Here is a 198,991-nt window from a genome sequence, read left to right as displayed (position 1 = left end):
AAACAGTTGCGCAAAGCCCACACACAAAAAGAGCAAAAACAAAAACACACTATCGAGAACAAAAACAACCACACCACACCAACCCAAAAACCCAGGTCAGGGGCCGTGTCGAACCGGTTGATCACCGGCGCAACGAGAAATACTTTAGGCAGGATTGCCACCCAAATGCAAACCAATTTGCGGTGACGCTGCACACACACACTTTCCTCAGCAATCCGTAAAGGGCTAAATACTGCCAAAAACGGGCCGGAAAGTTTTCCGGGAAAGCGGGCTTTTCACCCTCGTTTCAACAAAAAGCAACCGCCCACACATTCGAAAATGTGGGGCGGCAAACAAAGACTACTAAGAACTATCCTTCATAGAACGGGTAGTCGGTATAGCCCAACTCGCCTTTCGCGTAGAAAGTGGACTGCACGGGCTCGTTTACAGGTAAACCCTCCTGCCACCTACGAGCCAAGTCCGGGTTAGCCAAGGCTGCGCGCCCTACGCTGACCGCATCAGCGCAATCGCCCTCGACAATTTCAAGGGCCTCTTCGCGGGTAGTTACTCGGTCGAAGCCATTGTTCAAAATGAAGGGCCCGCCGAAAGCCTTCCTGATGCCCGCCACCAACTCAGATGTCGGATCCCCGTAGATGACGTCCAAGAAAGCCAAGTCGGCCTCGGCTGCGAAACGGGCATACTCCAGATACGTAGCGCGGGTCTCTTCCAGATCCGGCTCCAGCGCTCCCTGAACATTGTGCTGGGGAGAAAGACGCACTCCAACTTTGTCAGCGCCGATCGCATCGACGACAGCCTTAGTTACCTCAATCGGGAACTGCGCCCGCTTCACCGGCGAACCGCCATAGCGATCCGTACGCTTATTAGAAGATGGAGCGAAGAACTGGTGAAGTAGGTAGCCATTAGCCGCATGCAGCTGCACGCCATCCATACCTACCTCGATCGCATTCTTCGCAGCCTGCGCAAATTCGGAAATGATGGTGGCGATCTCGGCCTCAGTCAAAGCGTAGGGAGGCGGCGGGACAACCTTCCCCTTCTTGGTACGTGCGAAACCGTCCAGCTGCTCACTGGATGCAGACACCGTCCGCCCAGTCTGCGTGATCTCGGGGTGCGACACCCGGCCACCATGCATGAGCTGGAGGACAATTAGGCCGCCCTTGGCATGGACTGCCTCCGTAACCTTCTTCCACCCTTCCAGCTGAGCCTCCGTGCAAATGCCCGACTGACCGTACCAAGTGCGCCCCTCCAAAGTAGGCCAAGTCCCCTCGGCAACAATTAGCCCGAGGGAAGCCCTCTGTTCGTAATACAAGGCGTGCAACTCGTTCGGAACGCCGTCATCCTCGGCCCGAAGGCGAGTAAGCGGAGCCATAACCAGACGGTTCTTTAGGTGAAGACTCCCCATAGTAAGCGGCGTAAAGAGGGCAGCAGCATCTTTCATATAAACCTCCAACAAGTATTAGTAGATAACCTAAACAATTGCTTAACTCATACCTAAGTCAATGATCTTGCAGTAATTTGCTCAAAAATAGCAATACTATTCTGCCGATTGTGCCAAAGGCGGATTAGCGATAGGCAAACAGGTATTTGCATCATGAAGAAAAATGTGCGAAATCTGTATATAAATCCCCATCTACAAGCGCGAACGGAGAAAAACGGTGACCGCATCCCCGCAAAAGCACCTGCCCGCTTGGTCGCTAGCAGTAACCGGCATGGTGTCCGTACAAATTGGCTCAGCACTTTCGGTAGGTCTTATAGACACCTACAGTGCCGGAGGAGTCGCATGGATGCGACTAGTGGCGGGAACGGTAGTTTTCTGGCTAATTAGTAGGCCGCCAATTCGCTCTATTCGTCGCAAAGACATACTGCCTCTGATCGGGCTGGGGTTAGCCACTGGATCCATGTCCACCCTATTCATACTGGCCCTGCCCTACATCAACCTGGGGACGGCGGTCGCGATCGAATACCTTGGCCCGCTCAGTGTGGCGGCGCTTCGGTCACGTTCACTAAAACCCGTGGGCTGGCTGTTTCTAGCCTTCGCGGGAGTGCTAGCAATGACCCAACCATGGTCGTCGGCCTTCAACCTAAAAGGTGTAATGATGGCGGCCTTTGCCGGGGCGTGCTGGGGCACCTACATCCTGCTCACGCAGAAAGTGGGCGACCACTTCACAGGGCTCAGTGCACTGTCCATTACCGTTCCCATTGCCTCACTCGTTGCGGGCGCAGTCGGCGCTCCAACCATCATCAGCCAGTTCGACCTCAAAATGGTGGCAATTGCGTTCGGTATCGCGCTACTACACCCCGTAATCCCATTCGCCCTCGAAATGATGGCGCTGCGCAGGATGAACCCAACCGCGTTTGGCACTCTTACTTCTTTGGAGCCGGCCGTAAGCATCCTCATCGGCATACTGATCCTGGGACAGATTCCGAACTGGCTCCAGGCCCTTGGCGTAGCCGTAGTAGTAATAGCCGGGGCAGGCTCACAGCAAAATGCTGCCCGCGACCCCGAAGCTATCACCGAACAAAATGTTACCGAACTACTAGAAGATGAGGCGGCAATCTTACCGAAAAAGAAAACTCGGCGTCATTTCAATAAAACACCATCATTCAAGTGGCGCAAACAAAAAGATGATTAAGGACACCAGTTCTACGAAACAGGCGGACTAGAGCATAGACTTTAACCGAAGATAAAGTTTTTCGGAATGAGGTATTGATGCCGTCTGTTGCAGAAAACATTGTTGCTAGCCTCAAAGCTAGCGGCGTCTCCAAGGTTTGGGGCGTTGCAGGAGACTCCCTGAACGCACTGACCGATGCGATCCGCCTGACTGACGGAATTGGCTGGGTTCCAGTCCGTCATGAGGAGGCTGGCGCCTTCGCTGCTGGTGCTGAAGCAGCCGTCACCGGCAAATTAGCGGTAACCGTAGGCTCCTGTGGGCCCGGAAACCTGCACCTTATCAACGGTTTGTTCGACGCAAACCGTTCCCACCAACCCGTTCTTGCGATCGCCGCTCACATTCCTCACGACGAGATCGGCGGGAGCTATTTCCAGGAAACTCACCCCGAGAACCTTTTCCAGGAATGCTCCGTATACTGCGAACTTGTTTCGAACCCCGCTCAGATGCCACGCATCCTTCGCGTAGCTATGCGCGCTGCCCTCGACAAGAAGGGCGTTGCCGTTCTAGTAATCCCGGGTAACATTCTGCAGGCCGAAGTCAAGGGCGAACCGGAAGTCGTATTCCATTCCCCCACTCGCTCCATTCCCGCCCAGGAAGCACTGGACAAGGCCGCCGAAATCCTGAATCACTCCAAGAAGGTATCGATTCTGGCAGGCGCTGGTTGCGAGGGCGCACATGACGAACTCGTTTCCTTGGCAGACAAACTACAGGCACCCATCGTGCATACGATGCGCGGTAAAGAATGGGTTGCCTATGACAATCCCTTCGACGTCGGCATGACCGGTCTGTTGGGCTTCACCTCCGGCTACAACGCAATGACCGACTGCGACACTTTGCTGATGCTGGGCGCGGACCTGCCCTACAGGCAGTTCTACCCGAAGAATGCGAAGGTAATTCAGGTGGATCTGGCCGGAGAACACATTGGCCGCCGCACCAAGGTTGACGTTCCACTAGTTGGCACCGTGAAAGACACGGCGCCTGAACTGGAAAAGCTCATCAAGCCCGGACGTTCCTCGAGGCATCTAAAGAAGATGCAGAAGGACTACAAGGAAGCCACCAAGGACCTGATGGCCCTAGCAAAGCCGTCTCGCGGCAAGATTCACCCGCAGTACTTGGCAGAACTGCTAAACCGTTACGCCGACGACGACGCCATCTTCGTTCCCGACGTTGGCTCCCCCGTGATCTGGGCAGCCCGCTACATCGATGTCAACGGCAAGCGCCGCATCATCGGTTCCTTCAACCACGGATCAATGGCAAACGGCCTGCCCATGGGCATGGGCGCACAGGCGGCATACCCGAACCGCCAGGTCATCTCCATGTCTGGTGACGGCGGCCTCTCGATGCTCATGGGTGATCTGCTCACCTTGAAGCAGGACGGGCTCCCGGTGAAAATCGTCGTCTTCAACAACTCTTCGCTGAACTTCGTCGAGTTGGAAATGAAGTCGGCCGGCTTCGTCAACTACGCTACCGACCTGTCTGATCCGAACTTCGCCAACATCGCTGAAGCTTGCGACTTGAAGGGCTACCGCGTTGAAAAGGCGAAGGACCTAGAAAAGACGGTGAAGGAATTCCTAGCCCATAAGGGCCCGGCCATCCTTGACGTGATCACCGACCGCCAGGAGCTAACCATTCCTCCGACTATCGATCTGGATCAGATGAAGGGCTTCAGCCTGTACGCAATGCGCACCGTGCTTTCCGGCCGCGGCGCAGAATTGATCGACATGGCAAAGACCAACATTAGGCAGCTGCCCAGCTTCTTCTAAGCACAGCTACCAAACGAACGAGGGCGCCCCTGCGGGCGCCCTCTTCTTATATAAGCTGCTGCAACTAAGCTACTGCCCGCCCATGCCTGTGGTAGCAAAGCCTTTAACGATTTGGCGTTGAAACAGGACGAAAACAATAACCAGTGGCAGTGCACCAATAACTGCGCTTGCCATACCTTGCGCGTACTGCACGCCATAAGCATTCTTTACAGTTCCTAACCCGACAGGGATGGTCATCAGGTTCGGCGAGTTTGTAATGATAAAAGGCCACAGGAAGTTATTCCAACACCCAATAAATACAAAGATCGCAACAGCTACGATGATCGATCTAGACAACGGCAAGATAATTGCAGTCAGGATCTTCACCCGGGAGGCGCCTTCCAACCTTGCTGATTCTTCCAGTTCAACGGGTAGCTGATCGAAGAAATTCTTTAGCACGATCACCATCAAGGGGGCCACTACCTGCGGCAAAGCTACACCGGCAAGCGTATCCGATAGCTTCATGAACTTCATCTGTTCAAACAGAGGAACTATCAGTATCTGAGGAGGCACCATGATAGCTGCAACAGTAAGGCCGTAGCATAACCGTCGACCAGGAAAATCTGTTCTCGAGAATACATACGCTGCAGGCACGGATATTAGCAGAGTGATCGCAGTTACTACGGCTGCCACTACCAGGGAGTTCCACAGCCACAAAGGTATATCTCCGCCGCGAATTACCGCGGCATAGTTATCGAGGGTCCATCCCCTAGGAGGCCAAAAAGCGAGGGGCGCTGCCGAAGCATCGGCCTCGTGCTTGAACGACATCTGGAGCGCAAAGAAAATCGGGATTGCCCAAGCCAGTGCGGCAATAACCAAAGCCACGAATGCTCCGACCCCTTTGTAAATCGTGTGGAGTTAGCACCTAATCAGATGCCTTTTGCGGATGGAAGCTTCTCTGTTCCCTACGCGGGCCAACCATTCTTCGTCTCTGAGTTTGGAGGCATCTGGTGGAACGAGGAGGAAGCGAGAGCGCAACAGGAAGTAAATGATCAGGCCGCTTCATGGGGATATGGGGACAGAGTCCGTTCACTAGAGGAGTTCTACGAGCGTTTTGCCGGCTTGGTCTCAGTCCTAACTGCAATGCCGCAGACATTTGGCTATTGCTACACCCAGTTGACCGATGTATTCCAAGAGAAAAATGGAATCGTTGCGTTCGACAGGAGCTCCAAGCTCGACATAGAACGGATCAGAAAGATACAAACTAAACCAGCAGCCTATGAAGAATAGGCAACCATAGACAAGATCTTGCTAAGGGCAGCCGACAACATGTTCTTGTGGCTGTGGAGGTGCGTCGAACGTTGAGTCTTTAGAGCCGCTCTTCCAACGCATCTTCCTGAGTGACACGTCTGATAACCCGAGCATGATTTCCGGCAGCTATAACTCCCCGCTGGAACATTCCGAGTCACTACCGAACCGGCACCCACAATCGCGCCGGCACCGATCGTGACACCAGGAAGTACACACACCTTCGCGCCCAACCACACGTTGTCCCCTATCGTGATTGGACTCGCCTTCTCGATCCCCCTATTTCGGCCCTCAGGCAGACGCGCATGGTCGGCAGTATAAAAGCCACAATCGGGGCCATTAAAGCAATGATCCCCAATAGTGATGCCACCACCATCCATAAAGTAGGCATTATGGTTTACAAAGACGTCATCGCCGATCTTCGTCAGCGTCCCATAGTCAGCAAACATGGGAGACAAAATCGTCGCATGTTCTCCAAGGGTTGGAAACAGCCTGGCAAGCACGTCCAGGCGTTCCTGCTGCCTTGACGGTTGCAAACTATTCAGTTGAAAACAGAGCTCGTCTGCTCGCTGCCGTAGCCTCAAGATTTCACTGTCGTAGTTTGCGTCATAATACTGCCCAGCAAGCATCTTTTCGTATTCGCTCAAAACGCCCCAAGATACAAAAAACTCGCGGTCAAAACCGCGAGTAACTGGTGGAGCTAGGGGGATTCGAACCCCCGACCTTCTCATTGCGAACGAGACGCGCTACCAACTGCGCCATAGCCCCTTAGGACTTGTATAGGTTAGCACTAAACGGGCACCAGTTTCCAACTGCCGCAGCTTAGATCACAATAAGGCCGGCCAGGAACACCTGACCGGCCTCAAAAGCTGCGATTCATTAGGACGCGTTCGCTCTACGAGCCTCCAACATATCGTCCCCATCCATACGAACAAGCGCAGTACGTGCCACCTCGGCAGAAGTCATCGCAACCTCGGCCTTCCGAACCGAGCGCGGCCTGTACGGTACAGCAACCCCCGCTGCAGGAGTATCCCCACGCATGTGTTCCACCGCCACAGTGCGTGGCTGGACCAGCGGCTTCAACTTGTGAGTCGGAGCAGGGACCGGCATAGGAGACCAAGTCATCCCCTTGGCATACTTACGAGGCCGCTCGTTTCCCGCAACCGGCTGCGCAGTAGAACCAGTCTTGGCCTCTTCTTGCTTCTGCTGACCTTGCTCCTGATCCTTCGCCTCAACCTGCTCGGTCATCCCGGGATCATACTTTGTGAGTCTAGAAAGCTGCCGCCAAGACCTGTTCGCCTTCGGTGCGGGACGGTCGGCCGCAAGCGCTTCCTGCTTCAGTTTGCGAATACGTGCCATATCAGCAACGTCCTGCTTGCGATCAGCAACAGTTGAGCGCCTGGAATAGTAGAGTGCAGCGCCAACTCCCGCAGTGGGCAGGAGCGCCCACAGCAACGAGATCTTCCCGGCCGCGGCAACAATCAGCACGAGTACGAGGGCGGCCACCATCAACACGGTAAGCGCCACCCTGCGTTGGGCAGCAGCATGCCTGCGGGCAACTAACGCGGCTCGCTGCGCACGCGCATTTACCAATTCAGACCTGCTGTTGTTCATTTTGCCTCCTATTTGGGGGAACAGTATCCCACCGTTTTCCCCGCGGCTTTGGTACTGAACGCTTTCAGTATTCAATATTTGCAGTTTTCCGGAGAACCTATCCGCTTCGTTGCCCTGGCTGGTTGCCAAACGCCACAAGACGACCTTGGGGAAGACAACCCCAAGTACAACAAGCACGACTGCTGCGAAAGCCACTCCTCCAAACTCCACATCGTTAAATCTATGAAAGAAACAGCTGGATCGTGGACGACTCGCCCCGAAAGTTCCAAACCATGAGAACGATTCAATAACCGCCCTTATCAATAGTCACAACTTTCACATCAGTAACAACTGTTGTTCTGCTTGTGAGCCTCCAGCCTGGCCACAAACCCACCGTGGGCGTCCTCGACAGTAGCAGCGAAAGAGACGTGGTCCGCCCAACTGCCGTCGATACAGATGTATTTCCGCCGTACTCCCTCTTTACGCAGGCCAAGCTTGCGCGGAATCGCCAAGGAACGGGCGTTCTCGGGCCGAATATTGATCTCGGCTCGGTGCAGGTTCAAATCGGTAAAGCAGGCGTCCAGAGCCATAGCCACTGCCAGAGTCATCAAACCCATATTCGCCCAAGTCTGCGAAATCCAATACCCAATAGCGCAACTTTGCGTAGCCGCCCTCGAGATGTCGGAAATAGTAAGTTGCCCTATCGCTTGACCGTCACCTTCGATGACCAAAGGCATCATGCGGCCATCCAATATCTGCCTGTTACAGCTGGCCACATACTGTTCAAAGGTGGGTGGGTCTACCGGGTACCCCACCGGCGCGCTAGCTTCCCAAGGCCCCAACCACTCTCGCTCCCCATAGCGAAGTTCATTGACCCGAAGGTGATCAGCGCGCTTCATTTGCCTAAGCCGCAAATAGCCCAGATTCGCCGTGGTAATCGCGGCCAGCTCGGGCTTGTCATAGACCAAGTCAAGCGGTCTGCGCAGCGCCAACCGCGCCTGATCTATTAGCGAGAACACTAGTCGAGCACCATGCACACTAGTTCGTCCCCGGCGCGCACTTCCGTAACATCCTCCGGAACTACAGCGAGGGCGTTCGCCTCCGTGAGCTTGGAAAGTAGCCGATCCTTGGGGTCGCCACAGACGCTGGCCACATAGCCTTCAGCGGGAGCACCAGAGAGCGCCACGCGGACGAATTCTCGTTTCCCAGCCGGCGAGGCCCAGCCCCGGTCTACCCGGGCAGTAAGGGCCGTGCGGTAAAGCTCGGACCAGCCTGCCATGGACCGCAGTGCCGGCCGCACAAATACTTCGTAACAGATCTGAGCGGTTACGGGATCACCGGGCAAACAGAAAATCGGAGTATCTTCTACCGTGCCCACGCCCATATGTTTGCCGGGAGCAATGGCTACGGAATCGAAACGGACAGTCCCTAGGGGCGACAAGACCTCTTTTACCGTGTCCCCTGCCCCGTAGGAAAGACCGCCGGTAGTAATCAATAGGTCGGCGCGTACTAGCTGGTCCTCGATAGTTTGCCGCAGGATGCGGTGCTCATCTGGCACGGCATTGACGCGGAAAGTATCGGCACCGGCATCCGCCACCGCAGCCGCAAGGGCGTGCCCATTAGCATCGAAAACAGCACCGGGGCTAGCGATCCGACCGGGTTCTACCAGCTCGTCACCAATGGACATGACGACGACTCTAGGATGCGGATGCACCAGTACACGCAATCTGCCCACCCCAGCCAGCAACGCAATCTGCCTGGCGCCGATGCGCTGGCCTTCCTGCAACACGTTCTGGTAGGCCTCAACGTCGCTTGCTCGGGGACGAATATTCTGCCCCGGCAACGAAAGCTTCTTAATCTGCACATTCGATTCGTCCCGGTCGGTGTCCTCTAGGTCCACCACGGCATCCGCCCCTGCTGGCACCGGCGCCCCAGAAGCAATACGAACCGCTGTTTCGGCAATCACTGAAGTAGGATCAACATCGCCAGCGCGAACCTCATCAATTACGCGCAAATAGACTGGCTCGTCAGCGCTAGCCCCCGCAATGTCGACGCTGCGCACTGCGTATCCGTCAATCGTGGAAACATCGGTGACGGGCAGATCGAACGGGGAGGCTACGTCCTCGGCAAGAATGCACCCGACCGCATCCGGTAGCAGTACCTCTAGCGGTGGAAGCGGACCCACCTGAGCCAAACAAGCTTCTAAATGCTGGGCGACAGTTCGCATGCGCGCTCCCCTCAAAGTTGCAGTTTCCTTAAGGCTATCTGTTTTCCATGTGGCAACCTTGCTCGCACGCCGAAACCTGCAATGATGGGATCATGAATAAGGAGCAATCATTTGACGCGGTAGTCGAAGAAGACATCGAGGACAAAAAGGCAGCTCTAAGAGCCAAAGTGCGCGCCTGCCGCAAGAAGTTAACTTCTCAGGCCCGGAAAGAGGCGGCGAAAAATATCCTTGACGCAGCTGCTCCCGTGCTGGAACGCGAGGACGAAACTATTGCCTCCTATGTTCCGGTAAATGCTGAGCCCGACGTAATGGGCATCGCAAATGAGGCGTTCAGACAGGGCAAGGAAGTCCTTCTGCCACGCCTTGGACCCAAGCTTTCTCGCACCTGGGCGCTCTACCGCGGCCCGGGCGACCTGCAGGTACACGCACCCGGCCGTCCTCCTGCCCCGTCTGGCGAAATACTTTCCCCGGACGTCATCAGTAGAGCCGGGCTGCTTATACTGCCTGCCCTCAGCATCGACCGTTCCGGAAATAGGTTGGGCCAAGGTGGGGGTTGGTATGACCACATTTTGGAAAATGCTTCTGCCGATGCCTGCATTTGCGCAGTTGTCTACACTTCGGAATTTTTAGATGCCGAGAACGCTCTTCCTATTGCCCCTCATGACAAGAAGGTGAACGCGGTACTTACCCCTGCCGGATTCTTATACCTTAACTAACCCTTCATAACTTATTGGTTGCAAAAGGTAGACTGCATAGCACTCTAACTATTATTTCCTATACTCGTCCCTCTAAACTTGGAGGCAAATAACCCCGTTTACACAGGAGAAGAGAATGCTTCAGGGATTCAAAGAATTCGTAATGCGTGGCAATGCACTAGAACTTGCCGTTGGCGTCGTTATTGCCGGTGCCTTCTCGGCAATCGTCACCGCGATCGTCGACGGCATCATTAACCCGATAATTGCTGGCCTAATCGGCAAACCTAACTTTGACGAGGTCGCAGCGTTCCACCTGGGCAACGCCACTGTCAAACCCGGCTTGCTAATTACCGCCATTATTAACTTTATTTTGATAGCTGCAGCCGTATATTTCCTGATTGTGCTGCCCATGAACAAGCTCAATGAAAAGATCGCTGCTCGCCGTAAGGCTGGCGAAGAAGTCGAGGACGCAGCCGTTTCCGAGGACGTCGCTCTGCTAACCGAAATTCGTGACCTTCTTGCAGCCCAGCACGGTGACACCGCTTCTATTTCCAGCGCAGAAGGCCGCCACCGCGCAGATATCTGATTTGAGCTGAATGTAAAAATGGGGACCAATTTGGCCCCCATTTTTATTTGCCTGATTCAGCTTCCCCAGTGCGGCGGAACATTGTCGCGTAAGCGCGCGTCATTTTCTCCTTTGCCGTGGTCAGTCGAAGTCTTGGCTAGCTTTACGTAATCCGGCTGCACAGTGCCTTCGTCCCAACTTGGGGCCTGCCCCATCTGGAGGCGCTTCTTGTCCGCCTGCGAAACGAATACTGCCCGTCGTCTAGGCTTCTTCATCGGCCGATTCTTCTGCCGGGTCTGCCACGGCTCCATTGCGACGAGCTACGTTCGCCAGCACCGCATTTACCTGCGCCCCGCGGCGTACGATCTGTAGGGCTTCAATCAGTTCCGCAACCATCTGCGACTCGCTCCGTTCCACCCCGTCAGAAGCAATCCACCTCGCCATCTCGTCTAGCTGGTCATCTCCGTAGGCGGTGAGCGGCAACCCCGGCGCGATGGGAGGACGCGGTTCGGAGCGAACCGGAGCCGGTTCACTGACCTCGCCAGATTCGTCCACTTCCAGTTCGTCCGTCTGCTCCACCGAAGGTTGCGGAGCCGACTCCGGCAGCGGTTCACCCTGCGCTTCCTCGACAATATCGAGTACCAGGTTCAAGATAGCCTCGGCCTCTGCCTGGGGATTCATGAAGACCGCGGTGGAATACACCGTGTACACGCCCCACCCGAATTCGGCTAGGCGGGCAGGCAGGATCCGCTCCCGCCGCCGCAAAGAAGGCTCTGAAGCGTAGGCGACATTGTCGGTGAGTACCGCTACCAGCAGTTCATCCGGGAATGCCGGATGGCCAATTGCCAGCGGAATGCGCACCCCTTTATCTGTACCCACGTTGGGCAGCACGGTAAGACCCAGACGATACAAGCGTTCTGCCAGGTCAACTAGCAAACGATCCGGTTCAGATTCCTCTTCTGTAGAAGCCTGTGCCAGTTCGATCGGAGACAACGCCTTGCCGGATTCCTGGGCGCTAGCTAGCAGATCTACCAGCATGCGAGCGCCCTCGGAATTCAACCGAGATTCGTCAATATCTTCCGGGGCAAACGAGGCAACCACGTCCAAATCCCCGCGCACTGCTGAAAGGGCGTCAACCAACAAAGATGGGCCCGTAGAACCGCTGATTGCCCCGAAGTCGTGCAAGACGCGTCCGTGCGGAGTCTTAGCAAATCCGACCGCCAAAATGATGCGGTCTCGGCGTAGTCCCGCCGCGTGCGCAGCATCCAAGGTCACGAACGGTTCCACAGCCGTGGGCTTGAAGAACGAATCTATAGCCGGCGAATCCGCCACCGCGGAAATGATCGCCTCTCGGATACGTTGAGCATGCCGCGCGTTCAGCGTGACCACTGCCAAGGACTCATCGGGCCGCGACAGCGCGTGGTCAATTACCAAGTCGACCACGGCCTCGACCTCGTCAGCAGAAGATTCGATAGCCGAAAGTCCGGGGGCGGGCATTCCGCGCCCGTCTACCAAATGTAGTCCCAGCGCCGAGGACGTCCGAGGGACCGGAACCGAAAACACAGCGCGCCCGTACCCGTGCGACGCCAAGAAATCAGTAACCGCTTCGTTCGACTTCCCTACCGAGGGCGGCACAGTGATATGCGGCAGTATTTCGGCAAATTCGGTCACTGCTCCGCCGAGTTTACGCCGCACGTCCCCGGCCACGACCACCTGGGTGGCCCTGCATAGAGCCGGCAACAGCTCCGCGACTTCGAGGCGCTCCACGCCGTCAAGAACTACCACGTCAATGCGTGCCTTCTCGTCGAACAGGCTAGACATCTGCAGCGGCGGAACAATGCGGATCGGCATCACGTACGCCGACAGCGGGTAATCTGCCAGTATCTGCGGCAGTGGCAGGTCGCTATCGGCAGCCAAGGCCTCGTACAAGAGCCCCGCCTGGTCGCGATCATCTAGCAGCCGCCGGCGCACCTGCTGGGCAATCTTGAATCGTGCCTGTGGCACCAGCGAACGTTCCTGTTCCCGATCTAGGTTGCGTAGCTGCGTGCTGAGGCCGGCCAACGTTTTTCCGGTGTAGTGGGCCAGGCGGTCATCCTGGGACAGCATCACCGAAAGGGCGGAAGCCCACCATGCCAAGTCTAGCTCGGATGGGATCAGATAGTCAGGCACCTGCCGTGCCCGCAGGTCATCCACTAGATCTTCAAGCCCGAGCGCCTTGATCTTCTTTAGCACTTTGACACGTTCAGGGAGCCTGGCAGCGCCGTCTTTGTCCTGGGCAAGCGCGTCCATGAGCCGCACTAGGTCGTCTACCGGCATCTTGGCCAAATCGCCGTGCACGGTAGAGAAGAACGGCGAAATTGCCTTCAGATCAGTGCGCAGGGCCTGGTTGACGTTGATCATCTCGTCAAGGCCGCCCGGCAGTTTTGGCCACCCGGCCGCGTCTCCGTATTCGGCCCAGACACTCCGCAGATTCTGCACCCTAGTAAGGCGTTCGTGCAGGTTGTCTACCTTTACTCCGGGACGAACCATGTCCCGAGCCTGCCTCACCAGACGCCTGCGGGTCGATCCCTTCATGTTGAGGGCGCGTTCCTTACGCCATTCCTTGGGCGCGGTCGCGATCATCATGTCTGCCGCGGAGCGTTCGAACACCATCGGCAAGAACACGTCGAGGCTGTCGCGGACTCCGGCTAGCAGTTCCAGCTGCTGTTCCCAGTCTTCCAAGGTGTGGGCCTGGGTTAGCCCGGTCTCGCGTGCAACGCGCCCAATGTTGGCACGCACTTGCGGCAGCGATTGGATAGAGATGCGCTGGACGCATTCGACAGTTTCGGCAACGGCTTCGGGCGCGGAAATTACTGCCCCGTGCCACGCGTTAGACTTCTTGCCCGCCTTGAAGATGCCCAACTCGGCAGCTTCCTGCAACGCTGCACGCGCGCTGGCTGCGCCGTCCTCGGCAATCTTGTCCAAACGTTCTTCCGAAAAGCGCACCTTGGTGCGTGGCCCGGAAGTACCCGCAGTAAGGTCAGTCAAAACCTGCAAGGCATCGTATGGGGAGATTCCCCAAGTTTCCTTTGGCTTGTGCAGAGCCTGGGTGTAGCCCCCCAGCTTCTCGCGTACCTTCACCAACTCGGTGCGGATGTCCTCTACCATGTCCGCATCTTGGGTATTAGTCGGTTCGATAGTGATCGCGTGCCGCAGCGCGGCGATAGCTCCGCGATCCCAATCGGTGCTATCCGATAGATCTAGCACCAAGTCGTCTAGCCCCAGTTCGCGCAGGTAGGCCATCAAGGCTGTGGCGGCACGGCGTTCGCCCGGCACATACGCCACGCGTTTGCCGCTGACAGCTGCATCGACCATGATAGCCGCAATGGTCTCCGCCCTCTCGGATGCGGGCGGGGTGTCGAGTACCAGGGATCTGCCGGCAGCAACCGCGTCGAGGGCGTCATGCTGCAGCGGGTCGAGCAGGCCCACCCCTTTTTCGGTGTGCGGGTCCCGGTCGGTGCGAATCGGCTCGGCAAGCGGCTTCGCCAGCGCCGCACGCGCGGTATCATCGCCGGCAAGAGCGGCAACCACCGTAGATTCCACGGCTCGCTCGCGCAACCGCTGCAAATCGCCAATCACTATGTCCGCTGGCTTCACAAACACTCCGAGCGTGAGCGACTCGTACATGTCGAAGCCAACCAGGTTCAGCGACCCAGCTTCGCGCAGGAAACGCAACGCATTGAGCGGCGAAAAATCCCCCACCTTGTCGAATTGGGAGATGTCCAGCTTCAGCCCCTTATCGCGAAGGGCCTGCGCCAATTCACTATTCAGGCTGAGCCCGGGGCGAAGCGTCAGAAGGATGTCGTCGTCCTCGGCAAGCTGCATAGTGAGCGGGCGCAGCAAGGCCGTGACAGAGTGAGCAGACGAAGTGCCGTCAGTAGCATCCGTCCAAGAAGCGGTACCGATCCCCAAGTGCATGGGGATTGCCCCCTGGCCCGAGCTCAGTTCACTCTGAGCCGCAAGGAGGTCGTGAGCGCGCATGCGCACGTGCGCCAACGCGTTCGGTTCGCGCACCAAGTTGGTAAGACGTGTAGCCCTGCCGGCATAGAGCTGGGCAAGACCGGTCGGATGCGCCGCAAACAGCTCCAATTTGGGCAGCGACGGAGCGGAAGTAGCGGACTGCTGGAGTTCCTCTACCCACCCGTTCAAAGCCTCATCTACCAGCTGAGACCTGGTAGAGGGCGCGCCTTCGGTGGCCTTTTTTGGGCGCAGCTTAGAAAACTTCTCACTTTTGCTCACCGTTCCACCTTATCCAGACCAGACACCGGAACCGAGCGACGGGCGCGCGCGCCTTAAAATAAGCCACAAAAATTGCCCCACCTGGGGGCAATCCTTGCTTCTTGGGCCTAGCTAACGAACCTTCACGCTAGAGGCAGCAACACCAGCTGCCTCGCGGGCCTCCGCGGTAGAAGTTCCCACTGCGAGGGCGACCCCCATGCGGCGGTCGTTATAGGCTTCAGGCTTTCCAAACAGGCGCACGTCAACGCAGGCATTCGTACCGTTAGTGGTTGCCAAGGCCTCTTCGACGCCCTCGAAACGAGGCTGGTCGGAATCTACCTGCGATTTGATCGGCACAGAAGCGCCGGGGCGGCGGATCGACACGTCCAGCGGCATTCCCAAGATGGCGCGGGCATGCAAGTCGAATTCGCTGTGGTACTGGCTGATCAGGGTTACCATGCCCGTGTCGTGGGGGCGCGGAGAGAGCTCCGAGAACATGACTTCGTCCCCGGCCACGAACAGTTCCACCCCAAAAATGCCGAGGACGGGCCCCTGCCATTCGGGAGTTTCGGCTGCCAACGCATCAGTGACTGCCTTCGAGACCTCCCGCGCCCGCGCCAGCACCTTCGGCGGCATCTGGTGCGGCTGCCAGCTTTCGACGTAGTCTCCGCGGGACTGCGTGTGCCCGATGGGGGCACAGAAGCTAGTTTGTACCTGCCCGTGAGCGTCTAGGTGACGAACCGTGAGCAGGGTAATTTCGTAGTCGAAATTGATCTTGGATTCGCAAATGACCCAGTTGGTGTGTGCGCGAGCCTCGCTCTGCGCCTTCTTCCACGCGGTAGCGATCTGCTCCGGAGCGGTTACTAGGCTTTGGCCGTGGCCCGAAGAGGACATCGTGGGCTTCACAAAGCACGGGAAACCGATCTTGTTTGCCAATTCCTCCAATTGTTCTTCCGAGGACGCAAACCCGTAGTTCGAAGTGGGCACCCCCGCCTTCTCAGCCGCCAGGGTACGGATAAACCGGCGATCAAAAGTTGCCTGGACCGCGGGCGCACTAGGAACTACGCGTACTGGCGAAACCTTGGCCTGACCGCGTTGTTCTTCCATCCACTGTTCCAAGACGCCGGCAGCCAGCTTTTCAACTTCGGGGACGACCAGATCCGGGTTCACCTCGGAAAGTAGCTGCGAAAGCGCCTGGTTATCCGTCATATAAACTATGCGCGAGTCGTCCGCGACCTGCATAGCAGGGGCGTTGGCGTAGGAATCGACGGCTATAACCGTGCAGCCGAGACGTTTGAGCGAGATGGTCAGTTCTTTGCCTAATTCGCCGCTTCCCAGGAGCAGGATCTTGGCGGGCAAAGTAAGAGGAAAATGGTTCGCGTTCATATATAGAATCGTACATGCCTGATAGCGCAGGCCTCGCCCTAATCCACTTTTCTTGTGTTTTCGGCCAGGATTTTTCTGTGCACGGGGATGGTCATCGCGTTAGCGAAGGCGACCAACGCGATGCCGCCTATAACTACCACTGCCCCTGTAAGCACCGCTACTAGCCCGTCATACCTACTTAGCTCGTCATTGTTCAGGGCAAGAAGCATCATGGGAAACGCGTTGAGGACGCCAATGAGGTATCCAATTAGGCACACGCCGGCTACTGGCGCCAGAGCCTCGGTAGCTGACACTTTCAGTGCGAAGGAATCGGGGGCACCCATTCGGGCAAGGGCTCGCGTTTGGCAGGCGTGTTCATATTCTGCCGATAGTCCTGCGAGCAACGTGGAGGCGGCAGCCAGTAGAAAACCGAATAGCACGGTAAGGCCGGCCCCGACCTTTACGTCTGCCAAACCGGTGAGCACTATTTGTTCGTCTTTGTGTGATGCCACCCCCATCCCAAACCGGGGCGTAGTTGCGGCAGCGCCGGCAATTACAGACAGGAAAGCCACCCCTGCGACCCGCCTCCACGTATCACGCGGGGCTGCCATTATGCGTCTTGCCGACACGGATACGACGAGGTTAGAGGAGACGGCAAAGGCTCTTGCGACGAGCCGCAGCAAATAGGGCATTGCCATTACCATGGTCCACCCGGCCACCAACAACACCATAATGACCAGGAGCAGGTTGGCCTGCATCTGATTATTAGCAAAGGTGGACGGGATGATGATTGCTGCCGTTGCCGAAGCCACAAACAGTAGTGCTCGTCCTCCGCGCAGCTTGCGTGAGCGGGATTTTCTAACCACTCCTTGGGGAGAGATAATTACGCGCCGCAGTCCCAACGTCGCCGCTTCCCCACTGAGCAGAACTATAGCCAGTGCGCAAGCTAGGTACCCCAGAGGCGGAAGAAACATTTCCCTCCAGAGCAACGGGCTACCTTGAAATGAGAGTTTGTGTAACGGGGGCAGTGCCAGCATGCAGAGGGCGAAGCCACACACCGTTCCGATGCTCGCCTGCAGCATCGTCTCTAAACCTGCAATTTTCACTATTCCCCACTGGGACACTCCCAGCAGCCGCAAGGTCGCCATTCTGTGTTCGCGCGCGTTAGCGCCCAGTAAAGAGGCAGAACTAGCAAGCGTAGTCAGAGGGCCGATGAGTAGGGCTAACGCCAGCAATGCCAGAAGAAAGTAGAACCCTGCAGTCGACTTGCCCAACGTCCAGTCTGCCAGCGCACTCACCGGGTGAACGAATCTACGCCAGAACATGTAGGTGCCGGTGGCAACCAGGTAGGTAATGGCCGACACCACCGTAAATGCCCCTACAGAAGCTAGCACCAGCGGCCCCTCACCGCTGGCCGCCCCGAATCGGTGCCTAGCTATTTGCGCGGTAGTCGAGAGCAGGTTTTTCGCCTGCAAGGCACGCTCAGGCATCTTTTCCCCCGATCAGCTGTTCAGAATGAACCAGCCCGTCACGAATTTCCACCACCCGATTACACCAGGAAGCAACGTTCAGATCGTGGGTAACTATTACCAGAGCCGTATCGAAAATACGCGCTAGAGCCGTAAGTACTTGCATCACCTCGTGTGATGTCGGCTGATCAAGCGCACCGGTAGGCTCGTCGGCAAACATGATCGCCGGATTCGTCACAATGGCACGGGCAATAGCTACGCGTTGGGCCTGACCACCTGACATGTCTCCAGGCAGCACATTGGCTTTGTCTGCAATCCCAAGCCTGGCCATCGCATCGGTAGCCACCCGCAGCGCCTGGGCCCTCTTCATTCCACGCAACTGCAACGGTAACGCCACGTTGTCACGCGCCGGCAGTTCCGGTAACAGCGCCCCATCTTGGAACACGAACCCGAACGAGCCTAATCGCACCGCCGACCTAGCTGCATCGGACATGGTAGAGAGCTCTTCGCCCTCAAAGACAATGCTTCCTGTATCCGGGGTCAGGACGCCCGAAAGACAATGCAGCAGAGTGGACTTGCCAGAACCGGACGGGCCCATGACCGCGAGCGCCTCGCCCGCGCGAAGCTGCAAGGACACGTCGGCTAAGGCGCGCACTTTGCCAAAAGACTTGCTGATGTTTCGCGCTGCCAGGATTGTTTTCTTCATAGCTCCATTCCACTAATTGCTGCGGCGACTTGGAATATGCGCCGCCTGAATAGTGTGGTAGGGCCTGCCCTACTTTGTTCACCTTACCGGGCGGACTCGCGGGGCCGCCGGATGCCTATCGTTAGGATAGGCACGTGAGGTTATTTTCCAGATGGCAGGAGCGTCGTGAGGCGGCAGAAGAGGTGCGCCGCCTTGCCAAGTCGCGCCGGGCTATTGTCGACGCGTACGAGGTGGAGCGTCGCCGCATTGAACGCGATCTGCACGATGGGGCGCAGCAGTACTTGGTGGCCGCCGCACTCACCTTGGGGGAAGCCGAGTTGGATCCAAGCTTGCAAGAAAATCCGCAGCTGGCCGACTTGCTTGCGAAGACTCACGAGAATTTGGATACCGCACTGGCACAACTGCGAACTACCGTGCGTGGGATCCACCCGCAAGTGCTGGAAGATAAGGGGCTCGTAGCCGCTCTCGAGGACGTAGTGCGCCACAGCGCTATCCCGATCACAATCCGCTGCCCCGCCCCTGTTCCCCCACTTCCCGAGGGCGTATTGGCCTGCGCCTACTTTTTCACCACCGAGGCGATCACCAATGCCACCAAGTATGCGGCAGAAGCTCCGGTGAACGTGTTGATAACGGTAGGAGAGCAGTTACGTATTTCTGTGCAGGATGACGGTCCGGGCGGAGCCACGCTCCTTGAGGGGCACGGCTTGGCCGGCATTCAAGAACGGCTGGCAGCCTTCGGCGGCTCCCTAACCATCTCTTCCCCGTTGGGCGGTCCCACCCAGGTGATCGGCTCGATCCCACTACTGCTCTTTGCTGGCGAAAGCGCTATAAAACTGGAGAAACAATGAAATTGGTATTAGCTGACGACTCCGGCCTGCTGCGGGAATCTTTGGCGGGCATGCTGGAACGGCAAGGCTTCCAGATCGTGGGGCAAACGGATAATGCGCAGACTCTGCCGGTGCTGGTAGATGCCCTGTTTGCCGAGGACAATGCTCCCGACCTGGTGGTCACTGACGTGCGCATGCCCCCGAATATGGCAGAGGACGGCCTGGAAGCCGCGCAAAAGATCCGTGCCGCTCACCCGCGCCTCGCCATTTTGATCTGCAGCCAGTATGTCGCCCCCGCATATGCCAGGGCGGTACTGGACATGACCCAGCCGGGCACGGGTACCGGATACCTACTGAAAGACTCGGTGGGCCACGTTGCTGATTTCATTTCTACCCTGCGCGCTGTGGGCCGCGGTGCGGTAGTGATAGACCCGCAGGTGGCTGGGGCAATGGTGTCTTCGACTGGCATAGACCAGCTGACCGAGCGCGAGTTGGAGGTCCTGGCCCTAATGGCGCAGGGGAAATCCAATTCGCAGATCGCCGAATCACTCTTCGTGTCCGGGGCCGCGGTGGGCAAACATGTGGCGAATATTTTCGCCAAGATGGGGCTCACCCCCGATCAGGAAAATCGCAGGGTGCGCGCCATTTTAACCTATTTGCAGGACAAAGCTCCCCACTAGGTCAGTTGTAGGTAACTTCTGCCTTCTTCTCGGCAAAGTCGGCTACCAGTTCTGCCCAGTCATCCTTGTTTTCCCAAGTTAGTACCAGACGGGAATCCTGCTCATAGGAGCGCACCTGGCACTTCCCCTTGAAGGCGGGGTGGGACTTGCGCAGCTGCAGCAAACCCAGAATTCGGCGCACTACAGGGGAGCGCAATTCCTCGCGAACCTGGGCGGCACTATAGTACGGCCGGTTTATGTCGCGGCCAACGCCCGTTTGCGCCAGCAGTTCCAGATCGCAGGGGGCCGCAAGCAGCCCCGCGTAGTAGACCTGGCAGACGCCGGGAGTGAAGGCCTGCACCGCCCTCGCCAAAAAGTACGCGTCCTCGTCTGCCCCACAAGCATCGAAGAAAGTGCAGTTCACCTGGTAAATATCCAGATTGGAAGCGTTCCAGCCAGTGGCCTTCCTGGACGCCCCCTTGGAAGCCTCGTGGATGCCTTCGACAAGGCCGTCCACTGCCTCAGCCGAAAGCAGCCCGGCTTCCCCGCTCTGCTGATCAGGCCCCACGTCGACAATGCCAATTCCATCGTGAGTATCCAAGACCGTAATCGCGTTCGTGGGACGAACCTTCAGCCACTTAGTCAGCGGCCCCACCTGCCCCGTGTAGAGGGCGTGCAACACCAGCGGCGGCAGCGCAAAGTCATAGACACTATCTACCTTCTGTGCCACCTGAATCTGGTTCTTGTAATGCGAATGGATCTCGACTAAAACACTCATGCCTAGGGCACGTGCCTGCTCGGTGAGTTCGCCGATGAACTCGTAAGTCTGCGGAGTCATAAAACAGCTGCTTCCAGCGGTCTTCACCGAATACCCCACCGCGTCCAGGCGCACCTGGCTGACTCCGCCAGCAGCCATAGCGGAAAGGATCGAGGCAATGTAACGGCGCCCGCCCTCGGAACGCATATCCACGTCGATCTGCTGGGGCGTAAACGTAGTCCACACAAGCCGTGTCTGCTCCCCCCACTTGTAGTGGGTGAAAGGCAGCCCGGGGCGAGGACGATAAATCGCTGCCAAATCCTGTTCGCTAGCCCCTTCCGGGAACACCGAGGACAGAGTCAAGAACATGTCCGCATAAGGCGAACCCTGCCCCTTCTCTACAACGTCCTGGAACTGGGCGGACTTATAAGACATATGGTTGACGATCATGTCTGCCATGACCGAAAAATCCTGCGAAATCTTCTTTACGTCATCCCAGGAACCAAGCCGCGGATCGACACTGGTGTGATCGGAGGGATCAAAGCCCGCATCCGCCCCATCGAAAGGAGTAAAGAAAGGCAGAATATGTACCCCGTCGAATGCGTCGCGAAGCTCAGTCATCAAAGAGGCTAGTTCAGAAAGATCTTTCCCGAACCTATTGGCGTACGTAATTAACTGAGTCGAATCGGAATACTTCGGCTGGGACAGAGTAAAAGAATCATCTGGATGTGGTGGAATCAAAACGCCTCCAAAGCACTAGTGCTTACAGGTTAGGACAAGTTGCGCCCCGGCAAAAGTAAAACAGGGTTTGCCGGGTACTACCGGACATAAACCACTAGTGTTTAAACGCCATTGTCTTTTCGCGAAGGAGCAATAGTGAGCGCCCCGACACCTTCCAAACCGGAAGAGACTAAACCACACCTGTCAACCCTGCAGATCATGCTGATGAACTTCGGCTTCTTCGGCATCCAATATTCCTTCGGTATGCAGCAAACCGCTGTAAACCCGGTGTACCAGTTTCTGGGTGCCGACCCGGCAACCCTGCCGATCCTAAACATGGCCGGCCCGATCACCGGGCTGTTCATTCAGCCAATGATAGGCGCACTGTCAGACCGCACCTGGTCCCCGAAATGGGGTCGTCGGAAGCCATTCTTCCTGGTAGGCGCCATCGGCTGCTCAGTCTGCCTGTTCTTGTTCCCCTTCGTCTCGGCCGTGTGGATGGCAGTGCTCCTGCTCTGGCTACTAGATGCCTCTAACAACACCGCCATGGAGCCCTTCCGTGCTTTCATCGCCGACAAGCTCCCCGAAAACCAATTGGCCAAGGGCTTCCTCACCCAATCCTTCTTCACCGGACTAGGCATCACGCTGGCAAACCTATCCCTATGGGTCTTCCAGCAACTAATCACCTCCTCCACCGCAGCAGGGATCCCCTACTGGGTAGTCGGCTCCTTCATGCTCGGAGCCGTCTGCTCCATCGGATCCGTTCTAGTTACCGTTCTTTCCACCAAAGAAATTCCCCCTACCGAGGGCGAACTGGAACGCCTGCGCGCAGAAAAGAAAGGCTTCGGTGGGGCCTTGAAGGAGATTTGGGGGGCAATCAAAGACATGCCGGTGGGGTTGCGTAAGCTCGCCCTCGTCTACCTGTTCCAATGGTTCGCCATGAATGTCTACTGGCAATTCGTAGCGGCCACCGCTTCGGATGCCGTCTGGGGTACTCATGACCCGGCAAGCCAAGCCTTCGGAGAAGCAACCGCTTGGACCGGCGTCATCAACGGCACCTATAACATCGTCACCTTCTGCACCGCTTTCGGCCTCGTATCCCTAGCGCACAAGATTGGCCCCAAAGCCGTGCACTGTTCCTGCCTGCTAGTGGCCGCCGTGGGGCTGTTCGTATTCCCATCCATGACCACGAAGGGAATGCTGCTGGTACCCATTATTGGTCTAGGCATTGCCTGGGCATCCATCATGGGCGTGCCCTACATTATGGCGGTACGCATGATCCCCAAGGAGCGCTACGGCGTGTACATGGGCATCATCAACATGATGATCGTTATCCCTCAGCTACTACAGACGCTGACCTTCGGTGCGATCTACACCCACTTCCTAAACGCCACTCCCGCCAACGCAATGCGTTTCGCCGCAATATTCCTGGCCATCGCCGCAGTCGCAATGCTGTGGATCAACGAACGCAATGACGGAGCGGGCGATCTGACACACTAGCGGGACAGTCCATCCCGCTAGCCGGCACCCTTTGAGGAGCGGGCAAGGAGGCAGGCATAATTGGGCCTACAGCCAACTCTAAGGAGTCCCAATGTCCGCATTGATCGACACCGAAATCGATCGGATTACCCCACAGCTGATTGCACTTCGCCACGAACTACACCAGATGCCCGAAGTAGGACTGGATCTGCCAAATACGGCACGGCGCATCCGCAGCGAGATTGACTCCTTAGGCCTTGAGGTTGTAGCCGCCAAATCTTCTACCGGCTACATGGCAATCCTCCGAGGCGGCGCAGCCGGCGAAAACCGTCCCCTAGTGCTACTGCGCGCAGACATGGACGGCCTTCCCGTAAAGGAAGCCACAAAACTGCCGTGGGCCTCAAAGAACGGAAACATGCACGCCTGCGGGCACGACCTGCACATGGCCGGACTAGTAGGAGCCATGCGCGCCCTGCATCACGTAAGGGAGCACCTTGCTGGCGACGTCCTCTTCATGTTCCAACCCGGCGAAGAGGCCCACCACGGCGGAGACAAAATGATCGCCGAGGGGCTGCTAGAAGCAGCCGGGCGCACCCCAGATCACGCCTATGCCTGCCACGTGTGGGCGGCCCGCTACCCGGCAAAGACCATCTTCTCTAGGCCGACCGGAGCCATGGCGTCCTCGGATAACCTCTACGTAACCATAAAAGGTCGCGGCGGCCACGGCAGTGCGCCCCACGAAACTCACGACCCAATCATGGCGTGCGCCCAAATCCTCAGCGAAATACAGGTGACCGTAGCCCGCGAATTCGATGCTTTCGACCCGGTCGTTGTGACCTGCGGGCAGATCCATGCCGGATCCACCGAAAACATCATCCCGGGCGAAGCCAAAATGGACTTCACCATGCGCTCCGTGAACCCGCAAACCCGCATCCGCCTGCAGGCGCGGATCCAAGAACTAATCCACTCCCTAGCCCAAGCAAATAACGTGGAAGCGAAGTGCGTACTGGACCAGATCACCCCAGTGACCTTCAACGACGCCGCCGAATACCAGTTCGTAGCCAACACCCTGGCAGTGAAATTCAAAGAACGGTGGATGCCCCAGTCGCACGCAATGGCCGCCTCTGAAGACTTCGCCTACGTCCTCGAAAAGATCCCCGGCTGCTTCATTGGCGTGTCCGCGGTCCCCGAAGGAACAGACGAAAATAAGGCCCAGTTCAACCATTCAGCAAAAGCCAACTTTGCTGATTACGCGGTAGCGGACACCGCCAAGGTACTAGCCGAACTGGCCTGGTCCCGCCTAGGTACAGCCAAAGAGGCGTAGGCAAGAAAAAGTGCCCCCGAGACGATTCGAACGTCCGACACCCGCTTTAGGAGAGCGGTGCTCTATCCCCTGAGCTACGAGGGCAACGCCATAAGGTTACCAGCATGAAGGCCGACTAGCTAAATGCCTAGTCGGCCTTCACAAAAAATGTAAGCGAAAACTCTACCTATCCCACTTCGGTGCCACCGCGTCGCCCTCGTCTCGGCTACGGGTGGGTACCACCATGACCGGGCACTGCGAGTGCCCCAACACCGCCTGGGAGGTAGACCCAAGCAACAACCCCGCAAAGCCGCCCTTGCCGCGACTACCGACCACTACCAGGTCAACCGCAGTAGAGAACTCCGTGAGCAATGCCGCCGCGTTTCCATCTAGCGCATGGCGACGAATAGTTACCCCGTCCCTGTCCTGGACATTCTGCACCAGTTCAGTTAGGCGCTGGCGCGTGTCCTCGATGACTGCATCGCGATCCACAGACGCTGGGAACCAGCCCATGGTCGAGGACGAAGTAGCAAGCGGCACAGCAGAAACTACTGTGAGCTCTGCGCCCCACGCCTTTGCTTCCTTCACGGCGTACCGCAGCGACGGGCTTGCCGCAGAAGAACCATCCACACCGACGACGATGCGCTTAGCGGGAGTGAAAGCGGGGCCGGAATGGTGACGAGGCACTACCACTACCGGACAAGATGCGTGCGCGGGCAGAGCCGAAGAGACGGTCCCCAACAGCCTGTCGGCGAAGCCCCCGCCTCCCCTGGTACCCACAACTACCATCTGGTAGTCCTCGGAAAGGTCGATCAGTACGCCAGCCGGATCACCCGGCTCAAGAACAGTATTAACAGTAAGCCCATCCCGCTTAGCCGCCTGCGCGGCCTCATCAACAACTGCCTGCGCGGAGGCCTTGATCGTCTCGTCATCTAGAGCGGCATAGCCACCGTCCAAAGAAGCGGCGGTAAAGGAAGGGAGCGCATAGGCGCAAACAATCGTGAGCTCACTGCCGGTACGACTGGCTCGGTCAGCCGCCCACTCGACAGCTTGCAGGCTCTCCTTCGAACCATCTACACCAACCAGGATTGCTTTACCAGACATAGGAACCTCCCAAAAGGTATTACCTACTCCCTATTGTGCACTATTAGCACGCCTAGTGGGACAAATTTACGTACGCCACTTCTCACATAAACCCCTCTAGCAGGCAAAATATCGATAAACTACCGCCCTCGCAGACATAAAAAACGCGCCCCCGAGCAAAAAGGGGCGCGTTCTATCTAAAAGTTTTTGTTAACGAGCCATCCGGTAGTAGTGGAAGGAAGTGTATACATCACCGATGACAACGCCAGTTGCGGGTGTAGCGGCGTGGATCATCTTGCCATTGCCTAGATAGATGCCGACGTGGCCGGGGGTCCACATTAGATCGCCGGGCTGAGCCTCGGCTGCGGAGACCTCGTAGGAGCCCATAGCAGCTGCCTGACCTTCAGACTGGTGCGGCAGAGAAATACCGAACTGGCCGTACACAACCATGGTGAAGCCGGAGCAATCGAAAGCATCCGGGCCAGCAGCACCAAAAACGTAGGGCATGCCCAGGTAGCGCATCGCAATGTCAACGATCGCGTTGCCGGTAGCGTCAGAGTGGCCGAGCTGCTGAGTGGAGGACGCCTCAGTGGTATCCCCATCCTGCTGGGTGCTGGAAGCAACCGCTGCACGGTTCTGGCCCTGCGTCTTGGAAGTCTTAGCCTCGGAGTAAGCAGCCTTGGTCTTGGTGCTGGAATCGTCCCAAGACTTGATGGTGGCCTTGACCGAGCCGTTCTTGGCAACGCTGCTCTTTAGAGTCTTCGCTACGCTCGCAACGTTGACCCCTTTAGCTGGCGCCTGGTGGCCGACGGTGCCTGCTAGGGCCGGCACTACCACGACGCCGGAGAGGGCGATAGAAGTACCTACGACGGCGCCTGCGCGACGACGAGTAGCAGGTGCGGCAAGAGAATTGCCGAGTTCGGTCAGAGGTGTCGAGGGGCGGCAAGCTGCGCGATGCCGACCAGCGGACTTCTTAGCCAAGATGACTCCCATTAGCTCCTCACCAACTACTGGCACTCGCACCGTTTGCTCATTGATTTCCGCTTCTGCGAGGCAAGTTTGAGGACTCGCAAAAACGCGATCTGAAGATCTGTCGAGAAAAAGCATAACCGGAAGATAACGGTTTGTCACGTTTTTATTACAGAAACGCGGGACAGATCACGCGAATATTAATTTATGGCTACGAACAGGTGGGCCAGCAAGGAGGCATCGAAACGCACATCCCCCCTGGTGGAGGCAGATTTCAGGCGGGCGACGTCGCCCTCGACCAAAATTGTTACAGTTGTGCCCACCTGTATGGAAAATTGTTGCAATTGCCCTAAAACGCCTGGCTCTGCCTGTAGCGGCTCCCCGAAACGAGTGATCTGCACCTCTTTGTTGCCGTCCAGTTCAAGCTCTGAGGCAGCTACCTCGTGCCGTTCAGCCACAGGCTTGTGACCGGGGATCGGGTTCCCGTACGGATCCACCGCGGGATCCCCCATCACATCCGCCAGCCGCTCCTCTACTTTCTTGGACAGGACATGCTCCCACCTACAGGCCTCTTCATGTGCCTCGGCCCATGGCAGTTTTAGGGGGCCAACAAGCAGGCATTCAACAAGGCGGTGTTTTCTTATTACCTCTATCGCCCGCGAACGCCCCTCCTTTGAAAGCTGAATAATACGATCTTCACCGACAAAAACTAGCTTGTCGCGTTCCATCCGCGCCACAGTTTGCGATACGGTAGGCCCAGATTGGCCCAATCTTTCAACGATTCTGGCACGCAGAGGAGGGATGCCATCTTCTTCCATCTCGAAGATAGTCTTCAGATACATCTCCGTGGTATCGATCAGATTGCCCACGTGCTCCTCCTTATCGCGCAAGTTGCCGTTAATTCTATCCAGACTACCTAGTTCTAGCCGGGCGAGATCGCTAGGGTTAGTTTATGGAGGAACTGCAACTACCAAAATCCCTACTGCCCAGCGACGGCCGGTTCGGCTGTGGCCCAACAAAGATTCCGCCCTCGCATCTACAGCAGGTGGCGGCCTCGCCCCTGATGGGTACCTCCCATAGGCAGCAACCGGTGCGAGCGCTGGTGGGTTCCATCCAAGAGAGGTTCCGCGACTACTTCGGCCTACCCAAGGAATACGCGGTAGTGCTAGGCAACGGAGGCGCCTCCACTTTTTGGGCTGTAGCCACCACTTCCCTGGTGCGGCGCCGCAGTGCTCACGCGGTGTTTGGAGCGTTCGGACAAAAATTTGCTGCGCATACCGCTGCCGCTCCGCATTTGCGCGATCCGGTTATATACAAGGCGGCCCCCGGGTCTTTAGCAATGGTGCGTCCCAACGCCGAGGTCGACGCCTACGCCTGGGTGCATCACGAAACTTCCACGGGGGTTGTCAGTCCGTTGCAGGTCCCCACTGCAGGAGGCTTGCGGCTTGTGGACGCCACCTCCATCGCGGGAGCGCTTCCTCTTAGTACGCTCCCCGACGCGTACTACTTTTCGCCGCAGAAGGTGTTTGCCTCCGACGGGGGCCTCTGGTTTGCCTTCCTCTCTCCGGCGGCAGTCGAAAGAGCCCACGAGTTGGCAAGCGATCAGCGCCGGTGGATGCCCGACGTGTTGAACCTGGCGCTGGCAGTAGAAAAGTCTGCCGCCCAACAGACCGTGAACACCCCCGCACTGGCCACGCTGATCCTGCTCTCGGAAGAACTGGACGCGCTGATAGATGCCGGTGGGCCACAGAAAGTGGCAGCTGCGTGCGCCCGCAAGGCACAACTGATCTACGAATGGGCAGAGTCTTCCGACTTCGCCACTCCCTTCGTCAAGGTACCTGCACTGCGTTCCCCGGTAGTTGCCACAATAGATATAGAAGGACTGGACGCAAAGGCCATTAGTAGCGTCTGTCGCCGCGCGGGCATTGTCGACATCGACTCCTACCGCGCCTTGGGGCGCAACCAGCTGCGCATAGGCACCTACCCCGCAGTCAGCGAAGCGGACGTGTGCGCGCTCCTTGAATGTCTAGATTGGATTGGCGCGCACCTCTAGTCGTCCTCGGCGCGTTCGCGTGGCCCGTAGCTGGTGAGGAACGGGCGATACCGTTGCACCTGCACCTCTACCTGCCACTTGCGCCACGCCCAAACGCCCATGACGAGGGCGATAATCACCGCTGCGATAGAACCTATGCCAATCGACCAGCGCGGCCCCCAGGCTTCAGCAACCCACCCGACGATCGGCGCCCCTATGGGGGTGGCTCCCATGTTGACGGTCTGGTAAATAGAGATGACCCGCCCTCGCATGGAGGGATGGGTATACATCTGAATTGCCGCGTTCGCCGTAGTGAGCATGGTTAGCGTGGCAAGCCCGGTAGGGATCAGCAGCAACGCAAAGGTCCAGTACCCGGGTGCTAGCGCTGCCGCTCCCGAGGCCACCCCAAAGGCGAGGGCGGCGAGGACTACGATCCGCACCCTGGGGTACCTGCGGCGCGCCGCAAGCAAAGCTCCCGCCAAGGTACCCACCGCCATGGCAGAAGTGAGCAGCCCGTACGCCTCCGGACCGCGATGGAACTGGACGCGGGCCATGACCGCGGTAGTCATCTGGAAATTGAGGCCGAAGGCGGACACGACGCCGGCAATGCACATGATCACTATGATGTCGCTACGCCGCTTGATGTAGCGGAAGCCCTGCATAAACATGCCCTTGCGCTCGGGCTTTTTGGCTGGCGCCGATTCGTAAGTCTCTTTGATCAGGAACATGACGAACACCGGGCCGGCAAAAGTAAGTGCGTTCAGCAGAAACACCCAGCCCGGCCCGACCGCGGCCACCGCGACACCGGCAACGGCTGGCCCCACTAGCCTGGCCATATTAAATGAGGTCGAATTGAGCCCCACTGCATTGGGCAACATTTTTGGGGGCACTAGAGAAGAAATATAGACCAGCCGCACGGGCGTATCAGCTGCTGCCACGCAGCCAGTAAGGAACGCAAACACGTACAGGTGCCACAGCGCTGCAGTGTTGGTAAGTAGCAGCACTGCCATCACAATCGCCAGGATCCCCATTGCGGACTGCGTAAAAATTAACAGCTTGCGCTTATCCATTCGATCCGCCAGCACTCCCGCTGCGGCGCCGAACAGCAGCATGGGCAAGAACTGCAGGGCGGTGGTTACCCCCACCGCAAAACCAGAGTTATCTGTCAGCTCAGTAAGAACCACCCAATCTTGGGCCACCCGCTGCATCCAGGTACCAACATTGGCAAACACAGACGCTATGAACCAGAGCCGATAGCTTCTAAACTTCAGTGACGCAAAGGTTCTTCCCATACATTCATCTTCGCTCACTTCATACAAATTTGCAGGCCGCACGGGGAATGAAAATTATTCGAGGGATCCGCGTCCGCCTTCTGCCTCAACCTGGCCCCTACATATCTGCCGCTACCTGTCCCCCCTATATAAGGAGAAAAAGAACTGCCCAAGCCAGCTAGTGGCTTGGGCAGCTCCAAGAGTTATTTACTCAGGCAAACAGCGCCTTGATGGGGCCGAGCACAAAGTAGAACACGAACAAGATTGCGACTAGCGCCATCAGCGGGTGAATTTCGCGCGCCTTGCCGCGGGCCAGCTTGATGATGGTCCAGACGATAACGCCCGCACCGATGCCCACCGTGATCGAGTAGGCGAAGGGCATCATGGCCACAGTCAGGAACGCCGGGATTGCAATCTCGGGATCCTTCCAATCGATGTCCAGCACCTGCTGCATCATCAAGAAACCAACGAAGACCAGCGCGGTCGAAGCAGCTTCAGACGGTACGACCTCGACCAGCGGGGAGAAGAATACCGACAGCAAGAAGAAAGCACCAGTAAACACGGTAGCCAGCCCAGTACGTGCGCCCTCGCCAACGCCTGCGGAAGATTCCACGTACGAAGTGTTCGAGGACGTGCCCGCCAGGCCACCGACGGCGGCAGCAATGGAGTCAACCAGCAAGATTCGGTCCGAGTGCGGCGGGATGCCGTTCTCGTCAAGCAGGTCGCCCTCGGCACCGATCGCAACCATGGTGCCCATGGTGTCAAAGAAGTCGGCGAGCAGTAGCGAGAAGATGATCAGCACTGCGGCTATTGGGCCCAGCTTGGAGAATGCGCCAAAGAAATCGATCTGGCCCAGGGTGGCAAAATCGGGAAGGCGGATGGGCGAACCAGTCAGGTTCGGAGCATTAAGCCCCCACCCGGTTGGGTGAGCTACCTTGCCAGTTTCGTCATGCATGGCCGGAACGTGCGCAATTGCCTGCACAATTACCGACAAAGTGGTGGCACCGACGATACCGATCAGGATCGCACCGCGAACTTTCTTCACGTACAAGATGACGATCAGGAGCAAGCCAACCACGAAGATGAATGCAGGCCAGCCCGCAAGGGAGCCGTCAATACCCAGCTGTACCGGAGTCCCGCCAGGGCGGATGACGCCAGCATTGAGCAGGCCAACGAAAGCAATAAACAGGCCGATGCCCACAGAAATAGCAGTCTTCAATTCGGCGGGAACTGCCCTAAATACGGCCTCGCGCAACCCGGTAAGAACCAGCAGAGTGATCGCTGCGCCCTCCCAGAAAATCAATCCCATTGCTTCGGCGTAGCTGAGTCCCATAGCACCGCACAAGGTGAATGCCACCATCGCGTTTAGGCCCATGCCCGCAGCAAGCGCCAATGGGTAGTTTGCGACAACGCCCATAAGAATGGACATGAGGCCAGCCACCAAAGCTGTGCCTGCCGCAATAGAAGTAGGAGGAATCGACGAATCGACTCCCCCTAAAAGATTGGCGTTGACTACAAGAATGTAGGCCATCGCGAAGAAGGTAACTAGACCTCCGCGGAATTCGCGCCCAACTGTAGAGCCACGCTCACTAATGTGAAAGAACTTATCAAGCCCGCTGCGGTTCGCAGCTGCAGTAGTGTTTGATGCCACGTCTCTTCCAATTCAATGGGGAACAGTCCGCACCAATATTTTCAGAGTTTTTCCCGCAGCGGAAAACTGCTTGCTCACACTTTTCGTAGATAAGGGCCAAAAACGGCATAAATAAGCCATTTTTGCATAAATGTTCTTCGCGCCACGTTACGAGGCAGTTACCTCCAGATCGGCGTCGCTGAGCGCCGCCTGATTCTTTGGCACGGTAGTGGGCGCTACGTCCTCGTCAGTTTCTGAGTGGGCCCCACACACGTGATCCAGGCTTACTACCCTGCCGTCAGAGGGCGACCATTCATTGGCACACACCCCAAACATGGTGCGCATCGACCCGTGCAACTTCATCAGAAAACCGCAGGTGGAACACTGTTCCCCCTTCTTCTTGCGCGCGCGTTCCGGACCGTGCTCGCGGGACCGGTACCAGCGCTTAGCTGCCTGATCACGCCCCTCAGGGGAGAGCACCCGCTTGCGCCCCAGTCCGACCTCGTCAATCTGGAGGGCGTCCCGGTTTTCCTGATCTACCTGCGTGTACCCAGGTTCTAGGCGCTCGTCCTGTTCCTGGTAGGGCAACGTGTCGCCGGGACGCATGTCGCCTGGCTTCAGCCGCTCTTTCCACGGCACCCACTTGGGAGCCAGCAGCGCGTCCGGGCCAGGAATCAGCGCGACCTCGCAAATAGTAGCCTTGCGGCCCCGGGGCACGCGGGCAAGGGTAGTGACCCAGCGCCACCCGCGATAGCCGGCCTTCAGGCAATCAAAGGAATGGGTGCCCAGCCGCACGTCATCTAGAACAAAATCTAGATGTTCACCGACTTCATCTGGCTTTGCAATTGCCAGTAAAGCCTCCCGGGCGAGCTCTACCGCCCCGGCTAGCACCTTGTCAGTTTCAGGCATCAAAATCATCCGCAACTGCGCGCAGTACCGACGCGATCTTTTTCCCATTTGCGGGGTAGCGTCCCTTGCGCAACGACGTAGAAGAATAATCCAACAGTTTGATCAGGTCCTCGACAACGGGCACCATGACCGAGGGCTTACGCCGGGCCTGCTTCGCTAGGGAAGGCATTGGGGCCTCGACTGTTAGCCCAAATGCTTGCGGCCCTTTTCGCCCATCTGCAACAGAGTATTCCACCCTGGTACCCGCCTTCAGATGCGTGGTACCGGCGGGAAGAGCCGAGGCGTGCAAGAACACTTCTGCCCCGTCGTCGCCCGCGATAAAACCGAATCCGCGGTCGGCGTCAAACCACTTCACTTTGCCAGCTGGCACTTTTACTCCTTCAGTACTCTTATGCGTTATCTAATGATAGCCGAGGGCGGGGCTAGGAAGTATATTCGCCTGATCACTTCCATAACCTTTTCGCAAGCTGCGAATAATTGCGCGGCTTGGCCAGCGAAAGAGCAACATACTTGCAACAATATGCTTATGAAGCACTTTTCCCGTCTCCGCAAAGCAGCGGCCGTCTTAGCGGCTGGCGCCGCCTGCATGTTTGCATTCCCGGCTGGGGCTGCCGCGCAGGAGCCCTACCCTATTGAAGACATGATTTCGGATAAGGCGAACGTATTGGACTCGCAGGGGCTAGCTGAGGCCAGGGAAGCTGCTCAGGCTACCCGATCTTCCAAGGCGGGCAACTTCAACGCGGTCTTCGTCGACGACTTCTCGGGCATGTCCACTGATACCTGGTGTGAGCAGACGATGCGCGAGTCTTCACTGCTAGGTCGCAACGTCCTAATGGTGGTCGCGGTCAAGACTCGGGATTACGGCTTTTGCTTCGGCAACGAGGTGGAGCTGTCCAGTTCGCAAAAATCCAGCATCGACCAGGCCGCGGTGTCGGCACTGTCTAACGAAAACTGGGCGGAAGCGGCCATCCGCCCCGCCAAACAGATGCAAGACATGGAACCGGGCGGCAGCTCCCATTTGGGCGGCAGCGGCCTTTTATCGCTACTGGGCAGCGTACCCGTGCTACTTGGCTTCGGCGTGGTGGTTATCGGACTGATAGTTATGGCGCGCAGACGCAAGCAGTCGCCCTCCCAGGTAACGGGGCAGCGCCAGGGCGTACCCACCAATTCGCCAGAGCAGATGCAGCAGGTAGTCCAGCAGGCCGGCTCCGTCGCCCTGGAGGCGGACAACGCGGTGCGCGCAGCTGAAGAGGACGTCCTATTCGCACGCGCCCAGTTCGGCGCCACCCGCACCGACTCCTTCGAGGCGGCATATCAGAGTGCCTCCAAGGAACGCGACCAGGCACTCGGCACGCTCAACCAGATGAATCAGGCGAGCCAGCTGCAAGACAAATTCGCGCTGGCAAACCAGGTACTCCAGCATGCCAACACGGCCCTGCAGATCATCCAGGCCAAGCGCCAAGAATTCGAGGAGCTGTCCAACGACCAGGCGCAGGCCGACAAAGGCTTGCAGGATGCGGAAAAACGCATTGGCGAATCCAGGCAGAACCTGCAGCCGGCCAAGGCAGAACTAGAGAACCTGCACCTGTCTTTCCCCGGAGTCAACCTCTCCTCAATTGACGACAACGTGGACCAGGCCAACGCACTATTGGATTCCGCGGCGCAAACCGTAGCAGAAGGCAAGAAGGCGTTTTCACAAGACAATCGGGCCAGCGCGGTAGAACATCTGCACTTGGCACGGCGGGCCATCACCCAAGCGAACGGCCTCCTTTCGGGCATCACCAATGCCCGCCAGAACCTGGCTCAGTCCAACGAGTCGCTGCTTAGGGCCATCGGCTCCATCAGCTCCGACTTGGACGACGTGGCCCGCGAAAACCAAAAACGCGGCCAGTCCCTGTTCGAACCGCTAGTTGCCGAAGCAAAGGCAGCCATCGAATTTGCGCAGCAGGCACGCGCAGGCAAAGCCGATCCGCTGGCCGCCGCAGAGCGCATTCGCACCGCCGAGGACGCCCTCGACAACGTACTGGATCCAATTAGGCAGCAGAACGAACGCGACCAGCGCAAAGCCGGCATCTACCAGGACCGCAAGCAGAGCGCGCAGTCCCACATTGCCGAGGCCGAATCCCTGATCTCGCCTAACCGCGGCATGGTAGACGTGCAACTGCGCTCGCTAGTGTCGGGAGCCAAGAACAAACTCGAAAACGCCCGCCAACTGGAAAACACAGATATAACCACCGCCCTCACGCTTGTTACTGAAGCCGACAAGGATGCCCTGGAAGTAATCAACCAGATGCGCAACTTCACGCCGCGAGGCGCCATGGGAAACTACCAGGGTGCCGGCGGGATCGACATTGGCTCATTCCTACTGGGCGGCCTACTCTCGGGCGGGCACCACTCCAGCTGGGGCTCTTCAGACTGGGGCTCCTCTGATTGGGGTTCCTCCGACGGCGGCTTTGGCGGCAGCTTCGGCGGCGGCAGCTTCGGCGGCGGAGGCGGCTTCGGTGGCTCCTTCGGCGGCGGCAAGTTCTAACCATATTTCCTCCAACCAATTTTCATTCACGAAAGGCAAGAAATGGCTGAAAAACAATCGATTCTAGGACGCATCACTCAGCTGGCAAAGGCCAACATCAACGCGCTGCTGGATCGGGCAGAAGACCCCGAAAAGATGCTAGATCAGCTAATCCGCGACTACACCAACTCCATCGCTGATGCCGAAAACGCAGTAGCCCAAACCGTAGGAAACCTGCGCCTGGCCGAGCGCGACCGCGAAGAAGACTCTAAGGCCGTTGCCGAATGGGGTCGCAAGGCGGAAGCTGCCTCTTCCAAGGCCGACGAACTGCGTGCTGGCGGCGACACTGCCCAGGCCGACAAATTCGACAACCTGGCCAAGATGGCCCTGACCAAGCAGATGCAGTTCGAGGACGAAATCAAGACCGCCGACCCGATGATCGCCTCCCAGACTCAGGTAGTCGAGAAGCTAAAGTCCGGCCTAAACGACATGAAACTGAAGCTGGACCAGCTAAAGTCCAGGCGTGACCAGCTGGTCGCCCGCCAGAAGACCGCGGAGGCACAGAACAAGGTGCGCGACGCGATGGGCTCCATCAACGTCATGGATCCGACCTCTGAACTCAGCAGGTGGGAAGAGAACATTCGCCGCCAAGAAGCACAGGCTGCTGGCAAGATCGAACTGCAGAAGGATTCCTTCGAATCGCAGTTCGAAGAGCTAGAAAAGATGGGTCAGCAAAGCGAGGTCGACGCTCGCCTCGCCGCTTTGAAAAACAAGAAGTAAAAGCCGCTAGCTAGCAGTGCCCCGGAGGAAACTCCGGGGCACTTTTTGCCCTGGCTCCGAAGGCGCGGGCAAAAAGTGGCCACCCCGAAAGGGGTGGCCACTGCGGAAACTACCGATTACTTAGTGCGTCGTCGCTGCAGGAGTACGCCTCCCACCGCGAGCAATAAGCCTGCCACTGAAAGCAGCGCGGTTGCCGCTACACCGGTATGCGCGAGCGCCCCGGCATGGCCGGCTTTACCAACTACGGTCTGCCCATAATGGCCGTCCTTACCCGGCTGTCTGGTCTGCCCATCATGGCCGTCCTTACCCGGCTGTCCGGCCTGCCCATCATGGCCGTCCTTACCGGGTTTGTCCGCCTGGCCGTCATCTCCGCCTTGCGGCTCGTCGGGATCAACCTGCTCTGCAGCCGTCAGATCCTCAACTAGCACATTGTCGATAGTCATGTCCGACTGTGCACCGCCGCCAGCTTTTTCGATTCCGAACCAGTATGCGCCCTCGCCAACTTCCACTTCATGGCTGAAGTGCTTGGTCCCGTCAGTGGGAGCAAAACTGTGCTCGAAGATCCGCTTGGTCTGCTCGCCGGGCACGTCCGTTCCCAGCACCAGTTTGTAGGTGTCAGGCCTTGCCACCTGGTAGTCGAAACCAATGCGGTATTTGTGTCCCTTCTGGAAGGGAACAGTTGCGGTGGTAGTGCGCAGAATCAATCCCGGGTTTTCCTCGTGCGACAGCAACGACCACTTGCCGTCGAGGACGTTGTCAATCAGCTTTCCGCCCTCGACAACGTTGCCAGCATCGTTCTTACCCCACCAGCCGCGCTGGGAGTACGGGGCATGCCGCTCCGCCAATTGGGTGCGCGCGTCGCCACCGGCATTGGCCTCGCCGGTAACGAACGGCCAATAGCCAACGTCCGGGTGTTCGAAGTCTTCGGCAACAATGGCGTTCTTCGGTGCCTTGGTTGGCGTGAACGAGGTGAGCCGCAGATCGTCGATGCTAACCGTGGCGTCGCCTGCCTTCGCTCCGATAGTGAAGTTCACCTTGCCGCCGGTAGTGGTAAAGGTGACGCGCGCCCGCTGGAAGTAGGTCCCCAGTTTTTCATCCGAGGCCGTAGAGTTCTTCGCCGTTGTGGAACTCAGGGTGGTCGTAGGCACGCCCTTTACTGTTCGCTGAGTGCCCGCTGCCTTCACCCCGGCACCGGTCACCGCAAGATTCACCTGGCGGGCCTTCCGCGGATCAATTTGAATCCATGCCGACGCATTGTAGGTACCGGCCGGTAGTTTGCCCTGTTCGAAGGTAGTAGTGATGGACGAATCGTCCTTGCCTAGTTCCGCCTGGAAGTTGCCTCGATCAGTGCGCACGACCCTAGCTCCGCCGGTAACGGCGTAGTGTTTCAGTCCCGCCGAGAAGAAGCCGGGATCTGCAATACCGGATCCCTCGCCCCAGGCCGGATCTACCTGCCGGTCCTGAGTATCCAGCACATAGGCCGACTTTGCGTCTGCCTTCAAAGTGACCTGCCCATTTACCACGGGCACAGTTCCCACCGCCTCGCGGCCAATGTCGGTCAGTCGGTACATCTTCAGTTTCGACGCCTTTGCCCACTCCCCGGTCAGCTGCCAGGTAGTGGTACCGCCCTTGATGTTGTAGTGGTACAGGCGATCGTTAGTCCACGGCAGCAGGTAGGCGCCGTCCTCGTAAACGGTTTTGCCGTCGTAGGTGATCTTCCGGTTGGTCGGAATCGTCTTCCCGTCGATCTTCTTCACCGGCGAGGTTGCCACCGTGCCATTTTCAAAAGTGATCTTGCCGTCTTCCCAGGTGCGGATAGCAGAGCGCTGCAAGAACTTGGTGGGCAAGTTCCGTTCCCACACGTTGGTAATAAACGGGTTGTAATCGATGTGCCCGGTCCATCCTTCGAACTCGACCACGTTGGTGTTACCCAGAATTGGATCGGGGTTAAAGGTGTCGCGCCGGGAGTTTTCGACGAAACGGAACACCTTCGATTCGATGCCCTTATTATTTTGCCCACCGTAGTTCTCGTCATTAGACCAGTGCGACCACAGAGATATTTCGGGCAGGGAGTAAGACCATTCGGAGCCTACTTTCCAGCCCTGCTTCTGCAGTTCGGCGCCCAACCTGTTGGGTTCCCATCCGAAGTCGCGATAGACGTCGATGTACAGCCAATCCAGATTTTCAGGCGCTTCCTTTCGCAGCTGCGCAAAACGATCCAGTACCTTCGCGGTGCCCAGATCCTTCGCCGAGTCGATCGTATAAGCCTGGTTCATCCACCCCCAGGCTGCCTGTGGTGGCCAATTCAATAGGTCTTCACCGAAGTTATGGGATTCTGAATAAGATTCGGTGACATTGACGTGCACCCCCAGGTTCGCATTGAAGCGTTTGGCGCCCTCGGCTAGGGTCTTCAGATCCTTCAGCCCACCGGCACGCTCGTTGTAGTGGCCGGCGTAGTCGGGGTGGGCGCTGTCGTGCCCTTCAGCCTGGTAGCCCTTCAGCAGCAGCTGCTGGCCCAGCCCATCAGTGGCGAGGGCGATTCGCTTCGTGTCGTCTAGAGTACGCAGGAACGGGTGGGTAGCCTGCGACACGATATTAAACGGGATGCGGGTGATCACCTTGGTTGGTACTTCTTCGGCGCCGTTTGGAGCCTTCCGCAGGCTGCGCAGAGCGGTGGCGCCGTCCTGCCAGTCAACCTTGCCGTCCTCGTTGGCGTCCGCTACTGGCTTTACTGCAATCCAGGGATCCGCGTCATTGCCAATGGCATCGGTTGCTGCCGCCCCGCGCCAGGTGAAGGTGCCTGGGTAGATGGTGGATTCTGTGGCGGTGTGGGTGTCCCATCGCCCGTTGGTCGCCAGATTCTTGTCGGGGTAGTCGGCGGTCGCGTCGTCAACCGCGTTCGATTCCATGCCGAAAGATATGCCCTTGGTGGTGGGCACTACCAGCCAGGATCTATACGATCCCTGTTTTAGTTCGGCCGGACTGGCGATCACGTCTCCGCTGTTCGCCCGATCCACGCTCAGTCGGGTCAGGGCGAGCTGTCCGTCCCGGTCTACTTTCACCAGGCCGAGGGCGGGGATCCGCACCCGGTGTACTTTGTGCTGGGGGTCCTTCAGGTTCGTAAGCGTGAGCTTGAACGTCCCGTCTTTTACGGTGGCTACAGCCTGCATCGTGACGTCCAGTTTGTCTACGCTCACGTCCCAGGTGGCGCTCGAGGACGTGGTCTTGGCAGGAGTGAAGGTAACTTTCTGTTCCTGCTCGTCAACCAGAATCGATTCGATCCTCTGACCGGCACCGGGTGCGCTCTTGTCGTTTACCTGCCAGCTCAAGATGGCCGGGCTCTTGCGTGCCAGTTCCACCGTGAGGGCGCCATCGCTGATAGTCAACGAGTCCGCTGCTTTAGCTTTCCTTGGCTGCGTCGCGCTTTTGTCTGAGGGCTCGGGGGCCGGATCCGCGCTCGGCTCTGCCGCAGACTCCGCAGCCTCTTCTGTTGGCTCGGCCTGATCTTCGGCGGGCTGGTCTGCCTGCGCCTGGCTGGCCGCGTTTTCCTGGCTGCTTTGTTCTGGTTGGGGTTCTTCTTCAGCTAGCGCCGGGCTCACGCCCCATAGCGCTAAAGCTCCGGCTGCAAGCAGGGTTCCGCCCGCGCGCGCGAGACGGCCCGCCTGTTTCGGCTTAGTTGACATCTTTGTCCCTTCGATGGTTTTTCAGGAACTACCCTATTGTGCTTACCTGTATGACGAAAGCGGTTTTGGCAAAGAATTGAAACTGAGCACGGGAAATGATTTCTTTCCTATGAATATGGCCCGAGCTACTAGTAGCCTTAAAGGCATGGGTAAAAATTTAACTTACATAGTTATTGATGGGGAAAATATTGATGCCACGTTAGGCATGTCTGTTCTTGGCCATCGTCCAGAATCAGAAGAACGTCCCCGGTGGGATCGCATTCTGGAATATGCCCGCGAGCGGTGGGGCGGCGAAGTGCGTGCCCTATTTTTCCTGAATGCTTCTTCGGGGCATTTGCCTATGGCGTTCGTGCAGGCACTCGTTGCGATGGGGTACACACCCGTACCGCTGTCTTCCACCAATCCCAACGACAAGGTGGTCGACATTGGTATTCAGCGCACTTTGGATGCCATTCTGGATCAGAGCGAGGGCGACGTCATTCTTGGCACTCATGACATCGATTTCTTGCCTCAAGTCGAGGACTTGTTGGATGCTGGCAGGAGAGTAGGAATCATGTGTTTCCGTGAATTCTTGTCTATTGCTTTCAACGATTTTGTCGATGAGGGCATCGAGATCATTGATATGGAATATGACATGCATGCTTTCCAGGTGCCGTTGCCCAGGTTGCACATTATTCCGCTTGATGAATTTGATCCTACGAAGATTATTTAGTGGGCAGAAAGGAAGTCGGCTAGTTCGGCTTCCTTTTTTGTATCGCTCCACTTGCATGCCCTAGCCACCACTTCGGCGATGGCTGGTGCGGCCTCTTTGCCAGCGTCTTGGTGGCGCCGGCCCAGCATCAGGCGCCGGTCTATGACGTCAGTTAGGGTGAGTGCTCCCTCGCTGCATAGTGCCCACACAATTTCGACTTTTAGACGTTCGGGGGCTCCGGGGATCTTTTCGGCCAGCACCGGTTCTTGTTTGATTAGCGCCAGCATGTCTTCGACCTCGTCACCGTACCTGTTCAGCATGGAGGCGATGTGTACGGAGTCTAGTCCGGCGGTGGCGGCCACGGAGTAGCGGGTGTTCCACATCTTGGTGTAGTCGGCTGCTCCGATCAGCGGCAGCTTGGCGGTGCGCGATGGCCGCCATTTGTCTAGGTGGCGCATGATTTGGTCGATGGTGCGTTCGGCCGTCAGCCGGTAGAGCGTCATTGCTCCCCCAAATATTGCCGTGATGCCCGAGCCTACGTCGGAAATGTACGGCCAACGCATGGTGGCTCCCTGCGGGTGGTCCTTGTCTACGATCAGATAGCGCACGCCCGCCCATGCCGATTCCACGTCGGCCCGGCTGATCGGCACTGACAGGTAGGAGTTGACCTGCTCTAGTAGTGCCTCAATGTCTTCTTCCAACACTTTGGGGTGAGACTTGTCGCCGTCGTAAGGCCGGCAGTAGGAGCCGATGATCCAGTGGGTCCGGCGCGGCACCAGGGTGATTGGGCGCGAGGGCGTAGCTAGGTAGGCGCCGGTAGAGCCACGGATGGCACTGCGCGGCACAGAAATGTTGACTCCTTTTTGCAGCTGTACCTTGTCGGCCAGTTCCGGTGACATCTGCAGGGACGAGGAGGCTACCCAGGGGCCGGTTGCCAGAACGGTGTGGCGGGCACGTACGCGAAAGCGGTGGCCTGGCCGCAGTTGATCAGAAACTTCTGCCCCGTTGACTTTGCCTGAGGCGTCGCGCAGTATCTTGGTTGCCTGCACGTGCGAAGCCACCGTGGCACCGTAGCGTTTCGCCGTGCGCAACACGGTGATGACCAGTCGGGTGTCGGTTACGACGGCGTCAAAGAATCGAAGCGCGCCTGCCCTGGGACTACGCGCTAACGAGGGGAACGCGCGTACTGCCTCTTTCACCCCGCACGTGCGCGGTGGCGGCACGGCTCCCCGCACTCCGGCGCGGACCACCATGTCGTGGATGAAGGCTACGCCGATTTGGCGGATGCGATCCTTAATGCCAAATTCGACCGGCCAGATAAAGGGCATGAGTTTGACCAGGTGTGGCGTCGTGGTTTGCAGCATAATGCCACGTTCGGCCGCCACTTTTGCTATTTCGTGTACTTCGCGGTCCTCTAGCCACGAGATGCCGCCGTGGATCAGCCCTTTTGTTCTAGAAGAGGTGCCCTGGCCCCAGTCTTGGGCTTCGATTAGAGCTACGCTTAGCCCGCGGCTGGCCGCTTCGAGGGCGATGCCCGCCCCATTTATGCCGCCTCCGATTACCAGGATGTCGAAGATCTCTCCAGCTTCCATCTTGGCTATGTCCCGCGCCCTCTGAGACGCGTTGAGCTGCGAATTTGCCACGGATCCTCCTTCGATTTCCTGTAAAAAATCTATCACCACAAATGCGTGTGGCCCCGCCAAGGCGGGGCCACAGCTCAGACTTGTTCTAGCCTTGCCGCTTCACTAGCGGGAAGGTGATAGTTTCGCGAATGCCAAGACCGGTAATAGCCATGAGCAAACGGTCAATACCCATACCCATGCCACCGGCCGGGGGCATACCCAGCTCAATAGCCTGCAAGAACTCTTCGTCCACTTCCATTGCCTCAGGATCACCATTAGCGGCATCCAAAGACTGCTTCTCGAAGCGCTCGCGCTGGACCACCGGGTCGTTCAGCTCGGAGTAGCCGGTAGCCAACTCAAAACCACGCACGTACAGGTCCCACTTCTCTACAACACCCTTGCGCGAACGGTGCTGCTTGACCAGCGGAGAAGTATCCTCGGGGAAGTTCTTCACGAAAGTAGGCTCGTACAGGTCGTCACCGACCTCTTCTTCCCACAGCATTTCAGCCAGCTTGCCCGGCACGTAGTAGTCCTCGACAACAATCCCGCGCTCTTCAGCCAGCTCAACCAGGCGCTCACGCGGAGTCTCCGGAGTAATCTGCTCGCCAATCTTCTCAGAAAGAGTGGAATACAAATCCATCTCCTTCCATTCGCCACCCAAATCGTACTCAGTGCCATCAGCCAAAGTCACCAGCGTAGAACCGGTAGCCGCAATAGCCGCGTTCTGAATCAGTTCCTTGGTCAACTGGGCAATAGTGTCGTAGTTACCGTAAGCCGCGTAGGCCTCAAGCATGGTGAATTCAGGCGAGTGCGAAGAATCAGCGCCCTCGTTACGGAAATTCCTGTTAATTTCGAAGTTGCGCTCAATGCCACCAATCAGGCACCGCTTCAAGAACAGCTCAGGCGCAATACGCAAGTACAGATCCGTGTCATAAGCATTCATGTGAGTGGTAAACGGACGAGCCGCCGCCCCACCGTGCAGGTTCTGCAAAATCGGAGTTTCCATCTCGATAAAGCCCTGCTCATCAAAGTAATCACGCAGCGACTTCACCACGCGAGCACGAAGACGCACCATCTCGCGTGCCCGAGGACGCATAATCATATCCAGCTCACGCCTACGAACACGCTGCTCCTCAGACAGCACCGACGCCCCATCCTTGCCCTCAAACGTCTTCGGCAGAGGCAAAATGGACTTACACGTAAGCATCCATGCCGGAGGAACAACCCCGGTACGCTCATCAGGAGTGCTCCCCGGAGTGGCCATAACCGACAGCTCGCCAGTACGCGAAGAAATAACCCGACCATACACAAACAAGTGATCGCCCAAGTCAACATCGGCCTTGTAATTCTTCAATGAATCAGCACCGATCTCGCGAGCCGACAACATAGCCTGCAACTTGTTGCCTTCGCCGTCCATCAGAGTAACGAAACACAGCTTGCCAGTATTACGCGAAAGCATCACGCGCCCAGCAACACCAACAAAATCTTCAGTCTCTTCACCAGCAGCCAGATCATACTTCTCGCGGACCTCGCTAATCGTGGCCGTAACCGGCACCAACACTGGATACGGGTTACGCCCATCAGCAAGCAAGCGCTCACGCTTTTCCGCACGAACACGCACCTGCTCAGGAAGATCTACTTTTACGTCTGCTGCTTCATTCGTTTCTTTTTGTGCCACGGTTAACAAGTGTACAGGTACTTTCGAGCTTGCAGGTAGTTCCTATTGCCTACGCAGACCTGCCCGGAAACCTGCCGTTCACCGATTCGTCAACTGCGGGTAATAGTAGGCCGCTAGCTTTGGCGGCGTGAAACTATTACACAAAACTCTGGCGGGTATAGCCGCCATTTCTTTGGGCGCAGTAGGCTTCTCGCTTCCAGCCAGCGCCGATACAACCCCGGAACCGCCGGCATCCGCAACGGGCGGAGTTGACCTAGATAAGTCCGAGGGCGCACGCGGCTCAATCGCCGTTGTTCCTGACACCCAGTTCTACTCTCGTTACGGCGAGGGACAGAACGACATGTACACGAAGAACTTCCCCGACCTGCCCAACCCCTACGATTCCCAGATGCAGTGGATCATCGACCACCAGAAAGACTACCAGCTGGCGATCACCCAGCACCTTGGGGACGTGGTCGATCAGGTGACGGTAGACGGGCAGTGGGACCTGGCGTCCAAGTCCCAGAAGAAGCTCGAAGATGCGGGCGTTCCGTACGCAATCATTCCCGGCAATCACGACTGCCACAACTGTGTCCCGCAATGGCAGGGAAAGCCCTCGGACCTGTTCTCTAGCTACCAAAGGAATTTCCCGGTCTCGCGTCAGGCTAAAGCCTCTACCTTCCAGGAGGCTTCGCCCTCGGGACTATCCAATTTCCACGAATTTACCGTGGCCGGGGTCAAGATGGGCTCAGTCAACCTGCCCTGGCATGCGGACGATGCCGAGATCGCGTGGGCAGGAAAGATTCTTGACGCGAACCCGAAGCTTCCCACGGTGCTCACCTCGCACCAGATCATCAACGTCGACAGTGCAGGCAATCCCCTAGCTACCGATTTTGGCGACAAGCTGTGGGACAAGATTATTCGTAACCACCCGCAAATCTTCCTGACTATCAACGGTCACCACCACGGCTCCACCAACCGCGTGCTCAAGAACGATGCTGGGCTGGACGTGTTCGAGCAGCTGATCGACTTCCAGGGCGCCTACCAGGGCGGCAATGGCAAGATGTCCATGTTCGAATTCGACTTCACCCACAATCAGCTCTCGCTCACTTCCTTCAGCCCCTGGGTGGTGCAGAAGCCACAAAAGCAGGTAACCCCATTCGACCACGCGATAGACAAGAGTGTGGGAGCCACCTACACCGTCCCCATCGATTTCAAGAAACGTTTCGAAGCATTCGGAGCCGAGTTCACTCCCGAGGGCAGTGTCGCCTCCTCCACCTCGAAGCTGCGGTCCTGGCTAAATGCCAACTTCACCCCCGCCGAGACCATTGCCAAGCCTGCCCCCACCTCCTCCACCGACTACCCGAAGGTGGATGGGACTCTTGCCCACTGGCGGCCAGCCAAGCAAGACGGAAAGCTGGCGCTAAAGGATCTGAGCGGAAACGGCAACGACATGGCGCTAGCAGGCCCGGCCGACCTCGTCACACTTTCGCAGGATGCCCCCACCGATTCGGCTGAAAATTCTTCGCTCGCGTTCTCTCCGGAGGGCAAAGGCCAATTTGCCCACTTCGCCACCTCTAAGGATGCGCCGCTAAACAAGGCTGCTCTGAAGGATGGCTACACGTTCGAAACATTCATCAAGATCGACAAGAACTATTCCGAAGCCAATCACTGGATGGCGTTTGTTACCCGCGAAGGGAAACGTTCTGACATCAAGAATTTCGGCGAAGATTCCGACATTGAAGAACCTCCTCTAGCCGGCGCCATCTCGTCCCTGAAAGAGGTCCAGTGGGCTTTTGCAGATGCCGAGGACGTCTCCCTTGGGCACTCGAACTGGTCCTGCGAGATTCCCGTGGGGCAATGGCACCACATTGCAGTTGTAGATGATCCTAAGATCGACGCCGTAACCATGTACGTCGACGGCGCTCCGGCACTGCGCGCAACCAACGGCGCGCACGGCCTCAACCCGGTAAACGCCGGGGCATGGCTCATTGGAGGGTCAATTTACGACGGAAAGCTCAATACCGGCTTTTACGGCAACATCGGGGAAACCCGAATCGTAGACCACGCGCTCAGCTCCGAGCAGTGGCTGACTGCCCGCTCCGCAGATAAACCGGCCCCCACCACGGACAAGCCGGCAACTGACAAGCCGGCAACTGACAAGCCGGCAACTGACAAACCCGGCACCGAAACTCCCACCGCGGAAGGTTCTTCGCAAAAGCACCAGTCCGCCTCTGGCGCAAATAGAACTGTGCCCTCCCACCTTTCCCACACCGGCGTAAATCTTGCTGCCACCTTGGCAACTGTCGCCGCTGTAGTTCTGGTAGGAGGGACGCTGATGTTCTTGCGCAGGCGCGAGGACTAACCCTTCACAGAGCCTGCCGCTAGGCCGGACTGCCAGTACTTCTGCAGTCCCAAGAACAAAATAATCAGTGGTACAACCCCGAGGAGGGCGCCCATCATTACGGCTCCCTTTTCGGGGTTGTAGTAGCTCATCATGCCGTAGAGACCCAGGGTGACCGGTTTGATCTCTTGCGAGGAAACCATCATCAAAGGCAGCAGGAAGTTATTCCAGGTGGCCACGAAAATGAACAGGAATATGGTGACCATAGCTGGCGCTAGCAGTCGAAGTACCATGGTGAAGAAAATCCGCGCCTCGGAGGCGCCGTCGATACGGGCGGCCTCGATCAGTTCAGTAGGCACCGAGGACTGGGCGTAAACACGGCCCAAGAACACCCCGAAGGGGCTTACACACGACGGGATAATAATGGCCGCCATAGTGTTGGTGAGTCCCAGGTGCTGGAACACGATGTACATGGGAATGGTCAGCAACGCTACTGGCAGCAGCAACCCGCCCATAATGACGCCCATAGCCACGTTCTTGCCGGGGAAGCGGAATTTGGCCAGGCCGTACCCTGCCATTACCGAGATGAGGGTGCCGATGACGCCGGCTACCGTAGAATACACAAGTGAGTTCAGCACCCACCGCCAAAACATGCCGTGAGTCCAGCTCATCAGCCGCCGGTAGTTGTCGGCGAACCCCTGCACGATTCCGTCAAAACCCGAGGCGAACCAGACGCCCGAAGAACCCACCAGTTCAGGGTTCGACTTCGAGGAAGCAATGATCACCCAGTAGACGGGGAATAGGAAATACACCAGCGCGAGAAGCAACAACCCCGTGGTAATCCACTTTGCCGCCGAACTTGGCGCGACCGAGCGGACGGGCACGCCCTCTAGCGAAGGCCGATATTTGATTCCGCTTTTGGTAGTCAGAGTGCTCATTTTGCGGTCTTCCTATCTACTAGGGCGTACACGATGGCGAGGGCGCCTGCGAACACCGCCATCACAATGGATACTGCCGAGGCCGGCCCATCGCCCGAGGGCGAGAGGTTGCCCATCATGGTGTTGTAAGCCATCATCATCGGCGTGTATGCCTTCCCCATCCAGGTTTGGGAGGTGGCCATGATGGAAGGCTCGTTGAACAGCTGAATCGTACCGATGATAGACAGGAGCACTGCCAGCAGTGCTGCCCCGCGCACCAGTGGAATCTTGATGCGGGTAACGATCTGGAACCCGGTGGCTCCGTCAATGCGGGCGGCCTCTGAAAGGTCCGCGGGGATAGCTTGCAGTGCCGCCAAGAAGATCAGCATGTTGTAGCCCGTATACGTCCACGTGGTCATGTTTGCCATGGAAGCCAAGATGACGTTGCGGGACAAGAAATTTACGTTGATGCCCAGTGAGGAGAGCCCAGAAACGATTGGCGAGAGTTCCGGCGTGTACAGGTACAGCCAGATCATTGCTGCTACGATGCCGGGAATAGCAAACGGCAAGAAATAGCCAAGCCGGTAAATAGTTACGTGTTTTGTTAGGAATGAATCCAGCAATAGCGCGAATATAAGCGCCAAGATGATCATCACGGGCACCTGGAACAAGGTGTACAGGATTACCCTGCCCATCCCCCGCCAGAATTCTGTATTGGCGAGGACGGCCTTGTAGTTGGCGAGGCCAACGAAGGTAGATACGGATTCCCCACCCCCAAATGCGCCTCCTCCCGACGCTTCTTGCGCGAAGAAGGACGAGAAGATGGAGACGCAAATGGGGATTAGGAATACAAGGATGAACAGGAGGCAGAAGGGCGCCATGAACGCCCACCCGGTCCTTGCATCATGTCTTTCTCTGGCGCGCGAACCTCGGTTAGCTAGCCCTTTAGGCATTGCAGAGGAGCCGCGGACTTTTTCTGCACTCACTTGTTCAATTCCTTATCAATGTTGCTAGTTAGCTACCGGCAGTTTCTGATCCTGCAAGGACTTGACGGAGGCATCCTGTGCAGTCTTGAAAACGTCAGCAACCTTCTTCTCGCCAGTAGCGGTGTTAGCTGCGGTCTTGTTCATTTCTTCCATGACTCCGCTGAAGCCAGGCATGTAACCGAAGTCCTGAGCCATTACCTCGTTGGCCTTAGATAGCTCGGCAAAAACGTCCTGGCCACCGTAGAACTTGGAGATCTTCTCGGGAGTCTTGGCATCGCCCTTGGCGGCCACTACTAGACCCTGAGACACGAGCGGTTCAATTTGAGTGTTGAACCAGCCAGCAAAGTCGACTGCCGCCTCGGGTGCCTTGCAGCCCTTCATCACGGCTACGCCAGAACCACCGTCGGGGCCAGACTTGACTCCCTGACCGTAGTCCGGCAACTGGGTAACGGCCCATTCGCCCTCGTTGTCAGTTCCAGCCATGTCGTCGACCAGTAGCGGAGCTTCCCAAGCAGCACCGATGGTGCCAATGAGCTTCTTGTCGCCCAGTGCCTTCTTGAAGGAGTCATCCCAGCGATTTTCGGTCAGCACCGCCTTGCTGTCTAGCAAGTCCTGCCAGAACGCGGCAACCTTCTGCGACCCCTCGCCGTCAGTCTTTACTGCCCACTTGTTGTTTTCCACCTTGTACCAGCTGTCTCCAGCGGCGGCAGCCTGAGCGCTCAGCCAGAAGGCGGATTCGTCCGGCTGGAAGTCGGCAATGTACTTGCCAGCAGCAGCAGCCTTCTTGGCAGCAGCCTTGAAATCATCCAGATTCTTCGGGGCTTCGATGCCAAGCTTTTCGAATTCTGCCTTGTTGTAGTAGTAGACCAGCGGGCCAGTATCCTGGGGCAGTCCGACAGTCTTGCCGTCGACGCTCATTAGCGAGAACGGGCCGGCAGCAAACTTATCCTTGTATGCTTCAGCCTGCTTCGTAACGTCCTCAACTAGTCCCTTGGTGTACATCTCCGGGACCTCGGAGTAGCCCAGCTGAGCCAAGCACGGACCGTTATCAGCCTTGATGTCGGTCTCGAGCTTCTTAGTCAGTTCCTGTGCCTTGCCATCGAACTTGGTGGCCTTGACCTGCTTGTCAGGGTTTTCCTTGTTCCACTTCTTCACAATTTCATCGACCTTGGTCATTCCCTCGCCATCGGGCAGGCGGTGGATGAACTGGATCTGAGTATCGGAAGAACTAGAAGTCTCGGTATCTTTCTTAGTCTTGTCAGCGTCAGAAGAGCACGCTGCCAGAGATAGGGACGCAAGCGCGAGCACAGCGATGCCCGCACCGGCTTTACGGAAATTCCTCATTATGAACCTCTTCATTGAAGTGAATAAAATACGCGGGAATATGCGGAACTAGTTTATCTTTTCCGCCCCTCCCTTCCGGTTTCGCACATGTCTCACAAAAACCTCACTTAACCCATTTGACCTGCATAGATGGAACAGTTATAGCTTCTTTCGACACTGTAGAAAATGTGCCAGATTGATCAGTATTGCTGATGTTTGCGACCAGCACCTTGCCGTTGGGATAATGCGCTACTTCCAAGGCCGGGTTATCGCTTACGCCGCTGCAGGCCCACTGCTCTTCGGCTCCAGCCGCCCAGTACAGTGCGCGGTGTAGAAGGCGCGCATTAGGGATCGAATAGGCCAACCCGGATGCGTAGACTGCGCGTCCCGCAAAGTACTGGTTGACTGCTAGGATCAGCCCACCCTCGGTATGAGCTAACGAGGTACCAGTGGTAGCGAATACCCCATTTATTGCCTCGCCGGGAGCAAAGGGGGCAGACAAATCGGCAGTAATAAAGTGATCCTCTGCCCGCCTGGGGTACTTGTCAGTGGACAAGGACCAATCGCGTTCCCGGTCAACACCCAGCACATCGGAGAGGGCGAAAGTAGCGCCCGTACGCCCGGCAGCTGCCGCGGTCAACGCAGTAGGTTCCCCTACCCCGATGAAGCCGCCCCCGCGCGCCACGAACTCGCGCATAGCCACCACTAACTTCGGATCCTCCCATGCCGGACCACCCGAGAAAGCAGTACCAGCAGAACCGGCATTGATTACCACGTCGACGCCCTCTAGCGCCCCGTCTACAACGTCGGCGAAACTGAGGAACTGCACCTCAAAAGGTAGCCCCGCGAGCGCTTCAATAACCCCCACGTAGGAGTAGGCCTCGCGGTAGTGCAGGGCGTGCGCCACCATGTGGGTCTGCCAGCTGCGCAGAGCGCCCCAAGCGTTGACGATTCCCACCTTGATAGGACTGTTCAGCGGGCGCTGCCCATCGGTGACCGAGTGGAGGGAACGGAATTCTGCAACAATCTGTTCCACCCGGTCGATGAAGTCAGGGTGTTGCATGGCTAGTGAGAGGTAGCCGCCGTAGCCCATGCGATCCAGGGGATTACGAATGATGGCTCGGCGAGCGCTCAGCCACGATTCGTTGGCTTCGCCCACCGGATCGCCCTCGGGGTTGAACACATCTGGGAAGAAATAGGGCAAAAACCGTCCCTCCGTGTAGCGCACGCCTGGAATGTCACTGATCATTCGGCAGGTCGCGGCGTTGCCAACGGACCCGACTACCGCATCCAATTCGATGTCTGGGAAGTACTTCCCGTAAGGCTCGGTGCCAATCCAGTTGTCGCCCAGGAACATCATGGCTTCCCTGCCGGCATCGTGAGTGGTCTTCACCAGGGTCTTTGCCTTGTCTGCCACCTGCTTGCTGACGAAGTCAATCCAGTCCAAGAAATGCGCTTTTGGAGGGCGGAAGGGCGAGTTGTAATAGCCGGCATCCACAAAGTCTTCAGGGCGCAGCGCATAGCCCTTTTCTTTTTCAAACGCCTGCAGGGCGGGCACGGAAACCGCGGCAGAATAGCCGAACCAGTCTACGTACTTCTCGCGGGCATCTTCACCGAAGACCAGGGTGAAGTGGTAGAAGAAGGTGGTGAAGCGAACCACGTCTACTTCGGGGTGTTCATCCAACCATTCCTTCAGGGCCTTCTGCATGAACTGCCAGGTCTGGGCGTAGGCAGGATCGTAAGTCTTGTCCTTCTTGCGGGTGGGATCGCTTGCCCAGTCGTTGGTCAGGTAGTTGTAGATCTGGGTCGAATCCCAAATCTGCCGGGCCAGGAAGTTTACCGTGTATTCGTGGAGCAGTTCGGGGCTGGCAATGGTGACGATTGCCGAGGCCGATTCTGCGTCTTCTGGACCGGAGTTAGCCGCTTCCGCTTCCCGATCAATTGGGCGGGCGGGGGCCGGCGCTACGCTCCACCCGCTGGGAGGCACTTCCCTGCCGGTGGTACGGTCTATGACCTGCCAGTACTTAGCCAGGTCGCACTCTAGTTCGGGCGCAAACTGCTGGGCAAAATACCCCTCCATCACATCGATCTGGAGCGCTTCATTGCTGCCAGCTACTTTGCGGCGGCTCATCAAATACTGGTGCACGCGCTGATCTGGGTGCGCCCGCGACCAGCCGTGGTCGCCCCTAGACGGGAAATAGGTGGCATACACCTTGTCGACTAGCTCCTTCGCTAGTGCGGGCAGGGCGGTGCCGTCAGAATTTCGCACCGCATCCGGTTTTAGGCGGGCTACCAGTTCACGAATCTGGCTGTCCATGCCCTCTTCGATAGGTAGGGTCAAGCGGCCACTATCCATTGGTGCTCCTTCTATATGCTCGTCCGGCAAACGCCGCCACGTGGGTGGCAGCGCGGTCTTTCAAATACGGGAATACCCGCAGGTATTCCTTTAGCCATTTACTGGCGAATTCTTCAGCACTCTCGCGCCTGACAAGGGCCCAGACGCTGCCCCCGAAACCAGCCCCGAATGCACTGGCTGCCTGCGCGCCTAGCTGCCGGGCGCTGCGGGCTAGGAAAACGGTCTGCTGCACCTGGTTCTCTAGGCCTGTCTGCGCCAACTGCTGAGAACGGTCCACCAGTTCACCAAAATCTTTCAAGTGACCGCCTGCTAGCGCGTCGGCCGCCAGCGGCACAATTTCTTCGGATTCCGCGTAGAACTGGTCCAGCCGGCGACGCAAATAGTTGTCTTCGCCTACCAGTTCCCGCATGCGGTCTAAGGCATGCTCAGAGGAGGCGATTGCCTCGGCCAACGAGGTATCGGTACGGCCGGTATCTGAATTCCACAACCCCACAATTTCGCGCACCGCCAGAGACACCCGGTTGTAAGCGTCGCGGGCAGCACCGGTCTTTTCGGCCAGCACCCCGGACACTGCCACCACGAAGGCATACCCTTCGGGCACGGGTACCAATGCCCGGCGCCGCACCGGCGAGAAGGAGTATTCCGCTAGTTTGCCCTGTTCGCAGCACAGCATGGCGGTGTGGTCTTCGCTGCCGCCAAAGGTTCCTACCCCGCGTCTGCCTTTTAGATCCCCGAAAGTCATTCCGTTCTCGATGCAAGCCATGTAGCCCGCCAACGATTCGTAGTCGCGAATGTGCCGGCGGAAGAGCGCCAGCGAAGCAATACCGCCCAGGTCAATGAGGCAGCGGGAGATGCCGATGACCATTGCCGAGGAAGAAGACATGCCCGATGCCAACGGCAGGGTGGAGTCCACATCTATTTGTGCCCCCACCACGTAGCCGGGAAAGTTTGCTTCTAGGCGGGTCACTACCGCTTCGGGGTAGGCGGCCCAATGCCCCGGCGGCAGTGGCGGCCTATCCCCGCTGATCTGAATGTCTACGCTTTCGCCAACTGCCGACGAATACACGCGCACCACCGGCTCGTCGATGCGCCTGGCGGTAAACGTAATCCCGCGGTCTACTGCCGCAAGCAGTGACCGGCCACCCGCATAGTCCGTGTGCTTGCCCAGCACTTCAATACGCCCGGGCACAAACCAGGACACTTCGTTTACAGGCCCCGGCAACGCGTCGGGGGTAGATACCTTTGCGGCAATGTTGATTGCCCCGGTGATGGGGCCTGTGGGATAGAGGACCGGATCCATGATTTACAGACTCACCGACACATCTGCCAAGGCTTCTTTGACCGCCGCAATGTCGCGGCGCGAAGACATGTCCAGCACGCCCTCTTTAGAAGGCACTACCGTCACCTGTTCGCCCTGCTCAATCAAATATCTAACCGCATCCACTACCTCGTATTCCCCGCGGGGCGAGGGCGAAATATTGGCGCAGGCAGTAATGACTTGCGGGGTGAACCGCCAGCAGTTCATTGACACGGGAGCTCCGGGCAATTCTTGCAGCTGCTGCGCAGTCGGCTTTTCCACGATGTCGCGAAGATGGCCGTCCTCGGTTGCCATGATGGCGAAGGCCGCAATGCGGTCGGCAGGAATGTTGGAGTTAGCTACTAGCCCGTCGCGGTCAAAGCCAACAGTGGCAGTACCATCGGTTTGCGCCAGTGCCTTGAGCGCGCCGACCGGATAGTAGTTGTCCGAGTTGAGCACCAATGCGCCCTCGGTAAGAAAATCTTTGGCGGCGGCCACCGCGTCGGCAGTGCCTAGCGGCTTCTCTTGTACGGCGTAAGAGATGGTGACCTTCTTGGTAGCCAGCGAATCGTAGTAGTCGCGGAACGCTTGCTGTTCTGGCCCTATTACCAGGCAAACTTCCTTGATACCGGCCTTCACGAGGGCGGAAATAACGTAGTCCAAAAAGGGACGGCCCACGTCGATCAGCCCCTTGGTGCCGGCGGATGCGGCCCCTACCTGGGAGTCTTCTAGTTTCGTGCCGTCGTCGGCGCGCATGCGAGTGCCGAGTCCGCGAGCCATAATGACTGCCTTGCGCGTGCTCATGCTACGGTGACCTCGATTCCGTGTCGTGTTAGTGCGGCTATCTGATCGGCACTGGTACCACCGTCGGTAATAACTTGGTCGATCTTGTCGAAAGAGCAGATGTTAGCGAAGGCGCTTTGCCCGAATTTGGTGTGGTCTGCCAAAACTACAACTTTCTGAGCCACTTCCACCAAGGCCGTATTCACTACAGCTTCGGCTTCGTTGTTTGTGTAAATGCCACCTGATTGTATATCGAGGGAGGTGACTCCTAAAAACAAGAGTCCCACTTTGATGCGCTCCAATACGGCCTTGGCCAGCGACCCTACAAGTTCGTAGGAGCGGGAGCGCGCCACCCCACCGATCACCACGAGTTGCACGTTGGGGCGCACAGTCAGGTCGTTGGCAATGTTTACGGCGTTAGTGATCACTGTCAGCGGCCGTTCGGTAAAGGCTCTTTCCGAGGACGTGCGCACGCCCAGTTCGTAGGCCGCCACTGTGGTGGTGGTACCGCCGTTGAACGAGACAACAGAGCCGGGTTTTGCGAGCAGGCACGCGCGCCGAGCAATGGCCTGCTTTTCGTCCCATTCCCGCGAAGTGCGGTAGCGCATGGGCAATTCTCCCGAGGACGCGTTTGCCTTCGCACCACCTCGTACCCTGGTGATAAGTTGCTGCTCGCTCAGGGCATCTAGATCGCGGCGAACCGTAGCTGGAGATACTCCGAGGGCGGCGACAATATCGTCTACGTGCACACTTCCACGCTCGATCACTAAGTCGACAATTTTTGACTGTCGGTCTTGTCTGCCCACTGCCACTCCTTTGCTAGCCGGGACAAGCAAAATCTTGTCACATTCGCTCAAGCTGTGCAAGAAATTTTGCTCACTTTTGCTGATCGAAGCTTATATGCCCAGCCCAGAAGCCTATTTCGCGATGATTTTTTCTGCCTAAACCCCTTATTTTTCACCGTCACAAGCCCGACTCATTGACCGATTTTGACCGAAAACCCTAGCCTTGAGTCGAAATTCAATCAGAAAGGTGCAGCAATGTCGCTAACCAGTCAGGAAATCAATTCACAGCCGGAAACCTGGCGGAAAACTACGCAGGTGGATGCCTCCGCCCTCGTCACTGAGAAGGGGCGCGTCGCCGTGGTTGGCTGCGGCACCTCATGGTTCATGGCGCAGGCATACGCCCGGATGCGCGAACTAAAGACGGGAGAGGCAACTTTCGCCTACACCGCAACCGAATTCCCCATGGGCGACTGGCAGAAGGTCATCTGCATCTCTCGTTCCGGTACCACTACCGAAATCGTCGATCTGCTGCGGGCGACGCGCGAACAGAACGTTCCGAACGTCCTGATCACCGCGGTCACCCCCGGCCCGGGCAGCGACTACGCGGACGAAGAAATTACTCTTGCCTTTGCCGACGAAGAATCGGTGGTACAGACCCGCTTTGCTACCACCGCCCTACTATTGCTGCTCTCTACTCTTGGCGAGGACGTACAGGCGGCCGCCGCCGATTGCGAAAAGGCCCTGCAACTAGACATTCCCGAGCGATGGGTAAAGGCAGACCAGATCTCGTTCCTGGGTACCGGCTGGACCATTGGCCTAGCAAACGAAGCAGCCCTGAAGAACAGGGAAGCCTCGCAGTCCTGGGCTGAATCCTACCCGGCCATGGAGTACCGGCACGGCCCCATTTCGATCGCCCAACCCGGCAGGCTGGTGTGGGCCTTCGGGAAGCTCCCCGCCGGACTGGCGGAGCAGGTGGCCCAGACCGGCGCAGAACTGGTTACCAGCGAGCTGCACCCGCTAGCACACCTGGTGCTCGCGCAGCGACTGGCGGTCGCCCGCGCCGAGGATCGCGGCCTAAACCCAGACACCCCTCGGAACCTGACCCGTTCGGTGATTCTTGCTGAAGGGCAACACTGATGCACGCCTTCGGGATAGATGTCGGCGGCACCAACATCAAGGCGGTGCTTGCCAGCAAAACCGGCGAGGTCGCAGCCAGGTGGAATCGCCCCACTCCGCGCACCGGCAAGGTGGAGGACATTATCGACGCGCTCGCGGATCTGTATGCCACTATGCGCGCTGAAAGTAGCGGGCTCGAGGGCGTCACCGAGTTGGTACCCACCGTAACGGTGGCAGTACCGGGCATTGTTGACGAGGAACACGGGGTGGGGGTCTACTCCGTCAATTTGGGGTGGAAAGATTACCCGCTGCGCGACGCCCTCGCCACTGCCCTGCAGGTACCCGTAGTGCTAGCGCATGACGTGCGTTCGGGCGCTCTTGGGGAAAGCAGGTGGGGTGCGGCAGAGGCCGATAGCCTCTACATTGCCCTGGGTACCGGCGTTTCCGCAGCCTTGATCATCGACGGCTACCCCGTGGCCGCCCACCCGTGGTCTGGCGAGATCGGGCAACACCTGGTGCCCGATCCGGATCGGCCCGGCCAGAACACCACGTTGGAAAAGGTGTGTTCGGCCTCCGCTTTCGCACGCCGCATGTGGAGGGCGGATCCGCGCCTCATTGCAGAGGATGCGGGGGCGCGCGAGGTCTTCGATCTGGCTCGCGGCGGCAACGAATTGGCGCGGCACATCATTAGTTCTGGTCTGGGCGAGTTGTCGCGCTCCATTGCCGCTGCCATTCATTTGCTTGGTCCCATTCCCGTAGTCGTGGGTGGGGGTATGGCTGGGGCTGGTCCTCTGCTGCTCAATCCCATTGCACAGCAGCTGCGCTCGTACTCGCCGCTGCTCCCCGAAGCTCCTCTGCGCAGTGCCACCTTGGGTACTTACAGTCAGGCTCTGGGGGCTGCAGTGCGCTCGTTCGATTCCTACGTGCAGTGGCGCGCACTGCCCATTAGTTTCCCAGCGGTGGATTAGATGATTCTGACACTTACCGCTAATCCCGCCCTCGACGTTACCTACCGGGTGGAGCACCTGCAGGTGGGGTCTTCTTACCGCGTTGCGCCCACAGTTGCCGCTGGCGGCAAGGGAATCAACGTGGCACGGGTGGCAGCCCGTCTTGGGCATCGGGTCGCGACTACCGGTCCGCTGGGTGGAGCCAACGGGAACCGCATTCGCCGCCTGCTGCAAGATGATGCGGTAGAGCAACGGTTTGTGCCTTCTGCCGCCCCTACCCGCCAGACCGTAAATATCACTTCTGACGGTGACGCCACGATCTTCAACGAGGCGGGGGCGGACCAGCCCGATTCGCTGTGGCAGACCTTGGCTTGCCAGCTGCGGGACGAGGGCGCCCAAGTTGTAACTATCTGCGGCTCCTTTCCACCCCACACCCCCGCGGGAGTGTTGCGGATGCTAGTTGAGGCTGCCAAGGAGGGCGGAAGCCTGGTGGTTGTAGATACTTCCGGCCCGCTGCTACTGGAGGCCGCGAACGCGGGCGCGGACCTTCTGAAACCTAACGAGGCAGAACTGGCGGCGGCGACCGGCGCGGGCGAAGTGGCCGCGGGGGCGGCCCGGCTTTTGCAACTGGGGGCCCAGATGGTGGTGTGTTCTTTGGGCGCCAAGGGCGTGGCTGCTTTTACCGCGCATATGCAGGTCAGCCAGCCGCCCGCCACGCGGGTGCACGGCAACCCGACCGGTGCTGGCGATTCTTTAGTTGCCTCGCTGGCCTCGCAGATGGAGGAGGCCGGCCAGCTCCCACAATCCAAAGACGAACTTTCTTGCTGGCTAAGGAAGGCCAGCGCATTGGCGGCGGCTACGGTAGCCGCCCCTACGGCCGGTGCTTTCGACCCGGCGCTTTACCAAAAACTTTTGGAGGAATAATGCCCCTATCCGACACCGCTGCCCTGGCTCGCCAGGCAGCAGCAAACAAGCAGGGCTTGGGCGCTTTCAATGTGGTGCTGCTGCACCACGCAGAAATGTTCGTCCGCGCCGCCGAAAACGTAGGGCTGCCGGTGATCTTGCAGCTGTCGCAAAATGCCGTGAAATGGCACGGCAGGTTCGCGCCCCTATCTTCAGCACTGCTCGCCCTCGCGAAAGAGGCAAAAGTGCCGGTGGGGGTGCATCTAGACCATGCGGAAGATCCGCAACTGTGCCGCCGCGCCATTGACCTGGGCTATTCCTCGGTCATGTACGACGGCTCCAAGCTGCCGGATGCGGAAAACCGCGAAGCTACCGCGCAGATCGTCGCTTACGCGCACCAGAACGGCGTGTCCGTCGAGGCCGAGCTAGGTGAGGTCGGGGGCAAGAACGGCGTGCACGATCCGAAGGCCCGCACTGCTCCCGAAGATGCGGCCCAGTTCGTAGCGGATACCGGCGTGGATCTACTGGCGGTGGCGGTGGGTTCTTCGCACGCCATGGCAACTCGCGAAGCGGTGTTAGACAATTCCCTGATCGAACGGATCCGCCAAGCAGTGCCTGTTCCCCTTGTGCTGCACGGGTCTTCGGGGGTTCCTGACGACGGCATGGTAGCGGCAATCAGGGCCGGAATGACCAAGATCAATGTCTCTACCCACCTGAATGTGGTCTGCACCCAGCAGGTGCGGGCGGCTTTGAAGGAGGACGAACAGCTGGTCGACCCTCGCAAGTATTTGGGGCCGGCAGATGAGCAGGTGCGCGCAGAGGTCGAACGCCTCCTGCAGCTATATCGCTCATAAGGATGGAACAGTTGGCCGATAACTGGCAGTAAAACCGCAGGTGGTTCATTAGAATCTTCTAATAATGCCAGTTATTGGCCTTCCCGGCCCATCCAATTGCGCATACTTTAACGGTGCACGCAGAGGTGCATAAAAACAGTTAGGGATACATATGCGCAACGCAACGACGCGATTACTGGCGGCAGGTGTCGCCGGAGTTACCGCCCTCACCCTTGCCGGTTGTGGGCAAAGCAAAGATGATTCCGCTTCCTCAGATTCAGGTACCACCCTAAAGATGCTGGTGCCCGCCTACACCGACAATGTGAAGGAATTGTGGGGCGAGGTTATCGACGGTTTCAAGAAAGAAAACCCAGACATCAACATCGACCTGCAGGTTGAATCGTGGGAGAACATCAATGACGTGGTGCGCCAGAACATTCAAGCGGACAAAGCACCCGACATTTTGAACATCGACTCGTTCACTGATTTTGCCGCCGACGACCTGCTCTACAGTGCCGAGGACGTTGCCTCGAAGAAGACCCTGGATAACATCCAGGACTCCTTCAGGAAGAATGCCTCCATGGAGGGCACCCAGTACGGGCTACCCCTATTCGCTTCGGCCCGCGCCCTCTTCTACAACGAAGACCTATTCAAAGAGGCCGGCATCACCGCCCCACCAAAGACCTGGGCTGAGCTAGAAAAGGACGCCAAAGCAATCAAAGCCCTAGGCAAAGATGGTGTAGACGGTTACGGAATGCCGCTCGGTAACGAGGAGGCCCAGGCTGAGGCTGCAATCTGGTTCTTCGGCGCAGGCGGCGGCTACGGTGACGAAAACAAGATCACGGTAGACCAGAAGGCCAACGTTGAGGCCGCCAATTTCATGCAGAAGCTGATCAAAGAGGGCGCCACTGAAGCTAACCCCGGTTCCGCCCAACGCACCCCGCTCGGAAAAACATTCTTCCAAGGCAAGCTCGGCATGGTAGTCGGACTACCCCAATACAAGAAGCTGATCGAAGAACAGAACCCCAAGCTGAACTACAAGATCGCCCCAATACCCACCAAAGACGGCTCAGAAGTAACCCTGGGCGTTGCCGACCACCTGATGGCCTTCGACAACGGCGCCGACAAGCAGGAAGCGATCAAGAAGTTCTTCGACTACTTCTACTCAGATGCTGCCTACCCCAAGTTCGTAGGAACCCTAGGCTTCATCCCGATCACCAAGAGCGCTGGTGAGGCCATGAAGGACGACCCCACCACCAAGGAATTCATTCCGCTGCTCCCCAAGGCGAAGTTCTACCCCTTCACCAACCCAAAGTGGCAATCCGTGCAGGGCTCGATCCAATCCAACATTGGCAAGATCGCCACAGAAGATCCAGCCACGGTACTAAAACAAATCCAATCCGAATCCGAACAAGACTAAAACGGTGGGGGTGGGAAACCACCCCCACTCCACCCCCATGAAAAATAACAAAAATAAGACCTCCGCGGCGCTCAGAGCACTCCCCTGGCTCGCGCCCGTCCTCGTCCTAATCGCAGCCATCGTTGCCTACCCAATGGGACTGATGATCTTCAATTCCACCCGCAAAATATCGCGCATCGGCCGTGACAAAGGATTTGTGGGACTGGACAACTACACCAAGGTGCTCTCGGACCCGGCTCTTCCCCGCGTCCTGGCCAATACCGCCATCTGGGTAATCGCCGTCGTAGTGATCACCATCGTCCTTTCACTAGCACTGGCCAACTTCCTAAACAAAGCTTTCCCAGGCCGCCGCCTAGTGCGCCTGGCAGTCATCATCCCCTGGGCTGCCTCGGTAGTAATGACCACCACCGTGGTCTACTACTCCCTGCAACCAAAACTAGGGTTGGCACAGCAATTCCTAAAAGACATCGGACTGACTTCCAGAACCGACCTAGGAATCACTTCCCAACCCATTCCCGCTTTCCTAGTGGCAATCGCAGTAGCAGTATTTGTTTCACTTCCGTTCACTACTTACACGCTGCTGGCCGGCCACCAAGCCATCACCAATGACGTGCTAGAAGCCGCCCGCGTAGACGGCGCCTCCAAGGTGCGCACCTACTTTTCGATCATCCTGCCGCAGCTGAAACCAGCACTGGCAACCGCCACCACCATCAACATCATCAACGTGTTCAACAACATCCCAATCCTGCAGGTTATGACCGGCGCCATCCCCGGCAACAGCGCCGACACCACGACCACACTGCTGTTCAAATACATCCGCGCTCGCGGCCACGTCGACTGGGCCAGTGCCCTTTCGGTACTGAATTTGGTCCTGATGATCGTCATCATAGGGATCTATCTGGCTCTTGCGAAACCAATGAGGGGGGTTGAAGACTGATGCTCAAAAACTGGTGGAAACGGCACAGCGAACCGTCGGCCCCGGGAGCACACCCGCACACCGGCCTGCGCGTTGCAGCGGGCATAGTGCTGATCGTCCTCTTCGTGTTGCCATATTTGGTAATGGTGCTCGGCTCGCTCAAGTCGCGGGCAGAAGTGCTGTCAATCCCGCCCACGTACCTACCCCAAAACTGGCATTTCGACAATTACCTGACCATGTGGTCCACGCCTGAAACGCCGGTAGGGCAGAACCTGCTGTCTACTCTGATCATTGCCGCAGTGGCCACCCTGATCGTGGTGATCGTGGCGATGCCGGCAGCCTATTACACTGCCAGATTCCGGTTCCCTGGGCGCGGTGCCTTCCTCTTCCTGGTGTTGCTTACGCAAATGTGTCCCCCGGCGCTGGTAGTTGCTGGGCTCTTCCGGGAATTCCAGATGCTGTCCCTCAACGACACGCTACTGGCAATGATCCTTATCAATTCGGCCTTCAACTTGGCCTTCGCAACGTGGATTATGCATTCCTTCTTTGCCTCCGTACCTGCCGAGGTCGACGAGGCCGCACAAATTGACGGGGCCGGGCTTCTGACCGTCCTATTCCGCATCAATTTGCCGCTCGTTTGGCCAGGAATCGTGACTGCGGTGATCTTCACGTTCGTTGCCGCCTGGAACGAATTCGCCGCCTCCCTGGTAGTGCTGTCCTCGCCGGACAAGCAACCACTGTCGGTCGCGCTCACCAAGTTCGTGGGGCAGTACGAGACCAGTTGGCAGTACGTCTTCGGGGTTTCCGTGGTTGCCATCATTCCGGTGGTGATTCTGTTTGCGGTGGTTGAAAAGCGCCTAATCGGCGGTCTCACGGCTGGCTCGATCAAGTAAGCGTGCAAAGTTCTGGGGCGGTTAGCTACGCGCTAACCGCCCCAAATTTTTATCTTTCCGCTACCGGAAGTTTCAAGTCTTTCAGCACCAGCACTGATTCAGCTTGTGCCACCGAGAATAGCTCGCCGACAGGAGCAGTACCGTCGGCCACTTCGCCGGCACTGCGTTTGATTGCCTCGGCTACCGTGTCATAACCGGGAATAAAGTAGGCATCTTGCACCATTGCGTCTTCAGCTTCTTTAGCGGCCGCTACTACATTCTGCCCGCCGTAGAACTGCGATACTTTCGCATCGCTCTTCGGGGTATCCTTCGCGGCTACCACCAGCCCCTGCGAGGCTAGGTCGTCCACGTTGGTGTTGAACCAGTTTGCAAATTCGACGGCCTTGTCCGGGGCCTTGCACCCCTTCATGACTACTACGGCAGAGCCGCCGTCAGGAGCCGTCTGCTTGCCCGCCCCCAGATCGGGCAGCGGGGCAATCCCCCACTTGTCGGTTGTCTCCTGCATGTCTGCGGCCAGCAGCGGGGCCTCCCAGGCTCCTCCGATGGTACCGATCAGTTTTCCCTGTTGCAGTGCCTTCTTGAAGGTGTCATCCCACCGGGGCAGTTTCAGAGCAGCGCCGTCTGCAAAGAGACCCTGCCAAAGGCTGGCGACCCTCTTCGCTCCTGGCCCATCCACGCCCACTTTCCACTTGCCGGACTCGATCTGGTACCACTTGTCTCCGGCGGCCATGGCCTGAGCGGAGAACCAGTATGGGGATTCGTCAGGCTCAAAGTCGGCTACATATTTTCCACTTTCGGCTGCTATTTTTCCTATCTTCCGAAAGTCTGCAATATTCTGCGGCGGGTCAATTCCTAACCGCGCAAAAGCCGACCTGTTGTAGAAATACACCAGTGGGCCCGTATCAGTGGGGAGCCCAAAGTACTTGCCGTCCACCCCGGTCATTGACACTGCCGAGGGCGAATAGTTCTTCTGATATTGCTTTACCTGGGCGGTAACGTCTTGCACCAGTGATTTCGTATAAACACCGGGGATCTCGTTGTAGCCCATCATTGCCAGGCAGGGGGCGGTGCCTGCCTTTACATCCAGCTCGAGCTTCTTGATCAGTTCGTCTAGGCCCGCATCGAATTTTTCGGCCTTGACCTGCGAAGCTGGGTGCTCCTTGTTCCACTTTTGCACCATCTGGGAAACGCTTACCATGTTCTGTCCGTCTGGCAGCGTATGTAAAAATTCGATGGGTTCGGAGGTGGTATTTGTTGTGCACCCTGCTAGCGCACAAATCGGAATGATTGAACTTGCGGCAAGCAACTTGGAGAAACGAGTCCGCATTTTCGCCCCCTAATAGGCATAGAAAAGTTGACTACTGCCAGGTTAACGCAGTTACCGAATGGGCAGGAAACGTTAACCGCATTTGTTCTGTATTGGCTGTTGCCGCATTTTGAGCTACCACTTTTGCGTCTTTTGAGATTCATTTACCCGTGTTTTCTAAAAGCGCTAGGGTTAGAAAAAACCTTAGGGGAATAATGACTGTTGACCTCATTGAAAAAGCGGAAGGTTGCCTGCTAGGCCTAGCTTTAGGGGATGCGCTCGGGGCCCCCACGCAATCCTTGTCGCCGCAGCAGATTATCTCTACCTACGGGCGCATTACGCACCTTCGGGATGCCAGTGCGGACCAACCAATCGCACCGAATCTTCCTGCCGGACGGGTCACTGACGACACTGATCAGGCGCTCATCGTCGCCCACATGCTAGTGCAGGGACTCTCCGCTCCCGCCTTTGCGCAGGCGTTACTCGATTGGGAAGACCACATGATCGCGATAGGTTCGCTAGATCTGCTCGGCCCTTCCACCAAGGCCGCCCTCTATAAGATTCGCGAGGGCGGGGACCTGACAGAGGCGGGAAAATACGGCTCCACTAACGGTTCTACGATGCGCATTGCGCCGGTGGGCATTGCCTACCCGCCTGGCCAGCACCTTCGGGAGTCCGTCTGCCAGATATCGTCACTCACTCACGGCACTACGATCGGCATCTCGGCCGCCATGACGGTGGCGGTGACCATCAGTAATGTCCTGGAGGGGGCGGCCCTGCCCGAGGCGCTAGCTGCGGGGATCGCCGAGGGCAGCAAAGACTACGGCAACTGGGTCGCGGGCGCGTCAATCCCCGCCCGCTTCAAGGCGCTGTGGCCACTGTGTCAATCCATGGGTGAGGAAGAATTTTCTACCTTCTTACAGCAGGTAGTGGGCACGTCTGTGCAGTCTCCCGAATCGGTTACTGCCGCTCTACTGCTGGCCTGCAAGTATGCGGACAAGCCTTTTACGGCCCTGTGCGCGGCGGCGAATCTGGGCGGGGACACCGACACCATTGGGGCCATAGCCGGGGCCATCTTAGGTGCCCTGCACGGCCCTGCTGGTTTTCCGCCCTCGCAGATTGGCCTGGTTGAAGAGGTCAATGAGCACGATTTTGCCGGCACTGCCGAAAAGCTCTTGGCACTGCGCAAAGGGGAACAATAATGGGCCGCCGTCTTACTTCCTACGAGCAGCGAGGCATCGAACCGGTTCCTGCCAGCGAGCGTGGCGGCAACCCGCTGGAATTGTTCTGGGTGTGGTTCGCGGCGAATATTTCAGTGCTCGGCCTTCCCCTGGGAGTTTCGCTGATCGCCCTCGGACTTAGTATTCCGCAGGCTCTCTTTGCGGCCACCGTCGGGTCAGTGGGTTCTTTTGCCGTCGTGGGCATCATTTCGGTAGCTGGCAGGAATGGTGGGGCGCCGTCGCTCACATTGTCCAGGGCGATGTTCGGCACCCTGGGCAACATTGGGCCCACGTTCATCTCCCTGCTCTCGCGATTGGGCTGGGAAACAGTCAATACTGCGACGGCGGCACTGGCGTTCGTGACTTTCTGCTCCTACTGCTTTGGCACTGCCGGCACGGCGGCAAAGGCACCTGTCATTGCAGTGGTTGGAGCTGTTGGTTTTGTCGCCCTGACGGTCGCGGCGGCTGGACTGGGCCACGCCGCTATCTTGGTGGTGCAAAAATGGGCGACTTGGATATTCGGAGCCTTAAACCTGCTGGTGGCAGCCTTTTTATTGGTCCGAGTGAATTTCTCTGCGCTGGGAACAAAGCCCGGTGCCGGCCTTGCCGAAGTGCTCACGGGAATAGGCATCATTGCCGCTGGGACGGGCATTGGCTGGGCTAACTCCGGCGCCGATATGGCCCGCTACCAGCGTCCCTCGGTGACAGGGGGCGCCCTCGTACTTTCTGCCGCCGCGGGTGCCGGCATCCCGCTGGTCATCATGATCGGCATGGGTGCCCTCATTGGCGGTTCTAACCAGCAGGTGCTTGCATCCCCCAACCCGATGGAGGCTATTCGGCAAACTCTGCCCGAGCCGATGGCAGCTACCTACCTACTGGTTTCGATTGTCGGCCTTTTGCTCTCTAATCACCTGTCGGTTTATTCAGCCGGGCTTACTACCCTCACCCTCGGCATCCGCATTCCCCGCGTGTGGGCAGTGCTAGTTGACGTGGTCGCTACCACTTCAGGATCCATCCTGTTTCTGCTTGTGGCGCAGGGTTTTTACGGGCCATTTGTTGCCTTCATTTCCGTGCTGGCGATTCCCATTGCCGCGTGGATCGGCATCTTCTTGGTGGACATGTGCTTCCGGAACAGCTACAGCGGCCCTGACCTGCTAGACCTTTCGGCAGGAGGCAAGTACTTTTACACCGGCGGGATCAGGTGGGCAGCACTTCTTCCCTGGCTGCTTGCCATCGGAATTGGTTCACTATTCATTCAGGTAACCGACGGGTCGACGCCCATATTTACGGGACCGGCCTATTCCACCTGGATTGGTCAGGCAGGGTTGGCTTGGCTAGTAACCTTGGTACTTGCCGCAGCCTGCTACGCCCCTCTTGCTAGGAGGCGATTCTGATGGCGCGACTGATCCATACCGGCCAGGCGATTGTAGACCTCACAATGTCCCTCGCCAGGGTACCTAAGGCAGGCGAGGACGTCTTCGTAGATTCACACAACTTTGCAGCTGGCGGCGGTTTCAACGTCATGGCAGCGGCAGCTCGCGACGGCGCCGAGGTAGTCTATGCCGGGACCTGTGGCACGGGCTTCTTTGGGGACCTAGTGCGCAGCGCAATGCAGGCCGAGGGCGTCCATCTAGCCCTGCCGCCCATTCCCGATCAAGACACTGGTTTTTGCATTGCCATGACGGATGCACAGGCAGAAAGAACCTTCGTCTCTACGGTGGGCGCCGAAGCGCAGCTAACCGCTCAGCTGCTGGCGCAGGTGCCGCTATCTTCCGAAGACGTAATCTATCTTTCCGGGTATTCCTTCGTTCACCCCCAAAACAGCGCGGCACTATTGCAGTGGTTGCCCACGGTCAAGGCCAAGCAGATCGTATTAGATGTCAGTCCCGTGGTAGGCGACATTGCCGCCCTCGATAAGGTGCTTGGCCTGTGCAGTGTAGTCAGCGTGAACGAACGCGAATTAGCGTTGCTCGAATACTCCACGGCTATGGCTGGAGCCGCCCTCGCTAGACAATTCCACGTAACCGTGCTGGCTCGGGCTGGAGCCGCGGGCACCACTATCTATTGGCCGTCCTCGGATCCACCCAAGCACGTGGCAACGCCCGTGGTAAGTCCCGTCGACTCCAATGGGGCCGGAGACGCCCACGCGGGAGTCTTTTGTTCTTCCCTGTTAGCTGGCCTGGACACGGTTCAGGCAGTAAGGCGCGCGAATGTGGCCGGCGCACTGACCGTCACCAAAGCAGGCCCTGCCACCTCCCCCAGCCGGGCACAAATCGAGGCGTATCTACAGCAGCTTTAGGCGCAGACAATTCGCGACGGTGCTCGCAATGTTTTTGGCGGCACTCTTCTTTGCTTCCTCAAGCGACATTGGGGCAAACAGGGTAGGCACAACCGCTGCAAACGGGTGCGGCACCAGTTCCTCCGCGTCGGACCCAACCCTGCCCGCCACCGCGATGGTTGGCACGTGCTGTTCTGCAGCCATCTGCGCTACCCCATATGGGGTTTTCCCGTAACGAGTTTGCCCGTCAATCTTGCCCTCGCCAGTAAAGACCAGGTCTGCTCCCCGGATTTTTTCCGGCAGGCCCACGGCTTCTCCGACCGCCTGCACTCCGGGTCGTAGCTGGGCACCCAGAGCAAGGAGGGCAACCCCCATGCCCCCTGCTGCCCCTGCCCCGGGAAGATCAATCAGTTCTTTGCCGGTAACCTGTTCCAGCAGCCTTCCCCAATACGCCAGAGTGCGATCCAAGTCTTCGATGTCAGATTGGGTGGCCCCTTTTTGCGGGCCGAAAATCGCGGAAGCGCCCTCGCGGCCGCATAGCGGGTTAGTTACGTCGCTAGCTACGGTAAGTTCCATTGCCGCCACAGTCTGCAGAGCAGGTTCCAGGGCCAGCTGCGTAATTTGCGGAATATTCTTTACTAGCGGCTCTACGGCATGTCCGTTCTGATCAAAGAATTGTGCTCCCAGCCCTGCCAGGAGTCCGATCCCGCCATCGTTTGTAGCAGATCCGCCCAGGCCAATCAGTGCTCGATGTATGCCCATCGATGCCATCGCTCGCAGTGTCTGCCCTGCCCCTCTGGAAGAGGCCGACCAAATGTCCCGCCTAGCAGGGGCTACCAGGCCCAATCCCACAGCAGACGCCACCTCAAAGACTCCCGCCTGCCCGACTTTGCCAAAACGAGCACCTACGGAAGTGCCCATTGGGCCGTGCACCTGCAATTCCTGCCAGTATCCACCCAACGCTGCAACAACTGCCGAGGCCGTGCCTTCGCCTCCGTCTGCCATGGGAACCAAAGTGCAATCTGCCTCGGGTGCCACTTCGCGGACTCCCCACTCCATTGCGGCGGCCACCTTGGCGGCGCTCAGGCATTCCTTAAATGAATCTGGTGCAAGTACAACCCTCATGATTTTTCTCCAACGAAAATGGGGCCGGCGCTCTTTGGCGCCAGCCCCACAAATCCGCGCAGGATTTACTTCATCTTGGTGCCCTTGGAGCCGAGTCGTTCACAGGCCTCGACAACGCGTGCAGCCATGCCAGCTTCAGCAGCCTTGCCCCAAGAACGGGGATCGTACTGCTTCTTGACGCCTACCTCGCCGTCGATCTTCAGGACGCCGGAGTAGTTCTCCATCATCCAGGCAGCAACCGGACGGGTGAAGGCGTACTGGGTGTCGGTGTCGACGTTCATCTTGATGACGCCGTTCTTTACAGCGGTGGCGATTTCTTCGGCAGTGGAGCCGGAGCCGCCGTGCATTACTAGGTCGAATGGACGATCGCCAGCGTTGAACTTGGCGCCGACCTCTTCCTGGATGGTGCCCAGGATTTCCGGACGCAGCTTCACGAAGCCGGGCTTGTATGCGCCGTGAACGTTACCGAAGGTAAGAGCAGTCATGTAACGGCCCTTTTCACCTAGGCCAAGAGCCTCGACGGTCTTGATGCCATCTTCGGTGGTGGTGTACAGCTTCTCGTTAATTTCGCCCTTGATGCCGTCTTCTTCGCCGCCGACAACGCCGATTTCAACTTCCAGGATGGTGTTGGCCTTCTGGGACAGCTCCAGCAGCTCCTGGCCAATCTTCAGGTTCTCGTCGAGCGGAACGGAGGAGCCGTCCCACATGTGCGACTGGAAGAACGGATCGCGGCCAGCCTTGACCTCTTCGGCCTCCAGCTCTAGCAGCGGACGTACCCAAGAGTCGATGTTCTGCTTGGCGCAGTGGTCGGTGTGCAGCGCAACGGTGACGTTGTAGTTCTTGGCGACCTCACGGGCGTAAGCAACCATTGCCAGCGAGCCGGCAACGCGATCCTTCTTGGTAGAACCAGAGAAGTATTCGGCACCACCTACGGAAACCTGGATGATGCCGTCAGATTCGGCTTCCTCGAATCCACGCAGGGCAGCAGTTAGGGTCTGGGAAGAGGTTACGTTGATTGCCGGGTACGCGAACTTCTGTTCCTTTGCCCGGTCCAGCATTTCGGCGTAGACCTCTGGGGTTGCGATTGCCACAGGTATCTCCTTTTAACTAGAGGATCGCTACAGGGATAAATTTACCCTGTTTCACATTTTTTTCCGAGTGCCAAAGTCCCAATTTAGCCCAATATTCGCCTGTAGCTAACCGGTAGGGCGGCTAAGGTGCACTCTGGCCCATGCCCACATTGCGACCGCGGCGGCAGCACCCACGTTTATGGAGCGGGTGGAACCGTACTGGGTGATGTGGTGAATTGCGCTGCAAGAGGCTCGCATCGGCTCGCTTAGTCCTTCTGATTCGGAGCCGAAAACTAGCACGCACTCACGCGGTAGTTCCACCTCTTCGATTGGGGTGGAGCCGGGAACATTGTCAATGCCGATGATTAGTTTGCCGCGTTCTTGCATCCGGCTAACAAATTCTTCTGGCGTGGCCAGGTTGTCTACGTGCAGGTACCGGTCGGTGACCATTGCTCCGCGCCGGTTCCAACGCTTCTTGCCAACGATGTGCACCGCTTGGGCATTGAAGGCGTTGGCGCTGCGCACAATGGAGCCGATGTTGAAATCGTGGTCCAGGTTCTCGATGGCCACTTCAAGCGAGGATCGCGACTGATCCAGATCAGCAACAATGGCATCCAGCTTCCAATACCGGTATTTATCTGAGACGTTTCGCCGGTCACCATATTCGAGCAGGGTCGGATCCAATCGCGGATCGTCCGGCCATGCCTTCTTCCCTCCGGGGTAAGGGCCTACCCCGACCTCGCGGGAATCAATACGTTCTTCTGCCACTATCTGATCCTCCAGCTGGATCGTCCGGTGATGAGCCTGATTAGGGGGCGGGGGCTGATGTGGGTGAGGGCGTCGACCACCTTGTACGTAAAGGAAGGTACGACCTCGACCTTTCCTGCGCTAACCCCACGCATAGCTTCGGCTACGACCTGTTGTGGGCTGATCCGAGCAATCGTTGGCAGAGAGGCGAAGTCGAAACCGATCTTGTCAAAGAATTCGGTGGCGGTGGTGCCCGGCCGCACGGAGGTGACCGTGACCCCGCTCCCCTTCAGTTCACTGGCAAGTGCTTCCGAGAAGACGTTCACCCAGGTCTTGTGGGCAGCGTAGGTGCCCCCTGCCGTCCAGGAAGCCACCGAGGAAATGTTGACTATGGCGCCGTGGTGGCGCGCCTTCATAGCGCGCGCTGCAGCCTGGGATAACACCATGACCGCACGCACCATCACGTTCAACGCGTCTAGTTCGCGCTGCGTGTCGCCCTCGACGAACACTTGCCCCAAGCCGAAGCCGGCGTTGTTTACCAGCAGCGAGATGGGCCGCTCCGACTGAGAGAGCCGGGCTGCGACCCGATCCGTGTCTGCCGCTTTCGACAGGTCCGCGGGCAGCACCTCGACATTTACCCAGTCGAGGGCGGCCGCCACCTGCCGCAATTTAGTTTCGTTGCGCGCCACTAGCACCAGGTCGTGTCCACGTTCAGCTAGTTGGCGGGCAAACTCTTCACCGATGCCCGAAGAGGCACCGGTGATTAGGGCTGTTGCCACTTAGTCCAGCTCCAAATCCGAAAGCGAGAGGGCGTGCAGGTACTTGTACCCGGCCGCTTCGATCTTTTCCTTGGCACCCGTGTCGCGGTCTACTACAACGGCGACGGCCAGGATATTGGCGCCGGCCTCGGAAACAGCTTTTGCGGCTTCCAGCGGGGAGCCGCCGGTGGTAGAGGTATCTTCGAGCACCACCACGTTGCGGCCAGCAATGTCCGGCCCTTCGATGCGGCGCTTCATGCCGTGGTCCTTGGCGGCCTTGCGCACTACGAAGGCGTCCACGTCTAGGCCCCTGGAAGCGGCTGCGTGCATGATCGCGGTGGCAACCGGGTCGGCTCCCATAGTGAGTCCGCCAACGGCGTCAATATCTTCTGGGGAAATGCCGGCTTCTTCCAGCATGTCCAGCATGACGTGCCCGATCAGAGGGGCTGCTTCGTGGTGCAAAGTTGCTCTGCGCATGTCCACGTAAAAATCAGATTTGAGGCCGGAGGCAAGGGTAACTTCCCCGCGAATAACGGCCAGTTCACGTACTAGTTCGGCAAGTTTGTTGTGCTGCGGATCGTTAGACATGCCTCTACTTTACAGGCTTGGCGCGCCCGGCCGTGCGATAGCTTAGAAGTATGCGTATTGCAACCTGGAATGTGAACTCTATTAGAGCCCGACTAGACCGCGTCCTGGCATTTTTGGATCGCTCCGAAGCGGACGTGCTTGCCATCCAAGAAACCAAGTGCAAGGAAGAGGTCTTTCCCGCGGACGCTTTTGCCGAGGTCGGCTACTACTCTTGCGCTGCCGGCATCAGCCAGTGGAACGGGGTGGCGATCCTCTCGCGCAGCGAACCGCAGGACGTCCAGGTGTCTTTTCCGAACTGTCCTACTTTCAAAGACAAGGTAGAACCGCGGGCAATATTCGCCACCTGCGCCGGGGTACGCATCGGCTCCCTGTACGTGCCTCACGGACGAGCCTTGGACGACCCCCACTACCAGTACAAACTGGACTGGCTGGCTAGATTGAAAGACTTTGCCAGCGCGCAGCTGGAGTCGGGGCAGGATAGGCTGGCCCTAATGGGCGATTGGAACGTGGCCCCCGAAGACAAGGACGTGTGGGACATGGAGGTCTTCAAAGACTCCACGCACGTGTCCGCTCCGGAACGCGAAGCATTCGCCGCTTTTTCCGACCTCGGGATGGTAGAGGTGACCCGGGACCGGGCGGAAGGCTACACCTACTGGGACTACCGGCGACTGCGCTTCCCCAAGAACGAGGGCATGCGCATCGACTGGATGTACGCCACCGCCGCCCTCGATAAAGCGGTCACTAACGTGCAGATCGACCGCGAAGAGCGCAAGGGCAAAGGCGCCTCTGACCACGTGCCCGTAATTGTTGACTTCGACCTGTAGGAGGAACAGTGCAGCAGGTGGAACGCTGGCTCTCGTGGGCTATGCGCATTCAGTCTTTAGCCCAAACGGGTTTGGCATACACGGATAACAACTTCGATCGCGCACGCTACCAAGAGCTGCGGGAAATAGCCGCCGAAATGGTGGCTCACCAGGCAGATATTCCCACGCAGAAGGCACGAGAGCTGTTCTGCAACGAATCGGGCTATCAGACTCCGAAGGTGGATACACGCGCGGCAATATTTAGGGATGACAAGATCCTTTTGGTGCGTGAGAATGACGGCCAGTGGTCCCTTCCGGGAGGCTGGGCTGACATCTTGCAGTCCCCGGCCTCGAACACGGCAAAAGAGGCAGCCGAGGAAGCGGGGCTGCGCGTGCGCCCCTACAAGCTGGTGGCGGTGCAAGATCGCAACAAGCACAACCAACCCCTGTTTGCCTATTCGGTGTGGAAGCTATTTTTCCTTTGCCACAACGAGGGCGGCAGCTTCGAGTCAAACATCGAAACTACAAAGTCCGGTTACTTCAGCCTGGATGAGCTGCCACAGGTCTCTGATTCCAAGAACACGCCCGCGCAGATCCGCATGTGCTTCGAGGCCCGCGCTCAAGGACCAGCGTGGCAGACCCTATTCGACTAATCGGCGTAGGCTGCCAGGATCGCCTCATTTAGGCCCGGCCAAGCCTGCACATGTTGCTTCCCAAACGGCTTGGCTCCAATGAAGGCGGCCCCCAGTTGCAGCTGCGGGTCCACCCATAGGAACGACCCGGATTGCCCGAAGTGCCCACACACTTTTTGAGAGGCTGAGGGCGCGGTCCAGTGCGGCGATTTCTGCCCCCGGATTTCAAATCCTAGCCCCCACAGGTTGTTGTCTTGCCTGCCATAGCCGGGCAGCACCCCGCTGAGTCCATCAAAATGAGGGCGCATCGCATTTGCAGCGGTTTCTTTGCTGATCAGGGTGGGCTCCATCAGTTCCCGCAGGAACAGCGTCAGGTCATTAGTGGTTGATATTCCCGAATACGCCGGCGATCCGGGCACGGATGTTTCGGTCATTTGCAGCGGCTCCAGTACCGCCTGCTTGATCCACTGCCCCGCGTTTTCAGCTCCCACGCTCTGGCAGACTGCCTGGCCCAAGATTTCGATGTTCCGGTTCGAGTAGATGCGCCGGGTGCCAACCGGAGAGAGCACCTTATCTGAATCCATGGCCAACCCGGAAGCGTGCGAGAAGACGTGCTCGAGGGTTGCCCCCTTTGGCCCTAGCGGATCTGAAAGCGATATCTTTCCCGCTTCGAGCGCTACCAAGTATGCCCACGACGCGAGCAATTTGGTTACTGAGGCGAGCGGGAAGGACTGGTGGATGCCGGGCGTCCACCCTACCGCCTTGCCTCTTTTTACCACTACCAGCTGCCACGGTTCCTGCAGCAGTCGGTCGGTTTCATCTAACGATTGCTGCAATTGCCGAGGCATGGAGTGCATCTATTTCCCCTGTGGGTCTTCTTCTTGCTGTACAGGTGCAAACAGCTGCCGGATCGCTTCTTCCCGATCCTGTTCTTCGCTGTCATCCCAGCCCTTCGCTAGGACCAGGTCCCGATCGGTGACGATGTCGGAGGCAATAATCTTGTCCACGACTCGCTTGGGAACCTCGTGGGCGTAATAGCTGTCAGCAATGTCTTGAACCGTGAGCACATCCGCGTTAAGAATGCGGTAAACCAGTCCGATCTGCAGGTGGCCAACGCCCATATCAGACAGATTGTCGGGGGAAACATCCAGCAGCCCAATGTCTAGGAAGTCCCGAAGGGTCATGCCCGTAACCCGCTGTATCTGCAACATTGCCTGCGGAGTGTCGAGCTCCAAGTATTTTGCGAGCGAAGCGTGATGCGGGCTCAGTATGTCGAAGGCCTTCACAATTTCGCCGCGAAGCGCACCCTGCACGTCCACGCTGTGATCGTATAGCCACATGATGCGCAGCCCCCGCCACAGTGCCAGGTGCTGCTGGGCCAGATCCGCGGCAGAAGTATTCACCTTGAATAGGCCGTGCTCTTCAAATGCCTTGTATGCCCTGGTCAACGCCTTCGCGATGCGAGTCATGTTGTACTGGTAATGTTCCCGGGCCGGATGACCGGTAGAAGCAGCCTCCACCTCGATTACACAGTCCATCTGAGCCAGAGCCGGGTCGTGTACGTGAATACCGGTAAGAGCTAAGAAAAGGCGAACGACCTCGTGTGCCTCCAAGTGCTCGACACTGTCGAGTGTTACGCCGAACTGGCTTTCGTAGCGTTCGATAACCGCCGCCAGCAGCGCTTCTTTAGTGGGGAAATGGTAGATGACGCCGGGGTGAGAGATGCCGACTCGACGAGCGATATCCCTCATGGAAAGACCGTAATATCCCACCTCGCCAAGGAGCGCAACCGTTGTATCTAGGATTTTCTGCCGCCGAGCTAGGCCGCCAGCATAAGGTCCCCGCTCTTTCTTTCGCGCAGGCATCACAATCTCCCCTCTGACCTCTTCTACCTTAGTTTAGCCCGTTCCGAGCACATTACTGTAAATTTAATTTTTGCTTTACAAATTGTTATGCGACAGCGCGGAGCGATCCCAAAACTGGGATCACTCCGCGCCAAGCGCCGGTCAATTATGCCACGCCAAGATTAAGCTTCGAATCCGTTGCCGTAACGGTGACGGTTTCGCCCTCCTTAACCTTTCCAGCAAGCAGCATTTTCGCTAGTGGATCGCCAATTTCCCGCTGTACCAGTCGCCGCAGAGGGCGGGCACCGTACGCCGGATCATACCCTTCCCTTGCCAGGTACTGTCGGGCCGATTCATCCACCTCAAGCTTGATCCTGCGGTCCTTCAGACGGGCCGCCATGGAGGCCACCTGCAAAGTGACAATCTGGCCCAATTCGTCCTCATCAAGGGCGTCGAAGATTACTACTTCGTCCAACCTGTTCAGGAATTCCGGCTTGAACGCACTCCGGACCGTAGACATTACCGAGTTGTGCTGCTCCTCGGTGTCCATGGTTGGATCCACCAAGAACTGCGAACCCAAGTTCGAAGTCAGCACCAAAATGGTGTTGCGGAAATCAACCGTGCGCCCCTGCCCATCAGTAAGCCGGCCATCGTCTAGGACCTGCAACAAAATGTTGAAGATCTCGGGGTGAGCCTTCTCGACCTCGTCCAGCAATACCACTGAGTAGGGGCGACGCCGAATCGCCTCGGTGAGCTGGCCGCCCTCGTCGTAACCGACGTATCCCGGAGGAGCACCGACCAGACGCGAAACCGAGTGCTTCTCGGAATACTCGGACATGTCGATACGCACCAGCGCATGCTCGTCGTCAAACAGGAAGTCCGCCAAGGACTTTGCCAATTCGGTCTTACCCACACCAGTCGGCCCCAGGAACATGAAGGAACCAGTCGGCCGGTCAGGGTCAGACACCCCTGCCCGCGAGCGCCGCACCGCATCGGCCACCACCTGAACAGCCTTCTTCTGGCCTATTAGGCGTTCGCCAATGACGTCTTCCATGTGCAACAGCTTGTCCTGTTCGCCCTCTAGCAGTTTGCCAGTGGGAATGCCGGTCCACGCTTCGACTACCTCGGCAACCTCGCTGGGCCCCACCTTTTCGGCAATCATGGGTTCGAGCGGGGTCTCTTCATCCTCCTCGGCGGCGGCGATCTGCCGTTCCACCTGGGGGATGTCGCCATTTTGCAGGCGGCCGGCTTCTTCCCAACGCCCATCGCGCATGGCCACGTTCAACTGGGTGCGCAACTCGTCGAGTTTTACCCTCAGATCGCCGACCTTGTTGTGCTCGGCCTTTTCGGCCTCCCATCTGGCAGTGAGTCCGCGCAATTCCTCGGTCTTGTTGGCCAGCTCTTCGCGCAGCTTAGCCAGCCGTTCCGCGCTAGCAGCGTCGTCTGCCTCGTCCGAATCAGTCAGGTAGGACTCCTCCATGCGCAACCGGTCCACCTCGCGGGTGAGCTGGTCGATCTCTTCTGGCGAAGAGTCCAGCTCCATGCGCAGTCTAGAAGCCGCCTCGTCGATCAGGTCGATCGCCTTATCCGGCAACTGCCTGCCGGTAATGTAGCGGTCGGACAGGCGGGCAGCAGCAACCAGGGCGCCATCCGAAATGGTGATCTTGTGGTGAGCTTCGTACTTAGGAGCGATGCCGCGCAGTATTGCCACGGTGTCCTCAACCGAGGGCTCCCCCACGAAAACCTGCTGGAACCGGCGTTCCAAAGCCGGATCCTTTTCAATGTTTTCGCGGTATTCGTCGAGCGTAGTAGCGCCCACCAGGCGAAGTTCCCCGCGGGCCAGCATCGGCTTGAGCATGTTGCCCGCGTCCATCGCACCTTCCGAACCGGCCCCGGCGCCTACCACCGTGTGCAACTCGTCGATGAAGGTAATGATCTGCCCGTCAGCAGACTTCACTTCAGCCAACACTGCCTTGAAGCGTTCCTCAAATTCGCCGCGGTACTTTGCCCCCGCCAGCATTGCCGAAATGTCCAGGCTAATCAGGCGCTTGTCGCGAAGAGATTCCGGCACGTCGCCCGCGACGATTCGCTGGGCTAGCCCCTCCACTACCGCAGTCTTGCCAACGCCGGGTTCACCGATCAACACCGGGTTGTTCTTGGTGCGCCTAGAAAGAACCTGTACCACGCGTCGGATTTCACTGTCTCTGCCAATGACCGGGTCGAGTTTGCCATCCTTAGCAACCTGGGTCAGGTCGCGCCCGTACTTTTTCAGAGCCTCGAAGGTGCCCTCCGGATTCGGCGAGGTAACGGGGCCGTTCTGCCGAATCTTGGGCATAGCCGCTTCGAGAGCTTCGGACGTAGCCCCGCCAGCTTTTAGCGCCTCGGCTGCCGCCGAGGGAACTTTCGCCAGAGCCTGCAGCAAATGCTCAGTAGAGACGTACTCATCCCCCATGGCCCCAGCGCTCTCGCTGGCCTGGGTAATCACATTCAGCAGCGCCCTGGAAGTGGATGGTTCACTAACCGAAGAACCTGACGAGGACGGCAATGCCACCAGGGCTTTCCGCACGTGCGCGCCGATCTGCTTGCGATCCGCGCCCGCTGCCTCCAACAGGGCCAGGGCAATCCCGCCCTCATCTTCCAATAAAACATTGAGCAGGTGCAGCGGTTCCACCTGCGGATTACCTGCTGCCGAGGCAGCCTGCAACGCAGCGGTTACCGCTTCCTGCGATTTAGTAGTGAGCTTGGTGTTCACTTGGACCTCCTCAAGAATTTCCTATCTGATTAGTCCAACAATCCTAAAGTTGAGTCTATTCCACTCAATCCCGCTTTACAGTGTAGCTTAGCTCACTTCTAATGTATTTCTCAGACTCCTACCCCAACCTGGGCTCACTCCCCTTTTCACGGCGGGCCATAGCAGAAAAATAATGCGCCAATGAATCTTTTCAAGCAAAATAGTTGTGTCCGACATATTTTCTACCCAAGGAGCAAACATGGGACTAGATGATCTGAAGAACAAGGCAACCGAAAAGCTATCCGAGGTCACCGGCAACGAGGAAACCACTGACGCTGGCCTCGACAAGGCCTCCGACGCCGCCAAGAAGGTTACCGGTGGCAAGTTCGACGATAAGATTGATCAGGCCCGCGACGCTGCAGACAAGCGCCTAGGCGAATAATCCAATCGTCAGGGGTGGGGCATTTGCCCCACCCTTATTTAGTTAAAGGGGACGGTTATGGACCTGAACAACATCAAGAATCAAGCAATGAACAAGGTGCGCGAAGCATCGCACAACGAGAAGCTGACCGATTCTGTTCTGGACAAGGCTTCCCAGGCGGCTAAGAAAGTCACCGGCGGTAAGTATGACGACAAGATCGATCAGGCTCGCGGTGCTGCAGACAACTACCTTGGCTCAAACGAGGACAAGCAGACTGAACAGAAGAAGGAAAAGCCCAAGGACGCCCCTAAGGAAAACAAGGACGCCCAGTAAGCGCGATCGCATAAAAATACTGGCCCAGCTTAGCTGGGCCAGTATTTTTATGCCTTCCTTACGCGCAGCCGGCGCACTAGGAGCACCATGCCGATCCCGGCGGCAACCATAGAAGCGAAGACCGCAACCTGGATGGCTATGGCATATCCCGGGGCTAGCCCGCCCTGAAACTCAGGGTCCAAATATTGTGCCGAATCCGTAGCCGTCCCCTGTGCCTTACACCGAAACACGTATTCGCCCGAGGACAGAATGGGAGCTATGTAGACCTTCTTGGAAAAGGGAGCGGGCACTAGCTTCGTGCGTCCCTGTCCCTGGCCGATTGTGCAATCGTCACCGGCGCCCTCTTCGGAAAAACCTACGTACGTGATGCCAAGCTGAGACATCTGGACCTTTGCGCCGTCGTGCACCTGCAGTGCATCAGGAGACTGCAACGCTTTTTGTAACCCTGCCGGCTCCCTCATGAACATCGCTACACCGCCGATCATTGGAGCAATGATGAAAGCGCAAAGCAGCCCACCGATCAGCAAAGCAATTGGCAACCCCAGGCCCCGTTTCTTCTTCTTTGCCACCTTTGTGGACCACTGGCCCGGCCGCGGAGGCCAGGACGGTGTTTCTTCAGTCGGCGCTTTGGGCACCTCCGGCGCGGCCTGATAGACAGATCCGTCAGGCAGGATCGGCCTGCCCTGCTCGTCGCGGGGCAACCGAACCCCATAGCGCGGTTTTTCAGGAGTGGCCATCTACGTCTACTTCTGTTCCGCGTTGACGAGCTTAGAAGTGTTACGCGCAGTTCGCACGTTTGCCACTAGCAGTTCCAGAACTACTCGCCCAAACACCAGATGGAAGAAAGAGGGCACAATCCCAACAAACAGGCACGCAAGGAAGGTCCCAATGAACGTTCCCGTGCCAGATGCCGCGCTGGAGAACTCGTAGCTAGCAGATGCGGCCGAGCCCGAGGCAATCAGCAGGGATCCCCCCACCCACAGCAGGACCACCCAAGCCATTAGCAGGACGTAAAGAACCTGTGCAAAAGATATGGTGACAAACTTTTCGAACTTCAGGTCAAAGAGAGCCCCAAAGAACGTATCCCCGGACCGCTGCGGCTGGGCATAGTAGCCGGGGCCCTGCTGGAACTGTGGGTATTGCCCGGTAGGTGGGTACTGGCCGGTAGGTGGATACTGTCCGCCCTGCTGGTTCTGTCCTCCCTGCTGGTAGGGATACGGGTGGGAGGTATTGCCGCTAGAAGGCTGCTGCGTAGGGGCGCCCTGCGATTGCCCTTCAGAATGCGATTGCACAGAAGAAGCGTAAGAATCGCCCTCAGTAGTTGCCACCGGAGGCGGTGGTGGCGGTGTCTGCGACCTGTGCTGCTGCGGAGTATTTTCAGACATATTACTCACCTTCCATAGTTCGTGTGTACCAAGCATACGAAATCTACTAGGAAGCGTGCAGACGCACCCAGATATACAAATGCGCTCCTCAGGTTTCCCTAAGGAGCGCATCAGTATTCTTGCTAGACGTCCAATACTACGACAGCCCTGGAAGCAGGCCGTTGCTCGCGCGAAAAGCCAAGTCGCGAGCCGTACGGCACCAAGGCACCGCCTCTGGCCGGCGCCCGGAACCGTTCTCCGAGCGCGGATTCCCACACCTCCCCAGACGAGGAAGCAGCGAACACTCGCGAAGAACGAGCCACTAGTTCCTGCAGCCGCTCATTTTCAGCTTCGAGCCGCCCCAGCTTCTCTTCGAGCTCAATAATGCGGGAAATCCCCGCCAAATTGATGCCCTCTTCCTGGCTCAGCTGCTGGATACGACGCAGGCGCGCTATATCCGAGGGCGAATACCGGCGCCCTCTCCCCTTAGTGCGCTGCGGGGTAACCAGCCCCAGCCGGTCGTATTGGCGCAGAGTCTGGGGGTGCATGCCAGCGAGCTCAGCAGCCACTGAGATCACGTACATCGCTGCGTCAAACACGCCATCACCTCCAAACTAGTCTTGCGCTGCCTGCGCCTGCCACCCGGAGCGCGGATCGAAATCTGCCGTCTGAGCAGCAAATTCTTCCAAGGCTGACTTGGCCTTGCGCGACAGCTTCTTGGGTACTTCTACTTTAAGCTTAAGCAGCAGGTCTGAAGCCTTCTTGCCCTTGGGCACACCGCGGCCACGCAACCGCAGCACAGCCCCTGAAGAAGACCCGGCAGGCACCTTCACGGTAACCAACTTTCCATCCAGCAACGGCACCTGCACCTTCGCGCCCAAAGCTGCCTCTTCGACAGTCACGGGAAGATCGGCAACTAGGTTGCCGCCCTCGATCGCGAATACCGGGTGCGGCTTGACATGAATGGTAACGACCAGGTTGCCCGGAGCTCCCCCATTCGCAGATGGGCGGCCCTTCCCGCGCAACCGCAGCTTCTGGCCATCGTGCACGCCCGCAGGGATGCGCACGGTCATAATCCGCCCGTCGACCTTCATCTTCAGAGTGGTACCGTGTACCGCCTGTCGCAGGTCAAGCGAGGTTTCCGTAGCCAAGTCCTGCCCCTTCTGCGGGGCTTGCGAGAAGCCCCCGAACGAGCCGGAATTACCGAAGCCGCCGCCCGCGGCTCCGCCGCCGAAGAGCCCGGACAAGATGTCTTCGAATCCCGCGCCCCCGCCGCCGGAGTTTGAAAAGCGAACTCTTGAATTCGCTCCGCCCCCGCCGAACATTGACGCGAACATGTCTTCGAACCCCCCGGCGGAGGCCCCCTGAGGGCCCGCGGAGAACCTGGCACCTCCCCCGGCCATCCGTCTGAGGGCGTCGTATTGGCTGCGCTGCTTCTTATCAGAGAGCACCGCGTAAGCTTCCCCGACCTCCTTGAACCTTTCCTCGGCGGTCTTGTCGCCAGGGTTCTGGTCCGGGTGATACTTGCGGGCGAGCTTGCGGTATGCCTTCTTGATGGCTGCTTGGTCGGCATCCTTGGAGATGCCTAAGACTTTGTAGAAGTCTTTAGAAAGCCAATCTTGGTTGGTCATCCCAGCTCACCTCCTCTTTATGCGGGATTGGAAACCATAACTTTTGTTGCCCGCAGGACTCGATCGCCGACCTTGTAGCCGGGCTGGAGTACCTGGGTAACCGTTGGTTCGCTTACGTCGGCAGACTCGTTGGCCATGAGCGCTTCGTGCAGCTTCGGGTCGAAGTGGTCGCCCTCGGCTCCGTAGCGTTCCAGACCGAAGCGGTTCTGCAGCGTTTCTTCCAACTTTTGCGCGATTGCCGCAAAGGGGCCGTCTTTCAGATCCCCTGCGGTGCGGGCACCGTAGATATCGTCGAGGACGGACAGCAGCGACTCCAATACGTCCAGCTGTCCAGCAGTCTTGTGCGCGGGAATATCAGCCTTCGACCGGCGGACGTAAGACTGGTATTCGTTGTTCAGGTTGTACAGGTCGGCCTTTGCCCTGGCCAAATCATCGCCTAATTTGCCAATGATCTGGTCGGTGCTAGGCACCTCTTCTTCCTGCTTATCCTTGGGCGCTTCTTCTGTTTCGCCCTCGCTCGCCTGTGTGGCGGGAGCGTCCTCAGTTTCTGCGGTGGTATCTTCCGATGGCGCTTCGCGCTGTGCGGCAGACTCTTCTGCCTTCGCGTTCTCGGCGTCCGAAACGCCGGGAGCGGGCTTGTCAGCCCGCTCCTGGGGCTCGTTTAGTTCACTCACTTGGAGGAATCCTCATCATCTACTACCTCGGCATCGATGACGTCGTCATCGGCGGAGGAGGCGTTCTGGTCGCCAGCCGGGGCCTCGTTCTGCGGGGACTGCTGGGCCTGTGCGTACAGGGCCTGGCCGATCGACTGTGCCTTCTGGTTCAGTTCATCCATGGCGGACTTTACTGCCTCGGTGTCGTCGCCCTCTAGAGCCTTCTTGACCTTGTCCACAGATTCGCGGACCGGAGCCACGGTGTCCTCGGGTAGCTTGTCAGCGTTGTCCTTCAGCAGCTTCTCGATGGAGTAGACAGTCTGCTCTGCGTTGTTGCGAGCCTCCTGGGCGTCGCGGCGCTTCTTGTCTTCTTCAGCGTTTTCTTCTGCTTCCTTCACCATGCGGTCGATGTCCTCGTCAGACAGCGAAGACGTGCCGGTGATGGTCATGGACTGCTCGCCGCCAGTGCCGCGGTCCTTAGCGGACACGTGCACAATGCCGTTGGCGTCGATGTCGAAGGTGACCTCGATCTGCGGGATGCCGCGCGGGGCCGGAGCAATACCGGTCAGTTCGAAGTTGCCGAGCGGCTTGTTGTCGCGAGCAAACTTGCGTTCACCCTGGTAGACCTGGATCAGCACGGAGGGCTGATTGTCCTCGGCAGTCGAGAACACCTCGGAGTGCTTGGTCGGGATCGCGGTGTTGCGATCGATCAGGTTGGTCATCACGCCACCCTTGGTCTCGATGCCCAGCGACAGCGGGGTCACGTCGATCAGCAGCACGTCGGAACGCTCGCCCTGAATGACGCCAGCCTGCAGTGCTGCACCAACAGCAACAACCTCGTCGGGGTTTACGCCCTTGTTCGGTTCCTTGCCACCGGTCAGTTCCTTGACGACGTCAGTCACGGCCGGCATACGGGTGGACCCACCAACCAGCACTACGTGGTCGATGTCGGACACCGAAATGCCCGCGTCCTTGATTACCTGCTGGAACGGCGCCTTGGTGCGCTCGATCAGATCCGAAGTCATGTCCTGGAACTTTGCCCTAGACAGGGACTCGTCCAAGTGGATCGGGCCTTCGGGAGTCATGGACAGGTACTGCAGCGAAATCGAGGTCTGAGTGGCAGAAGACAGTTCCTTCTTGGCCTGCTCAGCTGCTTCGCGCAGACGCTGCAGAGCAACGCGATCGGTAGTCAGATCAGTACCGGTCTTGGACTTCACCTGCTGCACCAACCAGTCGACGATGCGCTGATCCCAGTCGTCGCCACCAAGCTTGTTGTCGCCGTGAGTGGCGCGCACCTGAATAGTGGAGAAGTCGTCCTCGTCCTTGCCAACTTCCAGCAACGACACGTCGAAGGTGCCGCCACCCAAGTCGAACACTAGGATCAGTTCGTCTTCCTTGCCCTTTTCGAGGCCGTAGGCCAGCGCTGCGGCGGTAGGCTCGTTGACGATGCGCTTTACGTTTAGGCCAGCGATCTTACCGGCATCCTTAGTTGCCTGACGCTGGGAATCGTTGAAGTATGCGGGAACGGTAATAACCGCATCGGTAACGGTGTCGCCCAAGTATTCTTCCGCGTCGTGCTTGAGCTTGCCAAGGATACGAGCGCTGATTTCCTGAGCGGTGTACTTCTTGCCGTCGATGTCGACGGTCCAGTCGGTACCCATGTGGCGCTTCACAGAAGAGATGGTGCGATCGACGTTGGTTACCGCCTGACGCTTAGCGATTTCACCGACCAGCACCTCGCCAGACTTGGAGAAAGCGACTACCGACGGAGTAGTGCGGGCGCCTTCCGCGTTGGCGATAACGGTGGGCTCGCCACCTTCTAGTACTGCAATTGCCGAGTTCGTGGTGCCAAGGTCAATACCTACTGCACGTGCCATATTTATCTTCCTTCCATCTGGCCGCCGCGAACATAGCGACCATCATTGAGTCTGTTGCACTCAAGTTTTCCTTAGGAGCTTTCGACTGTCAAGTCGCCACTCCAAAAGTTGAGTCTACTTAACTCAACTATGAGGGCAACGCTTTTATTCCAGCAATTAAGTAAGCTCCCTCACACCCCGCTTGGGTCGAGGTACGCAAGCTCCCACAGAACGTGCGAAACTAGGCAAGTAACAGCAAATCGGAGGAAAAATGGCAACCGAACTACTAACCGAGACTACTGACGAAGTAGTAGCACTAATGCAGGAACTAATTCCGCAGCTATCGCGCTCTTCGAAACCACTTACCGCAGAGCAGACCGCGGAATTTATTGCCCAGGACGGGGTCTATCTGTTCGGATTCCGCTCCGAAACCGAAGAAAACAAGGGCAAACTACTTGGCATGCTTTCGCTCGCCACCTTCAAGATTCCCACCGGCCTGCGCGCCTGGATCGAGGACGTAGTAGTAGACGAAGCAGCGCGCGGCCAGGGCGCCGGCCAGGCACTGGTAGAGGCCGCGGTCGCCCACGCCAAAGAACTGGGATGCCGCACCGTAGACCTAACCTCCCGCCCCTCCCGAGAGGCGGCAAACAGGTTGTACAAGCGCTGCGGCTTCAAACTACGCGAAACGAACGTCTACCGTTTCGCCGATTAGCGCACCTCGGCTCGCTGGCAGGCTTTCGAGTCTGCCAGCAGCACAGACACCTGCTCCATTACGCGCATAATTGCGCGTTCATCCATCTTCGACAGCCCGTCAAAGAAATACTTTTGCAGCACGGGCTCAACTATTTCCATCGCCCCCGCAAGAGCATCGTCGCCCTCGGAGGTCATTACCGCATACATCGCGCGCTGATCTTTAGGGCAAACCTGCCTACAAACTAGCGACCGCTTCACCAACCTAGACACAGCGCGAGTAACCCCAGAGCGGGTCAGCGCTACGGAATCAGCCAGGTCACTCATGCGCAGCCGCCACTCAGGAGCCTGTTTCAGCGAATACAACAACTGTACATCTTGCAAGGACAGCCCCAGAGCAGACAACTCCAGGTCAAGCACGTCATCCACCTTGCGAAATACATAGCCAAGCTGATGCCACAGCGAGAAGTTGTCGGCCACGAGCCCCTCCTTAACTTTCATCCCCGATCTTTAGGTCCCCATTGTAGGCAAAAAACTTTACCCGCACCGAGCAACTGTTTCCTCCGGTGCGACTTACACCAAAAAATTCAATTACCAGCCGAATCATATTAACCCCTGCGAAACAATATTTTCAATATTCATTGCGCGCGCAACCATTTTGATGTTACCGTGAGGCCAAGAGACGAAAGGATAGAAATGACCAAGGTAGCAATCATCTACTATTCCTCGACCGGACACGGCACTGACATGGCAGAGCGCCTTGCCAAGGCCGCGGAAGAAGCAGGAGCCGAGGTGCGCCTGCGCCACATCGCTGAAACTGTAAGCCCCGAAACCTTCGCCTCTAACCCGGCCTGGAGCGCCAACTACGAGGCCACAAAGGATCTGCCAGCCGCCACCGGCGACGATCTGGTGTGGGCAGATGCGATCATCTTCGGCACCCCCACTCGCTTCAGCTCGCCCGCCAGCCAGTTCCAAGCCTTCATCGACGCTCTGGGCGGACTGTGGGCCGAAGGCAAGCTCGCCAACAAGGTCTACGCGGCATTCACCTCTTCGCAGACCGCCCACGGTGGCCAGGAAACCACGCTGCACAAGATCTACCAGATGGTGATGCACTTTGGCGGCATCATCGTCACCCCGGGCTTCACCGCTCCCCTCAAGTTCGTGGACGGCAACCCGTACGGCGTGTCCAAGGTGACTGGCCCCGAAAATAAGAACGAAATCGATCAGGCCACCGTAGACGCCCTCGACCACATGGCCAAGCGGGTAGTGGAAGTAACTTCCAAGCTCGCCTAATTAGCGCAAACAAAAATGGGGGAAGCAGCTGCTTCCCCCATTTTGCTATCTAATTCGACTAGTCGTCGATCCCATCGTCAATGTGGTCAACGGCCTGGATCGTGACATCGACGTTGCCCCTGGTCGCCTTCGAGTAGGGGCACAATTCGTGAGTGCGCTCAGCTAGCTTCTGCACCTGCTCTACTGGCACCTCGGGTACGGTCACCTCTAGTTTTACCTTGATCGCGAAGGAGTCGCCCTCGGGACCAATTCCAACAGTGGCGCGAACCTTCGATCCCTTGTGCGGAATGTCCAGTTCCTTTGAGGCAATCCCCATGGCGCCTTGGAAACAGGCGCCGTAGCCGATTGCGAACAGCTGCTCGGGGTTAGTGCCCTTGCCAGTGCCACCCATTTCGGAGGGAGTGGCCAGCTGCAAGGTGATGTCGGGGTTGCGCGAATAGGCCTTGCCATCGCGTCCACCGCCGGTGATTGCTACTGCTTCGTATGCGATTTCTTCAGGTGTGTTCATATGTGTAGCACAACACTTTTTCTGATTCTTTGCAATAGGGAGACCAGGCAGGTCGACGTATCATCTTTACATGAGTCAAGAAGAGCAGCGTCAATTTCTGACGGATTTTATCGCCCACTCGCCCACTTCTTTCCACGCCGCCGCGCGCGCCTGTGAACTGCTAAAACAGGCGGGGTACAACGTCGAGGACGAAGCCCAGCCCTTCGATGCTTCCCCGGGTGGGCACGTGGTTGTTCGCGATGGCGCATTCATCGCCTGGTATATTCCGACCTCGGCTAAGCCCGGAGCCCGCATCGTGGGGGCGCACACCGATTCTCCCGCGTTCAAGCTGAAGCCGCAGCCACAGTTCACCACTGCGGACGGCTACAACCAGCTTGCCGTCGAGGTGTATGGCGGCATGATGCCGAACTCGTGGCTCAATCGCGAACTGGGCGTGGCCGGGCGCATCACCGACCGGACGGGCAAGTCACACCTGGTGCGTACCGACACGGTGGCCTTCCTGCCGCAGCTAGCAATTCATCTGGATCGGAGCGCCGGCAACAAGCTGGAGTTGGACAGGCAGAAGCACCTGCAGCCGATCCTGCAGGAAGAGGACATTTTGGCCGTAGTCGCCAAAGAGGCGGGGATCGCGAAGCAGGATATTGTCGGCCACGACTTACTGACCTACCCCACCGAGGGCCCGCGAGTATTCGGAGGTGACTACCTGGCTTCGGCGCGGCAGGACAATCTGCTTTCCACAGCGGCGGGCTTGCACGCCCTGCTTGACTTGGAAGACAGCAACCACGTTGCGATCTTGGCGTGTTTCGACCACGAAGAGGTCGGCTCACAAAGCCGTTCGGGCGCGTGCGGCCCCTTCCTTGAATCCGTATTGAACCGCATCATTGGCAGCGAGACGGTAGAAGTGCGCGAACAGTTCATGGCCCAAACTACCTGCCTGAGCGCTGACGTGGCCCACGCCGTACACCCCAACTATTCTGAGAAGCACGATCCGCAGCACCACCCAGTGTTTGGCGGCGGTCCGGTACTAAAGCTAAATGCCGCCCAGCACTATTCCACCGATTCGGTGGGGCAGGCTATCTTTGCAGCCGCTGCAGCCGAGGCAGGGCAGCCGACGCAGGTGTTTGTTTCTAATAATTCCAGTCCGTGCGGTTCTACGATCGCGCCTTTGACCGCCACTCGCTTGGGTATCACAACCGTTGACATAGGCCAGCCGATTCTGTCCATGCATTCGGCCCGCGAAGTCTCGTTCCTTCCGGACTTCGAGGCAACCAGCGCCGTGATGGCAGCTTACCTGGCTTCTTAGAAGGCGAAAATCGCCGGCACCAGGATGATCTTGATGATCATCGAAAAGGCGAAGAGGGCGGCGTAGGCATTTTCGATGCGTTCGTCAGCCACGCGGTCTTGGGCAGCGCTCAGGACCGCTGGCTGGCCTAGGCCGCCGGCTACTGCGCCAGCCGTTCTGGGCGCTGACAGGCCGGCAAAATAGGCAAGAATTACGGTGCCCAGGCAGGATGCGAGCACGATCGCAGCCGAGACGAAGATGCCTCTAAATCCTTCTGGGCTGGTTGCCATCTTGGCAAAGGATGGCCCCGCTACTAGGCCCAGTCCGGCTAGGAAAAATAGCAGTCCCAGCTGGCGCATGGTCAGGTTGGCTGCCTGCGGCAATGCCCACACTAGCGGTCCGGTACGACGCAGCCCGCCTAGCACCATGCCTACTACTAGTGGCCCAGCTGCCGGCCCCAATGAGAAGCTCATGTCTCCGGGCATGGGGATCTGTGCAGAGCCGACGATCATGCCGATTACTAGCCCAATGCCAACTGCTACCGCGTCAATTTCGCTGACGCGCCGTTCAGAATCGCCGAAGAATTCCGAGATCTTTTCCATTTCGTCGCGGGGAGCTACCACGGCAACGTGATCGCCTGGTTCGATAATGGTCTCGTCAGTTGCTAGCAAATCCAGATCACCGCGGCGGATGCGAGTGACTTGGGAGCCGAAGCGGGCAGGCAGGTTGAGCTCTGCGATGGTGCGTCCCGACACTTCCGGATTCGAGCAGATAAACCATTCGAAATCGACCTCGGACCTATCGTCAGCAAGGTGCTCTTCCACTAGCTGCCCCAGGTACTCGACGGTCTCCAACGGGGCTTCCCCAACTCCTACTACTACGACTTCGTCGCCTGGAACCAGATCTTCCCCCGGTGCAACTACGCGCGTGTGCTTGTCGCGCCGCAGGTAGGACATGCGCACTTCGCCGGTGCGCATCCCCGGCACGTCCCGCACCGGAATGTACCTGTGCACTTCGACGGTGTAGGAAACTAGGCCCTGGCCGGCCAGCGAAGGAACGTCGTTGTGTCCTTTCCATTTCAGCCCCACGGTAATCGCGGCGATTACGATGCCCACAATAACGGCCAGCGGGTATGCCAGCGCGTAGCCGACAGTGGCTTCATGCGAGCCGGTCAACTTTGCTGCCGTGTCGAGGGCGGGGGCCGCCGTTAGCGCGCCGGTAAAAAGTCCCGTAGTAAGCGCTTTGGGAAGACCTGCAAGGTGGCCGCCAACAATTGCTACAACGGCGGCTATCAACACCGAAGCCGTGGCTATCCCCATGAGAGGCAATTGCCGGCGAAATTGCGACAGAAAGGTAGTGCCTGCCCCCACTCCTACCGAGTAGACGAAGAGAGCTAACCCCAGCCCCTGCAGCAGTTCCATCCCTTCGCCCAACTGCGGCCGAGCAGCAGCTAGTGCCAGTCCCACGAAGAGGGCGCCCGCAGCTCCGAAGCGGATGGGGCCAAAAGGGATAGCGCCCAAAATGGCGCCCAGAGCAACTACTAAGAAAACGGTTAAAAGTGGGTGGGAACAAAGAAGGTCAAGCACACCAAAATCGTACCGCTGCCCACTGTTGGCTTACCGTCTACTAGGCATTTTGTTCCTGGGGAACCTCCCAGTTGTGGTCAGCGCAGATGCGTTGCAAGAACATGCCCGCCCAGTCTGCGTAGGCAGCCGAGTTCGGGTGGAACAAATCGGCAGCATGACGCCGGAAAAGGTAGAACCAGGTAGGCAGAGAGCGGGAGTAAGTGCGCAGGTCAATAACGGTGTGTCCGTGTTGTTCGACGGCCTCGTCAACCTTTTGCGAGAACAGTTTTGCCCGCTTTTCCCAGTTGCCAAAACCATAGCTAGGGATGTTGGCCACATAGGCCTTGGTGGGCAGCTGAGCAAGGATATTTTCGATAGCTTGCCCGAACGTTTTTGCTTCGAGGTGCTTCATCATCACATCGTTGCCACCAATGTCCAGGGTGATCACGTCGGGGGTAAGCAACGAACCGTCCAAGCCCATGCCGCGGAGCTGCTGCAATTCATTGCCTAGCACCGTTACCGCAGTGCCGCCAGAAACCGACAGATTCACGCACAGTACTTTGCGCCCGGAAGCAGCCTCAAGCCCCTGCGCAATGCGAGCCACGTACCCGTCCTCTATGGTGCGAGCGCCGATCCCCTGGGCTGCCGAATCGCCCAACGCCACATAGATAAGAGGGCGTTCTGCCGGAGCCTGCTTAGCAATACGATCCAGGTCCACGCTGATTCCGAGCTGTGCGTCTTCCCAAGCGCGGCGGTAGGGGCGGCGCTGGCGGGCCAACTTGTGAACGGCCACCCTCCAGCAAGCCAGTCCGGTAGCCGTTAGCGAAACGGTGGTGGCACCAATTGTTTTCCAAGCAAAGTTGAAGAATCTGCGCTTATTCATGCCTCAATCATCCCACACCGATCGCCCGCTGAGGTGCTAGGTGAAAAAGTCTTCCTACCCACAATAATTCGCCCCCGGGGGACACACTTCGGCAGCAGCGATATCTTGGGCGCTATTGAAAAGCGGAATATAGGCTTGTATCAGCCCTGAATAAGTTATAGATCCGAGGCGAAATGCTCCTTAAACTTTCTTGGCAATATTTGCACCGCCACAAATTTGCCATTGCCGTGGTCGTGCTCGCACAGTTGGCGCAAACTCTGCTGAATTTATTCCTCCCGGCACTCAATGCCCGCATCATCGACAAGGGCGTGGTTGCCGGAAACCTAGAGGTAGTAAAGCAGTCCGGGCTCACCATGATCCTGTTTTCTTTCCTGTCTGCGGGCCTCTCCTTCCTAGCTGTTTATCAGGGCGCTCGCCTGTCTATGGCACTGGGCAAATACCTGCGCAAAGTACAGTTCATCAAGGTGGGCGAATTTGGCCTTCCCGAAATCAACCGTTTTGGCGCCGGCACGCTTGTCACGCGTGCTACTAACGACGCCCAGCAAGTACAGATGGTCACGTTCATTACTTTGACCGTGATGGTAGTAGCCCCGGTAATGATGGTCGGCGGCATCTTCATGGCCCTGCGCCAGACAGTGGGCCTGTCATGGATTTTGGCGGTCTCGATCGCGGTCTTGGGCGCTGCCGCCGGCGGGGCCATGTATCTGCTGGCCCCCATCTTCAAGCGCATTCAAAGCAGGATCGACGACGTGAACGCGGTACTGCGCGAGCAGCTCACCGGCGTACAGGTGATCCGCGCTTTTGGCCGCCAGGATAGCGAGGCCGATCGCTTTGCCCATGCCAATGCCCGGCTACGCAAGATGCAACTGCGCGCCGGCAATATCTTCGCCATCTTTATTCCCTCAATTTCCCTGATCATTGGGATATCTAACGCGGCGGTAGTCTGGTTTGCCTCCGGCCAAGTAGAGGCGGCACAGATGGAAATCGGTGACCTGATGGCATACATCAACTACTTAGCGATGATTCTGGGCGCGGTCATGATGGCAGCAATGCTGTTCATGATGATCCCGCGCGGACGCGTCAGCGCCGGGCGCATTGGCGAAGTATTGCAGACCACCCCACAGGTGCAGGACGCAAGCTCGCCCGTGCCCATGCCGCAGGGACCAGTGGACTTTGTGTTCACGAACGCCCAGATCACGCACCCCGGTGCCGAGTCTCCTGTCCTGGCCAACATCAACGTGACCATCCCGGCAGGTAAGACCACCGCCATCATCGGTTCTACCGGTACCGGCAAATCGACGTTCGTAAACCTGCTCCCCCGTCTCATGGACACGTCCGAGGGCGAACTGGTTGTGCGCGAGCGCGACGGCAACACCACCAATATTCGCAACATAGAATTGGCACAACTACGCAGCCACGTCGCCCTCGTGCCGCAAAAGGCCTACCTGTTCTCGGGCACTATCGCCACCACTGTTTCCGGGCTTACTAAGGAGCAGATTACCGACGAGGTTCGCGCCAGGGTACGGCGGGCCCTAACCGGCGCCGCAGCCGACGAATTTGTTGACAAGCTCGAAGACGGCGTAGACGCGAAGGTAGAATCCGGCGGCAGCAACTTCTCCGGCGGACAAAAGCAGCGACTGACCATCGCCCGGGCCCTCTACGCCCAAGCGGGGCTGGTGATTTTCGACGACTCCTTCTCCGCCCTCGATTACGCAACGGACGCGCGCGTGCGCACCAACCTTCGGAAATACGTGGGCGACGCTGCCGTAGTAGTGGTGGCGCAACGAGTCTCTACGGTCCGCCACGCAGACAACATCCTGGTGTTCGACGCCGGTCAGATCACTGCCCAGGGCACCCACGAGGAACTAATGGAATCGTCCCAGACGTATCGCGAGATCGTAGCCTCGCAGCTTAGCGCCGAGGAGGCAGCATGAGCCCCAGACCAAACAATAGGAAACCAGGCCAAAAGGCGAAGAACCCTATCCGCACCATCGCCCGACTTTTCGCTACCCTTCGGGCCGAAAAGCTACGCGTCATAGCGGCGATACTCCTGACGTTCATCTGCATTGTTGCGTCAGTAGTGGCACCCCGACTGCTAGGTAGGGCTACAGATACGATATTCGCCGGAATGATCGGGAAGAACATGCAGCCCGGCCAGTCAAAGGCTGACGTGATTCGCCAGCTAGCCGAATCTGGCAAAGGTCAGATGGCCAAGATGCTGCAAAGCGTCGACGTGGTTCCAGGGGTGGGGATCAACTACTCGCTACTTGGGAAACTCCTCCTGACCGTAGTGCTCCTGTACCTGGTGTCAGCCGTGCTCAACTGGCTCTCCGGCCTCTGCACTAGAACCGCGGTGCAAAACGTGTCTTATGACTTGCGGCAGCGGGTACAGGCGAAAATCAACCGCCTCCCGCTCAGCGCTCTCAACGGCGCCGCCCGCGGCGACATCCTCTCTAGGGTGACAAACGATGTGGACAACGTGTCCCAATCCCTTCAGCAGGTAGTGAACCAACTGTTCCACTCCATCTTCTTACTACTTGGCACCCTGACCATGATGTTTATGCTGTCATGGCAGCTCACAATCGTGGCGCTGCTGATCGTTCCGGCAGGCCTAGTCATCATTTTCATCATTATGAAGAGGGCGCAGCCCTACTTCCAGCGGCAGTGGAAGGCGACCGGGAACGTGCAGTCCACCGTGGAAGAAGCCTTCTCGGGTCACGAGATCGTGCTGACCTTCAACCTACGCGACCAATTTCGGCGCAAATTTGCTGACCACAACAAGGAACTATTCGACTCCGCCTTCGGCGCCAACTGGCGTTCCGGACTAAGCCAACCAGTGACCACCATGATCAACAATCTGGCTTTTGTTGCCGTATGCGTCGTCGGCGCACTGATGGTGCTCGAAGGACGCATGTCGGTGGGCGGGGTACAAGCTTTCATCCAATATTCGCGTCAGTTACAAACGCCGCTGGGCCAGCTCTCACAAATGCTCTCTACTGTGCAAAGCGCCGGCGCCAGCGCCGAACGCATCTTCGAGTTCCTGGATTCTCCAGAACAGAGCCACGAAAAGGCCGCCTCCCGCCCTCAGATTGGCATGTGCGGAGCCCATATCGAGTTCAGGAACGTCTCGTTCAGCTATGAAGAGGGCGTGCCCGTCATCAAGAACCTGTCCCTGGACGTGGCCCCCGGACAGACCGTGGCAATCGTCGGCCAAACCGGCGCCGGCAAGACCACGCTGGTAAACCTACTGATGAGGTTCTACGAGATAGACAGCGGGCAGATCTTGATCGACGGTGTAGATATTCGCCAGATGACCAGGGCGCAGGTGCGCGAACGCTGCGCCATGGTCTTACAGGACACCTGGCTATTCAAGGGCTCGATCCGGGACAACATTGCCTTCGGCAACGCGGCAGCCACCGACGAACAAATTGTTGAAGCCGCCCGTGCCACCCAGGTAGACCGCATCATCCGGCAGCTCCCCGAAGGCTACGACACAGAAGTATCCGACGAGGGCGGCTCCCTCTCGCAAGGCGAGAAGCAGCTAGTGACCATCGCCCGCGCCTTCTTGCGCCACTCCGACGTGCTGATCCTGGATGAGGCAACGTCCAGCGTGGACACCCGCACCGAAGTGCTAGTGCAACAGGCGATGGATAGGTTGCAGGAAGGCAACACGTCCTTCGTGATCGCTCACCGCCTCTCGACGATCCGGGACGCATCGACCATCATCGTGATGGAGGACGGTGACGTGGTAGAACAGGGCACCCACACCGAACTGCTCGCAGCCGCTGGCGCCTACGCCCGCCTGTACCAATCCCAGTTCGAGGGCGCCTCCGCCTAACGTGACCGGCACTTTACCAGTAGCCAACACCTGAACATAAGGCGGTGGGCCGAGGAAAAACTCCTCGGCCCACCGCCTTATTTAGAATTATTTGCTAACCCCGTTGTGCCTTCAGTTCTTTGTGAGTATCACGCCCGTCGCGCGCATCGATAACCCAGGTACCGATCAGGCGGTCAACCCAGTGCCGTTCGGCGCTGTCGCGGGTTGCAAACCAGACAAACAGAAGGAAGATTGATCCAATGCCGGTTCCCTTAATGATGGGGTAAGCAATGCACTTGCCAACCGCGCGCAGGCCGCCACCCTTGCCGGTGGTGTAATCAATTGTGCGCACACCAGTAACTAGGCCCCCCAGCGTGTATCCGGTGAAGAACACGAGCAGGAGCACCACCACTCCTAGTACGATAACCCCTAAAGCCAAGCTGCCCAAAGAACCAAGAATCGCGGGTGCAAGAGCATCAGCCATCTCGTCGTCAGACATCGTTTCTACTTCAGATAGAGGAGCAGTTGCAGCGAAAATGCTGCCTCCGGAGATCACGAATACGAGCACAAGGATGACTCCTTGAAATATCTGGTCGAGGATGCGGGTAAGAATGCGCTTTCCAACACTCACACCTTTGACCCCTGCCAGGCGCGATGGGATCTGCGTCCCCGGATGCGGCGTGAAGTCCTGGTCAACGGGAGGTTCGCCCTCGACTACGACGTACTGTCCGTTCTGACCGTACCCAGCGCCACCAGCACCTGCGCCGTAGTAGGACTGGCCGTACCCCTGCGGGTTCTGGTCGTAACCGGCCTCCCCCATCTTGCCGTAGCGGGGATCGGTGTTGACAGAGTACTGACCGTACTGACCCGGCTGTGCGGGCTGGCCGTACCGACTATCCTGCGAGGTGTTTCCAACAGGCGTTGAGCCATTCTGATTCAACTGATTCGGATCCCACGGATTGCTGCCCGTGGACTCATTTTGGTTCTGATCAGACATTACTGTCTCCTAATACAAGGCGGTCTTCTTGCTTACCAGTGTATGGTGCCGGCTTTGCATTCGCAGCACCTGCTATGGATAGGGTGGAAGCAGAGGAGGCCAGATATGAATTCTGCTTTGAAAATTCCCACCAAGCGCACCATGGGAGGGTACTCAATCCCCTACCTTGGGTTTGGCACGTACAAGATTGCGCCCGAGGACACGCAACGCCTCGTGGAAACCGCACTGGAGGCCGGGATCCGACATATTGATACCGCCCAGATGTACGGCAATGAGAAGCAGGTAGGGGCGGCCATTGCGGCTTCTGGCATTCCCCGATACCAGATCTTTTTGACTACCAAGCTGAATAACGGCAATCACCTCTCCGATGATGCCCGCCGTTCTTTTGAACAGTCTTTGGCAGATTTACAGACTGATTATGTTGACTTGTTCTTGATGCACTGGCCTATGGTGCATCGCTACGGCGGACGCTTCCCCGAATGCTTCCAGATGATGCAAGATTTTTCTGCCGACGGGAGCGCGCGCACAGTCGGCGTTTCTAATTTCGAGGTCGAGCATTTGGAACGGCTTCGAACAGAAACCGGTCTAGTGCCCCACGTAAATCAGATCGAGATGCACCCACTTTTTGCCAACAATAAGGTTTTGGACTACTGCGCAAAGCATCGCATTGTGGTGCAGGCGTGGAGCCCACTGGCTAGGGGCAAGATCCTAGAGATTCCCGAGGTGCAGACGATTGCTACGCGCCTGGAGCGGACACCCGCGCAGGTGGCCCTGAGATGGGCGTTACAGCGCGGAGTTATTGTTTTTCCAAAATCTTCCTCGCGGGAGCGAATTGAAGAGAACGCAAATATTTTCGATTTCAGCTTAGATGAAGAATCGATGAGAATTCTTAATAATTTAGATAAGGGAGAGGCGGGGCGCACCGGATCCAGCCCGCAGACAATGGATCGGATTTAAAAACATTTTGGGGGGCCAGTGGCCCCCCAAAATGTTTATTGCCTATTCGTGATCGATGGTCTTGGCGGTAGAAGCCGACTTGACCGCAATCTTGCGCGGCTTGGCCTCTTCAGCCACCGGAATCGTAAGGGTCAAAAGACCGTCGTTATATTCGGCCTCGATCTTGTCTAGCGCTACGCCGTAGCCGACCGACAGCTGCCTTGCGAAGGTTCCGGTTGGGCGTTCGTGTGTAAGCCACTCAATGTCCTCGCCCTCAACAGAGTGCCGTTCTGCGCGCACAGTCAACGTGCGATCTTCGACATCGATGTCGATCGTATCGGGGTCCACTCCAGGCATCTCTAGGATGGCCACGAATTTGTCACCATCGCGGTAGAGGTCCATGGGAAGAACCGGGCTAGAAGCCTGGCGCATAGTCGAGTTGAATAGACGTTCCATCTCGCGGAAGGGATCGTACCTGCTAACCATTTTGAGCTCCTTTTCTTTTTTCAAGTTCACCTTGAGTCTAAGACGCTCAACTTTGCGATGGCCACTTAATTCACCTTGGGCGTAAAAGTTGAGCCGACAAGACTCAACCCTATTTTTGCGTGACGCGCGACGCACCCGAAAAGATCGCTTAGGTTCTACGCCTGAAGTGCCAGTATTGATACATGAACACCACTTATAGACCCTTCTTCGTGTACGGAACCCTGCGTCCAGGACAAACAAACTGCGAGGCCATTCTTGGCCCCCACCTGAAAGAGGCAATTCCCGCCCGCCTTTCCGGATACAAAATGCTGCTGACCCCCTCCTACCCGATGGCAATACCTTCAAAAGAAGACCAGATCACCGGCGACGTCATTTACGTTTCAGAAGCTAATTTCGATTCCCTTCTAGCCGACATGGATGAACTAGAGGGATATTTGGGCGACGAAGATCCGAACAACCTGTACACCAGAGTCATCACCCACCCCACCATTAGCGAGGGCGAAAACGCAGGCCAGAAGGTGGAATGCTATTTGTATGTGGCCACCGAAAACGCACTGGATCAAAACTCTGCCTACACCGAAGAATCTGCCAGCGGCGACTGGTTAAAGCGGCCCGACCAGATATAAAAAATGTTTAAACAATAAAAATACAGGCAAATTATCCGACTGTATTTATACCAATGGCAGAAAAATGCAGCTTCCACTGGTAAACACTTCTGTTTGCCGGTAGCCTCGAACATGAGAGTATGACGCGATGCATTTATGCGTTGCGGCCAAGCTCTAAACATCTTGTTCGAAAAATAAGGAGCTCAAAGTGGCATCATCCCATCAGAAGCCGTCGGCAAAGCCGACCGACGTCGCAGCAAAGAACGATGCGCGCAAAGACATCACTAAGACTGGCGCCACTGCCCAGGGCAAGGGCACTGACGTGCAGCAGTCCAATATCGGCAAGGACCACGGCAACGGCACCACCACCATTGCTGACCAGGTGGTAGCAAAGATCGCCGGCCTCTCGATCCGCGAGATCCCCGGCGTGTATGACATTGGCGGTTCCTTCAGCCGCGCCCTCGGCTCGGTTCGCGACAAGATGGGCGCTTCCGAGAACGTCAAGCAGGGCATCAACGTCGAGGTCGGCCAGACTCAGGCCGCTGTTGACCTGACCCTCGTCGCCGAGTACCCGTACCCGCTCAACGAGGTCGCCGACCAGGTTCGTTCCAAGATCATCGAAGGCATCCAGGGCTTGGTCGGCCTCGAGGTCACCGAAGTGAACATCGACATTGCCGACGTTCACATTCCTTCCATCGACGAAGATGACGACGATGAGGAAGAGGTCAAGGAAATCGAAAAGAAGAGGGAGCGCGTCAAGTGACTAACACGCAAATGGGCATCTTCGTAGGTGCCATTCTTGCAGTCGTTGCAGTTAAGCTCGGTTTTTGGGCTTTCATTCTGACTGCTCTGTTCATGGTTATTGGCGCCGTTTTGGGTCGCGCCACCACCGGCAAGCTCGACCTGCGCGCTGTCGGGAGCGCCTTGATCGGCAAGCACACCACCACGTCTGACTAACTGTGTCTGAAGCATCTGCAAACGCGCATAACTACCGCGGTCACACCACTATTCGCGCCAAAGCCATTAAGAGGGCGGCGGCTGCGGTAGTTGGTGATGCCCTGTCGGTTCCAGCTGACAAGATTTCGGTAGATTTGCACGATTCGGAAAGCGCTTTGGGCTTAGACATTTCCACTCCCGTTCCCGAAACAACAGTGGAAAGGGTTACCCGCACCAAGGATATGAACATCTTTGGCGCAGCGGATGCGGCTCGCGAAAGCATTGTTCGCAATGCTGAGCGCATTACCGGTCACAAGATCGGTGACGTCCGCATGGTTTTGACGGGTATTCACTACAAGCCCGAGCCAAAGAGGAGGGTTGAATGAGCACCGACAAGCCCATTACCTCCGACGCTCCAGTACAGCCGGCTTCGCAGGGGCCGCATGTGTCGTACATGGTGCGCCGCGAGACGCACTCATCTCGTGCTATCACGGCCTCTATTGTTGGCCTGATCGTTGCTGTGGTGTTGGTGTGGCTGATTGCTGAACGCATTCTAACTGCCATGGGCAAGCCGAACTTGCTTGCCTCTTGGGACCAGATCGCCAATTCAGTAGTAAAGCTGCCTGCCGGTGTCCCCCAGTGGGCCCTGATCGTTGGCGGCATCGTCGCCACTTTGCTCGGCCTGTGGATGCTGGGGAAGGCCTTGGGCGGCGGAGCTTTGGATCGCCACTCGCTGGCCTCTGATCGAGTTGCCTACATTGTTGACGACAAGGTTACTGCCTCGGCCCTTTCCAGGGCGGTGCGCGAACACGCTGGACTCCCCGAGGGCCAGGTTGCGACTTCGCTTTCAAAGCGTAACGCCAACGTGCAGGTCACTCCCACGTCTGGCCGTGAGGTCGATACCAGCTCCATTCAGTCTGTACTGAATACCGAGGTCGAAGGCTACCAGCTAAATCCGGCCACAACCGGTTCGGTGAAGCTTAACTCCAATGGGGAGGTGGCAAAGTGAGGCACTTACCAAGAGCTTTGAATAGGTTCCTACTGTTCCTGCTGGCAGCACTGTTGCTAGTTGGCGGCATTGGCGCCCTACTCATCTCCCTGTGGCCTACCGCTACCGACGCTTACAAGAAGAACGCACCTACCGTGCTGCAGAGCTACTCCGATCTAGCTGAGCGCACTACGGTCGGCAACACTGACATGTCCTGGTTGGCAATCGCCCTCATTGCGCTTGCTGTAATCGGCGTGATCATTGCCCTTTGCGTCATCTTCTCGCAGGGCGGCGGGCGTACTCACACCGCTTCGTTGGTTCCTTCGCAAACCTCCTCAGGCACCACTACTGCCAGCATCGACCTGGTGCAACAGGTAATTGAACACGAGGTCGGCGACGACCGGTGGATCACTAACGTGTCTGCGTATGGCTACGAGGTAAAGAACGAACCGGGAATCCTAATTAAGGTTGGCGCGTACAAGGGGGCTTCCCCCGCTCACATCCGGCAGATCATGGATCGGGCAATCGCACGCGTAGATTCGCTTCTGGGCACTACACCACCCATTTGCGTACACATCCAAAACGATTGGCGTTCATTGATCGGCTCGTCCGATCGCGTCCGTTAGTCCGGCGGATTACCCGACATAAGCACATTGAAGCTAATACCGCTTCGAAAAAGATAAAAGGAGAAAATATGTCTTTCGAAGACAAGCTGAAGAACACTGGCGAGGACCTAGGCGGCAAGGCCAAGGAAGCAGCCGGCAAGGTAACTGGCGACAAGGACACCGAAGCCGAAGGCAAGATGGACCAGGTTGGCGCCGAGGTCAAGGACAAGGCTTCCGAATTTTCCGAGAAGGCTAAGGATGCTGCAGGCGACCTAGGTGCAAACATCAAGGCCGCTGCCGAGAAGCTGAAGGAAGGCTTCACCGACAAGTAGTCAATTAGCGTGGAAGTGGCGGGCAGGTTCTGTCCGCCACTTTTTCATGCCCAAAATGCCCTATTATTGCTAGCTTTTCGCCCTTTGGAATCACTATGGCGCCTAAGCAATTTTCCCGTTATCTTTGGTTCAGTGAGTCCGATTAATTTAGACCAGATGCTTGCCCGCCTTGACGCGAAGATCCAGGGAGAATACATCTACCTTGTCTCTTCTAGGATCCCCAAGGACGTTCATGTCTTTGCCACGGTTGCCGAGGACGAAGGCACTACCTGTGTCATTGCCCGCGAGGATGCAGAAGCAGCCGGGTACCAGATCACTGATATCTATACGCGTATTACTTTGCGGGTTGAATCGTCACCGCAGGCGGTAGGGCTTACTTCGGCTGTAGCACAGGCGCTGTCTGCCCGTTCTATCCCGTGCAACGTGATTGCCGGCTTCTACCACGACCACATTTTCGTTCCCAAGCGGATGACCGACGACGCGATTGAACTGCTGCGGGACCTGTCTAAGCAAGCTCAGGGTTGGCTGTAAGCCGGATTAGCGCTTCCCCCTTCCTACATACGTATTCATGACTATTTGCCTATAGGGTTAAAGCATGAGTTCATCGAAGAACGAGTTTTCGTCCGCGCTCACTGCCATGCAGGACGGGACGGTTAAACAGAAGAACATGCTGACGGGCACTGAAGTATGGACGGTCCCTGGCAGGGGGCATCGCCCTCTGGCTGTGCCGCAGCAGGACCCTAAGCCGTTGGATCCAGCCAAGGAAGGCGCCCACTGCGCATTTTGCTCCCGCAGATACTTTGAGACCCCACCCGAAAAGGACAGGATCGTTCTGCGGGACGGAAAGTGGGTCAAGCAGGTTGGGGTTTCGGCCGAGGAACTCGAAGATGAAGTTGCCCAGTTTCGCCGAATTCCCAATCTTTTTGAGATCGTCTCTGCAAACTACTGGGCGCTAAACCACGGCCACCAGCCCAGTACCCAGGAGCGCGAACGGATGGCTCGTTACCTTTCCTCGTCGGTGGGCTACGACCACGTTATGCGGATTCTAAAGGCCCGGCTGCGCGCCTACGGCGTTCCCGAGAAGAAGATCGAGTCGCAACGCGATGAGGAACTGATGCCACAGGCAATGGGCTTCTTCACGGGCGGGCACGACGTGATTGTGGCGCGCCGCCACTTCGTGGATGGGGCTACTAACGATTCCCAACTGGCGTCCTCGGGCACGCTCACCCCGGACGAGCATGCTGCCTACACCCAGTTCACCTGCGATTCCATGGGTGACTTGTATGGTTTGGATCCGGCAGTGCGCTATGTGGCGGCCTTCCAGAATTGGCGCAAGCCCGCTGGGGCCTCGTTTGATCACCTGCACAAGCAGCTGGTCGCTATCGATGAACGCCCGGTACAGATCGAGGCCGAAATGGACAGGCTCCGCCGCACTCCGCACATTTATGACGATATCTTGTCCGTGGGGGCTTCCCGCGACCTGATATTGGCGCAGAATGATTACGCGGTGGCGCTCTCTGGCATTGGCCACCGCTTCCCCACGGTGGCGGTGTGGGCGCTCGGGGATCCGGTGAACCCCTGGGAGGCCGCACCTGAACAGGTACGGGGAGTCTCTGACATACTGCACGCCGTGCACGCCGCTACCGGCCCGGATGTGCCGTGCAACGAGGAGTGGTACCACCGTCCGGCCTCGGTAGCTTCGCCGTTGCGCTGGCGGATTCTGGTCAAGTGGCGCATCTCTACCCTTGCCGGGTTCGAGGGCGGCACCCGCATCTATTTGAACACTATTGATCCATGGGGAGTTCGCGACCGGGTCCTGGGCAAGCTGTACGACCTGCGCGAGAAGGGCCTGATCGCCCCTATGAGGCTAGGAAAGGAATGCAAGGTCGATCCGTCCTTGCTTAGAGGATAATGTCGCATGCTTCGCCTCCACCGGCGGGAAGGAGGGCCTCGCGGATAGCGCTCACGATTATTGTGGGGGCAGTAGTAATAGCCTTACTTGCGCTCGCTATTAGCGCCTACCAGCGCGCCCATCCTGCCAAGGCGAAGGTGCACGTCGCCTCCTCTATATCCGCAAAGAATGTGGGGGTATCCGCTTTCCTTCCGTTGTTCGGGAAGGGTTCGCCAGCTGGCCCCGCCCGAATCGGAGAAGCCACCATCGGTCTTGCTAGGAATCATGGCCAGACCATATTGATGCGGTTAGACCGGGACGTTTCGTGGCAACTCCAGACGAAGACGGCACTATCTGCATGTACCACCTCACCGATTACCGGCCAAACTTTCGCCTGCCTGTCTTCTTCTACCGAGGGGTCGCGTCTTCTGCTTGTCGATGCGAATACGGGTAAGGCCCGGTGGCTTTTTTCCATGCCCACCAAAGCGGAAGCCGTAGCCGCATTGGAAGGAAATATCCTGCTGGCCCTGCCGAAGGGCAAATATGCGCAGGTCGACTTGAACGGGGAACTTGTGTCGCTGCCCTGGCCAAAAGACGAACCCAAAGCGAATCGGTGCCCTACGGCCTCGGCCACGCCGATCACCCCGAACATGGCTAAAACGCTTGGACCTAACCGGGCAGTAGTATCGGTAAACGGGACGGTCGACGTGGTAGAACCTAAACGTGTGCTGCTGCGCAGTTCCGGCTACCCGCTACTGTCCGGATCCGACGTTTACATTTCGCCATTTCCCAATTGCAATAGAGGAGCGGCGCTGATCGGCGACAAGGTGGCCGACCTTCCGGAACACCTGGTGCTCCCCCGCACAACAGACTCGCACGTTCCCCCGGTAGCGCTACTGGACAAGGTGCCGCACCACTTCAAGAATGGCAAGCTAGGCAATCCGCTATTTCGCGCGGACAGGGCCGTTTTTTCTGGTGCCCCCACGTTTATTGCCCACAATTCTGCCGGGCTGGCGATGGGCGTCGATGCCGGCCTGGTCCAAGTCGGCAACGACGGGCATCTGGACTGGAGGTTCGAGCAGCCACTGGCGCAGGGAACCGCCAGTAAGCTCGGCACCCTAGCCGTCTCCAAACAGGGCGAGGTGTCCGTAGTGAAGGACGGTAAGGCAACATGGACCTCGCCGGAGCGGGTAGGAGATGCGCCCCGCCTGGACACTACCCAGGGAAGAATCACGGTCTCGGGTACTAACGGGCAGATTGTGCTCGCGCCCGGCTACGGTAAGACAGCTAAGCTCACCGCCCCAAAAGTAACTAAGAAAATAGAAGGTCACGCCCCATTGCCGGCTGGCAGCTGCGTGCTAGTGCAACGCATCTCCACCGAATCTGCGGACGTGACCATGATGAAAGCTAACTGCCAGGTTGAGGGCACCCAAGAAATACTGAGCGTCGTCACCACCGATCAGGTGCCCCGAGATGCCGACGTGGACACCCTCACTGACTCCTGCAGGGTCAACCGGGCAGCACGCACCATGATTTCAGTGCAATCTTCCATCTATGACCCGAAAGTGGTGGCAGTATGCCTGGCAGGTTCGCTGTAGTTACTTTTGGGAGTTTGCTAAAGCGTTCTTGTTCTTGCCGCCATACCATTTGGAGGTACCACGCACGGCCAGACGCTGGATGAGTGCCACGGTAAGTCCCGACAGGGCCCCGAAGAGGGCTACTTCGAGCATGTTAGCTACGGCTTCGTCCTCGCTACCGCGCGGGGGCTTATGACCGGTGAATCCCTTCCAGATCAAGTCGATCAGACGATCGGCCACAAACCCGGCCCCTGCAACCGATGCTGCACTTGCTACTTTCCAACCAATATCCATGTTTCCTCCTAGGCCTATAGTTTTTCACGCTTTGGGGCCGAGTGCCCATCATTTCCCATGTTTTCTGCGGCCTGCCGATCTACCTTCGTGCGCATCTCTTTGACCCTGGCGTGACCCAGCACCTGAGCTGCCACCGGGGTCGCGATTGCCTGCAGACCGATTGCCAGGATGACCAGCACCACCCACTGCAAAGTGTGCATGTAAAGGGCGAGCCCGATCATCATTACCGCAAAAGCAAAGAGTTGGGGTTTAGTGGCAGCGTGCATGCGCGAGAGCGTGTCTTTCCACCGGGCGATCCCCAGGGCAGAAATGCAGATCCAAATAGCACCGGCCAGCATGATTATAGCCCCTGACCATTCGAGGACGATCATTTGCCTTCCCCCTTCGCCTTTGCTTCCTGTTCGTCTTGCGCCTTCGCTATCTGTTCAGGGGTCAGGTGGGAGGTTTCTTCGCCCTCGGCACGCTGTGCCTTCATTTCTTCTGCCTGCAAGCGACGCTCACGTGCCTTTTCTTCGGCAGCAGAGATGACTCTGCGGTTTTCTTCCCCGCCGTGGCGGGCAATGCGCCCGATCGTAGCCGAGGAGATAAAACCAACCAGCGCCACAATTACCAGCAGTGGCTGCAGATCATCGCGTTCGAAGAGGGCGGCGCACACTGCAATCACACCCACCAGCACCGCAGTCATTAGATCGGTGGCGATCGCTCTGTCAGCCAGCGAAGGGCCTTTTTCTAACCGGTATAGGGTCAGCAGCACGGCCAGGGCCAAGAATCCGCCGGCTGCAACGAGCACGAATTGCATTAGTCCTCCTGTGGCCTGGGTAGGGCACGTCCAATACGCGCGGTCTGTTTGGTAATCATTTCGCGCACTCCACGCTCGCCGCCGGAGGCTTCCATGTCAATCACGTGCAAGTACATGGAACCGTCGGCGTCGCTTTCGTGCCTATTCACGTCAATTACGAGCGTGCCCGGAACCAAAGAAGTCATGGCCGCGCTGATCATCAACTCCATGTCGCTTACGGCACCAAGGTTGATGGAAACGAAGCCGCTGCGATACCGCTTGCCGGTGACGATCAGCTTTGACACGTGGAGGGCGGACATGAACATGTCCCAGGCGAAACGCGCGATTAGAGCCAGCAGGGGCACAAACCTAATCCTGCCCAGGGCTCCCACTCGCATCATCGGCCCCACCCACTGCACTAGCAGCGCAACCAGGATACCCCCAATGATTACTACGGGTTCGATAGACCGGAACAGAACGAGCCACACCAGCAGCAGCCACAGGGTCATCTTCCAGGAAGTATTCCGAATCATCCTCATTGGTCCTCCCCTACGCGTACCCGCTCGCGAGTGTCGGTATCAAAATCCAGGCGGAGCGGCGCGGGCAGAACTTGCGGCCGCTGCGTGTGCGGGGGCAGAACGTCGAAATCACTGCGACGCACCACGTCAGATGAGTGCCCGCTGCCTCGCCCATCCTGGCCGAGGACGGCATTGAGGTAGGGCGTGCGCGCTTTCAGATCGACAGCGGCTCTTTCGGCATATCCGTAAATAATGTTCATTCCCCCGGCCATCGCCACCTGCACTAGCAGTAGGCCTGCAGTGGCTACTACCATTGCCTTCGGCAAGGAGCGCTTTTCAGCCTTGAGTTGTTTCTCGCCCTCGCTAGGCTGCCAAAACGCCATGGACCAGGCCTTGACCACCACGTACAGGGTGAGCATCGACGCGACTAGGCCAGCCGCGAGCAGCGCCCAACCGCGCCCAGTGCCGGCAAGTACCGAAGCGCGGGCGAGGCCCACCTTCCCCAAGAAACCGGTCAGCGGAGGGATGCCGACCAAGTTGAATGCCACGATCAAGAACATGCCCGCCAAGAACGGAGACTTTCCGGCCAGGCCACCCAGTTTGGCAAGCGAAGTAGTTCCGCCCAGGTACTGCATGAGGCCTACGATCAGGAATAGCGTAGTCTGCACCAAAATGTGGTGGGCGGCGTACACGATAGCGGCGCCAAGGCCGGCCTCCGAAGACAACGAAATGCCCCAGATCATGAAACCGATGTGCGAAACAAGGGTAAAGGACACCATACGTTTTATGTCGTCCTGGGCGATCGCACCCAAAATTCCCACGATCATGGTGAACATGCCGAGGACGGCCAAGATGGTATCCAGCGCTCCGCCTGGGAACAGCAGGAACTGAGTGCGAATAATGGCGTAGACACCCACCTTGGTAAGCAGGCCGGCGAACACGGCCGTGACCGGGGCGGGAGCTGTCGGGTAAGAGTCAGGTAGCCATGCCGACAGTGGGAAGATTGCCGCCTTGATCCCAAAGGCAACCAGGAAAGTGGCCTGCAACAGGATGCGGGTGGGTTCTGGAAGTTCCGACAGGCGGATTGCCAGCTGCGCCATGTTGACCGTTCCCACAGCGGCGTATGTGAAGGCTATGCCGATCAAGAAAACGGCAGAGGAAAATAGGGAAACCACGACGTACACGGTGCCGGAACGCACCCTGGACCGGGTGCCTCCCAAGGTGATCAGTACGAAGGAGGCCGCCAACAAAATCTCGAAGCCGATGTACAGGTTGAACAGGTCCCCAGCCAGGAACGCATCCGACACGCCCGCAGAAAGCACCAGGTAGGAGGGGTAATAGACGGGCATTGGGGAGGCCGACTCGTCGCGGGATACCGACTGCGAGGACGAGTAGATCAGCACGCCCACAGTCACTATCAGCGACACGATCAGCATCATTAGGGTAAGCCGGTCCGCAACCAGCGAGACCCCAACCGGGGCAGCCCATGAGCCGACGTCGAGCACCATGGGGGCGGTGTCGGCTTCGAACGCCATGGCGATTGCCGCCGCCAACGACCCGGCCAACGCAATGACGGTAACGGACAATTGGGTGCGGCGGAAGCGACCAAGTACGAGCGATAGTCCTGCAGCTAGTAGCGGCGCAATGACGGGAATGGGCAGTAACCAGGTCACTTGGCATCCTCCCCTTCTGCTTCATCTTTGTCGTCGCGGTCTGCTTGGTCTTCGTCCTGGCCGGAATCTTCGTCCTCGGTCTCGGGAGCGTCTTCGATGCGTTCGCTGCCACGGCCGGTAGCTGCACGCCTTGCTAGACGGCGGTCTTCAACGTCGTCCACAACCTCGTCACCGCCGGTAAGAATCCATTCGCGGAATGCCAACGCCAGCATGAACGCGGTGGTGGCCATGGTGATAACGATCGAAGTCAAGATCATGGCTTGTGGCAGCGGATCGGCAATGGACGAGAGGGCGTCGGTGCCTAGAATTGGGGGCGCTCCGGCGGCTCCACCTGCTGCTAACAAGGCAATGTTCGATCCGTTGCCGATCAGGGCCAGCCCGATGACGATGCGGGTGAAAGTGCGATCGGTTACCAGGTAGACACCGGCACCAACCAGTACGCCGGCTAGCAAAACCAGACCCAAAGTGGGAATCACTTTGTCTTCCCCTTTCTGGAGCTAACTAGTTGCACGCCCTGTTCTTCGTCGTGGTCGAGGGCGGCGCCCAGTGCCCCAAGAATGTCTACAGCCAGCCCCAGAACCACCAGGTACACGCCAATATCTAGCCCCATAGCAGTGGTGAAGTGGACGGTGCCGAGCGGGCCGAAGAGAATGTCGACGGGCAGGGTTTGGAAGGGCGCTCCCCCTGCGAGCACCGGGGCAAGCCCGGCAGCTGCGGCAATGGTTAGTCCCAGTCCAAGGATTGCGCCGGGGCTAAATGGCGCCGCCAGTGTCAGTTCGTAATGCCCACCTGCCAGGTAGCGGATCGACAGTGCCGAGGCGGCTAGCATTCCGCCGGCAAAACCGCCGCCGGGCGAGTTGTGTCCTACTAGTAGTAGCCAGACGGAGGCCACCAGCAACGTGGGGTACAGGATTCGGGCTGCTACCTCTAGCATCAGCGACCGTCGGTCTTCTTCGAGGGCGGAGGCCCCTGCCAGCCAACGAGAGTTGGTGCTGGTACGGCTTGCCGCCTTTGCCACGCTGGAACGCAGCGAGGGCGCAGATACTGTCAGCCGGCTAATTAGGCCGGAGCGGAAGATCAAGGCGGTAACCCCGGTAACTGCGATTAGTAGTACGGATAGTTCGCCGACGGTGTCCCATGCGCGCACGTCTACCAGGATGACGTTTACGATGTTGTGGCCGTAGCCGAATTGCAAGACTTCGTCGGGAAGCAGTTCAGAGACCGGGTTTTCTTTGCGGGAGGCCGCCGCAAGCAGCACCCCACCGGAGGTAACCACGCCGGCCACCACGGAGATAATTAGTCGCAGCCAGCGCGAAGAGCGGAGCGGCCGGTCGGTGAAGTGGGTGGGCAAAAAGCGTAGTACCAGCACAAAGACCACGATGGTGAAGGCTTCTACTACCAGTTGAGTCAGGGCCAGGTCGGGTGCGCCGTGCACGGCCCACAGGGTTGCCATGCCCACCCCCATTGCGCCCAGGCCCAGTACGGCCTTCATTCTTCTGCGGGCGCGCACCACAACTATGGTGGCCCCGGCAAGAATCGCGATGGCTATCGCTTGCAGGAAGGAATCGAATAGGCGTACCGGCCCCCACTTGATGGTTGGGAGGGCGTAGCACAGTGCCCCGCCCACAGCAATGGCGAATACGGTCGAGATGATAGAGATGTCTAGTGGCAGCGAGCCGGACTGGGTGAATGAGGTGACTCGACCAGCTACCGCCTCTAGGTTGCGCATGATTACCCGATACAGGTTAGCTGCACGGAAGGTCTCGGGTAGTGCCGTCTTCTTGGCAAAGCGGATTACCTTGCCACGCCAGTGGAAGCAGGCATATCCGCCTGTCAGTATGAGGGCGGTGATGAGGGCTGGCATCAGCCCGCTCCACAGGGCCAGGTGGCCGGCCTCGTTGGAAGTTGCCAAGTACCCTTCCAGCTGGGTGTCGGCATGGGGGCCGGTCAGAGCGTTGACCGAGCCGGGGAAGAACCCGCCCGACACTGTGATCGCCGCTAGGAAACCTGGGACGGCAATTAGTGCTGCTGCCGGGTAGGAACCGACCGGGGCCTCTTTTTCAGAGAGCAAAGAGGCCAGCCTGTGTCCTGGCAGTTCCTTGCCGCCGAAGGCGCCGAACCACCAGCGCAACGAGTAGGCGGCGGTTAGGACGGAACCAGCAGCTATGCCCGCTAGCAGGATGACTCCGGCCGCTCCCTGGTGCAGCAGGTTGTGGATGCCAGCTTCCTTGCCAAGGTAACCGAGCGTCAGCGGGAAGCCTGCCATGGAGGCCGCGGCAAGGCCGCCAATCGTGGCCAGCACCGGGTGGGTGCGGCCGACCCCGGACAGTTCGCGAATGTCGCGGGATCCGGTGATCTTCTCTACTGTGCCGGTAGTAAGGAAGAGGCACGATTTAAAGGTGCCGTGTGCTAGCACCAAAGTGAGGGCGGCCAGCAGCGTGGCTCGATTGCCGTAGCCTGCCAGCGCGGTTATGAGGCCCAGCTGCGAGACCGTGCCGTATGCGAGCACTCGTTTGAGGTCTGTCTGTCTAATGGCCAGCCAGCCACCAACTAGCAGCGTGGCGGCACCGAAGATGGTTAGCAGCGAGGACCAGACGGGCACATCCGCAAAACCGGGGGTGAAACGCAGGGCCAGGTAGACGCCCGCCTTGACCAGGGTGGCTGCGTGCAGAAATGCAGATACCGGGGTCGGGGCGGCCATGGCGGCCGGCAGCCAGAAGTGGAATGGCAGCATTGCCGACTTGGTTAGGATGCCGATGATTACCAGCACGAGGGCGACGTTCAAGGTGCCCGGATGGCCTTGCAGTAGCGTTCCTTCCGCCCCGCGCGCAACTAGTTGATCGACTTGGAAGGATCCGCCCGGGCCGGCCCCTAGAATCATGAACCCGCCGAACATCGCCAGCGAGCCGAAGGTGGTTACCACGAATGCTTGGCGGGCGGCGGCACGGGCGGCTCGCGAGCGGTAGTGGTGGCCGATAAGCAGGAAGGAGAACACCGAGGTCAGTTCCCAGAAGGTGTAAATCATCAGGGCGTGGTTAGACCACACCAGGCCCAGCATGGATCCGCCGAAGAAGGTAAAGGTGGCGGCAAAACGGGCTCTGCCTGCTGCGTTAGGCGGAAAGTAGAAGGCGCAGTAGATGACTATGGCGGCACCGACTCCTGAAACTACCAGGGTCATGATCCACGCCAAGGGATCGAAACGGAATGCTAGGTCTAGCCCTAGCACGCTCACCCACGTGTGGTGCTGGACCACCGTGGCAGTGAATGCTCGACCGGTGTTGAGTAGGGCCCAGATAGCCGTGGCGGCAAAGGGAACAAAAGCCACTGCATAGCCGCGTCCAGAGAAACGTCCTACTGCGGCCCCTGCCATCGCCCCGAACAGTACGAAGAGCGACAGCAATACAAGCACGCGCACTCCTTTAGATTGATGAAAGTACCGTTAATGATGTTAACAAATTTGTAACATTCGCGTGCGGCTGTGTCGCCTTCCAGCGGTTATTCCTCTTTCTGAGAACGACTCTCCATTCCGTCCTCCCGAAATACCTCCGCCACCTGTTCCGACACGGGGGCGTCGATGGTGTCGCGCAGGGAGGATGATTTCATGAAGGCCACAAGGATTAGGCAGATCAGCGTGCTGACGGTGCCGGCAATGAAGATTGTTCCCATTGCGTCGGCAAAAGAATCGGCAACTAGGTGAGCAATCTGCGGGGAGCTCGCGGCTGCACTGGCCGAATGTCCCTGTGCCACTTTGGGCGGCATTTTGACTCCGGCCTCAGCAAAGTTCCTGCGCAGTTGTACGGCAAGGGACATATTGAAGATTAGAGAAGCAAATTGCACGCCCATTGCACCGCCCAGGTTCCTGAAGAAGGTAACCATCGCTGTGGAAGCCCCCATGTCGCGCAGCGGTACCGTATTTTGCACTGCCAACACCAGGTTCTGCATCGAGGATCCCTGCCCGGCGCCGAGCAGGAACATCCCGACCCACAGCACCACCAGCGGCGTGGATTTGCCGGTGAAGGACAAGATTGCCAGCCCAGCGACCATCATAACGAAGCCGGAGACGACGAATCGTTTCCACCTGCCGACCGATGACACCATCCTGCCCGTGAAGGTCGAGAAAACGAAGGAGGCGATCATCATGGGCAGCATGCACATGCCGGATGCGGTAGGGCTCATTTGCCGCCCGATCTGGAAATACTGGCCGAAGTAGACCATGGGCGCGTTCAGCACCAGGCCCAAGCCGATGGATGCCAACACGGCAAGTGTCACGGTTTGGTTGGCCAGCAGCCGCACCGGAACGATGGGCTGGTCAGCGCGCAGTTCCACGAACACGAACGCGATCACTGCAATAACGCCAAGTATCGCCATCACCATCATGGGCATGGAGGTCCACGCCATGATCCCGTCCCCGCCCATCGACATGTAGATGAGCAGCAGGGATACGCCCGCGGTGCCCATGGTAGATCCCAGATAGTCAATCTTCGGGTTTTCTATTACAGAGGACGGCACACGCAGTTTCTTTGCAAGGACCACCATCGCGGCGATGGCGAAGGGCACTGAAATCCACAGGCACCAGCGCCATCCCAGCAGGTCTACTACGAAGCCGCCGACGATTGGGCCGGACACGTTGGCAACGGTGACGACCGCGCCAAAGTAGCCGTTGTATTTACCCCTCTCGCGCGGCGAGGTGATCACTGCCATGACGGTTTGCACCATGGCCATTAGTGCCCCGAGGCCGGCACCTTGGACGATTCGCATCAGGATTAGCATGTCCGCCGTCACCGAGGCTCCAGCTAGCAACGATCCGAGGGCGAAAATGGCAATAAAGAAAATCAGCAGTTTCTTTTTGTCGTATAAATCGCCGAGTCTGCCGGCGATGGGTGTGGCTGCCGTTGAAGAAAGCAGCATGGAGGTTACTACCCACGCGTACTGGGTTTCGGAACCGTGTAGCGAGGAGAGCATTACGGGCAGAGCCGTTCCCACGATCGTTAGTGACATTACTGCCACGAACATGACTAATAGGAGGCCTGCGATGACCTCCATAGTTTCGTTTTTGGGCGCACCCCACCTGCTAAAAATTTTTCCCATTGATTTCCTCCTCGCATAGGCTACTCCCACAAGCGTGGAGTTAGCGCGGTAGTTTTTGGAGTGTTTGATCACCACTGCATTTTCTTCGCCGTAGAATCTTGGGCGGGCTTTAGTAGGGTGGGATTCGTGAAATTGTCGGTATTGCAAACAGTATGCTTGACCTTGGTCGTTATTGCGACGGTGGTTGGGATAGGCAGCTTTATCCGCGGTCTTTCGCAGATGGTTTCGATCATTGCCGAGGGCGCCCCTGCCCCGGGCAGGGGGAAGCCTCTTGCGCGCCGCCTTTGGCTTGCTATCTCGAAGCCCCTGTCGCACTCAGCTTTTAAGGGTCGACCTTTCATCAAGGCGGCGCACTGGCTAGTGATGGTGTCGTTCCCGCTGCTGTTTTTGACTTTGGTTGCCGGCTACGGCCAGGTGGTGAACCCGCACTACACGCTCCCAATTCTGGGTTCGTTTGCGCCCTGGGAGTGGACTGTTGAGGCCATTGCGTGGGCCTCGATGGCCGGTATCATCTGGCTGATTGTGGTGCGCACTCGCGCGGGCAAGGGAAGGCCCGGAGAGGCAGAATCTACTGGTCGGGACGGTCAGAAGAGGCCGTCTCGCTTTTTGGGGTCTGCCTGGAGCCATGCCCGCTTCGTCGAGGGCGTCATCCTTGGGGTCGTCATTTGCGTGCTGTTGCTTCGCATATTGGAATACGCCCTGCTGTCTAAGGATCCGGCTACTGCCGTATCCGCATGGCATTTCCCTTTCACTTTCCTTCTGGGCAAGCTGGCAGCGCACGCATCGGTTGGGGCTTTGCAGAACGCGATTGTGGTTACCGCGACCGTAAAGATCGTCATCTCCATGGCCTGGATGGTAGTGGTCGGCTTGGCCATTTCGATGGGCGTAGCTTGGCACCGGTTCTTGGCGTTCGTAAACATTTACGCGCGCCGCAAGGTGGATGGTTCGAAAGCGCTGGGGGCTGCCGCTCCCATGTACGCTGGCGGCAAGCCGGTCACCGCCAAGTCAATGGAGAACTTGGAGGCGCTCGAGGGCGAATCGCTAGGAGTCGGCTCTCTGGCAGACATGACCTGGAAGGATCGCCTCGATATCTTCTCGTGTACCGAGTGCGGCCGCTGCCAGGAGGTGTGCCCGGCGTGGGCCACCGGCAAGCCCCTGTCCCCCAAACTTTTCATTACTGCCCTCCGCGACCACGCGGTGGCGTCCTCGTCATTCGCGCAGGCCGCAGCCAAAATGGGCGCTAGCGATACCGACGAATTAGTACAGGGCACCAAGAGCCTGTACCGCGGCTCGCTCATGCCTCACAACGCAGATGTGCTCGGGGCGCTCCGGGACGCGAAGATCACCGGCGCGGACGGGGTGGCCATCGAACCGGCGCCACTAGTCTGCAACGTAATTTCTCCCGAAACCCTGTGGGCCTGCACCACTTGCGGCGCCTGCGTCGACCAGTGCCCCACCGATCTAGAGATCCTCGATCACATCATTGACATCCGCCGCCACCAGGTCACCATGCAAAGTGCCTTCCCGCAGGATCTGGCCCGCCCACTGCGGTCTTTGCAGCGCCAACAAAACCCGTACGGCATCTCCGGGAAGAAGCGACTGGACTGGGCTAAAGACTTAGATTTCGACGTGCCCGTCGTAGGCCAGGACATTCCGAATGCCTCCTCAGTCGACTACCTATTCTGGGTCGGGTGTGCGGGTGCCTACGACGATCGAGCCAAGAAGACTACGCAGGCGGTGGCGCAGATGCTCCACCACGCCGGCGTCACCTTTGCAGTGCTCGGCAGCGGCGAGAGCTGCACCGGCGATCCGGCCCGCCGCGCCGGCAACGAACTGCTGTACCAGACACTGGCCGCCGCAGCGGTAGAAAAACTGAACGAAGCCGCCCCCAAACGCATCGTGGTCACCTGTGCCCACTGCTTCAACACCATTCGCAACGAATACCCCGAGCTTGGGGGGAATTACCAGGTAATCCACCACACTGAATTACTGTCCACACTGGTAGCCGAAGGCAAGCTGAAGCCCCTCATCGAAAACGGCAAGCACAAAGTGACCCTGCACGACGCCTGCTACCTGGGCCGACACAACGGCATCTACAACGCCCCGCGCGAATTGCTCGGCGCCCTCCCCGGCTTCGAAGTAACCGAAATGCCGCGCACTAAAGACCGGGCAATGTGTTGCGGTGCTGGCGGTGCCCATGCCTTCATGCAGGACACAATCGGCGTTCGCATTGCCGATGCGCGGGTCAGCGAAGCCGCAGCCACCGGGGCAGACACCGTGGCAACCGCCTGCCCATTCTGTTCGACAATGCTGGCCTCCGGCAGGCCGCAAGAGGGCGAAGCCCCACAGGTTGCCGACGTGGCCATCCTGCTGCGCGACGCAGTACTGGAAAAGACTGTTGAAGAAAAACCGGTTCAGCAGGAAGAAGAGGAAGACGACTGGGACGATTTCTTCGACTGAGCCTAGAAGACTAGGAAACCGTCCTCGTCTACAGCGCGCCCGCCAGTCAAGGTGCACAATGTGCGCGCCACCTGCTCAATCGTAGAAGCGACCCGCAACCGTTCTACTCGCATGGAACGCTGCACCTTGGCAGCCCCCGCCTTGGCCGGATTGTCCGGTACCCACTGGATCAAATAGCTGGTCGGTTCGTCCTCGGCCCAGGTCTCATACTGCACGCACACAGGCAGGTAGTGAGCCGGCTCAACCACAATTTCGAGGCTGGAGGAATGCCCGGCTCGCCCCATCAGGTGGTAGCCGGGAGTCAGCTCCGCATAGGCAGCTTCCTGATCGTACTCGTCGGCGCGACGATGCAATTCTTGCCGTTCCGCTTCGCTCATCTGCGCAACCGCAGCTTCCCGAATCCCGTGCTTGTCCATAGCCAGCTTGCTCGGCGCCAGGGGCGGTTCCGCCAGGGCGGGTGCATCTAGCGTGGGCACAATGGTCTCTAGGGACTCGACCAACTGGGCAGGATCCAAGTAGTGCGGGCCGTAAACTACCATGCCCACCGACGAATCCGGATCCGGGGTAATGACCTTAGCCGTGTCGGGCACGCGCAACTGACCTGCCAACCGGCGCGCAAACTTGCGGCACGCATTGACCGCGCGCAGATATTCACCCGCGGGAGCCTCAGTGAAAGCATCCATCAGAGGGTCCAGGCCGCGCAGATGCGGCGGCATCTTCCCAGCCACCTGCTGCTCGCACTGCAAAATAAACGCCTGCGTGACAGTAGCGTGAAACCCCATCTCGGAAGCCACCAGCTTCTCGACCTGGAAAGGCCCAGCAAGCGTTGCCGCCTCAGAAATCTGTAACCTGCCGGGACCAACCCAGCCTGCGCGGGGCCACAGCGACACCGCGAGCGCTTCTAGTTCGCTGACTTCGACCTCGTCGGCAACGCCCAAGACTACGGCCTGGGCGGCCTCTTCGAGCGGCAGCTCCCCCTGCACCTTGTACCACTCTGCGCCGGGATCGATCGAGACGCCCTCGGCAGTGGTGATACCCGTGGCCCCCACCCGGTAGGCGGGAATGCCTAACGCGGTAGAAGTGACGGTGTTGGGGATGGCTGCGATGTCCTCCGAAAAGTTCTGCTCGGCCGCCCACGCCATCTTCTGTTCGGTCGAAACTCGGCGAACTGGTTTATTCATTCCGGATTGCCTCGCGTGAAACGCAAGTAAGAGCGGGAGGCGGTCGGGCCGCGCTGGCCCTGATAGTGCGATCCCAGTTCACCCGAACCGTACGGATTCTGTGCCGGCGAAGTCAGCTCAAAGAAGCACAGCTGGCCGACCTTCATTCCGGGGTACAGCAAAATCGGCATGGTGGCGGTGTTCGACAGTTCCAAGGTGACGTGCCCGGAAAAGCCCGGATCAATGAAACCTGCGGTCGAGTGCGTCAGCAACCCCAGCCGCCCCAGCGAGGACTTGCCCTCCAGGCGGGCAGCAATGTCCGGCCCCAACGTAACCTTTTCCCAAGTGGCGCCCAGCACGAACTCGCCCGGGTGCAAGACGAAGGGCTCGTCGCCCTCGACCTTGACAAGGTGAGTGAGATCTTCCTGCTCGCTAGCAGGGTCGATCACCGAATACTTGTGGTTATCGAAAAGCCGAAACCACCTGTCTAGGCGCACGTCGATAGAGGAAGGCTGGATTAGCTCGGGGGCGAGCGGGTCCAGGTTCACCCTTCCCGAATCCAAGGCGCGCCGAATATCACGATCACTTAGCAACACGTATCCATTATGCCTAACTCTGAGGCCGCCGGAAAACGCGCTGGTTTAGACTTCGAAGTTAAGATTTTTTATGAGCAAGCGCCTTCTTGGTTTTCATCGTTGCCTGCGCCGTAGTGGGATCCTCCGGCCAGGGGTGTTTCGGGTAGCGGCCCCGCATTTCGGCACGCACCCCCGGATAGGCATTCTTCCAGAATGATTCCAAATCCTGGGTTAGTGCCAGCGGCCGCCCAGCTGGAGACAGTAAGGACAGCTGTACGGGCACACGCCCATCTACAACGGTGGGATTTTGCTCCCACCCAAAACATGCTTGCAGCTTCACTGAAAGTCGGGGTGGGGCGCCGTCCTCTAAATATTCGAGGGCGACGGTGCTTCCCGAAGGCACTTGCAGGCGTTCGGGGACGAGCTCGTCTAGTTTGGCTGCTTCCGGCCACGGCAAAATACCCTGCAAGGCCGAGGTTGGCGACAGTTGCGGTACGCTCGCCCCTTTTTCTAGCTGGGCAAGCAAAGGGGCGGCGAATAGTTCGTTCTTCCCTAACCCCTCCATTGAGGTGTCGGGCCAGGGAGCACCCAAAGTGCGGTGCAGCAATAGCAGGCGGCGGCGCAGGTTCTCGCCTTTCTTCGACCAGGTGAAAAGGCGGGCTCCCTGGCGGGCGAATTCTGCGCGAACGGCCTCGGCTACGGCCTCGCCCCGAGCAGGCACCGGCCTTGCCGAGAGTTCGATGTGCCCCAACGTCACCGTCTCTTCGGCACGTACCTTGCCGTCCTCAAAGTGCACGGTCACGGAGGTATTTTTCAGCGGCTCTCCCAGACGCAACGCGTCCGCCTCAGTTAATTCGGCCGCCAGGCGGATGATGTTTGTAGGGCTAGCCTTGGTCAGGTCGGCTACCGCCAGCCAGGTTTGTCCTTGCAGCGGCGAGCCTTTCGGGAGGGCGGCGCCGTTGCCTTGGGCCAGCAAATATTCGTCGGAATTACCGCGACGGCGAGCGATCCTGCCAGGGTAGGCCAACGCTACCATTTCGGCTTCTAAGCTTGCGCTAGTGGGACTTTGCTCGGTGGGGGCCATCTGCGCGAAACGCTTCGCATCCGCCTTCCACCGCGGTGGGCACTGCCGCTTGAGCCGCCTGTGCAGCGCGGGCAAATCAGCTCCCGTATCGCGTTCGTCAGAGCTGAGAGTGGCCAACAGCGCCCCGGCGCGGGCAGGACCAAACCTTTTGCCCCCTTCCAAAAGGGCACGCCCAAGGCGCGGATCAGCGGGGATGCGAGCCAGCTGGCGACCGAAGGCAGTGATCGTCCCGCGCTCGTCTACCGCTCCCAGAGTTCGCAGTGTATTCTCTGCTCGGTCACTAGCAGCTTCGGGCAGTGGCGAGGGAAGCGCCATCCCGCGAGCGCGCGGAGCCCCCCACGCCGCCAGCAGCAGGAGCAATTGGGCTAGGTCAGAGGTTTCGACCTCTGGCAAGGAATGGGAGCGCATGCGAGCCCATTCGACTTTGGAGAACAGTCTGATGACGCGGCCGGGACCGAGGCGGCCGGCGCGACCTGCCCGCTGGGTCGAGGAGGCTTTTGAAGAATAGTTAGTGACCAGGCCGGTCATTTGGCGGGAGACGTCAAAGGTGGCCACTCGTTCCAGGCCCGCGTCTACTACTAGGCGCACCCCTGGCACTGTGATGGATGATTCTGCCACATTGGTGGTACAGACTAGGCGTTTGCCCTTCTGAGGCAGGGCGAGGATGCTGTCTTGCTCGGCTCCGCTCAGGCGTCCGTGTAGCAATCTGACGTCCATGTCCGGGCAGGCGGCGCGCGCGGCTTGGGCAGCAATTTCCAGGTCGCGTAGTCCGGGGAGGAATAGCAACGCTACTTGCCCCTCATCCTTTTCGAGGGCGGAGGCGGCTGCCCTGCCCGCGTAGGCAAGAAAATCCGGGTTTGTGCCCCGGTCAGTTAGCCGTTGCATCTTGCCTGGCTGGTAGTCGATCTGGAGCGGGTAGGATTCGGCGTCGATGGCAACTTCTTCTACCCCACCCAGAGTGGCGGAGAATCTGTCCGCATCTAGGGTTGCGGACATGGCAACCACCTGGAAGTCCTCGCGCAGTTGAGCAATGTCGTGGCAGATCCCCACTGCCAGGTCAGTGTCGGTGTGGCGTTCGTGTACCTCATCTAGTACTACGGCGCCAACTCCCGCTAGTTCGGGATCGGCAATGGCCCTGCGGATGAATACCCCGGTGGTTACAAATTCGACTTTGGTGTGCGCACTTAGTTTGGATTCGCCCCGCACAGTGAGTCCTACTTGGTGGCCAACTTTTTCGCCCAGCAGACTGGCCAGGCGGTGGGCGCCGGCGCGGGCAGCCAGCCGCCTAGGTTGGGTGACTATGACGCGTCCTGGCACCGTTGCCGCAAGGGCGGGCGGAATCAGAGTGGTCTTTCCGGTTCCGGGCGGTGCTGAAACTACAGCCGCCCCATCTTTAGCGAGCGCGACAGCCAGCGGGGCTAGCACAGCGTAGGCGGGCAGCCCGCCCGCAGCCTGATTTATTTCCTCTATGGAACGCACCATTCAAGCATATGGGAACTTGGAGTGGGACAAAGCCCATGGGAAGATGAGGGGTATGACTGCAAAAAACGAGCGCGGCTCCCGCTCACGGCAAGGATGGGTTCCCAACCAGCATGGCGCATGGGCGATGGTCGTCGTTCCTTACTGGATTGGAGCATTGCAAGGCGAAGACTACGTGTTCCTTACCTTGCTAGTGTTTGCAGTTTGGTTCGTTGGTTACTTTGCTTTCTTCAGCGCCAGCCAATACTTCCTTTCTAAAGGCAGAAGGGGACTAAAACCGACTCTGGTATACACGACCATCACTGCCCTACTGGGATTGACTGCCGCATTTATCCGCCCATGGCTGCTGGCTTGGGCAGTGCCTTTTGTTCCACTGGCAGCGCTTGCATTAGAACGAACCGTGCACCACGCTGGCCGCTCTCTAGTTGCCCGGTCAGCGACAATTCTTGCCGCTGGCATGATGACTCTGGTCGGGTATGCGTGCGCAACGGGCGTGCAGACCATTTCCAATCTTTTTAGCAATGGTCATATTGATACCGGCGTTGCCACTAACGAAAATGCCTCTCTTACCGGTTGGCCCTGGGTGTTTTTGCTGAGCATAATCCTGACCACCTATTTTTGGCTGTCAGTACCCTACGTAAAATCCTTAGTGCGCAATCGCGGCTCTATCCCGATGGTCGCCCTGTCAATTGGCACCCACGTGCTAGCTAGCATCGGGGTTAGCGTAGCCGTCTTCCACACCTGGCTTCATCCAATAAACGCCTTCATCTGGTGGATATTCCTGGCCGGCAAATCCGCCTTCGCTCCCTGGTATTCCGCCCACACCGGGAAGCGAATCCGCCCCAAGGTCATTGGTTATTCCGAGGTAGGAATATTCATCCTGGTAATAATTGCCCTGCTCGTCAGCTAACACATCGGCCCGCCAGGTTCCCGGCACATTGTCATCTACGATGCCGCATGCCTGCATAAACGCGTATGCGGTGCGGGCTCCCACCCGCTTACAGCCAAACTCGGTGAGCCGCTTCGCCAGCTCAGCCGAGCGCGCCGAATAAGACGGCACCTCTTCGCCTCGCATAGGCCGAGGACGATCTGGGTCATAAGCTTGCCACGCAACCTTGGGTAGTCCCCCGACTGCGCGCATTTTCTGTACCGCGTTCGCTAGCGCGATCACGGCCCGGACCTTCTGTTCGTTGCGGATGCCTGCCGACTCGTCCAAGATCTGCCGCACATCGGTGTCCGTAAAAGCAGCTACCCGATCAACGTCGAAGGAGCAGAACAGGCGGCGCAACTGCGGGCGGCGAGCCAAAATCAGCCGCCATCGCATTCCCGCCTGAAACAACAGTAAGGCAAGCAGCTCAAACATGCCCTGTTCTCCCCACATCGGCACAGACCATTCTGAATCGTAATAATCGCGCAGTGCCTGATCTGCGTATGCCCATGCCGGGCGCCCTAGTCCGTCCTGACCAACGACCGCTTCATAACCATCTTTCATACCCGCACGCTAACCAAATGCAGGCATCGGCCTCTCCGAAAAAAGGGGCGATTGTGGATAAGTACGCTAATGGGCTCCTGTGGATAACCATCAGGAGCCCGTCAATGCTAGTTACAGGTTAGTAGTCCCAGTCGTCTAAATCGTCCGAGTCAGTTTGCTCGTCCTCTTCATCATCGAAACGATCATCATGCCAATCGGCAAAACCGGCCTCGTCTTGGCCGTCTGCCTCCGGATCCATATCCAGGTCCCAGCCCGACTTTGCCCACTGGGCCAACTCGTCCTCTTCATCACCCTGGTCGGCCTCAGACTGATCGGTTACCACACCGGCACTATCCAGCTGCTCCTCGGCAACCTCCTGCGCATCGGCATGCGGATTCAAGATCGCAACCGCAGCAGCCAGATCGGCATCGGACAGGTCAAGCCCCGACACATCCGTGTCATCCTGGCCGGCAGAAACCTGCTCCGGCAAAGATTCACCCACCAGCTGGCGTGACGCCGACTGCAGCGCATCAAGCATCGCCTGCGGCTCAACAAAAACCTCTTGTAGCGTCGAATGTGCCATAAACGCTAGCGATTCCCCAAAAGAATCGACCTCGGCATCAGGCACCGTAGAGTACTGGATTGCTTCGGCCTTTTGCCCCTCGTAAGCGGAAGCAAGCGCATGCAGAGCCGGCAGCTCCCCTTCCATCTCCATGGCCTCAGCCAAAGCCGACACCTGCTCAAATGCCGCGGCCACCTGGGAGTGGGCTATGCCAGCAAAGGCGGCACGCAAAACCTGCGCATAATCCAACGTCTCCTGCGTCGGATCGTCCGCCACCTGAAGGTTAAACGACGCGGGAAGCATCCCCGCCTCTACACAAATGTTCTGTAAAAGCCTGCTCGCGCTATCCATAGCTCAATTATGCGGGATAGACCCGGGTTCTTGCACCCGCTCTACCACTCTTCTTCTTCGTCCTCTTCGTCCTCGATCTGGATGTCGGCTATCTCTTCTTCTTCGTCGTCGTCTTCGTCTTCAACCTGGGTATCCAGGTCGGCAAAGTCCACGTCGTAGCGCTGGCCAACCTGAACCAACGCCTCGTGCAGTCCAGCCGGTTCCAACTGCATCTGCAACAGGCGGCCAGAGAGCTCTCCGATAACCTCAGCAACTTCGTCCACGTCCTCAATATCTACGTCTTCAAGCGTGCGCTGCAATCCAGACATATCCGACGCCAACGCGTTTTCCAGCAAAGTCACCGCCTGAAATTCCAGTTCGTCGTCCTCGGGAATAGATTCGGTAAGTTCCTGCGACCCGTGCGAGAGATCCCTGCGCGCCAGCTTCGCCTCGTCAGCCACCTCTTCGAGCAGCCACGCATATCCCTGAGTGGTCTTAGAAAGCTGGCGCTTATTAGCTACCTCAACCCACAGTTCTTCGTCGCGCCTATTGAAAGCAAAAACATGTAGATCATGAACTAGATCTGCTAGATCAATACCAAGCTGATCAGCGGGGATACGCGTCACTTTCTTTCCTTTCCTAGTTACTACCTGTAACGGTAGAACGAGAAAGAAAAAAACTCCATTTAGGAAAAGGTGTTTTATTTCGCTTAGTTATCTAGCGCCTATCCCAGTTCGGATCGTGCCCGCGCAATTTGTCTAATTGCCGCCTCTCCCGCTTGGTTGGGCGCCCACTTCCCGGCTCGCGTTTAGCCACCGGAATGTAGAACCGAGGACGGGCTGGCGAGAGATCTTCGTAACAGGTGCGGGCAACTGGTGCCCCGACCCGTTTCTTCAGCAGCTTTTGCGCCACAAAAATTTTGTCGAAGCCCTGAACGCGCACCCGCACCTCGTCGCCCACGTGCACCTTAGTAGCCGGCTTGACCGGCTCCTTATTGATACGCACATGACCAGATTTAGCCATCTGGGTGGCGAGCGTGCGCGTTTTTACCACGCGCACCGCCCACAACCACTGGTCCACCCGGACCGCGCCAGAATCTGCCCCGGTCATTCGGCCCGCTTCTGATCCATGGTGGTAAGCGGGGCGGGATCGGGCAGCTTCCGCGACCGCGCCAGCAGGTAGTAGGAAGCCACCAAGATAATCAGGTATGGAATGCCCGCGTACCACACCACGGGAAGTTCCCAGTACAGCAGGATAAAAATGGCCACCGAAATAGCAATGATCAGGTAATTCACCACCGGGTAGCCAACCAGACATGCCGGCGGCTTTTCTTTATGCGTAGTGTCCCTGCGGAAACGCAGGTGAGTCAGCATGACCATGACCCAAGTGACCAGGATCGACACGGTGGCGCACCCATACAGGTACAGGAAGGCACTGTTTGGTGCCACGATCGCCAGAACGGAGGCAATCACCATTCCCACCGTTGCTATTAGGACCGCGCCCCGAGGAGCCCCGTGCCTAGAAGTAAAGCGAGCAAAGTTGGGAGCCATCTTGTCCAGGGCGAGCGAGTGGATCATGCGGGAGCACGAATACAGGCAGCCGTTCGCGGCCGACAGCGCTGCCACGATCAAGATGGCGTTCATAATGTGCCCTGCAGCTGGCACTCCGGAAGCGTCCAAGACCTTCACGAAGGGCGATTCTGAGACTGAACCTGTATGGGCAGCCGTGTCCTGCCAATTCTGAAGCGCGACCACCACGGTAACTGCCAGCACGTAGAAGATCAGCAGTCGCCAGATCATAGCGCCGGCAGCGCGCGGAATATCCCGCTCGGGGTGTTCAGATTCAGCTGCCCCCACAGATACGTTTTCAATACCGCCGAAGCTGAAAACCGCCATACAAGCAGCGATCAGGATCCCGCCCAAACCTTTGGGCGCAAAACCGCCGTGGGCTGTCAGGTGTGCGAAACCGAGCGGCTCCGGGTAGGCCGGCCACCCAAAGAGCAGCAGCGACAATCCCAAAAGGATGAATACGCAGATGGCGGTTACTTTAATCATCGAGAACCAGTATTCAGAGGTGCCATACAGCCGCACCGTGGCCATATTGAGGCCCACGATGAATACGGAGCACAGTACCGTACCCAGCCCTAACGACAGGCCGGGAAACCAGTGCTGCAAGTAGGTGGCGGTAGCCGTAACTTCGGCCCCCACCGCCGTCAACATACACACCGAGAAGTTCCACCGGGTGACGTAGCCACCCATCTTCCCCAGGTAGTGCGCGGCAATTGCGCCGTGTCCGCCCGGAACCGGGTAAACGGACACCATCTCGGCTAACGCCCAAACGATGGAGAGGGCGCACAGTCCCGCAAGCGCGTACGAAATAACGGTGGCAGGCCCGGCTAGCGCGATAGTAGAGCCTGCCCCCAGAAAGAGGCCAGTGCCCAGGGCACCAGACAGTCCGATCATTGATACCTGACCGGATGTCAACCTCCGATCTAAGTGGGTTCTACTTGCGCTTCCAGACATAAAAATCCTCACCGTTAAGGGGTTACTAACTGGGCAAATTGTACGCCTTCCATAATGTGGCGAATATTCCATCCCGGTTTGTGGGACTTTAATGCATTTTTTCCGTAGGCTGGAGGGGCTGGAAAGTGCGACCACCACGTGCAAGCGTGGTTGCGCCCTCAAGGACGAGGACGAATTTTTACCACAGGTCGCAAAAAGATGAAAAAAACATTATGGTTTTGTAATGTAACGACTGATTCAGTTAGGGGGAGTCATGTCAGCGCTGCTACTCCATCATTTCCGCCCCCTTTTCCGGATGGTAGGTTTTGCGGCATTAGTGCCCTTCCTACTAGTCCCCTCGGTGGCTCTGGCCGATGAATCGCCAACAGCCGAGCCCACTTCTTCGCCCTCCACTTCCACCGCGGAATACCAGAAGGGCACGCAGGAAGCGGGGAAAGATTCCCCCGCCGCAGCCGACGGGCAAGGCTCCAAGCCGAGTGGCGAAATAGCTCCGAAGACTGACGACAAGAAGGCGCCCGGCACGAAGGTCGCCTCCCCCAAAAGTCACCCCCACGCCCCCAAGGCAAACGTGAAGGGCCAGCGTGCCCCTAAAGAGATAACGCCCTCGGTTGACTCGGATTCACTACCCGAATCCCCAGCGACTGAAGCTGCCGGTTCGACACTTGCGGCCGCGCCCTCGCCAAACGCTGCCCCCGAGCAGGCAGACGGGGCTAGCTTGGCCACTGAAGCGCCTGGCAAGGCGGGCAACGCGGGCGTCTCTCCGAAGGTGCTGCCCGAAGCTTCCAGTTCGCCCGGGCCAACCCCAATCAGCCCGAAGCGTTCACATTCTAAGACAGATTCTGAGGAAGGTAGCGACTCAGAAAACACCGTTGACCATCCCCACGTCATCTTGCCAACCACTTCCGTCGAGCAGGCCACACCCCACTATTTCGACGTAGATCTGCTGATTGTGGGCTTTATTGTGCTTTCCTCGGCGGGACTCATCGGACTGGCCATGGGAATGAAACTGCCCAACTGGCGCAAGGGGAATAGGCGCTGACGCCAAGCCACCTAGTGGACAAACCTTCGCACGTGCACAACCCTGCCATTAGGGTTTGCGTATGAACGCAGTTGTTATAGCAGTTTGCCTCATGCTCCTCCTGGCAGTAGCACGAGTGCACGTGGTCCTCGCCCTGTTCATAGGCGCATTGGTCGGGGGGCTGCTTAGCGGCTTAGGCCTGGATGGCACCATGGTTGCCTTCCAAGAAGGCCTAGGCGACGGCGCCAAGATTGCCCTGTCCTACGCCCTCCTCGGAGCTTTCGCTATGGCAGTTGCGCATTCGGGCTTGCCCGACATGTTGGCAAGCAAGCTAATTACCAAGCTGAACGAGGCAGAAGAGCAGGGCTCCTCCAAAGCCCGCCTGCTAACGAAGTGGGGCATGATCGCCGCAATCGCAGCCATGGCGGTCATGAGCCAGAACGTAATCCCCGTCCACATCGCCTTCATTCCGCTACTAATACCCCCGCTACTGGGGGTTATGAATAAGCTGCACCTAGACCGGCGCGCTATTACCTGCGTACTAACCTTCGGCCTAGTCACTACCTACATGTTTTTACCCATCGGCTTCGGCAAGATCTTCCTAAATGACATCCTGCTGGGCAATATCAAAAAGGCGGGGCTGGACACCTCCCACATATCAATCATGCGCACGATGGGCATTCCCGCCCTCGGCATGTTCTTAGGTCTACTATTCGCCCTCTTCGTCACCTACAGGCGGCCACGCACCTACCGCGCAACAAAAATCGAGGCGGAAGAAAAAGAAATTTCAAAGTACCGCATCACCGTATCGGTCATCGCCATCCTTGCCTGTTTCTCAATGCAACTGGTGCTGAACACCATCAACTCTGATGCGGACGCATTGCTGGTTGGCGCGCTAGTTGGTCTGGGCGTATTTATCTTTACCGGCGCAATTAAGGTGCGGGAGGCCGACGAGGTATTCACTTCGGGCATGCGCATGATGGCGCTCATCGGCTTCATTATGATCAGTGCACAGGGATTCGCAAACGTGATGAGCAAATCCGGTCAGATCGAGCCGCTCGTAAAATCCACAGCCGCCCTATTCGGCGACAATAAGGCCATGGCCGCTCTTGCCATGCTCTTGGTGGGCTTACTTGTAACGATGGGGATTGGCTCGTCGTTTTCTACCTTGCCGATCATTGCCGCCATTTATGTGCCGCTATGCGGCGCACTTGGTTTTAGTCCCATGGCCACCGTCGCGCTTGTCGGTACCGCCGGGGCCCTAGGGGACGCGGGCTCCCCCGCCTCCGATTCGACATTGGGGCCAACCGCCGGCCTCAACGTGGATGGGCAACACGACCACATTCGCGACTCGGTTATCCCCACGTTCTTGCACTTCAACATTCCGCTAATGGTAGCTGGATGGATTGCGGCAATGGTGCTTTAGCAGCGCTCGTTTAGGCACAAAGGTGCGCGTTCCCTGGCAAACTAGGGTCTATGAAAGCTGACTTCCACGAAGATTTAGCCAAGGATCCGCGCGGATCCGTACTTATTTTGCACGGTTACGCCGAACACCAAGGCCGCTACAGGGCCCTCAAGGACGCGCTGGTGCAGGGCGGATACGACGTTTACAGCTACGACCAGTACGGGCATGGCTTGGCGCCGGGGCCCCGCGCGCAAGTGGATGTGGGGGCATTGATCAAGGATCACGTGCAAGCCCGCATGGACCTTGCCGCACGCATTCGCACCGACAAGTTTTTCCTGTTCGGGCATTCCATGGGGGGCCTAGTAACTGCGGCCTCAGCACTTTTGCAGCCCGAGGGCGTATCCGGGGTTGTACTGTCCGGGCCAGCCTTGATGAATGCTTCGTTGACTCCCAAGGTTGCTCGGGCGCTCATGCCGCTAGCACAGATGTTTCCAGCCCTGGGCACGGTGCGCCTCTCGGCCGATCAGGTCTCGCGCGACCCGCAGGTAGTGGAAAGCTACACGACCGATCCTCTAAATTTCACGGGCAAGGTTCCCGCGCTCACCGCCCTCACTATGGTTGCCCAGGGTGGCGAGGTGTTGTCCAACGCCAGCGATTGGCGCCTGCCGCTTCTGATCTTCCACGGCGAAGAGGACAAATTGGCTGCGCCAGCTGGGTCCCACTATTTTGCCGAGGACGCTCGCGCTGGCGGCGCCCAGGACGTAACGGTGGTGGACGTACCCGCCGCTCGTCATGAAGTGTTCAACGAACCAGAAGCGCCAGTGCTCCGCCGAAAGATGTTGATCTGGTTGTCGCTCCACTAGAATCTGACGCTTTGGGCAGTTGGCTCCTGTGCGCTAGAGCCCAGCGCACAGGAAGATTAGTCGCGCCCATACCTTCCAGGGGCAGACCACAGCCTGCCCCTGGAAGGTTGCTATTCGCTAAACTTTTTCCGCAAAATTGTTCTGTCTCTAACAGATAGCTGCCCAGGCCTGCCACCGGCGCTACGCACAGTAGACCGTTGCCACGCCTCCTAGTTTTACTTCGGAGGGCGCGCAAGGCGTTGGGCCAGCCATCTGGGCTTTGGCAAGACCTGCAGACCGCGCTTCTATAGCACTTTTTAAACGACAAGCTCCCTTGAACTGGGCCTCAGTTCAAAGGAGCGTCTGCGCGCCCGAAGGGACTCGAACCCCCAACCTTCTGATCCGTAGTCAGATGCTCTATCCATTGAGCTACGGGCGCATAAGCGTTGTTCGCTTTGACGTAATTACTCTACAACCGGAACGCGAAACCTCCAAACCGGCGGGACGCGATCCTGATCACAGAGGCTCTTACCTGCGCCTATGTAGGAACCCGCGAACTAACAGCCCTTTTTCAGCGCAACTTTTGCTGTCCAGTTCACACCTCTGGCTCTTAGCGAGACAATGGATGCATGGTTGAACAGCTAGATCCTATGGTTGCCCCTGCCCACGACGACTTCGCAAAGACGGAGCCGTCTCGCCCATATGCGACTGTACTCGAGGCGTTGGGCCTACAGTGGTTAGCCGAACCGATGGCGCAAGGGGGCGCCTTCGTTGTCCCCCACACCGGGGCGGTGCCCGGGCGTCTCTCTACCAGGCGCATCCACGAGACCCGCGTAGATGAGGTAGCCGCTTTTGAATTTGGGCGTGCCCTAGCACGCACCCACGCGGCCGGGGCGGCCGGATGGGGAGCCCCTCCCGCCGGATGGCAGGGGGACGGCTACATGGGCCGGAAAGAACTACGCCTACCGGCAGCCAACTCCAAGGAATCACTACCTACCTGGGGCGAATTCTTTGCTGAGCAACGAATCTTGCCGTGTATGAAATACGCCCGCGAAAACGGATCCATGTCAGCCTCGGACGTAAAAATCGTGGAAAAGGTTGCTGCCCGCATCAGCCGCGGCGACTTCTCCTCGGCCCAACCGGCTCTACTGGCCGCAGACGCCCCAGCGCGCATCCACGGTGACCTATGGACGGGCAATGTGCTGTGGGCTCGTAAGGAAGACCTGCAGTGGGCGCCCCAGGCAGCTGGGACCGGAAGTCCCGAAGGAAACCGCGACGCGCTGCACAATACAGTAGGAGTCATCATCGACCCGGCCGCCCAGGGTGGACACGCAGAAACCGACTTGGCCTACCTAGAAGTATTCGGCCAACCCTACCTAGATCGCATCTACGCCGGTTACAATTCCGTCTCGAAACTGCAAGAAGGTTGGAAGAAACGCATGGGCATCCACCAACTACACATTCTGGCGGTGCACGCCGCAATATTCGGCGGCAGCTACGGCCGAATCACCGTAGCCACCGCCATGCGTTACGTCTAGGCATACACCGCCTACTTGTCCTGCAAGGCCAGATTAAATCCCTGATCTGCTATAGCCGCCACGATGCGGCGCCGCTTAGGCGCGTCGCGGGTAATGATGCGCGTCAGCTGCTCGGTGAACGAATCGACACGCCTGTTGGCATCTCGCAGATCGTAGTAGGTGGTCATCTCGGCGTCGTAATCCTTGAATGTTTCCAGGTAAGAGCCGTCCTCGCCCTCGTCGTAAACGTTTTCGTAGGCGCGCAGAGCAATGGGCATCCGCGGCTTCAGTTGTGGTTCCTGGGCAGGCTTGCCGAACATCAGCCCCAGGGCGGGAAATACCAACTTGGGCAGCTGCAGCAGCTCAACCAGCGCCCACGGATCATTCAACAGCGACCCTAAGAAACAAGTACCGAGCCCCATTGACTCGGCAGCTGTAGCAACATTCTGGGCCATCAGCACGGCATCGGTAAATCCCTGGAAGAAGCCGTCCATGGTGGTGGCGTTCGCCCCATCCTGCCCCTTCTCGGTCACAATATGCTGGGCGCTGTTCAGATCGGCCACGAACACCCAGATTTCCGGGGCTTCCGCAATGTAGGCCTGGTTGCAAATTTTTGCCACTTCTTCTTTGATTTTCGGGTCAGTGAGGCGAATCAGGGAGCTCATCTGAAGCCCACAGGAAGTAGCCGTCCGGCGTGCCACCTCTAGCAGATCTGCTCTGACCTGATCGGAAATGGGCTCATCCAAGAAGCGGCGAATGCTCTTACGAGAAAGCTGTTTTTCTAGAGTCTGGTTCATGCTTACAACCTAGTCACCCAGTCCAGGTTTGGCATTATTTTTCATGCCGCGCGAAACTCCTATTTCTTAGCCACCAGCCCCTGGCTCTGCAACCATTTTGCTGCCACATTGGCCGGATCTTCGCCCTCGACATCTACCGCGGCATTCATCCGTTGCAACGCCTTAGTGGTCAACTTCGGGGTGATACGGGAAAATACTTCCGCAATTGCGGGAGACTCGCGCAGCTTCGCTGTAGCAATGACGGGAGCTACCGCGTAGTTCGGGAAATACCCTTTGTCGTCCTCGAGCGTGGCAAGGTGCAACGACATAATCCGCCCATCCGTGCTCATGACTTCGCCAACTTTGCACTGCCCGTCCGCGAGCGCCTGGAACATGGCTCCCTGATCCATCAGTTTTATGTTTCTTCTCGGCAGATTTTCCCCCAGCCTCAGACCGTAGTGGGCCAAGGCCGGCTGCAAGCCGTCGTCGCGCGAAAAGAATTCCGGATCCGCGCAAATGGTTAGCGTTTCCGGGGCGAGGGCGGCCACGTCAGATAGCGTTCGCAGGTGTGCCTTGTCTTCTTGTCGCACCGCGAAGCCGTACGTGTTGTTCATGGGGGCAGGGGGTAACCAGGTGAGCCCATTTTTCTTATCTGCTTCGCGCACTAGCTCGTACTGTTTTTGGCGGTTCGCGACGCCTTTGCCGCCTAGGTAGATGGTCCAGGCGGTGCCGGTGTATTCGAATTCGAAGTCTACTGCCCCGGTGGTGTGGGCTTGCCGCGCGGATTGGGATCCGGGCATCCCGGTCATGTCGGTAACCTGGTAGCCTGCCGCGCGCAGGGCGATCACGGCGAGTTTGCCAAGGACTAAACCTTCGGTGAAATTTTTGGATCCGACGGTGACGTGCACGCCCTCGGCGCCCTTTTCATGCGCAATTTCGGCGGGGGCCATGTCCGGGGCAAATCCGGACGAGGGCGAAAGCGCGCACCCGCCAAGGCTAATGACGCTCAGGAGGGCCAGGGAAGTTGCTATGCGTCTCATCAGATTCCTTTCGGCCGGGCCCACAGTTCGATCATGCGCCCAACCCAGTCGACGGCTAGGGCAAGCAGGGCTACCAGTAGCGCCCCCGCCACCAGCAGTTTGTACAGGAAGAGGGTCATGCCCGTTTGGATTAGGACTCCTAGGCCGCCGCCGTTCACGAAGACGGCTAACGTCGCCGTGCCGACTAGCAGGACTAGGGCGGTGCGTAGCCCGGCAAGGACAACCGGGCTTGCTAGCGGCAGTTCTACTTTCACGAGGACAGCCAGGGCGCTCATGCCCATGCCGCGGGCTGCTTCAACAGTGTTCCGGTCTACCCCTTCCAACCCCACCATGGTGGACGAGAGTACGGGTAGTACGGCGTAGGCAACGATCGCTATGAGCGCTGTTTTCATGCCGAAGCCTATCCCCATCGCAATAAGCACTATCAGCCCTATCGAGGGCGCAGCCTGGCCAACGTTGGCAAGGGCTAGTACGGCGGGGGCAAGGCGACGCAACGGCCCCCTGGTGAGGATGATGCCTGCTGGCACCGCGATCAGGACTACCAGGACGGCGCCGAGCACTGTAAGTAGTAGGTGTTCACCCATGATGGTGATGAGGTTTGCGGTGTTTAGCTGCCGAGACTCTTTTGGGGAAAGGCTTGCGGTGCGCAGCCACATAAAGAAGAGACTGAACCCGATCAGGAGCGCTAGCGGTGGCATCCAGACGTTTCGTTTTGCAAGAAGGCGGCTCATTAGGCCTCCTGGCTGATTTGGTCTAACAGGTCGGAAGCACGCAGGGCGAAGCGGTAGCGGCCCTGACGATCTACTACTAAGACGCCGTTGTGGGTAGAGGTGAGCATCAGCTCCATGACATCTGCCGCGGAGTCGGTTCCGCGCACCAGGGGCAGGGAGTTGTCCTGGGGGTGCCGGCCGGTGCTAGCCCGATATTGTTTGGTGCTCAACCAGGCGAGCGGGCTGCCGTCCTCGTTCAAGATGACGATGCCGTGCCCGCCTGCTGCGGCTGCCTGGGCGAGCACTTTTTCCCGGTCATCCCCCAGGTGTGCGGTCACGGTGCGCGAAGGTGTCAGATCTTCGACAGGGGTAATTTTCAGGAGGCGCGTGGCGGCGTCTGCTCCCACAAAGTCTGACACGAATTCGTCTGCCGGATCCATAAGGATGTGTTCTGGCGTTCCTACTTGCCGCAACCTGCCACCTTCGGAAAGGATGGCGATGCGGGTACCGAGCTTTAGGGCCTCATCCAGATCATGCGTGACGATCACTACGGTCGTTCCCAGGCGGGCTTGGGTGGCTAGCAAGGTTTCCTGCAATGCCCGTCGGGTGATCGGATCTACCGCGCCAAATGGTTCGTCCATTAGGAGGACGGGCGGATTCGCAGCTAGGGCGCGGGCAACTCCTACGCGTTGTTGTTGACCACCGGACAGATCGCGGGGGTAACGGTCGGCATATGTTTCCGGTTCGAGGGCAACGGCGCGCAGCAGTTCGTCAACGCGGGCAGCAATGCGCTTCTTCGTCCAGCCGAGCATCTTGGGCACCATTGCAACGTTCTGCGCCACGGACAGGTGAGGCATCAGGCCGCCGGCCTGAATTACGTAGCCGATCTTGCGGCGCAACTTGTCTGGGTTCATATCTGTAACGTCGCGGCCATTGATGATGATTTTTCCCGTGGACGGTTCGATCAATCTGTTGATCATCTTTAGGGTGGTGGTCTTGCCACAGCCGGAGGGGCCAACAAGGGCCAGGATTTCCCCTGCGGAAATATCAAGGTTGAAGTCGTTTACCGCTGGCGAGTCTGCACCCGGGTATGTTTTGCTCATGTGTGAAAGCCTGATTGAGGCTCCTCCCGCAGCAGCGTGGCGGGTAGGTTCAGAAGTTTTCTGGCTAGTCACGAATCCCCCTGGAGATAGTAAGACGACCAAGTATGGCCAGGCCAAAGTCGGCAATTAGCGCCACAATTACGACTAGTAGAGTGCCCACCGCAGCTGATTCGACGGCACCAGCCCCACCTAGCCGGGCAAGTCCGGTGAAGATAAGGCTTCCTAAACCGGGACCCAAGACGTAAGCACCAATGGCAGCAATGCCCATAACCATCTGAGTTGATACCCGTATGCCTGAAAGGATCAGTGGCCAGGATAGCGGGAGGCGCACCCGGAAGAATATTGCGGTAGCGGACATCCCCTGCCCGCGCGCAGATTCGATGACTGTATTGTCTACCCCCGCTAGCCCCACCACAGCATTACGCATGATAGGTAGAGCCCCATAGAACACTAAGGCGATTACTGTCGGAGCGACTCCGAACCCCAGCGGTGCCACTAGTAGGGCCAAGAGCGCAAATGAGGGGATAGTAAGCCCTATGGTGGAAACGTTATTTAGGAGGGCACGAAGACGAGTCGACTTATAGGCTAGGGCTGCCAGGGCCACTGCCACTAGCGTGGCTAGCAAAACGCACTGGGCTGCCAGCCAGGCGTGTTGGATGGACATGAATAGTAGTTGGCGCCAACGCTGCAAAATGAAGTCAGCCATCGAATCAGCCCCGCCCTTGTCAGAGTGGTCCCAAGTTTAGGCGCAATCGCCATGGTCCGCACAAGATAGCAGGAGGCAGGTTATGGGCCGAAAGTAGGTGCCAGAAGAGGACGGCAGAGCAGCTTTTGTGTGAACTTAGCCTTTCTTCCGCGAATCAGTTTGTGAACAGGACGTAAATTTGGGTAGGCTTGCCGGTGGAGACGTCGCATAGTGGCCTAGTGCGCCTCCCTGCTAAGGAGGTTGGGGCGTTCGCCCCTCGTGGGTTCAAATCCCATCGTCTCCGCTCTGACCCCGCTGTTCCGTTGGAATGGCGGGGTTTTTCGTTGTTATGGTGCTGGAAATTCCAAAGAGTGAATGTGCGGCAGTGTGTGCCTATAGCCGCTAAAGTGCAACAAGATAGACCTAAAATAGCCACAGCTTTGTTTGGGGCATGGGCAGGGTGTGTGGGCAGCGTGGAAGCGTACATGCTCAAAGGGCGCAAGTATTACCGCTCCGCCGGCGACCCTGGTGGGCGGGTTAATAACCTGGTATCCCAGGCGCATAACCACGCGCATAGCCTTAGTGTCCTGCTGCATGAGGTTTAGGATGACCTTGCCATTCTCGTCAGAGATGACGCCTTCTTCGAAGATCTTGTAAGTAATATCCTGGCGGGTACCGATAACGACCTTGGACCAATCCACGGCTAGCAGTTCTGCCGCAGCAGCATCCCAAGCCCCATTAATTACCGGGTTTAGCGGGAAACCGAACAGGGTGGCTGGCTGGGCCTCAGAGAGTTTACCGCCGTAGATGGGCTGGCCGTTAGCATCCTTTAGGCCGCGTAGCTTCCAGTCCAGGCCGGGCCGGGAAATAAACCCGTTAATACCAAACCCCTGGGCTGCCATCTTCTCGCCCAGCTCAATAACCGCGTCCCCAACATTCTTCTTTGCTGTCAACTTTACACTGTTACCAGCAGCCTCGGCCCCGGCTGTAAGAGCGTCCGGCCAGCTAGTAGGCTTGTCCGTACCAAAGATGACGGCCTGGTCTATCTTCTTGCCTAGTGCTTCAGCTAGCAGGGGTTTTACTGCCTCCCACAGGTTAATAGAAGTATCATCAGCAACCGCGTCCGGGATCGGGACGATAACCGCTAGTTCTTCAGCGGTCATGGTCTGGCCCTTCCAGGTTGCCTCACTAGTCTGTTTCAGCCCGGTATCACCGTTAACCCAGTAGGCGTCCGGCAAAGTCGCCAGGACCGGCTGGGTCTGCTTTGTGGTAGACATGCGAGCCTTTACTGCCTTATCCAGGACAACAGAAGACTTCGGAGTATCTTGCAGGATTGCTTTTACCTGTTCCGGTGGGATCAGCTGCTCACCAGTTTGGGAGCGACCCACAATCTTGTTATAAGTACCCATAATGTTCTTTTCTCCTTTTACGTTCATGGGAAAACTCGTGTTTTAAACACGAAAGGCCGCCCGGTTAGGCGGCCAAAACAAATGACTAAAAAAATTTGTGATTGCGAAAGGGAAACAGCGCTTTAGCGTGAGCGCAGCACCTCGCCAAGGAAATCATCAGAAACAGTACTGCCGGCTTCTACCCCCTGGGTGGCAGAACGCGCCCGCACCGGGCTTCCGGCTTTTAGGCGTTCAGCCAGGGTTTTAGCCCTTTCCTCGAAATCCTCGCCCGCACCCAGCAAGGCCAGGTCTTCTTCGGAAAGCCCGTACTTGATCCCTGCAGCCATACGAGCCAGGCTCGCGTTAGCCTCATCGCGTTCCTTCTCGGCCCTCTGGAGGGCCTCAACGCGTTTTTGCTCCTCAGTTTTCTGAGACTCCAAATACTTATCGTACTCGGATGCTTTAGACGCTAGCGCCTTCTCGTTAGCCTCGTGCTTACGTGAGAGAACCTTCCACTTTTTCGCCTCAGCCTGCCAATCCACCTCCTTGTCAGGAGCGGACTCGCCCTCAGCTACAGCCTTTGCGGATTCTTCTTCAACCTCAGAGCTGATCTTCGCCTCAGCCATAATAACTAACCTTTCCTCTCAAAAACGGTTTCCCATGTCGGGAGATAAAACCCCATGCCGGGACCAATATTTCGGGTAAAACAAAACCCACCCAGGAAAAACCCCAGGCGGGCAAGAATAACAAGCAGCCAGCGATCAGCTAACTAACACTAGCGGGCACATCATCAAAAGCACGAATCTTGTCAAGAAAACGAGTCGCGATCCAGCGGTCAATGCTATCTGGTGCGTAGCTTAAATCGTCGCACTCTTCTTCAACCGCTTTTAGTAGTTCTTCTGGGACCCGGTACCCTGCAACGCTCGCCCCTTCAAGGGCAGAGCCCATGGCATCCCAAAACTCCCCCACGCTTGCATCAAAATTGACTATTTTCTGATATTCACCAGTCAGATAGGGCCAAATATTTTCAACCACCCTACCTTCTAGATGAGGGAAGAACTGGCGGCTAATGATGTCCATAACTTCCCCTTCCTAGAATAGACACATCAATCGGCCGTGCCATTACAACACCGTCTTCTCCACGAAAGTATACTCCGTTGCCATTAATCGGAACAGAGTGCCTATAGACGGGCTCCTCCAATGGACTAACTTGATAGAAAGAGACCTCCACTACTACACCATGCACTTCCCTGAAATGACTAGTTCGCTGCGACCCTCTAGGTACAATTCTCTGCGGTTCTCTCAGGGTTAGTTCTGTAGCGTAGATGATGTCGTCGGCTGTCCATGATGCTGGGAACTCGGTTTTGCCTGGAATACCGGTACCGTAGAGGTGGCCCCCATAGTACTTTATTTTCCCGCTCTTCCGTTTCTGTGATTTACCGAAGCAGTTTACGTCGAAGTCTTCTAGGGTTGGTCTTGGTAGCGGCCCTAAAGGGTCCAGGGTAGGGATTTCCGGGTGGAGCATTGGCCCGAGCCTTACCGTGCGGGTTGGGTCGTCTCTAATCCCGTTGTCTAGCAGGTATTCAATGATGGCGGGGTCTTTACGGGCAGCGGCCCAGTCTGTAACGGTGCGTAGGTTGAATTTCTCGGTCAGATCCCACGCTCTGCGGGCAGCTGGTGGTACGTCGGCCTCGTGCAGGATTTCCACAGCCGTGCATTTACAGTGCGCATGGTAGCGGCTCCCGCCCTGAGAGCGGGTAGCAGTAGTTTTATCCTCGTAGACAGCCCCGCGTGAGGCCAGCATCAGACAGAACGGGCAAGCCCCCGCCTCAGGCACACGGCACCATTTATTACCAGCAGCCTTAGCTGATAGTTTTACCGTGTTACGCACCCTGTTTAGCACCAGGTCCCCGTAGATACCGGTGAAGCGTTTTTCTGCCTCATACTGGCCCTTCGAGGCAAGTACGTCCATTACCGTGCGGGCGTGAGCACCTAGGAGCTGTTTGCCTTCCCTTTGCGGGGTTATAAGCGGCAGGGAAGTGCCAGCGCCTTGCTCTGCGCGGTGAACACTCACATAGCGGGCTCCCACATCATCCGCGCTCTGACACAATGGCCCCTGCGAGAGTTCAACAAGCTGATTGAACAGATACTCGTCTAGTTCTTCCTTGTCTTCTGGGCGGGCAGCCCAGACCTTTTTCGCCCCCTGGGTTGCCCGCGCGAAGAGGACTTCCATTAGGGCTTCCATCTCCAGGCGGGCACTACCAAAATAGCGGCCCTCAAGAGCCTTATACAGGTCCTCTAGTTCTACCGAAGGATCGGCCATACCTCCTCCTTACTCATTCGCCCCCAGGGCCCCTATCTACCCCCGCACCCGGCCCATTCAGCTGCCCGCCAGCAAGGGTTGCTAGCATTACCTGCTGGCGAGATATTTGCGCCTGGGCCTGTAAGAGCTGGTTAGTGGCGGCCTCGTCAAAACCAAGCTCGTGGAAAGTAACCGGACTATTAGTCGGCAAAATCCCGGCCTGGACCTGTTTAACTACCGCGTCAGTAGTAGCCGCCTTAGTCGGGGTAGAAGCATCTTTCCACCGCACCGCCAACCTGTTATCAGGGAACGTGCCCCCACCTAATGCGACAGCAGTAGTAAGAGCTGCCTGCCAGGCCCGCCCAAAAGTACGCTGACGGCGTTCAGCACGCTTTACATGCCTTGCCTCAGTAGCCCTAATCTGATCCGCTGAAGCCGGGTTGTCTGTCACAAACCCTAAATAGGTGGGCGGCAAGGCGGCCTCGCCCGCAACCGTTTGCGCATACATTTTCACCATCTCAATAAATGGTGCCGGACTAGAAGCCGCGAACTGGCCCAACTGGGGTACCGGATCATCCGGATCTCCCGCACTAAACATCATCATGTGGCCCGCATACATTTTCAGGGCCTGCTCAGCCATCGACCTATCCGGGCCGAACATGTCCTCACTCATGTTCAACACGTACCGTTGCGGGGCAGAAAAGAACTCTGAACCAATCTCCGCCCGCAAAAGAGTGCGGATAGCAGCTTGCGTATAAGAAATAATCGGCTCAGTAATCTCTGAGCGCCCCCACGGCTTAGAAGTACGAGGACGATTGACTAAACACTCCACCGTGGGACGGCCCAAATTATGGGCGATACTGTCACGAGCCTGCAACGCGCCGGTACCGTCCCCATCTAGCTGGATAGTCTCATTAGGTAGGTACAAGGTAGCAGCCAACACGCGGGCAGGGTTTTCCGGGTCAGTAATGAAAGTGGCGGCAGCCGAGAGGCGGCGGCGTACCGGGTCCCAAATCCCGCTCGTGGTCAGTGGGGACTCCACAGTAATAACCACCTGCGGGTCTCCCGGCCCGCCCTTATCAGTAACGATAAAGGCGACCCCGTGCACCAGAGCTTCAATGTGGGCTTCTGAGTACTGTGAATCCAAGTAGTTTTCTGCCCAAATCTGACCTGCTGCCTCACGCGTGGGCCCGTCAAACCCATCAATATCGAGGCGTTCTTCCAAAGCGTCTACAACCATGCCAGGCCAGCCCGCCACTGTCCTCACCCGCGAGCCGGTCCGCTCCGGTAGAGCAAGACCCAGGTTCGGGACTTTCACTTTCGCGTCATACCAGGCCTGTAGTTGCAGATTATCGGCCTGATGCGCACTCACCCGGGCCCCGATCTTTCGCAGCAAGGCCAGCTCGCCAGCATCGAGACCGCCAACTTTGTCAAGATTCATCAAAAGAGGGGCTCCTTCCATAGGTTTGATTTAGACAACCAGGAGTCTTCTGCGTCCCTGCTTGCGTTTTCTTAGTAGGCGGTGGGCTCCTAACACCGCCAGGGAGGTAGCTACTAGTGGGGAAATATCCGCTAGAGAGTGCTTACGCTTCCACTTCCACAGTGATTCACCCATGGGTTGGATTCGGGCCGCACTGACCGCGTCAGTCAACTGTTCTTTGCCGATGTGGCGTAGCTTGTGCTCGCCAGAAAGATCAAAAAACAGGCCGCAAGCCTGCCCGTAATCACGCCCGCCCACACGGTTAGCCCGCACCCTGAACCTGGCTAGATCTGCCTCCAGGGCCCCAACCGCCCCGCCAGCATCAATAACCAGCTTGGAGGTCGGATAAGCCGCCTGTAACTCCTGCAGTCGGGCCGGTAGCCAAGAAGTGCCGTAGTCTTGTTCAACAATCTCAACGTGCGTCATCCCATCTTCGCGTAAGGATGCTGCGGCTATTACCGCGCTCTCACGCGAGGGCGGAATATCCACCCCAAAACACACGCTCTGCCCAATCTGTGAAGCATTATCGAAACAGGCCTGCCAATCAGAAGGGGCAATCACTGGGGGGTCTTCTGCTTCCTCAGCCCAAATGCCTAGGCGTTCGCGTTTGAATTTCTCCTCATCGAGGGCATTCTTTTCACTGGCCACAAACCCCTCAGAAATGAAATACCCCAACGACGGGTTAGCCAGAGCCCAAGTGTCCTTATCTTCTGGGTCTGCCTCATCGGCTGCTGACCACTCAAAATAGGCCAGCCCGTCCTCACCGTCCTTGCTCATGCCACGCTCACGCAACCGTGCGAGCACGGTAGAAGCCGGCATACCAGCACTAGAGGTGTACCAGATCTGCGGACTGCCCTGCAGGGACCTAGCCGCCAGGGTCGAGAAGATAGCCGCCTGCTGTTCCTCAGTTAGCGCGTAAGCCTCATCTAAGGCCAAAAAATCGGCAGTGAAACCACGCCCTGCCCCAGCTGTCCTTGTAGCGTATTTCAGGCGACGGCCCGTCTTTAACTCGATTGCCTCAAACCCGTGCGCGGTGCGAATACCCCGAATGTTAGCGTCCGGGTCCCCCTCCCAACCGAGCACGTACTCGGCCAAGTCCGGGCATGACAAAATCCTGTTCTTCATAGACAAGAATGCCTCACCCGCCGTTTTGAACTCGTGCGCGGTATGAATCAGCAGGTTCTCACCCAACAAGAACAGGCCAGCCAGTTCCCGAGCCTCAAGGATCACGTTCTTACCATTTTGGCGGGGCACGATAAGACCGACCTCGCTAGCAGCCCAATGCCCTCCCTTTTGCTCGCCCAAAGACTTTTCCAGCACGTACTTTTGCCAGTCCAACAGGTCCAGACCGGCCAGGGCGGCAAGATCGGCAACGTCCTGGCCGGCAGTAGTGAAATAGGCCGGGTAGTGTTCAAGCCGTGGCCTCTGTCGGCCTTTGCGCGCGGCGTCTTGCGAGCTCATCTAACGCGTTCCCGCCTTTCTTCTTCCCCCGCTTAAGCAGGGCGAAAATAGCCTCTTCGATTTCTTGGCGGCGCTTAGAAAGCCTGGCCACGTCCCCCGGGGATGCCTCGAAGAGAGCATGATCAACAATGTTTAGGTTCTCGTGTAACCGGTCATACTCCAGCCGGTCAAATGTCTCTGGTTTAGGCGGGGCAGCCGGGAAAGTCGTGGCGGGGATACATTCCTCGGAAGCTTTTACCGCATACGGTTTTTTCTCCCGCCTTACAGGCCTTGCTGGTGGGGTCGGTCTGCCTTCGGCAACAGCTTTTGCCTGGGCACGCTTTTTTGCGCGCCGCTCAGCCGTTTGTAACCGTTTAGCTTCCTTACATGCGGGGCATGGTTCTTCCCCGTGGCGGCGGTGGCGCGTGTAGGCTGCCATAGTGCCACATGGCCTCATAATCAGCCTCCTATTCGTATATCCGGGTGCCCTCGCCGCAGCAGGGTGTACACCGCCCCAGTGTGGGGAGGGAAAGTGCGAGTTTGCCCGTGTGCCTCAACCTAGAGGGGGGCCGGGGGCATCCCCCCACCCCCGTAAGCGTCTCCTACCTGCGCTTTTACGTTTCACCGTGTGGGTTACGCTGAGCGTTTACCGTGTCGTAGCCTTACAGTTTATGCATGCCTTTGAAAGCCTCTTGCCTCGCTTATTCTTAGGCCTTATTGGTCTTACCATTTGCGTGAGGTCTTCACGGGTTTGAGAACGGTCTGCGTGCTGCGCTTCTTGTTGGATCTCCTACTGTTGCAGCCTCGGTGTGCTGGCATGAGCGCTCCGAGTAGTGAGCCGCCTTTGTGTAGTTCGCGTACGTGGTCGGCGGTGAAGGCGTCCTTGTGCGTGAACGGTAGTGTGGTGTCGATGGGTTGCCCGCAGATCCAGCAGGGTAGGCGTTCGAGTCTTACGCGGCGTTTGAGGGCGTGGGCGCGGCGAACGTACTCGCGGTTGTTGCGGCCCATCTTCTCAGGCATTATCTTTTTCCTTCGGTGTGGGGTGTTGGTTGGAGTAGGACGCGTTGGAATTTGGCGTGCCCGCCTATGGTGGGTTTGATGATGTCTAGGATGCGCCAGCCGGTTAGGTCGCATTGGGCGAGGGTCGTTATGGGGGCTCCTACTGTTTGCCCGTTGGGGGTTTATTGCGGTTTGCGTGTGGGTTGCACCCGGAAACTACCCCAAAATACGGGCCCACCCCTCCCCTCTTCCATCCTTGCGTGTTCACGGGTGGTCTAGTTAGCGCCCTTACCCCTGAATCCTTTTTGGCGTACCCGGGACCGACCGTGGATGGTTGAGGGTGTGATTAAGGGCGGTGCCTGGCGAACACTACGTGGTGTTTTTATGGCACCTCCCTATGGCGTTCGCCTATCATTTTTTCGTGTGACAGTGTCAAGTCATCCCTGGTTTAGAATATTTGTTCGATTCGCGGCAGGCGAGTATGTCTACCATCCAGTATTTGGTTCCCCGTTTTCGGTTATGTGTTTTATTTTTCCTCGGTGTTCCCATTGGCGTATTGTTGCCGGTTTTATGGTTATGTCGATCTGGTTTAGTAGGCGGGCCGCCCCAGGGCCGGTGACTCCCATCCTGACGACGGTTCCTGCCATGCGGGTTGCACAGCCTAGGTGTGGGCAGCAGCCAACATCGCCTCTAGGTTCAAATGGCGACTAGCAGAATAAATTCTATTAATAGCCCGCCGCTCTAAGAGACATTTTTTGAATAAACCCAGAAGTGCGAGTCATCATTTCGCACAGGCGACCTATACTCTGGCGCCATGAGAAAAAACGATACAACTTGGTTCATCATAGTAGCGGCTACATTGATCTGTTTAGCCTCGGCCTCGCACCGTTCCTCCTGGTTCGCTATTGGGGCGTGCGTCTTCACCCTATGTGCCGCTGTAATTAGCCTTATAGCCCAAAAATATCGCCTCACTAAAGGCCAAATGGTAGGCGATTCCTCCGCAGATCATCCTTCCCAGGACGGGGCGACAACTCCAACCAGGTTAGCTGTCGCTAGAATTACTGGCCTAATCGCCCTAGCAATCGGCCTTATTACCGTTTTTCCGTTTACCCTTCCGCCCGCATTTAACTTAGGACTCGGAATTACTGGATTCGCTTGCGGTGCATTCTCGCTCTTCGCTGTACTAACTACTAGAAAATAGGCGAACTCGGGTCTATTTTAGGTCTATTTTGTTGCAAATTAGCGGCTATAGACGCATACCGCCGCACATTCACCCTTCGGCCTTTTCCGCACTATTACAACGAAAAACCCGCCATTCCAACGGAATGGCGGGGTAGAGCGGAGAGTAAGGGATTCGAACCCTTGGTGCCATTGCTGACACAACGGTTTTCAAGACCGTCTCCTTCGGCCGCTCGGACAACTCTCCAAACGCGAAGCGCGCCTCCCAGTCTAACCAATTAACAACCAACCACGAAAATCAAGCTAGCTACTTCCTCCTCCCGAACGCATAGACTGGGAGTGCCGCATTGCCATATTTTAGGAGGGGTAATGTCACCGCAGACAGATATTTCAGCAGAGCAAGTGCGCACCCAAGTTGCCGACCTAGTAAAAGAGCTTCTGGAAAAAGCTAAACTTTCCGACGGCGACGCAATAGTAGTGGGGTGTTCTTCGTCAGAGATCTTGGGAGACCGCATTGGCAAGGCTTCTTCACCACAGATCGGCGAGGCCGTCTGGCAAGGCGTGTGCGCAGCAACCGATGGCACGGGCGTAACTCCAATCGCACAGTGCTGTGAACACCTGAACCGTGCCCTCGTGGTACCCGCTGAGCTGGCACGAAAACGCGGTTTTGAACGGGTGAACGCAGTTCCACAATTACACGCGGGCGGATCCTTCTCGTGTGCCGCCTACGCACATATCCAGGAGCCGTGGCTAGTAGAGAAGGTCGCTGTGGAGGGCGGTTTAGACATCGGCGACACGTTCATCGGGATGCATCTGAAGCACGTTGCTTCCCCGGTCAGGCTCGCTGCTACCGAAGTCGGAGCAGCACACGTGACCGCAGCGCGCACCCGCCCCAAGTACATTGGCGGCGAGCGCGCCCACTACGACCAGAATCTGAAGTAGTCAGCACCGCCCACGCGGCAGGCTCACCTGCGGGTGGGCCTGCCCTTTTCCTGCCCCAAGCTCTGCGGCGTGTCCAATAGCCCTTGATCAAGAGCTTGCGCGAACGCAGGAGATACAGGAACCCGCTGGGCCAGCATAGCTTGCACTGCGTGGTAGATATCTGGCCTGCCCGGCCAAATGGTCGTAGCCAACTGGTTATCCGGGCCCAGCTGGTGGTTCCACTTCCCATCCCCGGCTATCAGGTACTCGTCCGCGTAATCAATAAACGTACGGTAGCAGTGCTCATAGTCCTCGATCAGCCCCCGATCGGGCTCACCCGGACCGTCCAATTCTGCCCGCCGCAGCGCTACGGCCGCCCCGATTGCCTCGCATACTACCCAGTGCATGCGATCGGCAATCACCACTCCTCCACGCGCATCCGTCGTATACACGAAACCGGGCTTGCCGTTGCGTGCCCACCCGTCTTGGCGCGCCCTCATAAACAATTCACTGGCCGTTTCAAGCATCCACTCGGGAACCTCACGGCCCGCCCTAATTAGTGCTCCACGTGCCGCCACCAAGAGCTTTGCAAATTCCATGCCATGTCCCGGCGTACATCCAAAGGGGCGGAACTGGTCTGCAGGGTTGTCCTGGTTGTAATCCAGTTGCGGCTCCCACTGCGGCGAATAATGTTCCGGAATGCGCCAGTTATTGTGCTGGGCGTTTCTGCGCATCCGCCCCAATATCGCCATCGCGCGGTCTAGCCACTTCGGCTGGGTGGTAGCGTCCGCGCACGCCAGGTAGGCCTCGCAGGTGTGCATATTTGCATTCATCCCCCGGTAGTCCGAGGTCGAAGTGAAATCTAGGCTGCGATCGTCCACAACCATCTGGTATTCCGGATCCCACCAGTGTTTGTCCTGGTCCCGCATGGCAAGCGCCAAGAGCTCCTGCGCGCCGGGTCTATTCGCCACTGCCGCCGAGGACGCAGCAAGCAACACAAAGGCAGACGAATAAGCCATCTTTACCTTAGAGGCAGCAATGCCATGCCCGTTCTGGTCCAATTTCGGCTCTATCTGGTCATACCAGCCGCCATGGTCATGGTCGTAGAAGGCTTCCGTAAGCGCTCTGACTCCGTGGTCTACCATCCGCCTGCAACCGGGGATACCCATGAGCGTCCCCAGCGAGTAAACGTGCACCATGCGGCAGGTGACGAACAGGGGCAGTTGCGCTTCAGAGTCTACTTTTCCTTCCAAATCCATCGACCCGAACCCGCCCTCTACCAGCGAGTTCTTGCCGAAATCTAGAAGGTCGCGCATTTGCTGCGACAACCACCTGTTGTGTTCTATCGAATTGAACCAACCCACGCCTACTCCCATCCGCTACGTTGAGGATTACCCCTTAAGAGTACAGGCCGAGTACGCCAGGTTTTACCTATCCGAGCAGAAGCTTTCCTACCAGCGCTGCCCCATTTTCTGTGACCGGGGGAAGTACCGCAGCGGCCACGGATTTGGCATCCTGGGAACCGTTCTTCATGGCAAGCCCCCAACTGGCCCAGTCGATCATTGCCACGTCGTTAGAGCCGTCCCCAACGGCAACCGTATGCGCATGGTCAACGCCCAAAGTATCTGCTAGCTCCGCTAAGGCCCTAGCCTTGGTGGAATCTTCAGACACAACGTCTAGCCAAGCAGTCCACCCAATGTCCCATTGCACCGTGTCAATCCCAAGGCCAGCCACGATGTCTTTCAAATCTTGTGCGCTTAACGAAGGCGCCCGCAGGATAACCCGGGTCACTTCCTTCTGCCGCAGTCCTTGCCAACCTACCACTTGTTGTTCGCCGATCAGTTCGCCAGCCGGGAAGTGCTCCGACACCAAAAATCCGGATCCTACCGCTTCTACCCCTACGTAAGCATCCGGGATCTTTTCTACTAGCCGATCGATGATTGGCGCCGGCGGAAAGGTTACGGTTTTTACCACCTTGTAGTCGATCGCCCCGGCCGTCTTTCCCGGCGCGGTGCGCAACACCACCGCCCCGTTAGAACAAACTACGAAGCCATGCCGCAACTGCAACAGAGTGAGCACCCCAGCCACTGCCGGAATGGAACGGCCAGTAGCAATAACAACATTGGCCCCAGCAGCGTCTAAGGCGCGCAACGATTGCAACACCGCGCTGGACATAGAACCATCGCGCCCCAAAATGGTGCCGTCAATGTCAAAAGCAACCAGCAGCTTCGCCGGATCTACTCCCCTAAGCTGTTCTGGGACCACTAGCTGATCGCCACTAGCATCTACCACCTGTGCGGGTGCTTCGCCAGCGACGACCTGCGGCAGTGGCGCCGTTTTAGAACCACCACTAACGCGCAGGTCCCCACCGAATTCAGGCGGAATAAACGTTCCTGTTACGGGCATGTTTTCTGACGCCGAAAAGGTGAGTCCCTGCGCGTTCAATGTTTGGTATAGCTTATGCATTCACCGGTTCGATCAGTTCGCGACCACCCAGGTACGGGCGCATTGCCTTAGGAATATACAGGGATCCGTCAGCCTGCTGATGGTTTTCGAAGAGGGCGACTAGCCACCTGGTAGTGGCCAGGGTGCCATTTAGAGTGGCTACCGGGCGGGTAACCTGGCGCCCATCCTGTTCAATGCGTTCCCTAATTCCTAGCCGGCGGGCCTGGAACTGAGTGCAGTTCGAAGTGGAGGTTACCTCCATCCATCGCTCTTGCGAAGGGAGCCATGCTTCACAGTCAAACTTGCGAGCCGCAGAAGAACCAAGGTCGCCTGCTGCAGTATCGATGATCCGGTAGGGAAGCTCCATCTTGCCCAGCATCTCGCGTTCCCACCCAAGCAAGCGCTTGTGCTCTTCAGCTGCGTCCTCAATGCGACAGTAGCTGAACATTTCCACCTTATTGAACTGGTGGACGCGGATGATGCCGCGAGTGTCGCGGCCCGCAGCGCCGGCCTCGCGCCGGTAGCACGTAGACCAACCGGTGTAGCGCTTCGGCCCGTTAGACAGATCCAAGATCTCGTCAGTGTGGTAGCCAGCCAACGCCACTTCGGAGGTACCCGTCAAGTACAGGTCGTCTGCCTCTAGATGGTAGATCTCGTCAGCGTGGGCACCCAAAAAGCCGGTGCCTCCCATTGTTTGGGGGCTGACCATGGTGGGCGTAATCATGGGGACGAAACCAGCAGCCTCGGCCTGGTCCCATGCCATGGTAAGGAATGCCAGTTCCATGCGGGCGCCGATGCCCTTTAGGTAGTAGAAGCGCGAGCCGGATACTTTAGCGCCCCGCTTCATATCAATGGCATCGAGCCCTTCGGCTACTGCCAGGTGATCCTTGGGTTCAAACCCTTCTGCGGCGAAGTCGCGCCGCTCCCCCACGTGCTCTAGGTCGGTGAAGTTCTCTTCCCCACCGGTGGGGGCTTCCGGGCTGACAATGTTGTCGATGCGCATGGCAATTGCGCGAGCCTCTTCAGCCGCCTTATTAGCCTCGGCTTCCAGTTCCTTTACGTGTGCTGCCAGTTCCTTCGCCTTTGCGAGGACGGCTGGACGTTCTTCGGGACTGGCCTTACCCACCGACTTAGACACAGATTTCTGTTCCGCACGGGCGGATTCGAATTCGCTAAGCGCCTCGCGACGCTTGCGGTCTGCTGCAATGGCCTGGTCGATAAGGGCCGGGTCCTCCCCGCGAGCCTTCTGCGAGGCGTAGCCGGGGGTGGGATCGGCTTCAAGTGCACGAAGATCAATCATGTCTAAAGGATAACGCGATCATCACCGTAACTGTGAATCGATCCACACCCCACTGCTATTTTTAGATGAATCCCTGATCGATCATGGCGTCAGCTACGCGCTTGAATCCCGCAATGTTCGCGCCCAGCACGTAGTTGCCCTCGGCCCCGTAGCGGGCAGCAGTTTCCGCACAGGTGTCGTGAATGTCGGCCATGATGTGTTCCAGCTTTGTGGCTACCTGCTCGAAGGTCCACTTCGTGCGGGAAGCATTCTGTTCCATCTCGAGGGCGGAGGTTGCTACTCCCCCAGCGTTTGCGGCCTTGCCCGGAGCATAGAGCACGCCTGCCTGCTGGAAAGCGTCGATAGCGCCCGGGGTGCACGGCATGTTAGCCCCCTCGGCAACTACCTTCACTCCGTTGCTCACCAGAGTCTTAGCGTCCTCCTGCGAGAGTTCATTCTGGGTCGCACACGGCAGCGCCACGTCCACGGCTACCTGCCAGGGACGGCCTTCGGCGTGGAATACGGCACCGCTCTTGCGTTGCGCGTAATCGCTTACCCGCCCTCGTTCTACCCCTTTGACTTGCTGTAGTAGCTCTACGTCAATGCCGTCCTTGTCGTAGACCCACCCGTTCGAATCAGACACGGTCAGCACCTTTGCGCCCTTCATTTGGGCATATTGCGCCGCATAAATTGCTACGTTGCCGGAACCGGAAACCGCTACGCTTTTACCCTCAAGCCCTTCCGATATGGTGCCCAGCATGGACTGGGCGAACATGACAGTGCCGTAACCGGTTGCTTCCGTGCGCCCAAGCGAGCCGCCCCAGCCGAGCTTCTTCCCCGTCAAGACGCCTGCTTCGAAGCGGTTGGTCAGTTTCTTATATTGACCAAACAGGTAACCGATTTCGCGCCCACCCACGCCAATGTCGCCGGCAGGTACGTCTGTGAACTGGCCGATGTGACGGTACAGTTCACTCATAAAGGCCTGACAAAAACGCATCACTTCGTTGTCGGAGCGCCCGTGCGGGTCAAAGTCAGACCCACCTTTGCCACCGCCGATGCCAAGCCCGGTTAGAGAGTTTTTGAAAATCTGTTCAAAGCCAAGGAACTTGATGATGTTGCGGTTTACGGATTGGTGGAAGCGGAGGCCACCCTTGTACGGGCCGAGGGCGGAGTTGAATTCAACACGATAGCCGCGGTTTACCTGGCACTTGCCAGAGTCGTCGATCCAGGGGACGCGAAAAATAATCTGACGTTCCGGCTCTACCAATCTTTCTAACAGGGCATGGTCGGCGTATTCGGGATGCTCATCCAAAACCGGCCCGATAGAGTTCAGAAATTCTGCTACTGCCTGGTGAAATTCTGGTTCTGCTGGGTTGCGGCGCAACACGTCTTGGTACACCGCTTCTGCTGCTTTATGCATTATATTCCTTCCCTAGACACCCGGGCTTTACCCGCGCTTTACTATTCCGTTAGGTGCGCACCAATAGTTATACACTTGTCTTTGACTAAACTAAAAGTTCGCAAGGAAACTTTGGGCAGCTAGTTCAATCTCGCCCACCGCAAAGCCGCAGCTGCCGCTAGGGCCCACATACCTGCCACAATGATTACCGAGCCAATGCCGGCAATCACGCCAGTAGCAACAGAAACATAAGGGGCCAACGCCACCAGCACCACAATGTTTATCAAAGCTAGGGCAATCGCCAATAAGAAGAATGGGCAGGCATGCATGTGCGCCCGATGCCAAACCGTCTCGCTCCTACGCAACACCTTAAAGGGCAAACCTAGCGGATGCCCCACCCGAAACCCCTCGCGCCCGGGGGCAATAACCAGGAACAGGCAATACAGTGCCTGCAAAGTCAAAAGAACAGAAAAAATACCAGCAATCAGGATAGGCATGGCTTCACGCTACCATCGTTGGTCCCGAGCCTAGCCCGGGACCAACTACCGGCTACGCAAACAGTTCCGGCAACACCTTGCGGGAAGCCTCGGCCAAATCGGCCAGGTCCAAAGCGATCACAGACCGGTCAGCCGCACCCGCAACAGACTCTTCAAAGTCAGCCGGCTCGCTCTCGTTAGAACGAGTGAAGGTGACCATCGAACCACCGGTAGTACCAATGCGCGAGCAAGCTACGCCCTCTGCTTCCGCTGCGGCAGCAACCATGGACACGGCCACTTCAGGTACCACAACCAAAGCGCGCGCCTGCGATTCCGAGAACAGCCGGACTGTGTCGTCCTGTCCCTCGAAACCGACGCGAGCCAGATCGATGTTGGCGCCAATACCGAAACGTGAAGCCGACTCCAGCACTGCTGCAGCCAAGCCGCCATTGGAAATATCGTGTGCCGCTTTGACAACGCGAATACCGTCCACCTCGGCCTGAGCTACCGCAATAAGTACTCGACCCAGCGCCATTTCCGCTTCAAAATCCACCTTCGGGGGCAGCCCACCCAGGTGCGAATGGACTTCGCGAGCCCAGGCAGAACCATCCAGTTCGTCGTTAGTCTCGCCTAGCAGCAAGACGGCAAGTCCCTGTTCATTCCAGCCGGAAGGCACAGCTTTCGTAACATCGTCGATCAAGCCCAACATGCCCACTACAGGAGTCGGGTTGATCGAAGAATCCGGCTGCCCCTTCTCAGTTCCAGAGGAGTTGTACAGAGACACGTTGCCGCCGGTAACCGGCGTGCCCAGCACCTTACAGCCGTCAGCCATACCAGTCATAGCGGTAACTAGTTGCCACATTGCGTCCGGATCTTCCGGGTTACCAAAATTCAGGCAGTCGGTCACTGCCATCGGGCGAGCCCCAACGGTGCACACGTTGCGATAGGCCTCCGCGAGCGCCTGCTGGGCGCCAGCATACGGGTCGAGCTTGGTGTACCAACCGTTCGCGTCAGTAGCGATGGCTACGCCGCGGTTAGATTCTTCTACTACGCGGATGACACCCGCATCGTCGGGCTGAGCCAATGCAGTGTTGCCGCGCACGTAGCGGTCGTACTGGTCGGTTACCCACGCTTTGGAGGCACCGTTTGGGCTGAGTACTATCTTGCGTAGCTCTTCTTCTAAAGCAGCAGAAGACTCAGAGCGAGCCAGCTTGTCGGAGGTATCCGCCTGCAGGTCATCCTGCCAGGCCGGGCGGGAGTACGGGCGATCGTAGACTGGACCGTCGTGGGCCACTGTCTTCGGGTCTACGTCCACGATGCGTTCGCCGTAGTGGTCGATGGTGAGCCTGCCGTCGCCGGTCACCTCGCCAATCACGGCTGCTTCCACGTCCCACTTGTTGATGACGTCCATGAAGGCATCAATCTTGTCGGCAGCCACAACTGCCATCATGCGTTCTTGCGATTCCGACATCAGGATCTCGCCTGCAGTCAGGGTGGGGTCGCGCAGAAGCACATTTTCGAGGTCGACGTGCATACCAGAGTTGCCGTTTGAGGCCAGTTCGGAGGTGGCGCAGGAGATGCCTGCCGCGCCCAGGTCCTGGATGCCCTCTACGAGGTCAGCCGCAAATAGTTCCAGGCAGCATTCGATGAGCACCTTTTCCATGAAGGGGTCACCCACCTGGACGGATGGCCGTTTGGCCGGCATGCCGTCCTCGAAGGTTTCGGAAGCCAGGATAGAGGCGCCCCCAATACCGTCGCCGCCGGTACGAGCACCGAATAGGACGATTTTATTTCCGACGCCCTCGGCGTTTGCCAGGTGAATGTCCTCGTGCTTTAGCACTCCCACGCACAGCGCGTTAACTAGCGGATTGCCCTGGTAAGAGGGATCGAATTCGGTTTCGCCGCCAATGTTAGGCAGGCCTAAACAGTTGCCGTAGCCGCCGACGCCAGCCACTACCCCGTGTACCACGCGGGCTGTGTCAGCGTTCTTCGGATCCCCGAAACGGAGCTGATCCATGACTGCCACTGGGCGGGCGCCCATTGCAATAATGTCGCGGACAATACCGCCAACGCCGGTCGCTGCGCCCTGGTACGGCTCCACGAACGAGGGGTGATTGTGCGATTCCACCTTAAAGGTGACCGCCATCCCGTCGCCCACGTCCACGACGCCGGCGTTCTGACCCATCCCTACCAGCAGCCGCTCTTTCATTTGCTGGGTGGTCTTGCCGCCGAATTGTTCGCCCAAATGTTTTTTCGAGGACTTGTAGGAGCAGTGCTCAGACCACATGACCGAATACATTGCCAGCTCTGCGTTAGTTGGACGCCTTCCCAGCAGCTTCTTAATATCCGCGTATTCGTCGTCTTTGAGCCCTAATTCGGCGTACGGCATAGCGGTGTCGGGCGTTGCCGCCGCATCCGCAACCGTGTCGGGGTGCTCTACGTTTGCCGGTTTGTTGCTCATCGATTCTCCGTCTCGTTACGAGCTTGGGTGAGTTTTTTCATAGGTGCGCTCTGTCAGGAAAAATTTTGTTGGCGCCTGTAAGTTTTATCCACATTCGTGACCGGGTAATCCACAGTTATCCCCAGATTTGCAAGGGTTGTGCACGCAAATCGAGATACTCTCAAGTCTCACTTTAAAGTTGACTTTCTAGCGGAATTATGCGGTTACCACATTAATGTCTAATTTATTGCCATTCAGCCTCCCAAAGTTATCCACAGGTTTTATCCACAGGGTTGTGCACAGGTTGCATATTCGCAGCCGAGTCTGTGGGAAACTTGGGGATAAGCTACGACAGCAGCGATTGCAGGACAGATTTGAACAGTCCCAGCCCATCGGTGCCACCGTGAGGACCATCTGCAGACTCGGGACCAAAGCCCTGTTCTACAGCATGTTCTGGGTGCGGCATCAGACCTACTACGTTGCCCGCCTCGTTGGCGACGCCGGCAATGTCATTCATAGACCCGTTGGGATTCACATCTACGTAGCGGAACACAACCTGCCCCTGCCCCTCAAGACGCTTCAGCCCTTCGGGATCTAGCTGGAAGTTGCCCTCGCCATTTTTTAGCGGAATGGTGATCTGCGCTCCCTGTTCAAATTCGCGAGTCCAGACCGTAGTGGTATTTTCCACCACCAGCTTTTGGTCGCGGCAAATGAAACGCTGGTGATCATTTCGGATCAACGCCCCAGGTAGCAAGTGCGCTTCACACAGCACCTGGAAACCATTGCAAATACCGAGGACAGGCATGCCCTTTTTGGCAGCATCCACCACCCCGTTCATCACGGGAGCGAAGGAAGAGATTGCCCCGCAGCGCAAGTAGTCACCGTAAGAAAAACCACCGGGCAAGATTACCGCATCCACCCCGTGCAAATCAGCATCCTTGTGCCACAGCCGCACCGGCTCGGCCCCTGCCAGGCGCACCGCCCTCCGGGCGTCCCCGTCGTCAAGCGTGCCAGGGAAAGTTACCACACCTATGCGCGCCACTATTCCTCCACCGCTTCTACTCGAACAACGTTCTCGATAATGGGGTTAGAAAGCAGCTCAGTGGCGGCTTCCTTGGCAGCATCCAGATCCTTCTGAGTAACTTCGCCCTCGGTGGCCAGTTCAAAACGTTTGCCCTGACGGACGGAAGTAAAAGAATCGATGCCGATTCGGGGCAACGCTCCTAAAATTGCTTTACCTTGCGGATCAAGGATTTCAGGTTTGGGCATAATGTCGACGACGATGCGTCCCATAGGTCCTCCAAATAGGGGGTTGGTTTGGACTTTATAAGTTTACTAAGAAACCGGGTAGCAACGGCTACCCGGTTTCTTAGGCGGTAAAGGTTTTCCCAGTAGTGGTTTCGTAGGCTTCCACGTAGCGAGCGCGGGTTGCCTCAACAACCTGTTCGGGAAGAGTTGGGGGTTCCTGGCCAGAGGCACGATCCCACCCAGATTCGGCACTGGTCAGCCAATCGCGCACATACTGCTTGTCGAAAGAGGGCGTAACCTGGCCTTCCTGCCACTTGTCTACCGGCCAGAAGCGCGATGAATCGGGGGTCAATACTTCGTCTGCCAGCACTAGGTTGCCCTGTTCGTCTGCACCAAATTCAAACTTGGTGTCGGCAATAATAATGCCCTTATTCAATGCGATAGCGGCAGCCTTCTCGTAGATTTGAATGGTCTTTTCTTTCAAAGCGGTAGCGGCTTCTTCGCCTACCATCTGGGCAGTGCGCTCGAAAGAAACGTTCTCGTCATGCTCGCCCAATTCCGCTTTGGCGGCGGGAGTGTAAATTGCGGTGGGTAGCTTGGAGGCCTCGACGAGTCCGCCAGGCAGGCCCACCCCGCACACAGATTTAGACTGCTTATATTCAACGAGCCCTGACCCTGTCAGGTATCCGCGTGCCACACATTCGATCGGGTACATGTTGAGGCGCTTTACCACCATGGCCCGCCCGGCAACCTGTTCAGGCACCTCGGCGTCTACCACCAGGTGATTGTCAATCAGATCCGACAGCTGCTCAAACCACCACAGGGAAAGCTGGGTCAGCACCTTTCCCTTGTCGGGAATAACCGAGGGAAGAATGTAGTCGTATGCGCTAATGCGATCAGAAGCAACAACCAGGAGTCGATCCTGATCGCCAGATTCGGGGATGTATAGGTCACGAACTTTTCCGCTGGAGAGGTGCTTCCAGCCAGGAATTTTTGGTTGGCTCATGGCTTAATAATGTCACCACTGTATGACGACACAAAGTTACGCCGAATATCTGGACACCTCTAGGGGCTTGCGCAGGCAGAAATAGATAGGAATACCAACTACGGCTGCAGCCCCGATAGCAAAGATGGCGAAGGGTTTGGACGAGATCGTGCCCATTGAGTACAAGACGCTAATAACCCAGCCCGCACTGATAACCGATGCAGCGGCCCCAAGGAAGGGCGGCACGATGCGGCGCATACGCTCACCACCCCTGAAGGCAATGGTGAGGGCGATGCCAACAGCCGCCAGCACTAGGCACACAGCGCCCTCGATCCAGTAACTTTGCGACCCAGATACGCGGATGGGATGAGAGAGCGCGCCCCAACTAAACGGGACAACCGGCGGCAGCTCTTTGCCTACCACCATGCGGAAACCGTAGGTGCAAAAAGCTGGGAACAACAGCAATAGACAGGCAGCTAACAATTCTGAACGGTTCCACCACCGCTGCTGGATGCGCCACTTTGCGCCCCGAGCATCGCTGCCGCTGGCCTGAATGTTCGACATGTTCGGATCCTCCCGCCTTTGGGTTACCAACCCATTGTGCCATAGATGACACTTTCGCGCGCAGAATCTAGGAACAAAGTCCCTACCGGGCTGTCTGCTGCCCGCCCTCTACCTCGTCATCCAATAGCTCCGCCCTCTGAATCTTTACGTCGCGCGGCGCTTCTATGCCAATACGCACCGCATCACGATGCGCCTCTACCACAGTCAGAGTAACGGAATCGCCAATGACGATCTTTTCGCCCGGGCGCCTGGTTAATACGAGCATTTAGCCCCCTGCGAGTAAAAAACAAACACTTCTGACTCACAGTACCGCCGAAATGGATTATGAGCACTCTTTCAGATTCGATCGGCAATCAGAGCCGCCCACACGCCGGCCTTCGCTGGCGCCCCCTCCAACACCGAAACCGGGGCCGACAAATAGGCGTTGCGCAGCGGCGCCGGCGCATCCCACACCCCGTCCAGCACGAGGGCGTCGGCGTCAATACCTGCCGGCAGTTCGGCCAACCACGCTTCTAGCTGAGCATCATCTGCCTGCCCAATCGCCCAGGTAAACGCCGGTTCAGCGGCCTCCAAAAGACGCTGCGCCGTGCGCTGGTGGGAAGGCACTGCAGAGTCTACTACCGCTAACACTGTTGTGACGCCCTCATGAATTGCCTTCTGCAAATCGGCGGCGGTGCGCACCCGGTCCCCCGTGCCGGGCAACAGCGTCTTTGCTCCGGAAAGAAGTACCTGCGCATCTGAGTCAATGCGGCCGGCAAGGCGTAAGGCCCACTCGCGCACCATTTCGGCACTGCCCGTTTGGCCAATTACCACCTGCACGCTACCGGGCGTGGGCTGCGGTAGGGCAGGCGGGCGCATGGCAGAAGCCAATTCCTTGATGGTTTTGCCACTGAAATCCGGTTTTGCACCGAGGGCTACCACATCCTGCGCCGAAAGCACCCGATCGTAATCAGGGAAGGGCCCGGCCTGCTCCAGACGGGCCGGACGCGAAATAGCAGGGCGGGCAACCTTCACCTGCGGCTCCGGGGGCAGCAGCCCCTTCGCAGAGCGCGCCCGCAACTGCGCCACCAACTGGTCGATCCCCTGGTGCACCTGCGCGTCAGCCAGCTCCTTCTGCTGGTCGAACTGCTTGCGAGTCTGAGCTACAAACTCCGTAAGTTCGGCCTCGTCCTTTTCTAAACTCACGCTTTCGCCTCAGCAATGTCGAGCCGGTAGTGCCCGTCCGGAAGAGAAATCCGCTGCATCCCCTGGTATGCCTTCGTTCGAGCAGCCTCAATATCCTGGCCTAAGGCGACAACAGCAAGCACACGCCCCCCAGCAGACACAAGCCCCTGCCCCTTCCGGGCAGTACCGGCGTGAACAACGTGTACGCCCTCGAGTGCTTCGGCCTCTTCCAAGCCCGTCAGCGCTCCCCCCGTCTTCGCCTTCTGCGGGTATCCGGGCGAAGCGAGAACGACGCACACGCCCGCCTGCTCGGACCATTCGAGTTCCCCAAAATCAGCCAGTTTCCCGGTAGCTGCTGCCAACAGCAGTTGCCCCAGCGGAGAGCGCAATCTGGCCAGCACTACCTGAGTTTCAGGGTCGCCAAAGCGGACGTTGAATTCGACAACGCGCACGCCCTTCGAAGTCAGTGCCAGCCCGCAGTAAAGCAGTCCGGAAAAGGGGGTGCCGCGTTCAGCCATGCGCTGCACGGTAGGTACAGCAACCTTCTGCAACACCTGTTCCGTAAGGTCGGCCGGTGCCCACTCCAACGGCGAGTAGGCCCCCATACCGCCCGTGTTGGGGCCTTCATCCCCATCAAGCGCACGTTTGAAATCCTGCGCTGGCGCTAGCGGAAGAACAGTCTTGCCGTCACAAACACAGAACAGGGACACCTCCGGCCCGTCCAAGTATTCCTCGACAATCAGAGAACCGCCGCGCGCAAAAATATCCGCGCCATGGTCAAAAGCCTGCTGCAAATCCGAGGTGACTACCACGCCCTTGCCAGCTGCCAGTCCGTCCTCTTTTACTACGTACGGGGCGCCGAACTCGGCTAGTGCCCCCTGCAGCTCATCCTGATTATGGCAGGTCAATGCGCGAGCGGTAGGTACCCCCGCTTCCTCCATGACCTGTTTGGCAAAGGCCTTCGACCCTTCCAACCGGGCCGCTTCAGCACCGGGGCCGAAACAGGCAATTCCGGCCTGCCGCACCGCGTCAGCTACCCCAGCCACCAGCGGGGCTTCCGGTCCCACCACGACCAAGTCTACACCCAGGTGCTGCGCGGCCTGCGCCACCTGCGCCCCATCGTTAGCGTCGCCCTCGATAAGGGTCGCTACCTGCGAAATGCCTGGATTGCCCGGCATGCAGTAAATGTCGGTTACTTGCGGATCTGCCTTCAGTGCCAGCGCAAGGGCATGTTCGCGCCCGCCTGAGCCAATTACTAGGATCTTCACGGGCTCCACATTACCGCAGATGGTTTACAGATCCTTAGCTACCAGTTCCGCAATCTGGATCGCGTTCAGTGCCGCACCCTTGCGCAGGTTGTCAGAGGTGATCACCATGACCAGGCCGTGGCCCTGCGGGGCAGAATAATCCTGCCTGATGCGGCCCACAAGCGAGGGATCCTGCCCGGCCGCCTGCAAAGGCGACGGCACATCCACCAGGCGCACTCCCGGGGCCTTGGCTAACAGGTTCTTGGCTTGCTCCACACTGAGGGCGTCACGGAATTGCGCGTGCACCACCAGCGTGTGCGAAGTAAACACGGGCACGCGAATACAGGTACCGGACACAGGCAAGTCCGCGATTTCAAGAATCTTGCGGGATTCATTGCGCAGCTTCTGTTCTTCGTCGGTTTCCTCAGTGCCATCTTCCACCAGGTTGCCTGCCAACGCCACCACGTTAAACGCGATGGGGTGCACGTACGGGCCAGTTCCTTCTCCGAGATCCACTGCCCCACCGTCAGTGACCAGCCCCGTCAGGTCCTGCTCCACGCCCTTCTTGGTCTGGCTAATCAGAGTCTTCACGCCCGCGAGCCCAGACCCGGAGACTGCCTGATAGGTGGCTACCTGCAACCGGGTCAGCCCAGCCGCATCATGCAACGGCTTCAGCACAGGCATGGCTGCCATGGTCGTACAATTCGGATTCGCAATGATGCCCTTCGGCCGATTCGAAATCTGGTGCGGATTCACCTCCGACACCACCAGGGGAACCTGCGGGTCCTTCCGCCAAGCCGAAGAATTGTCCACCACCACGGCACCGGCGGTGGCAAACTTGGGTGCGAACTCGCGCGAAGCCGCCCCACCCGCACTGAAAATCGCCAAATCTATGCCCGTCAGATCGGCTGTGGCCACGTCCTCGACAGTTACCGCGGTGCCCCGGTAATCCAGCACTTTGCCCGCACTCCGCGAAGAGGCAAAGAAACGCACCTTGTCAGCTGGGAAATCCCGTTCTGCCAGAATCGTTCGCATCACGCGCCCTACCTGGCCAGTTGCTCCTACGACACCCAGGGTCAAACTCATCGTCCCGTACCTCCATAAACTACCGCCTCGGTTTCGGAGGCGTCTAAGCCGAACGCCGAATGTACGGCCCGCACCGCATCATCCAGCTCGTCCAAATCTGTTACCACCGAAATGCGGATCTCGGAAGTAGAAATCATCTCGATATTGATCCCCGCCTGCGAAAGAGCCCCAAACAGTTTCGCTGACACCCCCGGGTTGGTGCGCATACCGGCCCCCACCAAAGACAGGATGCCGATCTCGCGGTTATCCAAAAGCTCGCGGTAGCCCAGTTCCTCCTTCGCATCCGAGATGGCCTGCAGCGTGCGGCGCGAATCGGCCTCGGGAAGAGTAAAAGAGACGTTCGCCCTGCCCTGTTCAGAAACGCCCACGTTCTGCACAATCATGTCAATGTTGGCACCCACAGATGCCACAATTTCAAACAGCTTAGCTGCTGCGCCAGGCTTATCTGGAAGCCCTACCACCGTGATCTTCTCTTGGGAACGATCATGGGCAATGCCGCTAATAATAGGTGCTTCCACGGAATACTCCTCACTGGTTGGAAGGGCTGCCTTAGGAACGACTCCCCGCAGTGCCGCCGAAGCTGGCCCATCGGAAATCCACGTTCCTTCCTTGCTGGAAAAAGACGACCGCACGTGTAGAGGCACACGGTAGCGGCGAGCAAATTCGACCGCCCTCAGGTGCAGGATCTTCGCTCCGTGCGCCGCCAGTTCCAACGTCTCTTCAAAGTCGGCCCGTTGCAGCCTGTGCGCCATGGGCACCACTCGCGGGTCTGCACTAAATAGGCCATCTACATCCGTATATATTTCGCACACGTCCGCGTGCAACGCCTGGGCGAGGGCGACCGCCGTAGTGTCCGAGCCGCCACGGCCAAGGGTGGTCACGTCGTCAAAATCGTTTACCCCTTGGAAACCGGCCACTACCGCAACATTACCGGCCTGAACTGAGCGGGCAATGCGTTCAGGAATGAGGGCGGTGATCGAGGCACGCCCGTACTTCGCATCCGTGTGAATGCCTGCCTGCGGGCCAGTGAACGCGCTAGCTTCCTTACCTTCCGCCGTTATTGCCATGGCCAACAGTGACATGGAGATGCGTTCGCCAGCAGTAAGAAGGATGTCCATCTCGCGTTGCGCCGGTTCAGAAGATACCTGACCTGCCATATCCAGCAGGTCGTCCGTAGTATCCCCCATGGCCGAAACAACCACAACTACCTGGTGGCCCGCGTTAGTAGTGGCCACAACCCGCCTGGCCACTCGTTTGATCGAGTCGACGTCAGCAACGGATGAGCCACCATACTTCTGGACGATAAGTGCCACTTCACTACTCCTTGGGCGCGGTCCCACCACCAGCTAATACAAGTTGCCAGAGGGGTGCCCTAACCTTACGGCTACATACAGAATTGGCAAAATTACTACAATATTTTGAGATTGGATGGTTAAAGCATTTCAACCATGTCGGCGATCGATTCAAAAACCTTAGTGGGCCGGTAAGGGTACTTGAAGATCTCCTCGCGGTCAGTGGAACCAGTCAGCACCAGGTAGGTGCGCAACCCTGCCTCAATACCCGCTTGCACGTCCGTATCCATGCGGTCGCCCACAAAAGCCGTCGTTTCAGAGTGTGCGCCCAACTTGTTCAACCCTGCCCTGATCATCACCGGGTTCGGCTTACCCACAAAGTACGGCTTGTGACCGGTGACCGCTTCAATCATTGCGGCAACAGCGCCGTTAGCGGGCAGGATCCCGTTCTCGGAAGGACCAGACACGTCCGGGTTAGTGGCAATAAATTTGGCACCCTTTTGGATTAGGCGGCAGGCTTGGGTGATCACTTCGAAGGAGTAAGTACGGGTCTCGCCTAACACCACGTATTCGGGGTTGCGATCGGTCATAATGTAGCCGGCCTCGTGGAGGGCAGTGGTAAGTCCTGCCTCGCCAATAACAAAAGCGGTGGACCTGGGTGATTGTTGGGTTAGGAAAGAGGCCGTAGCCAGGGCCGACGTCCAGATGTTCTGTTCGGGCACATCCAACCCCGAATGCGCCAACCTGGCAGACAGATCCCGCGGGGTGAAGATCGAGTTATTGGTGAGCACCAAGAAAGGCTTCTTGTCTTCCTTCAACTTCTCGATAAATTCAGCTGCACCGTTCAAAGCGGTGTTTTCGTGGACAAGAACGCCGTCCATATCCGAAAGCCATGCTTCCGGTTCGGGCAGCTCAGAGACCGGTACGATGGAGTCGAAATCAACCACGATGTGTTCCTTCCTAACAGTGGCTTCCAGTCTACCGGATCTAAACCTGACGACGACCTTCTAAAGCCCTACCCAAAGTTATTTCATCAGCGTATTCAAGGTCCCCACCGACCGGCAGACCAGAGGCCAGGCGGGTAACCTTTAGGCCTAGTGTTCCCAAAGTTCGCGCCAGGAACGTGGCGGTGGCTTCGCCCTCGATATTAGGGTCGGTTGCCAATATGACTTCTTGGACCGTATCCCCACCAAGCCGGGTAAGCAGTTCGCGGATGCGCAGTTGATCAGGCCCCACCCCATTCAGCGGATCGATAGCCCCTCCGAGGACGTGGTACAGGCCCCGGTAGGAGCGGGTGCGTTCGATGACGCCGATGTCTTTCGCTTCTTCTACCACGCAGATTAGCGAGGCATCGCGGCGCGGGTCTGTACATATCTGGCATTCTTCACCTTCGGAAATGTTGCCACAGGTGGTGCAGAAACGTACCGAGGATTTGACCTTGGAAATGGTAGAGGTGAGCAGATCTACGTCCTCGGTATCCATCTCCAGGATGTGAAAGGCGAGCCGTTCAGCCGACTTGGGGCCTATGCCTGGTAGGCGGCCAAGCTCGTCGATTAGGTCTTGCAGGGTACCTTCGTACAAATCTATTCCTTAGTGTCCGAGATGATGCGGGCGCCCAGTATGTCCTCCACCGCGGCCAATCCCACCACCCCCGTGTCTTCAGCTTCAGGATCGTCCGGGCTCACATTGTCGTCAACGTTCTGAACCGGGGCTTCGGGTTGGGCACCCCTCGCCAGGGTCTCCTCGATAATTTCGCGGGCTCCCTGGTGGGTGGGGATAGGGTCCGGGTCAAACTGTGCTACTGGCGGAGTGGGCTGGCCAAATTCTTCGCTTCGCCCAGCCGGATGCTGCGCGTTTATTTTGTGCAGCGGCGTGACGTTCGAGGGCGTCTCCTGCGGCGGGGAAGGTGGGGTAGCAATCGGGCCCCACCCATCATCCGCGTCAGCGGCAGGGGATGAATCAGCATCTGCCCACCCAGGCTCTTGTGGCGCCACTGGCGGTTCAGCTACCTGGGGCCATCCTGGCTGGTCTTCCTGCGGGTCAGGGACCGAGTTGGCGGGTTGCGCAATGGGCCCCCACGAATCGTCCTCCGAATCATCTGCGGGCTCTTCCGGAACTTGCGCAGCGGCCTGCGGTTGAGAACCTCCATTCTGCCTGTGAACTGCATTTACATGCTGATTTTGGTTTTTCTCAGCAGACCCTTGCTTCGAACCTTGAGCGGGTTGGCGCCGCTGCGCCGGGGTGGGATTAGGGTCATCCGCACTGAGGGCAACAACCTGCAGTTTCACCCCTAATACCTGATACAGCGCATTCGAGAGCACCTGAGTGTGGGTACCCGAGTTGAATGCCTGAGCCATCCCCGGGCTCTGGTAGCGGATAGTCAACTGCCCATCCGTCACGGTCCCCAACTGGGCCTGAGTAAGGCGCCCCCAAGTGGAACGGGCATGGTTTTGCGCCAGAAATTCGGTTACCTCCTGCCACCTGTTACGGATCGTTTCCGACGTGGTCCCGTCAGAGGAGGCAGACGGCTGGTTGGCAGGCGCCGGAGAGTCTGGCACTTTCTGCGCCGGCGGCGCTTCGACGGACCGAGGGCGTTCCGATTTCACAGATTCTGGCCGAGCATGCACCTGCATGGTTGCCTCTTGCGAGGGCTGCGGCTTTTCTGGTTCACTCTGAGAATCTTGTCTTCCGGCAGGTTCGGGGCTGGCCGTCTGCGCCTGCTGCGGTTCACCCGCTTCCTCGGCTGGAGCTTGCAAGTTTGGCTGAGCAACCTGCTGTAGCGGCTTTTCTGACTGGGCGGGCGCTGCTGCCTCCCCGCGAGTAGCTGCCGACGATTCCGGCTGCGAGGCCCGGCTAGTCGCGGCCGACTGATTAGCCCCGCCACGCCTCTTAGACAGCATCTGTCTAATAGCTGCCGGCGAATCGGGTAGGTCAGGGTTGGCTACCGCGGTAGCCGCGCTAGGCGCTACCGCCACCGTCTGGGCAGGTAGCAGCAGCTTGGCGATCAACAGTTCCAGCTGCAAACGGGGGCTGATAGCACCCGACATAGCGGTGAGGGCCTCATTTGTCAGATCTGCCGCCCTAGACAAGTCAGCAGCTCCCATCACCTTCGCCTGGGTGAGCATCTGGTCGAGTTCGTCCTGAGGGATGCCCTGCAAGGCTTCGATGGCTCCCCCATTTGATACGGATATAACCAACAGGTCACGAAGGCGCTGCAACAGATCCTCTACGAAACGCCTGGGATCATGGCCGGATTCAATAATGCGTTCCACAATACGGAAAGCACCAGCCCCATCGCGGCCGGCAATCGCGTCAACCGTCTGCGCCAGCAGCGTAGAGTCAGTGTAGCCCAACAGGTGGACAGCCATTTCATAGCTGAGCACTTCGGTGTCACAGCCAGCCATCAGCTGATCAAGTACCCCCAACGTGTCGCGCACAGATCCACCGCCAGCGCGCATGACCAGGTTGAGCACCCCGCCCTCGGGAGAAATTCCTTCTTTAGCGCACATGTCCGCAAGAAAACCGCGCATGATTTCGGGAGGCACAAGGCGGAACGGGTAATGGTGGGTGCGCGATCGGATGGTAGAGATAACCTTCTCGGGTTCCGTGGTAGCAAAAATGAACTTGACGTGTTCGGGCGGCTCTTCCACCAGCTTCAGCAGCGCATTAAACCCAGCCGAGGTGACCATGTGCGCCTCGTCGAGGATGAAGATCTTGAACCTGTCGCGAACGGGAGCGAAAGCGGCACGCTCCCGCAGCTCACGCGCATCATCAACACCGTTGTGCGAGGCAGCATCGATCTCTACAACATCAAGCGAGCCCGGACCACCCGTAGCCAATTCGCGGCACGAATCACACTGGCCACACGGGGTGTCCGTAGGATACTGCGCGCAGTTCAAGCATCGTGCCAAAATGCGGGCGGAGGTAGTCTTACCGCAGCCGCGAGGGCCAGAGAAAAGGTATGCGTGGGTGACCTTTTGCGCCCGAAGGGCAGCCATAAGCGGCTTAGTCACGTGTTCTTGCCCGATCACCTGGTCAAAAGTGTCGGGACGGTAACGGCGATATAGGGCTGTGCTCACGCCTCTACTTTAGAGGGCGTCACCCACATTTGATACTTGGGGCGCCCAGAGCGAAAAATAAGGATCCCTCACGCACCCGGCAGAGCTACCCTATCCTTGCTGCCTTCCGGCCCTGGGGAGGTTCAGGTGATACCGTCACATGAGGGATCGGCTCCAGTGTACACGGCAGTAAGGCTGCTGTGGAACCAGAAGCAGCAACTACTGTCGTGACATGATGCATAGGTGGCGAAAAAGTGCTGCTAAGAACAAGATGTGGCACACCTCCCAGCTTTCTAGTTTTACTAGTCAGGCAGTTTTAAGTAAACTTATTGAAGCGCGTTTGCGTATCTGGAGGATTCGCATAGTGGCCTAGTGCGCACGCTTGGAAAGCGTGTTGGGTGCAAGCCCTCGGGGGTTCGAATCCCCCATCCTCCGCGTTCGCCCCGCTGTTCCGTTGGAATGGCGGGGTTTTTCGTTGCTAGGACGCGGGAAAAGCTCGGTTGGCAATGTTAGTAAGTGTTGCTAAGTGTAGGGATGTGTGAGTATGTTAAGGGCACGTTAGGGCACGCAGGAGGCACGAAAAATGAGCCGCGCATCATGGGGAAAAGTCCGCAAGCTACCATCAGGAAATTTTCAAGCATCGTATATTGCAGAGGGTGGAAGGCGAGTAAACGCGCCAGCAACTTTCACAACCAAAAGGGCAGCGCGCGCCTGGCTCGCCACCCAGCAAGCGCGCATAAGCGCGGAAGAAAACGGGATGGCACCAAAACAGGCTGAAAAGCCGCCCCTACCCGATAAGACTTTGCAGCAAGCCTACAATTTATATTTTGATGCCTGCGAGCGGCGTGGGCTGTCCCCAGGGACCCTGCGCTCCTATCGGAGCCACTGGAACGCGCATATAGCCCCTGCGCTAGGGAAAATGCAGCTACAGGCGATAACCGAAGATGTGATCAAAGGCTGGCTGCAGGGGAAACGTTCCACCTCGGAGAAGAAAAAGGCAGAATCGCTATCCACCCTCCAACGCATCTTACAAGCGGCTGTAGAGCAAAAATGGCTATACGAAAACCCCGCTAAGGACGTGCACCCGACAGCCGGGGCGCGTAAAAAAGCCGCGCGCCGTTCCTACCCGATTTTGACGCACGCGCAGTTAGAGGCTATCCGCGCCGCTATGCCCCCTGCCTGTGCTATCGCTGTAGATTTGGGGGCTTGGTGCGCCTTGCGCTCTGGTGAGGTATGCGCCTTGCGGCGCAAGGATATTGACCTTGTGGAAGGCGTTATAAAGGTGCGCAGGGCAGTAAAACAGGGGGTCCGGGGGGAATGGTTCGAGGGGCCCCCGAAAAGTGCTGCAGGCGTGCGTGACGTTGCCTTGCCGCCCTCGATCCTAGCGCGCCTGAAAGATCACATGAGCAAGTATGTGCAAAGCTCCAGAGAGGCGCTAATCATTCACTATCCCGGCAAGCCGGATGAATTTCTGCGAGGTAAGCATCTAAAAAACCGCTTCGATAAGGCGGTAAAGGCCGCAGGGTTGCCGCGTATGCGCTTCCACGATTTGAGACATACAGGCCTTACGGCTTTTGCGCGTGCTGGTGCTACTGCTGCTGAGCTTATGCACCGAGCGGGGCATAGTGATATCCAGACTGCGATGATTTATCAGCACGCAGAATTAGCGCGGGATAGGCAGCTTGCCGCCGCTATGGACACGGTTATCTAAGGGGTGCTAGAGTGTAGGCATTCCCCGCGAAAGCGGGGGTAACCCGTAACAGGGGCAACGCTTAGGTGTTGTTATTTCATATTCCCCGCGAAAGCGGGGGTAACCCGTAAGGTCTGGTCTTTTTGGCCGGGCCTTATTTTTTGTTGCGTAGGTCACGTGCTCACACCTTGCAATGTCGCACCGTGCGACATATACTTGTTCTTGTAAGGCAGTTCAAAGCCTTACAGCACAACATGAAAGGAAATAAAAATGGCTATCGACTACAACACCAAAATCAAAAAGCTACTCGCCGGCGAACGCGTCGAACTATCCCTAGAAGGCAATGGCGCAGCCTACACTAGGTTCGAGTACTGGACCCTAGAAGACATCAAAGAGATTGGCTGGTCTGGCACCTGCTTTGGAGTTCTAACTCGCGAGCCAAACCCCGATGAAAACAGCGAAGAACCCTACGTTGGCATGTTCTACTACTTCAACGAAGTTGACGAAATTGGCAGTCAGTTCGGGCCTTTCGACTTCGATGAAAACTGGGAGCAGCTAGATCTGTTTGAATCTGCTGAATGCGGCGAACCCGTTTACGTGTAACCGACGCGGGCTTGCTGGTCTAAACAAGGCTGGCAAGCCCACCCACCCAGGGCAGTAAAAAATACATCCCAAATAGACTTGCAATGTCGCACGGTGCGACATATAATAATGGTGTAAGGCAAAAGCCACACAACAACATGAAAGGCCCCGAAAATGGAAAACCGCACTATCGCCCTAACTCACATCTCCTTCCTCCTGCAAGATGCCATAACCGAAGCCTTTACCGAATGGCTCAAAGATACCGACCTAGCCGCTGAACAGGCCCGCAAGGCTGGGATAAGCGACCTCATGCGAGAAGACGTTACAGCCAGCACCCTAGAGGCACTAGAGGCATCTTTTGCCGTGTTTGAAACCGAACAAGCAACCTGGGAAATGCTAGGCAAGCCAAATGGCGGCGATAGCGTAACCGCTAGTATTCTGCAGGCGTGGCTAGAATCCCCCGCCGGTAAAACCGCTTTCACGCAAGGCTTCCTCAAGGCCACCGAGGCCCTAGAAAAGCCAGCGGGCAACTAAACAGGCAGGTAGGCTCGCTAGCAGTATCCACGCTGTTAGCGAGCCGCCTAAAAGGCAGCGAGAGGCAGAATAAGATTGAACTCAGCAACCTTCAAAACTTACCGTGAAACCCTAGGATTAGAGGTTAAAGACCTCGCAGCCTGGATGGGCGTCGACCGAAAAACCGTGCAAAGGTGGGAAAACCCGCAAGCGGGCGATGTCCCGGCGTGGGCAGCACGAAAAATGCTAGAGCGCTGGGACCGGCTAATTTTCTCCATTAGCTCAGCTTTAGAGTATTTAGACCAACAAGAGCAGGAGCAGGGCAGCGCCCCCGAGGCCGTGGAAATGCAGCGGTTTAAAACCGATGCGTCTTGCCAGCGCGTAAACGGGCTCGGAACTGATGCTAAACGACACGCTATTAGCGTAGGGATAATTGCCGCCGCCTTGCAGGCTGGAGGCTATGAAACCCGGCTAGATTGGGTGCCAGTAGAGCCATAAAAGGGGCATAGAAAAGCGAGGGCCGAAAACCCAGCCCCCGCTAATCTTGCCCGCCTCAGTGGCGTTTACAACGATCCGTTTTTAGCTCAAGATTCCTCATGCGCGCGTGCACGTCCTCATCTTGTATGGCCTGCTCACGCCGGTAAGACTCCATATCCTTTTTCACCTCTCCAACCTGGTGCCCAAGCCCTTTGATCTGCACTAGCGCCTTGTCGAGGCGTTCCTCGTTTTGCACTAGAAGCTTTTCAATGCGGTTAACCGCGTCTCGCAGGCTCGATCCGTGGTTGGTTTTTAGTTCCTTGGTGTTATGCTCAACGCGCTTTATTTTGCTCACTCCAGCAATTGCAGTAATAAAGGCTGCACAGCCCCCGAACCCTCCGAGGGCTACAACCGCGTCTATAAAACCGCTCACTCCTGCTTTTCATCCCTTTCGCGGCTTGCCACATGCCTACCTGAGGGCAGGGTAGTCTTATCGCGGATAAGGTCCCAGAATGCAGCCGGTAGCGCGTGATAGGCCAGCTGTCCGGCCCCGGCCACGAGCCCGAAATTCATTAGCACGAATTGCCAGGCATCCGGGTATTTCACGAAAATGAAAACCGCTATAGCAACGGCTACGTACACCGTGTAAACGATTGCGAGCTTCACGTTTTTGCGCATCCGGTAGGTTGTGCACAAGCTGATAATAAAATTCGCGATAGGGCCACAGATAGCAGCAAGCGCTATCGGGTCAATATGTTGCAAAACCGTTGTGCTACCCATTTATGCCGACCTCTTAAAAAGTTGCTTGTTGATTGCGCGCTGCATTGCTTTTACCGTGGCAGGACCAACGTAGGAGTCTTGGGTTTGCCCGTAGAATTTTTGGATTGCGCGTGCCAGGGCGGGGCCGGCTATGCCGTCTTTTTCGCCCCAGTAGCATTTTTCGCGGCGTAACCATTCCTGCATTTTTGCGATGAGCTGGGAACCTTGCGCAGTTTCGCCTTCCCACTGCCACCCAGAGCCGGGGAAATCCGCAGCCGGGTAGTATTCACGATTCGGTGCGTATTGGCTAGATACCATGCCGTCGCGGGGTGATCCCATGATTTTTTGCCATGCTGCCGTGGTACTCTTGCCCCAATCCCCATCAACAGCGAGTACCCCAACCGGGTATGCTGCCGGGGCGGGCGCGCCCGTGTAGGGTGGGTGAATTAGCGCGCAAACATCCTCGCGATCTCGCACTCTCCGGTAAACCCCGCCCCCGTTTGACTGTGAGCCGTAAGCGCCGGAGCTGGTGTTGCCCTCGATGGTTTGGAGCTTGCCCCAATATTTGATTTCTAGAATGCCGATGTGGTCGGCTATGCCGTCCCCATCCCAGTCGAAGCAAACTAGGTCGCCGGGCCGGGCATTCCCCCAGCTGACAAGCCACCCGTTAGCGCGCGCGGTTGCGATCCGCCCTGGCACGTAGGCAGAATCAAAATTAGTAACCCCCACCTGACGCAGGCACCAAGTCACGAACATGTCACAGTATGGCACCCCGGATGCGCCGAAATATGCGCCATGCCGGGCCCCATAATCGCGCCCATACTTCGTGCCCTCAGCCGGATCATTCCACCTGTTATAGCCAAGCTGAGAGGCAGCAACTCTAAGTAAATCTACAGCAGTACCCATAATTATTTATAATCAATCTCTAGAATTTCAGCAGTATCATTAGGGGACTTATCGCCCGTGTCACCATGCGCTAAAAGCGCCTTATATTCATCAGTGGTAGACATTCAATTATCCTTACGACTAACATAAATATCCCTTATAGGATATCTGAAATTAGTTGCACTCCCAAGAGAGCGTAGGAATAGCCAGGCCACTATACCCGTCAGTATTAATAGTCGCATTAGTACCGGGACGCAGCTGTATCACCCCGTCAGACTGCACAGTAATAATATTAGCCACGTTATTTATAACCGCGTCCCCGGTGAACGGCGAAAAAGTAGATTTAAACTGATGCTTAGGCCTAAACCCTGCAGGAATAATAGTGCCCATCGAATACCACCCACTATTAGCGCGTAATGACTTTTGCGAGCGAGCGTTGAAATGAGCAGAGGGCATTATGACAAGGTTGCCAATTTTGAATAGAGTGGCGCGGCTCCACCACCCATTCCCCTCTTGAAGGCGGGCAGTAGTAATCATTTCCTGAATACTTGGGACCTCGTTAATCTGCCTCATAGGGGTTTCAGCATTAGCAAAATACAGGCCATTATCGCTCTTTTGATAGATGAAACAGCCGCCCCGCTTAGAACCATCGCCCTTATTTTGAATAAACGCGGTAGACACATCCAGAGTTTCATTAGCGTCATGCGTGTAAATAATGCTGCCACTAACGCCGGTTGCAGGCGCAAAATGGAAGTACGAGCGAGGAATATCTATAGCCCGTTGCGTATTCTTAGGCACCCGGATAGTCACAAGTCGCAGCGCGTTCGGGGTATCCAAACGAGCAGGAGAAGGACTAATAGAGGGCGTACCGACCTTGTAGATAACCTCTACCTCTGAGTCATCATGGTTATCTACCTGGTAATCATGCTGCACAACATAAATAGAATCTATACGATCATAAACGCTATGCCCCGGCTCTAACCTTTGCGTAAAACGCCCAATAGTCGGGATATACCAACCTTCTTGCCCATCCTTTATCGCTAAGGTTTCCGCACTGAAAATAACATCCATTGAATTATCCGAGCAAGTAAAATTACGGCTATTTTGAGCCCCTATAATGCCCTCGTGCGAGGCAACCATGCTTAGGGAGCTCCTTAGCTCTGCAGGAGATACCACGCCTTTAGGAATGTTCCGGCTCTTGTCAAATCCTGAAACTATGCCGCGCTTATTAGCCAACTTTCACACCCAACCTAAAAGATTTTATTTGCTTACAGCCGCGAAAACGTCTAACGCAGCCCAGTTATCACCAGTATAACTACCCGGATTATTACCCGCGCGCGCCTGCAAAACAATAGAGATTTCATCGCGCGGCTGCACCTGCAGCACGGTTGAAAACTGTCCTAAAAGGTGAAAAGTGCCCATATTATCTGGCACTCTTGGCAGCGGCCTAGACTGATTGCCGCGAATTATTATTCTAAAACTTGCCTGATCCGAATGTGGCGCGCCTGCGGAATTGTAAAACCCGGTTAGAGCGGCAAATACTTGGAGCTTGCTTTTACCTTCAGGGATAATAATACGGTTTGAAATGATGTTGCCTTTGGCGGTCCATTTCGCCGCCTCCCAGTGGTAGCTAATGACTTCTGCCCGCGCCTCAAGACCTTTCAGTGTACCGTTGAGCTGCCCAGAGGTTACCGCCTGCAAATCAGCGATAGCATTAGCGTGCGAGCGCAGCCTGTCTGGGACCGCTGAAGCATCCGAGCTTATAGGCCTGTATTCCATTATGCTTTTACCTCCCTGCAAGCGAATGTGATCCACTCCGAGGCATCCCCGCTAAGCTCAAGCACCTTCAGACGGTAGCGTTTACTGCCTAGGTATTCATCTTCAAGCTGTAGTGCGAGGTGATCTCCCACCCTTACTAGATCGGCAAAGGCACGCCCGGTTTCATCCCACCGCGCGGCTTTAAAACTAATCGCCTCAAGGCTTTGCGAGGCAGATTGGGTGCCCGCCTGCGCATACCCTTTTAGCGTGCCTAATTCCTTTACGGTGGAATGTGTAGAATCCGCTAATTGCAGGAGAGGCCACCCGGCCCGCTCTAGCGTCGTATCATGGGAGCGCGCCATTAGAATTTTGTCGGCTTGCCCACCGGCTTTCGCCCAAATATCGGTGCCTATTTCTGCCGCGTCCTCAGACACTTTAATATCTGTGACGGGGGTGAGAGCGCGGCGTTGATCCCAAGAGTGCCTACCCGTCACTAGCTCAGGATCACCCATTTCTAGCAGAAAATTAATCCGCTGGCCCCCGTCTATAAGCCGAGGGGTAAAACGATATTCCGGCCCGCCAAGCACGTTAGCGAGGTCATCTATGCGAGTAGCAACTGTTGCAAGGTCTGCACCTAAATAGCTTCGTTGGTTCCACCCTGAGCTATCAGGAGGTGGCACGCTACAGGGCAGGTTACCCCACTTTTTCGCCTCTAAAACGAGCGCCCGCATAATATTCCTCAGCGAGCCGGCTAGGTTTAGCGTCCAATCTTTCGGTAACCCATTTTCGCCGCCCTCCAAGGTAGCAGAGGTAAAACCCCGTAAGGCTGCAGGCAGTACTAGACGACGCTTCAAAAGGTCCTGAAAGCCCCCACAGTCCAGCGTTAGAACCTGCTTTGCGGCGTCCCAGTCACGCTTAAACACCGGGCCCGCATGGATGATACGTCCTGCAGAAACTAGCGCTAGGATGGTCCGCCAGGGTGCGGTGTCGACCCTAAGATGCATCCCCCTAGTGTCCTCTGTAAAAGGCACTGTTACTGAGAGAGAACCGGGAGCATTTACTTGCTCCTTCCAGCTCCAAGAGCTTGCAGGCAAGCGCATAAGATACGCGCCGGTTAGAGTGTCAAATACTTCGATTACGTCCATGAGGCAAGCCACCTTACACGCCAATTTGTAGAATCCGAGGCGGAAAAAGTCACCGTGTTATCGCCCGGTTCGAGTTGGAAAAATTCATCTTTCGTAAGGTGCGCTGTAGAGACTTCACCCTCACCTACATACACGCGCCCGGTGCGAGAATCTACACGCACCGATTGCCCACTACTTATGTGGCCTTCGTAGCGGATAGCGCGCCCATTGTGCGCCCATTCCGCCCAATACAGGGGGCCGTCAGCCTCCAATATAGGCCATACAGCAAGGTTGCCCCTGTTATGCGGCGCAAGCGCGTTCGTGTAGCCCGCGTCCGTGAAACGAGCCGTGGGCCCGCGCGTGGAAGCTACGAGATCGTGGTATGCCTGATCGAACAGCGGAAAAAGCAAACCGCCCTCGATGGCAGCACCCCACCGACCCCCGAGATGCTCAAACTCGCTAAAATCAAGTAGGTCATCGAAGCCGACCCCGGCATATTTCAGCGGGTCCGCACAGGTAATAATTAGAGTGTATGCCCAGGTTAGAGGGCCAAGCCGCTTGATAACCGGCTGCTGGGAGATATACCCGCGCACATGGTAGTACTGGCCGTCATCATCTAGTACAACAAGGCGTATTTTTTGGTTAGCGACGCTCATAACCCTCTGGTGGGATGCCACCCCATCATTTAGCGAGGTAGCAACATAATAAAAATGTAGGGTTATAACCCTTGCGCCAAGTAGCAGATTATGGGGCATAAAAGCCCCGTTAGCCTGCGGTCGCAGCACCTCTTCCACGCGCGGGGCCGGGGCCTCATACCACCCAGCCAGCGCCCCGTCCGAGTGCGTAGCGAGCCCGTAAAAGCCCGCCGCCGCCTCAGGTGCGCCCTGCGCAGTAAAAAGACTTTTACCGCCAACAAAAACCGTTACATTCATGCGATAACCCCTAGCTCCTGCCTTGTGCGAGTATTGAAATACCTTGCCGCCGCCTCTGGATCATCCGCGCGCACATTGAACGTCTGAGTGACAACATTGCGGGCCATGCCAGCCCCGCCGGCTGCAGCATTTCCAGCTACCGAGACCGCCGCGCGCACGCCCTGCAAGCCCTGTAATTCCTCTTGCGCGCCGTCCACAAGTTCGCTCATGGCCCCGCGCGCGCTACTTATACGAGTGGTAATACCAACGGCGATGCCCTCTGAGATCATCGCGCCTACCTGATCCCTGAAAACGCGTGACGGGGAATGTATGCCAAGCTTGCTTTTTGCCCAAGAAACGATGCTACCGAGGGCGTTAGATACGAGGGATCGTAGCCACCCGATAGCCCCGGAAATGCCCCGCCAAAGCCCGGTAATAATATTCCTGCCTGTTTGCACTAGCCAGCTGCCAGCACCAGCTACCGCACCCCACACAGCCGATCTAATGCGCCCTAAAACGCCTGCAAGGCGGCTAATAGCACCAGAGGCAAACCCCACAAGGTTATTCCACACGCCACTAAAGAATGAGGAAACCCATCCCCATACGCTTGCCCAAATACCGCGAATAGCGCCCGTAACAGCGGCGATAATGGAGCGTATGCGGTTAATGATTGGGGTAAAGAACGCGACAATACCATTCCAAATGGCGGTGAAAAACGAGGAAACCCAACCCCATACGCTCGCCCAAATACCACGCACAAACTCAATGCCAGTACTTATAACTGTGGTTATAGTCGTAATGATTGGGGTCAAAAACGCGACTATACCATTCCACACCCACATTACCGCCGCGCTAATACCCTGCCAGATAGTTAATAGCACCGCCGCGAACACAATTATGAGGTTCTTAATGAACTCTATGGCGGGGGCAAAAATGGCCTTGATAGCCTCCCATGCGGTAAACACGACCGTTTTGATGTTTTCCCACAGCCCGCTAAAGAACGCCGCCAAACCCTGCCATATAGCAACAGCGGTGGCTTTGATAGCCTGCCAGGCAGTAGTTAGGTAGACAGTGAAAACTCTCCATGCCTTCCTGCCTGCCTCGGTTTGCGTGAAAAACCAAACCAACGCAGCAACCAAGGCCGCGATACCTGCCACAACCAAAACTATCGGGTTAATTGCCATTACCGCGTTAAACGCTGCCTGAGCTACCGCCGCTATTCTTAGCTTGCTTGACAGCCCTCCGAGAGCAACCTTGGTTAGGGCAGTTGCAGCCGTGATAGCTCTTTGCGCAACAGCCGCGCCCTTTAGCGCAAACGAGAGGGTACCGAATGCTGCTTTAGTTATAGCGGTAGCGGCGGTGGCAGCGGTAGTAACGGTCTTGTACAGCCCCCACGCGCCCACCAGGCCAGTTAACACTACCTGCAGGGCAGTCATAGCGACCTTGTTGCCGCTGATCTTTGCTGCCAGATCTGCGAGGGCACCTAGTACGCTAAGCGCCGCATTCAACAGCACCCCACCAAGAGAGGCAGCAAGCGACCCCACCAACCCCACAATCGGGGCGATAGTATCGCCAAGCCTACCGAGTAGGTCAGAGATGCCACCGAGGGCATTTTGCGCGCCCGCACCGCTACCACTAAACGCGGTAGCAAGCTTATTAGCTACCTGACTTAGCGCATCCTGCAGCTTTTTCGAGTTCGCGACCATGGACCCGAAAATAGCGATAACCCACAGGCCCGGCCCGCCAACGCCCTTGAACGCGCCCCCAATTAGAGGCAGTTTAGTAAGCAAGGGTGTGATAGCGGCCCCTACCATTGGCATAAGGCTAGCTATGTGCCCGATAGTTGCAGAAAATGCTTTCGAGCCCGGTCCGGATGCTGCCCTATCGAAGGCATCGCCTATTTTGCCTATTGCTGCCCCAACCCGGTCAAGCGCGCCCGATATTTTCTCAGGTCCAACAGCCTGGATTATAGAGGCCATAGCCCCGGTAATGCGCGTCTTAAGGTTAGTCCAGGCGGTTTGAATGCCCTTTGACGCGTCTTTAGCTTGCTTGGCAAACGAGGCGAACTTGCTCCCACCCTCGTCATTTAGTTTCACCATGGCTTTATTTACATCTTCCATGGTGAGCTTGCCATCTCGCAGCGCGTCGTACAGGTCAAAACCGCTCTTGCCAGCCCCTAAAAGCGATTCGGCAAGCTGATTCATTTGCGCTGGCATAACCTCCATAAGGGTCTTCCAGCTCAGCATGTCAACTTTGCCCGTTGCGAGCATTTGCGTGTACTGCTGCATCGCGCGGGACTGATCCGCCGTAGACTTACCAGATGCAACGAGCATGTTATTAAAGGCAAGTCCGACGTTAGTCGCCTCGTCTAGCGAGCCTGTCAGCGGCGCTATCTGCTGCACCAGCGGCATAATATCCTGCAAGCTGGTAGGCAAGCCGCGTAGCTTTTCAGAGAGCTTTTTAGCAGACTTTGCCGCGTCCGAGGCCGAATACCCCAGGTTGGCCATAATACGAGGGAAATTATTAAGCGTATCCACCCTAGAGACTGCAGAGCCGATAGAGCCGGTTAGGGTAGTGCCTATTGCTGCCGCCGCCCCGATAGCGACTTTCCCCGCTGCCCGTAGCGTACTATTTACGCCTCGGTCTACAGCTTTGCCTACTCGCATAACCGGCGCGGTAGCATTATTGAACCTTGTGCTAATCGCACTTGCCGCATTGGTGACAGCCCCGCTAACGCGCCCGAAAGCCTCAGCTACCGCTTTAGGCATGTGCAAGCTAGGTAGCTGCATGGACTGCCTGAGTGCCCTTGCTTCTGCTGCTGCCTTTCTTGCTTCTGCTGCTACTTTTTCTTGCGCGCTAGCGTACCTGGTGGCTGCTGCCTTAGCTTCCTCCTGAGCCTTAGCAACCTTTGCGGTAGCTTCAGCCTGCGACTTTTCCGCCTGACTAACCTTATGCTGTGCCCGCTCTAAAGCCTCTTCCTTAGCGCGCACATTATCGGATGCGGTAGCTGCCTTACGCTTTGCCGCCTCTAGTCTCTCAGCGGCGGCGACAGCCTGCGAACTTTCATCCCCATACTTTTTGACTGCCTCAGCTAGCTTGGTTTCTGCAACCCTAATAGCACCATTCGCATTAGCGGACTGCCGGCGCGCGTTCGCTAAAGCGCGCTCAGCGTTCGCAGCCGCCGCCCTCGCAGCAGACACGCGCCCCCCGGCTTTACCTGCCAGAGCTTGCAGGGTAGAGAGCTCCTTAGCTGCCTTATTAGAGCTCTTTTGCAGCTCTTCAAGGGCAGGGGAACCTATCCCTTTAGAGGCCGCGCCAACACTCTTTTTAAGCTGGCTCCCGAACATTTCGCCGGTTTTTTTCGCAGCCTTATTAGTGGCAGAGCGTACCCCTTTGAAAGTAGGGAATACGCTTACAGCAGCACTACCAACTAAAATATTTCTGCCTGCCACCTAATTAACCCCTAAACAATTATTCTGGAAACGCGCTATTAGCTTGCAATTGTAATTTTAGCTTAGCTTTTTCACTCTTGGACACGGTGGGCCTATTAGGCTTTTTAGCCTGCCTTATTTCAGGTATTGGCGGCTTCAAAGGCTTGCCGCCTTTATCCATGAAACTATTAATAACCGCCGCTGCCTGTACGCGCTCCAATAGCTCGGTTATAGATAGCGGGTAACTTAGTCCCACGATAGCCGCGCCTGTAAGCGTGCCAGTATCATTTACTAAATGGATGATAACCGCGTAAGCGTCCGCAGTATCCCATTCTAAAAACTCGCTGAAACGCACCCTGTAGAAGCGCGCAAGGTCAGCCGTGAGCGCCGATGAAAGCTTTAGAGTGTCTCTTATTATTCCCCAGATTTTCCCAGGCTATCGTCTGCCCCGGTACGCTCATTAATACGCTTTTCAAAGGCTTTGTCCCACTCTTGTAGGATTTCTGTAGCCTCCAAAATGTCCAGCTCATCTAGGGTGTGCTGTGCTTTTTCAGGGAAAATACTAATCATAAAATCTAGCCTGTCTTCGTCAGGCAGATTGTTAAGCTTGCGGGATTGCTTGAGCTTCATCTTTAAGGGCAGCTTAATAGTGCCCTCGGTGCTCTCATAGATTAGGGTGTCTTCAATGACTTTGCTGGTTCCGGGTAGTTTTTTATTCATAATATTTTATTCCTCAAAAAGATAAAGATTTTAGAGTAGATAGGTTATGGGGCGTTTAGCAGCGCGGGACAATATGGCAGGCAAAACCCATGAAAACCCTGCCACGCATACCCCAAACTTGCCCCGCGCTGCAGCTTATTCTGCTAGTGGCTCTCGCTAGTTTCTCCAGGAGTGCGAACCGGAGTAGAACCCCCGCCAGTCTGATCTTCCTTGGGAATTAGCCACTCGTGGAAATGCCCACCATTTACAGCACCGAGGGTGATCGTCACCTCGTAACCCTGCACCTTGCCGCGCTCGGACTTAACCGGCTTCATCTCGGTTACAGAGGCGCGCTCACCAAGGCGACGGCGAATAGTACCATTAGCGGCAATTTCTTCAGTGTAAAACGCGAACGGTTCACCGAAAGATCCCGCATTAACAAGCATGTGATGGTTAGTATCATACGCCCTACCCCTAATGAACTCCTGGGATTCGGCATTAGACTCTGCGAGCGTGATCTTGCAGGTAACATCAGCTTTCCCGGTGGGTAGAGAATACCCATCCTGCCAAAACTGGATCGGATCCCCATCCTGCTTTTCCTCCCATTCGGGACCGCCATCGTCGGTTAGCAGACCTAGCGGTTTCATCTTGCCTTTAGCGAATTTAAATTCTGCTTTCCCAACCTCTGCAATATCCGGTAGGGTGAAATCCTTCAGCCTGCAATACCCGATCTGTCCGGTAACCGGGACTAGTACAGCGCTAAGATCATTGCCATATTCATCTTTAGCCATAATCTTTTATTTCTCCTAAAAACTAGTTTTTAGCGGCCTGGCCTGCACCGTAACACTGCCTGTTAGATAAAACAATGTGCCGTCATCATAATTTTTATCTTTTATGGGTGCGGGCCCTGAAATTAGTTTAGCATCCGCAATAGGTGAATGTTCGGCGTAAAAGCACGCCTCAAAAAGGGCAGCTACTTTATTAGCGAGTGTGTCGGCTGTTTCAACCGTGGAATCGTGAACGCTTATCCCGTACGAAAAATACCGCGTAAACGTGTCTATGGGCAGGCCCCCATCGCAGCGGATAACAATAAAGGGATTAGTCAGGCTAGCAAATTGGGAAATTTCTTTTGCGAGCCTGTCACTGGCAGGGTCCCGCCATTCAAACCCTACAGGGATTTTTTCACCTAATTGTTTGTAAAGGTAATCGGCAAGCCAGTTAGTAGGGTTATCAAATATTGGTATTTCGCGGGTTGTCATAGCTTTTTGCCCCTTCGTAGAGCCTTAGCTAAAACACCGTGTTTAGCCTCTAATATGCCACTCTTCCAATCATCAGCCACAACCTTTGCAACATAGCGGTGCGGGGTTGACTCCATTTCTACATGGATAGAGCGCTCATAAGCGCCAGTATCATAAGGGGCAATAAGACGTGCCTCTGCAGCAACACCATTGGCTATTCCCTCTATTATTTGCCTCATATGCGCGCTCTTGCCGACCTCGTTAATGAAATTATCCATGCCGGATAATTCCACATCAACGCTAATTCGTGTACCCACTTTTACCCCTCCACAGCTTGCACGGTGACTACATACCCTGCTGCCCACTGCCCAGGGATTTCATAAAGTTGTGGGAACGATGTAATCTCCCACAGCGCGCTAGATTCACGCTCCCATATAGGCAAGGACATAGAGGCGTCGTCAGTGAGTCTGCAACGGTTACCCGGTACTAGCGCGGCGCGTTCTTTCGCGGTTAGCGCTGCAGAAAAGTAAAGTTTCCCAGTCATCAGGCTTTGGACGCGCCCCAGGCTGTCATCTAAGCCAGGGGTGTCAGGCGCAAAGAAAAACCCGGTTATTAGCACCTCGTCAGGCCGGTTAGTCGGATCACCCCAACGCTTGCGCTGGCTTACGCCTCGCACAGTCTCCGTATTCGGGATTAGCACCAGTAGCTTTCGCTCAGGTAGCGCGCCGGGAGTGCTAAAAAAGTCATCCCAGATGCTCATATTAAATGCACTTTCACCTGGTACGGCTCTAGAATTGCTTTTTCCTGCTCTAGCAGTCCGAGCCCGCCAACTACGCCGTTTTGAGAGCCAAAGGTTACTGAGAACGGCCCCGCTTGCTTGCGCACAATATTTGACGCGCCAGCGCTTGCCCGCTTGCCAAGCTCTGCAGCAACAGCCACCACATCGGCGGCTTCCTCCAGGGTGTAGCCGTGCCCAAAGGTTACCCGCACCGAACGGAAACGCCCCGGAAACGGCGCGCCGTTACGTGAAAGCATCCCAGCGTCAGACCAGCTAACAGAATCGGTAATATCATTCCATGCCCCGGCCCCGTCGGATACTTCCACGCTGATAAGCTCAACAAGCTTTTTAGTGGGCAACGCCAGCCCGTACCGGTACCTACCATCTAATATGATGGTTTCCTTTTTTACCGGCGCGATATGCCAGCCACAATATCGCCTAATAGCGGCTGTTGCTGCCGCCGTAGAGCCGGGGAAAACATCCGCCCTCGCTAGGGCGCTAGCCTCGCTCATTTGACCGCTCCAGAGGCTTTTTTATTCCTCGGTTTGCGTGGTTTTTCTGCTGGCACGCTCTTATTAGGCACGGTTGCTTTTTCTTCCACGAGTAGGCCCCGCGCGCGGTATTCTTCGACTCGCTCACTGCTTAGCTGCATACGCATTTTTACGCCATGCACTAAAACTTGCACGTCTTGCATAATTCCCCCTAATTGTGTGGTTAGGCCCCGCCTGCCAAGTGACAAACAGGCGGGGCCATGATGCCTAAACCTCTTTTAGGCGGCTTCAGTTACCGGCTTTTTCAGCTCTAGAAGGGCGAAAGCCGAGGGCTGACGTACCGCAAAAGCGAGGCGTTCCTCAGCCAGAATTAGGAAAAGGTTGTGTACGAAGTCATCCTCGTTGGAATTGGTAGAGGTAAGCGTTACCCCGCCCTTGCGGTAGACGGTGGCAGCAGCCGAAGAACCTACCAACACCTTGCCTTCAGCAATTGCAGGCGTAACGATAGTGCGCCTGCCCAGAATTGGCGGGTCTACAGGCACCGTCCCGTTACCGTACTGCCCAACGAACGGGCCACCCGCGAAATACTGCCCATTCTTATCTTTAGAGGCCAGCAGGGCCGCATAATCGGCGGGGTTAATGACAATGCCGTCAGCACGCAGGCCGGAGGTAACCTCGACCTGGCTGAAAGCCTTAATCAGCGAGGGCACAAACTCGTCCGCCTGCACCTTTAGCAGGCCTTCACGGTTTAGCAGACCCTTAAGGTTAGACCCCTCTCCATCGCCTGAAAGTAGCTGAGTTTCTTCAAAAATACGCAGCTGTTCGAGCAGGCGCGTGTTGATATCGGAGGCAATATATGCGGTATCTTCCAGCATTTCGGTAGACACCTTGATGTACCCTGCGATTTTTGCGAGGGTGTCAGTCTGTTGCTTGTACCCGAAATTAAGCTGGGGTTTCTTGCCGCCCTCTGCAACCGTAGCAAAATCGCCGGTACGCGCGCCCTCCACCACGTAGCGCAGGATAGAGCCTGCCATTGTGCCAGAGGTTAGCCAATCCGAAATGTAATCCCTATGCGGGGTAGCGTGCGCAACCGTCGTATCCTGCTGTACTAGACCAGCATCCCCAACGAGGTGACTATCAGTAGCCGCGGCCTTAAACTCAGGAGTGACTACAGAAAAGTTCTTAGCAGAGGCTACGACCTGCTTTGTTTCTTCGAGCCCGTATTTTAGGAACTGATCGCCAAGGCTCTTAGCCTGGCCGTCGGTTGCCGAATACTTTTTGGTTCCAAGGGATTCAATAAAGCTAGTGGCGTTATCAGCGGCTTTAGCCTTGGCTTCAAGGCCGCTGATCTCATCCTTAAGGTTTGAAAGCTCTGCGAGCTCTTCAGCGGTAAAATCGCGGCCTTCTGCCTTTGCCTTTTCAGCTATAGCAATGCCAGCGGCTGATTTTTCAGCTAGCAGCTTCTTAATGTTCTTTGGCATTTAGAATTATCCTTAAATCGATTCAAAAATATGTGCGTAGAAATCGGCTAACGCGGCGTCTGGCTTTAGTTTAGCACCCTTAGCGGCCTCACCTTTAGGCTTTTCCTCGTCGCCTTCTGGTTTACCTTCTGGTTGCTCATTATCGCCCTCGTCAGCATTACCGTTATTGTCGTCATTATCAGGCTTGTCTGGCTTATCCGGCTTGCCCGGATTTATTTCTGTTTCCTGGTTAGCACCAACCGGAACTACAGAAACTTCATGTAATTTGACCTCGGTTAAGATCACAGCCTCATTCGTCTGCTTGTATTCCACAACGTCAAAAGCAAACGACATTTGCTTTACGCGGCCCTCATTTATCAGCCGGTTAACATATGCGGCGCGCTCGTTATTCTTAACGTCTAGCTCTACTTCCACTAGAAGGCCGTGGTCGTCCTCGCTAATAGCCGTGGTCTTACCAATGTTGAATAGGGGGTCATCCATCCTATGCCCCCAATAGCAAGGGAACACAGGGCCGTCCTCTTTAATGGTTTCAGCAAAGGCCCCAGGGGCCACTATTTCACCATACGAGTCAATATTATTAAAGACTGAGCAATACCCGGAAAACTTGCCGTTTTCACTACCACCAGTAGTAGTATCGCCCGCTGCCTTTAGCTTTACATTAATAGTCTTAGTGCGCACGCCTCTAACCTTTTCATCCGAAATATCAGGCCTATTCTTATACCATGATTCTATAGCCTGTTCTACCTCTTTGCCTCGTTTTTCTTCCTTTGCGCGTTGCAAACAAACATCAATACCGGGATCGACAATATGGAACTCGCAGCCTTGCTTTTTCCAGCGTCCTATCTGCTCGCTAGTTGCGTTGTGTTGGATAATCCAAGCGTCAGAGTCTACGCCCTCAAAAATGCGGGCTATCGCCGCAGCTCTTGCTGCCCAGGAGACCTGTTTTATCGGTTCACTTTTCGCGTGATCTAATGTGCTGCCTAGAGTCTTACAAATCGCGTCATAATCAACGCGCGGTTCACCAGGGCGCGCATTCTGATTTAGAAAAGTCGTTTTACCCGCACATGGCGGCCCCATAATAATATGAATAGTCATTTACTCTAACGCCCCCAATATTTGCGAGGTTTGAACCTGCTTGCCTTCCACATATGCGCTATAGGCAATTTCATTTATGATTGCTGCCCTCTCTGCAGCATCAGTAACCCCGGCGTTAGCAAGGTCCGCTGTTAATTCTTTTTGCCAACGCCCCGCCTGCCACCACTCGGTTAAGCCAGCTTGCTTTTTCGCCTGTACTGATCTTTCCTGCCTGCTAAGAAAACCCCGCACAACCGCGAGCGCGTCTTTTTCGCCCTCGGAGGGCCTGCCCTCGCCCCCATCTAACGGGCTTGCCTGCCCGCCAATAGCCACATTTAGCGGGGTAATGAGCTCGTCTCCACCCTCTACAGGGGGCAGGCCGCGCATACGCCGCCCCTCGTTCCTTGTCATGAACGGCGCGCCAATAGCTGCAGACATTACCCGCGCTTGCTCTTCGAATGAGCCCCTCAGCTTGCCCTCTACATTGAATTGCACCCAGGCCCCATCAGGAGCGCCCAACAGAGGTAGCACGAAGCGGGATAGGCGGGCTTCGATTTCACGCAGCAGAGGGCCCAATGTGTCAGTGTAGAGGGCACGCCGGAACTCACGCACATTCGAGTAGTTTGCGTTGTCTAATACGCCTACCATTGTGGGGTTTACGTGGAAAACTTGGCAGATAGTCAGCAAGGATAGAGTGACTGATTCTGCCCATTGTGTTTCTTGCGCTGAGGGCGCAGCCTGCTGATAAGTCATCCCATCTTCGAGAAGCATGTCATCGCCGGCGCGTTCACCTCCAATAGCGAACGCTTGCCGCATTTCATCCCAACGCCGCCGGTCGTCGTCAGTCCACATTGGCGCGTCCTTAGGGCGCGAAAAGAACCCTTGGAAACGCCCGCCCCGCTTACTCATAGCGGCCCTGCGCCACCAGGAATAGTACTGCTCGCTAAGGATCTGTCTAAGCGTTTCTACAGGCGATGATGTTGCCCCCGGCTCCGAGGGAGTCCACCCCTTGAACTCGATAACCTCATTGGTTGGGATAGTGTGACTGCTTTTTACTCCTGCAGTATCCGCTATAGCGTATTCGTACCTGGTGGGCACCCCGAACGCGTCACGGGTTACAGTGACTGCCTCCGAGGGCAAAACGCGGGTCTGTAAGGCCCCATCAGGGCCGGTTAGCACCCAGATAAACGCCTGATCGTATAGCAGACGCTCGATAGTGAACGCGCGCAGGAAATCGGGCATAGTCTGGTAGTCGTTAGGCTGCTGCACCCAGGCAGCAACCGGACTAGTTTTGTCTCGCTCCTGTTCTCCTGCAGCATTTTCGGTAAAGGCGTGCAATGACAGTTGTGCTACGTTGCCCGCAAGAAAATCAACTACGGTCCTTAGGTGCGGTTGGGTGCGCCACAGTTGCGCGACACTCATTTTTTCCGGGTTCAGCCACCCGCCGCCCGAAGGCAAAGCAATAAGGTTCACAGGCATACCACCAGGGGCTAAAGCAACCTCCTGGCCTGGTGTGCCCGCCCCGGTACGCCCAAGGAAACGGGCTATAGCATCCATAAAACTCAATTTGTTTTCCTTTCTATGCCCACCACGGGCGCGACTGGCTTTCACTCTTATTCGGGGGTTCAGACACTGTTGGGACCGGGGGGCTGTTCCACCAGTCCGAGGCCATAGAGGAATAGGCGCTAAGACGGGTATCTTCTGCCTGCTCATGCGCCAGCCCGTACACTGCCCACATTGCGGCAATCAGCGGGGCCGCATCTGCAGGAGAGTCTTTACGAGTAATAACTTTGCTTTCGCCAAGGCCTTTAGCGATACTGCCTGCTACTGCCACATCTAACGCGGGTTGCCCCAAGTGCGCTAGCGTGCCATCTCTTACGCGATCTAAAAACTGCCCTGTTGCCGCCCCTAACATGGACCCACCAACGGGCCTAACCTGCAGGCCGGTTTTTTCTATCGGATCTATAAGCTCAGACGCGCCACACCCGCGCGCCTGCACCAGCGCGCTTGCCGGATCCCACTTGCGCGCAAACACAGTAAGCCAATCGGCAACCCACAACATGCCCGCCCTACAGGCGACAACCTCCACATGCGGCAAACCATCGTCACGCCACCCGGCAACGCAAACCGAGGTGTACAGGCGATCCGAGGAAACATCCACGCCCACGCTAAGCGGCGATGCGGGATCAATAACAGAATTCTTATCAGCGAGGGCCTGCCAGTCCTCAGGTTTAATCGCGGTTTCCTGCACAGACTCGACCCACATGCACAGGTTTTCTGTTTTAAACTCGGTTTCTGGCTGTGTTGCCAGCGCGTCAGCTAGCGCTTCCTCCGAAACGGTGTAACCGAGCCCCGGATTAGCCTTTGCCCAGGTTTTAGGGTCCGAAATGTCATCATCTTTGGCAGCTGCCCACCCGAAATACCCTAACGCGGTGCCTTTTTCTGCCTGCTCAATACCCTTTTTGCGTAATTCTTTTAGAACTACCGAGGTCTTATCGCCCGCGTTAGAAATACCAAGAACTATCGCGTTTTTCTTAGCAATAGTGGTATTAGCGATAGCACTCCACGCCTCCCAGGAGGAATGTTCGCGCAGCTCGTCAAAAAGAACCGTATCAGCAGACTTTGAACGGCCCCCGCGTCGGTTTGTGGGTGCTACCTTCCACTTAGCGCCAGAAACGAGCTTCAATTCCTTTTTCCCGTTTTGGGACTTTACCCCCTTTGGGGCAATGAGCGGCGCTAATTCCGGGTTCGACTCAACGATTTCAACCGCTTCACCCCAAGTATCCTCGGAGGTTTCCAGGCTTTGCGCTGTACCGAGTACGAGCGCGGAACCATCTAGGAACATGCGCCAAAGGCAAAGAACGATAGCGAGGGTGGTTTTCCCATTCTGCCTAGCAACCTCAATGATTACGGTTCTAAAGCGTAGCTCACCATTAGGGCGCGTTTCCAGGAGGTGTACTAGTGCCCATTCCTGCCAGGGCAAAAGCTCGATTTGCAGAATATCGCGCGCGAACTTAATGCACTCAAAACCGCGCGAGGTAGCCGGCGTGAGCTTACGCAGCGGTTTAGTCCACACCTGCGGTATCTTGCAGCCTTTGACACCCACTAGACAGCCCTGAGCCTATCGCGCGCCTGCTGCATTTGCGCTAGCTTCGACTTTTCTGGTGCCTTGCCAGCCTCCCTAGCCGCCCTCGCTGCAGGAGTCGCCCCCATTTCACGCAGCATATTCGTAAGATGCGGAATAAGGTAGCGCGCCTTAGTTTGCTCTGCAGCCGTGCCGAACCTGTCGATGTTATCGACGTGTTCAGCAATCTTTAGACAGGCTCTAACGAGGGCAGCGTCAGCCCCGCCCGCCTCTAATCCCTCGCAGGCCTTAGCGGTAGCCTGCACGGCCTCCACTAGCGGTCCTGTTTTAGAGGCTGCAGCCGCCGCCAGTTCCTCACGCCGCCGCTGAATATCCAAAAGCTGCTTAGCGGCAAGCGCATCGCCGTCAAGCGCGGAAATCATTACCCGCGCTGCCACCAGGTCTAGCCTTTCGCGCTCTATAGCCCTTTGCTGCTGCACAGTAGTAGCAGGAGCTTTAGCTAATTCCTTTACGCAGGCTTTCAGGGCCGCGCCCTCGCTTGTGTAACCGAGTTTTTTAGCGATTGTGGCCGCTGTACTACCCTTACGCCACAGTTCTAGCGCCTTAGCCTGCTTAGATACGCCCTTAGCCATTTTCGGCCCCCAAAACGCCGTCAGCGGCCCCATTTAGTAGGAGGGTGTCCCCTTGGGGAGAGCGGCCCATTGGCAGGCGGGGGGTAGGCCGGGTGCCTGTTATTTTTGTGATTGTAACGCCCCCTATGGGCGCATAATTATTCACTTTGCTTGTGATGTGTGGTTTCATTTTGTTTACCATTCGCGGGATGTTATTCCTATTCCGGGGTGTGGTTGGCCGTTGCCTCGTAGCCTGTTGCAGTCGGCGTGTGCTGGTCTAAAGTTTGCGGGGTCTTCTGCCAGGTCAGGGCGCTTTGAGACCGGGTAGAAGTGGTCTAGTTGAAAGCGATCGCCGTTGGCTTGGTTGGTTGATTCGGCGGTGTAATCAATTGGTTGGCCGCATAGCCAGCATGGGGCGTTGGTTTGGGTGCAGGCCTGTTTGAATTGGCGGTATAGTTTTTTGAATCTTCTGCTGCTTGATCTTTTTGCTTCTGCCATTTCAAATACGCCTCCTGCTTTTACGGTTTGCCCCGCGCCTTGTGTTTAGCCAGGAGTACATGAGCGATACCTAAACATTTAGCGCGGGGCTGTAGCTGTCCCCATATTTTGCTACGGTTTTAGTTTATCATTGGGTGTTTTATTTTCAGCTAGTAACTGTTTTATAGCGCTCGCGGTGAGCGCAAGGGCGTGGTCTTTTTTGATTACTGCTTTTTTCAGTTCAGCGCTGCAGCAGGTTGCACCCCATGAGTAGATTAGTAGCAGTATTAGGCTAATGGTTGGTCCTACCTGGTCTGGGGTGTATGCGTAGGTTAGAAATACCATTAGCGTTACCCAATGTGCTGCGCCTAGAAATGCTAGCGCCCAGTTAGTACGTCTTATCTTCTTTGCTGTTTGCATATCCGGTATTTAGTTTCCCTCCCTTCGATCTTTTAGTAGGGTTGCGAAATTTTTTAGTGTCATCGTTATTAGTTGCTCACCTGGCTTGTTATTGCCGCGCCTCTTGTGCGCTATGACGCCTATGGCAGCGTTGTCGTTTTGCCGCTCGGTTTCGGCTTCTTTGAGCCAGGCAGCGAGGGCGGGGCGGGTTGTGTTTTTGCATTCGATTACTACTCGTTGCCCGTTTTTGGTTCGTACTGCTGCGATGTCGCCTCGGTCTAACGCTCCTGCTTGTCGGCGGCGTTCTATCCTGTCGTCGACGGTTTCAGCGAGATAGTTTGCTACGAGCTTTTCGAAGTTTCTGCCTGCTGCTTTTGCAGAGGCGTTAGACCTTTTACGCGGCGTCATTGGGTTTCCCCGCTGCTAGAGCCCTGCATTCCCGTTCGACGCTCCCTAGTGCATCAATGCTTTTGCTCCAGTACGTCGCATCGTCAAAGTCATCTGTAAGATTGTCAATGGGGTTCGGTAAGGGATACTGGAAGGGTGTATCCAGACCGGGGGCTTTTTCGATGTTATGTTTAGCGGTTTGGACTATTTCTAAGGCGCGGCCGATATTTTCTGCCAGGTAGTCGCAGCTGTGGATTAAGCTTTCGCGGATTGTTTCACTCATTTTGGGTATCCTTTTCTTTGTTTGCTTGTTTGGTTTTGTTGTAGCAGTCTGCGCAATAGAATCTATACATTTTGCCGTCTGGCCTGTAGAGGCTGGATGTGTCGGTTAGTTCCATTGTTTTATGGCAGGTTGCGCATTCGACCTTGATTTTACTCATTGGCTTATTCTTCTGTGTGTGTTAGTTGGCATAGGTCATAGATTTGTTCTTCGAGGGCGTTTATTGCATCCAGGGTTTGTAATATTCGTTGGTCGACCATTTCTTTTGTGCGACGGGTAGGCTTAATAGCCGCCATGTTGCCGGTTATGCATGTCAGAATGTCTAGGTTGGCTTTGCAGGTTTCTAACCTGTGCCATGCTTTTCTGAATTCTTGGTCTATTTCTGCGAGCCTGCGGTTTGCGCGCAATCTCTGGTTGTCTAACATTCTTTGGTTTTCTCCTCAGTGCTTAGAAGGGTGGTTGTGCTACTTGCGGCCAGGCGGCTTGTAGCGCGGGCTGTTGTAGTTGTTGCGGCGGCTGTTGCGCTGGTGGTTGCGCCTGTTGTTGGGGTTGCTGGCTGTACCCTTGCGCCGGGGCTGGCTGTTGCGGCGGCTGTCCTGGTGTCCCGCCTTGTTGTTGCTGTTTGGGGGGCATTACACCGAGTAGGCGGGTGTTGAATAAGGTGGTTTTCTGTTTGGTTTGCCCGTCTCTTGCCTGGTAGGTTTCATGCGCTAGCACGCCGGTTACGGTCACCTTCCAGCCTTTGCCTACGCCAGCGTCTAATAGGGCTTCGGCCTCATAACCCCAGATTGGGGCTTCCACCCAGATAGGCAAGCCGAAATCCGCGTATTGTCCGGTTTGGGGGTCTTTGCGTTGTGGGGTTGCGCAAATGCTGAGGTTTACAACAGCTTTGCCTGAGCCGGTAAAGCGTTGCTCTAGGTTTTGTCCGAGGTGGCCGGTTACGGTTGCGTTTATCATTTAGTATTCTCCTTTGCGTATTGCTTTTTTGGTTGCACTCATGCCTTCTGCCATTTGGTTTAGGACGTATAGGCGAACGTCTTTGCTTAGCTGCTCATTAGCGTTTGTGCGCTGTATCATGTCTGCTTTGGGGTTGTCTGGGTGGTTTTCGTATGCTTTTTTGACCTGGCTGGGAGCGACCGTTAGCAGGCAGTAGCCGACTACCATTTCTTCGTTTTCGTCTATGTCGCTAAGGTCTTTTGCGAGATCTATGTACGAGGGGGTGGGCTTTGGCGGTTGGGGGTCTTTGATTTTTTCTATGCGTGCGAATAGCCCCTCACATTTGCTTGCTATTAGGTTCAGGTTGTCTAGTGCGGTTTCAGCGTCTAAGGTTTGGCAGGCGATTTTATTTCTTTCTTCCTTAGTGCCAGGCGTTTCATTTTCTACTGCGAGGTAGTTATTTATTTCGCCTATTTGGGTAGCGAGGTTTGCTACGGCGGTTTGCAAATTAGTTGCGAGTTGTTTTTCTTTCATAGCGTTTTCCCAAATGTGTTGATTTTGTGGTTTAGGTATTGCTGCCTGCTTGGTGGCAGCGTGTTAGCGGGCTGCACAATGCCCGCTTCGTAGTTGGCAGCGTTTACGGCCTCTATGGGGTCTATTCCGGCCTTAATTGTGCTTTGGTATGTCCTTACCCATTGGCGGGTCTGTTCGGCGCTCAGATTGGCGGGTAGACCCCTTATTGGGGCATCCACGGTTTTATTGTTCCGGCGTTTACGGTTTTCTATCCCTACCCGCTCGATTAGGTCGGGTAGTTTGATAAACGGCGGATTCGCTTTTATCAGGGCGCTTGTACCGGCGGTTACGTCGCTATCGGAGGCGGTTGGCACGGCGGTTAGTATTTCCCTACTCGCTAGCCTCACGTCTACGCCTTGGAGCATTGCCCCGCAAGCGGCGAGTCTTGCTAGTGCGGTTGCTACCGCACGGCCTGTTAACTGGCTTGCTGCTGTCTGGCTCATGGCGGTTACCATCCGATCGCTTTAGGGTCGGCGTGGGTTTCAGCGTCTAGTTGCTGCCCTTGCTGCCAGAATGCTTGCATTTGCTCTACCCTGCTGCCAGTGGTTGCGCGGTCTCGCATTTGCATTTTGAGGCGGTCATATTGCTTACGCAGTGTTGGCAAGCTGAGAATGTTTGAGCGCCAAAATGTTGATGCCTGGCACCAGGCGATGACTTCGAGTATTTCCGGGACTGGATGACCGTCCAGGTCGATTAGCCTCCTGGCTTCGTCTTTCCACCGCTTAGAGATGGTTGGACGCTTAGCACCATTAGCTTCGATACGAGTAGCTAGAGCGTTGCAGACTTTATCAACGTCAGCGCGTTCATTCTTCGAAGGGTCTGCATCTCCGCCAGGAGTGCAGACGTTAATATTATTAATTTTATTAATATGATTTTCTTTATGTGCAGCTCCTGCACATCTAATCTGCTCGATTTGCACATCTAAATGGTTTTGATGTGCAGCTCCTGCACCTCTGATGTGCAGCTCCTGCACATCTAATCCTGGGCCTAAAGTCCCATTGATGCAGTCTTTCAGATCAACCCGAATCGTGTAAGCTGACGACTTTTTACGACCCGCCTCGCTCTGCTGCCGCCAAGTAATAAAACCCTTAGCAGCGAGCCCACGCAGGGCCTTATCAGCCGTCCTAACTGAGACTCTAGCGTTAGCGGCTATAGTCTCCCTAGAAGGACTGCAAAACGGCTTATTCCCGGCGTAAGAGCGCAGCACCAGGAAAACAACAAGCTCATGCTCAGTAAGGCCCTCACATTGCCGTATGATCCAGTTTTCTACGCTTGCGTAACCCCGCGTAGTCTTATCGCCCATTTTCTGCTAACACCACCTTGAACGGGACCAGCCCAGAGCGGTTCAACTCGGAAACGGCCCGCGCGATATCCTCAGCTGGCAAGTGAGTCAAAAACACCAGATCTTCAAGCGAGCATTCCCCGTTATAAACATCCGGCGTGGAAGTAGATAAATAAGCAACGAGTAAAACCAATAGCGCATCAGGAGAAAGCGTTTGATCCACCAGGTAATAAAGCGGCAGCATCGCAGAACCGCTAACACACCCAACTTCAGGATCGTTAAATTTGTCTTGCATGGCCTCAACCCAGGCCATATACTCTTTGCCTTCAATATTTCCGACTCGCACTATTTCGCCCCTTTCAAATGATTTTGCAGGGTTGTAGCTAACATTTGTGCTTGCCCGGCGTTTAATTGCTCAGGTTTTGTTATTTGCTTTCCTCCTGCCCATTGACAGAATTGGGCGCGCTTTTCCTCACTAAAACCGCATTGAGTGAAAAGCGTTTCAATATCCGCTGCTGTGACCGTGCCAGGGGTCGGCTGCTGGCCTTGCGCCGGGGATGGTTGCGCCTGGTTTTGGTAGGTGAAACTATCCGGGTCTGCCTCACCAGTAGGAGCCGTAAAAGTCTGCAAAATGGCCGTACGTAAGGCTACAGACATAAACTTAGAGGTACCCTTATCGCCCCAGTCTTGCGCCTCTGCAGCAACCGTAGTAGCGAGGCTGTCGCCGTCTCCAAAGTGAAAAGTATAGGTGACAATACCCCGCGTAACGGTAGACACTTTCCCATTAGCGACCTTTTCCGCATATTCGATTTTATCAATATTCGAGGTTACGATAATTCCGTATTTACGAAATACTGGACCAATAACATCTAACACACCGTCAATGCCGCGAAACTGATAACGTGAGTGCTGGTTGAACCCGTCCTTTTTGATAATGCTAAAGCTTTTTAGAGCGTCTGTTATTGGCTTTAGAGTTGCCATGTTTCACCCAATTCATTAGAAATATTAGCGGGTATTTCATACGGTTTAATGTCTAATTGTTTTATCCCGCTGCTAAGACCAGGCCATTCGTCAAATAGTCTGCATCGTTGCCAAATGCTTATAGCTTTTTCATTTAGCGCTGCCCCTACTCGTAAGGCTTCCTCGGAGGGCGTGTACACCCCAACGAGATAAGGCGGGGTCTTTTCCACTGCGATAAACACCATGCGAGCATTAGTACTGATGTTTGCTCCTGCCAGGCCGGTTGCGTACCATGCCGCGCTCTGGTGGTATCCAAGCTGGAAGCAAGAGCGCCGGAACCCTGCGGGGGTTGCGTCCGAGGTGGTTTTCAGGTCCACTATTGGCAAAAATCCAAGCTCGGAGTCTTCCTCGTCTGGGAGCCAGTCAGGGCGGCAACGCAGCAACGCCCCATGCGGGTGTTGCCAGTAGATAGACTGCTCTGCTTTCCCTTTAGCTTGCAGGAGCCTAGCCGCCAAAGGGTTTGCTAGCACTGCCTCTCGCATAGCTTGCAGACGCTCCCACCCCTCGGAGGTAACCAGTGGGGTGTCGCCAAGCTCTTTGATTTTTTCTTGCGCTGCCTTGGAAGTTAGTGTTTTGGTTTTGGTGAATACTTCAGGCTTTACGCCCTCCAGGATGTAAGCGTGCGCAGCGGTACCAAACAGGAGCGCCTCCGAGGGCGCGGGCGGGTTCTCTAACCTGGCTTTGAACCGGGCCGGCCCGCCTTGCGCTACTAACAGTTTCGCCCCTGAAGACGACAAGCTTTTAGTATCCGCGTGATACTCGCTGTTAGGGATATTCGGGTAAATACCCGGCTTTGGCGGCAACTGCAATTCCTCGCTCATGCTGCCACCCCCTGCTTTGGCAAGTGCGTAAGCTGCAAGCGAGCAACAGTTGGAGCCGCCGCAATATTAGCGAGCTCCTGCGAGGTGTACACGGTCTTTTCCAGGTACCCGGCATGGCTGAAACATTTCCAACTACCCGTCGGCATTTTCACGAAAGCGTAAGGGCGCGAACCCAACCCGCCTAAGCGAGTAGCAACATAACCGCCTTCAACACTGGAACGGCGAAATAATTTGACTTGCGCGCCTGCTGGCAATTCCTGCAGGTCACGGCAACCGGCGAGGGCTTCACCCTCTTTAAAAATAGGTTTCATCAGTAAGTTCTTTTCATCTGGTGGGCAGTAAAGTAATGGAGAGAAAAACGCGGCGAGTAGCAGCCCCGCCGAAACAGCGGGGGCGGCATACCAAAGCGCATAACCCAAATAAGCTGTGATAACGCCAAAAGCTACCGGCATAAGCGCATGAAATACTCGCCTAGCGCTCATGCTGCACCGCCTCGGTAGCTGGCACTAGCAGACGCTTAACATCATCGGTTTTTATGCGAAACTGGCCCCGCTTAGAGGTACCCAGCCTCTCAGCTTTTAGAACCCCGCAGGTAATGTATGCGCGTACCGTATGGGGAGAAACACCTAGATATTCTGCTACCTGCCGGGTTGTAAGGTATTTTGGCAAGCTCATTTGACCGCTCCATTGCTGACTTTAACCACAGCGTCTAGTAGCGCTTTGGTTGCGCGGTCTGGTACTTTGCCTTCCACCTCGGAAATAGCTTTGAACATGACTGCCAGGTGCGCGCATGTGATCGGCTCTACAGGAGCAGGAGCGGGCGGCGTTGGAGCCTTGGCAGGTTCAGCGGCTTGCGTTTCCGGCTTTGCTGCTTGCTTAGGCTCCTGCTGGTAGCCCCTGGCACCATCCGAGGGCATTTCTTTTTCTTTTACACTCGGAGTAGCCAAATCAACGATCGCATTACGTACAGCTTTTTCAAGCTGGCGCGCTGCCTCAAAATTGGCCCCATAAGTTGTCGCAAGCTGCAAAAACTTGTGCAGCCCATCGGCATACACTAACCAATGCCCAACCCTGCCTGGCGAAGTCTTAGCTATCATTTTCGGGTCTAACTGCCTACAGATTTTCCCCGATACTTGCGTATCAAGTCCGAGGGCAACAACAAGGTCGACTGCCTTAGCCACCCAACGGCCCCGCCAATTCGTTAGCTTGATTAATTTGTTGTGGCAGATAAGCGAGGTCCACGGGATAACCTGCTTTTTGGATGCCCGATACTGCAGGAGCCCGGTTTTTTCATCTAGCGCGGTTTGCGTGATAGCCTGTCTGACAGGGGAGTAAGGTTTAGTCATTTTACTTTCCTTTCATGTTGTTGCTCCCTGGTGGCGTCGCTGCCAGGGGGCTTTTAACATGCTCAAATTGGTTGTTTTGGTTTGTTAGTTCTTGCCAGTCAGCTGTGGAAGCCGCGAACCCGCGGGGATGGTTAGCCCGAAAATCCTTGCGAGCCTGTACAGGCCCTTAGCAGTAATCCGAGGGGTCGTAGTAACGAACCGTTCCCCGGTGGCCGGATCCTCCCAGGTGGAAGCGATAACCGCCATATGCCCCGCGTCGATTACCTTTTGGTAGACGCTCCAGCTTTTACGACCGGCTGGCTTGTACACCCATCCGAGGGCATCCAGGGTTTTAAACAGCCGGTTTTGCCCTGTCTCAAGGCCTGCCCTGCAGAGCATTTGCGCGGCCTGTTTAACGCTTAGGTCTTTGCCGGTTGCGAGGAAATGGTCAAAGCTTTTGGCTTTGGGTTCTAGCCGCGCGTTTTCTGCTTCTAATGCTTTGAGGGTTTTATCTGCCTCTATGAGGGCTTTGGCCATGAGTTCCGGTCCGCTTAGCTGATTAGCAGGAATGCCGTACGAGCCGGTCTTACGGATCGTGGGTAGTACTTCGTCGAATACTTTTGCTTCGAAGGCTTGCGCGCTTGGTAGCTTCGATGACGCGGTTAGCCGGTACAAATCGCCCTCGGTAATAAAGCGGACTTGCTGCACACCGCCCGCCGTCTGAAGGGGGTACCGTTTCGTTACCCCCTTGCAGTGATCCGCGAGCGCCTTATTTGTGTTGGTGTATCCAAGGGCTGTTGCTACGTCCTTACCACAGAAAAAGACTTTGCCGCCTTCCTCTAATATGCGGACTTTGGTACCCTCAAAGCTGAAGGGGATAATTTTATTCATTACATTTCCTTCTTCCTGATCGCCTAGCTGCCTCATCAGTTAGGCGATCTTTTTTCCTGTTGAGGTTTCATCTGGAATGATCGCTAGGCATTCGCCGGGGGTGTATCCCCACGTATCGAAAATGTTTGCGATGGTTACTCCGTTAGGCGCGCTTTCTTGCTCTCTAAGCGCTATGTAGGTTGGGCGCGAAACTCCGAGTACCCGCGCCATTGCATCATCTGATTTGATGCCCTGGATCTTTTTCGCCCTCTCTAAAAAGCCCGAGCGGAAAACTAGTCTGCTCATTTCTCACCTCTGTTGTATTTCGCAGGTTTTGAACTGGTAATTACAACGTACACATCTTTTGCGCCCGTGTCAAACGGTTTGCAGTTTACGTGTTGCATAGCGCAACATTTGGCTATATAGTGGGGTTATGGATATAAAACAGTGGTTAACCGAGATAGCCGGAGGCGTCGGCTACTCGGTAATGGCGCGCGAATCTGGCCTAAACAGTGGCACCCTAAAAAGGCAGTGGGACGCGGGGAAAATTCCCCCCGCGTCAATAGTCGCTATAGCTAGACGGTATGGAGCAGCCCCGATACGAGGGCTTGTCATAGCCGGGTTAATTAGCGAGGCGGAAGCGGGGCGGGCGGGGTATGAAACGACCCGTGAGGCCCTAGCGCGCGCTACAGACGAAGAACTATTAACCGAGCTTTTGGACCGCGTGCGAAAGGATGGAGGCCTAGCCCATAGCAGCCTAACGGCCCCGCTGGATAGCTCGCACCCAGCTAGTAATGTGATTGGCCTTTCAGACCTAGAGGCTGAAAAATATTTGGACGTCGACAATGCCGCCGCCCTCGACGAAATCCCCGAAACCCTACAGGGCGAACAATATAACTTAGACGAACAATAGAGGGTGTAAAGATAACTTTTATCTTCACCTACCCAGCGGGCCGCCGCGCCGGTAAGCGCATCATCTGTCAGACCCCCGCTTTACCCTTGAAAGCTGAGAGCAGGATAAGGCGGGGCAAATTGTATGAACAGCTAATTGCATACTGTGAAAGCCAGGGTGTAGTAGTGCGTGAAACGCCCCGCTTGCGCTACGTGGGAATATGGGATGCAGAACACCGCATCATCTGGCTTAATTCTCACCTGACGGGCCGCGAGCGCGTCCCAGTGCTCTTGCACGAGGTGCTGCACATGCAGGCCGGGCATATAGGCCCCCAGCCTGCAGCAGTGGAACGCAGGATACGGCGCGACGTAGCGCGCATACTAATTAGCCGTAATGCGTATGCGAGGGCAGAAAAACTAGCAGACGGCGATCTATTCGGTATCGCCGAAGAACTAGACGCGCCCGCATGGCTAATACGCGATTATCAGCAAATCCTAGAATGCACCCCGCAGGGGGTGTCTGATCTGTCATAGCCCGGTGATACGATCGGCTTCAGCTGCTCAAATGAGAGCGTGCTAACATACCCCCGTAAATCTAGTATGGAGAAAATCCAATGAGCTCAACCCCTACCCAAATGGGAAATGCCAAGCCGAAAAAGCCGTTCTACAAGCGCGCTTGGTTTATCGTTCTAGCGGTAATTGTTCTTGTGATCGTAGTGGCCACAGCTACTAAGGGCGGCGGCGATAAGAAAACTGAGAACGCCGCCAAGCCCGAGCCCGCCGCAGCAGCAAGCGAAACAGCTAGCGCCGCCAAGGACGAAGGCAAGGATAAGACAGGCAAGATTGGCCAGCCGCTCACAGTCGGTAAGACTGAATTCACGGTGAATGCTGTCAATGTTAGCAAGGATGCAGGCGAAAACGAGTACATGAAAGAAACTGCGAATGGGCAGTTCATTATCTTGGACGTTACTGTTAAAAATAATGAAAATGAGTCACTCTCGGTTGCCGATGACTTTTTTAAGCTCAAGCTCGGTGATAAGGAATATTCGGCAAGTACTAACGCCTCCGTTGCGCTAGCTGCTGATAAAAGCGAGTTCTTGTACAAGCAAATCAACCCCGGCAATTCTGCTACCGGCAAGATAGCTTTTGACGTGCCCGATGACGTGGCAGCGGATCTTGGCAAGCTTTCCGTGCAGGTACAAACGGGGCTGTTTGGCACTGAAAAGGGATTGATCTCGCTAGCCCAGTAGGTGCGTTTTCGAGCAGGGGTCTAGTCGGCAATATGCCGGTTAGGCCCCTTCCTCTTTTTCGCTAGGGGCATGGTTAGGGCACGCCGCTAGTTTTGCCTATAATGGTGCGGATTATTTTTATTCCCCCATCCTCCGCCAGCACCCCGCTGTCCCGTTGGAACGGCGGGGTTTTTCGTTGTAATTGGGCGGGAAAGTCCAAAGAGTGAATGCGCTTCGGTATGTGCCCGTAGCCGCTAATGTGCAACAAAATAGACCTAAAATAGGCCCGCCAAACCGGCGCGCTCTAGTGGGAAAACTAAAGTTACCCGGCGGAGGCTCGAACCCTTTCTTGAATTCTTTCGCCAGCTAGACCGGCGGCTGCCTACCGAGAGCACGGCCAGTTTGACTTGCTGGTCCACCAGCTAAACCTGGGCTTGTAAGTGCTGTGCGGCAGGGCGACCTCACCCCCGATAAGGCGGCAATTGCAGCCTGCGCGTAAAAAGTAATCAATTCGGCTATCTTAAGACTTTTCCCCTCCACAGGAATTGACGGCGAGCCTCGGTGTTTTTTCGACCTTTGGCGTTTTCAGCGAAACATGGTGTAGATCGCCAAGGCTGGACGAAAACACCATGGATCGACAGGCTCCCGCCCCTAGGCCCAACACCGCGAAGCCACCCTCGCCAATCGTCTAGGCGGAAGCAGAGTAAAGTCCTGCCTATACCAATGTCCGGTAAGGAGGACCAATGCACATCCCGCAGTGGACGGTGACCGCTTTCTTGAAACTCACGAGGGCGAACCGCGCCTACCTAGACCCGGCGGCGGCTCGGAAGCGAATCGCGAAAAGAGCGCTATTGCCCCAGCCGATTGTGCCACGCTTCTTTCCGGGAAAGACACAGGTGCGCATCAAGGTCACCTACTCGGCAGGCCAGTACATATACGTGCTAGTGCCAAATGATCAGCAGCCACGGGGCGCATTCGTGTACGTGCACGGGGGTGGCTGGGTCAACCAGATCGCACCCCAGCACTGGCAGTTAGCAGCCGAGATGGCCACCACCACCGGGCGGGCAGTTCTACTTCCTATCTACCCGCTCATACCTTTTGGCACGGCAGCGCAGGTGATCCCTTCCATAGGCCGGATCACCCTGGCGGCTAAAGAAAAGTTTGGAGAAGTCGCCTTAGGCGGGGACTCGGCTGGGGGCCAGATTGCACTGTCCGCGGCCCTCGAAATAAGAAAAACTGCCACCATGCCAATCGTTCTGATATCGCCCGCCCTCGACGCCACCTTCTCGAACCCACATATCCCCGCAGCGCAGCAGGCAGACCCGTGGCTGGGCGTACCCGGATGCAAAGTGTTCCTAGAAGAGTGGGCCGCAAGCACCCCGCTAACCGATCCGAAAGTCAGCCCTCTACTAGCACCCGCAACGGAGCTAGCCTCGCTAGGACCGGTCACGATCTTTACCGGTACCGCAGACATCTTCAACCCGGACGCCCACCTGCTCGCGCACAAGATCGCTGCCGAGGGCGGCCACTATGATCTGGTAGAAGAACCCTCAGGACTGCACGTTTACCCGCTTTTGCCAACGCGCGCCGGAGCTGCTGCACGGGCCCAAATCTGCGCCCTCATGCGCACCCATTAAGGCCTCCACCACCTACCCGCCTCCAGCGTTAGTTGCCCCGCCCTCGTTCTTTGGTCGGACCCCGAACGCGTGCTAAACCTGTATGCATGAGCGCAACAGCATGGATCATCCTATTCATTGCCGGCATTGGGGCGGGCCTTTCCAAAGGACTCATCCCAGGAGCGTGCATGATCGCGGTAGCACTCGCCGCGATCGTCTTGCCAGCGAAAGAATCAGTAGGGGTGCTACTGATCATTTTGCTGTTCGGCGATCTGCTAGCGCTGTGGTTTTACCGAAAGGACGCTAACTGGCCGATCCTGAAGAAGCTAATGCCCGTTGTTGTCCTAGGTGTCCTCTTGGGCACCGTGTTCTTACGCTTAGCCTCCGACGCGGTGGTTCGGTACGGCATCGGCATTGCCCTGATCGTCCTTACGCTTATGCAGCTTGCGATCACCTATATGCCGCACAAACATAGGGCGCCAAAGTCGCCTACTCTGCGCAATGTTTCCAGCGCCTTCTACGGCACCCTTGCCGGATTTGGCACGATGGTAGCCAATGCTGGTTCGCCCGCGCTGACCCTGTATCTGCTGTCAAGGCGAATGGATGTGAGGGCGTTCCTTGGCACCTCCACCTGGTTCTTCTTTCTAGTAAACGTAATCAAGACACCATTTTCGGTTTTCGCGGGCGTGCTCAGCTGGCACGCGTTCACCATTGCCCTACCGCTAATACCGGCCGTGGCCATCGGCGCCGTCATTGGCTACCTGCTGGCAAAACGGATTGACCAAAAGCTCTTCGACTTCCTTGCCTACGTGGTAACTATTGGCGGCGGCATCGTGCTGCTGGTGGCTTGAACTGGCCTCCGTCTGCCTCTCCCTTGTCCGGATCGGGGGCAGCATTAGACGCAGCTCCTAACATCCATACAATAGTTGACATGGATGCGATAATAACCGTGGCGGGAGTCGATCACACTGGAATTGTGTCGGCTGTTGCAAACGCCCTGGCTGAAGAAAAAGTAAACATTGTAAATATTTCGCAGACGCTGATGGACCAGTACTTCACGATGATCTTGCACTGCGAATTTGACGCCGACCGCCTGCCCATTTCTGCTTTGCAGGAACGCATGGGCAAGGTTGCCGCGGCCGAGAATCTGATCATCAAGGTTCAGTCCGAGGCCATTTTCGACGCCATGCACGAGGTATAACTTGGCTACTTACAACAAGATTCTAGATACGCTGCAGATGATCGAAGAGGATCGCCTGGACATCCGCACCGTAACCATGGGGATTTCGCTGCTGCAGTGTGCCGATCCCAACCTGGACCGCCTGTGCAAGAACATTTTCGACCGGGTAACCACGCAGGCGCAAAACCTAGTGCAGGTAGCCCGCGATATCGAGGGCGAACTGGGCATTCCCATTGTGAACAAGCGCGTGTCCGTGACTCCTATTGCGCTGGTGGCAGCCAGTGCGGCAAAGTCTGCCGAGGACATGGTGAAAGTGGCGCGCACTCTGGACGCTGCAGCCCGCGAGGTAGGAGTCGATTTTATTGGCGGCTACAGCGCCATTGTTGACAAGGACGCGACAACAGCTGACAAGCTGCTGATCGATTCGATCCCCCAGGCGCTGGCACAGACTGAATACGTCTGTTCGTCGGTGTCGATTGGTTCCTCGCGCTCCGGGATAAACATGTCTGCCGTAGCAAAGATGGGGCAGGTAGTGAAGCAGGCGGCCGAGGAGACTGCCGACCGCAGTGCCATCGGGGCTGCCAAGCTGGTCGTGTTCTGCAATTCCGTGGGCGACAACCCGTTCATGGCAGGCGCCTTCCACGGCGTTGCCGAACCGGATGTGGTGCTGTCCGTGGGCGTATCCGGGCCGGGGGTGGTGCGCCGCGCCCTCGAGAAGGCTTCCGGTCTGTCTTTTGGCAAGTGTGCCCAAACTATAAAGAGGGCGGCGTTCCAGATCACTCGCGTTGGCCAACTAGTTGGCAACATGGCGGCCGATCGGCTTGGGGTTCCCTTCGGCATCGTAGATCTGTCGCTCGCCCCCACCGCCGAGGTCGGCGATTCGGTTGCGCGCATCCTCGAAGAGATGGGCGTAGAGCGCGTGGGCGCACCCGGAACCACCGCCGCCCTCGCCCTGCTTAATGATGCGGTAAAGAAGGGTGGGCTGATGGCGTGTGGCCACGTGGGCGGCCTTTCTGGTTCCTTCATTCCCGTTTCGGAAGACATTGGCATGATCGAGGCAGCAGAAATGGGCGCGATCACCATCGACAAGCTGGAAGCAATGACGGCGATCTGTTCGGTGGGGTTGGACATGGTTGCGATCCCAGGAGACACCTCGGCCGACACTATTGCCGGCATGATCGCTGACGAGGCAGCCATCGGCATGATCAATCACAAGACCACCGCGGTGCGCGTAATTCCCGTACCCGGCATGAACGTGGGCCAGACCGTAGAGTTCGGCGGATTGCTGGGGCGCGCGCCAATTATGGAAGTGTCTAAATATTCCTCTAGTGCACTGGTAGCCCGCGGCGGTCGCATCCCCTCGCCAGTGCACGGCTTTAAGAACTAAACGCTAGCTGCGGCCGGTTATAGAAACTAAACACAGTTAGGAGTCCGGATGGATTTCAGCCAGTTCACTGCCCTGACCGTTGCCTGGGTGGCAATCATTATTACGCCCGGGCCGGATTTCTTTCTGACGTTGCGTTCTGGCACGATTTCCCGCCTCCACGGGCTAAAGACTGCGGCGGGAATTGTGCTGGGTGTACTGCTGTGGCTGGCTGCAGCGATTGCTGGCTTGGGCGCTATTGCGAAGGCTTTCCCCTGGGCGATCACCATCATTTCGGTGCTTGGCGGCTTCTACCTGATCTGGTTGGGGTGGCAGGCTATCCGTTCTGCTCTTGCTGCGCGCCGTCCTGCCGAGGACGGCAAAGAGGAGGTCAAGGACTACCTGAATTCGCACCCATTCCGGTCCGGGTTGCTGACTAATCTGACTAACCCGAAGGCGGTCATCTTCTTCGGCGCCATCTTGTCTAATTTCCTGCCCACGAACCTATCTGTCCTGTCCATGAGCGCCATGGTGGTCTACCTGATCAGCATGGAAGTGATCTGGTTTGGGGCGGTAGCGCTGCTAATTTCTACCCCGAAGGTACAGCGGTGGGTAAACCGCTACCGTTCTGTGATGGATGGGGGCACCGGCATCATCATGCTGGTGCTGGCTACCGTGCTGTTGGGTAAGGGCGTAGCCGAAGTGTTCTAGCGGGCCTCTGAGGGCGACTAAGCCGCCCTAGGGTCGGGCCCGCCAGCTCGCTTAGTTCAGAGTTCCTGGCGGATTGGCCAGTTCTTCGGAGGGACGCCAGTCGCGCCGCACGTGTTCTTCTTCGTGTTCGATGGCGGCCTGCGGGTTGATCCACCCGCGTCCGCTCTTGCCCCAGTAGAACAGGCCGGACAGCACTGCGGCTATGAAGATGATGCTCATGACGATCAGCACCGGCCACGGCCCCACCGAGAAGATTAGTGGAGCAACCATGGCGGTAATGATGCCGCCGCCGAAGAAGGGTTCGAATACCAGCTGTTTGAAGCCGAACGCTTCGAAGCAGGGCGACTTGCCTTCCGGGTCGACGATGCGCATCAGGATCAGGCCGGTGGCGGTAACGCCCATGCCCTGCCCGAAGTCGCCAATGCCGCGTTCAAACCAGTATTCGGGGATGGTGCGTGGGGTCAGCCACAGCAGCACAAACAGGTTTAGCACCACGCCGCCAAGGCACAGCACGAGGAACGGCACCAGGTTGTCTGAAATGGCCTTGATAGAGATAGTTGCCATGGCAGCCAGAATCAAGATGTCCAGTGCAAGGCCTTGAATACGAAGCATCATTTGCGAATCGATGATGTGCGAGTAGCCAACGGCTTTCAGCAGCACCTGCACAATAATGCCGCCGATCATTGCCAGCGGGAACAGGGGCACGAAGGCCATCAACTTGATGTGGTCAATCCACAGCATCTGTTCCATCCACTGCAGCCCGGAAAGCATTGCCTGGCCGATCAGGATTGCCAGTGCAAGGAACGCTACGTGCAATGACAGGGGTTCGATCGAGGACGGACGCACGGTCATGTGTGCTGCCACGTAGTTTTCGTCAGAACGGAACAGACCCTGCTGCTCTTCGACAGAGCGGTTAGCCGTCTCTTTGACAATCTGGGTGCGGCCGGTGCGCACGGCCCAGTTGATCAGCGCAACGCCTAGGACTACGCCCCCTACGAGGCCGACAGTAGCAACACCGATGGAAAGGTCGCCGCCCTCGGACCACCCTAATTCTTTGAACACGGGGATCATGCCGGCGGCGGTACCGTGTCCGCCCTCGTAACCAATTTCGATCAGTGCGCCCGCCATTGGGGAAATACCGAACAGTGGCACCAATATGGCAACGGTCAGTAGCAGGCCGGCAACGTATTGGCCAGTTGCCATTGCCACGCCAACCGATAGCTGGGGGCCCGCAATATTGACGATGCGTTTAGGACCCGGCAGATCCTGGCCCATGAACAGCGTGGCAAACACTACTGAGATTAGCAGCCCCGGAAGGGTTGACCAGATGCTGAGGACGTTTTCCCCTAGCAGCCCGCCGTCGGCAAACTGGTGGTAGCCGAGCTTGTCAGCGATCGCCCCAAAAACGCCGGGCCCAAGAAAGAGCGCCACGAATCCGCCTACGATTGACGAGGGGAGGAAGATCTTTTGAATCCACCTTACTTTTACGCGCAGCACCTTGCCGATAAGCAAAAATATGCCCAGCAACAGCAATGCGAAGCCAACTTGTTTTGCGTCCATTACCTGCTCCTCTGCTAGTTAACGGGACCCCTGTAGCCCTGGGATCAGCTAGCGCGAGGCGCAGCAGATTAAGGTGCGTGGGTCAAGACACTGCTTCAGTTGTATAAAATCTTTCTAAAGAATGTCAATTTTTAGCCATGCCTGCATGACTCCATGTCACTAAAGCAAAATGGTTCCCAAATTTGCCGCCAAGGCAAATTTACTTAGTCGCCTTAGATTCAGTAGCAGCGTACAAATCTTTCAACTGGGTATTGA

The 198,991-nt window shown here is 57.1% G+C and carries 197 protein-coding genes, 6 tRNA genes, 1 other RNA gene and 4 pseudogenes (1 of these 208 running past the window's edge); 66 read left to right on the top strand and 142 right to left on the bottom strand.

The window, feature by feature from the left end; all coding sequences use genetic code 11:
* The coding region (locus AC1EKG_RS06070; RefSeq protein ID WP_481067781.1) for a hypothetical protein at window positions 1–186 on the top strand (186 nt) is incomplete at its 5' end.
* A 163-nt stretch (window positions 187–349) separates the two neighbouring features.
* On the opposite strand, the gene AC1EKG_RS06065 is transcribed toward AC1EKG_RS06070, so the two are convergent.
* On the bottom strand, window positions 350–1,435 hold the full coding sequence (locus AC1EKG_RS06065) for an alkene reductase (protein ID WP_004806362.1): 1,086 nt from the start codon (window positions 1,433–1,435) through the stop codon (window positions 350–352).
* A gap of 217 nt (window positions 1,436–1,652) precedes the next feature.
* Between AC1EKG_RS06065 and AC1EKG_RS06060 the strand changes: the two genes are divergently transcribed.
* Complete coding sequence (locus tag AC1EKG_RS06060; RefSeq protein ID WP_004806364.1) at window positions 1,653–2,630, top strand: EamA family transporter; 978 nt, start codon at window positions 1,653–1,655, stop codon at window positions 2,628–2,630.
* Window positions 2,631–2,707: 77 nt separating this feature from the next.
* A complete protein-coding gene (gene poxB, locus AC1EKG_RS06055; protein ID WP_004806366.1) occupies window positions 2,708–4,432 on the top strand; it encodes a ubiquinone-dependent pyruvate dehydrogenase in 1,725 nt (574 codons plus the stop codon).
* A gap of 69 nt (window positions 4,433–4,501) precedes the next feature.
* Here the strand turns inward: poxB and AC1EKG_RS06050 are convergent, their stop codons facing one another.
* Window positions 4,502–5,296 carry a carbohydrate ABC transporter permease gene (locus tag AC1EKG_RS06050; RefSeq protein WP_004806369.1) on the bottom strand — a complete coding sequence of 265 codons (795 nt, stop codon included), beginning with the start codon at window positions 5,294–5,296 and terminating at the stop codon, window positions 4,502–4,504.
* A 27-nt stretch (window positions 5,297–5,323) separates the two neighbouring features.
* Here AC1EKG_RS06050 and AC1EKG_RS06045 point away from each other — a divergent pair, with 27 nt between their 5' ends.
* Window positions 5,324–5,701, top strand: coding sequence for a hypothetical protein (locus AC1EKG_RS06045; protein WP_196793457.1), 378 nt, complete (start codon window positions 5,324–5,326; stop codon window positions 5,699–5,701).
* 164 nt (window positions 5,702–5,865) lie between these two features.
* On the opposite strand, the pseudogene AC1EKG_RS06040 reads toward AC1EKG_RS06045, so the two are convergent.
* The 6 genes and pseudogenes from AC1EKG_RS06040 to AC1EKG_RS06015 all read right to left on the bottom strand — a co-directional run.
* Window positions 5,866–5,970 (bottom strand): annotated as a pseudogene (locus AC1EKG_RS06040) (DapH/DapD/GlmU-related protein); the annotation flags it as partial.
* Window positions 5,971–6,204: 234 nt separating this feature from the next.
* A pseudogene (locus AC1EKG_RS06035) lies at window positions 6,205–6,348 on the bottom strand (maltose acetyltransferase domain-containing protein); the annotation flags it as partial.
* Window positions 6,349–6,411: 63 nt separating this feature from the next.
* Window positions 6,412–6,487 (bottom strand) — tRNA-Ala (locus tag AC1EKG_RS06030).
* A 111-nt stretch (window positions 6,488–6,598) separates the two neighbouring features.
* Window positions 6,599–7,333, bottom strand: a complete 735-nt coding sequence (locus AC1EKG_RS06025; protein ID WP_141740515.1) for a hypothetical protein — start codon at window positions 7,331–7,333, stop codon at window positions 6,599–6,601.
* 320 nt (window positions 7,334–7,653) lie between these two features.
* On the bottom strand, window positions 7,654–8,331 hold the full coding sequence (locus AC1EKG_RS06020) for a GNAT family N-acetyltransferase (protein WP_004806374.1): 678 nt from the start codon (window positions 8,329–8,331) through the stop codon (window positions 7,654–7,656).
* Window positions 8,331–9,539 (bottom strand): molybdopterin molybdotransferase MoeA, encoded by a 1,209-nt coding sequence (locus tag AC1EKG_RS06015; RefSeq protein ID WP_004806377.1) that lies wholly within the window; start codon window positions 9,537–9,539, stop codon window positions 8,331–8,333. Before AC1EKG_RS06015 ends, AC1EKG_RS06020 begins: the two co-directional genes overlap by 1 nt.
* A gap of 92 nt (window positions 9,540–9,631) precedes the next feature.
* Here AC1EKG_RS06015 and AC1EKG_RS06010 point away from each other — a divergent pair, with 92 nt between their 5' ends.
* Both AC1EKG_RS06010 and mscL read left to right on the top strand, forming a co-directional pair.
* Window positions 9,632–10,255, top strand: coding sequence for a 5-formyltetrahydrofolate cyclo-ligase (locus AC1EKG_RS06010; RefSeq protein ID WP_004806379.1), 624 nt, complete (start codon window positions 9,632–9,634; stop codon window positions 10,253–10,255).
* 115 nt (window positions 10,256–10,370) lie between these two features.
* Entirely contained in the window at window positions 10,371–10,820 is a 450-nt protein-coding gene (gene mscL / locus AC1EKG_RS06005) for a large conductance mechanosensitive channel protein MscL (RefSeq protein ID WP_004806382.1), read from the top strand.
* 56 nt (window positions 10,821–10,876) lie between these two features.
* On the opposite strand, the gene AC1EKG_RS06000 is transcribed toward mscL, so the two are convergent.
* The 5 genes from AC1EKG_RS06000 to AC1EKG_RS05980 all read right to left on the bottom strand — a co-directional run bounded on the left by AC1EKG_RS06000 (window position 10,877) and on the right by AC1EKG_RS05980 (window position 18,596).
* On the bottom strand, window positions 10,877–11,074 hold the full coding sequence (locus AC1EKG_RS06000; protein ID WP_040315078.1) for a hypothetical protein: 198 nt from the start codon (window positions 11,072–11,074) through the stop codon (window positions 10,877–10,879).
* A complete protein-coding gene (locus AC1EKG_RS05995) occupies window positions 11,061–15,077 on the bottom strand; it encodes a hypothetical protein (RefSeq protein WP_004806386.1) in 4,017 nt (1,338 codons plus the stop codon). The genes AC1EKG_RS06000 and AC1EKG_RS05995 overlap by 14 nt, the downstream gene beginning before the upstream one ends.
* Before the next feature lie 111 nt (window positions 15,078–15,188).
* Entirely contained in the window at window positions 15,189–16,442 is a 1,254-nt protein-coding gene (gene purT, locus AC1EKG_RS05990) for a formate-dependent phosphoribosylglycinamide formyltransferase (RefSeq protein ID WP_004806388.1), read from the bottom strand.
* A gap of 38 nt (window positions 16,443–16,480) precedes the next feature.
* Window positions 16,481–17,911, bottom strand: a complete 1,431-nt coding sequence (locus tag AC1EKG_RS05985; RefSeq protein WP_004806391.1) for an FtsX-like permease family protein — start codon at window positions 17,909–17,911, stop codon at window positions 16,481–16,483.
* The gene (locus tag AC1EKG_RS05980) at window positions 17,904–18,596 is read right to left on the bottom strand and encodes an ABC transporter ATP-binding protein (protein ID WP_004806393.1); all 693 of its coding nucleotides are present in this window, start codon (window positions 18,594–18,596) and stop codon (window positions 17,904–17,906) included. The genes AC1EKG_RS05985 and AC1EKG_RS05980 overlap by 8 nt, the downstream gene beginning before the upstream one ends.
* Before the next feature lie 134 nt (window positions 18,597–18,730).
* Between AC1EKG_RS05980 and AC1EKG_RS05975 the strand changes: the two genes are divergently transcribed.
* The gene (locus AC1EKG_RS05975; RefSeq protein WP_004806394.1) at window positions 18,731–19,444 is read left to right on the top strand and encodes a sensor histidine kinase; all 714 of its coding nucleotides are present in this window, start codon (window positions 18,731–18,733) and stop codon (window positions 19,442–19,444) included.
* The gene (locus AC1EKG_RS05970) at window positions 19,441–20,103 is read left to right on the top strand and encodes a response regulator transcription factor (RefSeq protein ID WP_004806396.1); all 663 of its coding nucleotides are present in this window, start codon (window positions 19,441–19,443) and stop codon (window positions 20,101–20,103) included. Before AC1EKG_RS05975 ends, AC1EKG_RS05970 begins: the two co-directional genes overlap by 4 nt.
* A gap of 1 nt (window position 20,104) precedes the next feature.
* Here AC1EKG_RS05970 and gtfA read toward each other — a convergent pair whose 3' ends face one another.
* Window positions 20,105–21,580, bottom strand: coding sequence for a sucrose phosphorylase (gtfA, locus tag AC1EKG_RS05965; RefSeq protein WP_004806398.1), 1,476 nt, complete (start codon window positions 21,578–21,580; stop codon window positions 20,105–20,107).
* A gap of 135 nt (window positions 21,581–21,715) precedes the next feature.
* Between gtfA and AC1EKG_RS05960 the strand changes: the two genes are divergently transcribed.
* Window positions 21,716–23,059 carry an MFS transporter gene (locus tag AC1EKG_RS05960; protein ID WP_004806401.1) on the top strand — a complete coding sequence of 448 codons (1,344 nt, stop codon included), beginning with the start codon at window positions 21,716–21,718 and terminating at the stop codon, window positions 23,057–23,059.
* A gap of 91 nt (window positions 23,060–23,150) precedes the next feature.
* Window positions 23,151–24,362: a M20 metallopeptidase family protein gene (locus AC1EKG_RS05955; RefSeq protein WP_004806404.1), complete on the top strand. Its 1,212-nt coding sequence runs from the start codon at window positions 23,151–23,153 to the stop codon at window positions 24,360–24,362.
* Window positions 24,363–24,373: 11 nt separating this feature from the next.
* Here AC1EKG_RS05955 and AC1EKG_RS05950 read toward each other — a convergent pair.
* From AC1EKG_RS05950 to AC1EKG_RS05935, 4 genes are all read right to left on the bottom strand, one after another.
* Window positions 24,374–24,446, bottom strand: a tRNA-Arg gene (locus AC1EKG_RS05950).
* Between the two features lie 78 nt (window positions 24,447–24,524).
* Window positions 24,525–25,445, bottom strand: a complete 921-nt coding sequence (locus AC1EKG_RS05945) for a universal stress protein (protein WP_004806406.1) — start codon at window positions 25,443–25,445, stop codon at window positions 24,525–24,527.
* A gap of 189 nt (window positions 25,446–25,634) precedes the next feature.
* Window positions 25,635–26,417, bottom strand: a complete 783-nt coding sequence (locus AC1EKG_RS05940; RefSeq protein WP_004806408.1) for a C40 family peptidase — start codon at window positions 26,415–26,417, stop codon at window positions 25,635–25,637.
* 176 nt (window positions 26,418–26,593) lie between these two features.
* On the bottom strand, window positions 26,594–27,262 hold the full coding sequence (locus AC1EKG_RS05935) for a metal-dependent transcriptional regulator (protein WP_004806410.1): 669 nt from the start codon (window positions 27,260–27,262) through the stop codon (window positions 26,594–26,596).
* A gap of 83 nt (window positions 27,263–27,345) precedes the next feature.
* On the opposite strand from AC1EKG_RS05935, the gene AC1EKG_RS05930 reads away from it, so the two are divergent.
* Complete coding sequence (locus tag AC1EKG_RS05930; protein WP_004806413.1) at window positions 27,346–28,446, top strand: aminotransferase class V-fold PLP-dependent enzyme; 1,101 nt, start codon at window positions 27,346–27,348, stop codon at window positions 28,444–28,446.
* Here AC1EKG_RS05930 and AC1EKG_RS05925 read toward each other — a convergent pair.
* The 4 genes from AC1EKG_RS05925 to AC1EKG_RS05910 form a co-directional block, all read right to left on the bottom strand.
* Window positions 28,443–29,735 carry an MFS transporter gene (locus AC1EKG_RS05925; RefSeq protein WP_231288186.1) on the bottom strand — a complete coding sequence of 431 codons (1,293 nt, stop codon included), beginning with the start codon at window positions 29,733–29,735 and terminating at the stop codon, window positions 28,443–28,445. The genes AC1EKG_RS05930 and AC1EKG_RS05925 overlap by 4 nt on opposite strands.
* 172 nt (window positions 29,736–29,907) lie before the next feature.
* Entirely contained in the window at window positions 29,908–31,347 is a 1,440-nt protein-coding gene (locus tag AC1EKG_RS05920; protein ID WP_004806417.1) for an NCS2 family permease, read from the bottom strand.
* A 147-nt stretch (window positions 31,348–31,494) separates the two neighbouring features.
* The gene (locus tag AC1EKG_RS05915) at window positions 31,495–32,235 is read right to left on the bottom strand and encodes a DUF3027 domain-containing protein (RefSeq protein WP_004806418.1); all 741 of its coding nucleotides are present in this window, start codon (window positions 32,233–32,235) and stop codon (window positions 31,495–31,497) included.
* Window positions 32,228–32,605: a cold-shock protein gene (locus AC1EKG_RS05910; RefSeq protein WP_004806420.1), complete on the bottom strand. Its 378-nt coding sequence runs from the start codon at window positions 32,603–32,605 to the stop codon at window positions 32,228–32,230. The genes AC1EKG_RS05915 and AC1EKG_RS05910 overlap by 8 nt, the downstream gene beginning before the upstream one ends.
* 156 nt (window positions 32,606–32,761) lie before the next feature.
* Between AC1EKG_RS05910 and AC1EKG_RS05905 the strand changes: the two genes are divergently transcribed.
* Together AC1EKG_RS05905 and AC1EKG_RS05900 are read left to right on the top strand one after the other, a co-directional pair.
* On the top strand, window positions 32,762–34,765 hold the full coding sequence (locus tag AC1EKG_RS05905) for a TPM domain-containing protein (protein ID WP_040315083.1): 2,004 nt from the start codon (window positions 32,762–32,764) through the stop codon (window positions 34,763–34,765).
* A 42-nt stretch (window positions 34,766–34,807) separates the two neighbouring features.
* Window positions 34,808–35,524: a PspA/IM30 family protein gene (locus AC1EKG_RS05900; protein ID WP_004806426.1), complete on the top strand. Its 717-nt coding sequence runs from the start codon at window positions 34,808–34,810 to the stop codon at window positions 35,522–35,524.
* Between the two features lie 116 nt (window positions 35,525–35,640).
* Here the strand turns inward: AC1EKG_RS05900 and AC1EKG_RS05895 are convergent, their stop codons facing one another.
* Complete coding sequence (locus AC1EKG_RS05895; protein ID WP_481067780.1) at window positions 35,641–39,207, bottom strand: endo-alpha-N-acetylgalactosaminidase family protein; 3,567 nt, start codon at window positions 39,205–39,207, stop codon at window positions 35,641–35,643.
* 145 nt (window positions 39,208–39,352) lie between these two features.
* On the opposite strand from AC1EKG_RS05895, the gene AC1EKG_RS05890 reads away from it, so the two are divergent.
* Complete coding sequence (locus AC1EKG_RS05890; RefSeq protein ID WP_101485917.1) at window positions 39,353–39,919, top strand: NYN domain-containing protein; 567 nt, start codon at window positions 39,353–39,355, stop codon at window positions 39,917–39,919.
* Here AC1EKG_RS05890 and AC1EKG_RS05885 read toward each other — a convergent pair.
* Entirely contained in the window at window positions 39,916–41,541 is a 1,626-nt protein-coding gene (locus AC1EKG_RS05885; protein ID WP_101485898.1) for a glycerol-3-phosphate dehydrogenase/oxidase, read from the bottom strand. The two genes, AC1EKG_RS05890 and AC1EKG_RS05885, sit on opposite strands and share 4 nt — an antisense overlap.
* Window positions 41,542–41,626: 85 nt before the next feature.
* Window positions 41,627–43,198, bottom strand: coding sequence for a lysine--tRNA ligase (lysS, locus tag AC1EKG_RS05880; RefSeq protein ID WP_101485916.1), 1,572 nt, complete (start codon window positions 43,196–43,198; stop codon window positions 41,627–41,629).
* Window positions 43,199–43,325: 127 nt separating this feature from the next.
* Here lysS and AC1EKG_RS05875 point away from each other — a divergent pair, with 127 nt between their 5' ends.
* Window positions 43,326–45,542 (top strand): LamG-like jellyroll fold domain-containing protein, encoded by a 2,217-nt coding sequence (locus AC1EKG_RS05875; RefSeq protein ID WP_481067779.1) that lies wholly within the window; start codon window positions 43,326–43,328, stop codon window positions 45,540–45,542.
* Here AC1EKG_RS05875 and AC1EKG_RS05870 read toward each other — a convergent pair.
* The 7 genes from AC1EKG_RS05870 to AC1EKG_RS05840 form a co-directional block, all read right to left on the bottom strand.
* Window positions 45,539–46,459 (bottom strand): carbohydrate ABC transporter permease, encoded by a 921-nt coding sequence (locus AC1EKG_RS05870; RefSeq protein ID WP_004806437.1) that lies wholly within the window; start codon window positions 46,457–46,459, stop codon window positions 45,539–45,541. The two genes, AC1EKG_RS05875 and AC1EKG_RS05870, sit on opposite strands and share 4 nt — an antisense overlap.
* Window positions 46,456–47,391: a carbohydrate ABC transporter permease gene (locus AC1EKG_RS05865; protein ID WP_040315171.1), complete on the bottom strand. Its 936-nt coding sequence runs from the start codon at window positions 47,389–47,391 to the stop codon at window positions 46,456–46,458. Before AC1EKG_RS05865 ends, AC1EKG_RS05870 begins: the two co-directional genes overlap by 4 nt.
* A 57-nt stretch (window positions 47,392–47,448) precedes the next feature.
* Window positions 47,449–48,768: an ABC transporter substrate-binding protein gene (locus AC1EKG_RS05860; protein ID WP_004806442.1), complete on the bottom strand. Its 1,320-nt coding sequence runs from the start codon at window positions 48,766–48,768 to the stop codon at window positions 47,449–47,451.
* 103 nt (window positions 48,769–48,871) lie between these two features.
* Window positions 48,872–51,103, bottom strand: coding sequence for a 1,3-beta-galactosyl-N-acetylhexosamine phosphorylase (gnpA, locus tag AC1EKG_RS05855; protein ID WP_481067778.1), 2,232 nt, complete (start codon window positions 51,101–51,103; stop codon window positions 48,872–48,874).
* Window positions 51,096–52,403, bottom strand: coding sequence for a galactokinase family protein (locus AC1EKG_RS05850; protein WP_004806447.1), 1,308 nt, complete (start codon window positions 52,401–52,403; stop codon window positions 51,096–51,098). The genes gnpA and AC1EKG_RS05850 overlap by 8 nt, the downstream gene beginning before the upstream one ends.
* Window positions 52,404–52,406: 3 nt before the next feature.
* The gene (locus tag AC1EKG_RS05845; RefSeq protein WP_004806449.1) at window positions 52,407–53,204 is read right to left on the bottom strand and encodes a sugar phosphate nucleotidyltransferase; all 798 of its coding nucleotides are present in this window, start codon (window positions 53,202–53,204) and stop codon (window positions 52,407–52,409) included.
* A complete protein-coding gene (locus AC1EKG_RS05840) occupies window positions 53,201–53,989 on the bottom strand; it encodes a DeoR/GlpR family DNA-binding transcription regulator (protein WP_004806451.1) in 789 nt (262 codons plus the stop codon). Before AC1EKG_RS05840 ends, AC1EKG_RS05845 begins: the two co-directional genes overlap by 4 nt.
* 234 nt (window positions 53,990–54,223) lie before the next feature.
* Between AC1EKG_RS05840 and AC1EKG_RS05835 the strand changes: the two genes are divergently transcribed.
* From AC1EKG_RS05835 to AC1EKG_RS05805, 7 genes are all read left to right on the top strand, one after another.
* The gene (locus AC1EKG_RS05835; RefSeq protein ID WP_004806453.1) at window positions 54,224–55,105 is read left to right on the top strand and encodes an SIS domain-containing protein; all 882 of its coding nucleotides are present in this window, start codon (window positions 54,224–54,226) and stop codon (window positions 55,103–55,105) included.
* Entirely contained in the window at window positions 55,105–56,052 is a 948-nt protein-coding gene (locus tag AC1EKG_RS05830) for an ROK family protein (protein WP_004806455.1), read from the top strand. The genes AC1EKG_RS05835 and AC1EKG_RS05830 overlap by 1 nt, the downstream gene beginning before the upstream one ends.
* Window positions 56,053–56,955, top strand: a complete 903-nt coding sequence (locus AC1EKG_RS05825; protein ID WP_004806457.1) for a 1-phosphofructokinase family hexose kinase — start codon at window positions 56,053–56,055, stop codon at window positions 56,953–56,955. It begins immediately after the preceding gene.
* Window positions 56,955–57,788, top strand: coding sequence for a class II fructose-bisphosphate aldolase (locus tag AC1EKG_RS05820; protein ID WP_004806460.1), 834 nt, complete (start codon window positions 56,955–56,957; stop codon window positions 57,786–57,788). The genes AC1EKG_RS05825 and AC1EKG_RS05820 overlap by 1 nt, the downstream gene beginning before the upstream one ends.
* Window positions 57,789–57,939: 151 nt before the next feature.
* A complete protein-coding gene (locus tag AC1EKG_RS05815) occupies window positions 57,940–59,187 on the top strand; it encodes an extracellular solute-binding protein (protein ID WP_004806462.1) in 1,248 nt (415 codons plus the stop codon).
* Window positions 59,188–59,224: 37 nt separating this feature from the next.
* On the top strand, window positions 59,225–60,124 hold the full coding sequence (locus AC1EKG_RS05810; protein WP_040315086.1) for a carbohydrate ABC transporter permease: 900 nt from the start codon (window positions 59,225–59,227) through the stop codon (window positions 60,122–60,124).
* Window positions 60,124–60,996, top strand: a complete 873-nt coding sequence (locus tag AC1EKG_RS05805) for a carbohydrate ABC transporter permease (RefSeq protein WP_004806465.1) — start codon at window positions 60,124–60,126, stop codon at window positions 60,994–60,996. The genes AC1EKG_RS05810 and AC1EKG_RS05805 overlap by 1 nt, the downstream gene beginning before the upstream one ends.
* Before the next feature lie 49 nt (window positions 60,997–61,045).
* Here the strand turns inward: AC1EKG_RS05805 and AC1EKG_RS05800 are convergent, their stop codons facing one another.
* On the bottom strand, window positions 61,046–62,323 hold the full coding sequence (locus tag AC1EKG_RS05800; protein ID WP_004806467.1) for an ABC transporter substrate-binding protein: 1,278 nt from the start codon (window positions 62,321–62,323) through the stop codon (window positions 61,046–61,048).
* Window positions 62,324–62,517: 194 nt separating this feature from the next.
* On the opposite strand from AC1EKG_RS05800, the gene AC1EKG_RS05795 reads away from it, so the two are divergent.
* The 3 genes from AC1EKG_RS05795 to AC1EKG_RS05785 are packed head-to-tail and all read left to right on the top strand — an operon-like array spanning window position 62,518 to window position 65,821.
* Complete coding sequence (locus tag AC1EKG_RS05795; RefSeq protein ID WP_004806469.1) at window positions 62,518–63,504, top strand: ADP-ribosylglycohydrolase family protein; 987 nt, start codon at window positions 62,518–62,520, stop codon at window positions 63,502–63,504.
* Window positions 63,504–64,916, top strand: coding sequence for a purine-cytosine permease family protein (locus AC1EKG_RS05790; protein WP_048707687.1), 1,413 nt, complete (start codon window positions 63,504–63,506; stop codon window positions 64,914–64,916). The genes AC1EKG_RS05795 and AC1EKG_RS05790 overlap by 1 nt, the downstream gene beginning before the upstream one ends.
* On the top strand, window positions 64,916–65,821 hold the full coding sequence (locus AC1EKG_RS05785) for a PfkB family carbohydrate kinase (RefSeq protein ID WP_004806474.1): 906 nt from the start codon (window positions 64,916–64,918) through the stop codon (window positions 65,819–65,821). Before AC1EKG_RS05790 ends, AC1EKG_RS05785 begins: the two co-directional genes overlap by 1 nt.
* On the opposite strand, the gene AC1EKG_RS05780 is transcribed toward AC1EKG_RS05785, so the two are convergent.
* The 5 genes from AC1EKG_RS05780 to pyrE form a co-directional block, all read right to left on the bottom strand.
* The gene (locus AC1EKG_RS05780; protein ID WP_004806477.1) at window positions 65,807–66,925 is read right to left on the bottom strand and encodes a glycerate kinase; all 1,119 of its coding nucleotides are present in this window, start codon (window positions 66,923–66,925) and stop codon (window positions 65,807–65,809) included. The two genes, AC1EKG_RS05785 and AC1EKG_RS05780, sit on opposite strands and share 15 nt — an antisense overlap.
* 65 nt (window positions 66,926–66,990) lie before the next feature.
* On the bottom strand, window positions 66,991–68,016 hold the full coding sequence (gene fbaA, locus AC1EKG_RS05775) for a class II fructose-bisphosphate aldolase (RefSeq protein ID WP_004806479.1): 1,026 nt from the start codon (window positions 68,014–68,016) through the stop codon (window positions 66,991–66,993).
* Between the two features lie 105 nt (window positions 68,017–68,121).
* Complete coding sequence (locus AC1EKG_RS05770) at window positions 68,122–68,763, bottom strand: TrmH family RNA methyltransferase (protein WP_004806480.1); 642 nt, start codon at window positions 68,761–68,763, stop codon at window positions 68,122–68,124.
* Window positions 68,763–69,521 (bottom strand): SDR family NAD(P)-dependent oxidoreductase, encoded by a 759-nt coding sequence (locus AC1EKG_RS05765; protein WP_004806482.1) that lies wholly within the window; start codon window positions 69,519–69,521, stop codon window positions 68,763–68,765. The genes AC1EKG_RS05770 and AC1EKG_RS05765 overlap by 1 nt, the downstream gene beginning before the upstream one ends.
* Window positions 69,522–70,088 carry an orotate phosphoribosyltransferase gene (gene pyrE / locus AC1EKG_RS05760; protein WP_004806484.1) on the bottom strand — a complete coding sequence of 189 codons (567 nt, stop codon included), beginning with the start codon at window positions 70,086–70,088 and terminating at the stop codon, window positions 69,522–69,524. It lies immediately after the preceding gene.
* Window positions 70,089–70,138: 50 nt separating this feature from the next.
* On the opposite strand from pyrE, the gene AC1EKG_RS05755 reads away from it, so the two are divergent.
* Together AC1EKG_RS05755 and AC1EKG_RS05750 are read left to right on the top strand one after the other, a co-directional pair.
* The gene (locus AC1EKG_RS05755; RefSeq protein ID WP_004806486.1) at window positions 70,139–70,912 is read left to right on the top strand and encodes an exodeoxyribonuclease III; all 774 of its coding nucleotides are present in this window, start codon (window positions 70,139–70,141) and stop codon (window positions 70,910–70,912) included.
* A gap of 8 nt (window positions 70,913–70,920) precedes the next feature.
* Window positions 70,921–71,544 (top strand): NUDIX hydrolase N-terminal domain-containing protein, encoded by a 624-nt coding sequence (locus AC1EKG_RS05750; RefSeq protein WP_004806489.1) that lies wholly within the window; start codon window positions 70,921–70,923, stop codon window positions 71,542–71,544.
* On the opposite strand, the gene AC1EKG_RS05745 is transcribed toward AC1EKG_RS05750, so the two are convergent.
* The 3 genes from AC1EKG_RS05745 to clpB form a co-directional block, all read right to left on the bottom strand.
* Window positions 71,541–72,371 (bottom strand): serine hydrolase domain-containing protein, encoded by an 831-nt coding sequence (locus AC1EKG_RS05745; protein ID WP_160309235.1) that lies wholly within the window; start codon window positions 72,369–72,371, stop codon window positions 71,541–71,543. The two genes, AC1EKG_RS05750 and AC1EKG_RS05745, sit on opposite strands and share 4 nt — an antisense overlap.
* A 9-nt stretch (window positions 72,372–72,380) precedes the next feature.
* Window positions 72,381–73,388: a TetR/AcrR family transcriptional regulator gene (locus AC1EKG_RS05740; RefSeq protein WP_004806493.1), complete on the bottom strand. Its 1,008-nt coding sequence runs from the start codon at window positions 73,386–73,388 to the stop codon at window positions 72,381–72,383.
* A gap of 145 nt (window positions 73,389–73,533) precedes the next feature.
* Entirely contained in the window at window positions 73,534–76,119 is a 2,586-nt protein-coding gene (gene clpB / locus AC1EKG_RS05735) for an ATP-dependent chaperone ClpB (protein WP_004806495.1), read from the bottom strand.
* A gap of 238 nt (window positions 76,120–76,357) precedes the next feature.
* Here clpB and AC1EKG_RS05730 point away from each other — a divergent pair, with 238 nt between their 5' ends.
* Window positions 76,358–76,540: an antitoxin gene (locus tag AC1EKG_RS05730; protein WP_004806497.1), complete on the top strand. Its 183-nt coding sequence runs from the start codon at window positions 76,358–76,360 to the stop codon at window positions 76,538–76,540.
* Window positions 76,541–76,597: 57 nt separating this feature from the next.
* Window positions 76,598–76,852, top strand: coding sequence for an antitoxin (locus AC1EKG_RS05725; RefSeq protein ID WP_004806500.1), 255 nt, complete (start codon window positions 76,598–76,600; stop codon window positions 76,850–76,852).
* Window positions 76,853–76,899: 47 nt separating this feature from the next.
* Here AC1EKG_RS05725 and AC1EKG_RS05720 read toward each other — a convergent pair whose 3' ends face one another.
* From AC1EKG_RS05720 to dnaK, 6 genes are all read right to left on the bottom strand, one after another.
* Window positions 76,900–77,589 carry a hypothetical protein gene (locus tag AC1EKG_RS05720; RefSeq protein WP_048707695.1) on the bottom strand — a complete coding sequence of 230 codons (690 nt, stop codon included), beginning with the start codon at window positions 77,587–77,589 and terminating at the stop codon, window positions 76,900–76,902.
* A 6-nt stretch (window positions 77,590–77,595) separates the two neighbouring features.
* Complete coding sequence (locus AC1EKG_RS05715) at window positions 77,596–78,237, bottom strand: DUF4282 domain-containing protein (RefSeq protein ID WP_004806505.1); 642 nt, start codon at window positions 78,235–78,237, stop codon at window positions 77,596–77,598.
* Window positions 78,238–78,359: 122 nt separating this feature from the next.
* The gene (locus tag AC1EKG_RS05710; protein ID WP_004806507.1) at window positions 78,360–78,815 is read right to left on the bottom strand and encodes a heat shock protein transcriptional repressor HspR; all 456 of its coding nucleotides are present in this window, start codon (window positions 78,813–78,815) and stop codon (window positions 78,360–78,362) included.
* Window positions 78,816–78,830: 15 nt separating this feature from the next.
* Window positions 78,831–79,847, bottom strand: a complete 1,017-nt coding sequence (locus tag AC1EKG_RS05705; RefSeq protein WP_004806510.1) for a DnaJ C-terminal domain-containing protein — start codon at window positions 79,845–79,847, stop codon at window positions 78,831–78,833.
* A gap of 17 nt (window positions 79,848–79,864) precedes the next feature.
* On the bottom strand, window positions 79,865–80,521 hold the full coding sequence (locus AC1EKG_RS05700) for a nucleotide exchange factor GrpE (RefSeq protein WP_004806512.1): 657 nt from the start codon (window positions 80,519–80,521) through the stop codon (window positions 79,865–79,867).
* On the bottom strand, window positions 80,518–82,377 hold the full coding sequence (gene dnaK, locus AC1EKG_RS05695) for a molecular chaperone DnaK (protein WP_004806514.1): 1,860 nt from the start codon (window positions 82,375–82,377) through the stop codon (window positions 80,518–80,520). Before dnaK ends, AC1EKG_RS05700 begins: the two co-directional genes overlap by 4 nt.
* Before the next feature lie 250 nt (window positions 82,378–82,627).
* Between dnaK and AC1EKG_RS05690 the strand changes: the two genes are divergently transcribed.
* Window positions 82,628–83,068 carry a GNAT family N-acetyltransferase gene (locus tag AC1EKG_RS05690; protein ID WP_004806515.1) on the top strand — a complete coding sequence of 147 codons (441 nt, stop codon included), beginning with the start codon at window positions 82,628–82,630 and terminating at the stop codon, window positions 83,066–83,068.
* On the opposite strand, the gene AC1EKG_RS05685 is transcribed toward AC1EKG_RS05690, so the two are convergent.
* Window positions 83,065–83,547, bottom strand: a complete 483-nt coding sequence (locus tag AC1EKG_RS05685; protein WP_070425007.1) for a MarR family winged helix-turn-helix transcriptional regulator — start codon at window positions 83,545–83,547, stop codon at window positions 83,065–83,067. The two genes, AC1EKG_RS05690 and AC1EKG_RS05685, sit on opposite strands and share 4 nt — an antisense overlap.
* Before the next feature lie 195 nt (window positions 83,548–83,742).
* On the opposite strand from AC1EKG_RS05685, the gene wrbA reads away from it, so the two are divergent.
* The gene (gene wrbA / locus AC1EKG_RS05680; protein WP_070425008.1) at window positions 83,743–84,339 is read left to right on the top strand and encodes an NAD(P)H:quinone oxidoreductase; all 597 of its coding nucleotides are present in this window, start codon (window positions 83,743–83,745) and stop codon (window positions 84,337–84,339) included.
* 58 nt (window positions 84,340–84,397) lie between these two features.
* On the opposite strand, the gene AC1EKG_RS05675 is transcribed toward wrbA, so the two are convergent.
* A complete protein-coding gene (locus AC1EKG_RS05675) occupies window positions 84,398–84,847 on the bottom strand; it encodes an organic hydroperoxide resistance protein (protein WP_004806521.1) in 450 nt (149 codons plus the stop codon).
* 70 nt (window positions 84,848–84,917) lie between these two features.
* Between AC1EKG_RS05675 and AC1EKG_RS05670 the strand changes: the two genes are divergently transcribed.
* Window positions 84,918–86,150: a M18 family aminopeptidase gene (locus tag AC1EKG_RS05670; RefSeq protein WP_004806523.1), complete on the top strand. Its 1,233-nt coding sequence runs from the start codon at window positions 84,918–84,920 to the stop codon at window positions 86,148–86,150.
* Here the strand turns inward: AC1EKG_RS05670 and AC1EKG_RS05665 are convergent.
* Both AC1EKG_RS05665 and AC1EKG_RS05660 read right to left on the bottom strand, forming a co-directional pair.
* Window positions 86,147–87,715 (bottom strand): aspartate:alanine exchanger family transporter, encoded by a 1,569-nt coding sequence (locus AC1EKG_RS05665; protein ID WP_004806524.1) that lies wholly within the window; start codon window positions 87,713–87,715, stop codon window positions 86,147–86,149. The two genes, AC1EKG_RS05670 and AC1EKG_RS05665, sit on opposite strands and share 4 nt — an antisense overlap.
* Window positions 87,716–87,755: 40 nt before the next feature.
* The gene (locus tag AC1EKG_RS05660) at window positions 87,756–88,577 is read right to left on the bottom strand and encodes an SGNH/GDSL hydrolase family protein (RefSeq protein ID WP_004806526.1); all 822 of its coding nucleotides are present in this window, start codon (window positions 88,575–88,577) and stop codon (window positions 87,756–87,758) included.
* A gap of 173 nt (window positions 88,578–88,750) precedes the next feature.
* Between AC1EKG_RS05660 and AC1EKG_RS05655 the strand changes: the two genes are divergently transcribed.
* Together AC1EKG_RS05655 and AC1EKG_RS05650 are read left to right on the top strand one after the other, a co-directional pair.
* Window positions 88,751–90,511, top strand: coding sequence for an ABC transporter ATP-binding protein (locus tag AC1EKG_RS05655; protein ID WP_481067777.1), 1,761 nt, complete (start codon window positions 88,751–88,753; stop codon window positions 90,509–90,511).
* Window positions 90,508–92,415: an ABC transporter ATP-binding protein gene (locus AC1EKG_RS05650; protein ID WP_004806530.1), complete on the top strand. Its 1,908-nt coding sequence runs from the start codon at window positions 90,508–90,510 to the stop codon at window positions 92,413–92,415. The genes AC1EKG_RS05655 and AC1EKG_RS05650 overlap by 4 nt, the downstream gene beginning before the upstream one ends.
* Before the next feature lie 94 nt (window positions 92,416–92,509).
* Here AC1EKG_RS05650 and AC1EKG_RS05645 read toward each other — a convergent pair whose 3' ends face one another.
* Window positions 92,510–93,391, bottom strand: coding sequence for an RDD family protein (locus AC1EKG_RS05645; RefSeq protein WP_004806532.1), 882 nt, complete (start codon window positions 93,389–93,391; stop codon window positions 92,510–92,512).
* 105 nt (window positions 93,392–93,496) lie between these two features.
* On the opposite strand from AC1EKG_RS05645, the gene AC1EKG_RS05640 reads away from it, so the two are divergent.
* Window positions 93,497–94,348 carry an aldo/keto reductase gene (locus AC1EKG_RS05640; protein ID WP_004806533.1) on the top strand — a complete coding sequence of 284 codons (852 nt, stop codon included), beginning with the start codon at window positions 93,497–93,499 and terminating at the stop codon, window positions 94,346–94,348.
* Window positions 94,349–94,390: 42 nt separating this feature from the next.
* Here the strand turns inward: AC1EKG_RS05640 and AC1EKG_RS05635 are convergent, their stop codons facing one another.
* A complete protein-coding gene (locus AC1EKG_RS05635) occupies window positions 94,391–94,813 on the bottom strand; it encodes an Hsp20/alpha crystallin family protein (protein WP_004806535.1) in 423 nt (140 codons plus the stop codon).
* Window positions 94,814–94,995: 182 nt separating this feature from the next.
* Between AC1EKG_RS05635 and AC1EKG_RS05630 the strand changes: the two genes are divergently transcribed.
* The 10 genes from AC1EKG_RS05630 to AC1EKG_RS05585 all read left to right on the top strand — a co-directional run bounded on the left by AC1EKG_RS05630 (window position 94,996) and on the right by AC1EKG_RS05585 (window position 101,768).
* The gene (locus AC1EKG_RS05630) at window positions 94,996–95,439 is read left to right on the top strand and encodes a gamma-glutamylcyclotransferase family protein (RefSeq protein WP_004806536.1); all 444 of its coding nucleotides are present in this window, start codon (window positions 94,996–94,998) and stop codon (window positions 95,437–95,439) included.
* 187 nt (window positions 95,440–95,626) lie between these two features.
* Window positions 95,627–96,181, top strand: a complete 555-nt coding sequence (locus AC1EKG_RS05625) for an Asp23/Gls24 family envelope stress response protein (protein WP_065420895.1) — start codon at window positions 95,627–95,629, stop codon at window positions 96,179–96,181.
* Window positions 96,178–96,375, top strand: coding sequence for a DUF2273 domain-containing protein (locus tag AC1EKG_RS05620; protein ID WP_004806540.1), 198 nt, complete (start codon window positions 96,178–96,180; stop codon window positions 96,373–96,375). Before AC1EKG_RS05625 ends, AC1EKG_RS05620 begins: the two co-directional genes overlap by 4 nt.
* Window positions 96,376–96,377: 2 nt before the next feature.
* Window positions 96,378–96,740 (top strand): hypothetical protein, encoded by a 363-nt coding sequence (locus AC1EKG_RS05615; RefSeq protein WP_004806542.1) that lies wholly within the window; start codon window positions 96,378–96,380, stop codon window positions 96,738–96,740.
* Window positions 96,737–97,363, top strand: a complete 627-nt coding sequence (locus tag AC1EKG_RS05610; protein WP_004806544.1) for a DUF6286 domain-containing protein — start codon at window positions 96,737–96,739, stop codon at window positions 97,361–97,363. The genes AC1EKG_RS05615 and AC1EKG_RS05610 overlap by 4 nt, the downstream gene beginning before the upstream one ends.
* Window positions 97,360–97,968, top strand: coding sequence for a hypothetical protein (locus tag AC1EKG_RS05605; protein WP_048707733.1), 609 nt, complete (start codon window positions 97,360–97,362; stop codon window positions 97,966–97,968). Before AC1EKG_RS05610 ends, AC1EKG_RS05605 begins: the two co-directional genes overlap by 4 nt.
* 68 nt (window positions 97,969–98,036) lie before the next feature.
* Window positions 98,037–98,279: a CsbD family protein gene (locus AC1EKG_RS05600; protein WP_004806549.1), complete on the top strand. Its 243-nt coding sequence runs from the start codon at window positions 98,037–98,039 to the stop codon at window positions 98,277–98,279.
* A 132-nt stretch (window positions 98,280–98,411) separates the two neighbouring features.
* On the top strand, window positions 98,412–98,810 hold the full coding sequence (locus AC1EKG_RS05595) for an ACT domain-containing protein (protein ID WP_004806551.1): 399 nt from the start codon (window positions 98,412–98,414) through the stop codon (window positions 98,808–98,810).
* A 64-nt stretch (window positions 98,811–98,874) separates the two neighbouring features.
* Window positions 98,875–100,191 carry a DUF4921 family protein gene (locus AC1EKG_RS05590; protein WP_004806554.1) on the top strand — a complete coding sequence of 439 codons (1,317 nt, stop codon included), beginning with the start codon at window positions 98,875–98,877 and terminating at the stop codon, window positions 100,189–100,191.
* Window positions 100,191–101,768 carry a hypothetical protein gene (locus AC1EKG_RS05585; RefSeq protein ID WP_004806555.1) on the top strand — a complete coding sequence of 526 codons (1,578 nt, stop codon included), beginning with the start codon at window positions 100,191–100,193 and terminating at the stop codon, window positions 101,766–101,768. Before AC1EKG_RS05590 ends, AC1EKG_RS05585 begins: the two co-directional genes overlap by 1 nt.
* Here the strand turns inward: AC1EKG_RS05585 and AC1EKG_RS05580 are convergent, their stop codons facing one another.
* The 8 genes from AC1EKG_RS05580 to AC1EKG_RS05545 all read right to left on the bottom strand — a co-directional run bounded on the left by AC1EKG_RS05580 (window position 101,769) and on the right by AC1EKG_RS05545 (window position 110,098).
* Complete coding sequence (locus AC1EKG_RS05580) at window positions 101,769–102,041, bottom strand: DUF4235 domain-containing protein (protein ID WP_004806557.1); 273 nt, start codon at window positions 102,039–102,041, stop codon at window positions 101,769–101,771.
* 14 nt (window positions 102,042–102,055) lie between these two features.
* Window positions 102,056–102,412 carry a cation:proton antiporter gene (locus tag AC1EKG_RS05575; protein WP_004806559.1) on the bottom strand — a complete coding sequence of 119 codons (357 nt, stop codon included), beginning with the start codon at window positions 102,410–102,412 and terminating at the stop codon, window positions 102,056–102,058.
* Window positions 102,409–102,840: an MrpF/PhaF family protein gene (locus AC1EKG_RS05570; RefSeq protein WP_004806560.1), complete on the bottom strand. Its 432-nt coding sequence runs from the start codon at window positions 102,838–102,840 to the stop codon at window positions 102,409–102,411. Before AC1EKG_RS05570 ends, AC1EKG_RS05575 begins: the two co-directional genes overlap by 4 nt.
* Window positions 102,840–103,358, bottom strand: coding sequence for a Na+/H+ antiporter subunit E (locus AC1EKG_RS05565; RefSeq protein ID WP_004806561.1), 519 nt, complete (start codon window positions 103,356–103,358; stop codon window positions 102,840–102,842). The genes AC1EKG_RS05570 and AC1EKG_RS05565 overlap by 1 nt, the downstream gene beginning before the upstream one ends.
* Window positions 103,355–105,010 carry a Na+/H+ antiporter subunit D gene (locus AC1EKG_RS05560; protein WP_004806563.1) on the bottom strand — a complete coding sequence of 552 codons (1,656 nt, stop codon included), beginning with the start codon at window positions 105,008–105,010 and terminating at the stop codon, window positions 103,355–103,357. The genes AC1EKG_RS05565 and AC1EKG_RS05560 overlap by 4 nt, the downstream gene beginning before the upstream one ends.
* Window positions 105,007–105,486 carry a Na(+)/H(+) antiporter subunit C gene (locus tag AC1EKG_RS05555; RefSeq protein ID WP_004806565.1) on the bottom strand — a complete coding sequence of 160 codons (480 nt, stop codon included), beginning with the start codon at window positions 105,484–105,486 and terminating at the stop codon, window positions 105,007–105,009. The genes AC1EKG_RS05560 and AC1EKG_RS05555 overlap by 4 nt, the downstream gene beginning before the upstream one ends.
* Window positions 105,483–108,419 carry a Na+/H+ antiporter subunit A gene (locus AC1EKG_RS05550; protein WP_004806567.1) on the bottom strand — a complete coding sequence of 979 codons (2,937 nt, stop codon included), beginning with the start codon at window positions 108,417–108,419 and terminating at the stop codon, window positions 105,483–105,485. Before AC1EKG_RS05550 ends, AC1EKG_RS05555 begins: the two co-directional genes overlap by 4 nt.
* An 86-nt stretch (window positions 108,420–108,505) precedes the next feature.
* A complete protein-coding gene (locus AC1EKG_RS05545) occupies window positions 108,506–110,098 on the bottom strand; it encodes an MFS transporter (RefSeq protein WP_004806569.1) in 1,593 nt (530 codons plus the stop codon).
* 126 nt (window positions 110,099–110,224) lie between these two features.
* Here AC1EKG_RS05545 and AC1EKG_RS05540 point away from each other — a divergent pair, with 126 nt between their 5' ends.
* Entirely contained in the window at window positions 110,225–112,558 is a 2,334-nt protein-coding gene (locus AC1EKG_RS05540) for a (Fe-S)-binding protein (protein WP_004806572.1), read from the top strand.
* A 2-nt stretch (window positions 112,559–112,560) separates the two neighbouring features.
* Here AC1EKG_RS05540 and AC1EKG_RS05535 read toward each other — a convergent pair whose 3' ends face one another.
* From AC1EKG_RS05535 to hrpB, 3 genes are read right to left on the bottom strand one after another with little or no spacing between them, the layout of a single operon-like run.
* Window positions 112,561–113,739, bottom strand: a complete 1,179-nt coding sequence (locus AC1EKG_RS05535; RefSeq protein ID WP_004806574.1) for a hypothetical protein — start codon at window positions 113,737–113,739, stop codon at window positions 112,561–112,563.
* Entirely contained in the window at window positions 113,736–114,314 is a 579-nt protein-coding gene (gene dcd, locus AC1EKG_RS05530; RefSeq protein ID WP_040315098.1) for a dCTP deaminase, read from the bottom strand. Before dcd ends, AC1EKG_RS05535 begins: the two co-directional genes overlap by 4 nt.
* A 58-nt stretch (window positions 114,315–114,372) precedes the next feature.
* Window positions 114,373–116,859, bottom strand: coding sequence for an ATP-dependent helicase HrpB (gene hrpB, locus AC1EKG_RS05525; RefSeq protein WP_481067776.1), 2,487 nt, complete (start codon window positions 116,857–116,859; stop codon window positions 114,373–114,375).
* Here hrpB and AC1EKG_RS05520 point away from each other — a divergent pair.
* Window positions 116,846–117,316: pseudogene (locus AC1EKG_RS05520) on the top strand (YwiC-like family protein); the annotation flags it as partial. The gene hrpB and the pseudogene AC1EKG_RS05520 sit on opposite strands and share 14 nt — an antisense overlap.
* 243 nt (window positions 117,317–117,559) lie before the next feature.
* Here the strand turns inward: AC1EKG_RS05520 and AC1EKG_RS05515 are convergent.
* From AC1EKG_RS05515 to AC1EKG_RS05495, 5 genes are all read right to left on the bottom strand, one after another.
* Window positions 117,560–118,348, bottom strand: coding sequence for a DNA-3-methyladenine glycosylase I (locus AC1EKG_RS05515; RefSeq protein ID WP_004806579.1), 789 nt, complete (start codon window positions 118,346–118,348; stop codon window positions 117,560–117,562).
* 118 nt (window positions 118,349–118,466) lie between these two features.
* Window positions 118,467–119,240, bottom strand: a complete 774-nt coding sequence (locus AC1EKG_RS05510; protein WP_141740516.1) for a hypothetical protein — start codon at window positions 119,238–119,240, stop codon at window positions 118,467–118,469.
* 41 nt (window positions 119,241–119,281) lie between these two features.
* Window positions 119,282–119,845, bottom strand: coding sequence for a hypothetical protein (locus AC1EKG_RS05505; protein WP_004806583.1), 564 nt, complete (start codon window positions 119,843–119,845; stop codon window positions 119,282–119,284).
* A gap of 91 nt (window positions 119,846–119,936) precedes the next feature.
* Window positions 119,937–120,329 (bottom strand): RNA-binding S4 domain-containing protein, encoded by a 393-nt coding sequence (locus AC1EKG_RS05500; protein ID WP_004806585.1) that lies wholly within the window; start codon window positions 120,327–120,329, stop codon window positions 119,937–119,939.
* Complete coding sequence (locus AC1EKG_RS05495) at window positions 120,326–121,741, bottom strand: amino acid permease (RefSeq protein ID WP_040315100.1); 1,416 nt, start codon at window positions 121,739–121,741, stop codon at window positions 120,326–120,328. Before AC1EKG_RS05495 ends, AC1EKG_RS05500 begins: the two co-directional genes overlap by 4 nt.
* A gap of 253 nt (window positions 121,742–121,994) precedes the next feature.
* Between AC1EKG_RS05495 and AC1EKG_RS05490 the strand changes: the two genes are divergently transcribed.
* From AC1EKG_RS05490 to AC1EKG_RS05480, 3 genes are all read left to right on the top strand, one after another.
* Window positions 121,995–122,780: a hypothetical protein gene (locus AC1EKG_RS05490; protein ID WP_004806591.1), complete on the top strand. Its 786-nt coding sequence runs from the start codon at window positions 121,995–121,997 to the stop codon at window positions 122,778–122,780.
* Between the two features lie 61 nt (window positions 122,781–122,841).
* A complete protein-coding gene (locus tag AC1EKG_RS05485) occupies window positions 122,842–124,185 on the top strand; it encodes a Na+/H+ antiporter family protein (protein WP_004806593.1) in 1,344 nt (447 codons plus the stop codon).
* A 50-nt stretch (window positions 124,186–124,235) separates the two neighbouring features.
* Entirely contained in the window at window positions 124,236–125,027 is a 792-nt protein-coding gene (locus AC1EKG_RS05480) for an alpha/beta hydrolase (protein ID WP_481067775.1), read from the top strand.
* A 345-nt stretch (window positions 125,028–125,372) separates the two neighbouring features.
* On the opposite strand, the gene AC1EKG_RS05475 is transcribed toward AC1EKG_RS05480, so the two are convergent.
* Window positions 125,373–125,445: transfer RNA gene (locus tag AC1EKG_RS05475), tRNA-Arg, on the bottom strand.
* 190 nt (window positions 125,446–125,635) lie between these two features.
* Here AC1EKG_RS05475 and AC1EKG_RS05470 point away from each other — a divergent pair.
* Window positions 125,636–126,544 (top strand): fructosamine kinase family protein, encoded by a 909-nt coding sequence (locus AC1EKG_RS05470; protein ID WP_004806643.1) that lies wholly within the window; start codon window positions 125,636–125,638, stop codon window positions 126,542–126,544.
* Window positions 126,545–126,555: 11 nt separating this feature from the next.
* On the opposite strand, the gene AC1EKG_RS05465 is transcribed toward AC1EKG_RS05470, so the two are convergent.
* From AC1EKG_RS05465 to AC1EKG_RS05445, 5 genes are all read right to left on the bottom strand, one after another.
* Window positions 126,556–127,320, bottom strand: a complete 765-nt coding sequence (locus tag AC1EKG_RS05465; protein ID WP_004806646.1) for an NADPH-dependent oxidoreductase — start codon at window positions 127,318–127,320, stop codon at window positions 126,556–126,558.
* 59 nt (window positions 127,321–127,379) lie between these two features.
* Window positions 127,380–128,339, bottom strand: a complete 960-nt coding sequence (locus tag AC1EKG_RS05460; RefSeq protein ID WP_004806647.1) for a glycine betaine ABC transporter substrate-binding protein — start codon at window positions 128,337–128,339, stop codon at window positions 127,380–127,382.
* The gene (locus AC1EKG_RS05455) at window positions 128,339–129,070 is read right to left on the bottom strand and encodes an ABC transporter permease (RefSeq protein WP_004806649.1); all 732 of its coding nucleotides are present in this window, start codon (window positions 129,068–129,070) and stop codon (window positions 128,339–128,341) included. Before AC1EKG_RS05455 ends, AC1EKG_RS05460 begins: the two co-directional genes overlap by 1 nt.
* Window positions 129,070–130,152 carry an ABC transporter ATP-binding protein gene (locus AC1EKG_RS05450; RefSeq protein ID WP_051004230.1) on the bottom strand — a complete coding sequence of 361 codons (1,083 nt, stop codon included), beginning with the start codon at window positions 130,150–130,152 and terminating at the stop codon, window positions 129,070–129,072. Before AC1EKG_RS05450 ends, AC1EKG_RS05455 begins: the two co-directional genes overlap by 1 nt.
* A gap of 64 nt (window positions 130,153–130,216) precedes the next feature.
* Window positions 130,217–130,858 carry an ABC transporter permease gene (locus tag AC1EKG_RS05445; protein WP_004806652.1) on the bottom strand — a complete coding sequence of 214 codons (642 nt, stop codon included), beginning with the start codon at window positions 130,856–130,858 and terminating at the stop codon, window positions 130,217–130,219.
* Between the two features lie 196 nt (window positions 130,859–131,054).
* On the opposite strand from AC1EKG_RS05445, the gene AC1EKG_RS05440 reads away from it, so the two are divergent.
* Window positions 131,055–131,141 (top strand) — tRNA-Ser (locus tag AC1EKG_RS05440).
* Between the two features lie 43 nt (window positions 131,142–131,184).
* On the opposite strand, the gene AC1EKG_RS05435 is transcribed toward AC1EKG_RS05440, so the two are convergent.
* The 9 genes from AC1EKG_RS05435 to AC1EKG_RS05395 all read right to left on the bottom strand — a co-directional run bounded on the left by AC1EKG_RS05435 (window position 131,185) and on the right by AC1EKG_RS05395 (window position 139,872).
* The gene (locus tag AC1EKG_RS05435; RefSeq protein ID WP_004806654.1) at window positions 131,185–132,273 is read right to left on the bottom strand and encodes a phage major capsid protein; all 1,089 of its coding nucleotides are present in this window, start codon (window positions 132,271–132,273) and stop codon (window positions 131,185–131,187) included.
* Window positions 132,274–132,368: 95 nt separating this feature from the next.
* Window positions 132,369–132,851 carry a hypothetical protein gene (locus AC1EKG_RS05430; protein WP_004806656.1) on the bottom strand — a complete coding sequence of 161 codons (483 nt, stop codon included), beginning with the start codon at window positions 132,849–132,851 and terminating at the stop codon, window positions 132,369–132,371.
* 139 nt (window positions 132,852–132,990) lie between these two features.
* The gene (locus AC1EKG_RS05425; protein ID WP_004806657.1) at window positions 132,991–133,305 is read right to left on the bottom strand and encodes a hypothetical protein; all 315 of its coding nucleotides are present in this window, start codon (window positions 133,303–133,305) and stop codon (window positions 132,991–132,993) included.
* Window positions 133,292–134,548 carry a VG15 protein gene (locus AC1EKG_RS05420; RefSeq protein ID WP_004806659.1) on the bottom strand — a complete coding sequence of 419 codons (1,257 nt, stop codon included), beginning with the start codon at window positions 134,546–134,548 and terminating at the stop codon, window positions 133,292–133,294. The genes AC1EKG_RS05425 and AC1EKG_RS05420 overlap by 14 nt, the downstream gene beginning before the upstream one ends.
* A gap of 13 nt (window positions 134,549–134,561) precedes the next feature.
* On the bottom strand, window positions 134,562–135,968 hold the full coding sequence (locus tag AC1EKG_RS05415) for a phage portal protein (RefSeq protein ID WP_278613863.1): 1,407 nt from the start codon (window positions 135,966–135,968) through the stop codon (window positions 134,562–134,564).
* A gap of 30 nt (window positions 135,969–135,998) precedes the next feature.
* On the bottom strand, window positions 135,999–137,468 hold the full coding sequence (locus AC1EKG_RS05410) for a terminase large subunit (RefSeq protein ID WP_004806662.1): 1,470 nt from the start codon (window positions 137,466–137,468) through the stop codon (window positions 135,999–136,001).
* On the bottom strand, window positions 137,419–137,886 hold the full coding sequence (locus AC1EKG_RS05405) for a hypothetical protein (protein ID WP_070425011.1): 468 nt from the start codon (window positions 137,884–137,886) through the stop codon (window positions 137,419–137,421). The genes AC1EKG_RS05410 and AC1EKG_RS05405 overlap by 50 nt, the downstream gene beginning before the upstream one ends.
* A 284-nt stretch (window positions 137,887–138,170) precedes the next feature.
* Window positions 138,171–138,467, bottom strand: a complete 297-nt coding sequence (locus AC1EKG_RS05400; protein ID WP_004806666.1) for an HNH endonuclease — start codon at window positions 138,465–138,467, stop codon at window positions 138,171–138,173.
* Window positions 138,468–139,785: 1,318 nt separating this feature from the next.
* A tRNA-Ser gene (locus AC1EKG_RS05395) sits at window positions 139,786–139,872 on the bottom strand.
* A 122-nt stretch (window positions 139,873–139,994) separates the two neighbouring features.
* On the opposite strand from AC1EKG_RS05395, the gene AC1EKG_RS05390 reads away from it, so the two are divergent.
* On the top strand, window positions 139,995–140,567 hold the full coding sequence (locus AC1EKG_RS05390) for a TIGR01440 family protein (protein ID WP_004806670.1): 573 nt from the start codon (window positions 139,995–139,997) through the stop codon (window positions 140,565–140,567).
* Window positions 140,568–140,590: 23 nt separating this feature from the next.
* Here AC1EKG_RS05390 and AC1EKG_RS05385 read toward each other — a convergent pair whose 3' ends face one another.
* The 19 genes from AC1EKG_RS05385 to ffs all read right to left on the bottom strand — a co-directional run bounded on the left by AC1EKG_RS05385 (window position 140,591) and on the right by ffs (window position 160,402).
* Complete coding sequence (locus AC1EKG_RS05385; RefSeq protein ID WP_316645790.1) at window positions 140,591–141,910, bottom strand: AGE family epimerase/isomerase; 1,320 nt, start codon at window positions 141,908–141,910, stop codon at window positions 140,591–140,593.
* 67 nt (window positions 141,911–141,977) lie between these two features.
* Window positions 141,978–143,012, bottom strand: coding sequence for an HAD family hydrolase (locus AC1EKG_RS05380; RefSeq protein WP_004806674.1), 1,035 nt, complete (start codon window positions 143,010–143,012; stop codon window positions 141,978–141,980).
* Complete coding sequence (serS, locus tag AC1EKG_RS05375) at window positions 143,005–144,291, bottom strand: serine--tRNA ligase (protein ID WP_004806676.1); 1,287 nt, start codon at window positions 144,289–144,291, stop codon at window positions 143,005–143,007. Before serS ends, AC1EKG_RS05380 begins: the two co-directional genes overlap by 8 nt.
* Window positions 144,292–144,352: 61 nt before the next feature.
* Window positions 144,353–145,690 (bottom strand): NADP-specific glutamate dehydrogenase, encoded by a 1,338-nt coding sequence (gdhA, locus tag AC1EKG_RS05370; RefSeq protein WP_004806678.1) that lies wholly within the window; start codon window positions 145,688–145,690, stop codon window positions 144,353–144,355.
* Between the two features lie 119 nt (window positions 145,691–145,809).
* On the bottom strand, window positions 145,810–146,166 hold the full coding sequence (locus AC1EKG_RS05365) for a hypothetical protein (protein WP_004806680.1): 357 nt from the start codon (window positions 146,164–146,166) through the stop codon (window positions 145,810–145,812).
* Between the two features lie 52 nt (window positions 146,167–146,218).
* Window positions 146,219–148,606 (bottom strand): phosphoribosylformylglycinamidine synthase subunit PurL, encoded by a 2,388-nt coding sequence (gene purL, locus AC1EKG_RS05360; protein WP_004806682.1) that lies wholly within the window; start codon window positions 148,604–148,606, stop codon window positions 146,219–146,221.
* A 325-nt stretch (window positions 148,607–148,931) separates the two neighbouring features.
* Complete coding sequence (gene purQ / locus AC1EKG_RS05355) at window positions 148,932–149,627, bottom strand: phosphoribosylformylglycinamidine synthase subunit PurQ (RefSeq protein WP_004806684.1); 696 nt, start codon at window positions 149,625–149,627, stop codon at window positions 148,932–148,934.
* Window positions 149,627–149,878 carry a phosphoribosylformylglycinamidine synthase subunit PurS gene (locus tag AC1EKG_RS05350; protein WP_004806687.1) on the bottom strand — a complete coding sequence of 84 codons (252 nt, stop codon included), beginning with the start codon at window positions 149,876–149,878 and terminating at the stop codon, window positions 149,627–149,629. Before AC1EKG_RS05350 ends, purQ begins: the two co-directional genes overlap by 1 nt.
* 76 nt (window positions 149,879–149,954) lie before the next feature.
* On the bottom strand, window positions 149,955–150,839 hold the full coding sequence (locus AC1EKG_RS05345; RefSeq protein ID WP_004806688.1) for a phosphoribosylaminoimidazolesuccinocarboxamide synthase: 885 nt from the start codon (window positions 150,837–150,839) through the stop codon (window positions 149,955–149,957).
* A gap of 36 nt (window positions 150,840–150,875) precedes the next feature.
* Entirely contained in the window at window positions 150,876–151,382 is a 507-nt protein-coding gene (locus tag AC1EKG_RS05340; protein WP_004806690.1) for a hypothetical protein, read from the bottom strand.
* An 82-nt stretch (window positions 151,383–151,464) separates the two neighbouring features.
* Window positions 151,465–151,647 (bottom strand): carbon storage regulator, encoded by a 183-nt coding sequence (locus tag AC1EKG_RS05335; RefSeq protein WP_004806691.1) that lies wholly within the window; start codon window positions 151,645–151,647, stop codon window positions 151,465–151,467.
* A gap of 71 nt (window positions 151,648–151,718) precedes the next feature.
* Complete coding sequence (locus AC1EKG_RS05330; RefSeq protein WP_004806693.1) at window positions 151,719–152,567, bottom strand: hypothetical protein; 849 nt, start codon at window positions 152,565–152,567, stop codon at window positions 151,719–151,721.
* The gene (gene purD, locus AC1EKG_RS05325) at window positions 152,564–153,814 is read right to left on the bottom strand and encodes a phosphoribosylamine--glycine ligase (protein WP_004806695.1); all 1,251 of its coding nucleotides are present in this window, start codon (window positions 153,812–153,814) and stop codon (window positions 152,564–152,566) included. The genes AC1EKG_RS05330 and purD overlap by 4 nt, the downstream gene beginning before the upstream one ends.
* Window positions 153,815–153,838: 24 nt before the next feature.
* Window positions 153,839–154,879 carry an aspartate-semialdehyde dehydrogenase gene (locus AC1EKG_RS05320; protein WP_004806697.1) on the bottom strand — a complete coding sequence of 347 codons (1,041 nt, stop codon included), beginning with the start codon at window positions 154,877–154,879 and terminating at the stop codon, window positions 153,839–153,841.
* Window positions 154,876–156,192, bottom strand: coding sequence for an aspartate kinase (locus tag AC1EKG_RS05315; protein ID WP_004806699.1), 1,317 nt, complete (start codon window positions 156,190–156,192; stop codon window positions 154,876–154,878). The genes AC1EKG_RS05320 and AC1EKG_RS05315 overlap by 4 nt, the downstream gene beginning before the upstream one ends.
* 119 nt (window positions 156,193–156,311) lie before the next feature.
* Complete coding sequence (locus tag AC1EKG_RS05310; RefSeq protein ID WP_081499188.1) at window positions 156,312–157,052, bottom strand: HAD-IIA family hydrolase; 741 nt, start codon at window positions 157,050–157,052, stop codon at window positions 156,312–156,314.
* A gap of 106 nt (window positions 157,053–157,158) precedes the next feature.
* Window positions 157,159–157,752, bottom strand: coding sequence for a recombination mediator RecR (gene recR / locus AC1EKG_RS05305; RefSeq protein WP_004806702.1), 594 nt, complete (start codon window positions 157,750–157,752; stop codon window positions 157,159–157,161).
* Window positions 157,753–157,754: 2 nt separating this feature from the next.
* On the bottom strand, window positions 157,755–160,250 hold the full coding sequence (locus tag AC1EKG_RS05300) for a DNA polymerase III subunit gamma and tau (RefSeq protein ID WP_004806704.1): 2,496 nt from the start codon (window positions 160,248–160,250) through the stop codon (window positions 157,755–157,757).
* A gap of 56 nt (window positions 160,251–160,306) precedes the next feature.
* An RNA gene (ffs, locus tag AC1EKG_RS05295) (signal recognition particle sRNA small type) lies at window positions 160,307–160,402 on the bottom strand.
* 177 nt (window positions 160,403–160,579) lie between these two features.
* On the opposite strand from ffs, the gene AC1EKG_RS05290 reads away from it, so the two are divergent.
* The 5 genes from AC1EKG_RS05290 (at window position 160,580) to AC1EKG_RS05270 (ending at window position 163,512) form a co-directional block, all read left to right on the top strand.
* Window positions 160,580–160,664: transfer RNA gene (locus AC1EKG_RS05290), tRNA-Ser, on the top strand.
* 148 nt (window positions 160,665–160,812) lie between these two features.
* On the top strand, window positions 160,813–161,940 hold the full coding sequence (locus AC1EKG_RS05285; protein WP_481067774.1) for a tyrosine-type recombinase/integrase: 1,128 nt from the start codon (window positions 160,813–160,815) through the stop codon (window positions 161,938–161,940).
* A 249-nt stretch (window positions 161,941–162,189) separates the two neighbouring features.
* On the top strand, window positions 162,190–162,522 hold the full coding sequence (locus AC1EKG_RS05280; RefSeq protein WP_070454312.1) for a hypothetical protein: 333 nt from the start codon (window positions 162,190–162,192) through the stop codon (window positions 162,520–162,522).
* A 153-nt stretch (window positions 162,523–162,675) separates the two neighbouring features.
* Entirely contained in the window at window positions 162,676–163,035 is a 360-nt protein-coding gene (locus AC1EKG_RS05275) for a hypothetical protein (protein ID WP_481067773.1), read from the top strand.
* Between the two features lie 75 nt (window positions 163,036–163,110).
* On the top strand, window positions 163,111–163,512 hold the full coding sequence (locus tag AC1EKG_RS05270; RefSeq protein WP_024332449.1) for a helix-turn-helix domain-containing protein: 402 nt from the start codon (window positions 163,111–163,113) through the stop codon (window positions 163,510–163,512).
* Window positions 163,513–163,567: 55 nt separating this feature from the next.
* Here AC1EKG_RS05270 and AC1EKG_RS05265 read toward each other — a convergent pair whose 3' ends face one another.
* The 37 genes and pseudogenes from AC1EKG_RS05265 to AC1EKG_RS05085 all read right to left on the bottom strand — a co-directional run bounded on the left by AC1EKG_RS05265 (window position 163,568) and on the right by AC1EKG_RS05085 (window position 190,492).
* Complete coding sequence (locus AC1EKG_RS05265; RefSeq protein WP_024332448.1) at window positions 163,568–163,924, bottom strand: hypothetical protein; 357 nt, start codon at window positions 163,922–163,924, stop codon at window positions 163,568–163,570.
* Window positions 163,921–164,271 (bottom strand): hypothetical protein, encoded by a 351-nt coding sequence (locus tag AC1EKG_RS05260; protein ID WP_481067772.1) that lies wholly within the window; start codon window positions 164,269–164,271, stop codon window positions 163,921–163,923. Before AC1EKG_RS05260 ends, AC1EKG_RS05265 begins: the two co-directional genes overlap by 4 nt.
* A complete protein-coding gene (locus tag AC1EKG_RS05255) occupies window positions 164,272–165,156 on the bottom strand; it encodes a CHAP domain-containing protein (RefSeq protein ID WP_481067771.1) in 885 nt (294 codons plus the stop codon).
* Between the two features lie 153 nt (window positions 165,157–165,309).
* A complete protein-coding gene (locus tag AC1EKG_RS05250) occupies window positions 165,310–166,068 on the bottom strand; it encodes a hypothetical protein (protein WP_481067770.1) in 759 nt (252 codons plus the stop codon).
* 327 nt (window positions 166,069–166,395) lie between these two features.
* Window positions 166,396–166,914, bottom strand: coding sequence for a hypothetical protein (locus AC1EKG_RS05245; RefSeq protein WP_481067769.1), 519 nt, complete (start codon window positions 166,912–166,914; stop codon window positions 166,396–166,398).
* Window positions 166,914–168,038: a hypothetical protein gene (locus AC1EKG_RS05240; RefSeq protein WP_481067768.1), complete on the bottom strand. Its 1,125-nt coding sequence runs from the start codon at window positions 168,036–168,038 to the stop codon at window positions 166,914–166,916. Before AC1EKG_RS05240 ends, AC1EKG_RS05245 begins: the two co-directional genes overlap by 1 nt.
* Window positions 168,029–168,949, bottom strand: a complete 921-nt coding sequence (locus tag AC1EKG_RS05235; protein WP_481067767.1) for a phage distal tail protein — start codon at window positions 168,947–168,949, stop codon at window positions 168,029–168,031. The genes AC1EKG_RS05240 and AC1EKG_RS05235 overlap by 10 nt, the downstream gene beginning before the upstream one ends.
* Window positions 168,946–172,380, bottom strand: coding sequence for a tape measure protein (locus AC1EKG_RS05230; protein ID WP_481067766.1), 3,435 nt, complete (start codon window positions 172,378–172,380; stop codon window positions 168,946–168,948). The genes AC1EKG_RS05235 and AC1EKG_RS05230 overlap by 4 nt, the downstream gene beginning before the upstream one ends.
* 19 nt (window positions 172,381–172,399) lie before the next feature.
* Window positions 172,400–172,714 (bottom strand): hypothetical protein, encoded by a 315-nt coding sequence (locus AC1EKG_RS05225; protein ID WP_070454309.1) that lies wholly within the window; start codon window positions 172,712–172,714, stop codon window positions 172,400–172,402.
* Between the two features lie 59 nt (window positions 172,715–172,773).
* The gene (locus tag AC1EKG_RS05220; RefSeq protein WP_481067765.1) at window positions 172,774–173,079 is read right to left on the bottom strand and encodes a hypothetical protein; all 306 of its coding nucleotides are present in this window, start codon (window positions 173,077–173,079) and stop codon (window positions 172,774–172,776) included.
* 143 nt (window positions 173,080–173,222) lie between these two features.
* The gene (locus AC1EKG_RS05215; protein WP_070454305.1) at window positions 173,223–173,849 is read right to left on the bottom strand and encodes a hypothetical protein; all 627 of its coding nucleotides are present in this window, start codon (window positions 173,847–173,849) and stop codon (window positions 173,223–173,225) included.
* A 15-nt stretch (window positions 173,850–173,864) separates the two neighbouring features.
* A complete protein-coding gene (locus AC1EKG_RS05210) occupies window positions 173,865–174,317 on the bottom strand; it encodes a hypothetical protein (RefSeq protein ID WP_070622159.1) in 453 nt (150 codons plus the stop codon).
* Window positions 174,314–174,613, bottom strand: coding sequence for an HK97 gp10 family phage protein (locus tag AC1EKG_RS05205; RefSeq protein WP_070622161.1), 300 nt, complete (start codon window positions 174,611–174,613; stop codon window positions 174,314–174,316). The genes AC1EKG_RS05210 and AC1EKG_RS05205 overlap by 4 nt, the downstream gene beginning before the upstream one ends.
* Before the next feature lie 2 nt (window positions 174,614–174,615).
* Entirely contained in the window at window positions 174,616–175,056 is a 441-nt protein-coding gene (locus tag AC1EKG_RS05200) for a hypothetical protein (RefSeq protein ID WP_481067764.1), read from the bottom strand.
* Window positions 175,053–175,586: a hypothetical protein gene (locus tag AC1EKG_RS05195; RefSeq protein WP_024332470.1), complete on the bottom strand. Its 534-nt coding sequence runs from the start codon at window positions 175,584–175,586 to the stop codon at window positions 175,053–175,055. Before AC1EKG_RS05195 ends, AC1EKG_RS05200 begins: the two co-directional genes overlap by 4 nt.
* 257 nt (window positions 175,587–175,843) lie before the next feature.
* On the bottom strand, window positions 175,844–177,046 hold the full coding sequence (locus AC1EKG_RS05190) for a phage major capsid protein (RefSeq protein WP_070454299.1): 1,203 nt from the start codon (window positions 177,044–177,046) through the stop codon (window positions 175,844–175,846).
* A 12-nt stretch (window positions 177,047–177,058) separates the two neighbouring features.
* On the bottom strand, window positions 177,059–178,141 hold the full coding sequence (locus AC1EKG_RS05185) for an HK97 family phage prohead protease (RefSeq protein ID WP_051141949.1): 1,083 nt from the start codon (window positions 178,139–178,141) through the stop codon (window positions 177,059–177,061).
* Entirely contained in the window at window positions 178,142–179,677 is a 1,536-nt protein-coding gene (locus AC1EKG_RS05180; RefSeq protein WP_070454297.1) for a phage portal protein, read from the bottom strand.
* Between the two features lie 22 nt (window positions 179,678–179,699).
* A complete protein-coding gene (locus tag AC1EKG_RS05175; RefSeq protein WP_481067763.1) occupies window positions 179,700–181,226 on the bottom strand; it encodes a terminase large subunit domain-containing protein in 1,527 nt (508 codons plus the stop codon).
* Complete coding sequence (locus AC1EKG_RS05170; protein WP_481067762.1) at window positions 181,226–181,837, bottom strand: terminase small subunit; 612 nt, start codon at window positions 181,835–181,837, stop codon at window positions 181,226–181,228. The genes AC1EKG_RS05175 and AC1EKG_RS05170 overlap by 1 nt, the downstream gene beginning before the upstream one ends.
* Before the next feature lie 174 nt (window positions 181,838–182,011).
* The gene (locus AC1EKG_RS05165) at window positions 182,012–182,206 is read right to left on the bottom strand and encodes an HNH endonuclease (RefSeq protein WP_369280987.1); all 195 of its coding nucleotides are present in this window, start codon (window positions 182,204–182,206) and stop codon (window positions 182,012–182,014) included.
* Complete coding sequence (locus AC1EKG_RS05160) at window positions 182,152–182,319, bottom strand: hypothetical protein (RefSeq protein ID WP_285444956.1); 168 nt, start codon at window positions 182,317–182,319, stop codon at window positions 182,152–182,154. The genes AC1EKG_RS05165 and AC1EKG_RS05160 overlap by 55 nt, the downstream gene beginning before the upstream one ends.
* Before the next feature lie 403 nt (window positions 182,320–182,722).
* Window positions 182,723–183,100: a DUF2130 domain-containing protein gene (locus AC1EKG_RS05155; RefSeq protein ID WP_070454290.1), complete on the bottom strand. Its 378-nt coding sequence runs from the start codon at window positions 183,098–183,100 to the stop codon at window positions 182,723–182,725.
* Window positions 183,087–183,362, bottom strand: coding sequence for a hypothetical protein (locus AC1EKG_RS05150; protein ID WP_070454288.1), 276 nt, complete (start codon window positions 183,360–183,362; stop codon window positions 183,087–183,089). The genes AC1EKG_RS05155 and AC1EKG_RS05150 overlap by 14 nt, the downstream gene beginning before the upstream one ends.
* 444 nt (window positions 183,363–183,806) lie before the next feature.
* A complete protein-coding gene (locus AC1EKG_RS05145) occupies window positions 183,807–184,316 on the bottom strand; it encodes a single-stranded DNA-binding protein (RefSeq protein WP_285444955.1) in 510 nt (169 codons plus the stop codon).
* Window positions 184,317–184,829 carry a hypothetical protein gene (locus tag AC1EKG_RS05140; RefSeq protein WP_481067761.1) on the bottom strand — a complete coding sequence of 171 codons (513 nt, stop codon included), beginning with the start codon at window positions 184,827–184,829 and terminating at the stop codon, window positions 184,317–184,319. It abuts the gene before it with no gap.
* Window positions 184,826–185,311: a hypothetical protein gene (locus AC1EKG_RS05135; RefSeq protein ID WP_141739471.1), complete on the bottom strand. Its 486-nt coding sequence runs from the start codon at window positions 185,309–185,311 to the stop codon at window positions 184,826–184,828. Before AC1EKG_RS05135 ends, AC1EKG_RS05140 begins: the two co-directional genes overlap by 4 nt.
* Before the next feature lie 5 nt (window positions 185,312–185,316).
* On the bottom strand, window positions 185,317–185,787 hold the full coding sequence (locus tag AC1EKG_RS05130; protein ID WP_481067782.1) for a hypothetical protein: 471 nt from the start codon (window positions 185,785–185,787) through the stop codon (window positions 185,317–185,319).
* 171 nt (window positions 185,788–185,958) lie between these two features.
* A pseudogene (locus AC1EKG_RS05125) lies at window positions 185,959–186,171 on the bottom strand (helix-turn-helix domain-containing protein); the annotation flags it as partial.
* Window positions 186,161–186,496 carry a hypothetical protein gene (locus tag AC1EKG_RS05120; RefSeq protein ID WP_070454276.1) on the bottom strand — a complete coding sequence of 112 codons (336 nt, stop codon included), beginning with the start codon at window positions 186,494–186,496 and terminating at the stop codon, window positions 186,161–186,163. The gene AC1EKG_RS05120 and the pseudogene AC1EKG_RS05125, both read right to left, overlap by 11 nt.
* The gene (locus AC1EKG_RS05115; RefSeq protein WP_024332457.1) at window positions 186,496–187,131 is read right to left on the bottom strand and encodes an ERF family protein; all 636 of its coding nucleotides are present in this window, start codon (window positions 187,129–187,131) and stop codon (window positions 186,496–186,498) included. Before AC1EKG_RS05115 ends, AC1EKG_RS05120 begins: the two co-directional genes overlap by 1 nt.
* On the bottom strand, window positions 187,119–187,991 hold the full coding sequence (locus AC1EKG_RS05110; RefSeq protein WP_285444951.1) for a PD-(D/E)XK nuclease-like domain-containing protein: 873 nt from the start codon (window positions 187,989–187,991) through the stop codon (window positions 187,119–187,121). Before AC1EKG_RS05110 ends, AC1EKG_RS05115 begins: the two co-directional genes overlap by 13 nt.
* Window positions 187,988–188,473, bottom strand: coding sequence for a hypothetical protein (locus tag AC1EKG_RS05105; RefSeq protein WP_285444950.1), 486 nt, complete (start codon window positions 188,471–188,473; stop codon window positions 187,988–187,990). The genes AC1EKG_RS05110 and AC1EKG_RS05105 overlap by 4 nt, the downstream gene beginning before the upstream one ends.
* Window positions 188,463–188,666 (bottom strand): excisionase family DNA-binding protein, encoded by a 204-nt coding sequence (locus AC1EKG_RS05100; RefSeq protein WP_034490530.1) that lies wholly within the window; start codon window positions 188,664–188,666, stop codon window positions 188,463–188,465. Before AC1EKG_RS05100 ends, AC1EKG_RS05105 begins: the two co-directional genes overlap by 11 nt.
* On the bottom strand, window positions 188,663–189,337 hold the full coding sequence (locus AC1EKG_RS05095; RefSeq protein WP_024332453.1) for a hypothetical protein: 675 nt from the start codon (window positions 189,335–189,337) through the stop codon (window positions 188,663–188,665). The genes AC1EKG_RS05100 and AC1EKG_RS05095 overlap by 4 nt, the downstream gene beginning before the upstream one ends.
* An 84-nt stretch (window positions 189,338–189,421) precedes the next feature.
* On the bottom strand, window positions 189,422–190,207 hold the full coding sequence (locus AC1EKG_RS05090; protein WP_024332452.1) for a phage antirepressor KilAC domain-containing protein: 786 nt from the start codon (window positions 190,205–190,207) through the stop codon (window positions 189,422–189,424).
* 39 nt (window positions 190,208–190,246) lie between these two features.
* Complete coding sequence (locus AC1EKG_RS05085; RefSeq protein ID WP_024332451.1) at window positions 190,247–190,492, bottom strand: hypothetical protein; 246 nt, start codon at window positions 190,490–190,492, stop codon at window positions 190,247–190,249.
* 127 nt (window positions 190,493–190,619) lie between these two features.
* Between AC1EKG_RS05085 and AC1EKG_RS05080 the strand changes: the two genes are divergently transcribed.
* From AC1EKG_RS05080 to AC1EKG_RS05045, 8 genes are all read left to right on the top strand, one after another.
* On the top strand, window positions 190,620–191,099 hold the full coding sequence (locus tag AC1EKG_RS05080) for a hypothetical protein (RefSeq protein WP_070454274.1): 480 nt from the start codon (window positions 190,620–190,622) through the stop codon (window positions 191,097–191,099).
* A 164-nt stretch (window positions 191,100–191,263) separates the two neighbouring features.
* Window positions 191,264–191,611 carry a hypothetical protein gene (locus tag AC1EKG_RS05075; protein ID WP_141739470.1) on the top strand — a complete coding sequence of 116 codons (348 nt, stop codon included), beginning with the start codon at window positions 191,264–191,266 and terminating at the stop codon, window positions 191,609–191,611.
* An 80-nt stretch (window positions 191,612–191,691) separates the two neighbouring features.
* Complete coding sequence (locus tag AC1EKG_RS05070; protein WP_481067760.1) at window positions 191,692–192,327, top strand: DUF4352 domain-containing protein; 636 nt, start codon at window positions 191,692–191,694, stop codon at window positions 192,325–192,327.
* A 722-nt stretch (window positions 192,328–193,049) separates the two neighbouring features.
* Window positions 193,050–193,943, top strand: a complete 894-nt coding sequence (locus AC1EKG_RS05065; protein ID WP_004806706.1) for an alpha/beta hydrolase fold domain-containing protein — start codon at window positions 193,050–193,052, stop codon at window positions 193,941–193,943.
* 86 nt (window positions 193,944–194,029) lie between these two features.
* Window positions 194,030–194,773, top strand: coding sequence for a sulfite exporter TauE/SafE family protein (locus tag AC1EKG_RS05060; RefSeq protein ID WP_040315108.1), 744 nt, complete (start codon window positions 194,030–194,032; stop codon window positions 194,771–194,773).
* An 80-nt stretch (window positions 194,774–194,853) separates the two neighbouring features.
* The gene (locus AC1EKG_RS05055) at window positions 194,854–195,123 is read left to right on the top strand and encodes an ACT domain-containing protein (RefSeq protein WP_004806710.1); all 270 of its coding nucleotides are present in this window, start codon (window positions 194,854–194,856) and stop codon (window positions 195,121–195,123) included.
* Between the two features lies 1 nt (window position 195,124).
* Window positions 195,125–196,489 carry a PFL family protein gene (locus AC1EKG_RS05050; protein WP_004806712.1) on the top strand — a complete coding sequence of 455 codons (1,365 nt, stop codon included), beginning with the start codon at window positions 195,125–195,127 and terminating at the stop codon, window positions 196,487–196,489.
* Between the two features lie 48 nt (window positions 196,490–196,537).
* Window positions 196,538–197,176, top strand: coding sequence for a LysE family translocator (locus AC1EKG_RS05045; RefSeq protein WP_004806714.1), 639 nt, complete (start codon window positions 196,538–196,540; stop codon window positions 197,174–197,176).
* A 51-nt stretch (window positions 197,177–197,227) separates the two neighbouring features.
* On the opposite strand, the gene AC1EKG_RS05040 is transcribed toward AC1EKG_RS05045, so the two are convergent.
* Together AC1EKG_RS05040 and AC1EKG_RS05035 are read right to left on the bottom strand one after the other, a co-directional pair.
* Window positions 197,228–198,736, bottom strand: a complete 1,509-nt coding sequence (locus AC1EKG_RS05040; RefSeq protein WP_004806715.1) for a sodium/glutamate symporter — start codon at window positions 198,734–198,736, stop codon at window positions 197,228–197,230.
* Window positions 198,737–198,935: 199 nt separating this feature from the next.
* A protein-coding gene (locus AC1EKG_RS05035; protein ID WP_004806716.1) for a trypsin-like serine peptidase crosses the window boundary here: on the bottom strand, window positions 198,936–198,991 show its 3' end. 985 nt of this gene lie beyond the right edge of the window; the window shows 56 of its 1,041 coding nt (coding positions 986–1,041); its start codon lies off the right edge, out of view — the gene reads right to left on this strand; it ends in the stop codon at window positions 198,936–198,938.

This window comes from Winkia sp. C0117E2 (assembly GCF_056590455.1).
This window is presented reverse-complemented; position numbering and strand designations above follow the sequence as displayed.

Coding starts and splice junctions, on each gene's coding strand:
- AC1EKG_RS06065 (WP_004806362.1), bottom strand. CDS start 1,435: ATGAAAGATGCTGCTGCCCTCTTTACGCCGCTTACTATGGGGAGTCTT.
- poxB (WP_004806366.1), top strand. CDS start 2,708: ATGCCGTCTGTTGCAGAAAACATTGTTGCTAGCCTCAAAGCTAGCGGC.
- AC1EKG_RS06025 (WP_141740515.1), bottom strand. CDS start 7,333: ATGAACAACAGCAGGTCTGAATTGGTAAATGCGCGTGCGCAGCGAGCC.
- AC1EKG_RS06015 (WP_004806377.1), bottom strand. CDS start 9,539: ATGCGAACTGTCGCCCAGCATTTAGAAGCTTGTTTGGCTCAGGTGGGT.
- AC1EKG_RS06010 (WP_004806379.1), top strand. CDS start 9,632: ATGAATAAGGAGCAATCATTTGACGCGGTAGTCGAAGAAGACATCGAG.
- mscL (WP_004806382.1), top strand. CDS start 10,371: ATGCTTCAGGGATTCAAAGAATTCGTAATGCGTGGCAATGCACTAGAA.
- AC1EKG_RS06000 (WP_040315078.1), bottom strand. CDS start 11,074: ATGAAGAAGCCTAGACGACGGGCAGTATTCGTTTCGCAGGCGGACAAG.
- purT (WP_004806388.1), bottom strand. CDS start 16,442: ATGAACGCGAACCATTTTCCTCTTACTTTGCCCGCCAAGATCCTGCTC.
- AC1EKG_RS05985 (WP_004806391.1), bottom strand. CDS start 17,911: ATGCCTGAGCGTGCCTTGCAGGCGAAAAACCTGCTCTCGACTACCGCG.
- AC1EKG_RS05980 (WP_004806393.1), bottom strand. CDS start 18,596: ATGAAGAAAACAATCCTGGCAGCGCGAAACATCAGCAAGTCTTTTGGC.
- AC1EKG_RS05970 (WP_004806396.1), top strand. CDS start 19,441: ATGAAATTGGTATTAGCTGACGACTCCGGCCTGCTGCGGGAATCTTTG.
- AC1EKG_RS05955 (WP_004806404.1), top strand. CDS start 23,151: ATGTCCGCATTGATCGACACCGAAATCGATCGGATTACCCCACAGCTG.
- AC1EKG_RS05945 (WP_004806406.1), bottom strand. CDS start 25,445: ATGTCTGGTAAAGCAATCCTGGTTGGTGTAGATGGTTCGAAGGAGAGC.
- AC1EKG_RS05940 (WP_004806408.1), bottom strand. CDS start 26,417: ATGGGAGTCATCTTGGCTAAGAAGTCCGCTGGTCGGCATCGCGCAGCT.
- AC1EKG_RS05930 (WP_004806413.1), top strand. CDS start 27,346: ATGGAGGAACTGCAACTACCAAAATCCCTACTGCCCAGCGACGGCCGG.
- AC1EKG_RS05915 (WP_004806418.1), bottom strand. CDS start 32,235: ATGCCTGAAACTGACAAGGTGCTAGCCGGGGCGGTAGAGCTCGCCCGG.
- AC1EKG_RS05905 (WP_040315083.1), top strand. CDS start 32,762: ATGAAGCACTTTTCCCGTCTCCGCAAAGCAGCGGCCGTCTTAGCGGCT.
- AC1EKG_RS05900 (WP_004806426.1), top strand. CDS start 34,808: ATGGCTGAAAAACAATCGATTCTAGGACGCATCACTCAGCTGGCAAAG.
- AC1EKG_RS05895 (WP_481067780.1), bottom strand. CDS start 39,207: ATGTCAACTAAGCCGAAACAGGCGGGCCGTCTCGCGCGCGCGGGCGGA.
- AC1EKG_RS05890 (WP_101485917.1), top strand. CDS start 39,353: ATGGGTAAAAATTTAACTTACATAGTTATTGATGGGGAAAATATTGAT.
- AC1EKG_RS05870 (WP_004806437.1), bottom strand. CDS start 46,459: ATGAGCACTCTGACTACCAAAAGCGGAATCAAATATCGGCCTTCGCTA.
- AC1EKG_RS05865 (WP_040315171.1), bottom strand. CDS start 47,391: ATGCCTAAAGGGCTAGCTAACCGAGGTTCGCGCGCCAGAGAAAGACAT.
- AC1EKG_RS05860 (WP_004806442.1), bottom strand. CDS start 48,768: ATGAGGAATTTCCGTAAAGCCGGTGCGGGCATCGCTGTGCTCGCGCTT.
- gnpA (WP_481067778.1), bottom strand. CDS start 51,103: ATGGATAGTGGCCGCTTGACCCTACCTATCGAAGAGGGCATGGACAGC.
- AC1EKG_RS05850 (WP_004806447.1), bottom strand. CDS start 52,403: ATGGATCCGGTCCTCTATCCCACAGGCCCCATCACCGGGGCAATCAAC.
- AC1EKG_RS05845 (WP_004806449.1), bottom strand. CDS start 53,204: ATGAGCACGCGCAAGGCAGTCATTATGGCTCGCGGACTCGGCACTCGC.
- AC1EKG_RS05835 (WP_004806453.1), top strand. CDS start 54,224: ATGTCGCTAACCAGTCAGGAAATCAATTCACAGCCGGAAACCTGGCGG.
- AC1EKG_RS05830 (WP_004806455.1), top strand. CDS start 55,105: ATGCACGCCTTCGGGATAGATGTCGGCGGCACCAACATCAAGGCGGTG.
- AC1EKG_RS05825 (WP_004806457.1), top strand. CDS start 56,053: ATGATTCTGACACTTACCGCTAATCCCGCCCTCGACGTTACCTACCGG.
- AC1EKG_RS05820 (WP_004806460.1), top strand. CDS start 56,955: ATGCCCCTATCCGACACCGCTGCCCTGGCTCGCCAGGCAGCAGCAAAC.
- AC1EKG_RS05815 (WP_004806462.1), top strand. CDS start 57,940: ATGCGCAACGCAACGACGCGATTACTGGCGGCAGGTGTCGCCGGAGTT.
- AC1EKG_RS05810 (WP_040315086.1), top strand. CDS start 59,225: ATGAAAAATAACAAAAATAAGACCTCCGCGGCGCTCAGAGCACTCCCC.
- AC1EKG_RS05805 (WP_004806465.1), top strand. CDS start 60,124: ATGCTCAAAAACTGGTGGAAACGGCACAGCGAACCGTCGGCCCCGGGA.
- AC1EKG_RS05800 (WP_004806467.1), bottom strand. CDS start 62,323: ATGCGGACTCGTTTCTCCAAGTTGCTTGCCGCAAGTTCAATCATTCCG.
- AC1EKG_RS05795 (WP_004806469.1), top strand. CDS start 62,518: ATGACTGTTGACCTCATTGAAAAAGCGGAAGGTTGCCTGCTAGGCCTA.
- AC1EKG_RS05790 (WP_048707687.1), top strand. CDS start 63,504: ATGGGCCGCCGTCTTACTTCCTACGAGCAGCGAGGCATCGAACCGGTT.
- AC1EKG_RS05785 (WP_004806474.1), top strand. CDS start 64,916: ATGGCGCGACTGATCCATACCGGCCAGGCGATTGTAGACCTCACAATG.
- AC1EKG_RS05780 (WP_004806477.1), bottom strand. CDS start 66,925: ATGAGGGTTGTACTTGCACCAGATTCATTTAAGGAATGCCTGAGCGCC.
- pyrE (WP_004806484.1), bottom strand. CDS start 70,088: ATGTCTAACGATCCGCAGCACAACAAACTTGCCGAACTAGTACGTGAA.
- AC1EKG_RS05755 (WP_004806486.1), top strand. CDS start 70,139: ATGCGTATTGCAACCTGGAATGTGAACTCTATTAGAGCCCGACTAGAC.
- AC1EKG_RS05745 (WP_160309235.1), bottom strand. CDS start 72,371: ATGCCTCGGCAATTGCAGCAATCGTTAGATGAAACCGACCGACTGCTG.
- AC1EKG_RS05740 (WP_004806493.1), bottom strand. CDS start 73,388: ATGCCTGCGCGAAAGAAAGAGCGGGGACCTTATGCTGGCGGCCTAGCT.
- AC1EKG_RS05730 (WP_004806497.1), top strand. CDS start 76,358: ATGGGACTAGATGATCTGAAGAACAAGGCAACCGAAAAGCTATCCGAG.
- AC1EKG_RS05725 (WP_004806500.1), top strand. CDS start 76,598: ATGGACCTGAACAACATCAAGAATCAAGCAATGAACAAGGTGCGCGAA.
- AC1EKG_RS05720 (WP_048707695.1), bottom strand. CDS start 77,589: ATGGCCACTCCTGAAAAACCGCGCTATGGGGTTCGGTTGCCCCGCGAC.
- AC1EKG_RS05715 (WP_004806505.1), bottom strand. CDS start 78,237: ATGTCTGAAAATACTCCGCAGCAGCACAGGTCGCAGACACCGCCACCA.
- AC1EKG_RS05705 (WP_004806510.1), bottom strand. CDS start 79,847: ATGACCAACCAAGATTGGCTTTCTAAAGACTTCTACAAAGTCTTAGGC.
- dnaK (WP_004806514.1), bottom strand. CDS start 82,377: ATGGCACGTGCAGTAGGTATTGACCTTGGCACCACGAACTCGGCAATT.
- AC1EKG_RS05690 (WP_004806515.1), top strand. CDS start 82,628: ATGGCAACCGAACTACTAACCGAGACTACTGACGAAGTAGTAGCACTA.
- AC1EKG_RS05685 (WP_070425007.1), bottom strand. CDS start 83,547: ATGAAAGTTAAGGAGGGGCTCGTGGCCGACAACTTCTCGCTGTGGCAT.
- wrbA (WP_070425008.1), top strand. CDS start 83,743: ATGACCAAGGTAGCAATCATCTACTATTCCTCGACCGGACACGGCACT.
- AC1EKG_RS05675 (WP_004806521.1), bottom strand. CDS start 84,847: ATGAACACACCTGAAGAAATCGCATACGAAGCAGTAGCAATCACCGGC.
- AC1EKG_RS05670 (WP_004806523.1), top strand. CDS start 84,918: ATGAGTCAAGAAGAGCAGCGTCAATTTCTGACGGATTTTATCGCCCAC.
- AC1EKG_RS05660 (WP_004806526.1), bottom strand. CDS start 88,577: ATGAATAAGCGCAGATTCTTCAACTTTGCTTGGAAAACAATTGGTGCC.
- AC1EKG_RS05655 (WP_481067777.1), top strand. CDS start 88,751: ATGCTCCTTAAACTTTCTTGGCAATATTTGCACCGCCACAAATTTGCC.
- AC1EKG_RS05650 (WP_004806530.1), top strand. CDS start 90,508: ATGAGCCCCAGACCAAACAATAGGAAACCAGGCCAAAAGGCGAAGAAC.
- AC1EKG_RS05645 (WP_004806532.1), bottom strand. CDS start 93,391: ATGTCTGATCAGAACCAAAATGAGTCCACGGGCAGCAATCCGTGGGAT.
- AC1EKG_RS05640 (WP_004806533.1), top strand. CDS start 93,497: ATGAATTCTGCTTTGAAAATTCCCACCAAGCGCACCATGGGAGGGTAC.
- AC1EKG_RS05635 (WP_004806535.1), bottom strand. CDS start 94,813: ATGGTTAGCAGGTACGATCCCTTCCGCGAGATGGAACGTCTATTCAAC.
- AC1EKG_RS05630 (WP_004806536.1), top strand. CDS start 94,996: ATGAACACCACTTATAGACCCTTCTTCGTGTACGGAACCCTGCGTCCA.
- AC1EKG_RS05610 (WP_004806544.1), top strand. CDS start 96,737: ATGAGCACCGACAAGCCCATTACCTCCGACGCTCCAGTACAGCCGGCT.
- AC1EKG_RS05600 (WP_004806549.1), top strand. CDS start 98,037: ATGTCTTTCGAAGACAAGCTGAAGAACACTGGCGAGGACCTAGGCGGC.
- AC1EKG_RS05590 (WP_004806554.1), top strand. CDS start 98,875: ATGAGTTCATCGAAGAACGAGTTTTCGTCCGCGCTCACTGCCATGCAG.
- AC1EKG_RS05585 (WP_004806555.1), top strand. CDS start 100,191: ATGTCGCATGCTTCGCCTCCACCGGCGGGAAGGAGGGCCTCGCGGATA.
- AC1EKG_RS05580 (WP_004806557.1), bottom strand. CDS start 102,041: ATGGATATTGGTTGGAAAGTAGCAAGTGCAGCATCGGTTGCAGGGGCC.
- AC1EKG_RS05575 (WP_004806559.1), bottom strand. CDS start 102,412: ATGATCGTCCTCGAATGGTCAGGGGCTATAATCATGCTGGCCGGTGCT.
- AC1EKG_RS05570 (WP_004806560.1), bottom strand. CDS start 102,840: ATGCAATTCGTGCTCGTTGCAGCCGGCGGATTCTTGGCCCTGGCCGTG.
- AC1EKG_RS05565 (WP_004806561.1), bottom strand. CDS start 103,358: ATGAGGATGATTCGGAATACTTCCTGGAAGATGACCCTGTGGCTGCTG.
- AC1EKG_RS05545 (WP_004806569.1), bottom strand. CDS start 110,098: ATGGGAAAAATTTTTAGCAGGTGGGGTGCGCCCAAAAACGAAACTATG.
- AC1EKG_RS05535 (WP_004806574.1), bottom strand. CDS start 113,739: ATGAATAAACCAGTTCGCCGAGTTTCGACCGAACAGAAGATGGCGTGG.
- hrpB (WP_481067776.1), bottom strand. CDS start 116,859: ATGGTGCGTTCCATAGAGGAAATAAATCAGGCTGCGGGCGGGCTGCCC.
- AC1EKG_RS05515 (WP_004806579.1), bottom strand. CDS start 118,348: ATGAAAGATGGTTATGAAGCGGTCGTTGGTCAGGACGGACTAGGGCGC.
- AC1EKG_RS05510 (WP_141740516.1), bottom strand. CDS start 119,240: ATGGATAGCGCGAGCAGGCTTTTACAGAACATTTGTGTAGAGGCGGGG.
- AC1EKG_RS05500 (WP_004806585.1), bottom strand. CDS start 120,329: ATGACCGGGGCAGATTCTGGCGCGGTCCGGGTGGACCAGTGGTTGTGG.
- AC1EKG_RS05495 (WP_040315100.1), bottom strand. CDS start 121,741: ATGTCTGGAAGCGCAAGTAGAACCCACTTAGATCGGAGGTTGACATCC.
- AC1EKG_RS05490 (WP_004806591.1), top strand. CDS start 121,995: ATGTCAGCGCTGCTACTCCATCATTTCCGCCCCCTTTTCCGGATGGTA.
- AC1EKG_RS05485 (WP_004806593.1), top strand. CDS start 122,842: ATGAACGCAGTTGTTATAGCAGTTTGCCTCATGCTCCTCCTGGCAGTA.
- AC1EKG_RS05480 (WP_481067775.1), top strand. CDS start 124,236: ATGAAAGCTGACTTCCACGAAGATTTAGCCAAGGATCCGCGCGGATCC.
- AC1EKG_RS05470 (WP_004806643.1), top strand. CDS start 125,636: ATGGTTGAACAGCTAGATCCTATGGTTGCCCCTGCCCACGACGACTTC.
- AC1EKG_RS05465 (WP_004806646.1), bottom strand. CDS start 127,320: ATGAACCAGACTCTAGAAAAACAGCTTTCTCGTAAGAGCATTCGCCGC.
- AC1EKG_RS05460 (WP_004806647.1), bottom strand. CDS start 128,339: ATGAGACGCATAGCAACTTCCCTGGCCCTCCTGAGCGTCATTAGCCTT.
- AC1EKG_RS05455 (WP_004806649.1), bottom strand. CDS start 129,070: ATGAGCCGCCTTCTTGCAAAACGAAACGTCTGGATGCCACCGCTAGCG.
- AC1EKG_RS05450 (WP_051004230.1), bottom strand. CDS start 130,152: ATGAGCAAAACATACCCGGGTGCAGACTCGCCAGCGGTAAACGACTTC.
- AC1EKG_RS05445 (WP_004806652.1), bottom strand. CDS start 130,858: ATGGCTGACTTCATTTTGCAGCGTTGGCGCCAACTACTATTCATGTCC.
- AC1EKG_RS05435 (WP_004806654.1), bottom strand. CDS start 132,273: ATGAACGTAAAAGGAGAAAAGAACATTATGGGTACTTATAACAAGATT.
- AC1EKG_RS05430 (WP_004806656.1), bottom strand. CDS start 132,851: ATGGCTGAGGCGAAGATCAGCTCTGAGGTTGAAGAAGAATCCGCAAAG.
- AC1EKG_RS05425 (WP_004806657.1), bottom strand. CDS start 133,305: ATGGACATCATTAGCCGCCAGTTCTTCCCTCATCTAGAAGGTAGGGTG.
- AC1EKG_RS05420 (WP_004806659.1), bottom strand. CDS start 134,548: ATGGCCGATCCTTCGGTAGAACTAGAGGACCTGTATAAGGCTCTTGAG.
- AC1EKG_RS05415 (WP_278613863.1), bottom strand. CDS start 135,968: ATGAATCTTGACAAAGTTGGCGGTCTCGATGCTGGCGAGCTGGCCTTG.
- AC1EKG_RS05410 (WP_004806662.1), bottom strand. CDS start 137,468: ATGAGCTCGCAAGACGCCGCGCGCAAAGGCCGACAGAGGCCACGGCTT.
- AC1EKG_RS05405 (WP_070425011.1), bottom strand. CDS start 137,886: ATGGCAGCCTACACGCGCCACCGCCGCCACGGGGAAGAACCATGCCCC.
- AC1EKG_RS05400 (WP_004806666.1), bottom strand. CDS start 138,467: ATGCCTGAGAAGATGGGCCGCAACAACCGCGAGTACGTTCGCCGCGCC.
- AC1EKG_RS05390 (WP_004806670.1), top strand. CDS start 139,995: ATGTCACCGCAGACAGATATTTCAGCAGAGCAAGTGCGCACCCAAGTT.
- AC1EKG_RS05380 (WP_004806674.1), bottom strand. CDS start 143,012: ATGCATAAGCTATACCAAACATTGAACGCGCAGGGACTCACCTTTTCG.
- serS (WP_004806676.1), bottom strand. CDS start 144,291: ATGATTGATCTTCGTGCACTTGAAGCCGATCCCACCCCCGGCTACGCC.
- gdhA (WP_004806678.1), bottom strand. CDS start 145,690: ATGCATAAAGCAGCAGAAGCGGTGTACCAAGACGTGTTGCGCCGCAAC.
- AC1EKG_RS05365 (WP_004806680.1), bottom strand. CDS start 146,166: ATGCCTATCCTGATTGCTGGTATTTTTTCTGTTCTTTTGACTTTGCAG.
- purL (WP_004806682.1), bottom strand. CDS start 148,606: ATGAGCAACAAACCGGCAAACGTAGAGCACCCCGACACGGTTGCGGAT.
- AC1EKG_RS05350 (WP_004806687.1), bottom strand. CDS start 149,878: ATGGGACGCATCGTCGTCGACATTATGCCCAAACCTGAAATCCTTGAT.
- AC1EKG_RS05345 (WP_004806688.1), bottom strand. CDS start 150,839: ATGAGCCAACCAAAAATTCCTGGCTGGAAGCACCTCTCCAGCGGAAAA.
- AC1EKG_RS05340 (WP_004806690.1), bottom strand. CDS start 151,382: ATGTCGAACATTCAGGCCAGCGGCAGCGATGCTCGGGGCGCAAAGTGG.
- AC1EKG_RS05335 (WP_004806691.1), bottom strand. CDS start 151,647: ATGCTCGTATTAACCAGGCGCCCGGGCGAAAAGATCGTCATTGGCGAT.
- AC1EKG_RS05320 (WP_004806697.1), bottom strand. CDS start 154,879: ATGAGTTTGACCCTGGGTGTCGTAGGAGCAACTGGCCAGGTAGGGCGC.
- AC1EKG_RS05310 (WP_081499188.1), bottom strand. CDS start 157,052: ATGGACGGCGTTCTTGTCCACGAAAACACCGCTTTGAACGGTGCAGCT.
- AC1EKG_RS05285 (WP_481067774.1), top strand. CDS start 160,813: ATGAGCCGCGCATCATGGGGAAAAGTCCGCAAGCTACCATCAGGAAAT.
- AC1EKG_RS05280 (WP_070454312.1), top strand. CDS start 162,190: ATGGCTATCGACTACAACACCAAAATCAAAAAGCTACTCGCCGGCGAA.
- AC1EKG_RS05275 (WP_481067773.1), top strand. CDS start 162,676: ATGGAAAACCGCACTATCGCCCTAACTCACATCTCCTTCCTCCTGCAA.
- AC1EKG_RS05260 (WP_481067772.1), bottom strand. CDS start 164,271: ATGGGTAGCACAACGGTTTTGCAACATATTGACCCGATAGCGCTTGCT.
- AC1EKG_RS05255 (WP_481067771.1), bottom strand. CDS start 165,156: ATGGGTACTGCTGTAGATTTACTTAGAGTTGCTGCCTCTCAGCTTGGC.
- AC1EKG_RS05245 (WP_481067769.1), bottom strand. CDS start 166,914: ATGGAATACAGGCCTATAAGCTCGGATGCTTCAGCGGTCCCAGACAGG.
- AC1EKG_RS05240 (WP_481067768.1), bottom strand. CDS start 168,038: ATGGACGTAATCGAAGTATTTGACACTCTAACCGGCGCGTATCTTATG.
- AC1EKG_RS05235 (WP_481067767.1), bottom strand. CDS start 168,949: ATGAATGTAACGGTTTTTGTTGGCGGTAAAAGTCTTTTTACTGCGCAG.
- AC1EKG_RS05220 (WP_481067765.1), bottom strand. CDS start 173,079: ATGAATAAAAAACTACCCGGAACCAGCAAAGTCATTGAAGACACCCTA.
- AC1EKG_RS05215 (WP_070454305.1), bottom strand. CDS start 173,849: ATGGCTAAAGATGAATATGGCAATGATCTTAGCGCTGTACTAGTCCCG.
- AC1EKG_RS05210 (WP_070622159.1), bottom strand. CDS start 174,317: ATGACAACCCGCGAAATACCAATATTTGATAACCCTACTAACTGGCTT.
- AC1EKG_RS05200 (WP_481067764.1), bottom strand. CDS start 175,056: ATGAGCATCTGGGATGACTTTTTTAGCACTCCCGGCGCGCTACCTGAG.
- AC1EKG_RS05195 (WP_024332470.1), bottom strand. CDS start 175,586: ATGAGCGAGGCTAGCGCCCTAGCGAGGGCGGATGTTTTCCCCGGCTCT.
- AC1EKG_RS05190 (WP_070454299.1), bottom strand. CDS start 177,046: ATGCCAAAGAACATTAAGAAGCTGCTAGCTGAAAAATCAGCCGCTGGC.
- AC1EKG_RS05185 (WP_051141949.1), bottom strand. CDS start 178,141: ATGACTATTCATATTATTATGGGGCCGCCATGTGCGGGTAAAACGACT.
- AC1EKG_RS05180 (WP_070454297.1), bottom strand. CDS start 179,677: ATGGATGCTATAGCCCGTTTCCTTGGGCGTACCGGGGCGGGCACACCA.
- AC1EKG_RS05170 (WP_481067762.1), bottom strand. CDS start 181,837: ATGGCTAAGGGCGTATCTAAGCAGGCTAAGGCGCTAGAACTGTGGCGT.
- AC1EKG_RS05155 (WP_070454290.1), bottom strand. CDS start 183,100: ATGACGCCGCGTAAAAGGTCTAACGCCTCTGCAAAAGCAGCAGGCAGA.
- AC1EKG_RS05150 (WP_070454288.1), bottom strand. CDS start 183,362: ATGAGTGAAACAATCCGCGAAAGCTTAATCCACAGCTGCGACTACCTG.
- AC1EKG_RS05145 (WP_285444955.1), bottom strand. CDS start 184,316: ATGATAAACGCAACCGTAACCGGCCACCTCGGACAAAACCTAGAGCAA.
- AC1EKG_RS05140 (WP_481067761.1), bottom strand. CDS start 184,829: ATGAAAGAAAAACAACTCGCAACTAATTTGCAAACCGCCGTAGCAAAC.
- AC1EKG_RS05135 (WP_141739471.1), bottom strand. CDS start 185,311: ATGAGCCAGACAGCAGCAAGCCAGTTAACAGGCCGTGCGGTAGCAACC.
- AC1EKG_RS05115 (WP_024332457.1), bottom strand. CDS start 187,131: ATGGCAACTCTAAAGCCAATAACAGACGCTCTAAAAAGCTTTAGCATT.
- AC1EKG_RS05110 (WP_285444951.1), bottom strand. CDS start 187,991: ATGAGCGAGGAATTGCAGTTGCCGCCAAAGCCGGGTATTTACCCGAAT.
- AC1EKG_RS05105 (WP_285444950.1), bottom strand. CDS start 188,473: ATGAGCGCTAGGCGAGTATTTCATGCGCTTATGCCGGTAGCTTTTGGC.
- AC1EKG_RS05100 (WP_034490530.1), bottom strand. CDS start 188,666: ATGAGCTTGCCAAAATACCTTACAACCCGGCAGGTAGCAGAATATCTA.
- AC1EKG_RS05095 (WP_024332453.1), bottom strand. CDS start 189,337: ATGACTAAACCTTACTCCCCTGTCAGACAGGCTATCACGCAAACCGCG.
- AC1EKG_RS05090 (WP_024332452.1), bottom strand. CDS start 190,207: ATGAATAAAATTATCCCCTTCAGCTTTGAGGGTACCAAAGTCCGCATA.
- AC1EKG_RS05085 (WP_024332451.1), bottom strand. CDS start 190,492: ATGAGCAGACTAGTTTTCCGCTCGGGCTTTTTAGAGAGGGCGAAAAAG.
- AC1EKG_RS05080 (WP_070454274.1), top strand. CDS start 190,620: ATGGATATAAAACAGTGGTTAACCGAGATAGCCGGAGGCGTCGGCTAC.
- AC1EKG_RS05070 (WP_481067760.1), top strand. CDS start 191,692: ATGAGCTCAACCCCTACCCAAATGGGAAATGCCAAGCCGAAAAAGCCG.
- AC1EKG_RS05065 (WP_004806706.1), top strand. CDS start 193,050: ATGCACATCCCGCAGTGGACGGTGACCGCTTTCTTGAAACTCACGAGG.
- AC1EKG_RS05060 (WP_040315108.1), top strand. CDS start 194,030: ATGAGCGCAACAGCATGGATCATCCTATTCATTGCCGGCATTGGGGCG.
- AC1EKG_RS05055 (WP_004806710.1), top strand. CDS start 194,854: ATGGATGCGATAATAACCGTGGCGGGAGTCGATCACACTGGAATTGTG.
- AC1EKG_RS05045 (WP_004806714.1), top strand. CDS start 196,538: ATGGATTTCAGCCAGTTCACTGCCCTGACCGTTGCCTGGGTGGCAATC.
- AC1EKG_RS05040 (WP_004806715.1), bottom strand. CDS start 198,736: ATGGACGCAAAACAAGTTGGCTTCGCATTGCTGTTGCTGGGCATATTT.